Here is a 230,686-nt window from a genome sequence, read left to right as displayed (position 1 = left end):
TTGAAATAACTTTTTACTTCATCACCTGTCATTGCCAACACCGCGAAGCACTGACCAACTCTATTTCTTTCTTCCCCATGCCCGACACCGCATTCTCCGCCACCTACCACCTGGGCCAGTACCAACCGGCCGTAGAGACTGAAATCAACACCCTTAACAGCCAAGATTTTACCAACCGCTTCTGGCACAAGGATGCTACCCTCTGGACCCAGAACGCCGAGGCTCAGCAGAGCGTCCGCAGCTTTATGGGCTGGCTCGATACGCCCGCGGTAATGACCGAGCGCGTGGCCGAAATCAAGCACTTTGTGCACGACGTGCGGGCCGCTGGCTTTCAGCACATCGTGATAATGGGCATGGGCGGCAGCACCATGGCCCCGATTGTGTTCCAGCGCTCGTTTCACCAGGGCCAGGGCGACTTGCCGCTCTCTATTCTTGATACCACCGACCCCGGCACCGTGGCCGAGCTGGAAGCCGAGCTGCCGCTCAAGCACACGCTGTTTATCGTGGCCAGCAAGTCGGGCACCACGGCCGAGCCGCTAGCCTTCGGCGATTATTTCTACGATAAAGTAAAGGCTATCAAGGGCGATAAGGCAGGCGAGAATTTTGTGGCCATCACCGACCCCGGCTCCAAGTTTGTGGACCAGGCCACTAAGGAGGGCTACCGCAAAATCTTCCTTAACTTTGCCGAGGTAGGCGGCCGCTTTTCAGCTCTTACCTACTTTGGCCTCGTGCCGGCGGCCCTCTTCGGCATCAACATCAGCGCCATGCTGCACGGCGCGGTGGAAATGATGCACGCCTGCGGCGCGCAGGGCCCGGTGGCCGACAACCCCGGCCTGCAGCTGGGCGCCGCCATCGGCGTGCTGGCCAAGCAGGGCCGCGACAAGCTCACCCTCATCACCCCCGATAGCCTCAGCAGCCTGGGCCTGTGGCTGGAGCAATTGCTGGCCGAAAGCACGGGCAAAGAAGGCAAAGGCATTTTGCCGGTGGCCGGCGAGCCGCTGGGCCGCCCCGACGAGTACGGCCCCGACCGCGTGTTTGTGTACGTGGGCTACGAGGATTTCAAAGACCAGGCTAGCCTCGACAAGCTGACGGCGCTGGAGCAGGCTGGCCACCCGGTCATCATCATTCGCCTGAATGAGCCGATGGATTTGGGCCGCGAGTTCTACCGCTGGGAAATCGGCGTGGCCGTATCGGGCATTGTGCTCGGTATCAACCCCTTCGACCAGCCCAACGTGCAGGCTGCCAAAACGGCCACCGACCAGCTGATGAAGGAAGTGACCGAGAAGGGCCAGCTGCCCAGCCCCGGCCAGCCCGCCGCCAGCCAGGATGGCATCAGCTATTACGCCGACGTAGCCGGCCAGGATGCGGCCGGCGTGCTGCTGGCCTTTTTCGAGCAGGCGCAGCCCGGCAACTTTATGACGCTGCAAGCCTACCTGCACGAAACGGAGGCCGTGAATAAGGAGCTGGCCGAGTTCCGCCAGCTGGTGCAGGACAAGCTGCGCATCGCTACCACCTCGGGCTACGGCCCGCGGTTCCTGCACTCGACCGGCCAATACCACAAGGGTGGCCCCAACAACGGGTTGTTTGTGCAGTTCACCGCCGACCACCCGCACGACCTGCCGCTGCCCGGCCGCACCTACACTTTCGGCACGTTTGAGAACGCCCAGGCCCAGGGCGACTTGCAGGCGCTGCGCGACAACGGTCGCCGGGCCCTGCACATTCACCTCGGCCCCCAGCCCGAACAGGCGCTGCCAACTGTGCTCACGGCCCTGAAAGCGGCGCTGGCCCACCTGGGCTAGACTCGGCAGTAAGACAACGGCGCCCTGAGCGCGAGCGTACACAGCCTCCCGGCCGAAAGGGAAATAATTTTTCCTTCCAGCCGGGAGGCTGTTTTGTTTCTTTTCCACTTAATTTTCCGTCAAGCTCATGCACCCTACTACCCTTATTCGTCAGCTTTCGGTGGCCTTCGGGTTGCTGCTCATGGCGGGCGCGAGTCAGCAAGTATTAGCCCAGAATTCGGGCGGCCCCACCCCGCAAACCCCCACCGCCGTGCCCCTCGACGGCGGGGCCTCGCTGCTACTGGCCGGCAGTGTGGCCTACGGCCTGCGCAAGCTGCGGCAGCGCCGCAAGTAGCCTGATAGCCTCCCGCGCAGCACCGCCCAAGCCCATGCGAGTTAAAAAACGCGGGGCTAGCCTCACGTCAACCACCGGGGCTGCCGGGCAGGTTTGAACTAAATTTACCGCGTTGGGTTGCCCTAGCGGTCGCCAGCCACCAGCTGGCAGCCGCCCGTAAGCGACAATCCTCCACCTTTTCCGGCTAGCCGGAAGCAAGATTTTACGACTATGGCATTCGATATGATGGGCATGATGGGCAAGGTGAAAGAGCTGCAAGACAAGATGCAGCAGGCCCAGGCGCAGCTTCAGCACCTCACGGCTACCGGCGAGGCCGGCGGCGGGCTGGTAAAAGCCACCGCCAACGGCCACCGCACCCTCACCAAGCTTGAAATCGACCCCTCGCTGCTCACGCCCGAGGACCGCGAAATGCTGCCCGACCTCGTGGTAGCCGCCGTCAATAAAGCCCTGGAGGCCGCCGCCGAGCTGGCCAAAAACGAGCTGCAGCGCCAAACCAGCGGCCTGATGCCCAACATCCCCGGCTTCGACCTGAGCAATTTTGGCGGCTAGCGGTACCGATACCTGCGCCGATGTCGCCATTGTAATTCTTAATTACAATGGCGAACATTTTTTGCGGCAGTTCCTGCCCGGCGTGCTGGCCCACGCGGCCGGGGCTAGGGTCATAGTGGCCGATAATGCCTCTACCGACGACTCGGTGCCGTGGCTGCGCCACGAGCTTGCGCAGGTCGAGCTGCTGCTTTTTGAGGAGAATCTAGGTTTTTGCGGTGGCTACAACCAGGCCCTGGTCGAAATACGGGCCACCTCCCCGGTGCCGCCGCGCTATTACGTGCTACTCAATTCTGACGTGGCCGTGCAGCCGGGCTGGCTGCCGCCGCTGCGGCAGCTGCTCGCAGCAAACCCGCGTATTGCCGCTGCCCAGCCCAAGCTGCTGGCCCACGCCGACCCTACCCTGTTTGAGTACGCCGGCGCCGGCGGCGGCTACCTCGACTGGCTAGGGTATCCGTTTTGCCGGGGCCGGCTCTTCGATACCCTGGAGCCCGACCAGGGGCAGTACGACGACCCGCGGGCCGTGGCCTGGGCTAGCGGGGCCTGCCTGCTGGTGCGCGCCGAGGTGTGGCACCAGCTGCAAGGCCTGGAGCCCGCTTTTTTTGCCCACATGGAGGAAATCGACTTCTGCTGGCGCGCCCAGAATGCGGGCCACGAAGTGTGGTACGCGGGCGGCACTAGCGTGGTGCACCACGTGGGCGGCGGCACCCTGCCCAAATCCAGCCCCCGCAAGACGTATCTTAACTTTCGCAACGGCCTGGCCCTGCTGTATAAAAACGCGGCCCCTGGCGAGCTGGCACCCGCATTTGTGCTGCGGCTGCTGCTCGACTGGGTAGCCGGCCTACGCTTCGTGCTGGCCCGCAACTGGCCCGAAGCCCAGGCCGTGGGCCGGGCGCACTGGCACTTCTTTCGTGAATTTGGCTACTGGCGGCAGCGGCGCCGGCTAGCCCGGCCGCACCTGCGGGTGCGCGAGCGGGCCGGCACCTACGCGAGTAGCGTGGTGTGGGCGTACTTCGTTGGGGGCCAGAAGCGCTTTTCGGAATTAAGTAAAAATTAAAAATCGACCGCCAAAGACGCCTAACGGGCATCTTATGGTCAATTTTTAGTCCATCATTTTAAATTCCAATCAAAGGTCCCAGACCGTGCTGCGCTGCTGGCGCCAGGCGCGGCGAATGTTCATCCAGAACACCCCGGCGAAATACAGCACGATGGGCGAGCCAAACGTGAAAAACGAAGCGTAGACGAACGACAGCCGGATGCTACGCGTACTAAAGCCCCAGCGCTGCCCCAGCGCCGAGCACAGCCCGAAGGACTGCGATTCGATAAAGTCGGTGAGGCGGTGCATAGAAGAAGTTTTAAGCGGCGTGGTGCAACTTTGCCGGGCTAAGATACAACCCAACCAGCGGCAAACGTTAAGGCTACTCTTACGTTAAGGCGCGGGCCGGGTTACGGCCCGGCTACCGTTGGCCGCCGACAATTTTCCTTTGATTTGCGTTTATACTCAATAAGTAAGCTCCGCCTGCCGGGCCTGCTGCTGGCCGGGCTACTCTCGGGCTGCGCCACGCTGCCCAAGATGCTGCAAGACGCCGAAACCGGCCGCCGCGTGACCGTGGAGCCCGCGCCGCTCACGGCCGTGGGTGAGTCGGTACCCTTCGAGGCCACCGCCAAAGTGGCGGCCAAGCACCTACACAAAGGCGCCGTGTACGAGGTGCTGCTCACCTATAAATACGACCACGACCTGCGCCTCGACACCGTGGGCCGTATTTCCTTCGCCCAGGGCGAGTTTACTTACGACGACTCCGTGAAAGGCCGGCTGGTGAGCCGCCGCCGCTTCACCATTCCGAACACGGCGCGCCGCTCGCCGGGCCAGCTCCTGGCCCGCGGCCAGGTGCGCGAGATAAAGCCCCACGGCAAGTCCTTGACGGCCAAAACGGAGGCGCTGGTAGCGCGCGGCATCGCGGACCCCGCCCGCCGGGTTATCATCGAAGACACGCTGCTAGCCCTGCTGCCCGAGCACATCAGCAACGTGACGAGCGGCACCCGCATTCTGCCCCTGTATTTCGACCAGGGCCAGTGGTTTATCCGCTCCAGCCTGGGCACCAATATCGCCGCGCTCGAAGACCTCATCGACCAGAACCAGCACACCCAGCGGGTGCTTATCGCGGCCGGTCACTCGCCCGATTCGCTCGATGCCCACCAGCCCGCTCTGGCCAGCAAGCGCGTCAAAATGCTGCTCTACTACTACAAGCAGCGGGTGAAAGGATTTTCGTATCTCAATAAGGTCGAAGATATCGCCTTCGACACCCTGGCTTACCGCAACAGCTGGGAGCTGCTGCTCAACCAGGTGCAGCACTCGGTGCTGAAACCCGCGCAACAGGACTCGGTAGTGAGCATTATCAACGACACCCACGGCTCGTTTGCCCAGAAGGAAAAGGCGCTGCATAAGCTCACGTACTTCGACTACCTCGAAGACTACATCTACCCGGTGCTGCGCTGGGGCACGGTGGCCGTGACCTACACCGCGCCGCCGCGCTACGACTCGGAGGTTTATATTCTGAGCAAAAAAATCCTCGAAAAAGAGGCCGATATCGACGCCCTCACGCCCGAGGAGCTGCGCTACTCGGCCCAGCTCACGCCCTTGCTGGCCGAGAAGCAGCGCATTTATGAGCTAGCCGCGGCCAGCACGGCGCGTTGGGAGGCATTTTATAACCTGGGCACCGTGCTGGCCCTGCGGGCCGAAAAGGAGCCGAGCCTGAAGGTGCAGCAGAATTTCTACCACCGCGCGGCTGTCAACTTCACCCTGGCGGCCCACCGCCACCCCACGGCCGAGCTGTTTTACCGCGCCGCCTCGGCCCACCACCACGCCCAGGAGCGCCTGGAAGCCTTGCAAGACTACGACTATGCCATCAAGCTGGGCGGCTCGCGCGACATGCTGCGCAAGGTGTTTGCCGATAAGGCGGCGCTCGAAATTCAGGTGGGCCAGCCCGAGCAGGCGCTCACCAGCCTCAAGCTGGCCGGCCCCAGCTACCAGAACTACATGAACCAGGCGCTGCTGCTGGTGCAGCGCGGCGCCTACGATGCGGCCGCCGCCCAGTACCGGCTAGCCCTCGACCTGCGCCCCCAGGCCGCCGACCCGCACTACGGCCTGGCGGCGGCCGCCGCCCGCCGCCACGACGAAGCTACCCTAGCCACCGAGCTGCACCAGGCCGTGCGCCTCAACCACGACCTCGCCACCCAGGCCACCGAAGACCTGGAATTTCAAGACTATGTGCAGGGCAAGGCCTTTCGGGAGGCGCTGAAGTAATAATGGGAAGGCTTATTCACAATGAGAAGGAAACCATAGACCTGTTTTGCCAAGCAGCGGCTACACATGCTACAGCTACCGAGACAGGCAGCTATCAAATTGGCAATAAGGCGCATAAACTCATCACCACCGCGCTAAAGTGGCTGGAAGCAAACCAAAAAGCATAACTTCTTCATCCACTGCTAGCTTCGCTCGACGTTGGCACCCGGCTCTGGGCCGCTACCTATTTATTGCTGCACCATGTCCCGGCCGCTGAGGCATCGTTACAACGGGATGCTGACCGGCGTGATATTCATGGCTTGACTGCTGAAACAACCTTGAGCGAATGGCGTGCTGGCCGGCTAGAATCGCTTTGGTAGCATGGGCATACCCGCGCCCATGCCTTAACTTTACCCCGTAAATTATCTAACAGATGCGTACTATTCAATTCCGCGAGGCCCTGCGTGAGGCCATGAGCGAAGAAATGCGCCGCGACCCGTCGGTATTCCTGATGGGCGAGGAAGTGGCCGAGTACAACGGCGCCTACAAAGTGAGCCAGGGCATGCTCGACGAGTTTGGGCCGGAGCGCGTGATTGATACGCCGATTGCCGAGCTGGGCTTTGCCGGCATCGGCGTGGGTGCGGCGGCCAACGGCCTCAAGCCGATTATCGAGTTTATGACCTTCAACTTCTCGTTGGTGGCTATCGACCAAGTAATTAACTCGGCCGCTAAGCTCTACTCGATGTCGGGCGGGCAGTACTCCTGCCCCATCGTATTCCGCGGGCCCACCGGCAACGCCGGCATGCTCAGCAGCCAGCACTCGCAAAACTTTGAGAACTGGTACGCCAACTGCCCCGGCCTGAAAGTGGTAGTGCCCTCGAACCCCTACGACGCCAAGGGCCTGATGAAGGCCGCTATCCGCGACCCCGACCCCGTGATTTTCATGGAGTCGGAACTGATGTACGGCGACAAGGGCGAGGTGCCCGAAGAAGAGTACATCCTCGAAATCGGCAAGGCTAACATCGTGCGCGAAGGCGCCGACGTGACGCTGGTGAGCTTCGGCAAAATGATGAAGCTGCTCTACACCGCCGCCGACGAGCTAGCCAAGGAAGGCATCTCGGCCGAGGTGATTGACCTGCGCTCGGTGCGCCCCATCGATTACGACACGCTCATCAACTCGGTGAAGAAAACCAACCGCCTGGTGGTTATCGAGGAGGCCTGGCCGCTGGCTAGCATCTCGGGCGAGCTGGCCTACATGGTGCAGCGCCGCGCCTTCGACTACCTCGACGCGCCGGTGGTTCGCATTACCTGCGCCGACGTGCCGCTGCCCTACGCCCCGACCCTCATCGAAGCCTCGCTACCCAACGTGGCCCGCATTCTGAAGGCCGTGAAGGAAGTGACCTACGCCAGGGCGTAGTTTTCGGCTAGCCCCGGATTTACCTACCAGGCCTCGCAACGTGCTGTTGCGAGGCCTGTTGTTTTCTTAATTGTATCAAACAGAACGTCCTGCTTCGGCAAGCTCAGCAGGACGTTCTGTATTTTTCAAATTTTAACTACTTGGTATCGAGCGCCTGGCCGCTGTCATCGGCCGACTGCACGGCGGCTTTCTTGGGCGCGCCGGCTTTGGCGGCGGCTGAATGCTGGGCTCGGGCGGCGGCGGCGCTCACTTTGTCGGCGGCTTTTTTTACGGTGCCGGCGGCCTGGGCGGTAGTGCTGGTAGCGGGCTTTTTGGCAGCAGGCTTAGCGGCGGGCTTGGCCTTGGCAGGCGCGGCTTTTTCGTCTTTGAGGCCCACGCGGCTCTTCAGGTCTTCGGTAAGGCCCTTGAATTGCTTTTCGAGGTCAGCACGCTTGGCTTCGCCGCTTTTCAGCAGGTCGTCCATTATTTTCTTGCCCTCCTGCTCGGAGATTTTGCTTTCTTTCACCAGTTTCTCAATGGCGGTTTGCACGGCTTTGTTGCCCTGCGACAAGAAGCCCACGCCGGTGTTGATAAATTTCTTAAACAGGTCGTCCATGAATGAAAAAAGTAAAAGGTGAAGAGATTGAAAACGAATTGCTTGGCAGGCAAATGTAGCAGGCGTGGCTACTGCTTGCCGCAGGCCGATACTCGATGCCGGGGCTAGCCGGCGCATTGGCTACGCTTTGCGCAGGCGGGCCAGCTTGTTATCGCGGTAGCCTTTGATTGCCAGCGGAATCCAGCCCAGCACCGGAATAAAGTAGGCGAGCACCAGCGGATTGCGCCAGAGCATTTGCCAGAAAGCACCGGGCTGGTCGAGCTGCATGATAAAATCGCGCTCGCCCTTCTGCACGAAGCGGCGCTCAAACTCGGTGAACACGGCCGGCCAGGCGAAGGGCAGGAAAAAGGGAAAGTAGCGCCGGTTTTCCCGCATGCGCTGCCACAGCTCGCGCCAGCGGTACGGAAACTGGCCGTGGGCCAGCACGGCGGCGTCCAGCTCGGTCTGCATTCGCTGCCTGATTTGCTCGCTGATGGCCAGCAACTCGTCGCGGCTCAGCTCGTCGTGCTTTTTGGCGGTGTAGTCGGTGGGCCGGATGCGGCTGCCCATCACGTAGGTGAGCTGCGCGGGCAGGGCCAGGTAAAACGCCCAAGGCTGGATAATGACGAGCAGCAGCAGCAGGGTAATGGGCAAAAACGGGATGCCGATTTTCTTGGTCAGCCGGTTTATCCACTCAAAGCTGTAGGCGTAGGGATTGAGGTACTCGGCGTTGATGGTGTAAAACGGCATGATGTCGGTGCCGTGCATCAAACTCAGCCGCAACATGCTGGTAGCCAGCCGCTGGAGCTGGTACTTGCGGTTGAAGCCCTTGCCGATGCCGGGCACGCCCTCGGGGTAGAGCATGAGGTTGTGCTCCTGGTAGTACATCATGGTTTCGAAGTTGAGCGTGGTGGCATCGACGCTGCCGCACTTTTTCCAGAAATCCGTGATGAGGTAGGGGTTCATCAGCTTGGTAGCCGAGAGCATGGGGGCCGACAGCGGCCGCGGCAAATCGCGCAGGGTGCCGCGCGTGCGCAGCAGGTAGCGCCACAGGTGCGAGAGCGAAATAATGGCATCCCAGGGGAAAGCCATGCCCGAGTGGTTGGAGGCAAAAATGAGCGGCCGGCTAGGGTTGTTGCGCTGCGGAAACGGCTCGAAGCCCACTAGCCGCGACCGAAACCACACGCGGTCGAGCAGGTGCAGGATGTTGTCGTCGAGCGCCTGGGTAAACTCCGGCTGAAAGTAGTCGTGGTAAACGTGCTGATTGGCCCGAATGAGCGGCGGGGGAAGCGTATCGGGAGCGGCAGCAGCGGCAGACATTTAAGGCGGGAATGAGCGGCTGCGAAAGGTACTGCCGATGCAGTAATGTGCAGATGTGCTAATGTGGTAATTGTTTGTCGTCGCAAGTCTGGTAGCGCGATAACAACAATTAGCACATTAGCGCCTGATTACTTCATATCTGCCGCTTGAGCTTGACGCTGGCCGAGTACAGCTCGCCATTGGCGCGGCGCAGCAGCAGCAAGAGCACGCGGCCATCCTGCGAGTGCAGCATGTGATTTAAGTCAGTAATCGAGAAAAACTGCGTAGGAATGAGGTTGATGGCTACCAGCTCCTCCCCTTCGGCAATGCCGACCGAGGCCGCCGGCGAGTTGGGCGCCACGCGCAGCACCAGGTATTGCCGGTAGCTGGGGCCGGTAGCCAGCAGGTCGAGGCCGCACATATCGTGCTCGAAAGGCTCGCGCAGCGCGGCGGTGGGGCGCAGCAGCAGCTGGCCGTGGGGATAGTCGATAACGGTAGTGAAGCGCTTAAGCACCTCGTAGCCCAGGCTGCCGTGGCGCGCGCGCTCAGTACCGCTCAGGCGCTCGTGCACCTGCGTCGAATCGGGAAACGAGGTGAGCACCTGGGGCAGCTGATAGCGCCCGAGCTGCACGGCTGCCACCCGCCCCAGCGAGCCGCTCACGATGCCCGACAGCCCGCGGCCCAGGTCGGTGCGCAGGCGGTGGTCGGGCAGGCGCAGGCGGTGGTCGGCGGTAGTTTCGAGGCTAAGCGCGTGGCCGGCGCCGGTATCAATCAGCAGGCGCAGCGGCAACGGAGCCGTGCTTGGCGTGGCCCCCAGCTGCTGCACGCCCACTGTCACGTAGGCCTTATCGTGGAAAAACACCAGCGGCAGGCTAGCCCAGCGCCGGCCGCGCGGAGCCTTGTAGCGCGCCGGGGCAATGAGCACCAGCTCGTGCTGCTCGGGATGAAGCGCGACGACGAATGAGCGGAATAAATCGGCCCCGATAATGCCCTGCACGGGCATTCCCACGTAGCCCGACAGGTCGAGCACGTCATTGTTCAGCACCAGCCAAGTAGTAGTGGCCGCCGCCACTCCGGGTAAGCTTACGCGCACATTCGAAGCTTCGTAGGCCCGCAGGCCGCTATCGGCGCCGCCTACGCCCTGCATGTGGTACTCGGCGCCGTGCGCCAGGCCCAGCAAGTCGGCTAGCTGGGGGTTGGTGAGCAGGCTGGTAGCCACCCCGGTATCGAGCAGAAAATTATACGGCCCCTGCCCGTTGAGGCGCGCCGAGATAATTATCAGGTTGCGCGGCGACAGATACGGCACGTGCGCCTTGTGCCGGCCGGGCCGGGTAAAGACAAATAGGCCGCTGGCGGCTGGGCTTGGCTGCGCGCGGCCCTGGCTACCCAGCAGCAGCCCTAGCCCCACCAGCAGCGCCCCGCGCAGCCGGCCCCAACCAACTAAGAGCCTCGCTCGCATAACACCCGGCAAATCAGCCTGAGAAAGGCTAAATATACAACGGGTTACGAGCCGGCGCAAGGCCCGCCCCAGGGGCCAGCGCGCGCGCGGCGTGCGGCCATTTTCAGGGGCCGCGGGGCAGCTTTTACGGCTGCTCCCAGCGGCCGGCCGGGCTGTAGTGCAGCGCCCCGGCCCGGATGCTGAGCGGCGCCGCTAGGTTGTTAGCGTACAATTGCCCAGTGCCTAGGCCCTGGGCAAAATCACCCACCGCGTATTCGCCCGTGAGCTGGGCCACGGCATTGAGGCCGATATTGGACTCCAGGGCCGAGGTAATCCACCAGGCTGTGCCCCGCGCCTCGGCCAGGGCTATCCAGCGGCGGGTAGCGGCGTGGCCGCCCAGCAGCGTGGGCTTGAGCACGAGGTAGGGCGGGCGCACCGCATCGAGCAGCGCCTCCTGCTGGCTAGGGTCGGTGAGGCCAATCAGCTCTTCATCGAGGGCAATGGGCACCGGCGACTCGCGGCCGAGCTGCGCCAGCGCCGCCCACTGCCCGGCCGCAATGGGCTGCTCAATAGAATGGATGCCGAAGCTAGCCAGCTGCATCAGCCTGGCCAGGGCCTCGGCGGGTGCGAAGGCCCCGTTGGCATCGACGCGCAGCACGAGCTGGGCGGGGCTAGCCTCGGCCCGGATTTCGGCCAGCAGCGCCAGTTCGGTAGCCCAGTCGAGGCTGCCGATTTTCACTTTCAGGCAGGCGTAGCCCGCCGCCAGCTTCTGCCTTATCTGCTCGCGCATGAAGGCCGCGTCGCCCATCCACACCAGGCCATTGATGGGCAGGCCCGCCTGGCCCAGGCTAAACGCATTGGCATAGAGCTGATGCCGGCCGCCGCTGCTCCAGTCGAGCACGGCCGTTTCGAGGGCAAAGCGCAGCGCGGGCAGGCTAGCCGGCACCAGCGCGGCGGCTTCAGCCGCCGCCAGCGAATGGTACCTGGCCCGGTTGAACTGCTGGCAGAAGGCCTGAACAGTCGCCTCAAAATCAGGCCCGTAGTCGGGGCTAAGTCCGGCCAGCGGCGCGGCCTCGCCCCAGCCCACGCGGGCGGGGTCGGCAGCATCATTTAGCCCCAGGTAGTAGGCCACGTGCTCGGTGAGCGCCCCGCGCGAGGTGCGGGCCGGGAAATTGAAGCGCAGCACCCGCCGCTGGTAAGTGAGAGTCAGCATGGGGCAAAGGTGCAGCCGAAAGCAGCTAGCTGGCGTCGGCAGGCGGCTTTTTGGGCCCGCGGCGGCTGATGCTGCCGCCTTTGCGGCCGGCGGCACGGGCTTCTTCCGACGAGAAGCGGTGGCCCTTGCCGCTCTCGTGCGAGGCCCGGCCGCCCTCGCTGGCAATGCGCCGCTGCTGCTCGGGCGACATGGCCGCGAAGCCACGGCGGCTTTTTTCGCCTACCCGCCGGGCGGGGCGCTTCGGTAGCTTGAAAGTACCGTCAGGTAAAGAATTGAGGGCGGTGGAATCAACACCAATCGTAGTCATAAAAAGGCTAACTATGCGAGAAAATGCGGCGGCGCTAAAAGCCAATGCCATTGGCTAGTGCAAACTCTTTTAGTAAGCGGTAAATTCCGCAGCTACCAGAATTTTTCTCGCTTAAAATGCCCTGGCCGGCGCGGGCGCGCTGCCAGGCAATAATTAGCCACCACTCAGGCCCTTTAACCCAGCCCGCAAACTCGGGCAACCGGGCGAAAAAGTCGCAACCCTAAGCCGGTCGCCACGGTTAAACACTCGGCTCATTGGCCCAACTATTCTGCTTTTTATGGCTCTCGCTTCGGCATCCCTCCCTACCCTGGCTCTACCCGGCCACGCTACCCTGCCCGCGCACTACCGGGCCGTGCGGGCCCAGTCGGTGGCGCTGGTGCAGCCCCTGCTACCCGAGGATACGGTGGTGCAGCCCACCCTCGACGTGAGCCCGCCCAAGTGGCACCTGGCCCACACCACCTGGTTTTGGGAGACGTTCCTGCTCAAAAATTACCTGCCGGGCTACGAGGTGTTTCACCCCGAATACGCCTTTCTGTTTAATTCGTACTACAACTCGCTGGGCTCCAGGGTGAATCGGGCCGACCGCGGCACGCTCTCGCGCCCGCCCCTGGCCGATGTGTACCGCTACCGCGCCTACGTGGATGAGCACATGGCCACCCTGCTCGGCCAGCTAGCCGAGCTGCCCCCGGCAGCCACCGAGCTAGTCGAGCTGGGCCTGCACCACGAGCAGCAGCACCAGGAACTGCTGGCTACCGACATCAAGTACATCCTCAGCACCAACCCGCTAGCCCCCGGCTACCTGGAAAAGTCGGCGCTGCCTGCTGCACCGGCTACGGTCGAAGCGCCCGATTTTGCCAGCCCCGGCGGGCCGGCGCGGCCGGCGGCGTGGCTGCCGGTGCCAGGCGGCATCTACCCCATTGGGCATCAGCAGGCGGGCTTTTCGTTTGATAATGAACTGCCGGTGCACGAGGTACTGGTGGCGCCGTTTGAGCTGCAAAACCGGCTTGTGACGAACGGCGATTTTCTGCAGTTTATCGAGGACGGCGGCTACCGGCAGTTTCAATTCTGGCTGGGCGAGGGCTGGGACCTTGTAAACCGCGAAGGCTGGCTAGCCCCGCTCTATTGGTCGCAGGCCGCCGATGGGCTCTGGCTGCGCTACGGCCCCACCGGTCTGGCGCCGCTCAATCTGGCCGCGCCCGTGTCGCACATCAGCTTCTACGAGGCCGATGCCTACGCGCAATGGGCCGGCGCCCGCCTGCCCACCGAGGCCGAGTGGGAAACGGCCGCCCGCCATTTCCAGGCCACGCCGCAGGGCGGCAATTGGCTCGAAACCGGCCACTTCGACCCGCAGCCCCTGGCCGCCGAGGCCGACCCCAGCCAGTGCCACCAGCTGCTGGGCGACTGCTGGGAGTGGACGTACTCGGCCTACCACTCCTACCCCGGCTACCAGCGCGCCGCTGGCGCGCTGGGCGAGTACAATGGCAAGTTTATGCTGAACCAGCTCGTGCTGCGCGGCGGCTCGTGCGCCACGCCCGAGAGCCACATCCGCCTCACGTACCGCAATTTCTTCCACGCCGACAAGCGCTGGCAGTTCACGGGGTTGCGGCTGGCTAGGTAAAGTAGGTAATGAATAAAAGAACATCATGCTGCATGTACAGCAGCAAGCCAGTTCTTTAGCTCTTCTCCGGCGTCAGCCACTTTTCCAGGCGCAGGGGCTGGTAGGCCTGCAGGGCATCGAGCAGGGCGGCGGGGCTAGCGTTTTGCAGCATTTGGCCGCGGTTTTCTTTGCGCAGGAAGGCCTCGCCGCTCATGTGGTCGAGCAGGGCCAGCAGCGCGTTGTAAAAGCCCTGAGTATTGAGTAGGCCCACCGGCTTGCCGTGCAGGCCCAGCTGGCCCCAGGTCAGGACCTCAAATAGCTCTTCGAGCGTGCCAAAGCCGCCGGGCATGGCCACGAAGCCGTCGGCCAGGTCGGCCATGAGCAGCTTGCGCTGGTGCATGGTCTCAACCACGTGCAGCTCGGTGCAGCCCCGGTGGGCCAGCTCCTTATCGGCCAAGAAGCCGGGGATGACGCCGATAACCTTGCCGCCCTCGGCCAGCACCGCGTCGGCGATGGCGCCCATCAGGCCCACGCACCCGCCGCCGTACACGAGTGTGAGGCCGCGCCGAGCCAGTTCGCGGCCCATTTCCTGCGCCTGTTGGGTGTAAACTTCCTGGTTGCCGCTGCTAGAGCCGCAATACACTGCTACGCTTTTCATAAGGTACTAGCTATGAACACGTCCGTCAGGCTGAGCTTGCCGAAGCATCTCTACCGAACGACACCCTAGCGGTACGATAGAGATGCTTCGGCAAGCTCAGCATGACGGACGTATTTTATATTATTAAACAATTACATCCGCTCGGGCACGTCGATGCCTAGTAGGCCTAACGTGGTTTTGATGGTTTTGGCCGTTTTGGCCGAAAGGGCCACGCGGAAAGCTTTTTTCAGCGGGTCGGTTTCCTTCAAAATCGGCACTTCGGTGTAAAAGCGGTTGTAGCTCTTCGCCACATCGTAGGCGTACTGCGCCACCACGGCGGGCGAGAGCGCACGAGCCGCGTCGGCCACTACGCCTGCATAGCCAGCTAGCTGCTGTATCAGCTCGGCCTCGGCTGGGTGCAAGGCGCTTAGCTGGCTGAAATCAGCATCGGCGACCACGCCAGTGGCTTCTGCGTCGCGCCGGATTTTAGAAATCCGGGCGTAGCTATATTGAATAAATGGCCCCGTGTCGCCCTCCAGCCGCACCGACTCTTCGGGGTTGAAGAGCATGCGCTTTTTGGGGTCCACTTTCAGCAGGTAGTATTTCAGCGCGCCCAGGCCCAGCGTGTGGTAGAGCTGCTGCAATTCTTCCTCGCCGAGGCCTTCGGTTTTGCCTTTTTCGAGGGTGGCGGCCTTGGCGGCTTCCTCTACTTCGAGCACCAGCTCGTCGGCGTCTACTACGGTGCCTTCGCGGCTTTTCATCTTGCCGCTGGGCAGGTCCACCATGCCGTAGCTGAGGTGGTGAATGGCGTCGGCGTAGGGCTTGCCCAGCTTTTTGAGCGTGGCTTGCAGCACCTGCATGTGGTAGTTCTGCTCGTCGGCAATGACGTAGATGCTGCTGTCGTAGCCAAAATCCTGGTACTTCAGCTCGGCCGTGCCCAGGTCCTGGGTGATGTAGACGCTGGTGCCGTCGGCGCGCAGCAGCAACTTTTCGTCGAGGCCTTCAGCTTGTAAATCAACCCATACCGAGCCGTTTTCCTTTTTGAAAAACACGCCCTTGGCCAGCCCCTCTTCCACGCGCTCTTTGCCCAGCAGGTAGGTACCCGACTCGTAGTAGAACTTGTCGAAATCGACACCGATATTGGCGTAGGTGGCGTTGAAGCCGTCGTAGACCCAGCCGTTCATGCGATGCCAAAGGGCCATTACCTGCTCGTCGCCGGCTTCCCACTGCTGCAGCATTTGCTGGGCTTCGAGCATCAGCGGCGCTTGCTTTTTGGCGATGTCAGGGGCTACGCCCTCGGCTTCTAATTGCTTGATTTCCTCACGGTAGTGCTTCTCGAAGAGCACGTAGTACTTGCCGGCCAGGTGGTCGCCCTTAATACCGGCGCCCTCGGGCGTTTCGCCGTGGCCGAAGCGCTGGTAGGCAATCATCGACTTGCAGATGTGGATGCCGCGGTCGTTCACCAGGTTGGCCTTGGTGACGGTGGCGCCGGTGGCTTTCAGAATCTCGGCCACGCTGTAGCCCAAGAAGTTATTGCGCAAGTGGCCCAGGTGCAAGGGCTTGTTGGTGTTGGGCGACGAGTACTCGACCACCACGCGCTGCGGGCCGCCGGTGGGCACCGGCGCACCGGCGGGGCTAGCCAGCAGTTCGCCAAAAAGCTTGAGCCATTCGGCATCGGCGATTTCGAGGTTCAGAAAGCCCTTCACCACGTTGTAGCCGCGCACGGCGGGCTCGTGGACTTTCAGCCACTCGCCCAGGGCCTGGCCGATTTGCTCGGGACCTTTGCCAAACGCCTTGGTGAGCGGAAACGTGACGAGGGTGAAGCTGCCGGCAAAGTCCTTGCGCGTGGGCTGAAGCACGAGGCTGGCGGCGGGAATCTCCTGACTAAAAACGGCCTGGGCGGCCGCTTGCAGGGCAGTTTTGAGGGTTTGTTCTAGCTGTTGCACGCCGGCAAAGGTACGCAGGCTAGTAGCGGTCAGCTTTATACCAGGCCCCGAGCCTGCGTCAATCCGCCACCAATTCCCCTCGCTCTACACGCACGTACTCCTGCCCCTACCGGCTTACTACCTCATCCAGCCGCAGGCGGCGCTCGATGGCGGCGGTGGCTTTTTCCAGAATGTTGAAGGCATTCTGGGCCATCGTATTCTCGTTGTCGAGCGTGGGGTTGATTTCGCCCATCTCGAAGCATACCACGCGCTCGTTTTCGAGCAAATCCTGGCACAGGTTTTCGCCTTCGGAAAGATATAACCCCTCCTCTACCGGCGTGCCGGTGCCCTTGCTAAAGCTCGAATCGAGGCTATCCACGTCGAATGAAATGTACACCAAGTCGCAAAAGCGCAGGTGCTGGTAAATCTCGCGGGCTAGCTGGCGCGAGCCTTTCGCCTGAATCTCGGGCAGCCTTATCCACTTGATACCCAGGCGCTCGATAAGGGCTTCTTCTTCTGCTTCGGTGTCGCGCACGGCCACGTACACGAGGTGCTCGGGGCGCAGCTTGGGGCCGGGCTCGGCCAGGTTTTGGAGGCGGCGCCAGAAAAACTCGGTTTCAGCGTCGGGCTGGTTGTGCTGGCAGGGCAGGTTGTCTTCGCCCAGCGCGGCGGCCAGGGGCATGCCGTGCACGTTGCCGCTAGGGGTAGTGTAGGGCGAGTGAATGTCGGCGTGCGCATCTATCCAGATGACGCCCAGCGTTTTCTGCGGGTACGCGGCCTTGATGCCGGCAATGGTAGCGTTGGCGCTGCTGTGGTCGCCGCTCAGCACCAGCGGAAACTCGCCGAAGCGCAGCGTCTGCTCCACGGCGCTGGCCACGCCCTTCTGCACGGTGTAAATGGCGTCGATGTGCTTGGCAAATGGGAATGGAGTTGTATCGAACAGCACATGGTTGAGGTCGGGCACGGCCACCGAGTTGTAGCGCCGAAAATAGTCGGAGCCCTTGTTGAGGCAGGCAATGCGCAGGGCATCAATGCCCAGGCTGGCGCCGCGCGTGCCGGCCCCCAGCTCGGAGCGGACTTCCAGTAGCTTAATGCGTTTCATCAGAAGGAAAAGAAGTTGAACATGAGTGGCCTGCATCGTACCGCTAGCATCCCCCGTTGGGTGGACCCTAGCGAGCGCTGCCTTGCGGCGCCTGCGCGCCGTAGCCATGTCGCTTCCTTTCATCGGAAACCGATGCGAGCGTGGCCGGCTGGTTTCCGGCCCCCGGCGGTACTTTTGGTCCGCCGGCCCGTAAAGGTCGGAAATTATCGCCGTTTTTCCACCTTCGATGGATACTTACCAGGACCTCATTACCCAAACCTTCGATTTTCCGAACGCCGATTTTCAGGTTCGCGAAAACGAGCTGTTTTTTCACGACATCGACCTGATGGCCCTGGTCGAGAAGCACGGCACCCCGCTCCGCCTCACCTACTTACCCAAAATCAGCTCCCAGATTCAGCGGGCTAAGAAGTGGTTTGCCGACGGCATCGCCGCTACCGGCTACACCGGCTCGTATTCCTACGCCTACTGCACCAAGTCGTCGCACTTCCGCTTCGTGCTCGACGAGGCCCTGAAGAACGACGTGCACCTCGAAACCTCGTCGTGGTTCGACATCAGCATCATCCGCTCGCTCTACGAGCAGGGCAAGTTTGGCAAGGATAAGTACATCATTTGCAACGGGTTCAAGACGGCCGAGTACAAGCAGGAAATCTCCGACCTCATCAACGATGGCTTCGTCAACTGCCTGCCCATCCTCGACTCTCCCAACGAAATCGACTACTACCACGCCCACGTAAAAACCAAAACCAACCTGGGTTTGCGGCTGGCCTCCGACGAGGAGCCGCGCTTTCAGTTTTATACCTCGCGCCTGGGCATTCGCTACGCCGACGCGGTGCCGCTCTACGAGCAAAAAATCAAGGACGACCCGCGCTTTGAGCTCACCATGCTGCATTATTTCATCAGCACGGGCATCAAGGACACGTCGTATTACTGGTCGGAGCTAAGCCGTTTCATCCACAAGTACTGCGAACTGCGCAAAATCTGCCCCACGCTCCAGACCATTGACATTGGCGGCGGATTGCCCATCCAAACCTCGATTCAGCTGGAGTACGACTACCCGTACATGATTGCCGAAATCCTGCGCACCATCCAGCGCATCTGCGCCGAGGAAGGCGTGCCGGAGCCCAGCATCTTCACCGAGTTCGGCATCTTCACAGTGGGCGAAAGCGGAGCCACGATTTACTCGATTCTGGACGAGAAGCTGCAGAACGACAAGGAGTTGTGGTACATGATTGACGGCTCGTTCATCACCAACCTACCCGATACCTGGGCCCTCAACCAGCGCTTCATCATGCTAGCGCTCAATGGCTGGAACCGTCCCTACCGCAAAATCCAGCTCGGCGGCCTCACCTGCGACTCGCAAGACTACTACAACTCGGAAAAGCACATTTACCAGACCTTTCTGCCGCAGCTGCAAGTGCCGCGCAACCAGCCGGCTAGCACCGCGCCCATCTACGTAGGCTTCTTCCACACCGGCGCCTACCAGGAAAGTCTGAGCGGCTACGGCGGCATTAAGCACTGCCTCATTCCGGCGCCCAAGCACGTTATCCTCGACCGCGCCGAAGATGGCACACTTTCTGACTACGTCTTTGCCCCCAAGCAAGAGGCGAGCAGTATGCTCAAAATTCTGGGCTATGCTGAATAATAAATGAGCCAGTTTGGAGGTTAAGCAGGAAGAAAAGTATTATTCCCAGAAATCCTTCACTGGCGTAATCGTTTATGCCTCAAAGGCTTTATCTTTGAAATCTAACCGCGACTCTCTCAACCAATACCTTTTATGAAGAAGCTTCTTATCCTGGCCATTGGGGCCGCCACCCTCGGCCTCGGCGCTTGCAACCGCCAGACCTGCCCCGCCTATACCTCGGCCAAGCAGGCCGCCGCGCCGGTTACGGCCAGCACCGCCACGGCCGTAGAGCGCCTCTAGGCTAGCCCCAGTTTTTACGTGAAAGCGCCCGGTCTGCACTTGCGTGCGGGCCGGGCGCTTTTAAGTTTCTGAGAGCATAGTCAAACGACTTGTATATTATAGCGGATTCATGAACGGTGTACGTGATAGCCACAGTGATTAAACCACGCTTTCGCATCGGGGCCAGTAAGCCAGTCGATGGCGGTATGTAAGGCTTCTTCGAGCGCGTCGCGGGTCCGTGCCTGGGCGTGGCGCAGCTTGGTTTTGAGCTTGCTCCAGGCCTGCTCGATGGGGGTAAAGTCGGGCGAGTAGGGGGGCAGAAACAGCACTTCGATGCCGCGCCGGGCTAGCCACTCCCGCAGCCCGGTCAGGTGATGCACCCGCAGGTTGTCGAGGACCAGCACGTCCCCGCGCCGTAGCTGCGGGGCCAGGATGCGGCTGATATACAGGGCGAAGCTGCGCTGATTCAAGGCCCCTTCCAGCACCTGGACCCCGTGCAGCCCGTGCACGGACAAGGCGCCAATTAAGGTTAGGGAGCGGGCCGGGCGGCGCAACGGTACGGCCCCACTCACACGCTGGCCGGCCTGCGCCCGGCCATAGCGCCGCGTGTAGTCTAGGCGCAGGCCGGTCTCGTCCAGAAAATGAAAGCGGGCTACGTCGGGGCGTTGCGCGATAGCCGCGACGTGCGCGCTGCGCAAGGCGTGTACCCGGGGCGTATCGCGCTCAGTGGCGTGCAGGCTTTTTTTTACGTCGCCAGCCTTGTTCGTGTAGCACCCGCCAGACGGAGCCCCGGCTAACGGCTTGCCCGCGCTCAACCAGCAGGAGCGTCTGTAACTCGGCCAGGGTGGCATCGGGTTGGGCCGCCACCTGCTCCCCGAGCCAGGCCTGCGCCGCCGCATCCAGGCAGCGGGCCGGACCACCGCGGCCGGGCAGGGCGGCCAACTGCCCGCTTTGCCGCTGGCGACGCAGCAGCTTGCCGACGAAGGCCACACTCACGCAAAACCGGGCGGCGACGTGGGCTTGTCGCGCCCCGGGCTCGGCACACGCTTGCGCGATACGCTGCCGCAAATCAAGAGAATAGGCTTGCATACACCCGGTACGTAAACAGCTTTATAGTAGCTACACCGTTCTAGAATCCGCTATAGCTAGTGACTAAGTAATCGCCAGCAAAGATGATAACGCAAGAGCAAATTTCCTTGGTGCTAAAAGACCTGCCTGCTGAGTTCTCCATTGATGAGCTTATGAATAAGCTGACTCAAGTTGAAAACAACTCACGTACTACACTTTCGCAGGGGTTCTCACTTAATTATGATACTAGTGGAAACTTACTGCCTTATGGTATAACTAATTTAACAGCCGACGAATTTATTGAGGAGTTTTATATAAACCCATTAAATCAAAATAGATTAAGTACCACAAGGCAGCGTTTATCGCAAAGATTCATTTCATTTTTGGAATTCATTCCATTATTTCTATCACATGAATCGCATCCGTTACGCTTTAGGCTTTGGATGGGTGGTAGCTTCGTCTCAACAAAAGAACACCCAAGTGATATAGACGTAGTACTTTTCCTTGACGCAGAGGTATATCACGCCAATGAACACAATTCACATCGATTGCCATTCTTGTATGAGAACTGCAAAATGATGTTTGGTATTGACTTACATATCATAGCACTTCGAAGCAAAGAAGACCCTTTATTCTATCAATCAGAAACCGAAACTCAACACTGGAGAAGTTGCTTTAGTAAAGATAATAGCTCTGAGAAGCGCCCAAGAGGATTGATTCAAATTGACTGTGACTGTCTATTTGTATAATATATTATCAACGCACGCTGTCCTTGCCGCCCCGGTTCAGCTGGTCGAGCAGATTATCGGCCGCTAGGGTATCGATGGCCTCGCCGCGGCGTCGGCGCGGGGTTTCCTCGGTGTAGCACACGTACTTGCGGTTGATTTTGGTGGGCGGCTTGGGGAAGGGGCCATAGTCATACCCAAGCGCCTTGTCCTTATAAATGCTCTCCATGTAGCGGCCGAATACGGGCAGGGCCATGCGGCCGCCCTCGCCCTGCTGCGAGCGGAAAAAGTGAATGCTACGGTCTTCACCGCCCACCCACACGCCGCTCACGAGGTCTTTGGTGAGGCCCATGTACCAGCCGTCGGAGTAGTTGGAGGTGGTGCCGGTTTTGCCGCCAATCTGGTTGTCTTTGCGCCACAAATCCTGGAAATCCCAGAGGCCCTGTGAGGTGCCGCCCGGCTCCTCCATGCCGCCGCGCAGCATGTATGTCATCAGCCAGGCCGTTTCGGGCGAGATGGCGCGGCGTTGCACGGGGTCGAACTGCTGGATGACGTTGCCGTTGCGGTCCTCGATGCGGGTGATGATGCGCGGCTCGGAGCGGAAGCCATTGTTGAGGAAGGTAGCGTAGGCGTCCACCATTTCGTACACGCTCACGTCGCCGCCCGAGCCTAGCCCGATGCTGGGCACCCCGAGCAAGGGGCTGGTAATGCCCACTTTATGGGCGTAGTCGGCCACTTTGTTCCAGCCTACTTTCTCGGTGAGCTGGGCCGTGACGGAGTTGACCGAGCGGGCCATCGCGTAGCGCAGGGTCATGTTCATGCCCGTGTATTCGCGGGTCACGTTGTCGGGCTGCCACTCCATGGGCTTGCCGTTTTCAACGTACTTAATCGTCACGCGCTCGTCGCGAATGCGGTCGCAGGGCGAGTAGCCGTTATCCAGGGCCGTGAGGTACACGAAGGGCTTGAACGTGGAGCCGGCCTGACGTTTGCCCTGCTTCACGTGGTCGTACTGGAAGAAGCGGTAATCCAAGCCGCCCACCCAGGCCTTGATGGCGCCGGTGAAGGGGTCCATCGTCATCATGCCGGCCTGCAAAAAGTGCTTGTAGTAGGCCAGCGAGTCGAGCGGCGACATGACTAGGGTGGTATCGCCGTCATCCTTCTTCCAGGTAAATACCTTCATCGGGCGCTTGGCGTGCAGGGCCGAGTCGAGGCTAGCGGGGTGGCCCTGGTAGCGCGCGGCCAGGCTGTGGTAGCTCTGGGTGCGCTTCATCTGGGTTTCGATGAAGTCGGGGATTTCGTGGCCTTCTTCGTCTACCCAGGGGTTCTGGCCCTTGTTGCGCCAGAAGCTGTCGAACTGCTGTTGCAGTTGCTTCATGCGCTGGTGCACGGCCTGCTCGGCGTGGTCCTGCATTCGCGAGTCGATGCTAGTGTAGATGCGCAGGCCGTCGCGGTACATATCATAGCCGTGGGCCTCGCACCAGCGGTTCACCGCCTGGCTGATGGCGCCCCGAAAATACGTATCAGGGCCGTCGATATGCTTCTCAATCTGATAGTTAAGCACAATCGGCTCGGCCTGCAAGGCAGTTACTTCGGCAGGCTTGAGGGCGCCGGCCTGGCCTAGCCGCTGCAGCACCACGTTGCGACGGCGGCGCGAGGCAGCCGGGTGAAAGCGCGGGTTAAAGGCCGTGGGATTATTCAAGACCCCGATGAGCGTGGCGGCCTGCACGGGCGTGAGGCTATCGGGCGTGGTGCTGAAAAAGGTCTTGGCCGCCACCTTGATACCGAAGGCATTGGAGCCGTACTCCACCGTATTGAGGTACATCCGCAGGATTTCCTCCTTGGTGTAGCGCCGCTCCAGCTCCACGGCGGTTATCCACTCCTTGGTTTTGGCCACCAGCGTGCCCACGCCGGGAATGTGGCTGAGGCCGCCCTGATTTTCGCCCCGCCGGGTTTTGTACAAGTTCTTGGCCAGCTGCTGGCTGATGGTAGAGCCGCCGCGCTTATCGCCCCGCAGGCCATAGTAGACCGACGATAGCAGCGAGGGCGCGTCGATGCCCGAGTGCTTGTAGTAGCGCGCGTCTTCGGTGGCAATGAGGGCCTTCACCAGCCAAGGTGAAATCTGATTGAGCGGTACCGGCGAGCGGTTTTCGCGGAAGTAGCGCCCGATGAGTACGCCATCGGAGGTGAAGACCTGCGAAGCCTGCTCGACCTTGGGGTTTTCCAGCTCTTCCAAACTCGGCGACTTGCCGAAGAGGAACAGAAAATTGCTGCGCACCAGCAGCGGATACGCCAGAAAAACGCCCACACCGACAAAAAAGAGCGTCCAGGCCACGCGCACCAGGCGGCGGGTGCCCCGGCCGGGCCGCTTGAGGCGGGCCTGAACAGGGCGGGTGGGCTTGGAATGGGGGGTAGCAGGCGGAATTGTTTCGTCGGCCATGAACGGCAAGTCAGGAGCGGGGAGCGGCAAAGATACCAGCCAGCCCTAACGCAGCGCCGCACCCAACAGTGCCCGGCGCAGCCCGCGCCGCTCGCGGTAGCGCCGGAAGGTGATTTCGGCCAGGGCAGCCAGCGTAAATATTAGCCCCAGCCCCACGCTCCATTCGAGGTAATGCAGCTGCCGGGCGGTGGGCGCATCGTAGGCGTGCAGGTAGAGGCTGAGGCCCCACAGCTCATCGAGCAGCGTCAGAATCCAGATGCGCATTGCCGCCCGGCGCGGCAGCCGGCCCAGCACGATTACCCAGCGAAAGAGGTAGAGCACCAGCCCCGGAATGGCGGCCGGCGCCAACAGCGGCTGCGCCAGCAGCAGCGGCAGCCCTAGCAGAATAATAGTCAGGGTTTCTTTGAGTAGCTGCGCGGCCGCTAGCCCCCGGCCAAAGGCCGAAAGCTGCTTGGGCCTGGGCAGCGAGCGGGGGGTAGTAGGGCGGAGCATAGCAGCAGCGGTGAACCACTAGCAAGTTACGTCCTAGCGCCGCACTACCAAGCGCTGGGCCTGACACTGCCAGGTAAGCACAATGAGAATGAGGCCTTTCAGCGAATCAAGGAACAGATTATCGGGCCGGCCAAACTGCATATAAATACCTGCTCCGATACCTACCCACCACCAGCCCAGCAGGTAGCACAAGCCCGCATAGCCGGGCCGCCCCTGCCATACCCGCCCGAAGGCCAGCAGCGCCATCAAGCTCACGAAAAGTAAAAACCAGCCGGTGAGGTAGACCAAAAACCGGGTAGCCGGTCCGTACTGTACGCCAAATTTAGCCAAGGTGAAAGCCGGGGCGAAAAAAGCGCCACCCGCTAGGGCCAGTTCTAACCCAATAGCGGCTAATAGGACAATAAGCAGCAGGGTCCGGGGCATACAGCAGCAGGCTAGCGGGTGGAAAAGAGCCGAAACTTACGAGTTATTCGGCAAATTAACACGCTTAACTCCGACGCTTTACGCGAAAGCAAGCCTGAGCTTTGGTTGCACTAAACCCAGGCAAGGCTCAGCGCAACGCCCGAAGGTGCGGAGCTGGCCATTGCCAGGCGCCGGCCGGGCCGGCCGGGGCCGAGGCGATGGTAGCCGGTAGCCCGCCCCGCAGCAAGATGGGGCTATCGGGCCGCTGCATTTGCTCTACGCGAACGTATTCGTCGGCGATAGCCGACAAAAAGCTAACCAGCCCGTAGCCGCCGGCCCGGAAGGTGCGCCGGCTAGTCAGGTACACCATCAGGGCGGTGCCAGCCATGAGGCCCCGGTAGGCCTGGTGCCAGAGCCACTTACCCAGCCAGTGGCGATGGGGCGAAAGCTGCCGGATGGCCACGCAGTGAAAGGCCAGGTGCATTTCCTCATCGAGCAAGATGCGCCGGCAAATCTGCTGCAACAACCCCGAGTACGTGGCCCGAAACAGGGCGCGGTAGTAGATGGTCGCCACTACTTCAGCCGTGAGAATGACGCGCACCATGTGCACCAGCCCCAGCGGCCGCCCCAGGCTCCGAAACACGTCGTGCAGCCAGTGCGCGTGCAGGCGCGCAATGCCCTGGCGGTCCATAAACTGCCCGAGCATAGCGGCGTGGCCTTCTTCTTCCTGAATGAACAGGCGCATGGCCGCCGCGTAGTCGGCATCGCCGAGCTGCTCGGCCAGGGCCGCGAGGTGGTCGCCGCCGGTACCCTCGCCCCGCTGAAACGTTTGGAGGGAGGTGCGCACGGCGCGCAGCTCGGCGGGGCCGAGCTGGTGCGGGTCGTCCCAGGCGAGGTCGGCAAAGCGAGCGCGGTTGGCTTGAAAATAGGTATTGATGTCGGCGAAAGTCATATAAGTAAGTTTTAATCTTGGTCCGGCATACCGCCAGCAAAGGCGAGCATCACTAGCTCCAAAAGTGCCCAGATTATTTGCGTAGTTATCAGCATAATCAGCCACGCCACGACAACCCAGTTGATGGGCGAAAACCCAGCAACAGCCAGCACGGGCGATACCACAGCTTTCTTCCACACGACAGAGTAGGCAGGCGCAAAACTGACGGCGAGAAGAAGCAGCTTTAGCGGCTGATGCTCAGCAGAAAGCTTTTCACTATAGTAGGCCACGCTAGCCCAGCTAAGCAAGCAAACGGTCGTCCAGCACACGCTACTCAGCAGCCACTGCGCTGGCGTATGCGGCTGTGAAAATGGGTTACGCATAAAATTTTCTTAGCTCAGAAAGACAGATTGGGGGCTAGCGGGCCGCAGGCAAACGGCGCGAGCGAGATGCTTCGCAGGCTCAGCATGACCAGCAGGAAAAGGCGGCTATTGCAGCACTGGCAGCTTCAGCAGCAGTTCGGTATCGGCGGTTGCGGGGGTTAGCGGCGGGGCGCCGGGGCTAGCGGGCGGGTCGGTACCGCGCACTTTACTCAGGATGCCTTCGAGCAGGGGGCGCATGGCGTCGAGGTGGCGGAATTTTATTAGGAAATTCCAGAGCGGCTCAAATTTTTTCCAGCCGCCGGCGTAGGCGAAGTGCTTGAGCTGGTGACGCAGGGTGTCGTGCACGAGGCTAGCCCGCGTGATGTTGGTCCAGGAGTAGAAGTCGCGGTAGGCCTGGTCGTAGCCATTTTTGAGCTGGCGGGCGGTGAGGTGCGGGCCGGGCTGGCACACCACGGTGCGGGTGTCGTACTCGTTCCAGCGGCGGTGCAGTAGGCGGCCCTGGGTTTCCATCTGCTTGAAGAGCGCCGTGCCGGGGTAGGGCGTGGCAATGTGAAAGGTGGCTGTGGTAATCCCTTGATTCACCGCCCACTCCACGGTGCGGCGAAACACGTCGGGTCGGTCGTCATCGAGCCCGAACACGAAGCTGCCGTTAATCATGATGCCCAGGTCGTGCAGGCGCCGGATGGCCGCCGCGTAGTCGCGCCCCAGGTTCTGGGGCTTGTTGCTCGTTTTCAGGTTGACCGGGCTCAGCGTTTCAAACCCTACGAATAAGCTCCGCAAACCGGCCTGCGCCGCCTTTTCCAGCAAGCCGTTATCGCGCAAGATGCTGTCCACCGTAGCCGCGCCCTGAAACAGCCGGCCCATGCCGCGCATCCCCTCGAAGAGGCTAGCCGCGAAGCGCACGTTGCCCAGCAAATGGTCGTCGAGGAAGTAGAGGTGGCGGCCGGGCAGGCGGTTTATCTCGGCTAGGGCATCGTCCACGGGTTGGGTGTAAAACGACTTGCCCCCCTCAAAAAAGGCATCTTTGTAGCAGAAGTCGCAGTGGTGTGGGCAGCCGCGCGTCACGACTATCGAGTTGGGCACCAGGTAGCGCTCGCGCTTGATGAGGTCGCGCCGGATGGGCGGCACGCCCACCAGCGTGCGCCCGGCCCCCGACACGTAGCGCGGCCGGGGCCGCCCGTGCTGGAAATCGTGCAGAAACGCCGGAAACGTTTCCTCGCCCGGCCCCAGAAAAATGCTGTCGGCGTGCGGGGCCGCCTCCTCGGGCAGGCTTGTCACGTGCAGGCCGCCCAGGCACACGTAGGCGCCGCGGGCGCGGTAGTGGTCGGCCAGCGCGTAGGCGCGGTAGGCATTGGTGATGTAAACCTGGATGATAACCAGGTGCGGGGCATCGTGCAGGTGCAGCTTTTCCACGTGCTCGTCCTGCAGGTCCACCTCCCAATCGGGCGGCAGGTAGGCGGCCAGCGTGGCTAGCCCCAGCGGCGGAAACAGCGAGTACTTGATGGGCCGCCAGTACGGGTTGGTGGCCTCGGTGAGGGCGGGGAGGATGAATTTGACGCGCATGATTACAAGCTGTTAATTGGTTGCTACCCGCTGTTTTTGCAGCGCCCGGCTGCGTAGCTGCTGATAAGCCCGCCCGGCCGCACCGGTGCGGCCCTGCCAGTCGCGCTGCGGATATCCGGCTTGGAACTCGACTAGCCGGGCGCGCAGCTTGCGGTGCGCCGCCTCGCGGGTAATGGCGTGGAAATAGCCGTCGTCGCCTTCTTCCACCAGCTCTTTCGCCTGGTCAATCAGCTCTTCGCGGGCGGCCAGCACGGGCAGCACGCGGGGCGGCATGGTGAGCAGAAAGCCGATGTTGAGGCGTGTGAAGCGCGGCTGCAGGTTGTAGCGCGCAATCCAGCTTTCCCAGTTGCCGGCCGCTAGCCCCAGCAGCAGCGCGTAGGCCGCCCACGAGTTGAGCCGCACCAGGCTGAAGGCCGAGCGCCGCTGCCAGATTTTGAGCAGCACCGTGCCCAGCCCAAACAGCGTGAGCAGCAGAAACCCGTATACCCCGATGCGCTTGTAAGCCAGCTCGGTAGCCGCGATGTAGTAGTAGTTGCGCAAACCCACCGACACGGCCAGCACTGCGTTTTGCAGCACCCACAGCGTGGCGCCCCAGCGCAGCAGCGGCAGGCCGGGCCGGTAGAAATTGAGGTTGCGCCGGAAAAACCACAGCATGATGCCCGCCGCCAGTAGAATACTGAAAATCAGCACGTACGTGCCTTCGTGCACAAACTGCGTGAGGTCGAAGCCCGGCGCCGGCCGAAAGCCAAACCACAGCCAACGCACATCCACGATATTCACCACCAGCAGCAGGGCGTTGAGCAGGCACATGCTCACCACGGCCGCCAGCCACTCCTTGCGCAGGGCTAGCGCCCCCCGGTCGGAGTGCGAAAAATTGGGCCGCCGCACCGCAAACGAGGCTACGCCATCGCGCTGCCGCCGCACAAACTCCCCAAAGCGCGACTCGTAGTCGAGAAAAAAATGCACCGGCACGGCCACTAGCGCACCCACCGCCCCCACCCCGCACAACACCAAAAACAACAGGTGCGGCACCGAAATGGCGTCCAGCAACCGGGCCAGCCCTTTGCTTAAGGCGGCCCACACCCGCCCACTTAGCTCGGCATACTGCGGGTTGGCGTAGGCAAACAGCGCCTGAAATATCACTAGCGCCAGCAGCGGCAGGCCCAGTAGCCGGCCGTAGTACCAGCCCCGCCGCAATCGGCCACCCACGCCCTGTGGCACCCGCAAGCTACTCACTACTAATGCTATATTGGGCAGCACGCCCACCAGTGCCGTGCTCACCACCGAGCCCACCAGCCGCAACTGGGGCTGATTGACCAGCCCCACCAGCAGCAGGCCCGAGGCTAGCGCTGCCAGCTCGGCCGCACCCGAGCCATACCAGGCCACCAGCCCGCCGCTAGCCAGGCAACCCACCACGGCCACCCAGAAGGCCGCCGTGTGCCGCACCGGCGCGTAGCGCGGCAGCAGCGCCAGGTGAGCGCCCACCAAAAACACCAGGTACACCAGCACGTTCGGGCCGGCTGGCTCCTGCCAGAACAGGTAGTCGCCCAGCGCAGTAGCCGCCAGCAGCAGGCTGGCCAGGCGGGTCGGAATGCGGGTGGCGGGCGCGGTCACCACGGCGTTATTCGCGGGCCAGAAAGCAGTTAAATTCATGCTGAAAGAACTTTGTTTTTCAAAGTGATAAAAGCTAAAAAAAGCCGCTCCGGCTAAAAATCCCTGCGAACCGCAGGACAGCGCAGCCAAAAACTGCGCTCAACTACTGCGCGAAAAGCCGGATGCTCACCCCCGCAGCAGCTTTTCGAGCGCCGCCAGGTGCTCCTGAAACGCCTGCTTGCCTTCGGCGCTGGCGGTGTAGGTGGTATTAGGCTTCTTACCGATAAACTGTTTATTCACAACTACGTAGCCAGCTTTTTCAAGCGCAGCCACGTGCGAGGCCAGGTTGCCATCGGTGAGGTCGAGGCTGTCCTTCAAGTCATTAAAGCTCACCGATTCGTTGGCCAGCAGCACGGCCATCACGCCGAGGCGCACGCGGTGGTCGAAGGCTTTATTAAGGGTATGGATAGCGTACTTCACGGGGCGGTAAAGTTCGCCCCGGTTGGGCGTTCGTAGCGGTTATACATCAGCAGGCCGTAGCCGATGTGGCCCAGCCCAAAGCCCGCCCCGAAGAGCAATAACCCATAGCCGGGCAGCAGCAGCGCCACCAGGCCCAGCGCTACCAGCGTGATACCCAAGTATTTTACCTCATCCAGGGTATACTTGCTGCCGTTGAGCAAGGCCAGCCCGTAGAACACCAGCAGGCCCGGCACTACCAGCTCGGGCGCGCCGCTCAGAAAAAGCTTAAGGCAAAACAGCCCGCCTGCTACCAGCGGTATCAGCAAAGCCAGCACCAGGCGGCGGGCCGGGGCCGTCCAGGCCGAGCGCAGGCCGTCGCGCCGGGTGCGGCGCAAGGTGAAAAACGCCGCCACCAGTACCGCCGCGGCTATCATGGCCAAGGCTAGCCCCAGCAAAAACGGCAGCGCCGCCAGCCGCTCGCCCTCCGAGGTCTGGAATAGCCGGCGGAAGCCCTGCCCGCCGTATTCCTGCTGCAGATAGTAATGCCCGATGGCCGTGCCCGCCAGCGCTACCACGCCCGCTCCTACCCCACTCAGCCCGCTGAGGGAAATAAAGCGCGAACTGCGCTCCATAATGGCGCGGATTTCGGTGAGCTGGGCGAGCGGGTCTTGGGCAGCGGGCTTCATGCGGGGCGGTGAAGTACTTTGTGATGCAAAGCTACAATACGTAAAAGATATTTTTGCTGATAGTTGAAAAAAACAACTCATGCTGAAAGAAGGTAGCGCGTCGCCGCTAACTATTCTGCTGTAGCGGCATTTCAACTGGCACTTGTGGGTTGGATTCGCCGTTTGGAGCGGCTACGCAGTCCCTTTTATGGTTTATCAGTGTTGGCAGCAAAGGGGGCAGGTGTTACGGGAGCCCTTTTATGCCGACTACCGGGGGGAAGCGCTCATCCACGTGGCGGCTGAATACACCGGACTTAGCGTCATGCTTTTTCTGGCGGCTTTTTTTGTTGCTCTGGTCGGCAGTTGCTTGCGGTATCTTTTGTAGCTGCCTTAAGCCGCCGTGCCCACACTCGCATTGGCTTGATAGGCAAATCATTGGTTGTCTCTGAGCTATCCATAGTGCTACTCTCCATACCACCGTGGCCTATCGCGTACAACAGATTTGGTTGGAAGAGCATAAGTTACCAGTTGTTGCTTCTTTTTTTACTTAGCCTGCCGTGGTTAATTGCCACTGGACTAGCCTCACGCCGACTAGCAGCCTTGTTCTTGTTACCAGCTAAGAAGTAAGTCTGCCCTGATTGCACCAACCAGCGGCTAGGCCCGCATAATCTACCAAACGGCTAAAAATGCATTGCAACAGCCTTTTCTGGCTGATAAGCGAGGCAATTTTGCCGACGCCCTTTTGGGAAAGCGCATGAAAGTGGCGCATTTTCTGGCACAAGCTTTGGCTTAGCTACCGCTAATAAGCCAGAACTTTCCGCCTCGGCTTATTTCTTCCCGTTCTTTATTGCCTTACCTGCCATGAAAAATTATTCCTTTACCGTGTTGCTAGCCGCCGTGTTTGCGTTGCCAACTCAGGCCCAGACTATCAACATTCCAGGCCTGGGTGGCTTCAAGCTACCCACCAAAAAAACGACCACCACGACTACCACCACCACGACTACCGCCGTGAGTGGCCTCACCAATACGGAAGCGGCCAACGGCCTGAAGGAGGCGCTCATCCAGGGCATTTCGAAGGGCTCAGACCAGGCTTCGCAGGTCGATGGCTTCAACCTAAATAAGCTCATCCGCATCCCATTTCCGCCCGACGCGCAGAAGATGGCCAACACCCTGCGCAGCATCGGGCTGGGCAGCCAGGTCGATAAGTTTGAGCTGTCGCTGAACCGGGGTGCCGAAGATGCGGCCAAGAGCGCCAAGCCGATTTTTATTAACGCCATCAAGCAGCTGACGTTCAGCGACGTGTGGAATATCCTCACCGGCCAGAAAGATGCCGCTACGCAATACCTGAAGCGCACGACTACCTCGCAGCTCACCACGGCTTTCATGCCCATTATGCAGCAGAGCCTCGATAAGGTAGACGCCACCAGGTATTACAGCACGCTCAGCGCGACCTACAACAAGCTGCCGCTCGTGACGCCGGTGCAAACCGACCTCAACCAGTACGCCACCGGCAAGGCCATCGACGGGCTGTTTACGCTCATCGCGCAGGAGGAAGCCGATATTCGGGAAAACCCCGTGGCCCGCACTACCTCACTGCTGAAGAAAGTATTCGGCATCGGTGGCAAGTAAGTAGCAGTCAAGCTAAACCTGCTGTCGGGCTCCGTCTGGCAGCAGGTTTTTTTAGGGGCTAGCCCTACCCATACGCCGCTTTTGCCGTACTTGCCAGCCGTGAAGCTGCGCCGGCATTTATTCGAGTTTGAGGACCTGCCGTGGTTTCCGGCCGTCATCCGGGCCGGGATGATGGACTACCTGCGCTTCATGATTTCGCTGCTGGGCACCTACCGCCCGGTAGCGCCGCTGCTAGCCCAGGGCCTGCGCCACACCCACCAGACGCACCTGCTGGAGCTGGGTGCCGGCGCCGGCGGCGGCACCGAAACGGTGCTAGCCGCGCTGCGCGCCCAGGGGTTACCCACCGCCACCATCACCCTCACCGACCTCTACCCCCAGCCCGCCGCCTGGGCCGACGTGGCCCGGCGCACCGCCGGCGCCATCCAGGGCCACGCGGCGCCCGTCGATGCGCTGGCCGTGCCGGCGGGGCTAGCGGGGCTGCGGGTTATTTTTTCGGCCTTCCACCATTTTGCGCCGCCGCAAGCCGAGGCGCTGCTACACGATGCCGTGGCCAGTGGCCAGGGCGTGGGCGTGTTTGAGGGTGCGGCCAAAAGCTGGCTCGAAGTAGGACTGGCCCTCACGGTGCTGCCGGTAGCGCAGCTGCTGCTAACGCCTTTTTTCCGACCCTTTCGGCTCAGCCGCTTGGTATTTACCTACTTGCTACCTATTATTCCGCTGGCTACCATGTGGGATGGCACGGTATCCATCCTGCGCATGTACCCGCCCGAGGCGCTGCTGGCCCTGGCCCACCGGGCCGACCCGGCCGGGCGCTACTACTGGCGGGCCGGGCAATTGCGCCACTGGTGGGGGCCGCGCGTAACCTACCTGGTAGGCTGGCCCACCGCGCCCGCCGGCTAGCCTACCTTCGCCCCTATGCTGCCCGCTTACCGCCGAGCTTTTGCGCTACTGCGCCTGCCGTTTTCGCTGTTTCTGATGCCCGTGTTCTGGTTCGGGCTCAGCGCCTTGCAAGCCCCCTTTAGCTGGGGCCGGGCGGCGGCGGTGTTCGCCATTCTGCACCTGCTGGTGTACCCGGCCTCCAATGGCTACAACTCTTATTACGACCGCGACGAGGGCAGCATCGGGGGGCTGAAAGCGCCACCGCCCGTCACGCCCGAGCTCCTGCACCTGGTGTGGCTCTTCGAAACGCTGGCCCTAGTGGCCTCGCTGCTACTGAGCTGGCCTTTTGCGGCGATGGTGACGGTATACATCCTCATTTCGCGGGCCTACAGCTACGAGGGCATTCGCCTGAAAAAATACCCGCTGCTGAGCACCGTGGTGGTCGTCATTTTCCAGGGAGCTTTCACCTTTTTGATGGCGCAGGTGGGCGCGGGGGCTAGCCCGGCCCAGCTTTTTGAGCCCACTAATTTGCAGCTAGCCCTGGTGAGCACACTCTTCCTATGCGGCTCCTACCCGCTCACTCAAATCTATCAGCACCAGGAAGATGCACGGCGTGGCGACCGCACGCTGAGCCTGCGGCTGGGCATTCGGGGCACGTTCGTGTTTGCGGCAGCCGGGCTGCTGGCGGGCGCGCTGCTCATGGCCCTCACGTACTGGCAGCGCGGCGAAGTACGCAGCCTGGGTGTTTTTTTGGTGGCTACCGGGCCGGTGGTGGCGCTGTTTTCGCGCTGGGCGTGGCTGGCCTGGCACGACCCCACCCTGGCCAACTTTGAGTGGACCATGCGCATGAATAAGGTATCGTCGGTGTGCTTGAGCGCGGCCTTTATCACCGTGCTGCTGCTCGGCGCCTAGTGGCCGCCGAGGCGCCCGAAAGCCGCCAATATCTCATACTCAATATCCTGCACAATCAGCATGCGCTCCTCGTGAATAGACGCCTGGTAGGCCAGCGCCGTGGCCGTTTCAGGCGATACCTCCCAGCGAGCCAGGGCCGTCAGGGTTTCGATGCGCTGTAACGAGAGCTGAATTCGGCCATTGATGGCATCCCACAGGGCCGGGGCCTGCTCGGGCGCGGCTACCAGCTCCAGGTCGAGCAGACGCATCGCAATGCCCGCCAGGCGCTGTAAAATGAGCTGCTCATTCGTGCTAAACTCGCGGGGCTTTTTGTCGAGCACGCAGAGCGAGCCAATCGGCTGGCCATCAGCCGTCTGGATGGGGTGGCTAGCGTAAAACGCAAAATCCTTTTGCGCCTCCTTGCTAATCCAGTGGCAGGGCTGGGTTCGCAAATCAGAAAAAACAGTGGTGCCTGGCATATGCACCGCCACGGCACAAATGCTGTCCTGGCGGGCCAGGCGGCTGGCTAGCTTCGGGTCGCCCACGTTGCCCGGGTAGGTTACTTCCTCGGCATCGACGAGCGAAACCTGGGCCATTGGCGCCGCAAAAAGCTTGGCGGCCAGCTGGGCTATATCTTCGAATACTTCATTGTGTGCGTGCTCTAATGCTTTGTACGGCTTCAGCGCCTGGAGGCGCGCAGCCTCTTGCTCGGCAGATATCAAAAGTGCAGCAGCCATCAGAAAGTGTATAAAACGAAGAACGGGCCAAACCCCACCCGCTTGCGAAGATAGTGTTTGGCCCGCTAATGACGGCGTTATACCCGCGCTAGCCGTTCATGGCTAGTAGGAATTCTTCGTTATCGCGCGTGCCTTTCATACGGTCTTTGAGAAATTCCATTGCCTCGGTGGCGCTCATATCGGTCATGAATTTGCGCAGCACCCACACGCGGCTCAGTTCGTCGCGGCTCATCAGCAGGTCTTCGCGGCGGGTGCCGGAAGCCGGAATGTCGATGGCCGGGAACACGCGCTTGTTGGCCAGCTTGCGGTCGAGCTGCAATTCCATGTTGCCGGTGCCTTTGAATTCTTCGAAGATAACCTCGTCCATCTTCGAGCCGGTTTCGATGAGCGCCGTGGCAATAATCGTCAGCGAGCCAGGCCCTTCGATATTGCGGGCCGCGCCGAAGAAACGCTTGGGCTTTTGCAGCGCTCCGGCGTCGATACCACCCGACAGAATGCGCGAGCTGCTGGGCTGCACCGTGTTGTAGGCCCGCGCCAGGCGGGTAATCGAGTCGAGCAGAATCACCACGTCGTGGCCGCACTCCACCAGGCGGCGCGCCTTGTCGAGGGCCAGCTCCGCGATTTTCACGTGGCGGTCGGCCGTTTCGTCGAAGGTCGAGCTTAGCACTTCGGCCTTCACCGAGCGGGCCATGTCGGTCACTTCCTCGGGGCGCTCATCTATCAGCAGGATAATGAGATAGACTTCGGGATGATTTTCCGAAATTGAGTTGGCGATTTCCTGCAGCAGCACCGTCTTACCCGTTTTGGGCTGGGCCACAATGAGGCCGCGCTGGCCCTTGCCGATGGGCGCAAACAGGTCGAGCACGCGGGTGCTCACCTGGGTGGACTTGGTCGAGAGCTTAAGTTTTTCGTCGGCAAACAGCGGCGTTAAGTGGCTGAACGGCACCCGGTCGCGTACTTCCTCCACCGTGCGGCCGTTGATGCCTTCCACGTTCACGAGGGCAAAATACTTCTCGTTTTCGCGGGGCGGGCGCATGGTGCAGCTCACCGTGTCGCCGGCCTTGAGGCCAAACTGCCGCACCTGCTGCGGCGACACGTAGATGTCGTCGGGCGAGGTGAGGTAATTATAATACGGCGAGCGCAGAAAGCCGTAGCCGCCGTCGGGCATCAGCTCCATCGTGCCCGAGCCGGGCACTACCAGCTCGAGCTCGGGGGCGCGGGCCGGACGCTGCTGTTGCGGCTGGCGCGGGCCTTCGGCCGGCTGGCCAGCCCCATTCGGTGGCTGATTCCCGTTTATTTGCTGATTAGTAGCGGCCTGCTCGCCGGCCGGCTGGCCTTCGAGCCCCTGACGCTGGCGCTCTTCGCGGCGCTGCTGGCGCTGGGCTTCGCGCTGCGCGTAGCGCTCTTCGCGGCTCAGGCGGGGCTGGTCGGTAGCGCCATTGCCGTTGATGGGGCGCGCCTCGCGGGGTTGGTCGGTGGCGTAGCGGCTTTGGTTTTGGTTGTTGCCGCCTTCGCGGGGCTCACGATTTTCGCGGAACTCCTGGCGCGGCTGGTCGTTGCGGCCCAGGCGCTGGGAGTTGTCGCGGGGCTCGCGGCCATCGCGGTTTTCGCGCTCGAAGCGCTGCTCGCGGCTTTCGCGGCGGTCGGCGTAGCTTTCGGCGGGCACTTCGGCCGCTACCTCCACGGTATCGGACGAGGCAAAGGCCTGCGTATCAGCGGGCGTGGCTTCGGGGCTAGCAGCCGGCTGGCCGGGCTCGCGGCGGGGCAGCGGCCGGCCGGCGCGGTCTACGCGCTCGCGCCGCTCGCGGCGCATGGGGGCCGTGCTTTCCTCGGCCGAGTGTACCTGGGCGGCGGGGTTGGTCTCGGTGGGCGGCACGGTAGCCTCTTCGGTGGCTACCGACACATCGGCTACGGCTTGCTCGTCGGCTTCTACCCGCTCAAGGCGCGTGGGCTGCGGTGCTTCTTCCTCAGCCACTTGGCTAGCCTGCGGAGCAGCTTCTGCGGACGCGGGCGCGGCGGGTACCGGCTCGGCCGCCGCCACGGCCACATCAGTGAACGGCTGCTCGGCCACTGCGGCCGCGGGCCGGCGGCGGCCGGCCCCGCCACGGGCACCACGAGCCGGCGCTACTTCGGTCGCCGCCGGGGCCACAGCGGTAGCTTCGGGGGCTGCCGAGGCCGGCGCAACAGCTTTTTTGCCGGGTAGCTGGTCGGCTGGCAGAATAGCCTGCTGGTCGAGGATTTTATAAATCAAATCCTGTTTGCTCAGGCGCTTAAAATTGCCAACGTTCAGTTGCTCAGCAATTTCTTTGAGGTCGGACAGCAGCCGGTCCTTCAGCTCATTGAGGGTGTACATACAATAGGTAGGGAGGAGAAATCAGAATGGGGCTAGCCCAATGCGCTGCGGAAAGGTGCTAGCCCTAAGGCCATGCGAAGCCGACCCGGCCCAAAGACCGGAACCCAACAACACGAAGCGCCAAAGCGCCACACAACCAACAAAGCGGCAGGCAACAAGCAAGAAATGAGTGAGGTGTGAGAAGAGTAGCCGGCAGCTCCACCAAAAGCAACCTGATTGAGCCGGCTACGCAGCGGGCTAGCCCGGTAGGCTGGCCCGGCCGACCCCGTGGGCCGGCTTGCTGCTGCAATATTAAGTCATTACGGGCAAACGGCAAACAGGTTGGGCTGCGAAGCAGGAAGCAGGAATGAAGAATTATCCGTTCCGTAATTCTTCATTCCCGCTTCCTGCTTCGCAATTCTAACTTCTTTTCTAGAAAACTACCTTTGCCTGCATTATGCTGCAAATTTCCGTCCTTAAAGAGCAGACCGCCCGCGTGCTGGCCGGCCTCGCCAAACGTAATTTTAAAACGGCCGAGGCCGATGTGCAGGCCGTGCTCGACCTCGACCAGCGCCGCCGTGCCCTCCAAACCCAGCACGATAGTGCAAAGGCTGAAGGTAATCAATTAGCGAAATTGATTGGCCCCTTAATCAAAAAGAAGAATTCTTCTGCTATCTCGCCTCTTTCTCTTCTTGATGAATTAGCCCTAGAGAAATATCAAAATGAGGCTGCTAATTCAAAGGAGATTGTCAAGTCCTCTATCGAGGAAATAAACTTTGTTGAGAATGAAATCCAGCGTTTGCTGTATAAAATCCCGAACGTGCCGCACGAGAGCGTACCCGCCGGCCGCTCGGCCGACGATAACGAGGTAGTGCGCGAGGGGGCACCAAACCGACCCTGGCCGCCGGCGCCCTGCCGCACTGGGAGCTGATTAAGAAATATGATATTATTGATTTTGAGCTGGGTATCAAAATCACGGGCGCGGGCTTTCCGGTGTATAAGGGGCAGGGCGCGCGCTTGCAGCGGGCGCTGGTAAATTTCTTTCTGGACCAGGCGCGCGATGCGGGATACACGGAGGTACAGCCGCCCATCCTGGTAAACGAGGCTAGCGGCTACGGCACGGGCCAACTGCCGGATAAAGAAGGCCAGATGTACCACGACAAGCAGGACAACCTGTACCTGATTCCGACTTCGGAGGTGCCAATTACCAACCTGTACCGCGACGAAATTATTCCGGTCGAGAAGCTGCCCGTGCGCAATACCGGCTACACGCCCTGCTTCCGGCGCGAGGCGGGCTCGTGGGGCGCCGATGTGCGCGGGCTGAACCGCCTGCACCAGTTCGACAAGGTAGAGATAGTGCAGCTTACCCAGCCCGAAAACTCCTACGCGGCCCACGAAACGATGGTGGCCCACGTGGAAAAGCTGCTGCAACTACTCGAATTGCCTTACCGTGTGCTGCGCCTGTGCGGCGGCGACATGGGCTTTACCTCGGCCCTCACCTACGACCTGGAGGTGTGGAGCGCCGCCCAGGGCCGCTGGCTCGAAGTGTCGTCGGTGAGCAATTTCGAAGCCTTCCAGGCCAACCGCCTCAAGTGCCGCTACCGGGCCGAGGGCGGCAAAACCCAGCTACTGCACACGCTCAATGGCTCGGCGCTGGCCCTGCCGCGCATCGTGGCCGCGCTGCTCGAAAACAACCAGACGCCCGATGGCATCCGGCTGCCCGAGGCGCTGCATAGCTACTGCGGCTTCGATAAAATAGGTTAAAATTTTTCTGGTATTTTACCAGCAAAAAGTTGACGCTCTTTCTGTTATTCAGAAATGGTGTCAACTTTTTTTTATCCAAAATGGGACGGACTATATTGGGGTAAAATGGCCATTAATTAGGATTATCCGATAAAATTTATAAACTTTCATCTTTTATAATGCAAAAAGTGGATTCGCTAACTTCTGCATTGTAGTTTGGAATCGTCAATTTATCATTTGTACTTACATGAGAAATATCGACTCCTATTGCTCGGCGCTACTGTTGCTGGCGGCCGGCTTGCTTGCTGGCGCGCCGGCCCAGGCGCAAACCACGCGCACGCTTGTTACTACGACCGACGGGAGCGCTGCCCCGGCCTCGGAAAATCCGGCCGCGCTGCGCTTAACCCAGCCGCCGGCCCCCGAAGCCAGCGCCGCTTTCTACGATGGCTCGCACAAGGACCTGCACCAATCGCTGGCCTGGATGCAGGAAACCAATGCCGTAGCTCCTACTTACTGGAACCTGTACACGGAGGCGCGCATCCGCCTGCAGATGCAGGATTACGCGGGTGCGCAGACTACTGCCGAGCAGGCTTATAAGCTGGCTCTTAAGGCAATGCCGGCTAGCCAGGCTTACGTGCAGCTCAGCGCGGCTGTCGTGAACAAGGCGCGCACCCTGGCCCAGCGCTAGCCGCCGCATCCTGCTTTACCCCTAGCGAAGCCCGCCCACCCGGCGGGCTTCGCTACTTTTGGGCTGGCAAGTACGTGCCATTCTATCTCTTTTTGCGCATATGAAGAATTTTGCATTGCAGCTCGGCACCGCTACGGCGCTCGCTATCAGCCTGCTGGCCGCCCCCACCGCCCAGGCTCAGATTGCAACGCCGCAGGCTAGCCCCAAAAGCACGGTGACGCAGCGCGTGGGCCTCACCGACGTGACCATTACTTATTACCGCCCTAGCGTGAAGGGCCGCGCTATTTTCGGCGGCGACAAAGCGGTGGTACCGGCCGGCAAGCGCTGGCGCACCGGGGCCAATGCCACTACGAGCATCAAATTTTCGGATGATGTGACCGTTGAGGGCAAGAAGGTGCCGGCCGGCGAGTATGGCCTGTATACCATCCCCAACGCCACCGAATGGACGGTAGTGCTCAACAAAAGTCTCAAGCAAGGGGCTGACGTCGATGGCTTTAAGGATGACCAGGACGTGGCCCGCTTCACTATCAAGCCCTACAAACTGGCTACTAAGGTCGAAACGTTCACCATCACCTTCGCCGACCTGACGCCCGCCACCGCCAACGTGGCAATGGATTGGGAAACTACGGGCGCCAAGTTTAAAATCACGAGCGACGTGGACAGCAAGGTGCTGGCCCAGATTGACGAAAAAGTCGTCAAAAACGCCAGCCCGACGGCTAATGACCTGGCCGGCGCCGCCGTCTACTACTACGACAACAACAAGGATATGAAGCAGGCGCTAGTCTGGATTCAGAAGGCCAACGCCACTGACCCCAAGTTCTGGAACGTGAATACGGAGGCCAAAATCCGCTTAAAAATGAAGGACTACAAAGGCGCCGTAGCTGCCGCCGAGCAGTCAAAAAAGCTGGCCCTGGCCGCCACGCCCGCCAACACCGAGTACGCCAAAATGGACGACGAGCTGATTGCGGAAGCTAAGAAGGGCGGCAAGTAAAAGCTGAACGTCCTGCTGAACTTATCGAAGCATCTCTCCCGAACGACCCTAGCGGCACGGGAGAGATGCTTCGACAAGCTAAGCAGGACGTTCTTTTTTAGCGCTTTACCATGACCTACTGTGGGAGGACCTTTACCACGAGCTGCGAGGCATGGCTAGGGTTGTGATACAGTTTGTGAGTCTGCGCTTTGAAGTCAGTCTCGCTAGCCTCGTAGATGTTGGGCACGTAGGTCTGCGGGTTTCTATCCACGAGCGGAAACCAGGTGCTTTGCACCTGCACCATGAGGCGGTGGCCCTTGCGGAAGGTGTGCAGCAGGTCTTGCACCGTGAAGGGCACGGCCGTTACCTCATTGGCCGCAAAGGGCTTGGGCTGGCTGAAGCTGTCGCGGAAGCGGCCGCGCATTACCTCGGAGCGCACCATTTGCTGATAGCCGCCGAGGTGCACGCCGGGCGCGGTGCGGGGGTTGTCGGGCGTGTCGTCGGGATACACGTCGATGATTTTTACCACCCAGTCGGCGTCGGTGCCGGTGGTGGCCACTTGCAACAGCGCCTGCATGGGGCCGGCTAGGGTCATATCCTCCTCCAGGGGCGCGGTTTGGTAGGTGAGCACGTCGGGGCGGCGGCTGGCGAAGCGCTGGTCGTCGGTCATGTACTCGCGGGTCATGCCCACGTTGGTGGCCTCGGTGAAGGGCACGGGGTGCGCGGGGTCGCTCACAAATTGGTCAAACTCGAAGTTGACGTCGGGGCGGCGGCGCTCGTTGCTGCCATCGGTGGGCGCGCTAAAGCTCAGGCCGCCCGCCTGGCGGAAGTAAAGCGTTTTGGTCTGGGCCTGCTTGGGCGGCCAGGCATCGAAGGCGCGCCAGCGGTTGGTGCCGCCCTCAAACATGGTGGCTTCGGGCAGGCTAGCGCCGGGTTTGGCATCTTTGAGATACGACTTAAAGAACGGCGCCTCGATGTTTTCCTGGTACCACAGCGAGGGCGAGGGGCCGTAGTTCACGTTGCCCACCATTTCGCCGGTGCCGCGCGCCCAGCCGCCGTGCACCCAGGGGCCCATCACGATGCGGTTGCTGAGGCCCGGGTTTTTCTGCTCGATGGTCTGGTAGGTGTTGAGGGCGCCAAACAGGTCTTCGGCGTCGTTGAAGCCGCCCACGGTGAGCACGGCGGTCTTCAAGTCGTGCAGGTGCGGGCGCAGGTTGCGGGCCTGCCAGAAGGCGTCGTAGTCGGGATGCTGCATGAGCTCGTTCCAGAACGCCACTTTCCCCTTGTAGTACTGCTCGTTGGCATTTTTGAGCGGCCCCATGCGCAGGAAAAAGTCGTAGCCATCGGGCGTGCCGTGCTTGATGCCGGGGTTGCCCACGGCCGTGGGCTGGGGCCGCGCCTGCCCGAAGCTGTACAGAAAATTAAAAGCGTGGGGCAGAAAAAACGCGCCGTTGTGGTGAAAATCATCCCAGAACCAGTCGGCAATCGGCGCCTGGGGCGAGGCCGCCTTCAGCGCCGGGTGGCGGCTGAGCAGGCCGGCCGAAGTGTAGAAACCGGGGTAGCTGATGCCCCACTGCCCCACGCGGCCGTTGCTTTTGGGACCGTGCTTAAGCAGATACTCAATGGTATCGTAGGTGTCGGTGCCCTCGTCGGTGTCCTTTTTGGTGGCGTGCTTTTCGAGCTCGGGGCGCATGTCCAGAAACTCACCCTCCGACATATAGCGCCCGCGAACGTCTTGATAGGCAAAGATGTAGCCCTCACGCATCATCTTGCTGCTGGGGCCCAGGTTGAGTTTAAACTTGGTGGGGCCGTAGGGCCCGATGGCGTAGGGCGTGCGGTTGAGCAGGATGGGGTAGCGCACCTTGTCGGCATCCTTGGGCGCGTACACGATGGTGTAGAGCTTCACGCCATCGCGCATCGCAATCTGGTGCTCCGTCTTGACGTAGTGCTGCTGAATGTAGAGCGTGTCGGCCAGCACGTTCGCCATATTTTCGGCATCGGTGACGGACTGCGTGGCGGGCGGCAGGGCCAGCGCCTGCTGGGCGCGGGCGGCCGGGCTAGCCAGGCCGAGGGTAAGCAGGAAGGCGGCGGGCAGGAGTCTTTTCATGGGCAACGTTTACAGAGCAGGTAGGATACAAAAGAACGTCATGCTGCATAAAGTCAAGTACCCCGTCCGTACCGTTAGCAATACCAGTCCAACAACTCCGGCGAGAGGCTTCACTTTATGCAGCATGACGTTCTTTCCAGATGCAGCGCTGCCCCTAGCCCATCGCCTGGTTAAGCGCCACAATGGCCGCTTTGTAGTCTTCCCGGCCCAGAATAAACTGAATATTGACCTTACGCAGCGCAAAGCCGGCGCTGCGGATGTTGATGCCCGCCTCGGCCAGCGCGCCGGCAGCCTTGGCGAGTAGGCCGGGCTGGTCGATATTGGAGCCAATGAGGCACACCATCGAGGAATTTTCGCTGGTTACTTTTTCGTACTTCGTTTCCAGGGCGGCCACCAGCTCTGGCTTCAGGTCCTTCTGCCAGATAACCAGCGAGATGCTGTTGGCGCTCGTGGCCTTGAAAATATAGCTCACGCCGAAGTCAAAAAACGCCTGCATGAGGTGCAGGTCGAAGCCGGCCGCGCCTACCATCAGCGGGTCGTAAATGTCGATTATCACCACTTTATCGGTGCCCGTGATGACTTCGATGTGCTTTTCGGGCGATACAAAGTCGCGGGTAATGAGCGTGCCAGGGTGCTCGGGCTCGAAGGTATTTTTGATGCGTAAGTCGATAGCGTTGATTTCCAACGGCTTCGAGGCCTTGGGATGAATGGCCTCCATGCCCACGTCGGCGAGCTGGTCGGCCACGTCGTAGTTGGTGAAGCCTACGGGGTGGCAGTAGTCCACGCCCACCAGCATGGGGTCGGCCGAGCAGAGGTGGTATTCCTTGTGAATGATGGCCTCCTGGGGGTGCACGGCCACGGCTATCTTGCTGAATGTCACCTCCGAATACCCACGGTCAAACTCGCGCATGATGCCCTCGGTGCCCTTGGTGTAGCCGGTAGCAATGCAGATGGTAGTGGCAAAGTCGATGCCCGCGAAGGCCTGCTGAATGCGCGCATCAATCGTCAAGGGTCGCGCATCGTCGAAGCCGCTGAGGTCGATGAGCGTGGCATTCAACCCTTTGTTTTGCAAGATATTGACCGAGTTAAAGGCTGAGTGCGCCTCGCCGATGCTAGCCAGGATTTCGCGGGCGGCCTGCAAAATATTGGGGCCGTTCACGTAGCCCGAGGCCAGCACGTTCACGAGGCTTTCGAGGTAGGCCTGCGCCTGGTCGATGCGCTGCTGAATGAAGGCATCGGCCACGGCCAGGTCGAGGCCCAGCGGGGCGTAGTTTTTATTCAGCTCCTTGAGCTTGGCGGCCACCTCTTGCAGCGCGACCCGAAACTCCTGGTGCTCGGTAATGCGGTGATACACGCCGGGCGCGCCGGTTTTCTTGTTCTCCAGCAGCCAGTTGGTGACGTTGGCGTAGGCCGACACCACGAAAATGCGGTTGTACAAGTCCTGGCCCTGGCGGCCGTGGAAGATGATGTTCTGGAGGACATCAGCGAAGGCGGTCATGGAGGTACCGCCGATTTTTTCTACTGTGAGCACGGGCCTTGCAAAGGGGAAATGGCACCGGGCGCGGCCCGGCACTCGCAAACTTAGAGCTTAACTAAAAAAGAACGTCATGCTGAGCTTGTCGAAGCATCTCTACCGCATCGTCAGGCTAGTGACCCTAGCGGCGTGGTAGAGATGCTTCGGCAAGCTCAGCATGACGTTCTTATTGGTTAAAATTTTACTTGCCGCCCGACTCCACCAGATTAGCCAGCACCCGGAAGGCGCCCGGCACGCCCGCCGGCAGCTCCCGAAACAGCGACAAGCCGGTGTAGATGTAGCGGCCCTTACCATAAGGCGCCACCAGGATGGCGCTTTGCTTGTCGGTCTCGCCGGGGTCGTGACTGGCGATAACGGGTTGATAATGCGCATCCCAGCTCGACGGGTAGTAGAGACCCTGTTCCTGCACCCAGCCAGTGGCGAAGTCGGCGGGCGTGAGCTTGTTGGGTGTATTCAGCACCGAGGCGCTAGGGGTCAGAAACGTGACGGGCGTGTTTTCCACCGTCACGCGGTCGGCGGAGAGCGTGAGGGGGTAGGGCCCTATTTGGGGCAGCACGGTGCCGCGGTTTACTACGTATTGCACCAGCATAGTACCGCCGTTTTCGACGTACTTGAGTAGGGCGGGCTGCTGGGTTTTGAGGCGGTCGAGCACGTTGTAGGCGCGCACGCCGAGCACCACGGCGTCGTAGCGGGCTAGCCGGTCGGCGGTGAGGTCGGTGGCGGGGTCGAGCAGGCTCACGGTGTAGCCGAGCTGGCGCAGGGCCTCGGGCACCTCGTCGCCGGCGCCCATGAGGTAGCCGATGGTTTTGGTGTGGCCCCGGGCCACGTTCAGCTTCACGAGCGGCGCGGTGGCCTCGAGGAAGAGCGTCTGGGTCGGGATGTGCGGGTAGATTATTTGCTGGATGCCCCGGCTGTATTTCTCGGTGCCCACGGTGGCCACGGCGCGCAGATCGGCTTTGCCCTCGGCCGCGCCGGCCAGCGGGCGCAGGGTGAAGTTGACGGTCTGCTCGTCGTCCTTGTTTTTGAGGGTGAAGGCGACGGTGGCGGGCTCGGCCTGCCAGCCGCTGGGCACCTGCAAGGCCAGCGAGCCGGCTACCCCGGCCTGGCCGGCGCGCAGCGTCACGGGCACTTGCTTGGGCTGCTGGTCGGCAAAGACGTAGGCACGGGCGGCGGGAATATTCACCATTACCGGCGGCACCACGGCTAGGGGCTGGTAGAGCTCACCGAGAACCGGGTCGGTGTGCTTGTATTGGACGGGGATAAGAAAGGCGTTTTTTCGCCCGTTGATTGATATCAAGCAAGTTATCGCTAACGCAGCATCATTTTCTGGCTTACCTATTATTTGCTGGCGTATTGTGTAAATATCGGCTCCTGTTCTTTCAGGCAAACTGGCGTTAGCCTGCGGATTGTAATTGTAAGTAATAATGCCTTTGCCAGGTACTTTGAAATCAAATACAGTATCTGGTACCTGATACATTCCTACTGATGCTGGCTTGATTAGCCAATAAGGTTGCGTCAGAGAAGTCTGAGCAGGCAGCTTCGTTTTCAAATTAATTACCGCAGGCATTTGCGACAGCAGCGGCTTATTTAGCACAGTATCAGTAAGTACATACGCTGCTAATTCATCCAATACCATCGGCGTTTTAGAACGGTTCAGCACCGTGACACTGACATTTAAAGGTTGTCCAGCAGTGATAGTTGCTGAAGAAGCAATGGCTTCAATATGTAGCCCTAAGCTTGCTTGAATCAAATTTTGCGTTTCATACGAGGTTTTCTCAACCCAAAATGGTGAGCCCTTCACGTTGAGTAATGCGGACTGTATTTGCACTAGCCCCGCCACGCTGGCGCTAGGGTTGCTCGCGTCATACTTCCGAATCACCTCGTCCACCATTTTGCCGATGGCCGCGCCGCCTGGCACGCGGTTCCAGGTCTGGTCGATGCCTTCGAATAAATCGGTTTTGGCGGGCGTGCCTTTCACGAACTGGAAGTACTCGATGGCCTCGCCGCGCTGGGCGGCCGCGCCGAAGCCCTGGCTGCGGTGCTGCGAGCGCGAACGGGCCGCGATTTCGCCGTAGCTCTGGCCTAGCAGGGGGTTGTAGCCGCCGGCATCAAGTTGGAGGTAGCCGTCCATCTTCTCGCCGGGCTTCACGAAGTAGCTGCCGGTGTTCCAGTACAGGCGCTTGGGCTGCCACACCTGCACGTAGTTGAGCTGCTCGGGGAAGCGCTTGGGGTCGCCGGCGGCGTCGAAGGCTTCGGCGGCCAGGATGGCGCTGGCCTGGTGGTGGCCGTGGCCGGCGCGGGCATCGGGCGGGAAGCGGGTGATGAGCACATCGGGCCGCCGCTGGCGAATGACCCACACCATGTCACTAAGCACTTGCTCCTTGTCCCAGATGGTGAAGGTTTCGGCCGAGGTCTTGCTGAAGCCGAAGTCGTTGGCGCGCGAGAAGTATTGGTGCGCCCCGTCGATGCGGCGCGCCGCCAGCAGCTCCTGGGTGCGGATAACGCCGAGCTGCTCGCGCAGCTCGGGGCCGATGAGGTCCTGGCCGCCGTCGCCGCGGGTGCAGCTGAAGTAGCTGGTTTCGAGCAGGCGGCCGTTGGCGAGGTAGGCCAGCAGGCGGGTGTTCTCATCGTCGGGGTGGGCGGCGATGTACATCACCGAGCCCACCACGTTGAGCTTTTTGAGGCCTAGTAGAATCTCCGACGAGGTATACGTTTTGGGCGCCTGCGCCTGGGCAGTGAGCAGCGAATAGTGTACAGTGAGTAGCGCCAGCAAAAGGCGGGCGGTGGTGCGTAAGGACAAAGGCATAAACAGCAAACCAGTTTGGGCCGTGAAGTTACCGGCTAGCCGGACTGGCGAGGCACCTTTGGGATGGGGCCATTCGCAAAAAAGCCGTCGAGCCGCGCAGTGCGCAGCCCGACGGCTTTTCTTGGCGGGGCGGCTTGGTTAGTACCGCGCAACTTCGCTGGCCGGGCGCGGGGCACCAGGGCAGGGGTTGAGCGGACAGGCCGCCGGGGCTTGCAGGCTGAGCGGCAGGCAGGCGGCACAGTAGCCGGCTGCCCAACAGCCCGCGCACCCGCTGTTCAACAACTGGGGCTCGGCCCGGTCGGTGAGCAGCGTGGAAGAAGAAACATGTTTCATAGCAGTAGTTAGAAGAAGAAGGTTGAGATAGCAACAGCGAGCCAGCAACCAGCGCCAAGCAACTCAGCTGCCTTTTGCCGGGGCATAGCTAGCCCGATGTCCGCTTCAAATGTCAGCCAAACGCCGCACGGCACCCACAATTTCATGCGAATGGCCGGGCTGGCTTATTGAATGCGCTGGCCGGCTTCCTAAGTGCCGCCGGGGCCGGGGACCGCGGCCCTATCTTTGGGTAGTATGCTGCCCTCCCCTACCCTGGCCGCGCCGGTGGCGGCCCCGGCTACGTCCCGCTCCTTTCTGGCCGAAGTGGCCCAGGAGCTGCTGGCTAGCCACGATGTCGATGCGCTTTCCGAGCTGGTCGTGATTGTGCCCACGCGCCGCGCCGTGGTGTACCTCAAAAATGAGCTGGCCCTGGCCACGCCCGAAGGCCAGGCACTGTGGGCGCCGCGCATCGCGGCCATGGAAGACTACTTGGTGGAGCGCGCCGGCGTGCAGGTCGAAGAGCCGATTGCCTTGCAGCTGCTGCTGTTCGATATTTTCAAGCATATCGACCCCGATTTGCAGTTCGACCACTTTGTGGGCTGGGGCGGGCTGCTGCTGCAAGACTTTTCGACCCTCGACCAGCACCTGGCCGATACCAAATCCATTTTCGAGTACCTGGCCGAGGCCAAGGCACTGGAGCGCTGGCAGCTCGACCCGGAGCAGAAAACCACCGGTCTCGACCGCTACTTTGGCTTTTGGGGGCAGCTGCACAAAGTGTACCTGCGCTTTAAGGCGCGCCTCAAAAAAGAGCACCTCGCCTACCCCGGGCTAGCCTACCGCCGCGCCGTGCAGGGCCTGCGCCGCGAGCTGGCCGACGTAAAAAAAGCGCTGCCCCCCGCCACGTCTTCGTGGGCCTGGGCGGGCTGAGTAAGGCCGAGGAAACGTTTATCAGTCTGCTGCGCAGCCGGAGCCTGGCCGATTTGTACTTCGACGGCGACCCGTTTTACTTAGAAGAAGCTTCGCCTAACCGCGCCGGCCAGGCCCTGCGCCGCTACTGGCGGCAGTGGAATCTGCCGCTCGACACGTTCACCTACCAGGAGCACCTGCGCGGCCGGCCGCACCACATCCGGCTACTCGGGGTGGCCAATGCCAGCATGCAGGGCAAGCTGGCCGGCCAGCTGCTGGCTGAGGCGCGCCAACGCAACCCCGCCGCCACCGTGGCCGTGGTGCTGCCCGACGAAACCCTGCTGCTGCCGGTGCTGCACGGCCTGCCGCCGGCTAGCCTGGTGCCCGACTTTAACGTGACGATGGGCCTGAGCTTCCAGAGCACGGCCTTGTTCAACCTCGTCGATTTACTGTTTGAGGTGCACCTGACGGGTATTCGAGAGGGCGAGGCCGGCCGCGACTACGGCGTGCCCAAGTACCACCACCTGGCCGTGAGCAAGCTGCTGGCGCACCCGTTTTTGCGGCGCTACCAGCAGTGGCAGGATACGCAGGCCAATGAGCCGCAGTACCACCGGCTGCTCGATACTATCTGCCAGGAGATTGTGAAAAAGCACCTGGTGCTGCTGCCCGCCACCGAGCTGCTGCGGCTGGGCCACGGCCACCCGCTCATTGAGGCGCTGTTTAAGACCTGGGACAACTGTGATACTATCATCAAGGCCTGCTACACCCTGATTGACCTGCTCAAGCGGGTGTACGAGCACGACCACACGGCCATCGAGGCCGAATACCTGTACCTGTTTTACACGCTGGTGCGGCAGCTCGCCACGGCCTTCGATTGCCGCGAGCAGCGCCTGAGCGTGCGCTCGTTTCGGCGCTTTCTCTACGACCAGATGCGGCGCACGCGCCTGCCCTTTGCCGGCGAGCCGCTGGCCCAGGTGCAGATAATGGGCTTGCTCGAAACCCGCGCGCTCGATTTCGACCACGTTATCATCTTGAGCTGCAATGAGAACACGCTGCCCGCGCCCAAGCGCCAGCAGTCGCTGTTTCCGTATGATGTGCTGGCCGAGTATAAGCTGCCCACCTACGCCGACGCCGAGGCGAACGCGGCCTACAATTTCTGGCGGCTCTTGCAGCGCGCCGGGCGCGTCGATTTGGTGCACGTGCTGCCCGGCGCCGAGGGCGTGCGCACCGGCGAGCGCAGCCGCTTTTTGCGGCAGCTGGAGTTTGACCTGGCAGCGCAAAACCCCGATTTGGTGCTGGAAGACCAGACGGTGCAAGTACCGGCCGGGCTAGCCGCCCCGAGTGGCGACGAGCTACGCGGCGACCTGGTACTGGCCAAAGACGGCCCGATGCTGGCCGGCCTGCGCGGCGTGCTGGAGCGTGGCCTCTCGCCCTCGGCCCTGAACGAATACCTGGCCTGCTCGCTCAAATTCTACTTCTCGCGGCTAGCCCGCTTTCAGGAGAATGAGGAGGTGGAAGAGGCGCTCGGGGCCGATGGCTTTGGCACCGTGGTGCACGATGCGCTGGAGCAATTGCTGAAGCCCTTTGAAGTGGAGAAACGCGACCTCACTGCTGCCGACCTGCCCGAACTGCTCAAAAAAGTACCCGCCGAGGTGCATCGCCAGCTGCGCCAGGAAGAGAAGGACCGCCAGGCCCGCCCCGACGACGGCCTCAACCACGTGCTGGGCCAGGTGGCGGTGCGCCTCATTCGCAAGTACCTGGAGAGCCTGCCGGGCCAGCCGGGCGTACTGCCGCTGCGCATCGCGGCCCAGGAAACACCGATGGCTGCCACCGTTTTTGCCGACCTGCCGGGCGAGGCGGCGCCGCTGGCAGTGCGCATCTTCGGGCGGGCCGACCGCATCGACGCGCTGCCCGACGGCCGCCGCCGCGTGGTCGATTACAAAACCGGCCTCGTGGAGCGCCGCGAGCTGAACCTGCGCGGCAGCCAGAAACCGCTCAGCCCGGCCGACACCGTGGAGCGCCTGTTGGCCGAAAGCTCGTCGGGGGCTGATAAGGTGCGCCAGCTCTGGCTCTACCGCTTTATGCTGGAAAGCGACGCGCTTAACCCCGCGCCGCCCGGCTCGGAAGCGGCCATTATGAGCCTGCGCAAAATTGACGAGGGGCTGCTCTCGGCGCCACTCGACTTCATCACCGAAGGCACCGGCGAACCCGACTTTTTGCGGGCTAGCGCCACGCTGATAGCCCGCCTGGCCCGGCGCATGCTGGACCCCGCCGAGCCCATCCGCAAAACTGACGACCTGGCCAAGTGCGAGTACTGCCCCTACCGGGGCATTTGCGCGCGGTAAGGTTTTTGCGGTGCGCACTGGCTAGGCAAAAAACCGAGTTATTTACAACGTTCAGCCTTCGCGTTGCGTCTTACTTCAGTGGCTAGCCACTCCGCCGCTATGCAAAAAAGCCTTATTCACCGCCTGCTCAACCCCTTCTTGCTGTGGCGCCTGCGCCACGTGAGCGAACGGGTGTACGTGGTGTGGCTGGCGGGGCTGGTGGGCGTGCTGGCGGGGCTGGCCGCCGTGGCGCTGAAAACGGCCGTGCACTGGCAGCAGGCCCGCCTGGCGCAGGCCGTAACGGAGCCCAACCGGGTATTTGCGCTCTCGATTTACCCGATTATCGGCATCACGCTCACGGTGCTGGTAACTAAATACTTGCTACACGGCAACCTGGGCCGGGGCATCGGCCCCATCATCTACAACACGGCCCGCGAAAATGCCATCGTGCCGCGCTCCAAGCTGTACTCGCAGCTCATTACGGCGTTTCTGACGGTATCGTTTGGAGGCTCGGCCGGTACCGAGGCCCCGATTTCGGTGACGGGCGCGGCTATTGGCTCCAATGCGGCTAGGGTGCTGCGGGCCGGCCGGCGGCGGCGGCGCCTGCTCACGGGCTGCGGGGCGGCGGCGGGCGTGGCGGCCATCTTCAACGCGCCCATCGCGGGTGTGCTGTTTGCCGTGGAGGCCATTTTGCTGGAGCTACCGGCACAGTATTTTATTCCGCTCCTCATTTCGTCGGCCACGGCCACGGTGGTATCGAAGGCCCTGTACGCCGGCCAGCCTTTCGCGCTCATTACCAATTCGTGGGTGGTAAATACGGTGCCGTTTTACGCGGTGCTGGGGCTGCTCACGGCGCTGCTCTCGGTGTACATGATTCGGACCTACCACTGGTTCGACCATTTCTGGGAGCGCTGGCCGGGGCTGCGCTGGCAGAAGGTGCTGCTGGGCGGCACGGCGCTGGGCCTGCTCATTTTCCTGTTTCCGCCGCTCTACGGCGAGGGCTACACCACGGTGGTAGAGAAGCTGCTGGCTGGCAATGCCCAGGCCCTAACCGACGACAGCCTCTTCTCGGTATATGGCGACAATAACGTGTGGCTGCTGCTCATCCTGGTTTTTTTCACGATGATGATGAAGGTGGTGGCCACGAGCGTGACGGTAGGCGCGGGCGGCAACGGTGGCATGTTTGGCTCGTCGCTGGTGGCCGGGGCGCTGGGCGGCTTTTTGTTTGCGCGCCTCGTGAACCTCACCGGGCTGGTGGCCATTCCGGAGGTGCACTTCGTGGTGCTGGGCATGGCCGGCGTGCTGGCGGGCGTGGTGCACGCACCGCTCACGGCCATCTTTCTGATTGCCGAAATCACGGGCGGCTACGCGCTGTTTGTGCCGCTGATGTTCGTGACGAGCTTTTCGTACCTCATTACCAAGCACTTCGAGCCCTACTCAGTGTATACCCGCAAGCTCACCCTGAAGGGCGTGGACGTGTATGCCAACCGCGACCGCGACCTGCTCTCGCGCCTCGACCTGCACCGCCTGCTCGACACCGATTTTCTGGCGCTGCGCCCCAGCGCCACGCTCGGCGAGCTGGTCGATGTGTTTCGGCACGCGCACCGCAATGTGTTTCCGGTGGTGGGCCAGGGCGGCAAGCTACGCGGTATTATCACGCTCGACATGGTGCGCGACACGCTCTTCGACGGCGCCCACTACACTACTATCAAGCTCAGCGAGTTGATGCGCCCACCAGCGGCCGTTATCCACGCCACCGATAGCGTCGAGCACTGCCTCGATGTGCTGGAGCGCACCGATAGTGCCGCCCTGCCCGTGTGCGACGACGACGGCAACTACTTGGGCTTCATCGTGAAAGCCGCCATCCTGGCCAGATACCGCCGCGAGCTGATTGAGGAAGGCCAGGTGTGAGGCTAACGAAGTGCCGTTTGAGCGCTTAAAACTCAATCGCCTCGGTGGGCTTCTGGTGGCTGATTATTAAGCCCACCATCATCAGTAAACTAGTGAGCAGGATGACTACGAACAGGATATTCTCGCTCACGTCGCCGAGCACGTGCTGGGCCGGAATGCTATAGAAAAGCAGCACCGTAATGAGGCCTTTGGGCGCGATAAACAGCTCGGGCAGCAGGTCGGTGCGGGCCACGTAGCGCAGGTAGAGAAAGCGCAGCGCCGTGAGCACGGCCACTATTAGCAGCCCCTGCCCCACCAGCTGCCAGCTGATGAGGCTAGCCAGGGTGATGGAGTAGCCGAACAGCAGAAAGAAAAACGTGCGAATCAGAAACGCCGACTCGGCCGTGATGCTCTTGAGCTGGTGCACATCGGGCGCCAGGTCTTCGGCGGTGAAGCCGCGCCAGCCGGTGCGCAGCCGCAGCCAGCCCAGCAGCAAGTCGGCATTGTTTACGGCTAGCCCGAAGGCCAGCACCAAGAGCAGCGAGGAAAGGTGCAATTGCTTGGCGAGGCTATAGATGAGAATAAGAAAGGCGAAAAGCAGGAAAAATTTGACGTGCTCGCGCAGGCGGCCCAGCAAAAAGCTCAGCAGCACGGTGCTGAACACGGCCACGAGCACTATCAGCAGCACGCCGCGCCCGAACGTGAGCAGGCCCTGGCCCTGGTAGAAGTCTTCCTGGTCGACAAAGTTGAAGAGCATAATGCCCAGGATGTCGGAAAACGTACTTTCGTAGACAATAAACTCCTGCTTCTCACCCGTGAGGTTGGCCACGCTCGGGATGGCGATGGCGCTGCTGATGACCACCAGCGGCACGGCATTGAGCAGGCAGGTTTGCCAGCTGGCCCCTAGCCACAGGTGCAGCAGCCCGCCAATGGCGGCCGCCTGGGCCACCAGCATGAGCGCCGCCGCGAAAAACGAGCGCCGGATGAGCGGCACCTTATCGCGGCTCAGGCGCAGGTCAAGCGCACCTTCCAACACTATCATTATCAGCCCGATGATGCCGAATATTTCGAGCAGCGTTTTGGGTACCTGAAAGCTGTAGTTGTGGTAGTCGGCCCACTGCCGCAGCCCGATGCCCGTGAGCAGCAGTAGCAGCACCGACGGCACCCGCGTGGCCCGCGAGGCCAGGTTGAAGAGATACGAAAGAATAACGGCCAGGCTCAGGCCGATGAGGATACCGTAGGAAGTCATGCCCCTAGGGTACGGCCCCGTTTAGCGAACCGTTGTTGGGGGCTAGGGTAGCAGCAGCAGCTTGCCGGTGCTTTGGCGGCTTTCGAGGTGGCGGTGCGCGGCGGCGCCCTCGCGCAGGGCGAAGGTGCGCGAAATACTGACGCGCAGCCGCCCCTCGGCCAGCAGCCCAAAGAGTTCGGCGGCCCGGCGGCGGCGCTCTTCGGGCGTGGTGAGGTAGCTCCACAGGTCACCGCCAGTCAGGGTTTTCGACTCGTCCATGAGCTGGCGGGGGTCTACCGGGGCGGGGTCGCCGCCGGCCATGCCGTAGAAGACGACCGCGCCGCCACCGCTGCGCACCGCTTGCAGGCTAGCGGGCACGGTGCTACCCACCGAGTCGTAGACCACATCGGCCCCGGCCGGGCCCTGGGGGCGGTAGGCGCGCACGGCGGCTACCCAGTCTTCGGCATAAAGCAGCACCTCGTCGGCCCCGGCGGCGCGGGCCACGGCGGCCTTTTCGGCGCTGGAGGTGAGGCCGATAACCGTGCCACCCCGGAGCTTCACGTACTGCGTCAGGAGCTGGCCCACGCCCCCCGCTGCCGCGTGCACCACGGCCAGCGTGCCCGGCCCCACCGCGTAGCTGTCGGTAGCCAGGTACTGCGCAGTAAGGCCCTGGAGCAGCACCGCGGCCGCCTGCTGGCTACTTACCGCATCGGGCACCGCAATGAGGTGCGTGGCCGGAGCCAGCACCAGCTCGGCATTGGTGTGGGGCACATCGGCCACCGCCACCCGCTGGCCCACCCTAAACTCCGTCACGTCGGCGGCCACGGCGGCAATGGTGCCGGCGGCCTCGTAGCCCAGCACGTAGGGCGGCTCGCCCGCCAGGTGGTAGTTGCCGAGGCGGCGGTACACATCGGCAAAGTTCAGCCCGATGGCCTCGGGGCGCAGCAGCACGTGGCCGGGCCGCAGCGCCGGCGCGGGCAGCGTCAAATATTCGAGCACGTCGGGGCCACCAAAGCGGGTAAAGGCGAGCGCCTGCATGGTCGGGTTCATAGGCTAAGGACTACAAGGCCGCAAAGGTAACGGCACCACTCAGTGCGTTCTTTGTATTCCCGCAGCCTAAGCGGGCACCTTGCGCAATGGCCGAAGTTGTAGTTATTGGCGGCGGACCGGCCGGCCTGCTAGCCGCCCAGCGCCTGGCCGAAAGCGGCCGGCGGGTCCGCGTGTTCGAGCAGAAAGCCACCGTGGGGCGCAAGTTTCTGGTAGCTGGCCACGGTGGTTTCAACCTTACTAATAACGAGGATGCGGCGGCCTTTGCCGGCCGCTACGGCGCGGCTAGCCCCTTTTTCGGGCAGTTGCTGACGTACTTCTCTCCGGCCGACCTGCGCCGCTGGGCCGCCGACCTGGGCATTGCCACGTTCGTGGGCACCAGCGGGCGCATCTTTCCCGCAGCTCAGCACAAGCCCGCCGACCTGCTGCGCGCCTGGCTGCGCCGGCTAGCTGCGCTGGGCGTCGAAATTCACACCCGCCACCGCTGGCTAGGCTTCGCGGGCGAAACCGGCCTGCGTTTTTTAAACGAAGCATCGGGCGAAGAATTTACCCTGGCGCCCGCCGCTACCGTGCTGGCGCTGGGCGGCGCCAGCTGGCCCCAAACCGGCTCCGACGGCCGCTGGGTATCGCTGCTGGCTAGCCTTGGCGTGTCGAGCCGGCCCTGGCAGCCGGCCAACTGCGGCGTCGAGGTGCCGTGGTCCGCTTTTTTCAAAGAGAAAGTGGGCCGCGCGCCGCTCAAAAACATTGCCCTGAGCTGCGGCGGCCACACCGTGCGCGGCGAAATTATGCTCACCGACTATGGCCTGGAGGGCACGCCCGTGTATGCCCTCACGCCCCAGCTGCGGGCCGCGCTGGCGGCGGGCAGTCCTGCCCTGCTGCACCTCAACCTGAAGCCCGACCTGGCGCCCATCGAGCTGGCGCGACGCGTGGCGCAGCGCCGGCCGGGCACTTCGCTAGCCTCCTTCCTGGCCAGTACCTTTAGCCTGAAGCCACCGGTGCCCACGCTGCTGCGCGAACTGGCCGGCCCGGCGCCCGACCTGGTGGCTAGCCTCACGGCCTTGCCTATTCCGGTGGCCGGGCTGCGCCCATTGGCCGAGGCCATTTCGGCGGCGGGCGGCGTACCGTTTGCGGAAGTCACTGAAGCCCTCATGCTGCGCCGCCGCCCCGGCACCTTCGTAGCCGGCGAGATGCTGGACTGGGAAGCACCCACCGGCGGCTACTTGCTGCAAGGCTGTTTTAGCACCGGCGCGTGGGTGGCGGCGGGGGTACGGCAGTGGCTAGCCGGGTATCGGTAGCCGCACGAGCCCCTTATTTTTCAACTGTTTTCTGCTCAGCTTCCTTTAAAATCTGCCGGGCTTCGCGCAGCAGCTGGCGGCCGGGGTCCAGCTCGTCGCGCGCTATCAGGGCAAAAAGCAGCAGGAAAGAAACGATGGGCAAGAGCCAGCCCAGCGCAAACCACAGCCAGAATGAGCGCCCGCGCGAAGCGGCGCAGTAGCCGGTCATGATGGGGATAAACGAGAGGGCCACCACCATCACAAAGAGCATGTCGACGAAGAGCATAGGCCAGGGTGCGAGGTGGTGAAAAAACAGGGGCGGGCAGCAACCCGAAGTTACGATGAAGTTGCGGAAAAGTGACAGTTTTACCGGCCGCTCCTCAGCTATTACTCGGATTTTTACGTATGCCAGGCTAGCCAGTGCTACTTGCGGATACGTGCGTAGCCCTTCCCGGCCCTGGCGGCCATCGCCCCATCGCCCCCGACTGCCACCTATGTGGGAACACCAAAGCCTGTTTCGCGTTTCGGCTCAGCTCTTTGCCGAAGGTATTTTTAATTTGCTCGACCGCAATTTGCGGCCCGAGGTTTTTTTGCTGGGCCTGGCTTCGGGCCGCGAAGAAGACGACCCGCAAAGCGTGGTTGTCGAGCCCACCAGCCTGCGCTATTCGCCGGCCGAGTTTGGCAGTATCAAGACCCTGGCCGCCTCATTTGAGGCCGGCGACCTGAGCCCGCGCGATAACGTGTACCACCTGCACCCGCAGGACCATGACCGCATGGAAAAGCATCACTGGTACGAGCTGGTGTGCCGCGCCACCGACCAGGTGCTGCAAGAACTGGTAGCCCGGCGCGGCGAAAACCGCCGCTGCTTCTGCTCTACGCCGCTCAGCCTCAATGGCTACCTGGTGGTGGTAGTGATTCAGCTGGCGGCCGATACGTATAATTCCTATTACACCCTGCCCGGCAAGCCCGGTCCCAACCGGCCTTGCTCGCTGCCGCACGCGGCGGTGCTGGAGTTTTTGCACGAGTGCACCCGCGCCCTACGCGAAGCCGACACCGCCGACAACGAGCAGCCGGTGCTCGACCGCGACTACAACGAGGTGCTGCGCGGCGCCGGCCGCCGCCTGATGCTGCGCATTTCGCCCGGCAATGCCCACGGCCTGTATGATGCCTGCCTGGGCGTGGCGGCCCTGCGCCACGAGGGCGACGAAGGCCGCGGCACCATGCTGCTGGGCCGCCGCCAGCACCCGGCCATCGTGCCGGTGCTGACCCTCGAAACGCCCGTGCCCCTGCGCGACCACCGCTCCATCCGCAAGCTGCTGGAGCTTACCGAGGGCAGCACCGGGCTGGTATCGGATGCGGCCCACGTATTCGGGCTGGGCCACCTGGTGCCGGAAAGCGCCCCCCAGTACGAGCCGCTGGCCACGGTGCATTTTACCAACCACTACGGCTGGGAGCTGCGCCACGCGGGCCACACGCTGATGCGCGTGGTGAGCAACACGCCGCGCCTGCCCCAGGGCAAGGTGCAGGCTGATAATTTTGCCCGCGTCATCCGTCAGGTATTTCCCGAAATTGATGACCCCAACGTGGAATACCTCTGGGAGCTGGCCCTCGAAGCCTCCAACCAGAGCCACGGTACCATGCTCTGCATCACGGCCGGCGCCAAGCCCGAGGCCGAACGCCTGCGCCGCCAGTGCTTTCGGGTGGTGCCCCGACCCATGACGCCGCCCGTGCTGCGCCAGGCCAGCAGCATCGACGGGGCAGTGCTCATTGAGCCTAGCGGCGTGTGCTACGCCATCGGGGTGATTCTCGACGGGCAGGCCACCGAGAAGGGCGACAGCAGCCGGGGCGCCCGCTACAACTCGGCCGTGCGCTACACGAGTTCTTCGCCCTACCCGTGCCTGGCTATCGTAGTGAGCGAAGATGGCTGGATTGACCTGCTGCCCTCGCCCCAGCACGCCGCCGTAGCAACGCCGGTGGTAAACGCGGCTGCCCGCTAGCACCGCCTTAAGCCGGCGGGCGCTATTTTCGCGGCTTCGCTCCTCGCTTTTTCCTCCAGTTCCTTTTATGATACTTATTGCCGACGGCGGCTCGACCAAAACCAGCTGGTGCCAGCTCTCCGACGCGGGCCAGCGCGTGTACTTCAACACGGAAGGCTACAATCCTGATTTTGTAAATACGCAGGATATTATTGCTTCGCTCGAAAAAAACCTGCCCGATACGCTGCCCCGCTCCGAAGTCCGCGAAATCTACTTCTACGGCGCCGGCGTGTCGAGCCCCGCCAAAGCCGAAGTAATCGCCGCCGCCATGCGCAAGGTTTTTACCGGCGCTAATAAAATTGAGGTGACCGAAGACCTGCTGGCGGCGGCTCGTGCCCTGCTGGGCCACCAGCCGGGCTTTGCCGCCATCCTGGGCACGGGCACCAACTCGTGCATCTACGACGGCCAGAAAATTACGTACAACGTGGACTCGCTAGGGTACTTCCTGGGCGATGAGGGCAGCGGCTCTTTTCTGGGCAAGCGCCTACTGCGCGACTACCTGCGCGGCCTGCTGCCCGACGGCCTGGGTGAGGCCCTGAAGGAAGAGTACAACCTCGGCTCGCGCAATGACATCCTGGACCGTCTCTACAACCAGCCGCTGCCCAACCGCTTCCTGGCTAGCTTCGCCAAGTTTTGCTACGACCACAACAACGTGAGCTACTGCCGCCAGATTGTAGTCGAGGCCTTCGAGGCCTTCTTCCAGAATCTGGTGCTGCACTACCCCGATTATCAGAACTATACCTTCAACTGCATCGGCTCGGTAGGCTACAATTTCCGCGATGCCCTCACGCAGGTAGCCAACGGCCACGGCATGCAGGTGGGCAAAATCATCCGCTCGCCCATCGACGACCTGGTGAGCTTCCACGAGCAGGCTGGCTAGCCTACTTCTATAAATTTTCAAGTAAGCACGTCCTGCTGAGCTTGCCGAAGCAGCTCAGCAGGACGTGCTTTTTTACTCGTTGTCGCCCTAGCTAGCTGGTATGCCGCGCTGTTATTTATTTTTACTAATCACGCTGTTCGCGCTTTCAGTCCGCGCCCAGCCTACTGAAAAGCCGCCCACCGGCGACGTATTTGTGGATGCCAACGGCGTGCTGCGCTGGCAAAATACCAAGCGTGAGGTAGCGCTGTTTGGCGTCAATTACACCGCGCCATTTGCCTATTCGTACCGGGCGCTGGCCCAGCGGGGCATCAAGCACGAAGATGCCATCGACCAGGACGTGTACCACCTGAGTCGGCTGGGCTTGGATGCGTTTCGGCTGCACGTGTGGGACATTGAGATTACTGATACGCTCGGCAACCTGCAGCCAAACGACCACCTGCGCCTGCTCGACTACTTGATTTCCAAGCTTAAGGCGCGGGGCATTAAGGTTATTCTTACGCCCATCGCCTACTGGGGCAATGCTTATCCCGAGCCCAAAAATACCGGCCCCGGCTTTTCGAGCATCTACGACAAGGGCGTGGCTTACACCAATCCGCGTGCCATTCGGGCGCAGGAAAATTATCTGGGGCAGTTTCTAAACCACCGCAACCAATACACTGGCCTGCTCAACCGCCAGGACCCCGACATCATCGCCTTTGAGGTGTGCAATGAGCCGCACTACCACCTGCCGCTAGCCCCCGTCACCAGCTTTGCCAACCGCCTGGTGGCGGCCATGCGCGCCACTGGCTATACCAAGCCCATTTTCTACAACATCGCCGAAAGCCCGCAGGTAAAGGATGCCATTCTGGATGCTAACGTGCAGGGAGTCAGCTTTCAGTGGTACCCCGAGAACCTGGTGGCGGGCCACGAGCTACGCGGCAATTTTCTGCCCTACGTAGACCAGTACCCGCTCCCTTATAAAGGCGATGCCCGCTTCGACCGCCGCGCCAAGATGGTCTACGAGTTTGAGTCGGCCGACGTGTTGCAGCCCATCATGTACCCGAGCATGGCGCGTAGCTTTCGGGCGGCGGGGTTTCAGTGGGCCACGCAGTTTGCCTACGACCCACTGGGCATCGCCTTCGCCAACACCGAGTACCAGACGCACTACCTCAACCTGGCCTACACGCCGGCCAAGGCCCTGAGCATGCTGATAGCCAGCCGCATATTTCACGCGCAGCCGCGCGGGCAGGCCGTGCCGCGCTACCCGGCCGACTCGGTTTTTGGGGCGGCGCTGGTGAGCTACCGCCGCCAACTGAGCGAGTGGAACACGCCGGGCGAGTTTTTTTATACCAGTAACACAAACGATAATCCAGTGCAGGCCGCCGCGCTGCGCCACGTGGCGGGCGTGGGCTCGTCGCGGGTGGTGCAGTACGGCGGCAGCGGTGCCTATTTTCTCGACCGGCTAGCCCCCGGCGTGTGGCGCCTCGAAGTACTGCCCGACGCCGTGCTGGTGAGCGACCCGTTTGCCACGCCCTCGCTCAGCAAAGCCGTGACGCGCATCGTGTGGGACGAGCAGCCGCTCAGCATTGCGCTGGCCGACCTGGGCACCGCATTTCAGCTCAAAGGCCTGAACGACGGCAATACCGCCCAGGCCCAGGCTAGCGGCGGCCGGCTGCTGGTGCGCCCCGGTGCCTTCTTGCTCACGAAGGCCGGCCAGGACAGCCGCGCCTGGACTGCACATTCGATTGTTGGCCCGCGCCGGCTGGGCGAGTTTGTGGCGCCGCCCGCCACGGCCGGGCTGCCCCAGGTGCGGCACCTGCCGGTGGCCCAGGCCACGGCCGGACAGCCGCTGGCCATCGTGGCCACGGTGGCCGGCGCCAGCCCCCAGGATAGCGTGCTGCTGGTAGCCCAGCACTACTACGGCCCCGTGCGCAGCCTAGCCATGCAGCCGACGCCCGGCCTGGCCACTAGCTGGCAGGCCAGCGTGCCCGCCGCCCTCACCTACCCCGGCCTGCTGCGCTACTGGGTGGTGCTGAAACGGGCCGGCCAAACGGAGCTTACCTTCCCCGGCAGGCAGCTGGGCACGCCGCGCGACTGGGATTTTTACCCCGCCGCCACGCCCTGGCAGGTGCCGCTGGTGGCGGCCACCGCGCCGCTGCCGCTCTTCACGGCTAGCCTCGACCGCGACGCGGTAGAGGCCAAGGGCATCAGCGACCGCAATTGGACCGACTACCCCACCACGGCTAGCGGCACGCTGGCCCTGCGCCTGCTCGTGAACCCAGCCAGGGAAGGCCAGCCGGCGCCCGCAGCTGGCCCGGCCGCCGCGCTGCGCGCCTACCTGGGGCTCAAAACGGCAGGGCGCATGACTGACTTAGGCAATTTTAAAGAATTGATTATCAGAGCTCAGACCAACCTGCCGGCCGCTACCACGCTGCGCGTAGTGCTGGTCACCCGCGATGCGATAGCTTACGAAGCCCCCGTGCCGCCGCTCGCGGCCGATGGCACGGCGCGGGTGCCGCTCAGTGCGCTGCGGCCGGCGCCGCTGCTACTCACGCCCCGGCCCTATCCGGGCTTTTTGCCGCTCACGTACCAGCCGCTAGCTAGCCCCGCTTTCCGGCTGGCCGACGTGGAGGTGCTGCAGCTCATTGTAAACCAGCCGGCTAGCCTGCGCGAGCAGCTGCGGGTAGATGTGGAATCAGTGGAGTTGCGCTAGGCCTCAATTAGCTGGTTTTTTGACTTAATTTATTCTCCATTCTCACCCTTTTGCTTTTTGCTTATGCGAACTTTTACCCGCCTGGCGGCCGCTGCGCTGCTGGTGCTAGCCAGCTGGCGGCCGACAGCCGCCCAAACCACCCCCGCTTTCGCTAAGGGCGCCGACATTAGTTGGGTGACCGAAATGGAAGCTGCCAACTACAAGTTTTACAACAAGGCCGGCAACCAACAGGACTTATTTCAATTGCTTCAGCAGGACTATGCGCTGAATACCATTCGGTTACGAGTGTGGGTAAATCCGGCTGGCGGCTACTGCGGCCCCGCCGACGTGCTGGCCAAGGCCAAGCGCGCCCAGGCGCTGGGCCAGCGCCTGCTCATCGACTTCCACTACAGCGACGACTTTGCCGACCCCGGCAAGCAAACCAAGCCCGCCGCCTGGCAGAGCTACACCGTGGCCCAGCTCAAGCAGGCGGTGTACGACCACACCAGCTCGGTACTTACCCTACTGAAAACTAACGGTATCACCCCCGAATGGGTGCAGGTGGGCAACGAAACCAACGATGGCATGCTGTGGCCCGAGGGCCGCATTATGGTGAATGGCTTCGCCAATTTCGCGGCGTTTGTTGACCAGGGCTACGCCGCCGTGAAGGCCGTGAGCCCCACCACCAAGGTCATTGCGCACTTTGCCAATGGGCAGAACAACGGGGCTTTCCGCTACTACTTCGACGGCCTGCAAGCCAACGGCGCGCGCTGGGACGTAATGGGGCTATCACTTTACCCCAATGCCGATACCTGGCCCACCTTCACCGCCCAGGCGCAGGCCAACATGAACGACCTCGTGGCCCGCTACCCCGGCAAGGAGGTAATGGTAGTCGAAACCGGGCTAGCCAACTACGTGCCCATCGCCACCCGCCAGATGTTGCTCGACCTCATCGCCAAAACCCAGGCTGTGCCTGGCAACAAGGGCCTGGGGGTACTTTATTGGGAACCCGAGGCGTATAACTGGAAAGGCTACACGCTTGGCGCCTGGGGCACCGACGGCCGCGCCACCGTGGCAATGGATGGCTTCCTGGCCCCGCCGCCCGCTACGCTCGTCTACAATCCCGGCTTTGAATACACGGCCGCCACCCAAAACCCGCTGGGCTGGACCACCACTTCGACCGCCGACGCCGATGCCGACTACACCGAAACCGGCGGCCACGCCAGCCAGTTTCGCCTCACCCACTACAAGGCCACGGCCTATCAGGTGCGTACTTTGCAGACTATCAGCAACCTGCCCAATGGCACTTACACCCTGCGCGCCTGGGCCCAGAGCGGTGGTGGCCAGCACACCTGCCAGCTGTATGCCCAGGCCAGCGGCGCCGCCACTGAGCAAAACGTGACGCTGCCCACCACCGGTACCTGGACCCAGATTCAGGTGCCGGGCATCGTCGTCACCAATGGCCAGTGCGAAATCGGCCTGCGCTCCGACGCCAACGCGGGCAACTACTGCAGCCTCGACGATGTGGAGCTGGTGGCTACTGTGCTGGCCACGGCCGCCCCGGCTAGCCTCGCCGGTGCCCCGCAGCTCTACCCAAACCCCGCGGCCGGCCTACTGACGCTGAGCTACTCGCTGGCGCGCCCGTGCGCTGTGCAGGTGGCCCTGCTCAGCCTAACTGGCCAGCGCCTGCGCACCCTAGCCGACCTGCCGCTAGCCCCAGCCGGCCCGCACACGCTGGCGCTGGGTACCCTGGCCGGCCTGCCCGCCGGGGTGTATCTGGTGCAGCTCACGGCCGACGGCTACACGAGTACGCAGCGCGTGGTGAAACCCTAGCCAGCCTCGTTTCTGCATACAAAAGCCCCCGCTGCGCTGGCAGCGGGGGCTTTTGTACTTAACTTAATGCGGTAGCTTAGAGCACCGATACTTTGCTGGTCGAAACCTTGTCGCCCACTTGCACGCGCATCAGGTACGTGCCAGTGGCCAGGCTAGCCACATCTACCGGAGTCGTTTGGGGACCTACCGGCTTGAGGCTGTTTTCGAGGGTGCGCACGGTGCGGCCCAGCAAATCAGTGAGTACGATGTTGACGTTGCTGGCGCGGTCAGTCACTTCATACGTCACCAACGATGTCCCACGCACGGGGTTCGGATACACGCTCAGGCTCAGGGCCGAAGCGGCTACTTTGGTAGCCAACACACCAGTGCCAATCTGATACGTTAAGAACTGCTTACCCGCGATTTGCGTAAAATCTTGGTCAGCTGCCAATGCAGTAGTTTGGTTAACGATGGGTGGAAAGGTATCTGTCGTAAAGATGCCTCCGTCATTTACATAGGCAACAAACATATCAATATTAGGCGTAGATGCCGTTAATCCTAGGTTGGCTAGGTCAAATTGAAATTCAGCTGCCGAATTAGCCGTATTGGCCGCAAGACTCGTCGAAGTAATATAAGCAGCTTGCCAGTTCAGGAATGGACCACTAGTAGCCGACGCAGTCGTCTTAGTTCCGACCTTATCAACGCTGCCTTGGTACGTATCGGGGACACCAGCAACAGGATTGCCGGTGGTATAGTCCACAGAACTTATATAACCATTTGCCATGCCAGTAGGCGATACGTTTAGGCGAATGCCGTAATCCACCTCAAAGTCCATGGTCGGCTTTTGCTTCAGTGGGCTTTGGCCGTCGTTGCCACCGGCCAGTTTAGTTCCGGCGGCTACTCCGGTTTTATTGGGCAGATTAAAATAAGCCACAATACCCGGATACGTAGTAGTCTGTTCGAATGAGCCAACCACCGCAATGTATAAGTGGGTAGCATCGGTACCTACGTAAAGAGCTTTCAGCCCGTGGTCGGCTACAGAGTGTGTTCCATTGTAAGCGCTTACTAGTTGATACTTGCCCGACATGTAAGTAGTGGCAATCTCAGTAGCGTCTACTTTCCCGTCAAGGATAATCTGCGCCTGAGCGCCGAAGGTGGTAGCTGCTAATACACCGGCAGCAGCAAGGGTAAATATTTTTCTCATGTTGTTGAAAAAAGAGGTGGGAGAAAGAGAATAGTAAAATGGCAGACAAGCTGAGCGGTAAGTAGTGCTTAGCGTGGCCCTAAGCGTGGCTTAGTGCGGTAAATGTAGAGAGCCCAGCTGAAAATAAACTGAAAAAAGTAGTTATTTCACACACTTTTTTCAGTTGATTCTCGTTGCCGGCCTTTTGTCACAAAAAACCCTGGCCAGCCACCGCTGGCCAGGGTTTTTTGTAGTAGGTAAGCTAGCGGACTATTGCACCAGCAAGCGGGTGGTCTGGGTTAGGTCGCCGGCTTGCAGGCGTACCAGGTACACGCCGGGGGCCAGGCCCTGCAAGGGCAGCCTTTGCGACTGCGCGCCGGCGGCCTGGCGGGCCGGGGCTAGCTGGCGCACGGTTTGGCCAAGCAGGTTTTGCACCGCGATGCTGGCCGTGGCCGCCGTAGGCAGCTGGTAGGCTACGGTGGTAGTGCCGGCGGCCGGATTCGGGGCCAGGCTCAGCTGGAAGGTAGCCGTTTGCTGGGTGCGGGTAGCGAGCGGGTTGGCCACGGCAATAGCCTTGCTCGTGTACACGGCATAGTCGCCGGGTTGCAGGCTCATGGTCATGGTCGGGCTGGTCACGTTCAGCGTGGTGCCGGTGAAGTAGTTATACCAGATACCGGTGCTGGGGAAGGTGAGGGTCGCGTTAGTGGCCACCACGTCAAAGTTGCCATACGTTACTACGGCCAGGTCGGCATTAGCAATGCTGATGCTCTTAACCGCGCCGCCCAGGTTCTGGGTATACGAGGTAAACGAGCTGAACACCGGCTGTTGCTTGAGCAGGGCCATCGCCTTGTAAGTATTGTAGAGGTGACGGCGGTTAGTATCCTGCTGGTAGTCCCAGCGGATGGGCTTGGCGGCCGTGCGGCAGTTATTGTTGATGGTGCCGTCCGAGCAGGTGTTGATGCTGTAGTCGTAGCCTAGCTCGCCAAACTGCCACACCATGCGCGGGCCGGGCTGCGAGAAGAAGAGCGCCGCCGACATTTCGTCGCGCTTGAGGCCGGTGGTGGGGTCCTTGGTCGAGTAAGTGCCGCTGCTGTTGCCGTAGGTTTTGTTCTTGAACTGCATCCGCTCCTCGTCGTGGCTTTCCATGTAGCCAATCGAGTTGGGCTTGCCCCAGCCCCGGCCACCCTGGTCGCCGTAGTAGCCAAAGCTCAGGTCCCAGCCGGTGGTGTAGCCCATCGCGGCCTGCGTGTAGCTGTAGTTCATATTGCCCCACAGCATCATGCCGAGGTCGCTCAGCACCTTGCCTTCGTCGGTGGGGTTAGCGGCGCTGGCCACGTCGGTGAAGTGCTCCAGAATGGGGTACGACGTGGGGTCGGTGCTCATCTGGGTGTTGTAGTAATCTTGCCAGATGTTGACGCGCGTCTGGTCAAACTGGCCGTAGGTTGCCGTCGTTTTGGGCACCTGGCTGAAGCCGCCGGCCAGGTCGAAGCGGTAGCCGTCGACGTGGTATTCCTGCAGCCAGTACTTGATGACGTTCTTCGAGAAGTATCGGGTGTAGGGGCTCTCGTGGTTCAGGTCGTTGTACACGCTGTAGGGGTGCGGCGCCGAGGTATTAAACCACGGGTTATCGGAAGTGGGGCCGCTCGAAATGTTGCCGTAGAGCTGCACCATCGGGCTCAGGCCGGTCGAGTGGTTGAGCACCATATCGAGCACCACGGCAATGCCCCGGCGGTGGCACTCGTCGATAAAGTCCTTAAGCGCATTCTTAGTGCCGTAGTATTTGTCGGGCGCGAAGTAGAAGCACGGGCTGTAGCCCCAGTTGTCGTTGCCGTCAAACTCGTTGATGGGCATCAGCTCGATGGTATTGACCCCTAGCCGCTGAATGTAGTTGAGCGTATCCTTCAGTGTCTGGTAGTCGTGGCGGGCCGTGAAGTCGCGCACCAGTAGCTCGTACACTACCATGTTGGTGCGGGCTGGGCGCTTAAACGTGGTGGTCTTCCAGGTATAGACCGCCTGACTGGTTTGCAGCACCGATACCAGGCCGGTAGTGCTGCCCGTAGGATAAGGCTTCAGGTTGGGATACGTGACGGCCGGAATATACTTGTCATTGTCCGGGTCCAGAATTTTGTCGCAGTACGGGTCAGCCACGCGCAGCTGGCCATCTACCAGAAACTGGTAGGCGTATTCCTGGCCCGCCGTGAGGCCGTCAATCTGCACCCACCAGCGGCCGGTAGCCGGGTCCGAGTCTACGGTCAAGGTTTTGTTCATCAGGCCGGCCGAGGTAGCCTGCCAGTTGTTGAACTCGCCAATCACGTACACAAAGCTCTTCTTGGGCGCCGTCAGACTCAAGATAACCGAGGTGCCGTTGGCCAGGTACGTGATGCCGTCGGGCTTGGCGCCGGCCGGCAGCGCGGCCGTCGTCACGGGCGGCGCCACAATAACGGTAGTCGTGGCCGTGGCCGTGGTCGTACCATCAGTAGCCGTGAGCACCAGCGTGTTCACGCCCTGCTGGCTGATGGTCACATTGGTCGAGAGCGAGGTGGCGTTGGTCACCTGCGTCACTTGCGCGCCATTGAGCGTGAGCGTAATCGTCGATGCCACCGTGGCCGTGCCCGCCACGGCTACCGAAGTGCCGGCCGCCACAATGGTATTAGCCGTGGCGGGGCTGGTGAAACTCACCTGCACGCCGGGCGTCACCAGAATATTACTGTTGCCCACGCCTTTGCCCTCGGGCGAGCCGCCCGAAGCGCGAAACACCATCGCCAGCTTTTTCAGCACCTCGCCTGAGGTCGCAAAGCCCGGATAGTAGGTGCGCGGCGTGAACGTGATGCTATACTTGTGGTTGCCGAGCGAGGTCATTTTCTCGGCGGCAATTGGGTTCGAATAGCTCGTACCAACCACAAAGTGCCAGTTCGTATCGTCCGTGCTTTTGTCGGTGATGAGCCCGGTCCAGATATATACGTCGCCGGTGTAAGCGGCTAGCCCGCCATTGCCCAGCGTAGCATCATAAGTAAGGGTAATGGGCGTATCGGCCGTGAAATACGACGGGCTGACCGTCACTGGCGACTGGGCCCAGGCTGCCGGGGCCCAGCCGGCCAACAGCAGGATGGCCAGCACCAAACGCCCCAGGAGTTGAGGTTTTTTCATAAAATGGGTGGGGAAAAGAAACAAGCGCCGCACCGCCAATCAAGTTGACTAGCCAGCGTCTCAGCTAAGATACAACACACCGAGCCCCTTTTCCAGCACATTCACGCGCATTTCACGGTGCTCACCTGCAAACGTTTGCGCTCTTTACCAGCTCCCCAAGGCCTTGTTACCGGCCTGCCCCCCGGCCCAGGCTACCTTTACGGCGCGCTTCGCGTATTGCCTGGTACGAGTGTATGTACCGACCATTAGTTGTGTTTTTATGAACGTAGGAGATAGAGTGCGGCTGCTCACGGGCACCGAGGAAGGCATTGTTACCCGCCTGCTCGACAGCGAGCTGGTCGAAGTAGCCATCGACAACGACTTTACCATTCCGGTGCTGCGCCGCGAGCTCGTGCTGGTGGCCGCCGAAGAAGGCCAGGCCTTCCGCCGCCCCGCCCCCGAGCCCGCCCGCCCCGCCACCGGCAGCAAGAAAAACAAGCCCCTGGGCGGCCAGCCCAAGACCCCGCGCCCTGGCCCGCCCGGCCCGGCCCCGGCTAGCCCCGCTGCCCGGCCGCAGCCCGCCGGCCCCAGTGCTGCTATGCCGCCACGGGCGGCCGCCACGCCCCCACCGCCCGCCGCCAAAGGCCTCTTCCTGGCCCTGGTGCACCAAGCGCCCGAGCTGCTGGCGCTGCACCTGCTCAACAATACCGAGGCCGAGGTAGTCTTTACCTACGGCGAAGAGCGCCAGGGCAAGTACCGCGCCCTGACCACCGGCCAGCTAAAGGCCAAGGCCGCCAGCGCCCCGCTAGCCCACCTGCACCTCAAGGACTTCGAGCAGTGGCCCGCCGTGGTGTTTCAGCTGCTAAGCTTTAAGCTGAATGCCGACACGGCCTACGACCTGCTCACCAAGCGCCAGTCGTTCAAGGCCAGCACCTTCTACACCAGCCGCCGCCCGGCGCCGGTTATTGGCAAGGAGGCGTATCTGTTTCAGCTCGACGAGCGCCCCGCCCCCGCCCTCAACCCCGAGAAGCTGGCCCAGGCCGAAGCCGCCCTGGAGGCCGCCGAAGCCGCCGCTAGCCCCGCCCCGCCCCTCAACCCCAAGCAGGCCAGCATATTGCAGCAGGCCCTGGCCGGCGACAAGCCCCTGGCCGTGCCGGCCGCCATTGCCCCCGCCCCGCCCAAGCCGGCCGCGGCCTTGGTGGCCCCGCCCCACGAGTTCGACCTGCACATCGAAAAGCTGCGCCCCGAAGGGGCTGAGGGCCTCAGCAACACCGCCATGCTGCGCCTCCAGCTCGATGCTTTTGAGGATGCCCTCAGCCGCGCCCTGGCTACTAACATGCACGAAATCATCTTCATCCACGGCGCCGGCAACGGCACGCTGCGCAAGGAAATTCACCGCCAGCTGAGCCGCAATAAGGACATTAAGTTTTTTGAAGAAGCCCAGAAGGAGAAATTTGGCTACGGCGCCACCCTGGTGCGACTGAAGTAGCCAATAGGCTTTCACCCTGCTTTCACAGCACAGCTGCTAGGTTTGCTAGCAACTTTATTTCGCTTTCTGCTATGGTAAAGCAGTTGCTTTGGGCGGGTCTGCTGGGGCTAGCCGGCTGCCAGACCAGCCGGCCCCAATCTCCTACTGGCATTTATAAAACTGCTGCTGCCTTCCGGCAGCGGCAGCCCAGCTTAGCGGGGCTCAATGCCGGCAAGGTCTTTCTGGCTCGCAAGGTGTACGTGGTGAATGCACCTGGTAGCGGCGAGCGGCGCACAAAAGTATCGCTCGATAGTGTATGGGGCTACGCCGGATCTAACCACGTGGCCTACCGGCTCTACAAACACGCGGCCTACGAAGTGGAGCAGGCTGATACGCTTTCAATTTATTCGCGGCTAACTAGTAATGGCAAAACGCAACAGCGCATCTACTTTTTCAGTCAAGGCCTGACGGGCCCTGTGCAGCGGCTATCGAAAAAGTATCTGAAACAAGCCTATGCTGATAATCCGCGCTTTCTTGACCCGCTAGCTTCCATGAAGTGGTATCATTCCTTGGCATTTTATGAGTCCCCACCGGCTGGGCCTCGCTCGTTCCGCGTGGTAGCGCTCTACCGGCAGTCGCTGGGCATGCCTGCAACCTACGCTCATTAATCATTTATGTACGACCTCATCGGCGACATTCACGGCCATGCCGACGAGCTGCGTGCCCTGCTAGCCCACCTCGGCTACCGGCCCGATGCCAGCGGCGTGCTGCGCCACCCTAGCGGGCGGCAGGTCATTTATCTGGGCGATTACATCGACCGGGGCCCGAAAATCCGCGAAACCTTGCAGCTGGTGCGCAGCATGGTGGACGGTGGCGCGGCGCTGGCCATATTGGGCAACCACGAATACAACGCGCTCGCCTTCTGGCAGTTTCATCCGGAGGGCGGGCACCTGCGGCCGCACAAGCCGCAGCACATTTTGCAGCACCTCGAAACCATTAAGGAGTTTCGTACCTCCGAGCTGTTTGCCGAGTGGCTAGGATATCTGGAGTGGTTTCTGACTTTGCCGCTGGCCCTGGAACTGCCTGGCCTGCGCGCCGTGCACGCCTGCTGGGAGCCTAGCCAGCTGGCCTACCTGCGCCAGCAGCTGCCCGACCTGCACCTCACCCGCGACTTTCTGCTGCGCGCCAGCCGCCGCGGCAGCCCCGAGTTCGAGGCCGCCGAAATTGTGCTCAAGGGCCGCGAGGACAAGTTGCCCGGTGGCCTCACCTTTGCCGACAAAGACGGGCACCGCCGCAGCCGCATGCGCCTGCGCTGGTGGCAAAACCCCGCCACTGCCCCCAGCTACGCCGATTATTACCTCGAAGACCTGGCCGAACTGCGCGGGCAGCCCGTCGATTTTTCGCACCTCGACCCTAGCTACTACCAGGACGACACGCCCGTTTTTTTCGGCCACTACTGGCTGCGCGGCACGCCGCAAATCCTCCAGCCTCACGCCGTGTGCCTCGACTACAGCGTGGCCCGCGGCGGCCAGCTCATCGGCTACCGCTGGGACGGCGAGCAGGTGCTGCGCGTCGATAAGCTGGTGTGGGTTCCTTAGTTTTTATAGCCATGACGCATTCCACTCCTGTCTTTACGCCCGCCGCCAGCCTCACTTGGGAAGCAACCGGCCCCGGCGTGCACCGCTCGCTGGTGGCCTACAACGATGACCTGCTGCTGGTTAAAGCAGAGTTTGCGGCAGGCGCCGTGGGCGCGCTGCATCAGCACGTGCACAGCCAGATTAGTTACGTCGAAAGCGGCGAGTTTGAAGTAACCGTGGGCGACGAGGTGCGCGTGCTGCGCGCCGGCGACTCGTTCTACGCCGCCCCCAACGTGCCCCACGGCGTGGTGGCGCGGCAGGCCGGCACGCTGCTCGACTCGTTCAGCCCCCTGCGGCTCGACTTTCTGCCTGCTACCAAATAGCCCGTACCTTTGCCTCCGCAGTGAGCCACCCCACCGCCGCGCCCAACGCAAATGCGGGCGGGGAGGAAAGTCCGGGCTACGCAGGGCACCCTGCTTCCTAACGGGAAGGACTGGCCAATCGGGCCAGGACAGCCAGTGCCACAGAAAATAACCGCCCGCAAGGGTAAGGGTGAAAAGGTGCGGTAAGAGCGCACCAGCGGCTGGGCAACCACGCCGGCTGGGTAAACCTCAGGGGTTGCAAGACCAAATAAGCAGACACGTCGCTAGCCTCTGCGGGGGCCGGCGGCACCGGGCGGCCCGCCCGGGTTTGCGGGTAGGTCGCTGGAGCCTAGGGGTGACCCTAGGCCTAGATAAATGGTGGGGCCGCCACCTGCGGAAACGCAGCAGGGCGGACAGAACCCGGCTTATCGGCTCATTGCGTAATTTCGGCGGCTGCTTTCGCAAGAAGGCAGCCGCTTTTTGTGGTGAACAGTGCGTAGTGAACAGTGAATAGTTCGCTTGCTGCTTTTCACTGCTCACTACTCACTATTTACTGCTCACTGCCCCGTGCCCCGCATTCTCATTATCGACGACGAAAAGGCCATTCGCCACACCCTCAAGGAAATCCTGGAGTTTGAAGGCTACCAGGTAGACCAGGCCGAGGATGGCCCGGCGGGGCTCGACCTGCTCATTCAGCAGAAGTACGACGTGGTGCTGTGCGATGTGAAAATGCCCAAGATGGATGGCCTCGAAGTACTGGAGCGCGCCCGCACGCTAGCCCCCGATGCGGCCTTCATCATGGTATCGGCCCACGGCAACATCGAAACCGCCGTGGACGCCACCAAAAAAGGCGCCTTCGATTTCCTGCCCAAGCCGCCCGACCTCAACCGCCTGCTCATCACGGTGCGCAATGCCCTCGACCGCAGCAAGCTCGTCACCGAAACCAAAACCCTCAAGAAAAAGCTGGCCGTGAGCACCGGCAAGGGCTCCGAAATGATAGGCAGCTCGGCCGCGCTAGGGTCGGTGCGCAAGGCCATTGAGAAGGTAGCGCCCACCGATGCCCGCGTGCTCATCACCGGCCCCAACGGCGCCGGCAAGGAGATGGTGGCTAGGCAGCTGCACCAGCTCAGCCCCCGCGCCAACGGCCCGCTGGTGGAAGTAAACTGCGCCGCTATTCCGAGCGAGCTAATTGAGAGCGAGTTATTCGGCCACGAAAAGGGCTCGTTCACGTCGGCCGTGAAGCAGCGCATTGGTAAGTTTGAGCAGGCCGACGGCGGCACGCTTTTCCTGGACGAAATCGGCGACATGAGCCTTTCGGCCCAGGCCAAGGTGCTGCGCGCCTTGCAGGAAAACAAGATTACCCGCGTGGGTGGCGAAAAAGAAATTTCGGTGAATGTGCGGGTGCTGGCGGCCACTAATAAGGACCTGCTCCAGGAAATCGCCGACAAGAATTTCCGCGAGGACTTGTATCACCGCCTCTCGGTTATTCTCATCCAGGTGCCGGCCCTCAACGACCGCCGCGAGGATATTCCGGATTTGGTGCAGAAATTCCTGCAAGACATTGCCGCCGACTACGGCAACAAGCCCAAAAATATATCGGCCGGCGCCCTCAAGTATCTGCAAGGCCTCGACTGGCGCGGCAATATCCGCGAGCTACGCAACGTGGTCGAGCGCCTCGTGATTATGAGTGATGCCACCATTGAAGAAGCCGACGCGAAGGCTTTTGCGGGAAAATAGCTTTAGACCTAAAACCCTCTTTGCATACCCTAGCGAGGCCGTTATTTAAGCCTCGCTAGGGTATTTTTATTACTATGGAAATCTCCCAGCAAGGTACTAGAATACGACGCACCTTGCGTATCCACTGGAGTGTTATGACCCTGTTGCTAATGGCTAGCATGGTAGCAGAGTTAATTGACTTTCCATGGAGTTCGCATGTGCATCCAAACCACTATTATTTCTACACAGAGAAAATTCTCGTTTTTATTATTTTTATCGTAGCTACCTACAGAAACAGTCGGTCGCTGTGGTTTTTTGTGCTAGTGGTAAATTCTTTAAAAGCGGTGAGCCTATTAAGATTTTATTTTACTACTGACTACGAAATCCCGTCTACTTACTATTATCGCGAATACACTATTATATTATTTCGCTTGAAATTACCTTTCGTAGCAGACCTGCTTTTTGGAAATCATTTAGGGAATGCTTTACTAATGCTGAGCCTTTATGGCTACTGGCTTTATCAGTGCGAAAAGCTTTTGCAGACAGCTGGCCCCAATACGCGCTAGCTTGAATTACACCAGCTGGCTGCACCCGCGAATATCCGAGTTATCCAGCCGCCCCAGCACTTCAAAAGCCCCGCTAGGGTGCCGGCGGGCTAAGTCTTTGGTTTCGATGAAGGCGCAGCTGTCCACGTTGGCCAGGTCGATGACGTTGATGGCACCGTCGGCCCGGTCCTCAGCCACTGAGAACGGGTCGGCGGGGTCGCGCAGCAGCACCCGCAGCTGCGGCGGGCAGTAAAATAGTCCCTCGCCCGGCGAGTAGGCCTGGCTCAGCAGCTCGGTCATGCCGTATTCGGAGTGCAGAGGCGCGGGGCCGAAAGCCGCCTGCAATTCCTGGTGCAGCTCCTCACGAATCATCTCGCGGCGGCGGCCCTTCATGCCACCGGTTTCGAGCACGGTTAGGTTTTGCAGCTCAGGTGCCGGGCCAACTTCGGCGGCCAGGTCAAGCAGCGCGTAGGTGACGCCGAAAAGCATGACGCGGCGGCCGGGCTGCTGCTTGGCATCGGCTAGGGCGCGCAGCAGCCCGGCGTGGTCGCGCAGGAAAAAAGCGGGCTGGCTTTGGCCTGAGCGCTGGGCAAAATCGGCCACCATCGCTACCAGCGAAGACTCACCCTGCTCCAGATACGAGGGCAGTAGAGCCAGAAAAATCCAGTCGGTGAGCGGCCCGTAAGCCGCCTCAAAGATGGCCGCCGCATTGGCGCGGTACAGGGCCGGGTCGCGCACGAGGTGGCGGCTGCGCTGCTGCAAAGTAGTGCCGCTGCTTCTGAACACCTCCTGCGGCTGCCACTGGCTAGGGTCGGTGCGTACTTCGTGGGTCTTGAAAAACTCGATGGGCAAAAACGGGATATCCACTAGGCGCTGCACGGCCGCCGGGTCGCGGCCCAGGCTAGCCAAAAAATCGCGGTAGGGCGGGCAACGTACCGCCTGGTACCGGAACAGCGACAGGGCTGCCGCCTCAAAAGCAGCCGGCACAAGGTGCGTCAGGGTGTGGTAGTTGGCTCCCAGAAAAGTGGCGCGGAAACTCATAATACGAAGCGAGGGTTAGGCAGAAAGCGGGCACGGGCACGGGCTGCTTACATTTACGCCAGCACAACAAACCACGCGCCTGCACGTTGGCGCTAGGGGCAACGGCGGCACTGGTGGGCTTTATTTTTTTTGCGTTTGCGTATGAATTTGTTTCGACTAGCCTATTCAATCGGTGGCCTGGGCCTGCTGGCCACCAGCCTGAGCGCTTGCCTCAAAGCACCGGAGTATTCCACTACGCCCTCTATCAGCTTCAACGACATTCAGGATATTCGCATTCAGCCAAAGCAGGCAGGCGGGCAGCCGCTCGACTCTATCCGCATGACCATCAACTACCAGGATGGCGACGGCGACCTGGGACTGACATCGGATGAGCGCAAAAACCCGCCCTACGACTACCAGAAGGGTGCCAACAAGTTTTATAATAATTTCTTCGTCGAGCCCTTCGTCCGCAACACCGTCACCGGCAAGTATGAGTCGGTAGTTTCGAAGGGCCTGACCACGGCCGGCGCCTACAACGGTGCGTTTCCGCACCCTACCACGACCACCGACAGCAAAGCCGCGCCCATCAAGGGCACGCTCACCTATGCTCCCATCGCCTTTGGCCTGGGCGATATCTTTCAACCCCGCGACAGCGTGCGTTTTGAGATATCCATTGCCGACCGCGCTCTGCACGTGAGCAATACCATTACTACCCGCAGCGTCTATATTCTGCCTCGCTAGCCGGTTGCCAGCCAAGCGTTTATTCCCAGCGAGGCCCCCGTTGCGCCTGCAAGCAGGTTGGCAGCGGGGTCCTTGGTTGTTTAATAAATAGCCGGGAAGCTAGCCGGGTCAGTTTCGCGCAGCAGCTCGTAGGCCGCGTCGAATACGTCCTCCGCATTGGGCTTGGAGAAATAGTCGCCATCCGAGCCGTAGGGCGGGCGGTGGGCCTGCGCGGCGATGCAGCGCGGCGCCGAGTCGAGCAGCTGGTAGGCCTGCTGGCCGTCGAGCACCTGCTGCATCATGTAGGCGGTGGCGCCGCCGGGCACGTCCTCATCGGCAAAGATGACGCGGCCGGTTTTGCGCAGGCTGTCGGCAATGAGCTGGTCGGTATCGAAGGGCAATAGCGTCTGCACGTCAATTACTTCGGTCGATATACCTACCTCGGCCAGCTGCTTGGCGGCGTCGAGCACAATACGGCACATTGAGCCGTAGGTGACGATGGTAAGGTCTTCACCCTGACGCAGTACCTCGGGACGGCCTAGCGGCAGCGTAAACTCGCCGATATTGGCCGGCAGCTTTTCCTTGAGGCGGTAGCCGTTCAGGCACTCAATGACGATAGCCGGCTCGTCCGAGCGCAGCAAGGTGTTGTAGAAACCCGCCGCCTGGGTCATGTCGCGCGGCACGCACAAGTGCATGCCCCGGATGGCTCCGAGTATCATTTGGATGGGCGAGCCCGAGTGCCAGATGCCCTCCAGCCGGTGCCCGCGGGTGCGCACGATGAGCGGCGCCTTCTGCCCGCCCTTGGTGCGGTATTGCAGGCAGGCCACGTCATCGCTCAATATCTGAATGGCATAGAGCAGGTAGTCCAGGTATTGAATCTCGGTAATGGGCCGCAGGCCGCGCAGCGCCGCCCCAATGCCCTGCCCCACAATGGTGCACTCGCGAATACCAGTATCCGTAACGCGCAGCGCGCCGAATTTCTCCTGCAAGCCCGCAAACGCCTGGTTTACATCGCCAATGTGGCCCACGTCTTCGCCGATGGCGAAGATGCGCGGGTCGCGCTCGAAGTTGGCCGTGAAGCAGGCTTGCAGCACCTCGCGGCCATCGACCAGGGGCGCGTCGGGCGCAAACTGCACGGGCACCTCCTCGATGTTGCCCACCGCCTCGTCGCTCTGGCTGAAGAGGTAGGAGTTGTAGCGGTCGGTATTTTCGGCCTCGCACTGCTCGAGCAGGCGCTGGGCGGCGCGGCGGCCGGCGCTGGGGCGGTTGCCGCGCACCTGGCGCAGGGCCCGGCGCAGCGTGCGCACAATGTCGGCCCGAATGGGCGTCACGTTGGTTTTTAAGGTATTGACCAGCTCGGCCAGGCTGTTTTCTTCGCCGGCCTCGGCCACCATCTTGTTGAGAATCACCAGCGCCTCTTCGCGCTCCTGCTGAATGGGGTCGAAAAATGCCGACCACGCCGTGGTGCGCGCCTGCTTGATGGTGGCGGCGGCCGTTTTTTCAATTTGGGCCAGTTCGTCTTCAGCAGCTAGGCCCTCGGTGAGCAGGTACTCGCGGAACTTCGTGAGGCAGTCGTGCTCCTCCTCCCAGCTCAGGCGGGCCTTGGGCTTGTAGCGCTCGTGCGAGCCGCTGGTGCTGTGGCCCTGCGGCTGCGTCACCTCGGTCACATGCACGAGCACCGGCACGTGCTGCTCGCGGCACACGGCGGCGGCGCGCTGGTAGGTATCCACGAGGCTCGGGTAGTCCCAGCCGCGCACCACAAAAATCTCGAAGCCGTCCTGGCCCTCACCTTCGCGCTGAAAGCCAGCCAGAATAGCCGAAATACTCTGCTTGGTCGTCTGATATTCAGCCGGCACCGAAATGCCGTAGTGGTCGTCCCACACCGACATCAGGAGCGGGATTTGCAGCACACCGGCCGCATTGATAGCTTCAAAAAACACGCCCTCCGAGGTACTGGCGTTGCCGATGGTGCCGAAGGCCACCTCGTTGCCATTCACCGAAAAGTCGGTGTACTGGTGCAGCGCCGGGTTTTGGCGGTAAAGCTTGCTGGCGTAGGCTAGCCCCACGAGGCGCGGCATCTGGCCGCCGGTGGGCGAGATGTCGGCCGACGAATTCTTGCTGGAAGTTTGGGGCTTGAACTTGCCGTCGTCGTCGAGCAGGCGGGTGCCAAAGTGGCCGTTCATGGCCCGGCCGGCGGTGCTGGGGTCGGCCTCGGGGTCGGCGTGGGCGTAGAGCTGGGCAAAATACTGCTGCCAGGTCAGCTCCCCGATGGCCACCATAAAGGTCTGGTCGCGGTAGTAGCCGGCGCGAAAGTCGCCATTTTGGAAGGCCCTGGCCATGGCAAGCTGGGGCAATTCTTTGCCATCGCCGAAGATGCCAAATTTGGCCTTGCCCATAAACACCTCGCGGCGGCCGGCCAGCGAGGCGTGGCGGCTTTCCCAGGCCAGGCGGTAGTCGGCGAGCAGCTCGGCTGAGGAAAGGGACAGGTGCACCGGGGTCGTACCAGATACGGTTGCGGCCGGGGCTAGCAGCGCGTCAGACATAAGAACAAGGTAATAGGATGGGTGGGTGGGAAAGCAGCAGTGCGATGCCGCAAATTTACGAAACAGCCCGGGGGCCGGCCGTATATTTGCCTGTAGCCCCGGCCGGCCAGGGTTAAGTAATTGTTAGTCTAGCACATTCGCCGGGCGATGGCCCGGCGCTTCTTCCCTATGCGACTCCTTTCTACCCTTGTTTTGTGCGTGCTGGCCCTGGCGGCCCGCGCCCAGGGCGTGCTCACCTTCGAGAGCACCGACCACGACTTTGGCAAGGTGCCCGAGGGCACGATGGCCACCTACGAGTTCAAGTTTAAAAACACGGGCAATCAGCCGATTGTGATTGCCAATGCCCAGGCTAGCTGCGGCTGCACCACGCCCGAGTGGACCAAGGCGCCCGTGATGCCGGGCAAGTCGGGCATCATCAAGGCCGTGTACAACAGCGCCGGCCGCCCCGGCGTATTTGCCAAGACCGTGACCGTGGTAAGCAATGCCTCCGAGCCCAGCAAAGTGCTTAGTCTCAAGGGCACCGTGCTGACCAAAGAAGAGCTGCGCGCTACCCTCACGCCGGCCCAGCTGGCCGCCTCGCCGCGCCTGGTGCTGGAGCGGCCAGGCTATGATTTTGGCCGCATCGAGGCCGGCACGCAGTCGGTGGCGCGCATCGGGGTGCGCAATACCGGCCCTAAGGATTTGGTACTGACTACCGTGTCGTCGCCGTGCTACTGCGTGGGCTACCGCGCGACGCCGGCACCTATCAAGCCCGGCCAGAGCGCCGTGGTGGAGCTGGTTTATGCCCAGCGCGCCGTGGGCCCGGCCACGGAGGTGGTCACGCTGGACTCGAACGACCTGCACGGCGATACCAAACTAACGCTTAAGGCCAACGTGGTGAAGGACTTAGTCCCCACCAGCCTCGTGAAGGAGAGCGGCGCCTCAGTGCCATTTAAGTAGGCGCTAGCCCCTCATTCAGCGTAAAGCCATGCCGGTTTGGCAGGGCTTTTTTTCGGGCCTGCTTATTGATTGATGTAGGTACATTATTTTTACCGAAAATTAACCTTAAGCGCCATGAGCCTCTCAACCTCCTCCCCCGCCGCCGAAACTTACGCCGTGCCCGCGGGCACCAGCATCGGCCACATTCACTTGCAAGTCACTGATATGAAGCGGGCGCTGGCCTTCTACCACGGCCTGCTGGGCTTTGAGGTGATGCTGGACATGGGCTCGGCGGCTTTTCTTTCGGCCGACGGCTACCACCACCACATCGGGCTCAATACCTGGCACAGCCAGGGCGGCCGGCCGGCCGTGCGCGAGGGCGTGGCGGGCCTCTACCACGCGGCGATTTTGTATAAAGACCGGGCGGGGCTAGCCACCGTGGTGAGGCGCCTGCTGCAAGCCGGCTACCCGCTGCGCGGCGCCTCCGACCACGGTGTGAGCGAGGCCATTTACCTCGACGATCCCGACGGCAACGGCCTGGAGCTGTACTGGGACCGCCCCCGCGCCGAGTGGCCCACCACGCCCGACGGCAAGCTGACCATGTACACGCACCCGCTCGACGTGCCGGGTTTGCTGCGCCTGGCGAACTAAAAGCCCGTCGGCAGTGTAGCAGCGGCCGTATCTTTACGGCACGTTTTCTCCTCTCCACTTCCCCCTCCCCTGCCCCATGCTTATCGGTGTTCCGAAGGAAATCAAGAATAATGAAAATCGCGTTGGCCTCACTCCGGCCGGCGTAGCTGAGCTGCGCAAGCACGGCCACTCGCTGCTGGTGCAGGCGAGCGCGGGCGAAGGCTCGGGCTTTACCGATGCCGAGTACGAGCAGGCGGGCGCCAAGCTGCTGCCCACCATTGCCGACGTGTACGGGCAGGCCGAGATGATTATCAAGGTAAAGGAGCCGATTGCCGAGGAGTATCCGCTCATCAAGGAGAATCAGCTGCTGTTCACCTACTTCCACTTCGCCAGCGGCGAAGAGCTGACCCACGCTATGATAGCCCGCAAGGCCATCTGCCTCGCGTATGAAACCGTGGAGCTGCCCTCACGGGCGCTGCCGCTGCTTATTCCGATGAGCGAGGTGGCCGGCCGCATGGCCCCGCAGGAAGGCGCCAAGTACCTGGAGAAGCCGCTGAAAGGCCGGGGCATTCTGCTGGGCGGCGTGCCCGGCGTGAAGCCCGCGCACGTGCTGGTGCTGGGCGCCGGCATCGTGGGCACGCAGGCCGCCAAGGTAGCCGCCGGCCTCGGCGCGCAGGTGACGGTGATGGACATCAGCCTGAACCGCCTGCGCGAGCTCGACGACTTCATGCCCAAGAACGTGGTGACGCAGTACTCCAACGAGTACAACATCCGCGAAGCCATCAAAACTGCCGACCTCGTGGTGGGCGCCGTGCTGATTCCGGGCGCCAAGGCCCCACACCTCATCACCCGCGACATGCTCAAGACCATGCGCCCCGGCACCGTGCTCGTGGACGTGGCCGTGGACCAGGGCGGCTGCATCGAAACCTGCAAGCCCACGACCCACGAAAACCCGACCTTCATCATCGACGACGTGGTGCACTACTGCGTGGCCAACATGCCCGGCGCCGTGCCCTACACCAGCACCCTGGCCCTCACCAACGCCACGCTGCCCTACGCCGTGAAGCTGGCCAACCTGGGCTGGCAGGAAGCCTGCCGCCGCGACGAGGCCCTGCGCCTCGGCCTGAACGTGGTGCACGGCGAGGTCGTGTACAAAGGCGTAGCTGAAGCCTGGAACCTGCCCTTAGTAGATGTGGATTCGGTGCTCGAAGGCGCCGCTGTGTAATGCGTAGCGCGGACTTTTAGTCCGCGTTTGCGCCGATTGAAACGCGAACTGCAAAGTTCGCGCTACTTAAAAAAAGCCTGCTGGATATACATCCGGCAGGCTTTTTTGTGCGCCCCGCCGGCCTGACTTAAACAAAAGGCCCTAGCCCGGTGTAGCTAGCACCCGTTAGTACGCATGTTGATTTTCGCCTTTCTCTCTACCCTGTTGCTAGCCCTTGGCTGGCTAGGCCCCACGCCGCAGCCGCAGGCAGCCAACCAGGCTAGCCAGCCGATGCTCAATTTTCCGGTGCCGGCCGGGGTCGTCAATCAGCTATTCTACCTCCAACGCGACCCTAATACTAACACTATCATTTACCAACTCAATGTGAACCGAGCAGGTCAGATTGATGAGGATGAGCCGATAAACGTGTTCTGGCTGCGCTACGACGAGCAGGGCCAGCGTAAGGACCTGAACTATATTCAGCGCAAATTTGCCTACGGCCTGAGCGCCGACAAGCTGGCGCCTGAGAAATACCAGCTAAAATTCGCGGCCTACAACAAGGTGCCGTTTTACTTGATGCGTTGGGGCGCTGACAAGACCTTCCACGTGTTCACGATTATCAACAATAAGCAAATCGTGCTCTCCCGCGTGTATTTGCGCATCGAGGGCGGCACGTTTTGGGTGCCCAACGTGCGCTATATCGAGTTTAAGGGCTGGGACGCGGCGACCCGCGCGCCGGTGGTCACGCGCATCGCGGTGTAGCCAGGGCCCTAGCCAGCCGCCAGCCGGCTAGCCTCGGCGTAGGTTGGAATATCGGCCAGACGCTCGTTTAGCCCCGCCTCAAAATCTACGCGCCAGCAGTAGTGCACCAAGCCATTGGTAAGCAGCAAGAACGGCGCGCGCATGGTTTGGTTGTAGGTGGCGGCCTGCTGGGCCACGGCCGGCGTAATGGCCACGCTCGGGCGCTTGCACTCTACCAGCAGCAGCGGCCGGCCGGCGGGGCCCAGCGCCACGAGGTCGGTGCGCTTCTGGCGCTGGTTGTAGCGGTGGCCGCGCTCCAGGCTGAGCAGGCCGCGCGGGTAGCCTAAGTGCCGCAGCAGGTACTGCGCTACGTGCTGGCGCACCCACTCTTCGGGGGTCAGGGCCACGTACTTGCGGCGCAGCTCATCCCATATTTCGGGGATATTCGCCAAATTTTGCCTAATTTTGTGGTCGAAAGGCGGCAGGTCCAGCACTTGCATCACCTCCAAAGGTACGGGTTTTGGTAGTCGCATTTCGCCTGGGTTTACCACCCGCCGCGCCGCCGTACCCTACCGGGTAGGCGGCTTTTTTCGTTTTGCCTACTCGCTAGCCTAGCCACATTCCCTTAGTAATCAACCATTAACCAACACCTTATGAAGACTAAAGAAGATATTGTTAATAACTGGCTGCCGCGCTATACGGGCGTGGCCCTGCACGAGTTTGGGCAGTACATCCTGCTTACCAACTTCAGCAACTACGTGTACATGTTTGCCGAGCAGTTTGGCGTGGAGGTGCGCGGCACCGACAAGCCGATGCAGTCGGCCACCTCGGGTGGCATCACCATCATCAACTTCGGCATGGGCTCGCCAATGGCGGCCACCGTCATGGATTTGCTGTCGGCCATCAAGCCCAAGGCGGCGCTTTTCCTGGGCAAGTGCGGCGGCCTGAAGAAGACCAAGCTCGGCGACCTGGTGCTGCCCATCGCGGCCATTCGCGGCGACGGTACTTCGGACGACTACCTGCCCAAGGAAATCCCGGCGCTGCCCTCCTTCCGCTTGCAGCGCGCCGTGTCGTCGATGATTAAGAAGCACGAATTGGACTACTACACCGGCACCGTGTACACTACCAACCGCCGCGTGTGGGAGCACGACCAGGACTTCAAGGATTACCTGAAGCGCGTGCGGGCCCTGGCCGTGGATATGGAAACGGCCACCATCTTCGTGGTGGGCTTCATGAATGACATTCCGCACGGTGCGCTGCTGCTCGTGAGCGACAACCCCATGACGCCCGAAGGCGTGAAAACGGCCGAGTCGGACTCAAAAGTGACGACCAACTTTGTGAAGCAGCACCTCCTGATTGGCATCGAGTCGCTGCTCGAACTCAAGAACTCGGGCGAGTCGGTGAAGCACCTGAAATTCGAATAGCCCGCCGAGCAGCTGCGCTGAACTTCGTTGGAGACGGATTTAACTGGCACGCTTGCCGGTGGCAGGCTATCTGGTTTGGGGGCGTTTTGGTGCGCCCGCTCTCTGGTGAGAACGGGCTTAGCTTTGCCCATGACCTTCGCTTTTTGAACTTTGCATACCGTTTTGTACCATGCGGCTTTTTTATAGACCTGGGAGTGCTTTAGCACTGGGGGCTGCGTTTGGGCTGGCTAGCTGCCAGCCTCAGCGCGAGGCCGTTGACCTCCTCGTGACGAATGCTACGGTGTATACCGTCGACTCGACTTTCAGCAAGGCCCAGGCGTTTGCCGTGCGCGACGGGCGCTTTGTAGCCGTGGGCACTACTGCCGGCTTGCAGGGGCGCTACCAGGCTAGCCAGACGGTAGATGCGCAGGGCCAGTTTATTTACCCGGGCTTTTACGATGCGCACTGCCACTTCTACCGCTATGCGCTGGGGCTGCGCTCGGCCAATCTGGTGGGAGCTAACTCGTGGGCCGAAACGGTGGGCCGCCTCACGGCGCACCGCCAGCAGCAGCCCGGCGCGGCGTGGCTCACGGGCCGGGGCTGGGACCAGAACGACTGGCCCGGCCGGCGCTTCCCCACTAAAGACACGCTCGACGTGCTGTTTCCGAACGTGCCCGTGCTCATCGCCCGCGTCGATGGCCACGCGGCGCTCGTCAACCAAAAGGCGCTCGACCTGGCGGGCATTACGGCGCGCACGCCCATCAGCGGCGGCGTGATTGGGCGCGACGCCCAGGGCCGCCTCACCGGCCTGCTGGTCGATAATGCGGTGAAGCTGGTGGCCGCCAAAATCCCCGAGCCCCGCCCCGCCGAGGCCGATGCTGCCTTGCTGCAAGGCCAGCAAAACTGCCTGGCCGTGGGCCTCACCAGCCTCGCCGACGCCGGCCTCGACCGCGCCGACATTGAGCGGATGGCTAGCCTGCAACGAGCCGGCAAGCTGCACCTGCGGCTCTATACCATGCTCAACCCCACGCCCGAGAACAAAGCCTATTACCTGCCGAAAGGGCCGTATTTCAGCGATAACCTCACGATTTCGGCTTTTAAAGTCTACGCCGATGGGGCGCTGGGCTCGCGGGGGGCGGCGCTGCTAGCCCCCTACACCGACCGGCCCCACGAGAAAGGGTTTTTACTGCAACACCCCGAATACTACCGGGCGCTGGCCAAAGAGCTGGCGTCTACCAAGTTTCAGATGAACACCCACGCCATCGGCGACTCCAGCAACCGGCTGCTGCTCGACATTTATGGCGCCGCCTTGCTGGGCCAGCCCGACCGCCGCTGGCGCATCGAGCACGCGCAGGTGGTGAGCAAGCAAGATATTCCGAAGTTTGGGAAATACCACATTGTGCCCTCGGTGCAACCCACCCACGCCACCTCAGACATGTACTGGGCCGGCGAGCGGCTAGGGGCGCAGCGCCTGCAAACCGCCTATGCCTATCAGGATTTGCTGAAGCAATACGGCCAGCTGGCGCTAGGGTCCGACTTTCCGGTCGAGGATATTAACCCGCTCTATGGCTACCACGCGGCCGTGGCCCGGCAAGATGCCAAGAACTACCCTAGCGGCGGCTTCCAGATGAGCAATGCCCTCACCCGCGAGCAGGCCCTGCGCGGCATGACCACCTGGGCCGCCCACGCCGCCTTCGAGGACAAGCGCAAAGGCCAGATTAAGCCCGGTATGCTGGCCGATTTTGTGGTGCTGAAAACCGACTTGCTGACCGCGCCCAATGAGCAGCTGCGCACCGCGCCCGTGCAGCAGACCTGGATTGGTGGTAAGCAGGTGTTTACAGCCAGGCCTTAAAAGCCATAAAAAAATCGTCGGCCATACTGAGCTTGCGACGCATCCGGCCAGCGTAGAACGGCTTGTTCTAACCTGATAAGATGCTGCGCAAGCCCAGCATGACCGCCGGTAAGGTCGGATTGATTTAAAACCCGCCGGGCTCGTCAGCCGAGCCACCATAGATGCCGGGTACCGCGATGTCGAGCAGGCGCAGGTACACCGTGAGCTGGCCGCGGTGGTGAATACTGTGGTTGAGCCCCATAATGCGCAGGGCGGCGCCCTTGGGGCGGTCCATGAGCAGTTGCTCGCCGCGCCGCAGCTGGAAGCCTTCGGTTAGCTTTTCGTCGTCGCTCGTACGTAGGGCCTGGCGCAGGTCGGCGCTAAACTGGTCGAAGCGGGCTAGCAGCTCGGCAGTGCTAGTGGGGCTGGGCGGCGGCTTAGGCGCGTTGGGGTCGAGAAAGTCGCGCTGGCTGGTTTCGATGAAAAGCTGCTTGAACCGCAGCAAGTTGACGATGTGCGAGGCCAGCGTGCCCATTTTCATCGACTTGGGGTGCGGCTGGTAGTCGAACTTATCGTCGGGAACGCGTTCGAGAACCTTGCGCGTCACGGCCAGCTCACGGTCGAGTTCTTCGAGGATATTCTGCTGGATGGAAGAAGTATGCATGTAGGGGGTGGAGAAAAGCGTTCGCTAGCTCAACCGAGGCGGCGCTAAACGGTTTGCGGGCGGCCCATTTCGGCCGGCGCTGAAGCGGGCGGCGGGGGTAGGTGGCTGGCACCCGGCACATCCTCGCGCAACTTCTTGCCGCGCAGCTGCAACAGGAAAATCAAGCCCAGGATGAAGAACACAATGAGCGCCAGGATGCTGTTGCGCATCGAGCCGGTTACCTGGTTAATGATGCCAAACGTGGCCGTCCCAATTACGATGCTGAGCTTTTCAGTTACGTCGAAGAAGCTGAAAAAGGCGGCCGAGTTAGGCGTATTTTCGGGAATAATCTTGGAGTAAGTCGAGCGGCTCAAGCTTTGAATGGCGCCCATCGTGAGGCCGATAACGGAGGCCAGCGCGTAGAAGCTCCAGCCAGCCTGCACGAAGTAGCCCGCGATGCAAATCAGCATCCAAATAAACACCGACCAGCTCAGGGCGCGGGTGTTGCCGATGCGCTCGCTGAGCTTGGCAAACAAATAGGCACCCGCAATGGCCACCACTTGCAGCAGCAAAATGGTGAGGATGAGCGCGCCCGAGTCGAGGTGCAGCTCGTCGGTGCCGAAGAGCGTGGCCACGTACATCACCGTTTGCACGCCCATGTTGTAGGTGAAATAGGCTAGCAAAAACTTCTTGACATTGGGCAATTGCTTGAGCTGGTCCCACACCTTGCCTAGCTCGCGGAAGCCATTGAGCAGCCAGCCGCCCTCGGCCGCCGGCGCATCGGCGGGGCGGCCCAGGTCGGGCGGCAGCGTGGCAAAGGGAATCTGGGCAAAACCGGCCCACCACAGGCCCGTCAGCAGAAAGGAAAGCTGCGCCGCGCGCGCGCCGCCGATACCAATTTTATCGTGAAACTGATTAATGACCAAGCAGATAACCAGCAAAATTACTGAGCCCACGTAGCCCATCGAAAACCCCTTGGCCGACAACGAATCGAATTTCTCCTCGGAGCTGATTTCGGGCAAGTAGGAATTGTAGAAAACGATGCTGCCCGAAAAGCCCACCGTGGCCGCCACAAAAATGAACGTGGACAGCGTGAGCGTAGCTGGCCCGAAGAAATACAGCCCCGCGCACGCCGCCGCCCCGATGTAGCAGAATACCTGCAAGAACAGCTTTTTTCGGCCCGAAAAATCGGCCAGCGACGTCAGAAACGGACTGACGATAGCAATGAGCAGAAACGAGACCGAAATGGCGTAGTTGAGCAACGACGAGCCCGGCACCTGCATCCCCAGGAAGTTCACCGGGCTCTGGCCATTGTCGGTGTGGGTAATCTGCTTAATAACACTCGACCAGTAAATCGGAAAAATCGAGCTGGTAATCACGAGCGGGTATACCGAGTTGGCCCAGTCGTAGAACGTCCAGCCGGTAGTGATGCGCTTGTTGTCTTTTTCGACGGTGCCGGGGGCGGCGGTAGCAGTAGGCTGCATAGAGAAGTCGTGAAGAAAGGATGCCCGAAGGTAGCGGCCAGCAAGCTAGCCGGCCAGCTTCTCACTCACAAGCAATCGTCCGCTTTGCCCCAAAGTGGCGCCCATTTTCTATGCTCGACGAGTAGATAGGTGGCTGTAGAAACGCATCCTTGTGTCTCAACACTGCCAGACCCGCCTGATGCCGATGCACAACAATTGCCTTCCATACGCATCAGCATTAATGCAACGTTGTTTCAAATAGTAAAACTTGGTTTATCTTTGAGAAGTGAAACCGGCACACTAGCCGGCCCCGCTCCTACTTATGCTAGATGTACTTATTATTGGCGGCAGCTACGCCGGCCTCAGCGCGGCGCTGGCCCTGGGCCGCGCCCGCCGCTCGGTGCTGGTGCTAGATGCCAGCCGCCCGCGCAACCGCTTCACGCCCCACGCCCACAACCTGCTGCTGCACGACGGCGACGCCCCCGCTGACCTAGCGGCCCGCGCCCGCCAGCAGGTAGCCGCTTATCCCACCGTGCAGCTACTCGAAGCCCAGGCCACCACCGCTACCAAGCTTCCCGATGGCTCGTTTGAGGTGGGCACTGGGGCGCACGGCACCTTCGTGGCTAGCCGGCTGCTGCTCGCCACGGGCCTGCGCGACGAGCTACCGCCCGTGCCGGGCTTTGCCGAATGCTGGGGCAAATCGGTTATTCACTGCCCGTTTTGCCACGGCTACGAGGTGGCCGACCAGCCCACCGGCATCTGGAATAATGGCGACGAGGTAGGCCACCAAGTGAAGCTGCTGCTGAACTGGTCGCGCCAGCTCACCATATTCACCAACGGCCCGGCCACGTTTAGGCCCGAAGTGCATGAGCTGCTGCAAGCCCACGCCATCGAGCTGATAGAAACGCCCGTGACCGGGGTATTGCACACCGATGGGCAGCTCACGGGCTTGCGCCTGGCCGATGGCCGCACCCGGCCGCTGCCCGTGCTCTACGCCCGCCTGCCGTGGCACCAAGCTAGCGAACTGCCCCAGCAGCTAGGCTGCGAAATCACCGAGCAGGTGCTCATTCGCACCGATGCTAGCTACCGCACCACGGTGCCGGGCGTATATGCCGCTGGCGACTGTAGTGTGGCCCCGCCGCAGTTGGCCCTGGCCATTGCGGCCGGCAATCTGGCGGGTGCCAGCCTGAGCCGGGAGCTTATTATGGGAAGCTAACAGAATAAACCCCGGTGGCTAAGGGCATTAAAAGAGTTATCAGTTGCCGGGGTTTTCACAAATCCGGTACCCCTACCCTAGCGCGGCATACTGCGCCTCGGTATCGACATCGGTGGCGCCGCCGGGGAAGGCTACGGTAGGCAGGTGCGCATACTGCTGCAATAACTCGCGGGCGCCGCTCGCCCCGCGCAAGGCTAGCAGCTGCGGAAAAATGGCGCGGCTGAATAGCGCGGGCACCCCCTGCGTGCCGGCGTAGGCCGAGGCCACTACCGGCTGCCCGGTAGACTGAAACTGCACGATGAGCTGGCCGATAACTTCTTCATGCAGCAGCGGCTGGTCGCAGAGGATGACGATAACGGCATCGACTTTGGCGGCCTCGGCGGCCGTTTCCAGCTCAGCCAGGCCGGCGGCGATGCTGCCGCCCATGCCATCGGGCCAATTGTCGTTGCGGACCACGTGGAAGGGCAAGCCCTCGATTTCGGGCAGCAGCTCGTCGTGGAGGGCGCCGGTCACGAGCACCAGCGGGCGGCAGGGGCTAGCGGCGGCCACCTCGGCGGCGTGGCGCAGCAGGGTTTGGCCTTTATACGGAAGCAGTTGCTTGGGGCGGGCCAGCCGCGACGACGAGCCGGCCGCCAGCAGCAGCAGGCCCACGGTAGCAATGGGGTCGTTGTGCATCTAACGAAAGTGCGTTTGTTGAACTGTTTATTTGGTACAGAACACAAAAGAACGTCCCGCTGAGCTTGCCGAAGCGCCCCTACCGCCTCGTTGGGTTAGTGACCCTGGCGGTGCGGCAGAAATGCTTCGGTAGGCTCAGCAGGGCGCGCTTAGGTTTAGGCGGCAATGATTTTAGCTGGCTAGCCCGGCCAGCAGCACCTTATCGGGCGTGAGGGGCAGGTCGCGCAGGCGCTTGCCAGTGGCGTGGTACACGGCATTGGCCACGGCAGCGGCCACGCCCACCATCGCGATTTCGCCGATGCCTTTCACCCCCATCGCATTGATGTAGGGGTCGTGTTCCTCCACAAATTCGACGGTCATGTTCGGGATGTCAGCGTTGACTGGCACGTGGTAGCTAGCCAGGTCGGCGTTGGTGTAGCGCGAGAAGTTGGGGTCGCGCACAGTTTCTTCCATCAGCGCCGAGCCGATGCCGAAGATGGCCCCACCGATAATCTGCGAGCGGGCCGTTTGGGCGTTCAGAATGCGGCCCGCCCCAATCACGCTCACCCACTTGCTTACCCGGATGGTACCCAGGTCCATATCGACCCGCACCTCGCAAAAGTGCGCGCCAAACGAGTGCATGGAGTGGTGGCCGGCTTCGTCTTTGTGGGCCGGGTCGGCGTTTTTGGCCGAGCTGGCGTCTTCGTAGCCCGAGCCGTATTTGCCCTGGGCCATGCCTTCGATGTCGGTGAGCTCGCCGCGCTTCATCAGGTCGCCAAACATCTCTCCTTTTTTAGGGTCTTTCCTGAGGAAAAGCCGGCCTTTCTCAACGGTTACGTCTTCTGGCTTGGCTTTGTAAAGCGGCGATTTCTTATCGATTACTGCCGCCTTAATGAGCTTCTGCCACACATCCTGGCAGGCCAGAAAAATACTCGACGATACCGTGCCCGCCGCCGTGGAGCCGCCCGAGTTGGGGGCCGTGGGCAGCTGCGTATCGCCCAGCTCGAAGCGCACTTTTTCGATGGGCAGGCCCAGCGAGTCGGCGGCTACCTGCGTCATGACGGTGTAGGTGCCGGTGCCGAGGTCGGTGGCACCGCTCTGCACTACGGCGTGGCCATCGGCGTAGAGGCGGGCGCGGGCCGTGCCCTGCGAGTTGTGCACCGGATAGCTAGCCGAGGCCATGCCCATGCCCACGAGATAGCGGCCGTCGCGGGTGGCGCCGGCTTTGGGGTTGCGCTGGCTCCAGCCAAAGAGCTCGGCGCCGCGGGCGTAGCACTGCTTCAGGCTTTTGCTACTCCACTGCTGGCCGGTGCTGTAGTCGTGGTCGGCGTAGTTGCGCAGGCGAATCTCGATAGGGTCCACGCCTATTTTATAGGCCAGGTCATCCATTGAGCACTCAATGGCAAACGAGCCCGGCGCCTCGCCCGGCGCCCGCATAAAGGTGGACGTCATCACGTTGGCCCGCGCCAGCTCGTAGCTCGCGTCAAACGTGGGGCTGGCGTAGAGCAGGTCCACAATCTTGGAATTAGCCTCGGCGTAGTTGTCCCAGGGCGAAGTCGTGGACTTCTTGGTGTGCACGAGCGCGGTCAGTTTGCCATCGGCCGTGGCGCCCAGCTGCACGGTCTGCTCCTGGTCTTCGCGGTGGCCCATGCTCGTAAACATCTGCTCGCGGGTTAGCATCAGCTTCACCGGGCGGTTCACGGCCTTGGCGGCCTGCACCGTGAGCACGGTGTGCGGCCAGCACGAGCCCTTGCAGCCAAAGCCGCCGCCTAGGTACTTGGTAATGACGCGCACCTGCTCGCGGGGCAGGCCGGTCATGGCCGAGAGGGCCGACTGCGTGCGCGTCACGCCCTGCGTCGATTCGTACACCGTGAGGCGGTCGGGCGCTTCCCAAAAGGCCGTGGTCGAGCCCGGCTCCATCGGGTTGTGGTTGTACACCGGGTGGCTGTAGGTGGCCGTAAGCTGAATGGGCGCGCCGGCAAAAGCCGTCTTGGCATCGCCGCGCTTGGTGTGGGCGTCCGCCTTACCATCCTGCACCTTCTGCGGGTCAAACAACTCCGCTTTCGGCTGCTTGTAGTTGGCGATAGGGTCGCTCTTTTGGTAGGCTACCTTCACCAGCGTGGCGGCGTGGGTAGCGTGCTCCAGGGTGTCGGCCACCACCAGCGCCACGGGCTGGGCGGCGTAAAAAATCTCATCGCCGGTGAGGGGCAGAAAGCCCATCGGAGCCCCAATATCCTTCTTACCCTGCGGGTCATTGGGCGTTTTGGCTAGCTTGGGCAGGTTTTGGTGGGTGAGCACGGCGATAACGCCCGGCTCGCGCGCGGCGGCCGAGGTGTCGATGCGCTGAATCTTACCCTTCGCAATAGGGCTGGTAGCCAGCACGCCGTAGGTGAGACCGGGCAGCGGAAACTCGGCCGAGTATTTGGCCTTGCCCATCACCTTTTCGCGCCCCTCGACGCGGATGAGCGGCTGGCCGACAAAGCCACCCGGCTGGTCAGAAAATTGGGGTTCGGAATCCATAACGAATGCTTAAGCAACGACCTCTAACAATGCCCGCACCAACGTGCGCTGGGCTAGCTCCACTTTAAACTTATTGTGCTCGCGCGGGGCAGCATCGCGCACGACCAGCGCGGCGGCGGCGCGGAAGTTTTCCTCCGTCGGCGCTTTGCCCACGAGGGCTTTTTCCACGGCGGGCACGCGCCAGGGCACGGTGCCCACGCCGCCCAGCGCCACCCGAGCCGAGCGAATAATACCCCCCTGCACATCGAGCCCCACGGCGGCCGAAGTCAGCGCATAGGCGTAGCTGGCGCGGTCGCGCACCTTAAGATAGTGCGACTTGCGGGCGTGCGCGGCGGCCGGCACCGTAATGGCCGTAATCAGTTCGCCGGGCGCGAGGTGGTTTTCGATGTGCGGCGTCGAGCCGGGCAGCTTGTAAAAATCGGCCAGCGGCACGGTGCGGGTGGTGCCTTTCGGGCTTTCCAGCGTCAGCTTGGCTTCCAGGGCCACCAGGGCTACGGCCAGGTCGGAGGGATGGGTGGCAATGCAGCTCGGCGAGCCGCCCAAGATAGCCAGGGTGCGGTTGTCGCCGGTTTGGGCGGGGCAGCCCGAGCCGGGCACGCGCTTATTGCACGGAAAAGCCACGTCGCGATAGTAGCCGCAGCGGGTTTTCTGCAGGAGGTTGCCGCCCATGCTGGCCATGTTGCGCAGCTGCGGCGAGGCCGAGGCTAGCAGCGCCTGCGAGATAACGGGGTAGTTCTGCACCACCTGCGGGTGCTCGCCCACGTCGCTCATGCGCTCCAGGGCCCCGATGCGCAGGCCGGTAGCCGCATTGTCGATGCCCAGCAGCGCGAGCTTGTTGATGTCAATCAGCAGGGTGTGGTGCTCGATATTCGACTTCATGATGTCGAGCAGCGTGGTGCCGCCGCCGATGAAGGCGGCTTGTTTATCAGTTTCCTTGGTCGTAGTGGCTTCCTTGGTAGAAGCGGCCTGGGTGTAGGCAAAATTGTCCATCAGAATTAGCCTTTAGCAGATTGCCCGGCCACGTCGCGCACGGCAGCCAGAATATTGGGGTAAGCGCCGCAGCGGCAGATGTTGCCGCTCATCCACTCGCGGGCCTGGTCGTCGGTGGTGGCGTGGCCTTCCTTCACGCAGGCTACGCCGCTCATGATTTGGCCCGGCGTGCAGTAGCCGCATTGGAAGCCGTCGTGCTTGAGAAAAGCCTCCTGCATGGGATGCAGCTCCTCGCCTTTCGCCAAGCCTTCGATGGTGGTGATTTGCTTACCCTGGGCCATCACGGCCAGGGTCAGGCAGCTATTGACGCGGCGACCATCGATGTGCACCGTGCAGGCGCCGCACTGGCCGTGGTCGCAGCCTTTTTTGGTGCCCGTCAGGTCCAGGTACTCGCGCAGGGCGTCGAGCAAGGTGGTACGCGGCTCCAAGCGCAGGCTTTTCACCTGGCCATTAATGTTGAGGCTCATGGGCGTGGCGCCCGAAAGAACAGGGCTAGCCGGGGCCAGCTTATCGGCCAGGGCTTCGGCCTGGCTGGCGATGGGCGGGGCCAGGGCTACGCCCAGCAGGCCGCCGGTTTGCTTTAGAAAAGAGCGGCGCGAGGGGCCTTGCGGCGTCGGGTTGGCCGCGTCGGGCGTGTGGTCGTCAGGGTACATACGGGCAGCGCGTGGTGAGGCTGTTAGGTAGTACGCAGAAAGTCCAGTGGCTGTTTACCTGTTCGTTACCCATTCAGCACTGGTCATTTTACGCGGTGGGCAGGCCAGGGCGCTAAGCTCCGTAATAGCGCCGGCTAAGCGGCTAAGGGTGTAGCAACTAAAAAGAAGACTGGGGCCGAGCATAAAAACGCCTGCTACAACTAGCAGGCGTTCATTTTCCATATGGCCGCAGCGCAGGCTAGTGCGCGTGGCGCGCGGTCCATTTGGGGTCGTAGCGCGTGCCCCCAAACAGGTACAGCATCAGCGCCCGCGAGTAGCGAAACACCAGCGGCGTCGAAATGAGCGTGATAATGGCCACGGCCACCACGTACACCCACGTCGGCGGGTCGCCGGCCAAGTAGTAGAGCAGGATGCCTACCACGGCAAACGTGCCCACCGCAAAGCCAAAGCTGATGTACATGGCCCCGAAGTAAAAGCCCGGCTCGGGCTCAAACGCTTGCCCGCACACGGGGCACTCGGCCGGCATGTCGGTAAACTTGGTGAGGCTGAGCGCGGAGTTGGTAAACAGCTTGCCCTGGTGGCAGCGCGGGCAGCGCAAAGCCAGCAGCGCGAGCGTAGACGATTCGATGGGAGCGGCGGCGATAGACATAAGACAGTAGCGAAACGCTGAATGACCCGGCAAAGGTACCGGCCCCACTAGCCCACCAACAGAGCCGCGCACGGGCAAAAACCGCACAAATCAACGCTGCCGCCGAAAGGCCTCGGGGGTTATGCCTACGTGCTTTTTGAAGGGCCGGCTGAAATACGAGGCATCGTCGTAGCCCAGGGCCTGGGCCAGCTGGGCCACCGAGTCGGCCGAGTGGCGCAACTGGCGCTGGGCCTCGGCCATCACGCGGGCCAGGATGAGGTCGCGGGCCGGGTGCCCCACCACCCGCTGGCAAATTGCCGTGAGGTGGTTAGGCGTAACGTGTAATTTATCGGCGTAAAAGGCCACGGTTTTCTCGTGCCGGAAATGCTGGTTGAGCAGCCGGCTAAACTCGCTCACCTGCTGGCGGCCCAGCGCGGCAGCCGGCGCGGGTGCCGCCGGGTAGTGCCGGGCCGCCAGCTCCAACACCAGAAACAGATAGGCGGCTACCACCTCATCGCCGGGCACGGCGGGCGGGCTAGCCTCGGCCCAGAGCTGGCCCAGCAGCGGCGCAATGGGTGTTTCGGCCGGCGCCAGGTACCGCACCGGCAAGTGGCCAGGGTCGAAAAACGGGTAGCCTTGCAGCCGGCCCGCCGGGTAGCGCCGCTGGTAAAACTCGGCCTCAAAAAACACGATGTAGCCCGCCGCGTCGGGGCTCAGCGCCCAGCCGTGCACCTGCCCCGGCGCCAGAAAAAACAGCGCGCCCGGCCGCAGCTCATACGCTTGCAAATCAATGGTGTGCGTGCCGCCGCCCTGCGTGATATACAGCAGCAGATAAAAATCGTGCGCGTGCGGCGCGCTCACGCCCGGAAACCGGGCCGCGTGGGTTTGGAGGCGCTGCACGTAGTAGGGCCGGCGCGCAGCGGGCTCAGTAGCCTCGGGCGCCGGGAAGGCGGCTAGCGGCAAGATGGGCAGGGTGGCGGGCTTCATCGGGGCGCAAGAAACGCGGGCGGGCTAAATAAAGCATCCGGCAAAATGCTTTGGTTGCCTGCCAACTGCACTACTGGCTTCAACAAAAAAGCGCCTACCGGTACCGGTAGGCGCTTTTTTGTCCAATGGGCTACCCCCTGCCCCTACTGCGGGTTGGGCTTGTTTTCGCGCTTTTCAATCTGGGGCTCCTTCGCGGCGCGCATGGGGTTGGCCTGGGGGGCGTTGTTACCCACCTGGCTAGCCTGGAACAGGTCGAAGCGCGAGGCCGAGGGCTGGCGCGGGTAGGCGTTGTTGCTCAGGTCGGTATCAGCCGTTTGCTGTAGCGGGTCGATAACGAACGACACTACATTCTTGGGCGAGATGATGAGCTTGGTTACCTGCTCGTTATTCTTACGCCAGATTTCGGCCGGAATGGTCTGGGTTTCCTGGGTGCCGTCGTCGTAGGTCATTTGCAGCACCACCGGCATCACGAGGCCGCCCACGTTGCGCAAACTCAGCTCGTAGAGGTTCAGGTTGCCGTTGAGGCGCTGCTGCTGGGTGGGGCTCAGGGTGCTGATATACTGGTTGTAACGCTGCTGGTCGGCGTCGGTCACCGCCAGCGGGTCGTAGCTATTGTAGAAGTCCTTGAGCTCGGGCTTGTCTTCTACGGCCGTGGTTTTGAGGTCGGTAGCGTTACGCTGGGCCGAGAGGCTGGGCAGCTGGGCCTGGCGCTCGGTAATCATGCGCTTGCTTTCCACGCTGGGGTTCTTGGAGCTGGGGCGGAAGTACTTCACGCCTTCCAGCGAGATGTCGCAGCGGTCGGTGCCGTAGAACCAGCCGCGCCAGAACCAGTCGAGGTCCACCGCCGAGGCGTCTTCCATGGTGCGGAAAAAGTCGGCCGGTTGCGGGTGCTTGTAGGCCCAGCGCGTGGCGTAGGTTTTGAAAGCGTAGTCAAATAGCTCGCGGCCCATCACCGTTTCGCGCAGGATGTTGAGGGCCGTGGCGGGCTTGCCGTAGGCGTTGTTGCCAAACTGCAATACCGACTCCGAGTTGGTCATAATTGGGGTTTGCAGGCTCTTGTCGGTGCGCATGTAGTCCACGATGTTGCGGGGTTCGCCGCGTCGGCTGGGGTAGTTGCGCTCCCACTCCTGCTCGGTGAGGTACTGGCAGAAAGTGTTGAGGCCCTCGTCCATCCAGGTCCACTGGCGCTCGTCGGAGTTCACAATCATCGGGAAGAAGTTGTGGCCCACCTCGTGGATAATTACCGAAATCATCCCGTATTTGCGGTCAGCCGAGTAGGTGCCGTCCTTCTCGGGCCGGCCGCCGTTAAAGCAAATCATCGGGTACTCCATGCCGCCCACCGGCCCGTGCACCGAAATGGCCACCGGGTAGGCGTACGGGATGGTGAACTTCGAATACGTCTTGATGGTGTGCGCCACTACCTCGGTCGAGTACTGGCCCCACAGCGGGTTGCCCTCCTTAGGATAGTAGCTCATGCAGAGCACCGGCACGCCATTCTGCGAAATGCCCATGGCATCCCAGATGAACTTGCGCGAGCTGGCCCAGGCAAAGTCGCGCACGTTTTTGGCGGCGAAGGTCCAGGTTTTGGTGCCGCTAGCCCGCTTGCCTTCGGCCTGGGTGGCTTCGGCCTGCGTCACGATGAGCACCGGCTTCTTAGCGTTCTTGGCCGAGGCTAGCCGCTGGCGCTGGGCGCTGGTGAGCACCTGGTCGGGATTCTGGAGCGTGCCGGTGGCGCCCACCACGTGGTCGGCGGGCGCGGTGATGCTCACGCGGTAGTCGCCGAAAGGCAGCGTAAACTCGCCGTTGCCCAAAAACTGCTTGTTCTGCCAGCCCGTGGCGTCGGAGTAGACGGCCATGCGCGGGTAAAACTGCGCGATTTCGTAGAGGTAGTTTTTGTCCTCCGGAAAGTACTCGTAGCCGCTGCGCTCGTTGATTTTCAGCTGGTCGCTGATGTTGTAGCTCCACTTCACACCAAAGCTCACCTTCTGGCCCGGCCGCAGCGCGGTGGGCAAGTCGATGCGCATCATGGTGTGGTTGATGGTGTATTTCAAGGCTTTGCCGCCGGCGTCGGTCACGGCCGCGATTTTGTAGCCGCCGTCAAACTCGGCCGTCGCCATCTGGTTGTCGAGCTCCTGAAACGAGAGGCGGCCGTTGCTCACCTGCCCCACGTTGGTGGCGGCGGTAATGGAGTTTTTGGCCAGGATATTCTGGTCGAGCTGCACCCACAGGTAGGGCAGCGCATCGGGCGAGAGGTTGGTGTAGGTAATTGTTTCCGAGCCCGTAATGGCCTGCTTGGCATCGTCGAGGCTCACGCGAATGTTATAGTCGGCGCGCTGCTGCCAGTAGCGGGGGCCGGGCGCGCCGCTGGCGGTGCGGTACTCGTTGGGGGTGGGCAGCTCGGTGCCGAGCTGCTCAAACTTGTCGGTGCCCGAGTTGGTGGTTTGGGCCCGGCCGATTGCCGGCGCCAGCAGCAACCCTAGCCCGGCGGCTAGTAGCGAAATGCGCATAAACGAAGATTAAATGAGAAACAACTGCTAAAGGCGGCGAAGATAAGCCGCAGGTTGCGGCGGCCGACAGGTAATAAGTGACGGGTAATCGGTAAGGTCTTTAAAATATGCCGCCCTGCATTACCTACTACCCATTACTTGTTACCCATTTGCAAGAGCAGCAGCGTGGCCACCCCGAGCGCCGCCCCGCTCACGGTGAGTATCCAGTCGCGCCGGGCCACGCCCAGCAGGCGCAGCAGCACAAAGCCCAGCACTAAAATCGCGCTCACGACTACTAATTGCCCTAGCTCCACGCCCAGGTTGAAGGAGAGCAGCTCGACTACGGGACGGCTTTTGGCGCCGAGCAGCGCCCGCAGGTAGTTGGAAAACCCCAGGCCGTGAATGAGGCCAAACGCGGCGGCCAGGGCATTGGGCACGGTCCAGAGCACAGGCGGGTCGCGGCGCGAGCGGCGGTCCGGCACCGCCTGCCGCATATTGACCAAGGCCGTGAGGATAATAGTAACCGGAATAAGCGCCTCAATTACGGGGGCATTTATGCCTACAATGCCCAGCGTGGCCAGGGCCAAGGTGATGGAGTGGCCCACCGTGAAGCTCGTGACCAGTGCCACCACGCGGCGCCAGTCGGCCAGTACGTAGGGCGCGCACAGGGCCAGCAAAAACGTGAGGTGGTCGGTGGCCTGCCAGCTGCAAATATGCAGGAACCCAAGCTGCAAATAGGTAGTGAAGAAGGACATAGCCCGCAAAGAAACAGCGCGCCGCGTAAAAGGCCAGGCTGGGGCGCTCCCCGCTAGGGCCGGGCGGGCAGGGCAACCAGCACGCTGGGCGTGGTGTGCGCGGCCAGGCTTTTTTTGGTGGCCACCACGCGGTAGTAGCAGCGCGGGCCAGTGACCGGTCGCGCATCGATAGCCACGAAATTATACTGCGTATCGGTGCGGGACTTCTGGCGGCTCACCCGCGTAAAATGCACGTTATCAAGCGAGCGCTGCACCTCGCAGGTGATGCCAGCCATCGCCCAACTGATATTCCACCGCAGGGTAACCTGGCCAGGGCCAGCGGCAGCTTGCAGATTGGCCACGGCCAGGTCGGGCGCCTGGCAGGTGCCAAACTCGGGCCCGAGCGCTGTCGGGTTCCAGGCAGCCACGGGCGCGCCCGGCCGGCTGGCGCCAGGGCCAAACAGCGTGGCTAGGGTATAGGCTACCGTATCGGTCGGGGCCAGCTGGCGCGACCAGCCCACGCGCTGGCTAACGTCGATAAGTCGCCCGCCGAAGTCCCGGGAATTGTACTCGGCGTTCAGGATTTTTGTCGTGTCGGTGCCCGCATCCCATAGGGCCCAGCCGGCCGGTAATATCTGGCGGCCCAGCCGGGCGCTGAGGAAAACCACTTTGTTGTGGGCCAGCGTGCCGGCGGCTTCCGAAAACCGGGCGGCGTTTTGCCAGGGCCGGCCCAAGTAGTAGGGCGTGGCGCCGTTATCGGGCAGCGTGGCACCGCGAAACAGGTAGCCATAGGCCTGGGTGGCGGGCGTGTTGGCCGCCGTGATGTAGGAGCTTGTCGCATTACTCGCCCGAGCCTTGGCGTAGATGGTACAGTTGTCGAAAATGGCGATGGCGTTGCCGAAAATAAAATCCACGTTACCATCAATGTAGCAGTCGCGGAAGTAGTGGCGCGATACCGCGCCGCCGCTCTCGTAAGTCAGCAGCGTGTCCTGATTGCCCATAAAGCGGCAGTTTTTGAACGCTGCTCGGTCGGCGTACAAGCTCACGGCCACCGCCTGCGAGCCGTTGCCGAAGGAATTGGCAAACGTCAGGTTGAGGGCTGAGAAGTCAGTAGCATTCACCACGATACTACCCGAGCCGCCGGTGCCCAGCGTACCGCCCCGGCCGTCGGGGGTCTTATTGTCGTCGTGCCAGGTGAGGATAGTGTTGGCCACGCTCTGGCCCACCAGCTGCACAAAGGGCTTGGAGGCCGGCACCGTTACCTTCTCGCTGTAAATACCATCCTTGATATAAATGGTAAAGACCGCGGTGCGGCCATCGGGCACGGCCGCCACGGCCGCCTGAACAGTGCGGTAATCGCCGCTGCCATCCTGAGCCACGGTCAGGTTATAGGCAAGCAGCCGGGCGCTGCCCGCCAGTAGCAGTAAGAGCAGCAGGCTCGCCCGAAGGCCAGCCACCAGGCACCACGTACGGGTAGTTACAGGCATATGTCAGGCGGAAGAAAGGGCGGGAATACCCCGAATATCCTTCGACCCGCAGGCAATTACTGCGGGGCAATGCACCTTTATTTATGCAATCGTTGCCAGTTTGATGAGAATAAAACGCCGCTCAATTCCGCCGGTCTTGCTGGCCGAGCACCAACTGGCAGCGTGCTCCTCTACCCGGCTCGGTATCAGTCGGCTAGCCTCCTCTGCCGGGGCGTCGCAACCAGTACTTACCTATTAAGAGGAAAGAGTAGCTTTTTAACTCTATGTTTGCCAAGTCAATGTCAGGCCCTACCAGCTTTATTAAAACCGGCTTGTTCTTTCCACTGCATAGGCAGGGCCGTGTCACTGGCTTATCCCACTACCCTACTTCCTTTTATGACAAAACTTTACATTATTTTATTATTTTAGGCTGGCCTGCTGGCTACTCACACTGCGCAGGCGCAAATTCTACCGGTTACTAACCCGGCCCCCCGAGTGGCGGCTTCCGTGGTACCCAGCCCCCTAACTCGTGCCGACACGGCCCGCGCCATCCGGAAGCTATTCAAAAGCCGGCGCGGTGGCGGTGCCGGCTGGCTGGGCTTTGGCACGGCAAGCATCCTGGCTTCTACCCTACCGGCGCTGCAAACCACCAGCGCCGGCGTATGGACACCCGGCGTGGTGGCCGGCTCGGCCTTTCTGCTCATTGGGTTGAACAAGCGCATCCAGTTCCGGCCCGGCCGCGAGCGGCAGGTGCTGCGCGAGTTGGCGGCCACCGGCCACCTACCCACGAGTGTATTCCGACGCCTGCGGAAAAACTTCGCGCCCATCCGCGGGGCAGCTACCGACTACGACCCGCTGTTGGCCCCCGATATTCGGCCCGCCGCCGTGGCCCAGGCCCTCACCCCTGCCCAATTGGCCAATGCCGCGCGCGCCGATACGCTGCGGGCCATCAACCGCCTGTTTGAGCGCCGCCGCAAGGGTGGCCGCCGCTGGAATTACCTGGGCCTAGCCAGCTCGCTGTCGCTGGTTCGCCTGCTGGCCCGCCCCGACAACAACGACACAAATGTGAACGGGGGCGGCCTGGCCATTATAGCCGGGGCCTTCATCGCCGCACCAGTCGCCATCGGCATCACTAATCTGGTAGCCTACAGCGAAGCCCACGAAACCGAGGTTGAAAACGCTTACCGCGCCGGCAAGCCGCTCCCAAAGAAAATTCGGCAGCGAATTAAGAAGAAGGATTTGCAACCACTAGACTAGACAAGGCCCCGCTAGCATACTGCCAGCGGGGCCTTGTCTATTTAACTAACTTTATTACACCGTCGGCAGCTCCACGTTCTCGAAGTGCACCTGGCCATCTTCTAGCACGGCCTCAACAACAGCATCCTTAGACACCTTGCCCGAGAGTATCTCCTTGCTCAGCTCGTTCAGAATCACGCGCTGCAACACGCGCTTGAGCGGGCGGGCGCCGAACTGCGGGTCGAAGCCCTGCTCGCCGAGGTAGTCGAGTACCTCGTCGGTGGCTTCGAGGCTGATGCCGGCTTCTTGCAGGCGCTGCTGGATTTGCTTGAACTGGATATCGACAATCTTGCGGATTTCCTTGCGCTTGAGGGGCTGGAATAGCACGATTTCGTCGATGCGGTTCAGGAACTCGGGGCGCATGTGCTGGCGCAGGCGCTCCACTACTTCGTCGCGGGTGCGGTCCACAATTTCTTCTACTTCCATCAGATTGTGCTCATCCAAGTGCTTGAAATTCTTTTGGATGATGTCGGCCCCCGTGTTCGATGTCATGATGATGATGGTGTTCTTGAAGTTCGCCACCCGGCCTTTGTTGTCGGTGAGGCGGCCATCGTCGAGCACTTGCAGCAAGATGTTAAACACGTCGGGGTGGGCCTTCTCAATCTCGTCGAGTAGCACCACTGAGTAGGGCTTGCGGCGCACGGCCTCCGTGAGCTGGCCGCCCTCGTCGTAGCCCACGTAGCCGGGAGGCGCCCCGATGAGGCGCGATACGGCGTGGCGCTCCTGAAACTCGCTCATGTCGATGCGCACCATCGCGTTCTCGTCGTTGAACAAGTACTCGGCTAGGGCCTTGGCCAGCTCGGTCTTCCCGACCCCAGTGGTACCGAGGAAGATAAACGAGCCGATGGGCCGCTTGGGGTCTTGCAGACCGGCGCGCGAGCGGCGCACGGCATCCGAGATGGCGGCGATGGCTTCGCTCTGGCCGGCCACGCGGCGGCCCAGCTCGGCTTCGAGGCCTAGGAGCTTGTCGCGGTCCGATTGCAGCATCTTGCTCAGCGGGATGCCCGTCCACTTGGCCACTACCTCGGCAATGTCCTCGCTGGTCACTACTTCTTGCAGCATGCCGCCGTCGGCTTTGGTGGCGTTGGCTTCGTCCTGCAAGGTTTTCAGGCGCTGCTCGGCTTCCTGAATTTTGCCGTAGCGCAGCTCGGCCACGCGGCCGTAGTCGCCCTGGCGCTCGGCCTGCTCGGCTTCGGTCTTGAAGCGCTCGATGTTTTCCTTCTCGGTCTGGATGTTGGTCAGGACGGATTTCTCGCCTTCCCACTTGGCTTTCAGCTCGTCGCGCTGGCTGCCTAGGTCGGCCAGTTCCTTACTCAGCACGGCCTCGCGGTCGTGGTTGTCTTCGCGCCGGATGGCCTCGCGCTCAATCTCCAGCTGCATGATGCGGCGCTGAATCTCATCCAGCTCCACGGGCATGGAGTTCAGCTCGATGCGCAGCTTGGCGGCGGCCTCGTCCATGAGGTCGATGGCCTTGTCGGGCAGGAAGCGGTCGGTGATGTAGCGGCTGCTCAGCTCCACGGCCGCAATCACGGCGTCGTCGGTGATGCGCACGCCGTGGTGCAGCTCGTACTTCTCCTTGATGCCGCGCAGGATGCTGATGGCGTCGGGCACGCTCGGCTCGTCCACCATAACCGCCTGGAAGCGACGCTCCAGGGCCTTGTCTTTCTCGATGTATTTCTGGTATTCCTTGAGCGTGGTGGCGCCGATGGCGTGCAGCTCGCCGCGGGCCAAGGCCGGCTTGAGCAGGTTGGCGGCGTCCATGGCGCCTTCGCCCCCGCTGCCGGCCCCAATCAGGGTGTGTATCTCATCGATAAACAGAATAATCTGACCCTCGGCATCGGTCACTTCCTTGATAACGGCCTTGAGGCGCTCCTCAAACTCGCCCTTATACTTGGCGCCGGCCACGAGCAGGCCCAGGTCGAGGCTCATCAGGGTTTTGTCTTGCAGGTTCTCGGGCACGTCGCCGGCCACGATGCGCTGGGCCAGGCCTTCGGCGATGGCGGTTTTACCCACGCCGGGCTCGCCGAGCAGCACGGGGTTGTTTTTGGTGCGGCGCGACAAAATCTGGAGCACGCGGCGGATTTCTTCGTCGCGCCCGATAACGGGGTCCATCTTGCCGCTGCGCACGCGCTCGTTTAGGTTGATGGCGTAGCGGTTGAGGCTCTGGTACTGCTCCTCGGCGGTTTGGCTGGTGACCTTGCGGCCCCCGCGCAGCTCCTGGATGGCGGCTTTCAAGTCTTTCTCGCTGAAGCCGTTGTCCTTGAGCAGGCTAGCCACGCTGTCTTTACCGCCCAGGATGCCCAGCAGCAGGTGCTCGACGGACACGAACTCGTCGCCCATGTCCCGCATCTGGGTGTTGGCGCGCTGCACGGCGTTGGCCGCGTCGTTGGCCAGGTAGGGCGAGCCGCCGCTCACCTTGGGGTAGGCCTGCACAATGGCATCGAGCCGCTGGCCGAGATTGGCCATGTTGGCGCCCAGTTTCTTACCTAGGAAGGCCAGGGTGTTCTCGTCGTTCTGTAGTAAAGCCTTCAGCAGGTGGCCCGTTTCGATGGCCTGCTGCTGGTTGGCTCCGGCAATCTCGGTGGCCTTCTGCACGGCCTCCTGTGCCTTGATGGTGAAGTTTTTAAAGTCCATAGTTTTGCTAAGTTCTCGGTAGGTGCTTCGGGTTAGGAAGATTGTACGAGGGTACTAGCAAACGAGGTGCAGAAGTGTAAAAGCGGACTTTTTGGCAGAAATCACTAAATTTCAACAGCCGAATAACGACAAAATTTCAGTTCTCCGTAATATCTGCTGCCGAAGCAGGCTTGCCGTTTTCCATGGCATCAGGCACGATGTACAATTCCCGAAACATTTGCTCCACAGCGGGCAGCAAATCCGGCTCAGGATTGGCGCGACATTCCAGGAAGTAGGCACTGATAGCTGGCAGCGGGTGGTGAATAAAATTTACCGAGTCGATAAACGTAATTACCGACTGGAAATAAACCCGAAACCGCTTGGTCATCACCTGGCTTTCGCCCACAAGTGCTTCGCCAATGAAACCAGCCGAAGCCAGTGGGTCGCGGCGGCAAATGTCGGCAAACACCCGTAGGCACGTGCTCAGGATGCGAAAAGCGTCGCCATCATTCACCAACAGCTTAAATCGATTGGGAGAATTTTTAAGGGCCAGCGGGTAAAACTTCAGCACGTATACGTGATGCTGATACTGCTCAGCCTCTACCACATACCGCTAGTTCTTACGGGTGCGAAACGTGTAGTAGTGGGTACAAACCAAAGGGCCGCCCTGCTGGGACGGCCCTTTGCGATAGGTGAACAGGTAGCCTTCGCCCGGCTGCCGTGGCTCAGAGGAGGTAGGCATAAGCATTGCGGCGCAGGCGAATCAAGTCTTCCTCCGAAAGCGTGTCAAACTTGAATTGCTTGGCGTACTCGCGGGCCTGGGCCAGCCGCTCTTCTTTGGTGAGGGGGGCGGCTGCGGTCGGCTGCGGCTTCTTCGTGTCGGTGGTGCCCATAGTGTAGCAGGTTTTCCTTACTAGCGCGAAGATACTAAAAAACGTTCAGCAGGTGGCCCGTTTCGATGGCCTGCTGCTGGTTGGCGCCGACAATCTCGGTAGCCTTCTGCACGGCCTCCTGTGCCTTGATGGTGAAGTTTTTAAAGTCCATTAGTTTGCTAAGTTCTCAGCAGGTGCTTCGGATTAGGAAGATTGTACGAGGGTACTAGCAAGCGAGGTGCAGAAGTGGAAAATCAGACTTTTTGACACAAATCAGCTACTTAGTAACGCGCCAATCAGACAAATTTTTATTACCAATTAAATAACTTATAGAACTACTAATCACTAAACTTTGACCTAACGTCTTTTTTTACATCCTCGACTATTGTATTTATTTCTTCTTTTTTAATTGGATAGTTACTAAAAAACCCTGATGTCAAATACTCGAGTGGCGAGATACGCTTTCTGTATGCATTGTAAATACTAATATCTAAATCAGGATAATTAGCTTTTATCTGTGACATAGAAAACATATCTAATCCATGCGCGTCCATGATGGAAGAATCATCCCAATCATCAAGCAATAGATATTCATCTTCTATAACTAACGCTCCAGATAGGGTATTAACACAGAAACTAACACATGTGCCGAGCTCTGGCATATCACTATTTTTAATATACTTTCCTTCCTGGTCATACTTTGACCCATCCATGTAGAAACCATAAGTAACTCTGCTTCTATCACAAATGCGCCTGCAATACTGCAAAAATGAACCTATTCTATTTTCATCTCCACTTTTGATTACCTCGCATTTTTTAAGAATATACCAATCATCCTCAAAATTTTCACGCACTTCAGGCAACCAAGTACCTGGAAAGTGATGTAAATAATTTTTTGCCTGATGCCTTATAAATATCGCAGCGTGAGTTGGGTTGTTATCGTAAATCTTAGTAGCTACTGAAATAAAATTCTCTGGTAGGCCTGCCTCAGAAATCTTAATCAAATTCTCGTTGATTTTCATTTTCTATATCTTTTATTGCAGGCTACTTCAACAATGCAGCAAGTTCTTGATAAATACCTGAAACCCTTTCGTGTCTTCTAAGTGGCTTTAAGGCCATTAAGATTGTCTGAACAATCCCCTTATCACTTTGAGGATGATTATACAATCTCATTAACCTGAAAATATCAGGAACATCAAGCCCTCTTTTTTCAATAATACTTACAACATTATCATGAATAATATCAAAGCGTTCCAAAGAATCATCTTCCTTTATACTTTGGTAAAAATTCTTATATTTTCTAAAGACTCCGGGCAGAAGATAAGTATCGATTAGCTCATAAGTCTCTTGGCCTTCAAATTTCCATTTTTTAAGCGCACATACATATACCTGTTGATAAAGCAATTTATTAATTTTTATTGCTTGATTAATAGAGCAATTTATCGCAAACTCCTTCCCCTTATAGTCAAGGTGAATATTTGTTTTTGTCTTACCTCCTGACTCGAACAAGCGTCCTTCGATGAAAACAATCTCCTCTTTCCAAAAACCCTTATTAGGACGCTTATAAGCAAATTTTTTTGCCTTAAATGTTTCCGTTAAATCAATTTTTTCTCCATTTACAAAATGCATTACTGAATAATCCAGACCGTTCGCCTGAATTTTATCTTGAATATCTTTGAAAAACTTAATAAATTCATTATTATCAGATTTTCCATCGACTATGCTTTGTATTTCTTCATCTATTTTTACTTCTGACTCAGGATAGACTAACGCACTTTCAATGCATCCGTCTTTCAAAGACAGTTTCATATCTGCAGCTTTATTACTTAGCTTAGCAAATTGCGATAAAGATTCAATAAAAATCTTTAATGCATCAGCGGCCTCAATGCTCATACTTGCCAAAGACAATTCATTACCATGACTGTCTTTATTTATTTTAATTATAAATTCGTTAGCCATTATTGTAGTTTGTTAAGAATTATTTTATTTTCAGCTATGAGGTTTTTTGTTTTATATTCCCATCCAAACTGGCTTAGCTTCACAGCTAGTACTTGCTACGTGGTGGCAAGCTACGGCAGAGCAACTAACTATGCTTACGACATAGACCTCTACTAAAGCTGAAAGGTTGTCTACCCGCCCGCGCGCTTCGTACACTTGCCCCTATGAAACCAAACACCCTAGCCGCCTTTTACGACGCGCTTGCCCCGGGGCCTGCCTCCGCAGGTGGCGTGGTGCCGCCGCCGGATATGGGGCAAGGCGTGACATTTTAACGTGTTCTCCTTGGCGGAGCTGCGCGGAACGCCCCCGATGACGTTTGGCCGGCGCGACTACTACAAAATCACGCTCTGCCGCGGGCTCAGCCAGGTGGAGTGTGCCGACCAGCCCCCGCACGTCGGCGCCAATACCTTGTTTCTGGTGACGCCGCGCGTGCCTTACCGGTGGCTGCCGCTCACCGAAGACTTTGGGGGCTACAGTTGCCTCTTCGACGATGCCTTTCTGCTGCCCGCCCGCCCCGGGGTAGTACTGGCCGAGCTGCCGATTTTTCAGCCCGGGGCCTACCCGGTGTGGGAGGTGGCCGCGGCCGACTGCGCGGCGGTCGAAGCTATTTTCGAGAAGATGCTGCACGAGCTCGGGTCGGGCTACGCCTACAAGCACGACCTGCTGCGCACCTACTTCTGGGAGCTGATTCACCTGGTGCAGAAGCTGCAACCGGCCCCTACCCCGCTGGCTACCCACAGCGCCGCCGAGCGCGTCGCCACCCAATTCACGGAGCTGCTGGAGCGGCAGTTTCCGCGCCTCAGCCCGCAGCCGCCGCTGCGCCTGCGCACGGCGGCCGACTACGCCGACCAGCTGGCCGTGCACGTCAACCACCTCAACCGCGTGCTGAAGGAAACGACCGGCCACACCACCACCGCCCTGCTCAGCCGCCGCCTGGCGCAGGAAGCCAAGCTGCTGCTGCGGCAAACCACCTGGAGCGTTTCGGAAATTGCCGATAGCCTGGGCTTTGCCGATGTGGCGCACTTCTGCACCTTCTTCAAGCGCCACGCCGGGCACACGCCGGGGGAATTTCGGCGGGCGGTGTAGCGCGGACTTTTAGTCCGCGAGTGGGTAGACTTAGCACTCGCGGACTAAAAGTCCGCGCTACTCTGCGCTACCATGTTTGAAATCTAAAACAGATGGGTTGACTGGCGAAGTTTACCCATCGTCTACTGCCTGGACCTTTGTGGCGTACTAACCCGCCTCCCTACCCTAGGGGAGGCCAACCCCACAGGCAATATGGCAAACAAGAAAATCGCGCTGGTTACTGGCGGCAACAAAGGCATTGGTTTTGAGATAGTGCGGGGGCTACTGCAAGCGGGCTGCCGGGTGTACCTAGGGGCCCGCGAGGCCGCCAAGGGCCAGCAAGCCGCCGCGGACCTGGCCGCCGAAGGCGACGTGCGCTTCCTTGAAGTGGACCTAGGCAACCAAGCCACGCTAGCCGCGGCAGCGGCGCACCTGCAACGTGAGGAAGGCCACCTCGATATCCTGGTGAATAATGCGGGCATCAATGTACCTGGCGATGGCTCGCCTGCTAATGCCGACGTGCGCAGCGTGGAGCAAGCGCTCCAAATCAATTTTATAGGCACGCTGGCCGCCACTCAGGCGTTTTTGCCGCTGGTGAAGCAGGCCGCGGCGGGGCGCATTGTCAACGTGTCGAGCCCGCTAGGGTCGCTCACCATCGTGGGGCAAAATGATTGGGCGCTGCTCGGCTACTCGGCCTCGAAGGCCGCGCTGAACATGCTCACCGTGCAGCTCGCCTATGAGCTGCGTGATACGGACATCAAGGTAAATTCGGCAGCGCCCGGCTACACGGCCACCGACCTCAACGGCTTTGCGGGCACGGACACCCCCGCGCAGGGCGCGGCCGAAGCCATTCGGCTAGCCCTGTTGCCGGCCGAGGGGCTTAGCGGCACGATGTCGTCAGTCACTGGTATTTTGCCCTGGTAAGGGCTAGCCATTGAGCGGCAGCTAGTAGCCCGGCGGGTGGGACAACGCGGGCTATTTCTTCCCGCCCTGCTTTTCCGAGTCGGCGGAATAATGCATCTTATCCATTTTTCGGTTTTGCCGGCGGTCCTGGCGACTCAGGCCGGGTACTTTGCGGGCGTGGCGGGCGGCGCGGGGGCTGCCGCCGTCGCGGGTGTCGGGCGTGCTCAGGGGCTGGCTGCCGGGCACGGTGCCCGACGTGATTAGCTGGCCGGAAGGCGCGACGGCGCCCGTGGGGGCCACGGCACCCGATGGCAGCACGGTTTGGGCGTGGGCAGCAGTGGCGCTCAGCAGGCTAGCGGCGGCGAAGGCAAGGAGAAGCTTCATAAAAAAGGAACGTAGGAACAGCTGCTACGCACGGCGGCCGCTTTTAGATGCTCTAGCTGTTCGCGGCTGGCCGGGGCAGCTGGCTAGCCCGCGCTATCTTGCCGGCTAGCCGACTTTTTGGCCTCCCTCACCTTGCCCACCCCCATGAAAGCCCTCTTGCCTTTGTTTATCAGCTTAGCCCTAAGTAGTTGCCGCCAGCCAGTGGATGATACGGCTGCCATCAAGCACCTGCTGGAAAAGGAATCGGCCACCTGGCGCGCCGGCGATGTGCCGGGCCACGCCGCGTGCTGGCACATTCAGCCGTACAGCCGCATCCTGGTTTCGACGGGCGATGGCCAGGCCCTGGATATTCCGCCGGCCGCAATGCTAACTTCTTCCTCCTCGATGGGTCAGGGCGGGGCGGCGGTTAATACCAACTACAAGCTGCACGTGGCGGGCACTACGGCCTGGGTCAGCCACGACGAGGAATCGACCGCGAAGGATGGCAAGAAAACGTATTCCTACGAGCTGCGGCTACTGGAGAAAATTGACGACCAGTGGAAGCTAGTAGGCCAGTCCATCCACATTCGGAAGCGGTAAAACAGCCCTAGCCAACTACCCATGCTCGACCTCGTGATTGATGCCCGCCCGGCGGCCCTGGCGCCGGGGTTTGCGGTGCAGCGCATCCTCCCCTACCGGCTGCGGCGCATGCTGGGGCCGTTTATTTTTATGGACCACGCCGGGCCGGTGCAGGTGGCCGCGGCGCAACTGGCTAGCCTCGACGTGCTGCCACACCCGCACATTGGGCTGAGCACGGTGAGCTACCTCTTTGGCGGGCAAGTGACGCACCGCGACTCGCTGGGCGTGGAGCAGATTATCCGGCCCGGTGAAGTAAACTGGATGACGGCCGGCGCGGGCATCGCGCACTCCGAGCGCTTTGAGGACCCGGCAGCCCTAGCGGGCGGCGCGCTCGAAATGCTGCAAACCTGGGTGGCCCTGCCCGAAGCCGACGAAGAGCAGGCGCCCACCTTCCGCAATTACCAGCCTACGGAGCTACCCATTTTCACCGATACCGGCGTGTGGATGCGCCTGATTGCGGGCGAGGCTTTTGGGCTGAAAAACCGCGTCGAAACGCACTCACCGCTGTTTTACCTGCACGTGGTGCTGCAAGCGGGGGGGCGCTTCGGGCTGCCGCGCGGCTACCCCGAGCGCGGCGCCTACGTGGCCAAGGGCCGCGTGGAGGTGAACGGCCAGGTATACACGCCCGGCCAGCTGCTGGTGTTCACGCCCGGCCTCGACCCGGTGCTGGTGGCCCGCGAGCCCAGCACGCTGATGCTGCTCGGGGGCGAGCCGCTGGGCGAGCGCTTTATCTGGTGGAATTTCGTATCGTCGCGCCGCGAGCGCATCGAGCAGGCCAAGGCCGACTGGCAAGCCGGCCGCATCGCGCTGCCCCCCACTGACAACCAAGAGTTTGTGCCACTGCCCAGCGACCGCACCCGGCCGGCCGGCTCGGGCTCACCGCCCCCGCAGGCGCTGTCTTAGGCGCGCCGCTTTGTAGTAAAATCCGGCGAGCTTGCTCAGCTGGCACCAAAGCCCCGCTATACCCTAGCGGCCCCGGCCACGTAAGGAAAAGCGGTACTTTTCACCGATAACTTTTCTACCTTTCTCATGGCAAAAACCGGAGCCGACCTCTTGGTCGAACGACTACTGGCCTGGGGCGTCGATACTATCTTCAGCCTGCCCGGCGATGGCATTAACGGCATCTACGAATCTTTGCGCACGCACCAGGACAAGCTAAAGCTGATACTGGTGCGCCACGAAGAAGCGGCCGCCTTTATGGCCTGCGGCTACGCCAAGTTTACGGGCAAGCTGGGCGTGTGCCTGGCTACCGGTGGGCCGGGCGGCATTCACTTGCTCAATGGCCTGTACGATGCTAAGTACGACGGGCAGCCGGTGCTGGCCATCACGGGCAGCGCGGCCCACGACCTCAGCGGCACCTACTGGCAGCAGGACGTGGACCTGACAAAGGTATTTGCGGACGTGGCCGCCTGCAACGAGCGCGTGATGGGCCCCGAGCACGTCGAAACCATTGTGGACCAAGCCATTCGCACGGCGCTGGCCCAGCGCACGGTGACGCACCTCTCCTTCCCTAAAGATTTGCAGGAATGGACGACCAGTGAGGATAAGGTATCGCAGATGAACGTGCCGCACCACACCGCGCCCACGCCCGTGAGCCACGACGTAGCCCCTAGCCAGGCGCAGCTGCAAATGGCCGCTGAGGTTATCAATACCGGCAAGAAGGTCGCCATCCTGGCGGGCCGGGGCGCCCTGGCGGCCCGCGCCGAAGTGGTGCAACTAGCCGAGCTGGTGGGTGGCCCCATCATTAAAGCGCTGCTGGGCAAGGGCGTAGTGCCCGACGCCTCGCCCTACACCACCGGTGGCATCGGGCTACTAGGTACCGCGCCCTCGCAGGATGCGATGGAAGAGTGTGACACGCTGATTATCATCGGCTCGCACTTCCCTTACCTCGACTATTACCCCAAGCCCGGCCAGGCGCGCACGGTGCAGATTGACCTCGACCCTAGCCACATCGGCCTGCGCACGCCCGTGGAGGTGGGCCTGCTCGGCGATAGCCAAACGGTGCTGCAAGCCCTGCTGCCGCTGCTACAGCGCAAAGGCGACCGCGACTTCCTGACCCAAGCGCAGGACCGCATGAAGGCGTGGCACGAGCTGCTGCACGAGCGCGGCAGCCAGGAGGCTAGCCCCATGAAGCCCCAGACGGTGCCCCTGACCCTGAGCCCGCTGCTGGCCGCGAACACCATCGTGACCTGCGACTGCGGCAACAACACGACCTGGGCGGCGCGCTACATTCAGATGCAGGAAAACATGCTGTTTTCGACCTCGGGCCTGCTGGCTACGATGGCGGCCGGCCTGCCCTACGCCATTGCGGCCTCGGTGGCGCACCCCGGCCGGCCGGTGGTGGCGCTGGTGGGCGACGGCGGCTTCACGATGCTGATGGGCGAGCTAGCCACGGCCGTGCGCTACCACCTGCCCATCAAGGTGTTCGTGTTTAGCAACCGGGCTTATGGGCAGATAAAATGGGAGCAGATTGTGATGGAGGGCAACCCCGAATACGGCGTGGACCTCCAGCCCATCGACTTCGCCAAATTCGCCGAGGCCTGCGGGGCCACCGGCTTCACCCTCAGCGAAGCCAAAGACGCCGAGCAGGTCATCCGCCAGGCGCTGGCCCACGACGGGCCAGTGGTAGTCGATTGCCTCGTGGACCCCAACGAGCCCGCCATGCCCGGCAAGGTGAGCACCACGCAGGCCATCGAGTTTGCCAAGGCGCTGGCCCGGGGCGAGCGCGACAGCAGCGAGATTATCAAGAACGTGATTAAGAATCAGTTTCGCGAAGCCGTGGCCACTAAAGGCCGCAGCCTGCTGGATGTAATTCCGGGGCTTTAGCACGCGGGCTAGCCCTTAAAAAAAGCGCCTGCCTCTTTTCGGGGCAGGCGCTTTTTATCAAGGCAGGTGCAAGTCAGCTTACTTTTTTGCCAGCAACTCGCGCACCTTCGTCCAGCGCATATCGGGGTAGCGGTCGTTGTCGAGCGGCGTCAGCTTAGGCAGCCCGGTAAACATATTGTGCAGGTACTGCATGCCCTGCCAGGGCGGAAACACCTCATTGGGCGCTGGCACCAGGCGGCGGGTTATCTTTATCATCAGCTTGAGCAGCCACAGGCCGCCGGCGCGCAGGCGACCGAAGCGCCGGCCGGTGGCCGCCGTGGCGGCGGCTTGCAGGTCGCGCACGGTGGCTACTTCACCGGCCACGCGCAGGTAGCGGGGCGTGGTAGGGTCGAGGGCGGCAGCGGCCGTGAAGGCGGCCGTATCGGCGATGGTCGTGAAATCGAGCGGCTGGTCGGCCGAGCCCCAGTAGAGCACCCGCCTGATTTTGAAGAGGATAACCGGCGCTTGTCCGGTTAGCAAATCCATAAACATACCGTTGAGGATGGACGTGGCTCGAATGGGCGCCTGGTCGAGGCGGCGGCCAAACTCGCGGCGCAGGTCGAGGTTGCGGTTGCTGCCCTCGGGCAATTTGGTAAAATCAATAGCGAAATCGGACGGAATAAAGCGCGGCACGCCGGCTGCCACGGCCGCGTCGAGCAGCTGCGTTTGACTATCTACTATTACCTCGCGCAGGCCCGAGAGGGCCGACACCACGCAGGCCGCGCCCGCGCAGGCGCGCGCCAGGGCCGCCGCATCGTTAAAATCAACTTCGATAATAGGCACGCCGCGCTCGCGCAGCGTGCCGGCCGCTGGCTTGGCGGCGCTGCCGGGGCGCACGAGTGCGCGCACCTGGGCACCCCGGTCAAGCAAAGCCAGGGCAATGCGATGGCCCAGGTCGCCGGTAGCCCCGGCCAGGGCAATGAGAGCAGGCGCGGCGGCCGGGCTAGCGGCAGCAGAAACGGGCGAAATCAACGCAGTAGCTAGTTAATGGCGAATACGATAAATCAACAAGCCCTTGCTTGGGGCAAGGGCTTGCTTGGGTGAGGATGGGAGGCTAGCCGTAGCCAGCCGCCGCTCCTTACATCTTGGTTTTAGTTTTCATCGTGCCGTCGCTCGACTTCATTTTCTTGTTTTTGCGCATCATTTTGCGGTCGCTGCTCGACATATTATCCATGCGGCCGTTGTTGTTCATCGGCTGGTCGGTAGTGGTGCCGGCGCTGGGCATATTTGAGGGGTTGCCGGTTTGGGCGCCGGGCGTGGTGCCGGGGGCTACGGTTTGGGCCAGGGCGGCGCTGGTGGTGAACGCGAAGGCAGCGGCTAAAATCAGAGTAGCTTTCATGACAAAACGGAAATTTGGTGGGAAAAGAACTTGCGGCAGCCTAGCTACCGCCCTAGCCTATACGTGCATCCTCCTCAACCGTTACTCCGGTGCCCTGGACGGGCCGGCAAACTCCCCTCCCGGAGCGGCGCAAGTTCAGTTGCCGGCGGGCGTTGTGCGTAAAAGGGAGCGCAGGTTCTTTCTGCCTGCGTTTCTTGCATGTCAACTTTCACCGTCGAACGCCTTTCCTTCCAGCACCTGCCGGCCTTGCCTAATGCCTGGCAACCTGCCGATTACCTGGCTCTGCTCAGCAAGCTAGACTACGAAAACCCCGAAGCCATCGCCCCGGCCGAGCTGAAGGAAATGACCCAGCTAGCCCTCACCGACCTTGAGCCGGCTGAAGCGGCCGAAATCGTGCTCGGCTACCTTTTTCCGGACGACCTGACCAAGGGCCAGCTCGACCAACTGGCCCACCAGCTGCAAACAGAGAAGCTGTGGGAGGAAAACCCCAATTTTGCGCTGCACCGGGGCTTTTTCAACGCCACGCAGCTGCTGTATGAGGCGTACAACGGCAAGTTTCCGCACCCGCAGGCCGTGGAGTTTAAGGTGAAAATCACGGCCGCTAGCCCCGCCGACCTGGCCTTGCTCGACCACGAGCCGGCCGCCATGCTGCTGCGCCTGCTGGCCCCCGGCTTGGCGGACCGCGCCCTGCTGCACCGCCTTTTCGGCGACCAGCTGGCGGGCGGCGCGTTTCCCGAGGCCACGTCGATTTTGTGGCAGCTCACCCCGAGCGAGAAAACTGACACCAGCGTGGTGTACGATATTATTAGCTCGGACTACTGGCTGGAGGATTTCAAATTTGCCGATACCTACGAGGCGACACTGCCGGCTGAATAAACTACTGATTTCTTAGCAGCAAATTTCTTAAAAAGGCCGTCATGCTCATCTGACGGCCTTTTTAAGTTAAAGTATTCTCAATCCAAAAAATCAGTTCAGGCCGACTTTGCCCTTCATCGACTCGAACAGCTTGGGCGAATCGAAGCCGATGCCGTGCTTAAATACGACTTCCATCTGGCGGAGCTGGCGGATATCCTTTTCAGGGTCGCCGGCCACCAGCACCAGGTCGGCCTGCTTGCCGGGCTCGATGGTGCCAATTTCGCGGTCGCGGCCCAGGTATTTGGCGCCGTTGAGGGTGCAGATTTGGATGGCTTGCCGGGGCGTGAAGCCGCCCTCGACCAGCAGCTCGATTTCGCGGCGGTTGGCGTAGCCCGCAATGGTGCGGCCCGCGCCGGTGGGGTCGGTGCCGGCTACCAGCAGGCCGCCGGCGTCGAAAAACTGCTTTTCCCAGCCCTGCTCTTTCTTGAAGAGCGCCACGCTGGCCGAATCCTTGCCCTGGCTAGCCTGCCAGGTTTTGGTTTCGCGCTCCTGCAACTGCGGGATAAGTGCCTCGAGGCCACCGCCCAGCACCACCTCGCGGCCGGTGTAGGGCTCGAACACGGGCAAAGTGGACGTGAGCGCTACCTTTTTACTAATCAGATACTTGATAAGGTCGGCCACGGCCGGGCTGTTGGCCGGCTGCCGCAGCAAGCCCTGGCGGGCGGCGGGGTAATCGCAGGCATCGGCCACGTGGCCGGGCGCAAAGTCGGAGCTAGCCATGAAGCCGTGCTCCAGGTTGTCGATGCCAATCTCGGCGGCCTCGCGGTAGGTGATGGCGCAGAGGTGGCCGGTTACTTTGAGGTTGCGCTGGTGGGCTTCCTGCACCACGGCGGCCAGGTCGGCGCGGGTGGCGTGCATGTACATCTTGAACGAGGTGCAGCCCTTATCGGCCCAGAACCTGGTGCTGGCGGCGGCATCGGCCGGACCTTTCACGGTGTTCAGGGCCGGAATATCCATGCCGGGCTCCTCCATGTAGGGCGCGGTCACGTCCATGTCGGGGCCGATAAACTTGCCCTCGCCGATGAGGCGCTGAATGGCCAGGTCGGTCTGCGGCTCGATGCTGCCCGCCGTGCGAATGGTGGTGGCCCCGCCCGCCAGGTAGAGGCGCGGAAACGAGTACGGCATCTGGGCGATGTTGAAAAGCCCGCCCGCCGGCATGGTGTAGTACAGGTGCTCGTGCAGCATTACCAGCCCCGGAATCAACGTTTTACCGGCGCAGTTGATGACCTCGGCGCCGGCCGGCACCTTCACTTTTTTGCTGGGGCCCACTTGTTCGATACGGCCATTGCGCAGCAGTACCGTTTGATGCAGCAGCGCGGGCCGACCGGTGCCGTCGATGACTTTGGCATCGGTGAGAGCTACTACCGGTGCGCTCACTTTTATGAACTCCTTGACTTGCGGCGTGAAAGCCGGCGGGTTTTGACCGGCGCTTAGCGGTGTTTGGGCCAGGGTAGGCAGGGCCAAGGCCACTCCGAAGAGGCTGCCCAAGCATAAGCGCGAAAAGTACGATTTTCTCATGGTCGCCGGGTAGGTAAGCTTTATTAGTTGGCTAAGGTCGGCTTGGGTTAACAATTACCAATCAATCGACTTCTGTCCTACGGAGCTTGCGAAGCAGCTTATCACGCTAACATACTACGTTTGAGGTGCGAAGCAAATCGGCCTGATTAAAAGTATATTGAGTACCAACAAACGCAGCCAGGGTGAGCAAGTCCGCTCTTAACATGGGGCCAACCCCGTAGTTCATGTCTCGACCCACCCTGGTCAGTTTTGGCAGCCTGGATAGTTCAACTGGCTAACCCCGCGTGCAGTATGTTAAGCCCCAAAATTGGCAGCGTTCGACTCTTTTACCTTCTTCTTTTCCCCTTTGTGCCATGAAAATGTACGTTGGAATCGATGTAGCGAAAGACACGCTAGCGGTAGCATTGCCGCAGACCACGACGAACTGGAAGGTGCGTAGCATTCGCAATACACCCGAGGCTATCCGGAAGTTGATCAACGAGTTGCCTGACCAGAGCCACGTGGTGCTGGAAGCAACCGGCTCGTACTCCGTCCTACTAACGTATTTGCTTTGTCAGGCCCAGGTAGCCGTTTCGGTCATCAATCCGAAGCAAAGCCATCACTTTGCCCAACTCCAACTGGCAGTGACCAAAACGGATGAGAGCGATGCCGTGCTCTTGGCCCGGTATGGGCAGCTCGTGCAGCCCCCGTGCTACACGATGGAGAGCGACGTGCTGCTGCGGCTCAAGCAAAAGCGCACCCTGCTGCGCCACTTCAAAAAACAGCAGCGTTCGTTAGCCAATCTGCAGCATGCCTTTTCCCCCCTGCCCGTGCAAGATGAGCGGGTAGCAAGCAGTTTGCAGCAGCTAATCAGCCACTTTCAGACGGCCATCGCTGAGGTCACGGCCGAGATTGACCAGTTAACTACGCAGCACTTCCCGGATCAATTGCGGCGGTTGACCTCGATTCAAGGTATTTCGACCACGATTGCCACGGCGCTGATTGAGGTGACCAGTGGGTTTGCCCAGTTCCACTCGGCCAAAGCCCTGGCCAAGTATATTGGCGTGGTGCCCGTGATTTACCAGTCAGGCAAGTCGCAGATTACCAAAGGTATCTGCAAGACCGGTGACCCTCACCTACGAAGTTTGCTCTATATGGCTTCCTGGTCGGCCATTCGCTACAACAAGCCCTGCCAAGCATTGTATCAGCGCTTGAAAGCGGCGGGCAAAGCGCCCAAAGTGGCCTTAATAGCGGTCGTCAACAAACTGCTCCGCCAAGCGTTTGCTGTCGTGAAATTTAAGCAGGATTTTGACCCCGATTATCAGCCCGTTTTACGCTCATTTCCTTGCTTTTTAACATAGTTCATGAACTGTTCAAGCGTGATAAGCTGCTTCGCAAGCTCCGTAGGAAAACGATTTTTAGTATCAAGCTCGAAGTTTACCTTGCTTCATGCCAGCATTCTCAGACGCTCGAGCTGAATATGTAATTGCCCCCCGCATGGCCTGCGCCGCCGAGCGGCTAGCCCGCGTGCTCGACTGCCTCGACCCGGCTTTTGTCAATGCACTGGCGTTTCGGCCCCCTGACGTATACGTGACCCTGCCCTAGCGGCGCGTGGTTTTCTGCGGCTAGCTCCCGCCGCAGCTGCCCGATGCCGTGGTGGCCACCGCGCCCACGCTCTACTACCGCTTTCAAGGCGTGCCTGACCTCTATGCGTCCCCCAACCCTAGCGAAGCCCTGCGCCGGAAAGTCGCGGAGCTGGCTAGCCAGCCCGACGCGAAGCAGGCGGATATCTATGTTAACAACGACACCAGCGGCTCGGCTATTGGCAACGCCCAAGGAATACGGCGCCCAACCGACGGCTCATAGTACGCGAATGGTCAGGCGTTTTTATGGGTACTAAGCTTAACCAGCTTGTTATATCAGGCTGGCTTTGAGGGAGCATAGCGCTGGGGTCAGATTCAGTAGCCTTCGTTAGTATACACAAAAATCTTCTTACAGGCCCGGCGGCAGGTTAACTATAGATAGCCAGCTGCAAACAAAAAGGCAGGCCCCGACGGGACCTGCCTTTTGTAGTTAGCCTCTATCAGCCAGGCTGACAGCCAGCGCTTACTTGCGCTTGGCGGGGGCCTTCTTGGCCGGGGCCTTGCGGCTGTGGGGGGCGCCAGTGCCGGTGGTCTTCTTGCCCGGCAGCTTCTTGCCTTCGGCTTTCAGCTCCGCGATGCTCGGGGCCGGGCCGTACTTGGCTTCGGCCGCGTTGGTCTCGCCCGTCAGGTAGGGGTCGAAGTCCACGCGCCGGTTCAGGGCCTGGCCCGCGGCCGTCTTGTTGTCGGCAATGGGCTTGGTTTTGCCGTAGCCCCGGCTCTCGATGCGCTCGGCCGGGATGCCGTGCTCCAGCATGTACTTGCGGGCCGAGGCGGCGCGCTCGTAGCTCAGGCGCAGGTTGTAGGCCTCGTCGCCCTTGCTGTCGGTGTGGCCGGCAATGGAGAGCGAGTAGTCCGGGTAGTCGTTCAGTATCTGCACCATCTGGTTCAGACGCGGGTACGAGCTGGGCTTGAGCGTGGCCTTGTTGAAGTCGAAGTTGATGTACTTGGTGGCCTCGTTGAGAATCTTCTTCTGCTCGGCCGGAATCTCGGGGCAGCCTTTGTTGGAGGCCGGGCCGGCGCGGTCGGGGCAGCGGTCCTGGTAGTCGGGCACGCCGTCGCCGTCGCGGTCGAGCGGGCAGCCGGTGGCGTCCACTTTCACGCCGCTGGGCGTGCCGGGGCACTTGTCGAGGTAGTCGGGCACGCCGTCGCCGTCGGCGTCGAGCGGGCAGCCGGAGGCATCGACGCGCACGCCGGCCGGGGTGTTGGGGCACTTGTCATCGGCATCGGCTACGCCGTCGCCGTCGCTGTCGGGGCAGCCTTGCAGGGCGGGCAGGCCCTTCACCTCGGGGCACTTGTCCTGGTAGTCGGGCACGCCGTCGCCGTCCGTATCGAGCGGGCAGCCGTTCACGTCCACTTTCACGCCCGCGGGCGTGTTGGGGCACTTATCCTTGCGGTCGGGCACACCGTCGCCGTCCGTATCCTTGGCTTTGCCAAGGGCGGCCGTCAGACCCACGCCGTACACCAGGAAGCGGTCGTGGTAAGTACCGGTAACTGAATTATCTATCTCGTTGCCAGGATTATTGTCGCCGGGAAAAGCATAATGCTGGCTAACCGTCACGTCGAGGCCAATAGCAGGCGAGAGACGAAAACGTAGACCAGCCAGCCCAAATATCTCGAAGCTCCGCACCTGGTTGGAGAATGAGCCCGGCGTAGACGTCAGGTTAGGGTTGAAGGTACCGTAATTGCCCCGGCTATTGGCCGCGAAGAAACCAGGACCAGCCATGAGGTAAGGCTGAATGAAGGCGTCTTCCTTAATAAACTTACCGTTGTTGAACTTCAGCTTCAGCCCCAGGTCAAACATGCCGATGCTAGCCGTAAATTCATTGCGCGGGGCCGCATCAGCTACAAAGCGGTAGCTCTCATAGTTGCCCAGCAGGCTCAGGTCAAACGTGGGCGAGATGTAACGGGTGATGTGGGCACCCACCCCTACTTGAAGGGGAAAGTGCATCACGCCAAAGTCGCCGCCCAGGTTACCTTGGTATTGCAAATAGCTAAGGTTAACGCCAATAGCTGTTTTGCGGTCGGGCGTTTGGGCCTGCGCCGTAGTAGCGCTTAAGCCCGCCGCCAGTAGCAACGCGCCAGGCAGCAACCTCCGAAGAGTGGAAGAAAATTCGCTCATATAGACAGTGAATGGTTAAGAAGGTGGGTAGCTTAGTAGCCCCATGTACGCAGAATTTGCGCGCACGGTAATAAAAAGCACACTATTAAGACATAACTCATTGTTTTTCAAACGTAAGCAGCTTACTTAAGGCTGACTAATAAGTGGCTGATAACGTAGAATTCAGACATTGGTTAGTGTATTTTAAAGAAAAAATAAGTATATTATTTATGTACTTAAATAAGATAATTTTTATTATTTTTATTTTTAATTCATTTCTCGTCAGAGCGCAGGCGCCGGCTTGGCAGCAGGCTGTGGCGGCGGGCGCGACCAGTGGGTCTTATTCATCGGTTGCGGCCTCGGTGGCCGATGGGCAGGGTAATGTGTACGTGGCGGGCAGCTTTGCCGGGACAATAAGCTTGGGCAGCACTAAGCTTATCAACACTACCGCTGATGGCCTACGCGATATATTTATTGCCAAGTGGAGCAGCAGCGCGCAGGCTTTTCTGTGGGTGCAGCAGGCCGGCGGCATTGGCGCCGATGTAGCCACGGCCATTGCGCTGAGTGGCCCAAATGTGTACGTAGCCGGCTGGTTTACAAGCCACAAGCTTAGTTTCGGCCCTAGTGTGCTGCGCAATGCCGACGGCACCAGCCTGGCGGGCAGCCGCGACGTTTTCATAACCTGCTTGACGGATATGGGGACCACCAGCACGTTTACCAGCGCTCAACGGGCGGGCGGCCCGGCTGATGACTACGCTACTAGCCTAGCCATGAGTGGCGCCACCCTCTACCTAGCCGGCGGCTTTGCCGAAACGGCGAGCTTTGGCGGAATTAACCTAACCAGCGCCGGGAGCACCGATGTTTATGTTGCGGGCCTTACCCCGAGCGGAAGCTCACTGGACTTTGCCTGGGCCCAACGAGCCGGCGGGCCAGCCGAGGATTATGCTAATGCCTTGGCCAGCAGCAGGCAGGCAATATATATGACGGGCAATTTTGCCAGTGCCACGGCTAGCTTTGGGCCGGCGAGCCTGACCAATGCCAATCCCAATGGCAGCTTCGATGTGTTTGTGGCTAGGCTGGAAGGAGCTAGCGGGAGAGTGGCCTGGGCTCAGCGGGCAGGCGGCCCCGGCGATGACCGGGCCAATGCTATAGCCACCGACGGGGCTAGCGTGTACGTGGCCGGCGAGTTTCAAAGCGCGACGGCCCGCTTCGGCTCGGCCACACTCTCCAATGCCGGTACCAGTGGCTTATACTATGACGTGTTTGTGACTCAGCTTATTGATGTAGGCAGCGCAGGTAGTTTTAACTGGGCGCAGCGGGCGGGCGGCCCGGGCGATGACTACGGCACGTCTTTGGCCGTGAGCAGCGCGGGTGTGTATGTAGCGGGGGCGTTTGGCGGCAATGTACCCGGCACCACCACGGCCAGCTTTGGGAGCACGCTGCTCACTAGCGACAACAGCCTCGATGTATATGTAGCCAAACTCATCAGGGCCGGAGGCTTTGCCTGGGCGCAGCGGGCGGGCGGCCCCAACCTCGACCGGGCTGAGACCCTGGCTGTAAGCGGCCCCAACGTGTACGTGGCGGGGAATTTCCTGAGCACCGTGGCCACTTTCAGCAGCCAGACGATTCGCAACCCCAGCGGCAGCATCACGGCCTTTCTGGCGCTGCTACCCGACGCCAGGGCGCTGGCTACCCCGGCGGCCACCGCCCTGGCTAGCCTACTCGTAGCGCCCAACCCAGCCCACGCCAACACGCGCATACAGTGGGCCTATGCACCCGGCACCACGCAGGCCAGTTTCACCCTCACCGATGCCCTGGGCCGCGTAATGAGCGCGCAAACTGTAGCGCTCTCGCCGGCGGGGATAGCCTATGAATTGCCGTTAGGGGGCATGTTGCCAGGTATTTACTTACTACGCGTGCAGGTTGGAACAGCCACGGCGGTACGGCGCCTGGCTATCGACTAAGCTTGCCACCCAATACAAATACTCAGCGCAGGGTAACTGCCAGCGTGAGGGCTGCTAGCCCCGCGGGACCGGTCAGGCGCACGGTGTAGTCGCCGGTCGGGGCCGTGGCGCCCAGCGCTACGGTAGTTACTCCGGCCACCTGCGGCTGATTGTTCCAAAGAGTTTCTACGACGGTGCCCGTGGTGGTTTCCAGCATCAGGGTATAGTTGCCGGCCGTAGCCAGTGCTACGTCGAGCTGGTAGCTGTTGCGGTCGGGATGCTTCAGCATATCGTAGCGGTTGGTTTTGGCCTCAGGCACAGCGAGCGCAAAGCCCGTGGCGTAAACCGGAACATTAATACCAGCCTGGCGCAGGCCTGCCTGCAATTCAGGCACCTTAGCCCCCAACTGCCACAGCAGGCCGCTGCGGTAGTTTTCAATCATGTCGATAATCGGCCCCTGGTCAATGGCCAAAAAACTCTGCCCTACCCAGTTGCGCGAGGGGTTATAGGCATCGCGCGGGCCATAGTCGCCAGTCAACTGCGCACTCAGCGTGCCGTAATAGTTACGCAGGGCCTGCATGGCATAAAAGGGCGTGTAGGGAAACGACGACAGCGCCGCCGTGGGCGATACCGTACCATTATCGGCCGTAGGCTGGTGGGCCCTGTAGCCGTCCGGGTCGTCGGAGGCGGTGAGGCCCCACAAGCTAGTGTAATAGCCATTAGCCTTGGGAGCGGTGTAGAGACAATAGCTACGATTAATGAGCGTGTGGTTCACATTCTGCTGCCAGTAGTTGGCATATTGGTCCTGCATCCGGCGCGGGTCGAGGCTAAGAAATGAGTAGTGCGCAAAAAAGAGCGGGCCGCCATAGGCTGGGCCCAGCGGCAGCAGGTAGCCCTCGTAGGCGAGCGGCGTGCCGAAGCCATTACCGACCCAGGTGTTTTTATACACGGCTGGTGTAATGGGGTGCGTCGGCGACCCAAGCGCCAGCACGTAAGTAATAAGGGCCTCATTCCAACCTCGGATGGGTATATTCATCGCCCATTGGTACTGCGGACTCCAGTGCCAGTACAGCAGACCGTCGCTGCGGCTGGCGTACCAGTCCCACTCCACCCCTTCCCAAAGCTGGGTAATAGTCTGGCGCAGCGTCGTCTCGGCCGCGTTGTTACCGTCGTAGTAGGCGCGCGCCACCAATAGCCCATTCACGAGGTAAGAGGTTTCGACTAGGTCACCGCCATTATCCTGCGGACTGAAGGGGATTACTGCGCCGCTGCTACCGTTCAGCCAGTGGGGCCAGGCGCCGTGAAAGCGATTGGCCTGCTTGAGGAAGTCGCAAATCTTCTGGGTGCGGGCCACCGCTTGGTCGCGCGTCAACCAGCCCCGGCTAGCGCCCACCACCAGGGCCTGCACCCCGAAGCCCGTGCCGCCGGTCGTTACAACATCGCCCGAAGTGCTGCGCTCGCGGGCCATGCCGCTGGCCGGGTGTCCAAAATCCCAGAAGTAGCGCAGAGTAGCTTGCTGCACTTTATCGAGCAAGGCCCGGTCCGCGGTGGGGTCGGCCACAGTTGGTGTAATGGGAGTCGGGGTGGTCGGGGGGGTAATCGTGGGCGCCTCCACGGACTTTTGGCAGGCCGTGGTGGCAAGCAGCAGGCTAGCCCCGAGCCAGGCTAAGCGCAACAAACGGGGAACGGGAATCAGCATAGGTGGGAATAAAAAAGCCTGGGACTCGGGCCGAGTCCCAGGCTTTTACGTGGTTATCAGATTAATAACCGGGGTTCTGAGTCAGCTTACCCCCGCTCAGGGTAATTTCGTTGAGCGGAATAGGCAGCACTTCGTTTTTATTGGCGACAAAGCCTTTGGCGGCCAACACCTGCGCGGCCCGTCCCTGGCGCACCAGGTCAAAGTACCGGTCGCCGTATTCGAGGGCCAACTCGACGCGGCGCTCTTTCCAGATGGCCTGCCGCATAGCATCTTGCGACATGCCGCTGGCTAGCGGCGCCAGGCCGGCGCGCACACGCACCATATTCACATCGGCAAGCGCTTTGCTCGTCTGGCCCAACTCGTTTGCCGCTTCGGCGTTGATGAGTAATACCTCACCCAGGCGCAATACCCGCAGGTTTTGCGAATCGCCATAGTTGCAGGTATACGGCACTGAATTGGGCACGTAGGCTTTGGCGTTGTAGCGGGGGTTGGGTGCGCTGGTCGTAATCACGTCGCCGTCGGGGGTAGTCTCCCCGGGGTAAAGAATCGTGGCCACCTTGCGCTTGTCGCCGGCTTCGAAGGCGGCATCCAGGCTAGCCGACGGAATGAAGAAGCCCCAGCCAAACTGATTGCGCACGCCCTGCACCTGCGCCCACTGCGAGTTGGAGGCATCGCAGTTGCCGGGCACGGCCGAGCACTGCACTTCAAAAATGGACTCCGGCCCGTTTTCGCCAGCAATGCGGAACATTTTGTAGTAGTCGGGCGCCAGCGAGTAGCCTAGCCCTATCACTTGGTCGGAGGCGCTGAGCGAAGCGGCCCAGTTTTTCTGATACATCTGTACTTTCGATAGCAGGGCTAACGCGGCGCCCTTGGTGGCCCGGCCCACGTCGGCACTGGGATACGTAGCGGGCAGCACCGCGGCGGCAGCCGTCAGCTCGCTCACCAGGAAGGCGTATATCTGGTCTTTGGGCGTGCGCGCCAGGTTAAGCTCATCGGGCGTTACCGGCGGCTTAGTGTAGAGCGGCACATCGCCAAACGCCCGCACCAGGTTGAAGTACATCAGCGAGCGCAAAAACTGTGCTTCGGCTACGTAGCGGGCTTTCAGGTTGGCATCCATGTTGATGCCGGGCACGTTCTGAATTATTTGGTTGCAAAGGAGAATCTCCTGGTACTGCCCGGTCCAGAAGCCATCCAGCGGGCCGTCGGTGGGCCCAACCCGGAAAAAAGTGAAATTATTGAGAAACTCGGCGTCGCCCGATACGCTGCCCTTTTCGGCATCGTCCGAGGTGAGTGTCGTCACCGAGAGCCAGTTAAAGGCCACTAGGTTCCATTCGCGCAGCTTGCCATAAGTCGAGATGCTGGCCACGGCCGCATCATTGGCATTCTGGAAGAAGGAAACAGCTTCTGGCTGGGCTAGTGGCGCCACATCCAGGTACTTGGTGCACGACGAGGCTAGCGCCAGCACAGCCGCCGCCAGCACCGGCAACGCCCGGCCCCGGAGGGGCGTAAAAAACGAGTAATTTTTCATGGGTGGGAATTGCTTAGCGCTTAGAAATTAATATTGACACCGAAGTTGTAGGTCGCGGCAATCGGGTACACGTTCAGGTCGATGCCGGCGTTGGTGGGCGTGCCCCCTACCTCGGGTGTAAAGCCCTTGTACTTGGTCCAGGTCACGGGATTTTGGGCGTTGACGTAGATACGTAATCCTTGTACCCGTAGATTGTTAGCCAGCGCTTTAGAGAAATTATACCCTAGCTGGAGGTTGCGTAGCCGAATATAATCGCCGCTTTCGATGTAGTAGGAGCTTACGTCCAGATTGTGGCCCGACAAGTTGGCCGAAGGCGTGGTGTTCGACGTGCCGGCTCCGTGCCAGCGGCTGTTGTAGAAGTCCTGGGTATAGTTTTCGTTGCCGTAGCGCACTTCGCGCAGCGCATTGAGCAGCTCTACGCCTGCCACGCCTTGAAAATCAACCTGCAAGTCGAAGCCTTTGTAGCGGAAGTACGTATTCAGGCCGTAGGTGAGGCGGGGATTAGGATTGCCCAGCATCACAAAGTCGCGGTTGTCAATTACCCCGTCACCATTCACGTCCTGGTAGCGCAGGTCGCCGGCGTGGGCGCCCGGCTGAGCCGACTTGGCAGCTTCGGCATCGCTCTGAAATACCCCGTCCACTTTGTAGCCGTAAAATGCCCCTAGCGGCGCACCAACCTGGGTTATGGTAGATAGGTAGCCGGCTACGGGCAATGCCCCCGATGATAGCGGAGCTCCGCCGGCCGTGGCTAGCACTTTATTCTGATTGTAAGCCCCAGTTACGCCAATGTTGTAAGAAAAATCACCGGTGCCCTGCGAGTTCCAGCGCAACGCAGCTTCTACGCCCTGGTTCTGGAAGTTAGCGTTGTTGGCGTAGTAGGCCGTGTTATTGGTGTAGCCCGGCGCGGAGAGCACTGGCACCGGAAACACGGCATCAATGGTACGGCGGTTGTAGTAGTCTAACTCGGCCGTCAGGCGGTTATTGAGAAAGCGCATTTCCAGGCCGCCATCAGCCTCGTGCGCAGTTTCCCAGCTTAGCGTGGGTGCCACTTGAGTCACTAAGTTGCCCCCCGTCTGGAAAGAGCCCCCGATGGGTGCCCCATAGCCCGGCGCAATCGTAACGGTCGATATCGTGCGGTTGTTGGCTACCCGGTTGTTGCCCAGCACCCCGTAGCTGCCGCGCAGCTTCAGGAAGGAAAACACGGTGTTATTCTGCATAAACGGCTCATCGGAGATTACCCACCCCGCTCCTACCGAGGGGAAGTTGCCGTAGCGCGTTGAGAACTGACTGGCGCCATCGCGTCGGATGCTAGCCGTGAGTAGGTAGCGGCCTTTATAGGCGTAGTTGACGCGGCCGAAGAGCGAGAACACCCGATAGGCATCAAGCCCGGGGTTAGAGAGCGTAGCTGAGCCCGGCGTGCCCAGGCTGAAATAGTAGTTGTCGCTGTTGGCCGCCGTCACCCCGTTAATGGAACCTAACACGTTGTCTACTTGATAGTTCAGCGCCGTAGTACCTACCAGTACGGTGAGGTGGTGGTCGTCAAACGTTCGGTCGTAGGTCAGCGTGTTTTCCCAAGTTAGTTGGCTGGTTAGCTGGTTGCCTCTGGTAAGCAGGCTAGTCTTGGTATACTGAACTGCCGTGAGCGAATCCTGGGGCTGGTAGTTGTAAAATTTGCTGGCGAGGTAGTTGACCCCCACGCTGCTGCGCACTGTGAAGTACTTCAAAAAATTGACGGAGGCAAAGGCATTGGCTATCAGCGACTGCCCCCGGCTTTGCTGGTGGTAGTAGTCGAGCGAAGCCTGCGGGTTAGCGAAGCTACCCAGGCCCCCCGAGCCAATGAGGCTGGGGTCGCCGTAGTTGCCATTGGCCTGGTACACCGGCAGCACTGCCGGGGCTACGTAAGCCTGCTGAAAGATATTGCCGGGAATGTCGTTGGAGGTAGTATTGGCCAGCAGCGCATTGTAGCCCACCTTGATGTGGTCGGTCAGGCTGAAATCCGTCTGGAGTCGCGCCGTGATGCGCTCGTAGTCATTGGTCTTGATGATACCCTGCTGCTTGAGATACGAGCCGCTGAACGAGTACGAAATCTTTTCACTCCCGCCCGATACGCTCAGCTGGTGGTTCTGAGTGAGGGCGTTGCGCGAAATCTGGTTGTACCAGTCGGTCGAGGCATAGCCGGTAGTAGGCAAGTTAGTAGCCGCCGTACCACCCTGCAAGATATTCTTCTCGTTATAGAGCGCTGTGTACTCGGCGCCGTCGGCCATCTTCACTTTATTAGTGGTGGTTTGCACCCCCACAAAGCCGTTGTAGTTGATGCGGGGCGTGCCGGCTAGCCCACGCTTAGTAGTTACGATTACCACGCCGTTGGCGGCCTGCACCCCGTAGATAGAGGCACTGGCCGCATCTTTCAGCACTTCGAGCGAGGCAATGTCGGCCTGATTGAGAAAGCTTAGGTCGGCGCCGGCGGGCAGCATGGTGCCATCGACCACGTAGAGCGGCGAAGCCCCGCTGATGGAGCCCGTGCCCCGGATGGTAATGGTTGGGGCGCCGCCCGGCGTGCCGGAGTTGGTAATCTGCACGCCGGCTACTTTGCCCTGGATGGAGCTAATGGGGTTTTGCGAAGCCTGGTTCACCAAGTCATCGCCTTTTACCGAAGCAATGGCGCCGGTTACTTCGCGCTTGGCCTGGGTGCCGTAGCCCACTACCACCACATCGTTGAGCGCTTGGCCGGCGGGCGCCGAAAATTTGAGGTCAACCGTAGTGCGGCCGGCTAGGGGTACTTCCTGGGCCGAGTAGCCCACAAACGAAAACACCAGCGTGGCGCCGGCGGGCGCATTGATGGTGTACTGCCCATCGGCATTGGTAGCCGTGCCGATGCTGGTGCCCTTCACGACTACGTTGGCCCCGGGCAGTGGGTCGCCTTTTTCATCAACAACCCTGCCGGTAATGGGGGTGCCCGTCTGGACGGGAGCCTGTTGCAAGCTAGCCGCCTGCACTTGCGCCAGCGGTAGCAAGCCCAGGCCTAATGTAGTAGTTAATCCGAGAGCAGCCACTTTACCAGCGTGCTGGAAGTGGTGCCTCACAAAGAGTAAGTCTTTGATTTTCATGCGTTAGGAAGGGTGGGAAATAAGGTAAAACAGTGTATCGGGTGCTGGTAAAGATGAAAAAGCCTTCACCAGCAACAACAGACGGCTACTAAATCAGCCGGGCAAATACTAAAGTGCAGAAATTTAATTGAATAACAAGTAAAATAAAAAACAAAGCTTGCTTTTATTATACAGGGTAAGTCTAGCCAGAGTCTACCTGCTAATAGGCAAAGACCGTTGAATACCCAGTCCTCTAGCTTTCTTCAGCAGAGAATCCCTTTTATCCTGTTTATCAGATAAATTAGGACAATTCAGCAATAGAAGCGTTCAACCTTAGATTAACAAATCTACAAACTTTTGCCCCATTTTTACGTCCGATAGATTTCGCCCACATTTCTATCTCTGCACTATTTGTTGTACATATACCCAGTAAATTATACTCGATGAGCTACTCAACCGTTAGGCATATAAATGTTTTAAAATAAATTATTATAAATAAATATATTTTTACTTTTTACAATACCAAGCTACTACTTTTTCTTCCCCACCCCCTCACTCATGAAGCCATACCATTTACTGATAAGCGCTTTATTACTCTTGCCTAATTTGGCCCCGGCTCAGGCTACCCGCAAGCCCACGGCACACCCGGCCGCCGTGGCCAAATTCGACCCGCGCCAGCGCCCGCGCCACCTCTCCGATGAGCAGCTCATGGACCAGGTGCAGCGTCAGACTTTCCGCTACTTCTGGGATTTTGGGCACCCCGTGTCGGGCATGGCCCGCGAGCGCAGCAACGTGGCCTTCGACTATGGCAACGAGGTGGTGACAACCGGCGGCACGGGCTTCGGCATCATGGCTATTATCGTGGCCGCCGAGCGCGGCTGGATAACCCGCCCGCAGGCAGCGGCGCGCATCAATAAAATCGTCAACTTCCTGTGGAAGGCCGATATGTACCACGGCGCGTTTCCGCACTGGCTCAATGGCGATACGGGCCATACTATTCGCTTCGGCATCAAGGATGACGGCGCTGATATTGTCGAGACTTCCTTTCTTTACGAAGGCCTGCTGTGCGCCCGGCAATATTTCACTAAAGACACGCCTGACGAGCAAAACGTGCGCAATAAAATTCTCTGGATGTGGGAGGGTGTGGAGTGGAACTGGTTTACGCAGGGCCAGAATGTGCTGTACTGGCACTGGAGCCCCAACAACGGCTGGAGTATGAACCACCAGATTCACGGCTGGAACGAGTGCCTTATTACCTACGTGTTAGCTGCCTCATCGCCGCGCTACGGCATTGAAAAGCAAGCGTATGACCAGGGCTGGGCCACTGGCCCCGAGTACGTGAACGGCAAGACTTACTACGGCACTACCCTGCCGCTAGGTTCCGAGCTGGGCGGGCCGCTGTTTTTCACGCACTACTCGTTTATGGGCCTCGACCCGCACGGCCTCAAGGACGCGCACGCCGACTACTGGCAGCAAAACCAGGCGCACACGCGCATCAACCACGACTACTGCGTGGCTAACCCCAAGAAGCAGAAAGGCTACGGCCCCAACTGCTGGGGCCTCACGGCCTCCGACAGTTGGCAGGGCTACGCGGCCCATTCACCCACCGAAGACCTGGGCGTGATTTCGCCCACGGCGGCCCTGGCGGCCCTGCCCTACGCGCCGGCCGAGTCGATGCTAGCCATGCGCCACTTCTACGACGACCTGGGCGACAAAATATGGAGCGAATACGGCTTCGTGGATGGCTTCAGCGAGCAGCACGACTGGGTGGCCAAGTCGCACCTGGCCATCGACCAGGGACCGATAGTAGTAATGATGGAAAACCAGCGCTCGGGCCTGCTGTGGAAGCTGTTTATGAGCGCGCCGGAGGTGCAGCGCGGGCTGAAAAAGCTGGGATTTGAGAGCCCGTATCTGAAGAATTAGCTTTTGCGGCTGAAACATCAAGCTGCCCGTAGTGCCGCTTGACGCGCTTAATTCTTCTCTAGTCTCGTCCTATGCGCCTTTTCCTGTTCCTATTCCTGCTGCCCGCGTTGGCACTAGGTCAAGCCCCTACTCCCCCACGCCCCACCTACTGCAACCCGCTCGACCTGGACTACGGCTACACGCCGTTTCCGGAGTTTTCGACGGCCGGGCGGCACCGGGCCACGGCCGACCCGGTTATCACGCTTTTCCAAGGGAAGTACTATTTATTTTCTACCAACCAGCGCGGTTACTGGTGGAGCAACGACCTGGCCGGCTGGCATTTTTTGGAGCGCACGTTTTTGAAGCCGGAGAATAAGGTATTAGATGATTTGTGCGCGCCGGCCGTGGTGGCGCTGCACGATACCCTGCTGGTTATTGGCTCCAGCCACAACCCCAATTTTGCGCTCTGGATGAGCACTAATCCGCAGGCTAACCAGTGGACGAAAGCGGTCGAAAATTTCCCCGTTGCAGCCTGGGATCCCGATTTATTTCTCGATACCGATGGCAAGCTCTACCTCTACTGGGGCAGCTCGAACGAGTTTCCGCTCTACGGTCAACAAATCAGCCGCAAGACGTTTCAGCCCATCGGGCAGCCGCAGGCCATGTTCAAGCTCGACGATACGCGCTTTGGCTGGCAGCGCTTCGGCGAGTACCTGGACAATACCTTTCTGGGTCCGTTTATGGAAGGCGCCTGGATGACCAAATACCAGGGAAAATACTATCTGCAATACGGGGCGCCGGGCACCGAATTCAGTGGCTACGCCGATGGCGTGCAGGTGAGCGACCACCCGCTGGGACCGTGGACGCCGCAGCCGCACAATCCATTTTCCTACAAGCCGGGCGGCTTCATCCGGGGCGCGGGGCACGGCAATACGTTTCAGGACAAGTGGGGCAACTGGTGGCACACGTCCACGATGGTCATCAACGTAAAAAATAACTTTGAGCGGCGGCTAGGCCTGTGGCCGGCGGGCTTTGATGCCCAGGGCACGCTCTACACCACCACGGCCTGGGGCGACTACCCGCACTACCTGCCCACCGGCCCGGCCGACCACCAGCAGGGTCAGTTTACGGGCTGGATGCTGCTCAATTACGGCCGGCCGGTGCAGGCGTCGAGCACGCTCGGCGGCCACGTGCCTAATCTGGCCGTGGATGAAAGCATCAAGACTTACTGGAGCGCTGCCACGGCTAGCCCCGGCGAGTATTTCCAGACCGACCTGGGCAGCGTATGCACCGTGCGCGCCGTGCAAATCAACTACGCCGACCAGGACGTGAACCCGCAGTTTCTGGGCCGGCAGGCGGGCCTGTATCATCAATACAAACTCTATCACTCGCTCGACGGCAAAACCTGGCAGCTGCTCGTGGATAAAAGCCGTAATAAAACCGACGTGCCGCACGACTACCTAGCCCTGAAAACGCCCTTGCGCACGCGCTACCTCAAGCTCGAAAACGTGCACATGCCCACCGGCAAGTTTGCCCTGAGCGGGCTGCGGGTGTTTGGGCTGGGCAGCGGCGCCCGGCCGGCGGCCGTACAGGATTTTGTGGTGCTGCGCACGGCCGCCGACAAGCGCAGTGCTTGGCTGCGCTGGGCGCCGGTTGATGGCGCCTACGCCTACAACATCTACACCGGGCTAGCCCCCGACAAGCTGTATAGCTGCCTTATGGTGCACGAGGCGAATGAGTATTATTTCAAAGGCATGGATAAGGACCTGCCGTATTATTTTACCATTGAGGCCATTAATGAAAATGGCGTATCGGCCCGCACTCCGGTGAGCAAGGCAGAATAAGGGCGGGCCATTTTATCATCGCTTAGGCTAGCCGATAGCTTTACGCCGAATATTTTTGCGGCGGTGAGCCGCTGCCGCGGCTTAGCACCCGTTAGCGGCTACTGCACACGCTGGCGGACCCGCCCACTCCTCTTTTGCCTAGCTACCGCAACTGCCCGGCAGCTACTGCACACGCCGCCGGGCATACTAGTTGCCCGTACCGGGCAAGCTGCGCTCAAAATACCCTAGCAGGCCACGCCAGGCGGTTTTTAGCAACCCGACCTGCCCGTTACCTTTCCGCTTATTATTTCTCCCCACCCCTTTCATGAGACACCGCAAATCGCTCTTTCAGGCCGCCTTGCTGCTGGCTTTGGGCCTGGCCGCCCCGCGCGCGCAGGCCCAGGTCAAGGCTAAAGCCAAGGCAAAAACTACTTCCCCGACCGCAGCCGCCACGGCCGACAACATGCAGCAGTTCGTGGCCAGCCTGATGCAGAAAATGACGCTCGAAGAAAAAATCGGCCAGCTTAACCTCGTGTCAGTAGGCTTCGACGTGACCGGGCCGGTGGTGAGCAAGGATGTGGACGCCAACATCAAAAAAGGTCTGGTGGGCGGCGTGCTCAATACCTACACGCCGGTGGCGGCCCGCAAGCTGCAAGAGCTGGCCATTAAAGAATCGCGGCTGCACATTCCGCTCATTCTGGGCTACGACGTTATTCACGGGCACCGCACCATTTTCCCGATTCCACTAGGGCTAGCCGCCAGCTGGGACCTCGACGCAATGGAGCGCAGCGCCCGCATCGCGGCCGAAGAATCGTCGGCCGACGGCATCAACTGGGTGTATTCGCCGATGGTGGACATTGCCCGCGACCCGCGCTGGGGCCGCGTGGCCGAGGGTGCCGGCGAAGACCCCTACCTGGGCTCGCGCATTGCCGAGGCCATGGTGCACGGCTACCAAGGGCCCACCAATGACATGACCCGGCCCGAAAACGTGATGGCCTGCCTCAAGCACTTCGCCCTCTACGGCGCGGCCGAGGCCGGGCGCGACTACAACACTACCGACATGAGCCGCCAGCGCATGTACAACGAGTACCTGCCGCCCTACAAAGCGGCGGTGGCGGCCGGCGTAGGCTCGGTGATGTCGTCGTTTAATGAGATAAACGGTATTCCGGCCTCGGCCAATAAGTGGCTGCTGACCGACCTGCTGCGCAACCAGTGGGGCTTCACGGGCTTCGTGGCGACCGACTATACGGCAATCAACGAGATGGAAGCCCACGGCATGGGCGACGAGAAAAAAGTGTCGGAGCTGGCCCTCAAAGCCGGTGTAGACATGGATATGGTGGGCGAGGTTTTCCTCAAGCAGCTCGCCACCAACCTCAAGGACGGCACCGTGAGCCAGGCCGACATCGACCAGGCTTGCCGCCGCGTGCTCGAAGCCAAGTACCGGCTAGGCCTCTTCCAAGACCCCTACCGCGGCGTGACCGAGGCCCGCGCCAAGGCTACCCTGATGAAGCCCGCCTTCCTGGCCGATGCCCGCGACATCACGCGCCGCACGCTGGTGCTGCTCAAGAATGACAACCAGACGCTGCCGCTGAAGAACACGGTGAATATTGCGGTAGTCGGCCCCCTGGCCGACCGCGCCCGCGACATGATTGGCAACTGGAGCGGCGCCGGCGATGGCAAGCAGGCCATTTCCATCTTGCAGGGAATCAAGAACGTGGGCGGGGCCGGCGTGCGCGTAACCTACGCTCAGGGCTGCAACGTGACCGACGACGACCAGATAATTAAGCGCCTCAACGAGCACGGTGGCGAGTTGAAGCTGGACCCGCGCCCGGCCGAAGCTACTATTGCCGAGGCCGTGCAGGCTGCCCAGGGCGCCGACGTGGTAGTGGCCGTGGTGGGCGAAAGCCAGGGCATGACCGGCGAAGCCGCCAGCCGCGCCGACATCGGCCTGCCCGGCCGCCAGCTCGACCTGCTCAAAGCGCTGAAAGCCACCGGCAAGCGCCTCGTGATTGTGCTCGTGAATGGCCGCCCGCTCACGCTGCCCTGGGAAAGCCAGAATGCCGACGCTATTCTCGAAACGTGGTTTGGCGGTACGCAGGCCGGCAACGCGGTGGCCGACGTGCTTTTTGGCGCCTACAACCCATCGGGCAAGCTTACCATGACGTTTCCGCGGTCGGTGGGCCAGGTGCCGATTTATTACAACCATAAAAACACCGGCCGCCCCTACGCCGGCGTGCTGCTCGACAAGTACAAGTCGCGCTACCTCGACGTGCCCAACGACCCACTTTATCCGTTCGGCTACGGCTTGAGCTACAGCACGTTTACATACTCCAAGCCCACGGTTAGCCAAGCCAGCATTCGCCCCGGCCAGGGCCTCGACGTGGCCGTGACCGTGCAGAACACTGGTAGCTACGATGGCGCCGAAGTGGCCCAGCTGTACCTGCGCGATATGGTAGGTAGCAGCACCCGCCCGGTGCAGGAGTTGAAGGGCTTTCAGAAGATTATCCTGAAAAAAGGTGAGAGCCGCCAGCTCACTTTCCACCTCTCGGCCGACGACCTGAAATTTTACAACGACGACCTCAAATTCGTGGCCGAGCCCGGCGAGTTTCAGGTGATGGTGGGCGGCAACTCGCGCGATGTGCAGATGGCTAGCTTCACGCTGGCGCAATAGCCTGTTTTAGTGCGCAGTAAAAGGCGGCGGCAACAGTAGTTGCCGCCGCCTTTTTTATAGCTCTAAACCGTAATTTCCCGCTGCCTAACCGCCCTGGCTAGCAAAGTACCGTATAATTTAAGCTCACGCTTTCAGTCTCTTACAACCAATGCGTCCTACTTCTGTCAGAACCCTTGCCCCGCAGGCGGGCACCGATATTTCAGTGGTCGGCGACACGTATCGCATTGTCGTATCGGGCGCGCAAACCGAGGGCACCTACGCCATTATCGACATGCTGGTGCCGCCCGGCGGGGGGCCGGGGCCGCACGCCCACGCCCAGATTCAGGAGGCATTTTACGTCATCGACGGCGAGGTGGTAGTGCGCTCCGAAACCCAGACCTATACTGCCAAAAAAGGTGCTTTCGTGGATATTCCCAAAGGTGGTGCCATTCACAGCTTTACGAATGAGAGCCAGGCGGTAGCTTTTGGCCAGTTTTTACCTAAGCAGGAGCCCGGCCCCGAGTAAAAGCAAAAAATGGCAGTGGCCGCCCAGCGCTACGGCCAGGAGCTTTTTCCGCCTGATTATTTCAAAAAGTAGTTTATTAACTCACGTAGCGGTCTGTTTTTTTCATCCAAGATTAGCACCTCGGCCCGGGTATCCTCCGCGCAAAAAAAGCCCGAATAAGATTGTTCGGGCTTACGATTTTGAAATGGTATGACAGCGGCTAATTTGCTACTGGCGGCGCGGGTGCTTTCACGTACTTGTTGAGCCACGAATCCATTTCCCAGAGCATGTGTAGTAGGTTTTCACGGGCGGCGTAGCCGTGGGCTTCGGCGGGCAGCACCACGTAGCGGGCCGTGGCACCCTGGCCTTTGAGGGCGGCGTAAAAGCGCTCGCTCTGAATGGGAAACGTACCCGAGTTATTGTCGGCCTCGCCGTGAATGAGCAGGATGGGCGTCTTGATTTTATCGGCGAAGTTAAACGGCGACATGGCATCGTAGACTCCCTTGGCCTGCCAGTAGGTGCGCTCCTCGCCCTGGAAGCCGAAGGGCGTGAGGGTGCGGTTGTAGGCGCCGCTGCGCGCAATGCCGGCCTTGAATAAATTGGAATGTGCCAGTAGGTTAGCCGTCATAAAGGCGCCGTAGCTGTGGCCCATCACGGCCACGCGGCTAGGGTCCACCACCCCTAGCCGCTGGCCTTCGTCGATGGCCGCCTTGGCGCTGCTCACTAGCTGCTCGGTATAAGTATCGTTGGGCTCGGCGGTGCCCTCACCCACGATGGGCACGGTGGCATTTTCGAGCACGGCGTAGCCCTGCGTGACCCAGTACACGGGCGAGGCCCAGCTAATGCGGGTGAAGGTATAGGGCGAGCCGCTAACCTGCCCGGCATTGGCTTTGTCTTTAAACTCAACGGGGTACGCTTCCATCAGCGTGGGCAGCGGGCCATCGGTTTTCTTGTAATTCGGCGGCAGGTAAAGGTTAGCCGTGAGGCCTACCCCATCGGCGCGCTTGTAATGCAATACTTGCTTGCGGAAGCTACCGCCGAACTGAGCGTAGGGGTTGGCGAAGTGCGTGAGGGCCAGCGGCTGGCCTTTCTTACTCAACTCGCGCAGGTAGTAGTTGGGTGCCTGGTCGGCGGCTTCGCGGCGGGTCAGTAATTCCAGTTTGTCTTTCTTGCCGTCGAAAATGGCAACCGGCACTTCATAATAAGGTGCCTCGGAGCGCCACAGGCGGGCGGTTTTCCTGGTAGCCAGGTTCAGCTCATCCACAAACGGCCGGTCGCCCTCGGGCGAAGCGCCCTGGCCCAATAAGTAGATGGCCTGCCCGCCCTGGGCTAGCCGCAGCACGGCGCGGCCCTGGGCATTGCGGCGCGTGGCGGGCGCGCCGGGGTTGTGGTACGTATCCTGCGACGAGCCATCAAACAGCACTTTTAGCAGCTGGCCGGGCTGGCTAGGGTCGAGCTGCCAGGTGGTTTCGTGGCGGTCGGCCCAGCGGTAGCCATCGACCAGCGCCAGGTGGTCGGTGCCCCAGGTGAGGCCGGCGTAGCGCAGCGGCAGCGCGGCCAGCTCCTGCGGACTGGTGAAGGGCGCAGCCAGCAGAAATACCTTATCGCGCACGGCCGTTTTCACCTTGGGGTCGCCGCCGTCCTGCGCCTCGGCGTAGCTGAGGGTGGCGGGCGCGTCGGTGCGCCAGCCGTGGTCGCGCGGGCCGGTGGGCACGGCGTCGAAGTTGGTCGGCACGTTGTCGGCCAGCGGCAGGTCGGCAATGTTTTTTACGACCGCGCCGCTAGCCAGGTCGAGCACGTCGATACGCTGCGGAAAGCTGCTGATGGGCAGCGTATACGAATACGGCCGGTGGGCCGTGCGCAGCAGCACGTAGCGGCCATCGGGCGAGGGCGAGGCCGCGCGCAGCACGCCCGGCTGGCCCAGCGGCTGGGCGCTGCCATCGGCTAGCTTCACCCGCACGAGCTGCGCGGTGGCGTAGTAATCGAAAATGCGCTCGTCGGCCGGGTTTTTCAGCAAATCCTGGTAGGTGCGGGCACCCGATTTTTTGCCGCCCTCCGTTTCCTGCACGGCCGGGCCGGTGGGCGTGGCATCGGCAGCCGGAGCGGCTCCGCGCCCGGCCGGCACCACCTTAGCCAGCAGCGTCTGGCTGTCCGATACCCACTCGAAAACATTACCAAACACGTCATTGAGTGGCGTAGCCAATAGGCGGCGGGCAGTATTAGTAGCCACGTCGGCCACCCACAATTCGACGCGGCCAGCACTGCCCTCGGCGGCCGGCGTGGTAAGCGCGAAGGCCAGATACTTGTTATCGGGCGACCAGCTCGGGTTACTGATGCGCGCCTGGGCCGGCAGCCCCTGCACCGGCGCTTCAGCGCCGCTAGGCAGTTTTTTAAATTGCATGCCTACCGCGTAGCTCACGCGGCTAGGGCCGTTGGTGCGCGGATTGAGGCGCAGGCCGGCCAGCCGCAGCTCGGGCTGCGAAAGCTCGGCGATAGTCGGGAAATCCTGCACGGACAGGATGGCGAGCACGCTGCCATCGCCCGACAGGCTGACGCGGGGCGTGGGTGGCGCCAGCAGCAGGTCGCGGATGGCGGCCGGCGGCTCGTGGTAATTGGTTTCCTGGGCCATAGCCGGGACTGCCAGTAAGAGCAGCAGGGGTAAGAGTTTGTTCATTAGAGAGTGAGAATAAAAACAGGAAAACGTCATGCTGAGCCTGCGATGCATCTCGCTCGCATCGCTAGGCCAATGACCCAGCCAATGCGAGCAAGATGCTTTGCAGGCTCAGCATGACGTTCAATGTTACGTCACACTCAGCTATTTATCTCTACAAACGTCCGAAATTTAGCCCTAGAATTAAGACAATGCCGATTACCATCAGGATAAGGTAGGTTTCGACCGAGCCGGTTTGCACGTTGCGCAGCAGCTGGCCGCCAGCCAGGGTCACGCGGCCCACGCCGTTGGCGATAGGGTCGATAATGCCATTCTCAACAAACTTGTAGAGGCCCGTCGAAAGTGCCATTACGGGCTTCACGATGAGGTTATCGTAGAGTTCATCCACGTAGTATTTGTGGTAAACCAAGTTTTCGGGAGCCGAGCGTGGGGCGTCGTCTTCGGCAGGGCGCTGGGCGCGGGCCACGTACTGCACGTAGGCCAGCACGATGCCCACCACGGCCACCAGTACTGAGATACCCATCAGCATCAGCTCGGTGCTGTGCTCGGGCTCGGTGGTGAAGGCAGCGGGCAGAAGCTGCTTCGAGTAAGTGAAAATCGGGGCCAGGTAGTCGGCCAGGTAGTGCTTGCCCACGAACATCGGCGCGCCCATGAAGCCGCCTACGGCCGAAAGCACGGCCAGCACAATCAGCGGCAGCGTCATGCTAGCCGGCGACTCGTGCAGGTGGTGGTGCTGCTCCTCAGTGCCCCGAAACTCGCCGAAGAAGGTTAGGAACAGCAAACGGAACATATAGAAAGCCGTCAGAAACGAGGTGAAAACGCCGATGGCCCACATTACCTTGCTGTGCTCGTACACGTGGCTCAGAATCTCATCTTTCGAGAAGAAACCGGCGAATGGCGGAATACCCGAAATAGCCAGGCAGCCGATGAGCATCGTCAAAAACGTAATGGGTAAGGCTTTACGTAGACCACCCATGCGGCGCATGTCCTGCTCGTTGCTCATAGCGTGAATGACCGAGCCAGCGCCCAGGAATAGTAGCGCCTTGAAGAAAGCGTGCGTGAGTACGTGGAAGAACGACGAAGTGTAGCCCATCACGCCCAGCGCCAGGAACATGTACCCAAGCTGCGACACCGTGGAGTACGCCAGCACTTTCTTGATGTCGTTCTGCGCCAGGCCGATAGTAGCCGCAAACAGCGCCGTGGCCAGGCCGATGATACCGACTACTTCGAGCGTTTGCGGGGCTAGCGTGAAGAGCACGTTGGAGCGCAGCACGAGGTAGATACCGGCCGTTACCATCGTCGCGGCGTGAATGAGCGCCGAAACCGGCGTGGGGCCGGCCATAGCGTCGGGCAGCCAGGTGTAGAGCGGCAATTGGGCCGACTTACCCATCGCGCCCACGAAAAGGAGTAGGGTGATAACCGTCACCACGCTCACCGTATACGGGCCAAACTGGCCCAGGCTAGCCTTCTGAAACACTTCGGCGTACTGCACCGAGTTGAAGGTTAAATACATCAGGAAGATGCCGAGCAGGAAGCCTAGGTCACCCACGCGGTTGATGATGAAGGCCTTTTTGGCGGCGTTGTTGTAGCTGGTATTCTTGTTCCAGAAGCCGATGAGCAGGTACGAGCACAGCCCTACGCCTTCCCAGCCAATGAAGAGAATGACGAAATTGGCCCCCAGCACGAGAATCAACATGCTGAACACGAACAGGTTGAGGAAGCTAAAGAACTTCCCCACGTTCTCGTCGTGGTGCATGTAGCCGATGCTGTAGATGTGGATGAGGGTGCCCACGCCCGTAATCAGCAGCAGCATGAGCAGGCTCAGCTGGTCAATCTGGTAGCTGAACGGGATTTGCAACGAGCCTACTGAAATCCAGTCGAATAGATTAACGGTGTACTGGTACTTGAAATTAACAAACAGGAATACCGACAGCAGAAATGACCCGAGCACGGTGAGCGTGCCCAGCGCACCGGCCACCGTACCCGACAACCGCTTGTTCAGCAAGCCATTAAGCAAAAAACCTAGAAAAGGCAGCCCCGGAATGAGGACGTAGAGCAGGGTCGAAAAAGGTGCCGTAGCACCGGGGAGAACAGTTTCTTGCATAATCTTTAATCATTGTCATGCTGACGAAGGAGCATCTTATCACCACCGCCTTCACCGGATTTCTAGTCAAAGCCGCGAGGACGAGATAAGGTCCTTCACTGCGTTCAGGATAGCAGACAGCTTATTCCCTGCCGCTAGCCTCTCAAGCGGCTGAGCAGGTTGACGTCGGTATTCTGGAAGTTGCGGTAAATCATGACGATAATGCCCAGGCCGACGGAGACTTCGGCGGCGGCCACGGCCATAATGAAGAACACGAACACCTGCCCGTTGGGGTCGGCGCGGTAGGCGGCGAAGGCCGTCAGCAGGATATTCACGGCGTTGAGCATCAGCTCGATGCACATGAAAATAATGATGGCATTGCGCCGGATAAGTACCCCCGTCACGCCGATGCAAAAAAGTGCGGTGGCGAAAAACACGTAGTACTGCAACGGCACTTCGTGAATGACGGCGGGAACAATGGAAGCGTTGGTCATGGCAAGAAAGCTGCGGGAAAGCACGGTCAGCCTGTAGCCAACCTAGCGGGCAAAGTTACACCGCAGATTCAAACGAATTGAACGGCTACGCCCGCTAATGCGGGTGGCCCCGGGGTTGGTTTGCGCAGCACCCCCGTACTTGCCGGCGCGCAGCAGGCGCAGCCGTTGAATCCGCTTGAATCTGCGGTTAAAATATTAGCCAGGGCTCAGCGTCTGCTTAGGCACGATGGAAGCACTAGCCCTCCCCCTTTCCGCGCTCATGACAACCGCCGCCGGCCAGGACCAGCAGATTCAAACCGCGGTGCGCGAGCAGCGCGGCCGCCTGCTGCGGTTTATTGAGCGGCGCGTGCCCGACCCCGACGAGGCCGAAGACATTCTGCAGGATGTCTTTGCCGAGCTTGTCGAGAGCTACCGGCTGCTCAAGCCCGTGGAGCAGGCAGCCGCCTGGCTCTTTCGGGTAGCCCGCAACCGCATCATTGACCGCTACCGGCGCGTACCGGCCCAGCGCACGGTGTCGCTCGACGCGCCGCTCGGGGCTAGCGACGGCGACGAGCCCACCCGCCTGCTGCAAGACGTGCTGCCCGCCCCCGACGACTCGCCCGAAAACCGCCTGCTGCGCGAAACCATCATGGATGCCCTCAGCGATGCGCTGGCCGAGCTGCCGGCCGAGCAGCGCCAGGTGTTCGTGTGGCACGAGTTGGAGGATAAGTCGTTCAACGACATGGTGGCCGAAACCGGCGTGCCGCTCAAAACGCTTATCTCACGCAAGCACTACGCCGTGAAGCACTTGCGCAAGCGCTTGCAGAAACTCTACGACGAGCTATTCACCGACTAGCCCGCCGCCTTTCCCTTCGCTCTTAATTTTTATTCTGGATATGAACCGCTCTTTTTGGCTGAAAAAAGCCGTCAAGCTTGTCTTTTTTGCGGCGCTGTTTGTGACCGTCGCCGTGTTCGTCACCATGGGTTTGTGGAACTGGCTCATGCCCATGCTTTTCCACCTGCCGCTGCTCAATTTCTGGCAGACGCTGGGCTTGCTGGTGCTAAGCCGCATCCTTACGGGTGGCTTTGGGCGCGGCGGCCGGGGCGGCTGGGCGCGGGGCCGCGCCTGGAAGCGGCAGATGGTGCAGCGCATGGAGGCCTTTTCGCCGGCCGAGCGCGAGAAATTTCGCCAGCAGATGCGCAGCCGCTGCGCCGGCTCCTGGGGCCGGCCCGCCGAGGTTCCGGCCGAGCCCGCTGCCTAGCGGCACGATTGGTACCGGCTTTGCGAAGCCGCTTACTATTCCATTTTGTCCCAGCAAAAAGCCCGTCGGTTCGACGGGCTTTTTCTTTGGTGGCCAGGCTACCTTACTGCTGGCTAGCCCGGAAGAGCTTCTGCTTTTCTTCTTTCGACAGGCTTTCGTAGCCCGAGCGCGAGATTTTGTCCAAAATCAGGTCTACCTCCTCGGGCGGAGTGGCGCTGGGGACCGCTTTACCAGCCGCCGAGGCCGGGCGCCCTACCGATACGGGGCTGCGGTGTGTCACCTTCATGGCCGGGCGCGGCTGAAAAAGGCGGCCTAGCCACTCACCGGTTGCGACTACAGGCTGCCCTAGGTCGCGCCCAGCATCAAGCTGTTTAATGAAGAGAAAGCCCAGTAAGGCACCGCCCAAGTGCGATAGCCCACCACCGGGGTTGCCGCCATATATGGGAGCTATGGACAGCACCACTACTACCACGGCTGCTATCCACTTGATTTTTACCGGCCCGAATAGAAACAGCATAAAGGTGTAGTTAGGCAGTTTGGTGGCTGCCGCCACGATGATGGCCGTAACCGCCGCCGACGCCCCAATGAGTGGAATACCCACCTGCCCCTGAAATACCGTCAGGAAATTGTAGGCTAACAGAAAAACCACCGCACCAGCTAAAGCCCCAAGCACGTACAGGCTCACCAAGCGTCGGTCGCCTAGATACTCCCGTATGAGTTGCCCAAACCAATAGAGGTTCAGCATATTAAACAGGATATGAAACGGGCTGTCTATCGAGTGAACAAATGCGTAGCTTAGCAGCGTCCATGGATGGCGTAGCACCACCATCGGGTCGGACGAAAGCGCCAGCTGACGCATGATGAGCACGTACATGCTGCTGGACTGGGCAATAAAAAATATTGCCTTTAAAATAATCAGCACCCCAAACACCAGCACATTAATAATAATGAGCTGATTTAATGCGTTATCGCGGCGCGAAAAAGCGTCGCGGATATCCTGGGTTATACTCATGGAAGTAACAGATTTTAGTAGAAACGGGCGCGGCCGCTTTCCCAGAACTTTAAGATAATAAACCCAATCAGCAGCCCGCCGATGTGCGCAAAGTGGGCTACATTGTCGCCGGGGGCCTGATGCACGCCACTGTACAGCTCATAGGCTCCGTAAAAAAAAACAAAATACTTGGCCTTAACGGGAAACGGGATGAAGAGCAGAAATAGCTCAGTATTAGGAAACAGGTAAGCAAAGGCGAATAAGATGCCGAACAACGCGCCCGAGGCTCCGAGCATACCACCACGCGGCGAATTGGTAATGGCGCTGTATATTTCCTTAACGTGCTGCACAATAGCCTGCTGTAAGGCTTGGTCGTTGGGGTTGCGCTGCAAGGCTTCAGCGGCAGCTTCGTCCTCGGCTTGCTTGAAGCCGCTTTGCCGCATAAACTGGTCGTAGTCGCCGGCATTGGGGCTGCGCACCACCTCCGTGTACACGGCTTCGAGCTTGCGCAACTCATACATATGGACGCCTTCGTAGAGTACCCCAGCCCCCACTCCGCACATCAGCCAAAAAGCCAAAAACCGCTGCCCACCCCAGCGCTGCTCCAGCAGTGGCCCGAAAGAAATAAGGCCGAACATGTTAGAAAAAATATGTCCCCAGCTACCGTGCAGGAACATATAGGTAAAAAATTGCCAGAAATGAAAGTACGGCGAACCCACTGCGTACAAGCTACCTAGTTGCGTAATAGGAATATTCCGCAAGTTCTCCTGCGCCAAAAAAAAGGCTAGGTTGATAAGCAGCAGATTGCGAACAGTAGGCGTGAGATTGAACATAAACGGAATACGGGGCGGCTCGTCGCCGCAAAGGTCGCACCGGGCTGCTTACGCGCCGGCTTTGCGGAAGTAGGCGGCTAGCTGGTCGCCGTCGAGCAATACGACGGTGGGGCGGCCGTCGGGGGTATAGTTAGGCACTTGGCAGGCGAAAAGCTTGTCTACTAAGGCATTCAGCTCGACGTCGGGCAGGCGGGGCTGGCTGGTGGCCTGCGCCACGCGCCGGGCCAGGGCGCGGGCCAGCGCCTCGCGGCGGTCGAGGCGCAGGGGCGCGGCCCCGCTCCGGAACTGCTCAATGAGACCTTCGAGCAGCTCTTTCTCGCCCTGGGCGGGCAGGTCGGCGGGCACGGCCTCAATGGCGATGGTGTGCGGCCCAAATTCGGCAAAGCGAAACCCCAGCAGATGCAGCGAGGGCGTGAGCTCGTGCAGCACGGCGTAGTCGGCGGGCGAAAACGTGAGCGGGCGCGGAAACAGCAGCGCCTGCGAGTGCCCGCCGCCCCGCTCCTGCCCGGCCGCGTACTGCTCGTAGAGAATACGCTCGCGCGCCGCTTCCTGGTCAATCAGCATCAGGCCCGACTTCACGGGCAGCAACAGGTAGCGGTTGAGCACCTGCGTGGCCCGCGGGTTGTGCGCGCCACCGGGGCTAGCCAGGGCCGGCGCGCCAGCCGCCGGGCGCGGCCGGTCGGTGGACGTGGGGTGCGTGAAGGGCAGCTCGGGCAGCGGCGGCGCGGGCGGCACGAGAGTTACAGCGGACGGCGGCGCCTCATCGGCCGGGCGCACGGGCTGGCCCAGCTCGCGGTAAAAGGCTTCGAGGTCGCGGCGGGCCTGCTCGGTGGGGCGCGGCGGAGCTTGGTCAGCCGTTTTGCGGCCACCGCGCGCGGCGGCCGATACGGAGGCCGCCAGCGCATCGGGGTTGAACTCGACGGCGCGGGTGGGCGTGGGTAAGGCGGCGCCATCGCCCTTGGCAAACGAGCTGCCCGCCGAGGTGCGCAGCGGCCGGATGGGCGCAAAATTCACGTCGCCCTCAAAATCGAGCGAGGGCGTGAGGCTGTGCACCCCTAGCGCCTGCCGCACGGCGGCCCGCACCACGGCGTACACCGTTTTTTCGTCCTCAAACTTAATTTCCGTCTTCGTGGGGTGCACGTTGATGTCGATGGCTTTGGGGTCGAGCTCCAGAAACAGCACGTAGAACGGGTGCGTGTCGCGGGCCAGCAGGCCCTCGTAGGCGGCTAGCACGGCGTGGTTGAGGTAGGCCGAGCGGATAAAGCGGTTGTTGACGAAAAAAAACTGGTCGCCCCGACTTTTCTTGGCCGACTCGGGCTTGCCGATGTAGCCTTTTACGGTGATGAACGGCGTCACTTCCTCACAGCTGGCCAACTGCTCCTTATAGTTATTGCCCAGCAAAGCCACGATACGCTGGCTCAACTTGCCAGCAGGCAGGCCAAAAACTTCGAGGTCATTCTGGTAAAGCGAGAAGGCAATCTGCGGGTTAGCCAACGCCACGTGCTGAAACTCGTCCAGAATGTGACGCATCTCCACTGCGTTGCTTTTCAAGAAGTTGCGCCGGGCAGGCACGTTGAAGAATAAATTTTTCACCGAGATGCTCGTGCCATCGGGGCAGGCGGTGGGTGTCTGGCTACTCACCTGCGAGCCTTCCACGAGCAGCAATGAACCGGTTTCCTGGCCGCGCTGCTTGGTACGGATTTCAACCTGCGCCACGGCCGCGATGCTAGCCAGCGCCTCGCCCCGAAAGCCCAGCGTGCGAATGCGAAACAGGTCTTCGGTTGAGCGGATTTTGCTGGTGGCGTGGCGCTCCAGGCTCATGCGGGCATCGGTGGGCGACATGCCGGCCCCATCGTCTACTACCTGCACGAGTTGCTTACCGGCTTCTTTGACAATCAATTGCACGTTGGTAGCGCCCGCATCCACGGCATTTTCCAGCAATTCTTTGACCACCGAGGCCGGGCGCTGCACCACCTCGCCCGCCGCAATCTGGTTGGCAAGGTATTCGGGCAGAAGTTGGATAATGTCGGGCATAGTTGGGGGGCTGGCGCTGGGCCAGCCCAATTTTCGGACGGTGCAAGGGCAATTAGCCAGCAGCACAGACGTTTTTCATCGACCGCTCGTAGCTTACTGCCTACCTTTGCGGCCAATTTGGGCTAGCCGCCCAGGTTGCTTTCGGCCATCCGCAGAGGTTTCGCTCCTATGGAACCGCCAAGGCTGGCCGGGGGTTCCGGCTCCGTTCGCTGGCAAAAGTAGCCTGTGCGGGCCGCCTTTTCTACCTCTAAAACTTCCCGCCTAGGGCTGATGCGCGTCGATTTCCGGTTTCTGTTTCTGGGGTTGCTGCTGGGGGTCGCCGGGTTGCTGCTAGGTTCGACGGAGCCGCGCAAGCCCCTGCCCGACCCGCTGGCCGCCAGCCCCGCCGAAACGCAGTGGGTTGACAGCGTGTTCAACTCGCTCACGCCCGACCAGCGGCTAGGTCAGTTTTTCATGGTGGCCGCCTACTCCAACCGCGAGAAGGCCCACGCCGACCGCATCGAACGGCTGGTGCGCAACCAAGGCATTGGCGGCGTCATGTTTTTGCAGGGCGGGCCTAAGCGCCAGGTTATTATGACCAATCGCCTGCAGGCCGCCGCTAAAGTGCCGCTGCTCATCGCCACCGATGCCGAATGGGGCCTCGACATGCGCCTCGACTCGACCATGCACTTCGCCAAGCAGATGACTTTGGGCGCGATGGACGACGACCGGCTGGTGTACCAGATGGGCCGCGACCTGGCCCGCAAGCTGCGGGCGCTGGGCGTGCACATCAATTTCGCGCCGGTGGTCGATGTCAATTCTAACCCCGGCAACCCCGTAATTGGTAACCGGTCGTTTGGCGAAAACCAGGACCGTGTGGCGGCATTAAGCGTACAGTATATCAAGGGGTTGCAAGACCAGAAGGTAATTGCTGTAGCCAAGCACTTCCCCGGCCACGGCGACACCGACACCGACTCGCACGTGGCGTTGCCGGTGATAAACACGGACCTGGCTAGGCTGGAAAAAGTAGATTTAGTCCCCTTCCAGAAGTCGTTCGAGGCCGGGGCGCTGGGCGTGATGGTGGCCCACCTCTACATGCCGCTCTTCGACACGACGAATGCCAAAACGACCACGCTTTCTAAGGCGCTCGTAACCGGCCTGCTGCAAGAGCGCATGGGTTTTAAGGGTTTGATTTTCACCGATGCGCTGAACATGCGCAGCGTGAGCAAGCTCTATAAAGACGGCGAGCTCGACGCGATGGCCCTGGCCGCCGGCAACGACGTACTGCTGTTTTCGGAAGATGTGCCGGCCGCGCTCATTCGCATTAAGGAAGCCGTGGCAGCGGGCCATCTTAACCAGGCCGACCTCGATTTGCGGGTCAAAAAGATTCTGCGCGCCAAGTATTGGGCGGGCCTGAGTAAGTATAAGCCAGCCAATGCCTTGGCCCTGCGCGACAGCCTTAACGTGCCCGAATCGCGAGTGCTGGCCCAGACGATTTTTGAGCACGCCGTGACGGTGGTGAAGAATGAGGATAAGCTGCTGCCCTTCCAGCGGCTCGACACGTTGCGCATTGCGGCCATAACTATCGGTACTCAGCCAGAGGGGCCCTACGCCACGATTTTCAACAAGTATCAGCCCGGCCCGGTGTACGCCGTGCCCGACCGCTACGCGCCCGACTCGACCTTCAGCCGCATCTACGCGCGCCTGGGCGATGCGAACGTGGTGGTAGTGAGCCTGCACCAGATGAACAACACCCCTAGCCACAGCTACGGCCTGGGCGAGGGCGCGCTGAAATTCCTTAAGAACCTGGAGGCCGACAAGCGCCGCAAAACGGTGGTAGTAGCGATGGGCAATGCCTATGGTCTCAAGTTCTTAGAGTCGGCCCGCACGCTGGTGTGCGGCTACGAGGACCACTACGCGGCGCAGCTCGTGGTGCCGCAGATACTATTTGGGGCGCTGCCGGCGCGGGGCAAGCTACCAGTTACGGTGTCGGAAACGCTGAAAATAGGCACCGGCCTAGCCACTACCGAACTGCATCGCCTGCGCTACGCCGCGCCCGAGCGCGAGGGGCTCGACTCGAAAATTATGAGTCAGATTGACCACATTGCCCTCGAAAGCATCGTGACGGCGGCTACGCCCGGCTGCCAGGTGCTCATCGCCAAGAATGGCACGGTGGTATTTGACCAGAGCTACGGCTACGGCACCTACGACCAGAGCCAGCCAGTAACCAACAGCACGTTATATGACCTGGCATCGGTGACCAAGGTGGCAGGAACCTTGCAGGCCATTATGTACCTCAAAGACCAGGGCCGGCTGAACCTGGATGAGAAAGTAAGCGCCTACCTGCCCGAGATGCAGCGCACTAATAAGCGCGACGCCACCGTGCGCGATGTGCTGCTGCACCAGGCGGGCCTCAAGCCCGGCATCCCGACCTGGGAGCGCACCGTGACCGATGGCGCGCTCAAGCCCGCGTACTACTCCAGCGCCCGCTCCGACGACTTTCCCAATGAGGTAGCACCCGGCGAATACTCCATCAAGGCGGCCGACGACTCGGTGTGGGCCTGGACCCTGCGCTCGCAGCTGCTGCCCAAGGTGCGGGGCAAGTATCCAGTCGAGTATTCCGACCTTAGCTTCATCATCATGAAGCGCCTGGCCGAGAAAATTCTGCAGCAGCCGCTGGCGGAGTTTCTGCCTAAGGAATTTTACAAGCCGCTGGGGCTGGGCACGATGACCTACAACCCACTCACGCGCTTCCCCAAGAGCTGCATCGCGCCCACCGAGAAGGATACCTACTACCGCCGCGAGCAGCTGCAAGGCACGGTGCACGACCAAACGGCGGCCCTCGTGGGCGGCGTGGGCGGCCACGCCGGCCTCTTTGCCACCGCCAACGACCTGGCCGTGCTGATGCAGATGAACCTGCAAAACGGAAAGTACGGCGGCAATATGTATTTCCAGAATTCGGTGGTGAGCGAATTTTCGCGCCCGCAGGTGGCCGGCAACAAGCGCGGCCTGGGCTGGGACCGCGGCGACCCTAGCAAGCCCGAAGGCCCCACCAGCCGGCTAGCCCCGGCCAGCACCTTCGGCCACACCGGCTTCACGGGCACCTGCGTGTGGCTCGACCCGGATAATCAGATTCTCTACGTCTTCCTCTCCAACCGCGTGTACCCCGACGCGGGCAACATCAAGCTGCGCACGTATAACATCCGCACCCGCATTCAGGAGGTGATTTACAAGGCGATGGCGCAGCAACGGCCTGAGCGGGTAGGCAGCACGGCGGGCGGGCAGTAGCGACACGGCCTTAGCTGGCGCGAGTATAGTACAGCGTAGCTTGTGCTAGTAAAGAACCAGTCGGCATCTTATGCCACAATATACTCTTCCATTTTACCAAATAGCCAAAGTGTTTCTTGATAGCCAAAACCCACAAAACTAAACTGTTCTAAAGAGTGTGGACAGTGCTAGGGTTACTTTTGCGGATGCGCCGTCACGAACTAAGCGACCAGCAATGGCACCTAATCGAACCTCACACGTTGGGCCAACCCAGCACAAGTGGTGGCACAGGTCGCGATAACCGGCTGTTTGTCAACGCCGTTTTTTACCGCACGCGCACCGGTATTGCCTGGCGCGACCTGCCCGCTCGCTTCGGCAACTGGAACACGATTGCGCGCCGGTTTCGGCGCTGGGCCCTGGCCGGGGTCTGGGAGGCGCTGTTTCTGGCCGTACAAGAGCCGGATTACGCCTGGGTGCTCGTGGATTCGACCACCGTCAGGGCACACAAGGCCGCGGCCGGTCAAAAAAAAGCACGGCCCGTGCCGAGTGCCTCGGCCGCAGTCGGGGCGGTTTTGGCACCAAAGTCCACGCCGTAGTCGACGCGTTGGGTAACTGCCTGCACCTGCTGCTGACCCCGGCCCAGGGGGCCGACAGCCCGCAATTGCCGCCGCTGCTCGCGGCCCTAGCCCACCCACCGGGCGCGGTGGTGTGCGACAAAGCCTATGACACGAATAACGTACTGACAGCCATTGCTACCCAGCACGCCGTCTCCGTTATTCCGCCCAAAGCCAGCCGCCTGGACCAACGCACTTACGACCGTAACCTCTACGCCGACCGCAACAAAATTGAGCGCTTTTTTGGCCGCCTCAAAGAAGCGCGGGGCTTTGCCACCCGCTACGAAAAAACGGCTGTCTCTTTTTTAGCCACCGCTCACCTTTTGGCTGCCCTCGATTGGATGAGATAACTGTCCACACTCTTTAGACGAGCCGCCCAGCTTAGCTCAGAGTTTGTATATCTGCTGGATATAATTAACTTAATTAAACCCGTTTGCTTTTGCTCAAACTCGTTTATCGGAGTTTCCATTAAAGCCTTTTTCATCAATTCATAAGCTCTTTTCGAAAACCCAGGCGGAAAATATTCTGAACCATCTTTTTTCATCTCGATTTCACCATTTTTATTTTTTACTAAAACCAATCGTAACTGCGTTACAGTATTATCAATTAAAGCTCTTTTATTGTCTATTGCAATAGAATTTACATCTAAATTTTTAGAGTCGCAAAAAGGACACTTGAAGTTTCTTTCACTCAAATTTGACATTACATACTTAACCAGCTTGTAATCAGACTTGAGCAACTTATCTTCTAACAAGTCTTTATAAGGATTGGCAACTTGCATACTGTACTGCACGTCATCGGCAACTAAGCATGATTTGCATGCAATTGTATAAGTTAGAACAGTCATTTACTAGTCGTGAAAGCGGTTGGAGAAAGAGTGATGATTATCGAAGGTAATAGCGGAGAGCTTTGTTAGATTCAGCCCCTACTCCACCGCCGTCCACATATTATCAGCCGGGTAGCTGTCGGGCACGTAGAGGCTGCCCAGGGTTACTTTTTTGATGGTGCGGCCGTTGCGCACGGATACCGTCACGCTCTTGGCACCGTCCTTCCACACGGCAATGCTACGGTGGATTTTTTCCTCGTCGCCGTTGTCGAAAATCACCGTCAGGTCCACGGGCACGGGTTTATTGCCTTTCGAGGTAACGGTAATCTGGGCGGGCTGGTCGGCGGGGCGCACCACGGTCGTGATGGCCAGGTCGGGGTAGCCGCTGTCGAAAAACCAGCTTTTCCAGAACCAGTCCATATTCTGACCCGCCCCGGCATTCATCGAGTAGAAGAAGTCGTAGGGCATCGGGTGCTTGCCGTGCCAGGCACGAATATAGGTGTGCAAGGCTTTGGTAAACAGCTCATCGCCGAGCATATCCTTCACGTACAGATACCCTAGCGCCGGCTTGGGATAGGAGTTCAGGAAAAACGGCTCGCCGGTTTGCTGGGTGGTCAGCGTCACGATGGGCAGGTCGTCTTCGGTATCAGCGGCGTGGGCGTAGGGCACCATGCCGTAGTCGTCGGCGAGGCCGGGCTGGATGAGGGGCGAGATTATCCACTCGCCGATGGTGGCCCAGCCCTCGTCCATCCAGCCGTATTTCGTTTCGTTGATGCCCATGTAGAACGGGAACATCGTGTGAAAAATCTCGTGGTCGGTGAGTGTAATGGCTGCCTCGCGGGTGCGCGAAGGGTTGTCGTTCACCATCATCGGGTACTCCATCTGGTCGAGGCCGTCGAATACCGTCTCGTGGTTGTAGGGGTAGGGCCACTTCGGGAAAGTGTAGCTCATGGCCTGCACCGTGCGCCGGGCAATCTCAATCACGTCGCGGTAGTCGCGGTGCTTGGTGTTGTACACGGCATCGACGCGGGTGCGGCGCTTGGTGGCGGGGTCTACCACGAGGCTGGTCGACTGCCACACGTAGTGCTCCGAAGTGGCAAAGGCAAAATCCGTGACGTCGCGCGCGTCGAAGTGCCAGGTATTGTCGCCGCGGCCGGCGGTGTAGTCGTGGCGGCGCAGGTCAGTGCTGTCGATGATAGTGACAATACCGTCCTTAGTACTGGCGTCGTGCAGGCGGTTGACGTATTTTTTGGTGAGCACCTGACTGGCGTTGGTGAGGTCGCCGGTGGCCCACACCACGTAGTTGCGCGGCATGGTGATGTCGACGGAAAAATGGCAGAAGTCATTATAAAACTCCGGCCCGCCGAGGTAAGGCACTTTATTCCAGCCGTCTATGTCATCATACACGGCAATGCGCGGAAAAAAATACGCGACGAACGCCGCGCCCGGCTCTATCTCACCCGTGCGCTGGTGCGAGCCTTCGTTGAGGATGTACGAATACGTGATGCTCACTTCCACCGTCTGCCCCGGCCCGAGGGGCTGGGCGAGCGGCACGGTCATGTTGGTATTGTCGATGACCAGCGACTTCACATCCACGGCCTGGCCGCCGAGGCTCAATTCCGAAATCGCCACGCCCGCGCCGATATCCTCGGGGCGAAACTTGGTGGTGCGCGGCGCACCATTCTGGTAAAGATTGGGGTAGAGCTTGAACCACAGTTCACGCAGCTCGTCGGGACTGTTGTTCTGATACACAATTTTCACCTCGCCTTCCAGCTTGCGCGTGGCGGGGTTAAACACCACCTCGATGGTGTAGTCGGCCGTGTTTTGCCAGTAGCGCGGGCCGGGGCGGCCGTCGGGGCCGCGGGTGCCGCGGTCGTAGGCGGCGCGCAGGTTGCGGGGCATGGGCAGGGCCGTTTGGGCCAGGCTAGCCGAGCACGTGAGGGCTAGCAGTGCCAGCAGCAGCGGGCGGGAAAAACGGGCAGTATTTTTCAACAAAGCAGGCTAAAATGGGGCGTCCGTGAAGCGCCAGGGTCGTTTGTGAGTAACCCTAGCGGCGCTGGCTACTAACGCAAAAAACGGCCTGACGCTGCAAGCCGGGCCGCAAAAATAGCCCAAACAGGAGGCTAGCCCGCCGAATACCGGGCTAGCCTCCTGTTTGGGCTGGGTAGTCGACCTGTTGGGGGCCAGCCCCTACTCCACCCGCTGCAAATCGAGGTCCTGAAAATCGTAGCTAAAATCGGTGAGGGGCGAAATTGGCTTCATCTTGATGCTCACAGCCCGGCCCCGCTCGTCGAGGCTGAAGGCAGCAAAGGCGTCGGCGTTCATACTGCGGGCTTTCCAGCGCACGGCGTAGGTGTTGGCGCTGTATGGCAGCAGCTGGCCCACCAAGCGGGGCGCGCGCACGGCCCGCAGCCAAAGCTGCTGCCCCTGCTGCGACACCAGCACGTCGCCGAGCCAGGCATCGTGGTAGCGGCCCACGTAGGCCCCGTAGCTAGGGCGCTTGGACGCAGCTTTTTGGGCGGCGGCCACTTGCTGCCACACGGCGACGGTTGACTTGTCGGCCTCGGTATTACGTGCCTTCAGACGGTCTACCATCTCCTGCACTCGGTCCAGGCCACTCACACCCAAGTAGTGGTCTTCGATAAAATTGGTAACGGCCGTGAAGGCCGCGCCATTTTCCTGATTGGTGAGCACGATAACGCCTACGTGCAGTTCGGGTAACAGTATAACTTTGGTTACCATGCCGATTTCGCCGCCGGTGTGCGATACTTCCTTATAGCCACGCACATCGCGCAAAAACCACCCTAGCCCGTAGGCACTAAAATGCGTGTTGTAGGGCGAAGGTGCGGGGCTGACGGGCAGGATGGTCTGCGGCGTCCACAGCTCGCGCAAGGTGGCAGGCTTTAGGAGCGGCGCCGGGGCGCCGCGTCCGCCGAGCAGCATCATTGTCCACTTGCTCAGGTCGGCTACGCTGCTGTAGATGCCACCGGCCGGGCCTAGCAGCGTATTCATGTCGCGCCTGATTACTTGCACCTTGCCATCAATGGGCCCGTGGGCGTCGATAACATTGGTGGGGTCAGGTAGTCGGCTATAAACGGTAGCGCTCCGATTCATGCCCAGCGGCTTCAACAAGCGGGTTTCGACAAACGTGGCCCAGGGCTGGCCGCTCACTCGCGCCACCACCTCGCCGGCCACGATGTAGAGGCTGTTATCATAGTCGAACTTGCTGCGAAACGACGACACCGGCTTGAAATAGCGCAGACTGTGAATGACATCGGCCGCCGTAAAATCGGCCGAATCGGGAAACTGCATCAGGTCGCCGGCGCCCAGGCCCAGGCCGCTGCGGTGGCACAGCAGGTCGCGCACCGTGAACTCGGCCGTCGCGTAGGGGTCGTACATCTTAAACTCGGGGATGTACTTGGTCACCTTGTCATCCCACTGCAGCTTGCCTTCCTCCACCAGCAGGCCTAGCGCTGCGGTGGTGAAGGCTTTGGTATTAGAGGCAATGCCGAAAAGAGTATTCGCATCGACCGGCTCCTTGGTAGCCAGCGAGCGCACGCCGTAGCCTTTGGCCAGCACCACCTGTCCATCCTTGACCACGGCCACGGCAATGCCCGGCACGTCGAAGGCCTTGAGCGTGCGGGCCACCACGGCATCAAGCGCGGCTACGTCGAGCGGCGCGGTAACGGGTGGGGCCATTTGGGCCAGGGCCGGAACGGCCAGTAGCATGGCTAACGTCGAGATAAGTAAAGAAAACAAACGCATAAAATGGTGACAGAGGGTAAGTAGTGGAGGATACTATTTTTTGGCTAACTCACCGGCTCGGCAAACTGCCACGCCTACCGCTGTGGGCGGCCCAGGCGTCCAGCGTGCGCTCCAGCACGGCCAGGGGCATGGCGCCGCCGGCCAGAATTTCATCGTGGAAGGCGCGCAGACTGAACTTCTTACCCAGCTGCTTTTCGTAGCGGGCACGCAGCTCCCGAATTTTCAGCTGGCCGGTTTTATAGCTCAGCGCCTGGCCGGGGCGGGCCATGTAGCGCTCTATTTCGGCCGTGGCCAGCTGCTCGCTGATAACCTCATTGTCCATCATGTATTTGATAGCTTGCTCGCGCGTCATACCCTTGGCGTGCATGCCTACATCGACTACCAGGCGGATGGCGCGGTGCATTTCGCCCCCTAGCGAGCCCACGTATTGGTAGGGGTCGGTGTAGAGACCTAGCTTCTTGCCCAGGCTCTCGCAGTACAGCGTCCACCCCTCGCTAAAGGCGCTGTAGCCGCCAAAACGCCGAAACTTGGGCAGCGACGTATTTTCATTCTGCAGCGAAATCTGGTAGTGGTGCCCCGGAATGGCCTCGTGCAGAAACACGTCTTCCATTGAGGGTAGGGCTGTAACGTTGTACTGTGTCGCATCCAAAATAGGCACGTAAAAAATGCCTGGCCGCGTACCATCGGGCGAGCCCGCGAAGTACTGGGCGCTGGCCGAAGCGGCGCGGTAAGCCTCCGTCTGGCGCACTTCAAACGGCGTTTTGGGCATGCGGCCAAACAGCTTTTTGAGGTTGGGTTCCATCCGCTGATGAATAACCTCGAAGCCGGCTAGCACCTCCTGCGGCGTTTTATAGGGCCGAAATTTCGGGTCGTTTTTCATGTAGGCGAAAAACGCCGGCAAGTCACCTTGAAAACCAACCTCCTGCTTCACCCGCTCCATTTCGGTGCGCAGGCGCTTCACCTCACTGAGGCCAGTTTGGTAAATTTGCTCCGGGTTTGGTCGGTGGTAGTCGCGTATTTCACGGCGTAGCGATAGGCCTCCGGTCCCCCGGGCAGGTCGCCAAAGCCCGTAGTAGCGCGCGCTTTAGGCAGGTATTCCGTTTTCAGGAAGGCGCTGAGCTTTTGATAAGCCGGCACCAGTTCGGTGCCGATGGCGCGCTGGTAGGCGGCGGTCAGCCGCTCTTGGTCGGCGGCCGGCAGCGTAGCCGGCAACTTCGCAATGGGGCCGTAGAAGACGCTTTTGGTCGGGTCGGGTGTCGATAAAGCGTCCAGCTGCGGTATAATCTTTACGACAAGCGCTTTCGGAAGCACTACCCCGCGCGCCATACCCTGGCGTAAGTTGCCGATGGCCGAGTCGGTCCAGGCAGTGAAGCCGCGCACGCGGCTCAGCCAGTTATCGTAGTCTTTAGCCGTTTTGAAGGGCTGCGCACCCGAGCCCGCCCCAAATTGAGCCATGCTTTGGGGCAAGCCGCTAGTTTGGTCAAACGGCAGCATCCAGCCGATTCGCTTGAGCCCAGCCAGGTCGATATCCAGCTGGTAGCGAAAAATATCGTAGTTAAGCTGGTCGTTGGCCGAAAGCTTACTGCGCTCAATTTTAACTAATTGCGCAAGATATCGCTGGTAAAACTGCTCCTCTTGCTGCCGAAAGGCGCGGGTTTGGTTGTTCGGCAGCTGGTCGTTGTAGCGGTTGTCGCCCTGCGTCGTGGCTGCGAGGGGAAACAGCCGGGCTTGCTCGTCCCAGTACGCTTCAAACAGCGCAGCCAGCGGCGCTGAGGCGGGCGAGACCGCGGCAGCAATACTTGCGGCACCGGTTTTGGCTGATTGCGCTAAAGCAGTAGCAGGTAGGCAGGCAACCCGTAAACCGACCGTTGCCAGTGTAGGTAGTAGGCGTATTTTCATCAGCAGAAAGAGTTATGAGGTGATTGCCAAGTTATTTCACCTCATTGGCGGCCGCTATTTGCCGCAGGCGCGCTTGAAAAAGCGCGGGCTCTTCCCAACTTGGTTGATGCCCACTGTGCTCAAACAAGAACAGCTGTTTCTTCGGCGCCTTAATGGCCGCGAAATACTGCTGCGCCAGTTCCGCCGAAGTCGCATAGTCGTACTTACCCACAATGAAGTACACGGGCAGTTGAAAGGCATTCTGCTTCAGTAGGTTAACTTTTCCTCCATCCATATAGCTGCTCAGCAGCTTGTACGTCCTCATTACCGGGGTCATCCAGTCCAGCGCCTGGTAGTCGGGGCACAGTGTCATGGGGTTCGGCAGCTCGGCCACCTCGCTGCTGGTGAGATACTTATCGGAGAGCATCCGAAATTTCAGCAAGTCATCCAGGCCATTGAGATAGGTGCCGTCGGCCGAAAGCGGAATTTTGGCCAGCGCCGCTAGGGTTGCCGTGTCTTTGCGTAGCGTGGCCTGCTGTACTACGTGGTTTCTAGCCAGCATTTCCGACTTGCCAGGGTTTACCAGTTGCCCCATACCGATGTAGGCCGCGTAGTCCTGCGGGTACTTCTGCACGAGGTTTACCCCGATGAGGCTGCCCCAACTGTGGCCCACGACGAATATCTTGTTGCGGTGATATTGCTTCTGCAAGAACTGCGTTACCACGTGGGCATCCTCCACATACAGCCCGGGCGTCAGCGCTACCGTTGTGTCGGTCTGCGACTTGCCGCAGTTGCGCTGGTCCCACGAAACAAAAATGAAGTTCTGGGCCAGGTCTTGGCTGTACTTGCGGCTCATGGGCGTGGCTGGCCAGGAGGGTCCCCGTGGATAAACAGCAAAACTGGCTTCGTCCTGGAAGCGCCCTTAATTTCCAGGTACTGCCTAACCCCATTGACGGGTAGTAGGAAGGCCGTATCTACCGCCGCCGCCGGGGGCCGGGCGGGCTGCGCACTTACCCATATGCTAGCCAACAGGAGTATTCCAAGTAAAAATTGTTTCATAGCCGTAAAGGAAGCATACAAAGTAGCGCTGCACGCAAAAGCGCCTATAAAGCAGGTAGTTCTACCTGCTTTATAGGCGCTTTTGCGGTCAACCCCTCCCCTAGCGCTCCAGCTTGAAGCCGGGGTCGCGGGCGGGCGGCGCGGTGCGGTTGGCCACGGCCCAGCCGGTGAGGTACATCCAGCGGGTCATGTTGGTGAGCTTGGGATAGTCGATGCGCTTAGGCTCGTCGCGCGGGGTGTGGTAGTCCACGTGCAGCAGCGAGGTGTACATCACCGACGGGATGCCTAGCCGCGCATACGGCAGGTGGTCGGAGCGGAAATACCAGCCCTCGGGGTGGTCGGCACGGTCCCAGAGCGTATCGAGTTTGAACTTGGGCCCGGCCTGATTGGCGGCCAGAGCGATGTTTACCAAGTCGAGCGAGTTGCGGTGCGGGCGCTGGCGGCCGAGCAGCGCGGCGCTGTCGGGCGCATTGCGGCCCATCATCTCGGCATTGAGCACCGCCACGATGGACGACTGCGGCACCGTAGGGTTGGCCGAGTAGTAGCGCGAGCCAATGAGGCCGCGCTCCTCGGCGCCGTGGTACACGAACAGGGCCGTGCGCCGGGCCGGCTTGGCCTTGAAGGCGCGCATGAGGGCTAGCAGCGCCGCGCAGCCGGTGGCATTGTCGTCGGCGCCGTTGTAAATTGAGTCGCCGGCCACGGGCTCGCGCACGCCGTCGTGGTCCTGGTGGGTGCTGAAAAGCACGTTCTGGCTTTTCAACTGCGCATCGGTACCGGGAATTTTCGCCACGATATTCACCGACGGATAGCCGAAGCTTTCGAGCTGCAGGTTGGCCACGAACTGCTGGCCGGGCTGCTGGGCCCAGCTGGCGGCACTGGCGGGCAGCCAGATAGTGGGGGCGCCGGTGGCCATTTTCACGTTGGGGTCGCCGGGCAGGCCGTAGCGGCCGCGCTCGTAGGTGTGGCCCCAGTGGTCGAATACGGCCTGGGCGCGGGCATCGCTTATTATCACCACGGCCACGGCGCCGGCCTTCACCAGGTCGGCCGAGCGGTCGCGCATGGTGGCCATCTGGTAGCGCCGGAAGCTGAGGCCGGGCGTCACCTCGCCGCCAAACTGCATGGCTACGGCCTTGCCTTTCACATCGACCTTCGCCAGCTCGGCGGGGGTAGCGTTGCCCACCCACACCATCGGCGCGTTCACGGTGGCACTCACCGGGGCAAACAGCAGGGCGTCGTGGTTGGGCTTGAGCTGGTGGCTGCCGATGGTGAGCGTGCTCCCCTTGGTGAGGCGCGTGCGCTGCATCGTAAACCACTGAAAGTAGGTGCCATCGTCGCCGGCCGGCAGCGCGCCGATGGCCCGCATCTGGTCGGCTAGCCACACCGAGGCCTTCAACTCGTCGAGGCTGCCGGCCTCCCGGCCGCGGTAGTGGTCGCCGGCCAGCGCGTACAGGTCGCGCTTGATGTCGGCTTCCTTGATGGCACTTTCGGCATTGGCGGAAGTAGTGGTGGCCGTAGCCGGCTTGGCCTTGGCTTTTTGCTGCGCCTGGCCGGCCAGGGGGGCGGCCAGCGCCAGGGCAGCTAAGAGGTGGAGTCTGGGTTTCATTGAGAAAAGGTTTTTAACTGGTATGCTTTTTTTCTTGATTTTTCACTTCTGGCGGGCGGCCCAGGCGTCCATGCGGCGCTCGAGCACAGCCAGCGGCATGGCCCCATCCAGCAGCAGTTCATCGTGGAAAGCCTTGAGCGAGAACTTCGGCCCCAGCTGCTTTTCGTAGCGCGTGCGCAGCTCCCGGATTTTGAGCTGGCCCGTTTTGTAGGCCAGCGCCTGGCCGGGCCAGGCCATGTAGCGCTCGATTTCGGCCGTGGCGCCTTGCTCGGTAGTGGCCTCATTATCGAGCATATACTGAATAGCCTGCTCGCGGGTGAGGTCCTTGGCATGCATGCCCACATCGACTACCAGCCGGATGGCGCGGTGCATCTCGGCGCTCAGCGCGCCCAGGTATTGGTAAGGGTCGGTGTACATACCCAGCTCTTTGCCCAGGCTTTCGGTATACAGCGCCCAGCCCTCGCTGAAAGCCGAGTAGAACGCAAACCGCTGAAACTTGGGCAGATTGGTATTTTCCTGCTGCAACGACACCTGAAAGTGATGGCCCGGAATGGCCTCGTGCAAAAACAGCGACTCCATGCCCGGCGTCTTGTACTTGGTAGCGTCGAGAATCGGCACGTAGAAAATGCCCGGCCGCGAGCCATCGGCCGCGCCGCGGTTGTACTGCGCGCTGGCCGAGGCGGCACGGAAAGCCTCCGTCTGCCGAATCTCAAACGCCGTTTTAGGCATACGCCCAAACAGGCGCGGTAGGCCCGGCTCTACCCGGCCCTGAATGGCCCGGAAGCCATTGAGCACGTCCTCGGGCGTTTTGTAGGGCCGGAATTTGGGGTCGGTCGAAAGCGAGGCTAGCAGCTCGGCTAGGGTACCCTGGTAGCCGAGTTGCTGGCGCACTTTTTCCATCTCACCCCGGATGCGGGCCACTTCCGAGAGGCCGGTCTGGTAGATTTCCTCGGGTGTGCGGGTGGTGGTGGTCCAGTACGCCACGGCGGTGGTGTACATATCGGCGCCGCCCGGCACGGCCGCGATGCCGGTGCTGGTGCGCGCCGCCGGCAGGTAATCCGTCTTTAAAAACGTGGCTAGCTTCTGATAAGTTGGCACGAGCTGGGTGCGGATGGCCTGCTCATACGCCGCCGTCAGGCGCTGCTTATCGGCGGCCGAAAAGGTAGCCGGCAGCTGCTTAATCGGGCCGTAGAAAACGCTCTGGCTAGGGTCGGCCACGGCTAGCGCTTCCAGCTGCGGTATCATTTTTTGCACTAATACTTTGGGCAACACCACCCCAGTGCGCATGCCGTGCCGGAAGTCGGCCACCGCCGTATCGGCCCACACCGGAAACTGCCGCACGCGGGCCAGCCAGTTGTCGTAGTCCCGCACCGTTTTGAAGGGCTGCGCGCCGGTGCCCGCCCCTAGCTGCGCCAGCTCAATAGGCAAGCCGCTGAACTGCGTAAAGGGCATGGTCCAGGTTGGCTGCTTGAGGCTAGCCAGCCGGCTCGTCATCTCGTACTGAAAAACGTCGTAGCTCGTCTGGTCGGCCGCCGCGAGCTTGCTGCGGTCAATGCGGGCCAGTTGGCCCTGGTAGCGCTCGTAGAGGCTGCGCTGCTGGCGCCGAAAGGCTACGGTGCCCGAGTTGGGCAGCTGGTCATTGTAGCGGTTGTCGCCCTGGCTGGTAGCCTGTAGCGGATACAGCCGCGCCTGCTCCTCCCAATAATTGGTAAACAGCGCGGCCAGCGGCGACGAGCCCACCGGCTTGGCCGTCGGGGAGTTGGCGCGCGTGGGCTGGGCCAGCGCGGAGCTAGCCAGCCCGGCCGCCAGGCAACCCAGCAGTAGAAAGTGCTTCATTAACAAATCAAGAATAAATAGGAAATCAAAGCTACGCGGCAGCCTCTGGCTAGCCTAGCGGGTCCTTGCCAGGGCGCCGGCCCAAAGTCGGCCTGGCCCCTGCCAAGGTTGCGGCCCAAACCTCCGCTGCGTATTCCGGTTAGCCCCTCGCCTACTCTATCTTTTCCCATGAACATCGGCATTGTCTGTTATCCCACCTTTGGCGGCTCCGGCGTGGTAGCCACCGAACTGGGCAAAGCTCTGGCCCAGCGCGGCCACCGCGTGCACTTTATCACCTACAGCCAGCCGGTGCGGCTCGATTTTTTCAACGAGAACGTCTTTTACCACGAAGTGTACGTGCCCACGTACCCGCTTTTCCAGTTTCCGCCCTACGAGTCGGCCCTGGCCAGCAAAATGGTGGATATTGTGCAGAATGAAAAGCTTGACGTACTGCACGTTCACTACGCCATTCCGCACGCTTCGGCGGCCTACCTGGCCAAGCAGATTCTGCGCTCGCGCGGCATCACGGTGCCCGTGGTTACGACGCTGCACGGCACCGATATTACGCTCGTAGGCAAGGATGCCAGCTACGAGCCGGTGGTCACGTTCAGCATCAACGAGAGCGACGGCGTCACGGCCGTGTCGGACGATTTGCGGCGCGAAACCTACGCGTATTTCCCCGTCGAGCACAAGATTGAGGTTATTCCCAACTTTATCGACCTTCGGCGTTTTAAAAAGCAGGATAAGAGCCACTTCCGGGCCGCCATCGCGCCCGAGGGCGAGAAGCTGCTCATCCACACCAGCAACTTCCGCACCGTGAAGCGGGTCGAGGACGTGCTGCGCATCTTCTGCGGCGTGCGCCAGCACATTCCGGCCAAGCTGCTGCTGGTGGGCGACGGCCCCGACCGCTCGCGCATGGAGAAGCTGGCCCGCGACCTCGACTGCCAGCGCGATGTGCGGTTCCTGGGCAAGCTCGAAGCCGTGGAGGAAGTCCTCAGCGTGGGCGACCTCTTCCTTATGCCTTCTGAGAATGAGAGCTTTGGCTTGGCCGCCCTCGAAGCGATGGCCTGCGAAATGCCCGTGGTGAGCACCAACGCCGGCGGCATCCCCGAGCTGAATGTGGACGGCGTAACCGGCATGCTCAGCAACATCGGCGACGTGGAAGACATGGTCAAAAATGCTCTCTATGTGCTCGATGATGAGAACCTACCCCGCTTTAAAGCCGCCGCCCGCGCCCGCGCCGAGGAGTTTGCCGTCAGCAACATCGTGCCGCTCTACGAGCAGTGCTACGAGCGGGCGGCCCTGGCTGCGTTGCAGCCCCGCTAGGCTGGCTGCTGAGCTAAGTACAAACGAGCAAGCACAAAAAAGAGCGTCATGCCTCCTTCGTCAGCATGACGCTCTTTTAGTTTATTAAACTGATAATCTACAACAAAATATCTAATCTACAACAAAATATCCGCTACTTCTTGCCAGCCGCGCACGCGGCGGTAGCGGGTTTCGAGCGCGTTGTGCGGCGCGTCGAATAGCAAGCCCTCGCCCCGCAGGCCATCGAAATTATAGGCATTGTCGTCGATGAGGTAATCGACGTTCAGCATACTCTTATCCCCGCAAAACACGTAGTTGCGCCAGTGAATAAACGGGAAATGCTGCTGGAGCCACTGGTATTTGTCGAGAAAGGAAGTAGGAAATTCCATCGCCGCCGAGGCCACAAACAGCTCGTATTTCTGGGCTAGCGCTTGCAACACCCACTGGCTGTCTTTGATAACCGGCAGGTCGCGGAAGAAACCCTCGGCGTTGGGGTAGGCGCGTAGCGCGGGCTGGTGCTCGGGCGCCACTACTTCATGCGGGTGCTTGCCGCGTAAGGCTTCGAGCGTCAGCTCCAGCTGAAAATCGCGGCCGTACCACTCCTGAAACCGGGCAATGGCATCAGCCATTACCTCGTCCATATCCACGGCAATTCGTTGTTTGGTCATCGCTGCTATAAACATTAAAACAGCCCGGCCGCCTCGCGCTTCACCATGGCCAGGGCTTGGGCGGTGGGGTCGGCGGCGTCGGTCATCAGGCCTTCCAGAATGCGCTTGGCTAGCTCAGTGCCGCGCAGCTGGGTGGGATTTTGGAGGCCATGAAAGGCCCGGTTTATCATGGTGAGAACATCTTCCTTCGCCTGCTTCACCTGGGCCCAGGCTTCGGGCGTTATATAGAGCTGCTGCGCAAAATTGTGCTCAAACTCGGCCCGGATTTCCTGCTGCAACAGGCGATGGTAGTCGGCCGCATTTTGGCCGGCGCTGCTCAGGCGCACCAGGATATTGTTGGGCGAAATGCGCTCCAGCAGCAGCGTCATGCGCTCGTAGGCTTGCAGGCGCAGCGGCAAAGTCGTTTTGCTGCTGTCGAGCCGTAGCTCGATGAGGCGGCGCTGCTGTTCTTTTTCTAAATGCTGCCGAAAAAGCAGGTAGATGGCCCCGGCCACGATGAGCGCGGGCAGGATGGTCTTGAGTAAGTCAAAGAAATAAGTGGTCGTGTCCATAAAATGTAGAAGAATGCCCTGGCTAACCGTGAAACTACGGTAGCGCGGAGTTTTGGACCTGTTTTTGCCCGCCAGCCCCCGCCTAGCCTCGCGCCGTGAACCGCCGCCGGCCCTGCCCTGTTTAAGTGCACGGCTGGCCCGCTAGCTAGCGTATATTTGTCTTATCTACATTCATTCTAAACTCAGGACCCGTTATGGCCACCACCACGTTAGCGCCGCCTATTGGCCTCACGCCCCGCGCGTTAGTTGAGGTTAAAAATATCATTCAGGAGAAAAGCGTACCCGCCGACTACGGCCTGCGCATCGGGGTGCAGGGCGGCGGCTGCTCGGGCATGAGCTACCTGCTGGGCTTCGACAAAGCCAAAGACCAGGACGAAGTGTACGACCTCGACGGCGTGCAGCTCATTATGGATAAAAAGCACGCCATGTACGTGCTCGGGATGGAAGTTGACTTCCAGGACGGCCTCAACGCCCGCGGCTTCACCTTCAATAACCCCCAGGCCAAGAGCACCTGCGGCTGCGGCTCGTCATTTTCGGCCTAGCCCGCTAGCCTACTCACCAGTTTTATTGCCAGCAAAGCCATGGACATCAAATACTTATCCGACGCCAAGGGCAATATTACCGGGGTTTTTATTCCTATTGAAGAATGGGAGCGCCTGCAAAAGCAATACCATATCGGCGAGCAGCTGCCGCCCGATTCGGGCAAGCAGCTGCGGCAGGGCCTAGCCAGCGCTCTGCAAAAGCTCAAGCCCGATGACTCGGATGATTAGCTTGCCTCGTACACATTAAAAAAGCCCGGCTAGCCGGGCTTTTTTAATTGCTGAGTCGCAAAGCGCAGAGACTAGCTCAGCGGCGTAATCTGGAAGCCGGCCTGCTCTACGGCGGCCAGCACCTGGGCGGCCGATACGCGACCCGAGGTGATGGTGAGCACTTTATCAGGGCTGGCAGTATCGACCTGCCAATTCTCGGCGCCTACTTCTTTATTGAGCGCGGGCGTAACGGCTTTGATGCAGCCGCCGCAGTTAATGGTGGTTTTAAAACGAAGCATTGACATAATCAGAAATAAGTAAAGGGAAGCGTCTGATGAATGAGGCCGCTAGCTGGGTACTACAAATTTCAGGCTGATTTTCGTGCATTTCCGCACAAATTTTTGCCGTACACCTACATGATTAGGCCATAACCAACGCGTAATAATGCAAGTCTGCGGCCGAATTGCGTACCGCTGTGCGCAGCTTCTTCGCGTTAATTTGTATAGAAGCCAGCCGAGCAGCCCCTAGCCTGATTCTGCTTGTTCAATCCTGATTTTTAGTTATTTATCTTTATGTCTGCCCCTTCTCAAACCACCACCCTCGACATTAAGGGGATGAGCTGCGCCGCTTGCGCCGCCGCCGTGGAAAAATCCTTGAGCCGCACGCCCGGCGTGCAAGCTGCGCTCGTAAACTACGCCACCGAAAAGGCGACTATCACCTACGCCCCTACCCAAGCTAGCCCGGCCGACCTGCGTGCGGCCGTCGAAAACGCCGGCTACGCCGTGGCCGCGCGTGCCCCCGACACCAGCGCCGCCGACCGCCAGGCCGAAATAGACCGCCAGAAAGCCGCCGCTTACCAAGTATTGAAGCGTCGCCTTGGGGTGGCGGCCGGGCTAGCGGCTGTTATTATGGCGTTGAGCATGAGCATGCTGTGGCCCGCGCTCATGATGCACCTCAATCCGCAGGCGCTCAATTATTTGCTGCTAGCCCTCACGCTGCCAGTGCTGCTATTCAGCGGGCGCGAGTTTTACTCGTCGGCCTGGAACGGCTTGCAGCACCGCTCGGCCAATATGGACACGCTGATTGCGGTGGGTACCGGGGCGGCGTTTTTATACAGCCTGGCCGCCACGGTGGTGCCTGGCTTCTTTGCCAGCCATGGGGTGCCGCCCGAGGTGTACTACGACACCACGGCCACCATTATCGCGCTCATCTTGCTGGGTAAAGTGCTGGAAATGCGCGCTAAAACCCAGACTTCGGCCGCTATCCGCACCCTGCTAGGCCTGCAGGCCCGCACGGCCCGCGTGGTGCGCCCCGATGGCCAGGAGGTAGATGTACCCATCGAGCAGGTGCAGCCCGGCGACCTCGTGGCCGTGCGCCCCGGCGAGAAAATCGCCACCGACGGCACCGTCGAAACCGGCCACTCGGCCGTGGACGAGGCCATGCTCACCGGCGAAAGCCTGCCCGTGACCAAGCAGCCCGGCGACTCAGTTTTTGGTGCCACGCTCAATAAGACCGGGGCCTTCCGCTTCCGGGTCAATAAAATAGGGGCCGACACGATGCTGGCCCAGATTGTGAAGCTGGTCGAAGATGCCCAGGGCAGCCGCGCGCCCATTCAGCGGCTGGCCGATAAGGTAAGCGCCATTTTCGTGCCCACGGTGGTCGTGATTGCCATTCTCACGTTCGTGCTGTGGTTCGATTTGGCGCCGGTAACCTCGCGGCTGCCGCTGGCGCTGGTCAGCTTCGTGGCGGTACTTATCATTGCCTGCCCCTGCGCGCTGGGGCTAGCCACGCCCACGGCCATTATGGTGAGCACCGGCAAGGGCGCCGAGCAAGGCGTACTTATTCGCAATGCCGAGGCGCTGGAAAAAGCGTATAAAGTTGATACGGTGCTCCTTGATAAAACCGGCACCATCACGCGCGGCGAGCCCGCCGTTACGGATTTTATCGCCGCGCCCGGCTACACCGAGGCGCAGCTGCTACCGCTGATAGCGGCTGTAGAGCAACAGAGTGAACACCCGTTGGCCGAGGCCGTCGTGCGCTACGCCGGGGCTAGCCAGCCGGCCGGCACCGCGCCGCTAGCCTCGGGTTTTCAAGCAAAAGAGGGCAAAGGAGCCGCCGCCACCGTAGCGGGCCAAGCAGTGCTCATCGGTAACCGCCGCCTGCTGACTGACGAAAACATTGCGCTGCCACCCGCGCTAGCCACCCAGGCCGAAGCGCTGCAAGCTCAGGCCAAAACGGTGCTCTACGTGGCCGTAGCGGGCCAAGCCGCCGGCCTGCTGGGCGTGGCCGACACGGTGCGCGATACTTCGGCCGCCGCCATCCGGCAGCTGCAAGACTTAGGCCTAGAAGTAGTGATGATGACCGGCGACAACCCCCAAACGGCCGCCCAGGTAGCCAGCCAGGTTGGTATAAAGCGCTACTTCGCCGAAGTATTGCCCCAGGATAAAGCGCAGCAGGTAAAGCAGTTGCAGGCCGAAGGCCGCACCGTGGCTATGGTCGGCGATGGCATCAACGACGCGCCGGCCCTGGCGCAGGCCGACATTGGCCTGGCGATGGGCGGCGGCACCGACGTAGCAATGGAAGCAGCCGGTATCACGCTCATGCGCAGCAACTTACAAGGCGTAGTTACGGCCATTAGGCTGTCGCGCCAAACCATCCGCACCATCAAGCAAAACCTGTTTTTCGCCTTTATCTACAACCTGCTGGGCATTCCCATCGCGGCGGGGTTGCTCTACCCATTTTTTGGGGTGCGGCTTTCGCCCATGCTAGCGGCCGGCGCAATGGCGCTCAGCTCCGTTTCGGTGCTCACCAATTCGCTACGGCTGCGGGCCTTTGCGGGTCGCTAGCCTATCTATCAGCTATTTATGGACTCAGTCGCTCTTTTTGTCACCATCGTAGGCCTGGCGCTAGCTGGCTTGGTGCTCTGGTACTTCTTCTTTTCTAGCCGACCAGCAGTGGCCGCGCAGTCCACTTCGGGCGGCGTGCAGCAGGTCGATATTACCGTGAAAGGCGGCTATTCGCCCAGCGTGATTGAGGTAACGCACGGCCGGCCGGTGCAGCTCAATTTTTACCGCGACGAAGAAAATAGCTGCTCGGAAGAACTGCTCATGCCCGACTTTAACGTGCGGCGCGACCTGCCGGCTTTCCAGACTACCCTGGTCGAATTGCTGCCCCAGCAGCCGGGCCGCTTCGAGTTTACCTGCGGCATGGGCATGCTGCGCGGCAGCCTGGTGGTGAAGTAGCGGCCGGCCTAATACGTCTTAGTCATATCGTCGGGCACGACGATGATATAATCGGCTAGAGTTAGGTTTTCTTTATCAAGCTGTTGCAGCTGGCTTTGCGTCACCACACTCAGCGTTTGAATGCGGAGCGGGGTTTTGGCTTGCGTGCGCAAATAGGACACAATACCGTCGTGATGGTCAGAATGATACGAGCCATTAAGGTGCAGCATCGTCTGGACCGTCGCTAGGCTGCGCTGGATGTAATACGCCATCGTGGCATCCTTAAGAGCTTGTGCCTGAATGACGTTGCGCGCCCCGCCGCCGTGCGCGGCGCTGGCGTCGCCAAACATGGCGGCCATGTTTTTGTAGCCCGGCAACTCATAATCCACTTTCAGCGGCAGCGGCGCGAGGTAGGCCTTTTCCTCGGCCGGCAGTTTGTCGAGGGCGGCCAGCGAGCCGCGCGCTACCTGCTGGGCATAGCGGCGCGGTGCGTTGGTGCCCACTACGGTAATGTGCTGATTACGGGCAAATTGCAGCAGCGGCCGGTAGTCGGTAGCGTAGTTGGGCCAGGGCCGGCTCTGGCGCTCAAAGGCCGAGTCGGCCAGGGTGCCGGCGGCATAGCTGGCCACCAGCGGCTGCACGTCGCGCTCAAACATTTCGAGGCCCAGCACCAGCTTGCTAGGTCCTTTCAGTTGTGCTAAGTCCTTAGTTATCTGCAGTTCCAGCCAATGCGCGATGGGGTCATTATGCTGCTCGCCGAAAAGCACCACGTCGGCCTGGGCTAGCTGGGCCAGCACCTGGTCGTAGTCGGCGGGTTGGCCCTGGCTGGTGAAGAGGCGGTAGGCAGGGCGTTCGCCGGCCGGCGCGAAGGCCAGCAGCGGCAGCAGGAGCAGAAATGGTAATCGCCGTATAAACTGAGTGAACATCATATAAAAGAACGTCATGCTGAACAACGTGAAGCATCTCTACCGCACCGTTGGAGAATAACCAACAAAGCAGCCAAGATGCTTCGCAAGCTCAGCATGACGTTCTTTTTTTCCAGGGTTTTCTTATCCCTTATAGAACATCCACTTCGACAATTCTTTGTAGGTCACTTTCTTACCATACATCAGAATACCCACGCGGTAGATGCGGGCCGCCACCCACGTCGTGCCCACGAAGCCAGCAATCAGTAGCACCCCCGATAGGGCCAGCTGCCAGGCGGGCACGCCGAAGGGCAGGCGCATGACCATCGCAATGGGCGAGGTCACCGGTATCATCGATAGCCAGAAGGCTAGCGGGCCGTTGGGGTCGCCGTTGATGATGACATTGATACTCACGATGTAGCTCAAAATGAGTGGAATAGTCACCGGAAACATAAACTGCTGCGCGTCGGTCTGGTCATCCACCGCCGAACCAATAGCCGCAAACATAGCCGAGTACAACAGGTAGCCGCCCAGAAAATAAAACAGAAAGCCGCCGATAATGCTGCCGATAGGCAACTCCTCGAGCACGCTCCAGATGCTGAATGGCTGGCCGGGCTGCGGCGGGGCCATCGCCTGGTCGGCCCGGGTAGGGCTAGCGGCTACCACTGCCGGGCTGCCGGCCGGCGCGGCCGGGCGAGCGGTAGTGCCGGGCGTGGTTGTAGGGAGAGTAGTAGTCGGCTTATCGGCCTTTAAAACCAACGGCATTACTACGGTCGTGATGCCCCACGACAGCACCAGCCACAGCGCAAACTGCGTGAGCACGACGCCCGCAATGCCCAGAATCTTGCCAATCATGAGCTGAAACGGCTTCACCGACGAAATCATCACTTCCAGGATGCGGCTCGACTTTTCTTCACTCACGCCTCGCATCACCTGCACGCCGTAGATGAAAATGAACATGTAAACCAGAATAGACAGGAAATAGGCCATTGCGGTGGTGGTGCCCACGTCGTTGCGCTTGCCGCCGCGCTCGTCGAGGTTGATAGCCGCCAGGTCTATCTTGGCCTGCAGGTTGTCAATGGTTGCCTGCTGAAGGCCCGAGCGCGCCATTTTCAATTCGCCCACGGCCTTATTGACTGCTTTGCGAATAGCTTCGCGGCGCTTCAGCGATACGTTGCCCTTGGCCAGAATCTGCATGCCCTTGGCGCTATCGAGCCCAAAGCCCGCCGGAATACTGAGCAGCGCGGCCTGTTTGGGCTTGGCTTTTTCGAAGGCAGCCTGCGCCTCGGGCAGCGAGCCAGCGGCGGCGGGCACAAAGCGCACATCTTCTGTATCGGTGAGGTGGCCAGCCACTTGCAGGCCGCTAGCATCGTGCACGGCCACCACATCGGGGCCCGAGGCCGAGTTGAGCTTGCTCACGGCAATGGTAGTGCCGCCCAGCAGCAGCGGGGCCAGCAGCGAAATTACCAGGAAGCTTCTTTTGCGCACGCGGGTCAGATACTCGCGCTGAATAATGAGCCAGATTTTGTCCATAATACGGAGGGGCAGCACCCTAGCGGGCAGTGGAAGCTTCGGTTTCGACTAAAGACTCGGGCATGGTTTCGCGCACCCGCTGAATGAATATCTCGTTGATGCTCGGAATGCGCTCGCGGAAAGCGTGCACCTGCACCTGCCCGATGAGGAAGCGCAGCAGGTCGTTGGGGGTAGCGCCGGCGTGCAGCTGAATACGGGCATAAAAGTGGTCGTTTTCGCGCGCCTTCTGCTCTACTACCTCAAAATCGGGGTGCACCACCAGCAGGCGGCCCTGGCCTTCGACCTCGTAGGTATTGGTTTTAAACTGGTTTTTAATCTGTGACACCGGCCCGTCGAGCACCTTGTGCGAGCGGTTGATGAGGGCAATGCTGTCGCAAAGCTCTTCAACCGATTCCATGCGGTGGGTCGAGAAGATGATGGTCGCGCCCTCGTCGCGCAGGCGCAGAATCTCGTCCTTTATCAGGTTGGCATTAATCGGGTCGAAGCCCGAAAACGGCTCGTCGAGAATAATGAGGCTAGGCCGGTGTAGCACCGTGGCAATAAACTGCACCTTCTGCTGCATGCCTTTGCTGAGGTCTTCCACGTTTTTCTGGGCCCAAGCCTTCAATTCTAGCCGGTCGAGCCAGCTCTTGATGCGTGCCACCGCCTCGGCCCGGTCCATGCCCCGCAGCCGCGCCAAGTAAATGAGCTGCTCGCCCACCTTCATTTTTTTATAAAGCCCGCGCTCTTCCGGCAGGTAGCCAATCTGGCCGATGTGGCTAGGGTTCAGCTTTTCGCCCCGAAACAGAATCTCGCCCGAGTCGGCCCCCGTTATCTGGGTGATGATGCGGATGAGTGAGGTTTTGCCCGCGCCGTTGGGCCCAAGCAGGCCAAAGATGCTGCGCTCGGGCACGGCCAGGCTTACGCCATCGAGGGCCGTGTGGGCGGCGTAGTGCTTACGCACATCACGCGCCTCCAGGATGGGCCGGGAACTGACTTGTTGCATAGTTGAAAAGGGTGAAAGAAGCGGTATGGCGGTAAATGTAGCAGGCGCGGGCAATGGCAGCCAGCGACCAGCTCCCAAGCGGTAAAAAGCTGACCTTAAGCGGTAAAAAACGGCGCCCAATAGCGAAGGCGCTTAAACTGGGCTAGCCGGCACCAAGTCATCCAGCTCGCGCAGCTGGCCTTCGAGCCGGTCGAGGTGCTGGCCGTAGAGGCGCTGCAAGTACCAGCGCGTGGCCCGCGCTACCGGCCAGTAGCACAAGGCCGTAGTGCCCACTACTACCCCGAGCACCAGCAGCAGCCGGCTCGGTGCCACGTGGGCACCGACCCTGGCCACCGCCAGCCCGCCCACCACGAGCGCCGATATCGGCAGCATGGCCAGGGTAAAGTGGTAGTAAAATCGAATAAGTGTGCGCAGGCCGGCCGTGAGGTGCAGTAAATGGGCACGCAGGTTTCCTGCCGGGTCATCGAGGCTACGCAACAGGCTCAGCTTACGGGTTAGGTAGTAGATACATATCAGTGCTACCAGCACCAGCAGCCCGCTAAACAGCCGCAGCCAACTTATCGGCGCCAGGGCGGCTAGCCCCAATGAGGCCAGCAGCAGCGCATAGTTAATACCGAGCTCGAGCCGGGCATTGCGACGCAGCTGGTCTACAATGCTTCCCGATTTTTTGGCTAGCAACCGGCTTAGTTCGGCGGCTCCCAGCGCGGGCCGATTTTGCGCCGGCTCGGGCTGCTGCCACTGGCGGCGCAAGTTATCAAGTTCCATAAGTAAGCTTTTTCTATAGATTTAAGCACGAACCAATTGCCGGCGCAGCTTTTCCTGCACGCGGTGCACTTTCACGCGCACGTTATTCTGCGTAATACCCAGAATGTCGGCTATCTCCTCGTAAGGCCGGTCTTCGAGATACAGCAGCACGAAAGCCTTGTCCACATCCGAAAGCCGGTCGATGGCGCGGTAGAGCGCCGCCGTTTCCTCGGGCTCGTAGGCGCTGGCCTCCACGGGCTGGGCCAAGTGCCAGGCTTCGTCTTCGACGCTCACCGAGGCCGGGCGGCGCGTGCGCTGGCGCAGGTTGGAGATGGCCACGTTCAGGGCAATGCGGTAGAGCCAGGTGCTGAGCTTGGCGTCGGGCTGGGGCACGTAGCGCGGCCAGGCCCGCCACAGTTGCAGCACTATTTCCTGAAATAAGTCCTGCCGGTCGTCGGCGTCCTGGCAGTAGAGCCGGCACACCCGCCGCACCAGCGGCTGGTAATCATGCAAGGCAGCCAGAAAATCGGCAGACGGGGCGGCGCTCATGTTCGGGGTAGCAGTTTCGGAAAGGTATATCGCCGACGGCCGCACTGCATTACCGGCTGAACCACGAATTCGAGCCGATTTTTCGGATTGCACGGATTTGGTGGATGCAAGCCCGCCAATGAACATAAAAAAAGGCCACCCACTAGGGTGACCTTCTCTGCTCGCATCCGCCAAATCCTCTTGGATTCGCGGTTCAGATAATTTACTGGAAATACTCTTTTACTTTCTCGAAGAAGCCCTTCTCATTCTTGCCGGGATGCGGCGTGAAATTGTCTGAGTCGCGCAACTTCTCCAACAGTTCGCGCTCCTGGCTGCTCACGTTCTTCGGCGTCCACACATTCAAATGAATGAGTTGGTCGCCGCGGCCGTAGCCGTTCAGGTCTTTGATGCCCTTGCCGCGCAGGCGCAGGATTTTGCCGGGCTGCGTGCCGGGGTCTACCTTGATTTTCACCTTACCCTCGATGGTCGGCACCTCCAGGCTGGCCCCCAGCGCCGCATCCACGAACGAGATATATTGCTCAAACATGATGTTATTGCCATCGCGCTTGAGGAATTCGTGCGGCTCCTCCTCAATCTGAATGAGCAGGTCGCCGGGCACGCCGCCGCGCTCCGGAAAATTACCTTTTCCGCTCATACTCAGTTGCATATCATTGGCCACGCCGGCCGGAATGTTAATCGGAATTACTTCCTCGTTCAGCTGGCGGCCTTCGCCCTTGCACACGTCGCAGGTAGTGCTGATGGTTTTGCCCTCACCGTGGCAGGTGGGGCAGGTGCTGGCGCTCACCATCTGGCCGAGCATCGTGTTCACCACGCGCTTGGTCTGGCCGCTGCCCTGGCAGGTGGCGCAGGTTTTAAGCTCAGTGCCATTTTTGGCACCGGTGCCGCTGCACGGCTGGCAGGCCACGTAGCGCTTCACCTTGATTTTCTTCTCGACGCCATTGGCAACTTCTTCTAAGTCAAGCTTGAGCTTGATGCGCAGATTAGAGCCCTTCTTGACGCGCCGGCCCTGCCCGCGCCCGCCGCCGCCAAAGAAGCCCTCGAAGCCCCCGCCCCCGCCGAAGATGTCGCCGAACTGCGAGAAAATATCCTCCATGTTCGGGCCACCGCCGCCGTTGCCGCCCACGCCCTGGTGGCCAAACCGGTCGTAGCGCGCCCGTTTATCGGCGTCGCTCAGCACCTCGTAAGCCTCGGCGGCTTCCTTAAACTTATCCTCGGCCGTGGGGTCGTCGGGATTTTTATCGGGGTGATATTTAATAGCCATCTTGCGGTAGGCTGACTTTATGACGTCGCCCTCCGCATTTTTTGCTATTCCTAATACTTCGTAATAATCGCGCTTTACAGTTGCCATTTTCTTCTATAAAGAATCGTCTGTCGGGCTGAGCCCGCGAATCACCTTTTCACGTTAGAACGGATTGCTCGATAGCGAAAAGATGCTTCGCGGGCTCAGCCTGACAGACAAGAATAATTTATTGACCTAGTACTACTTTGGCGTGGCGGATAACCTTGTCGCCCAGATAATAGCCTTTTTCAATCTCCTCAACAATCTTGCCGCGCAAATCGTCGCTCGGCGCCGGAATCTGCGTGATGGCCTCGTGCAACTCAGCGTCGAAGTCACCGCCTTTGGCATTCATCGGGGCTAGCCCCTTCTGCTGCAAGGTCTTCGTGAGCTTATTATACGTGATATCCAGCGCATTTTGCAACGCGGCGGGGTCTTGAGTATCCTGCGTATGCTGGCGGGCGCGGTCGAAGTCGTCGAGCACGGGTAGCAGGGCCACCATCAGTTCCTGGTTGGCGGTTTTGAAGAGGTCAGCGCGCTCCTTGGCGGTGCGGCGCTTGTAGTTTTCAAACTCGGCAGCCAGGCGCAAGTACTTATCTTTGAGGTCGGCCAGCTCGGTTTCGGCGCGGCTAGCCCCGGCCGAGGCGCCAGCTTCGGGCGTAGTAGCGTCAATAGCAAGGTCCTGCTCACCGGCGGTGTGCTCGGCAGTATTATCGGTTAGCGGCTGGTCGTCAAGATTCATGGTTTTATCGTCGGTCATTTTCTGAAAAAAATGGCGGAATCGGCTAGTGAAAGGCTTTCCCATACGGGTACTGGGGCGGGCGCAAGGAGTTTGCCAAAGCTGGCGAGGCTGCCAAGTTGGCACGTGATAGCTTTATATGCTTGTCAACCCTAGTCTACCTGCAAGTCAAACGCACCTTCCGTGAGGCGAGTAGGACTTAGTATAGTATTCGGGCCTGCTACGCTTGCTTCAAATGTACCGGTTAAGTGCCGAGTAGTAGCATCCCAGGTGGTAATTACTACCCGGCTAGGGGCACTGGCTACCGGATATTGCTCGGCATGGTCTAGAGGGTGGCCGTTGGTATCATAAGTGGTAAGCTGGTAGTAGCTAGCGGGGTAGGCAGTAGTGGCAGCTAGGACATAAGTACCAAGGCCATGAAAGCTATTTAATTCCAGCACCAGAGTGTGCGTTAGATACCCATCAGGTTGGTTGAGCACATCGCTAGCCGACAGCAGCAAGCTGCCACTGCCAGACCACTTAGCCTTCACAGCCCGTGGGTCAGCAAAAAAAGCTGTGATAATTGTACCAATATTGACCGAATTATTGGCCACTACTGGCAACCCGTTGGCCCGGTATACCAGGCTAGCACTGCCGGCTACCGGCACGGCCGGTAAAGCAGGCTCAACTTCGGAAGAGGTTAGCTGGCAGCCTGATAGAAGTAGCGTAGTCGTTAGTAGCTGTGCGCAACGCAGGCAGGTAGCGATGAGCTTCATCATAACAAATAATGAATTTATTGAAAATACGCAACTGCTTTCCTTACCGGATAGCTTGACCGAAGTGGCCTAGCCAAAAAGTAGCCAAGCCGCAATACAAGGTCTTTTCAGGATTGAAATTGGCCTGAAATGCAATACCGACTCGTATTCCGCGCCTAGGTTTTAGTAGCAGCCCCGCCTCGACGGGCAGTCCTAGGGCCTGGTAATCGCGGTAAGCAAAGTAATAAGTGTTACTTTGCACTCCACTCTGTACTACCGTATAGCGATACTCGCCAAGTTGGCGACCACGCAAGTAACTAACGCCTAATCCGCCGTAAAGCAACTGCTTTTTTAGAGGCAGGCTGTAGCCACCTAGCAACGCCAATTCGGCCTGTGCCGAACTAGCGTTGCGGTTGTCGAGCCAGCCCGACCCCGGCCCTGAAATTGGACTCCACCAGCGGTAGCGTACATGGGTCAGCGCTAGCCAACCCCGCTTTTGGTAACCGGCGTGGGCTTCTACCCCATTGCCTAGCCCTATTCCCCCGCCCCAAGCCGCAGGTGCTTGCGCCGCTCCCACTAATGGAAGTAAGGTTAGTAGTAAAGTTTTCCACATAAGCCGCGTCAGTCAAGTGCTTAGCACCTAAAGTAGGCCTACGGCACAGCTGACGCAATACATTTTCCTGCTAAAAGAGACTTCATTAACCTCTATCTATTTTCAATAAAATTCTAACTATCAATTGAATATCCACAGGTAGAACAGACTTTAGCTGTGTTATCTAAAAATGCTTTTTATTCGTGCAGTGCGTCCCAAATCATGTCCTTCAGCTTCTGAATATTCTTACTGGTGAGGCTGGAGATGAAGACGGTGGGCGGCATATCGGCCGGCAGGGAGGCTAGCAGCTCGGCTTCGAGTTCGTCGTCGAGCATGTCGGCTTTGGTGATGGCCAGCAGGCGCTTTTTGTCGAGCAGCTCGGGGTTGTGCTGCTCCAGCTCGTTGAGCAGGATGTTGTATTCGGCGGCTACGTCGAGGCTGTCGCAGGCTATCATAAAGAGCAGCATGGAGTTGCGCTCGATGTGGCGCAAAAAGCGCGTGCCCAGGCCCTTGCCCTCGGCCGCGCCCTCGATGATGCCGGGAATGTCGGCCATCACAAACGACTTGAAGTCGCGGTAGGCCACCACGCCCAGGTTGGGCACGAGAGTGGTGAAGGCGTAGTCGGCAATCTTGGGCTTGGCGGCGCTCACTACCGAGAGCAGCGTGCTCTTACCGGCGTTGGGGAAGCCCACGAGGCCCACATCGGCCAGCAGCTTCAGTTCCAGAATCACCTGCTCCTCAATGGCGGGCTCGCCGGGCTGGGCGTACTGCGGCGCCTGGTTGGTGGCGGTTTTGAAGTGGTCGTTGCCCAGCCCGCCGCGCCCGCCGGGCGTGAGAATGCGGCGCTCGCCGTCCTGGGTTATTTCCAGCTTCACTTCGCCGGTTTCGGCGTCGCGGGCCACGGTCCCCAGCGGCACCTGAATCACGATATCCTCGCCCTGGGCGCCCGAGCGCAGGTTGGGGCCGCCGCCTTCGCCATCCTGGGCAAAGAGGTGCTTGCGGTATTGCAGGTGCAAGAGCGTCCAGAGCTGCGAGCTGCCTTCGAGGATGATGTGGCCGCCGCGGCCGCCATCGCCGCCGTCGGGGCCACCGTTGGGCAGGCCCTTGGCCCGGAAGAAGTGGTGCGAGCCCGCGCCCCCCTTGCCCGAGCGGCAGGTGATTTTGACGTAGTCGATGAAGTTGTTATTAGCCACGGTTTTGTGCTAGGATAAGGTAAAATAGAACGTCATGCTGAGCTTACCAAAGTATCTCTACCGCGCCGCTAGGCTTGCTAACCTGGCGGCGCGGTAGAGATGCTTCGGCAAGCTCAGCATGACGTTCTTTTAAGATTTTGTGCTTGGTGCGCTGCGCCGCTAGGCCTGCACCTCGCGGGTAGCCGCGGCGGGTGCCGCGCTGGCGGCGGGCTTGTGCCGGTCGATAAGGTCGCTGATTTGGCCAAAGATGCCGTCGATTTCCCCGATGCCGTTGAGCGAATAGAATTTGTTTTGGGCCGCGTAGTAGCCCGCCACTTGCGCAGTTTCGGTGTTATAAACCGTCACGCGGCGGCGGATTTTGGTTTCATCCTGGTCGTCGGGGCGGCCGCTGGTTTTACCGCGCTCCAGCAGGCGCTTCACGAGTTCTTCTTCGCCTACTTCGAGGGCAATCATGCAGGCCACGCTGGTGCCGTGCTCGGCCAGCAGGCGGTCGAGGCTTTCGGCCTGGGCCGTAGTGCGCGGAAAGCCGTCGAAGATGAACCCGGTGGCTTGCTTATTTTTCTGCAAGGCATTGCCAATCATACCGATGACTACTTCATCGGGCACGAGCAGGCCTTCGTCCATCAGCTTTTTAGCTTTCAACCCTAGCTCGGTGCCTTCGGCAATCTGGGCGCGCAGCAGGTCGCCGGTGCTCAGGTGCACGAGGTGATATTTGGCAATGAGCTTCTGGCTCTGGGTGCCTTTGCCCGCGCCGGGCGGGCCGAAGAGGACGATATTATGCATAATCAAATCAGAATTTAGGCGCGAGCGCCGGAGCGGGAAAAGATAAGCAGCCTACGCAGAATCGGGCTTAAACGGCCACGTACACATCGGGCAGGTTGCGGCCCAGGCCATCGTAGTCGAGGCCGTAGCCCACGACAAAATCATTCGGAATTTCCCGACCAACATAGCTCAGGGTCAGCGGGTAGCGCAGGCTAGCTGGCTTAAAAAACATGGCCGCAATCTCAATCGAAGCGGGCTTATTGGCTTGCAGCGTGGGCAGCAGGTGGCTGAGCGTGGTGCCAGTGTCTACGATGTCTTCGACCAGAATAATGTCGCGGCCCTGCACATCTTCGCGCAAGCCCATGATTTCCTGCACCTTACCGGTGCTGCCGGTACCTTCGTAAGATGACACGCGGATGAACACAATTTCGCAGTCGCTGGTAAAGCGCTTTAGCAGGTCGGCAGCAAACATGAACCCGCCCGTGAGCACCACCACGAACAGCGGCCGGCGACCAGCGTAGTCGGCATTGAGCTTTGCCGCCACCTGGTCGATGGCCGTGGCGATTTCGGAAGCGGAGAGATAAGGCTGAAAAGCCTTGCCGTGAAGCGTAATGAGGGCTTGACCCATGCGAGCATGAACGGCCGGTGTAGCCGTTTCGGGCTGCAAAGGTAAAGTCTGAACCATGGATTTTGCGGATTAGTCGGATTACGCGGATTTTGTGGACGATTATTGGCTTGCGGCAGGAGGTAATAAACAAAAAAAGCCGCTGGCCAGCGGCTTTTTTTGGGATTCACAAAATAGCCAGACGCTTTAATCGCCCACGGAATCTGTGTAAGTTGGCTAATCCGCAAAATCCGTGGTTCGGACAGTTAGCGTAACTCGCGCAGGGCAGTTTGCAGGATAACTTGGGCAGCGGGAGCTACGTTTTGTACAAAGCGCACGCGGGGCTGGCCCAGTTCGACGTGGTCTTTAAGCGGTGCCGGGGCCATGCCGCGCTCGCCCACCGGCCGGGCAATGTGCGGGGCGATAACAAGCGACACAATACTCATAAGCTTGATAAGGATGTTCATGCTCGGGCCGCTGGTATCCTTAAATGGGTCGCCCACGGTGTCGCCAGTCACGCTAGCCTTGTGCGCATCGGAGCCTTTAAATTCCATTTTGCCGTTCACCAGCACCCCTTTCTCAAACGACTTTTTGGCGTTGTCCCAGGCCCCGCCGGCGTTGCTTTGAAACATGGCCATGAGCACCCCGCTCACCGTGACGCCCGCCAGGGTGCCCCGAGTACCTCGGGCCCAAACGTGAAGCCAATGATGATGGGCGTGAGCAGCGCAATGGCCCCGGGCGCCACCATCTTCTGAATAGCCGCCTGGGTGCTGATAGCCACGCACTTCTCGTACTCGGGCCGGCCGGTGCCTTCCATAATCCCCGGAATTTCGCGGAACTGCCGGCGCACTTCCTGCACCATTGCCATGGCGGCCTGCCCCACCGCCGTAATGGCCAGCGCCGAGAAAATAAACGGTATCATAGCGCCCACAAACAGCCCGGCCAGCACGTTGGCATTGGAAATATCGATGGTAGTGATGTGCGCCGTACCCATGAAGGCAGCAAATAAGGCTAGCGACGTGAGCGCCGCCGAGGCGATGGCAAATCCCTTACCGGTGGCGGCCGTGGTATTGCCTACCGCGTCGAGAATATCAGTGCGCTCGCGCACTTCTTTGGGCAATTCGCTCATTTCGGCGATGCCGCCGGCGTTGTCGGCAATGGGGCCGAAGGCGTCGATGGCTAGCTGCATGGCGGTGGTGGCCATCATGCCGGCCGCCGCGATGGCCACGCCGTAGAGGCCGGCAAACTTGAAGCTGAGCACAATACCCGCCGCCAGCACCAGGATGGGCAGCACCGTGCTTTCCATACCCACGGCCAGCCCCCCAATAACGGTGGTGGCGTGGCCAGTGCTGCTCTGCTGCACAATACTCATCACCGGGCGCTTGCCCATTGCCGTGTAGTACTCGGTGATGGTGCTCATCAGAAACCCCACAAGCAGGCCCACCAGCACGGCATAGAACACGCGGTTGGCATCGAAGGAATAGCCACGCACTGTGATATCACCGACCGGCAACAGCCACTTTATCAATAAATAAGAGAATACAGCCGACACAATTATCGACACATTGTTGCCGAGGTTGAGCGCGCTTTGCACGTTGCCACCCTCTTTCACGCGCACCGACAAAATGCCCACCAGCGAGGCCACGATGCCCAGTCCGGCAATAGCCATCGGGAGCAAAATGGGCGAAAGGCCACCAAACTGGTCGGTGTTGCTCAGGTGCACCTCGCGGCCCAGCACCATAGTAGCCAGGATGGTAGCCACGTAGGAGCCGAAGAGGTCGGCGCCCATGCCGGCCACGTCGCCCACGTTGTCGCCCACGTTGTCGGCAATGGTAGCGGGGTTGCGCGGGTCGTCTTCCGGAATACCGGCCTCAACCTTGCCCACGAGGTCGGCGCCTACGTCGGCCGCCTTGGTATAGATGCCGCCGCCCACACGGGCAAACAGCGCGATGCTCTCGGCCCCTAGCGAGAAGCCGGTGAGGACTTCCAGGGCCTTTTCCATTTCCGGACCAGTGGCTAGCCCACTAGGTACGAACAACTTATAGAACACAATAAACAGCGACCCTAGCCCGAGCACCGCTAGCCCGGCCACGCCCATACCCATCACCGAGCCGCCCGAAAACGACACGTTCAGCGCCTGCGTGAGTGAAGTGCGGGCTGCCTGGGCCGTGCGCACGTTGGCCTTGGTGGCAATTTTCATCCCGATGAAGCCGGCCGTGGCCGAAAACACCGCGCCAATCACGAAGGCGATAATGATGACAGGGCTCGACTTTTCGCCCGTAAAACCTAAATAGCCCAGAAAAACGGACGCAATGAGCGCAAACAGCGCCAACACCTTGTATTCGGCCTTCAGAAAGGCAATGGCCCCGTCGGCAATGTAGCCGGCGATGGTGCGCATCTTTTCATCGCCGGCATCCTGGCGGGCTACCCAGCCCGCACGCAGCCAGGTATAGAGCAAGGCCAACAGGCCCAGAAGAGGTACTGCGTAAATACTAGCGGGCATAAGCAAAACAGACAGTGAGGGTGGGAGAAAGGAAATGGCTAAGCCCATGATACTGAGCGCAGCCGGGCAAATGTAGGCGAATTGCCCTACAATTCACGCATCAGCACCTGATAGAGGGCTAGCATGCTGGCAATGTCAGCTTTAGCCACGATTTCGTGGGGGTGTGCACGTTGTCTTCGGGAGCGCCCACAAAGCACCAGTCCCAGGCAATATTGGTGCGCTGCAAGTCTTTGGCATCGGAGCCGCCGATACCTTCGACTTCGACTTGATGCGCAATGCCCGCCGCCCGCGCAATGGCCCGAATGCGCTCGACGTAGGCCCGGCGCGGAATGAGTGAGTCGCGCAGCGAGATAACGCAGCCCTGCCCCGCCCGCACGCCCTCCGTGACCCAGGTAATATCGCAGATAAGGGCTTGCCGCACGCCATAGGTTTCGTAGATGAACCTGGCCAGGTAGGGCACCGAGCCACCACCGTGCTCCTCCCAGCAGGAAAAGGCAATGATGCCATTTTCGAGGGTTTCGGCCAGGCGAAGGGCGGCCCACACGCCGAGGCGGTTGTCGAGGTAGCAACTCTGCACGGTCGTCTCCGTTTCGCGGAAGTCGCAGGCAAAAGTGAGGCTGGTGCCGGGCTCGATGTCGCGGCTGAACTCATAGCCTAGCGCCTCGGTTTCTGCCTCATCGGCTGCCGGCCCTACCGTCAGTGTACACGCTATTTCGCCTTGCGCATCCCGCCCCACCAGTTCGTAGCCAGCCTCGCATTCGGGCCCGCCGATAGGCACCAGTTCGCGCCCGTAACGCACCGTAAAGCCGATGCTGTCGAGATGGGCAAACACGGCCGTGCGCGGCTGCCCAAACACCAGCAGCAGGCAGTCCTGGAAACGCGCCTCGTCGTGCACCACCAGCGGCGGCTGGCGCCAGCCAGGGCCGTGCTGCCGCACGTAGTCGAGCAGGAAGTGAGTCAGGACCGCTTCTTCGCCCGAGGGCGCCGGCAGTTGGCAGAGGGTTTTCAGCAGTTGCATCGGTCAATAACTAACGGGGTTAAGCCGTCAAAGCTAGAATCGCTGCCGTACTTTCGTAGGTCTGAAGCCCAGCAGCCTATGATTACTAGTCTGCCTTTTTCTGCCTTATCCCCCTGTATGTCCGTTCTGCTTTGGTTTTTGCGTGGTCGGTTGGTGCTGCTGTTCCTGCTAGGCCCCCTGCTGCTGGCGCAGGCCCAAAAAACGCCCACCGATACCTCGCGCCTGCGGGTGGGCGAAGTGGGCCGCATGCGCACCATCGCCATCGATACGGTAAACGTGCTGCCCACTGCCGATACCAAAGGCTGGCTGCTACTCGACAAAGACATTCAACTGGAGCTCGACGGGGCAGTGCAGAATCTCTATAATTTCAAGTACGATAAGGCTGAAAAGCAATTTCGCTCGTTGCGCCGCCGCTACCCGCACCATCCTATGCCCTATTTCCTGCTAGGGCTGAGCACCTGGTGGAAGATTATGCCGACCAACTTCGATTCGAAGCAATACGACAAAGTGTTTTTTGCTTACATGGATACGGCTAATACCTACAGCGAACGATTGGTAAAGGCCGACCCGCACAACTACGAAGCCTATTTTTTCCTGTCGGCCGCCAATGGCTTCGATGCTCGTCTCAATGCCGAGCGCCACAACTGGCGCAAAGCCACCGTGAGCAGCCGCCGCGCCCTCAACTACTTGCAAAAGAGCAGTGAAGCTAATGGCCTCAGCCCCGAGTTCTTGTTTGGCGAAGCTTTGTTTAATTATTACGCCGTCTGGATTCCTGATAATTATCCCCTACTCAAGCCCGTTTTGCTTTTCTTCCCCAAGGGCAACAAGCAATTAGGGCTTAGCCAGCTCCGCACCGTAGCTAATACTGGCTTCTATACCGGGGTCGAAGCCAAGGTGTTTCTAATGAAGCTTCTACACAACGATGAGCACCAGACGGCTGCCGCCATGCCCATTGCGCGGGGGCTGGCCCTCAAATATCCCGACAATGGCTACTTCGCCCGGTTTTATGCCTTACTGTGTTTTGACCAGGCTGATTTTGCCGAGTGCGAGCGCGTGAGCAAGGATATTCTCGATAAAATTAATGTGGGCATGCCGGGTTATGAAGCTAGCAGCGGCCGCTACGCCAGCTACTTCATGGGCTACCTCATGCAATACAAATACCGTGACCTGCCCAAAGCCAAGGACTACTACCAGCGCTGCATCGTCTTTGCTGAAAGCAACGGCGAAACCGACGGCGGCTTTTACTTATTCGCTAATGCCAACCTAGCCCGTATGGCCGACCGTGACCGCGACCTTGCCACTGCCCGCCGCTATTACGAGGTTGTAGCCGACAAGGCCGACCACAAGTCGGACCAGTATAAGGAAGCCAAAACGTGGTTGAAGAAAAACTCCAAGGCTTAATTTTATAGTAGCTATGGAACTGAGTGATTACCTGTTGACCCCTTTTTACGTAGCTTTTTTTTATGCGCTGGCTTACGCAGTGCGGCCGGCCGTAACTAATAAGTATACAAAAAAATATTTTATTCCAGCTTTTTCCCTTAAGCTGGTGGGCGGCCTCGCGTTGGGTATTTTATACCATACTATTTACGGGGGCGACACCAATAATTATTTTCACCACGCCTCCATCATTTACGGCGCTTTCGGCAAATCATTCAGCACTGGCTTGCATTTAATAACTACTGATGGCACCCTCTCCTCCGACATTGCGCCTTATGCTAGCCAGATGTTCTGGTTCGGTCCCGATAGCAAGGAATATTTTGTCATCCGGGTAGCTGCAGTCGGCGCGGTGCTAGGCTTTAATACTTATTCTGTCACTACTGTCTTTTTCGCAGTGCTCAGCTTCAGTGGCATGTGGGCAATGTATATAACATTTGCCAAAATCAGGCCGCAGGTATATCAGGAACTAGCAACGGCCGTTTTCTTTCTACCATCCGTATTTTTTTGGGGTTCTGGCCTATTGAAAGACTCTCTGTGTATTGGCGCGTTAGGCTGGTTGTTTTACAGCTTCTACCGAGGAACTATTGAGAAAAAAAATATCGTGCGCTGCCTGATTATTGGCTTCTTAGCTGTTCGGGTAATCGCCGCTATGAAAGTTTATATCCTGTTAGCATTCGTTCCTCCAGCTGCGCTTTGGGTATTCAATGAAAATACAGAGCGGATAAAGTCAAGCGTAATTCGCATAATTGTCCGCCCTTTATTTTTAATAGTAGGTATAGTGGTTGCTGGGTACGCCATGAGTAGTATTGCGGCAGCCGATGCCCGCTTCAACATAGAAAAAATTGGGGCGCAGAGTAAGTTGACTGCCGACTACCTACAAGGCATTAGTAAACAAGAAAATGGCTCAGGCTATAATATTGGTGCACAAGATGGTACTCTTGGTGGCATGGCTAAGCTAGCGCCTCAAGCAATAGTAGTAGCATTATTCAGACCTTTTATTTGGGAAGCCCGCAATCCCACTATGGCTCTGTCAGCTCTCGAAGCTACTTTTTTCATGCTATTTACCTTACGCATCTTTTGGCGGGTTGGCTTTTTTAAAGCACTACGCGTTATTGTGGGGTCACCAATACTAACGATGTGCTTTGTATTCAGCCTCATTTTTGCAGTTTCAGTAGGAATTTCAAGTGGGAATTTTGGCACCTTAGTGCGTTATAAAATCCCACTTATGCCTTTTTACTTGGCTGGCCTCTATATTTTAGACAGTATCACTCAGCAACAAACCGTTCGCAAGCATACTATAGTCAAACGGCCACAGCTAGCCTAGCATAGTTGAGCTAAGTTGGGCCGCATTGTCCAAGGCGGAGCAGGTCGTAGAATACTGGTTTATCACTACCTGGGGGCTCTATGAAGCTTATTTGCTTACAGAGCAACGCCAGCCAGGCAAATCGCCGCTGCAACGCTTGTAACGCAAACTCCTGATTTTACGAAGCCAATTTAAGCGACGCACGCAGCAAGCTATTTGCTTTTCCGAAAAGCAGTTTTTTCACGATGGTTTGACTGTTTTATTTATTAGGGCATTTCTTTTTAATTATTTACACTCCTGACATACAGCCCGATTTTCGTTGTAGCCCCACTGTTCAAGCTCATTAGTTTAGGGGAACCGAAACCTGTACTTCAGGCTGGGCCAGGGTGAGTTATACCTTTTAGTCTTGGATACTTTGTCGGTGACTAGCGCGTGCATCTTCGTGCTTAATTCGCCGCAGAAACGGCTTAGAATACTGGTATGCGGGCGTGTTTTTTGGTGGCTAGCCCTCAGCCGCCAAAGCCACTGATTTTGACGTGCCGCGCTGAGAAGCAGAGGTTTGCGGTGCTGCTTCGTACCGACTATTTCGCCGGCCTCTGGCCGGCACTCATTGCACAGGCTAGCCTTCGCCAGCAGGCCAGAAGCCTGCCAATAGTCAGCACGGAGCCAAGCTCCGCATCAGCGAGCTGCTCATAGAAAAGAGCGTCAGGCTACGAGTACGCGGCCTGACGCTCTTTTTTAGTACTCCGTCTCCTTAGGGCAGGTCAATCACCGACTCGGTGTGCGGGGCGTCCGATTTCGTGTTCACAAATTTCTTGTCGGGCTTGTCGTAGTCCGAAATGATAAGCTGCTTGCCTTTGAGCAGCACCTCGGCGGGCTGGTCGAGCTTGCCGCCGGCGCCGTTGGTGTCGCCGTTGCGGGCAAGCACGGTGTGCGTGTTATCCTTAAGGTTGACGATGTCAATCGAGTTGAGGCGCGAGCTGCAGATGTACGCTTTGTCAGTAGCGCGGTCGATGACCAGGCCGTCGATGCACGGAATTTTGGCGCCGCCCACCGGCACTTTCTCCTGGCTGGCAAAGCTGCCGTCGGGCTTGAGCGTAATGCGGTAGAGCGTGCCATCGCCATACGAGCCGGTGTAGAGGCGGCCCTGGCTGTCGTAGTCAATACCATCGGCGCCGTTGTCGATGCCGGTTTCGTTCACCGTCGTCGTGAACATAGCCAGCACGTGCGGGTCCTGGGTTTTGGGCTTGAGGTGAATGGTAGTGCCGGGCTTGAGGTCGGCGAGGGTGAAGCGCATAATGGCGCTGCCCTTGTCGTTGCCGGGCAGGTCCCACTGGCTGTCGGTCACGTACAGGTTGTTGCCCTTCCATACCGTGCCGTTGGCCAGCGCAAAGCCATCGACGGCCGTTTCGATTTTGCCGGGCTTGCCACCGTGCATCAGCACCCGCATGAGGCGCGATTTAAAATCTTTACTGTTTTCGTATTGATTTTCAGCGTAATACAAATTACCATCCGGCCCCACGGCCAAATCCATTGGCGTGGCGTGCTTGGTGGTAGGCTCGGGCGGCAGGTTATTGATGAAGGGCTTATAGCCGCTAGCCGTGAGCTCCACGATGCGGGCCGGGTACTTGTTATCGGCCAGGTTGGGCACCGAGAGGAAAACCCGGCCATCGGGGGCTAGCGCCAGGCCGTCGGGGGTATTGAGCGAGTCGGGGAAGGTGGCCAGCAGGCGCGGCGTGGCGCCCTGGGTGGCGCTGTCGGTTTTAATCTGGGCCTCGGCCGCTTTGTCTGTGGCATTGGCGGCGGCCTGCTTCTCGGCCGATTGCTGCGGGCCGCAGCTAGCCAGCAAGGTGGCGCTGAAGGCGGCCGCTGCCCAGCCGTAACGTGAAGTAATCATGAGGAAAAGAAAACTGTGTCTGAGTGAAGTAAGCCATACGCGCCGGGCTTGGTCGATGTTATCGCGCTGCGCGCTAGCCCCAGTTTTTTTCCATTTTAATAGGCTGGGCTTTATGCCGCGGGCAGGTGGTTGCTCCTCAAGGTTTGGCCGGGTGAGGTGGCCATTTTTAACCTAAACGGTAAGTGACTTCGAGCTGGCTAGCCCCGCTAACCCTGCCCAAATGGCCCCGTTTAGGCACCCAGTTTACTTCGTTTCTATCCCTTTTCCACCATGCCCGATAAGCCCCTCGCCAAGCAAACCCACGAAGACGTGGTTGGCAACCCTAAGACCGACGAAATGGCTAAAAACCGCGAAGACGGGTACGGCCAGTTTTTGACTACCAACCAGGGCCTGCGCGTCAACGACGACCAGAACCAGCTCAAGGCTGGCGAGCGTGGCCCCACGCTGCTCGAAGACTTCATCTACCGCGAAAAGATGACGCACTTCGACCACGAGCGCATCCCGGAGCGCGTGGTGCACGCCCGCGGCGTGGCTGCCCACGGCTATTTCGAGGCCTACGACGACAATGCCAACCTGAGCCGCGCTGCTTTCCTGCAGCCCGGCGCCATCACGCCCGTATTCACCCGTTTTTCGACGGTGGCCGGCTCGCGGGGGTCGAGCGACCTAGCGCGCGATGTGCGCGGCTTCGCCGTGAAATTCTACACCGAGGAAGGCGTTTATGACCTGGTGGGCAATAACATCCCGGTTTTCTTTATCCAGGATGCCATCAAGTTTCCCGACTTTATTCACGCCGTGAAGCCAGAGCCGCACAACGAGATTCCGCAGGCCGCCTCGGCCCACGACACGTTTTACGACTTTATTTCGACTAACCCCGAAACCACGCACATGCTGCTGTGGGTGATGAGCGACCGCGGCCTGCCGCGCAGCCTGCGCATGATGGAAGGCTTTGGGATTCACACCTTTCGCCTGGTCAATGCCGAGGGTAAGGCCCGCTTTGTGAAATTTCACTGGAAGCCGCTGCTGGGCACGCACTCGGTGGCCTGGGAAGAAGCGCAGCAGATTTCGGGCAAAGACCCTGACTTTCACCGCCGCGACCTCTGGAACAACATTGAGGGCGGCAACTACCCCGAGTGGGAGCTGGGCGTGCAGGTAGTGGAAGAGGAAGACGAGCGCAAATTCGACTTCGATATTCTGGACTCGACCAAGCTCATTCCCGAAGAGCAGGTGCCGGTGATTAAGCTGGGCAAGATGGTGCTCAACCGCAACGTAGACAACTACTTTGCCGAAACCGAGCAGGTGGCGTTCTGCCTGAGCCACATCGTGCCGGGCATCGACTTCTCGAATGACCCGCTGCTGCAAGGCCGCCTGTTTTCGTACCTCGATACCCAGCTCAAGCGCTTGGGCGGGCCGAATTTCCACGAGATTCCGATTAATCGCTCGCTAGCCCCCATTCACAACGGGCAGCGCGACGGCCACATGCGCCAGACCATCAATAAGGGCAACGTGGCCTACGGCGTAAACAAGCTTAACGACGGCTACCCCCGGCAGGCTAAGGCTAGCGAGGGCGGCTTCGTGTCTACTTATGAGCGGGTAGAAGGCCACAAAATTCGTTTGCGCAGTAAGAGCTTTGTAGACCATTATAGCCAGGCCCGTCTGTTCTGGAACAGCCAGACCGATGCGGAGAAGATGCACATTGTGAAGGCCCTGCGCTTTGAGCTAGGCCATGTGCAGCACGCCGAAGTGCAAAAGCGCACGCTGGTACAGCTGGCGCAGGTAGACCACGACCTGGCTAGCCGCGTGGCCCAAGGCCTGGGGATGGCCGTGCCGGCCAGCGAAAGCGGGCCGCTTAACCTGGCCGTGCCGGCCAATGGCGACGCAGCCCACTACCAGTCGGGCCCGGTGAAAAGTGCCAGCGCTAACTCGCCCACGCTCAGCATGGCGCCCAACAGCGTCATCAATCAAGGCAAGGCCAGCATCAAAACCCGCCAGATTGCCATCTTGGCAGCCGACGGCGCCGACGTGGCCGCTATTGGCGAGCTGATAAAAGCGTTGATGGAGCAGGGTGCCCAAACGGCCATCGTGGCCCCGCACGGCGGCACGCTCAAAGGCCAGGACGGCCAGGAAATCCTCATTAACTGGACGTTCCAGAATACATCGTCGGTGCTGTTTGATGCCGTGTACGTGGCTGGCGGCGCGGGCAGCGCACAAAAGCTGACCCAGGACGCTGATGCCGTGCGCTTCGTCAACGAGGCTTTCCGCCACTGCAAGCCCCTGGCGGCCTCGGCCGAAGGCGTGGAACTGCTGCAAGCGGCTTCTTACCCCGGCGCTACCGACATTCTGAGTGCCGATGGCGTGGTAACGAGCGCCGACAACAAGGTGGCTAGCCTAGCCAAGGACTTCAGCAAGGCCATTGCGCAGCACCGCTTCTGGAGCCGCGAACTGAAAGCCATGCCCGCGTAGAAAGCCAGGCAGTAAAAAACTTAATTCCCCCGCCACCCGTTGGGTATGGCGGGGGAATTTTTATTCCCAACTACTTGAAAAAGTGGCAAAAGCCCGCTCCCCAGCCCTTTAAAAGGCTATTACCGGCCGGGTGCCCTTACCTTTGCCACCACACTAACCCACCCCTCGCCGATGGCCGCAATTGCCCAAAACTCCGTCGTAACTCTGACCTACGACCTCTCCGTAACCGACGAAAACCAGCAGAAAGTATTAGTAGAGCAGGCCGAGGCCGATGAGCCGATGGTATTCTTGTTTGGCCAAAGTGGCCTGCCCGAAGAGTTTGAGCACCAGCTCGATGGCAAAAACCCCGGCGACAGCTTCAGCTTCTCGCTCACGCCCGAGCAGGCCTATGGCGACTACGACCAGCAGGCAGTGGTAGAAATTCCGAAGCAGGTATTTGAAATTGACAGCCAGCTCGACGACCAGATGCTGCAAGTGGGCAACTACCTGCCCATGGCCGACAACGAAGGCCACCACATGCAAGCCAAGGTAGTAGCAATCGGCGACGAGCAGGTAACAATGGACTTCAACCACCCCCTGGCCGGCATGGTGATGCACTTTGATGGCAAGGTGCAGGATGTGCGCCCCGCCACCGCCGAGGAGCTGGCCCACGGCCACGCACACGGCGAAGGCGGCCACCAGCACTAGACTACCTCTGGCGGGCTAAAGCACTACTATTACGCTACTTATTCGGAGCGGAAGGCACCTGCCAGGCGGGTTCTTTCCGCTTCATTTTTAGGAGCCTGACTCCTGCCCACGAAATATTTCCTTATGCCGTTGTTCTCGATTGTTGGCGGGCTGGCCGCTTTTTTAACCACCGCCGCCTACGTGCCGCAGGCCTACAAAACCATCAGGCCCCGCGCCACGGCGGCGCTGGCGGGTATTATCTTGGTTTTGAAGCTTACAGCCAAGCCTACTGCCGAGAACATCGCAGAGTAGCCGCTACCTTGCGCGCCGGGTGCCTTAGCCACGCCGCCAAGGCACCCGGCACTGGCGTTCCCCTCTCATTTACTATGACGACCGTTACCCTTATTGGCAGCCTGGCCGCCTTTCTTACTACTATCGCCTACGTTCCGCAGGCTTACCAGACTATCAAAACCCGCGATACCAGCGCGCTTTCGCTGCCCACGTTTTTGATTTTATTTCTGGGCACCTGCCTGTGGGGCACCTACGCGGTGCTGATTCACGACCTCCCAATTTTACTGACCAACCTCATTTCGGGCGGGCTAGCCACGATTATTCTGTATCTTAAGCTCACGGCTAAGCCTGGCGACGAGCGCCCGGCGGCGCAGTAGCGGCCTGGGCTACAGGCTAGCCGCGTGGGCTTGCAGCGCCGGAAAGAACTCCCGAAAATCGGCCTCGTAGGCGGCGTAGTGGCGGCGTAGCTCCACGGTGGCCGTGTCCATGCCCGAGCCGGGGGAGGCGCGGCGGCTCAGCCCCAGCAGGGCACGGCTTATGCCTTCTAGCTCAGCGTAGTGCAGCAGCCAGTTGTGCTGCACCAGGTGCGGAAAGAACCGCTGCACCGGCGCCGGAAACCCGGCCTGCTGGCTAGCCAGCGCCGCATACACGCGCTGGGTAAAATCGGGCAGGCGTTCGCCGGAAAACTCGGAAAAATAACGCGCCAGAAAGTGGTCCATGAACACGTCGGCCACCACGCCGGCGTACTTGCCGGCGCCGGCCGCGCGCAGGCGGGCGGTGCTGCGCCGCACCACGGAGTGCTGGTCGGTGAAGGTGTCGATGGCGCGGTGCGCCCGGATGCCGGCCTGCACGGCGGCGGGGTAAGTTTGGAGCTGGCGGCCGGGCACCGAGTCGGCAATAAACTGGCCCGTGAGCCGGCCCAGGTAGTCGGGGGCAGCAGGCGGGCCAGCCAGAAACAGGTGGGCCAGAAAATTCATGCGGGGCTAGCTAAAAGAGGGGCACGGCGCGGCCACCTCTGCCCAACCGGGAAACCAGATGCAGGTTCGGCCGTAAGCTAAAGTCGCCGCGGCCACCTGCGCCCCGGCGTTTCTATCCTAACGTTTCTTTTCCCATGTCTGATACGAAAACCCCGGTCACCCACGACCTGAGCAAGCTGTTTGAAAAAATTAAGGATGTGCGCATTGCCATGCTTACCACCTTCGACGAGCAGCACGCCCTGCACAGCCGCCCAATGGGCACCATCAAGCCCGGCACCGACGGGGCGCTGTACTTCTTCACCGATAAGGAGTCGGCTAAGGTGTACGAGGTAAAAAAAGACAATAACGTAAACCTGAGCTACTCTAATCCTAGCGACAACGTGTACGCGTCGGTGTCGGGTACGGCCAGCGCCTATCGCGACGAGGCCAAAATTGCCGAGCTGTGGAGCGAGGATATGAAGGCCTGGTTTCCGAAAGGCAAGGAAGACCCAAACATCATGATTCTCAAAATTGAGATTGAGAAAGGTGAGTACTGGGATTCGCCCAGCGGCATGCTGTCGCGCGCCTACGCCTACCTCCGCGCCGTAACCACGGGCGAGGGCACCAAGTCGGATGACATTAACGAGCACGCTCAGGTGCAGAAATAGTTATGAGTTATGGATTGCAAAGCGAGTCGAAAACGACTTTCAACTTTTAGCTCATAACTTCAGAAAAGGCCGGACGCGATTCCGGCCTTTTTTTGTGGCCGCTTGTTACTTAATCGAATGCATACCACTCTTACGCTTTTTACGCTGCAACCCGGTGCCAGCGTGGCCCGCTGGGCGCTGGCCCAGATGGCCACGGCCCCGCGCCAGCTGCACCGGGTAGCCGGCCTGCGCTTTTTTCAGCTGCTGGGCAGCGGGGCCGACAATGGCTTCGGCTTCTGGCCCAACCTGCGGCGCTACGGCTTGCTGGCCACCTGGGCTAGCCCCGATGCTGCCGCGGCCTTCTTCGCCAGCCACCCGGTATGGGCCGCCTACGCCCGGCGCAGCCACGAAACCTGGACCGCCGAGCTAGCCCCCCTGCAAGCCCACGGCGCCTGGAACGGCGTGCAGCCCTTCGGCGAAGTGCCGGTGGGCTCGGGCCGGGCCGAAGGACCGGTGGCAGTGCTCACGCGGGCCAGCATCCGGCTGCGGCGGGCACCGCGCTTCTGGCGCTACGTCGAGCCCACGAGCCGGGCACTGGCCGGGGCCGAGGGCCTGCGGCTAGCCATTGGGCTGGGTGAATTGCCGCTGGTGCGGCAGGCCACCTTCAGCGTCTGGGAATCGGCCGAGGCCATGCAGCACTACGCCTACCGCGATGCCCGCCACCGCGAGGTGATTCAGCTTACGCGCCGCGAGGGCTGGTATTCGGAAGAGCTATTCGCCCGCTTTCGGGTTTTAAAAAGCATCGGGACGGTAGATGGTACAAACCCACTGGCGGGAGGATAAGCAGCGCTAGCCTTGGGCCGTAGGCCGCACCGTAATATCACCCACATCGACGTCGGCCGGCTGCCCGATGGCAAAGGCAATGGCTTGGGCAATAGCTTCGGGGGCGATGGCCAGCTTATCGCGGGTGGCTAACACCTGGGCCTTCACGGTAGGGGCCATTATAGAGTCGGCAAAGTCGGTGCGCACGAAGCCGGGCGATACTACAGTTACCCGCAACTTATCGCCCGCCTCCTGGCGCAGGCCCTCCGAGATGGTGCGCACCGCGTTTTTAGTACCCGCGTACACCGCCTGCTGCGGCACTATCTTGAGGCCAGCCGTCGAAACCACATTCACAAAGTGCCCGCTGCCCTGCTGGCGAAAAACCGGCAGCGCGGCGGCAATCCCGTACAGCACGCCCTTAATATTGACGTCAATCATCTCCTCCCAGTCCGCCACGCGCAGGTCGTCGAGCAGTGAGATGGGGCCGATGCCGGCGTTGCTGACGAGCACATCGAGCCGGCCAAAGCGCTTGAGCGCAAGCTGCACCAGCCCCGCTACGTCGGCGCGCCGCCTCACATCGGTGCCCACGTAGGCGACCTCGCCCCCGGCCGCCGTGATGCGCGCCGCTAGCGCGTCGAGCCGCTCGACGCGGCGGGCACCTAGCACCACCTTGGCCCCCGCCCGACCAGCAGCAGCGCCGTAGCGGCCCCAATGCCGCTACTCGCGCCCGTAATGGCCACTACTTTGCCAGCAATTTCCTCGTTCATGCTGTTCCTGATTTATGGTTGATAATGATACCACAAAAGTCGCGGCGGCAGCCGTAGGAAGAATATGCCAATCAATCCAATACGTATGAGTTGGCTATTGGCTGGCGGCGGTAGCCGGCCGGCGACTGGCCGGTGTGTCTTTTAAAGAAAAGTTGAAAATTGGGCGCGTGCTCGAAGCCCAAGCAGTAGCCAATCTGGGCCACACTCCAGTTGCTATGCCGCAGCAGCGCCTGGGCTTCGGCCACCAACCGGGCCGCCAGGTGTTCGCTGGTAGTTTTACCGGTGTTTTCTTTGAGGGCTTTGTTCAGGTGATTGGTATGCACCGCCAACTGCCGGGCAAACTCGCCCGCTGTCTTGAGGGCTAGCGAATGGTGCGGCGAGGCCAAGGGAAACTGCTGGTCCAGTAAGTCCAGAAACGAGGCGCACAGGCGCGTGGCCGCCGTGGCCGGCTGGTAGACCGGGGCCGGGGGCGCTAGCTTTAGTCCCTCGTGCAGCAACAGTTGCAGGTAAGTGCGTAGTAGGTCATACTTGTGGATATAAGGCGTTTGCAGCTCCGTCAGCAACTGTTCAAAAATCACCTGTAGCCGGGTCGCTACCGCCGGCGGCGGAAACAATACGGGGCAGCCGCCCACCCCAAACAAGGGCGAGTCGGCTAGGCTGCCCGTGCGCAGCAGCGGCGTACTAAACTCCTCGGTAAACAAGCAGGCAAAGCCGGTTTCGCGGCCGGCCGTGCGTTCCCAGGCATACGGAATCAGCGGATTAGCAAAAATCAGGGCGCACGACGGCACCGCCACGCGCTGATTGGCATACGAGAGCGTGCCCTGGGCGCCGCACAGCAGCTTTACCTTGTAAAAATCCCGCCTGATGTGCGGAAAGGTAGCGGGGGTAGGCACGTCTTCGATGCGATAGGCCGTAACCTGCCTGGTAGCGGGCAGGCCCCGGCCGTAGCGCTGGGAGTATTCGGTCAGGGTTTCGCGGGCTTTCATACGGCAATGTATGCCATTCAAACAATTATTGCAGTCATTTACTGCCTACGCCTTTCTTACTTATCGCTCTATTTTCTGCCCTAGCCGCAGGCGGTACTGGCTGGCCACCCAGGCGGCCGCGGTGGCCGGGGCCGTGCTGCCGGGCACTACGCGCACGGTGTGGCTAGCCTGCACCAGGTCGGCGTCGGGGCCGGGGTGAATGGTGAAACCGGGGCCGGCCGCTTGCAAAATAGCATCTTGCAGAAACACGTTGCGCCCCGCCCCACCGTAGAGGTGCACCCCAAAGCCGGGGGCCAGCCGGCCATTGAGGGCGAATTCGTCTTTGCCCCCTAGCCCGTAAACCCGGAGGCAAATGGTGCGGTGCACATCGTACACCTGCTCGCCGAGCAGGCTATCGGGCCGGGTAGGGCGGCGCGCGAACACGCGCAGCCGCAGCTGGCCCGGCCCCAGGCCCGTGAGCTCGAAGCGCTCGGCCGCGTCGGTGCCCACCACGACGGCGTTTTCCTGCAATACTTTATAGTACTGGCTTGCCACGGCGGGCAGGGCATCGCGGCGGGCGCGCAGGGCGGGCAGCAGTTCCTGCGTTAGGCCCGGGCGCACTTCGGCGGGCACGGCCAGCAGGGTCTGAGCCAGCACGGCATCGGGCAGGCGGCGGCGCAGCGAGTCGGCCTCGGCCCGAAAATCGGCCTCCGAGAGCAGGGCCAGCGCGGTGTGGTCGAGGGGCCGGGCGGTGGTAGTGAGCGGCCCCACATCGGCGGGCTCAAGATGAGCATTGAACGTTTGGTAGCGCGGGTGCACCCACGCTACGACGCGCGTCAGCCAGCCATCGTCGAACCGGAAAAACGCCTGGTCGCGGTCGCGCGGAATGGGCCGAAACGCGGTGCTGCCCGCCTCCGCAAAGGCCGCCCAGCGCCACTGGTCGGCGCGGCGGCTCCAATCGCCCAGCAGCAGGTCGAGCAGGCGGGCGCGCAGGTAGGCGCGCGGGTCCAGGTGGCTGGCGGGGCCGCGCAGCACCTGCGTCAGCATGCTGTCGGAGCCCACTACCCGGCGCGCATTGCCAAAGCTGCTGGCGTGGCGCTGGTCGTGGTCGGGGCGCTCTTCCAGCAAATACAGGGTGGGCGCAAAGCGGCGGCGCCACTCCCCCAGCGCGGCATCGGGCAGCAGGTACACGAGGCGCGGATTGGTGTGAAACACGCCCGCTGCGCGGGCCAGCACCGTGGCTACGTAGGCACCGTAGGGCGGCGCGGCGCAGGTTTGGTCGCGCAGCACGGGGCTCACCAAACGGGCTAGCCAGCCGCTCCCTACGGTCTGGCTCAGGTCTTTATCGACCGAGCGCAGCACGAACTCGCGGCCATCGGGCGAGCGCAGGCGCAGGGTGTTGGTTTGGAAGCTGCCGCCCGCCCGCAGGGGCGTCAGGCCGAGCGCACCCAGGCGCAGTACCGGCGCGCTCACCGGCGTGGCCCACAGCGGGCGGTAGTGCCGGCCCCAGAGGCGCTGCCACAGCCAGCCGCGCCGTGCGTAGTGCGCCCCGGCGGCCACCCGCACTGCGCTCGAATCGGCGCTGAATATTGGGCCCGCTTCACCCGGTGCCGGCCGGGTGGGCTCAGCGCAGCTGGTTAGCAGCAGGCTCAAGGTGCCCAGCAGCCCTAGCCAGCCGACGCTTTTTTTCCCAAATATGACGTGTACTACTGGCACCTGCGCAAAAAAGCTGGCTTAGCGGCCCACTTCCCAATAAAAACCTGAATGCCGGGCTGCCCCCGGAAGCTGCTGTATACCGCAGGGCCGGCCGCTTGGGTTGCTAGGCGAGGGTATTCTATGGGCTATCCTTTCGCGGCCAGCTACGTTAGAAGGTCCGGAGCGGCCCTTGCCGCCTTGCACCCGTTATTTCGGCCCGTTTTGCGCTCTGTTACCTTTTTATTATTATCTGGGGGCTGCTTGCTGGGAGTAGCCGGCGGCTGCGCCCGGCGCCACTACTTTCAGGCTGATGCGCGGCTGCCGGCCGCTGCGGCACCCGCTGGCCCGACTGCCACCGCCGATAGCGTGTGGGCCACGGCCGGGCGCCAATACAACCGCCACGGCAAGCTATATAAACTACTTATGGGACCGCACCACCGGGCCGTGTGGGCCGCCCCGGTGCGGGTGCCGGTGTTGCACCTGGCCGGCGCCGTGCCCGGCGCCGGCCCGCTCACGGCCACCAAGCTGGGGGGCGGCTTCCAAAGCACCAGCCTCACGCTGGAGGGTGCCAATGGCAAGCCCTACGTCATTCGCTCGCTCGATAAGGACCCCCTGCATATTCTACCCTCTTTTTTACGCAAAACATTTTTGGCCAATGGGTTGCGCGATGCCACTTCGGCCGGCAATCCTTATGGGGCACTGGCGGTGCCGCCCCTGGCGCAGGCGCTCGGCGTGCCCCATACGCACCCGCGCATTCTCTACGTGCCACTCGATGCCGATAACATGGGCTCGGCCGAGGCCAACGAGCGCCTGCGTGGCAAGCTGGTGCTGCTGGAAGAGAAATACAACGGCGCCAAAGTGCACTCGCCCCTGCTGCCCCAGGCCCGGAAGTTTGTGAGCGATGAGGACATGCGCAAGCACCTCTACGCCGACCCGCGCAACCGCATCGACCAGCCGGCGCTGCTGCGCGCGCGCCTGCTCGATGTGCTCATTGGAGACTGGGACCGCCACGCCGGCCAGTGGCAATGGGGCGAGCTGCCCAACCCCGGCCGGCCCGGCGGCCTGCTGTTCGTGGCCGTGCCCAAAGACCGCGACCAGGCGTTTTTCCGGGCCTCCGACGGGGCCTTGCTCTGGCTGATGACGCGCAAATTTACCGTGCGGCACTTCGTTACGTTTAAGCACGAATACCACGACATTCCGGCCCTCACCGGCCAGGGCCGCTACGTAGACCAGCGCGGGCTCAATGCCCTCACGCGGCGCGACTTTGCGGCGGCGGCCAGCTTTGCGGTGGCCCACCTGCCCGACTCGACCCTGGCCCGCGCCGTGCGCCAGCTGCCGCCTGCCGTGTATGCCCTCGAAGGCCCGCGCCTGCTGCGCGACTTGCAGAGCCGCCGCGATGCGCTGCCCCAGCTGGCCCAGACGTATTATGCGCTGAAAGCCGAGCGCCCCGTGGTGGCTGGCACCGAACTGCCCGACCACTTCGTAGTAGCGCGCATGCCCGACTCGACCACCGTGCGCGTGTACAACCGCACGCTCGGCGCCGACTCGCTGTTCTACCAGCGCACATTTTACACCCGCGAAACCAAGCGCCTCACCCTCGAAGGGCTGGGGGGCGACGACCAGTTTGACCTGACGGGCGACGGCCTGAAACTAGTGGTGCACGCCGGCGCCGGCCAGGATGTGCTGCGCGCCGCCTCGCACCGCCGCCTGCGCTACGAGCCCGAGTCGAACGGCACGCTCAATACGCCGGCGCCGACCAAAAAGAAGGAACGCTTCGACAACTACGACCGCCTCACCGACGAGTAGCGTAGCGCCGCCGACCGCCTCGCGCCAGCCCGGCTAGCCCAGCGCTTTTTCGCGCGGGCTGGCCGGGCTGCAATTTTTGTGACAATGCGCCAGCGTCACCTTCACTTCACTTTTAGTAAGCTATTTTTGTAAAGTAGCTTACTAAAATTTCTTTCTAAATGCCTGCCTTGCCCGACACTCAGCACCTAGCCACCGAGTTGCGCACGGTAGTGAGCCGGCTCGTCAAGAAGCTGCGCGCGCACTCGCCGCTGCACGCCACGCTTTCGCTCACCGAGCGAGCCGTTATCAAGCAGCTCACCCAGCAGCAGCCGTTGCTGCCCAGCGAGCTGGCGGCGCGCGAAAAAGTCACCACGCAAGCTATGTCCCAAATACTCAATCACCTGGCCGAGCTGGGCTACATCACGCGCCAGGCCTCGGCTACGGATAAGCGCAAGGTGCTCGTTGCGCTATCGGCAGCAGGGCAAGCCCACGTGATTGCCATGCAGCAAGAGCTGAACGACTGGCTAGGCCAGGCCCTGGCGCAAACCTGCTCGGCCGCCGAGCTGCAAATGCTGCACCAAAGCCTGGGGGTGATGGCTAGGCTTGTCGAGTTCAACTAATTACCGCCCGGAATGATTACTGACGCATTGCGCGCGTTTCGCAGCCGCAACTATCGCCTGTTTTTTGCCGGTCAGTCGCTGTCGCTGGTCGGCACCTGGATGCAGAAAACGGCCGTGAGCTGGGTTATCTATGCCCAAACGCACTCCAAGTTTATGCTGGGCGTGAGCGTGTTTGCCACGCTGTTTCCATCGGCCCTGTTTTCGCTGCTCGGGGGCGTGGTGGCCGACCGCTACAGCCGCTACCGCCTGCTGCTGCTTACCCAGATTTTGTCGATGGCCCAGGCCGGGCTGCTGACGCTGGCCGTGTACCGACGGGCCGACGCGGTGTGGGAAATACTGGCCCTGAGCGCCGTGCTGGGGCTCATAAATGCCTTCGACGTGCCGGCGCGCCAGTCGCTGGTTTATGAGCTGGTGGCCGATAAGCAGGACGTGGCCAACGCGGTGGCGCTCAACTCGACCATGCTCAACCTCAGCAAGCTGCTGGGGCCGGCGCTGGCGGGCCTGGCCATCGAGCGGCTCGGGGCGGCCACCTGCTTTGGCCTGAACACGCTCAGCTTTGTGCCCGTTATCGCCTCGCTGCTGGCCATGCGCCTGCCGGCTTTCGTAGCCAAGGCATCTGCTAAAAATATCCTGGAAGAACTCACGGAAGGCTTCCAATACGTGCTGGCTACGCCCGATATCCGGTTCATCATCAGCACCCTAGGCCTTACGGCGCTATTGGTGCTGCCCTTCACCACGCTCCTGCCAGTGTATGCCAAGGACATCTTTGGCGGCACGGCCACCACCTTCGGCCTGCTCGACGGCGCCATCGGGCTGGGCGGGCTCATCGGGGCGCTGTACCTGACTTCGCTAAAGCCCGGCACCAACCTGAATAAAACGATAACCGCCACCACGTTTGTGTTTGGCGCGGGGCTGCTGCTGTTTGCCTACACGCCCTGGTACCTGGGGGCACTGGCGTTTCTGGTGGTGGGCGCCTTCGGCATGATGGCCCAGACCACTATCAACGTGACGCTGCTGCAAACGCTGGTGCTACCGGCCATGCGCGGGCGGGTTATCAGCCTCTACGTGCTCGTGTACACGGCCGCGCTGCCGCTGGGCAGCGTGCTGGTGGGCACGGTATCGCAGCACGTGGGCGTGCGGCCCACGGTGCTGGCCGAAGGCCTGCTGGCCCTGGGCATCGGCCTGCTGTACGTGCGCAACCTGCGCCGGCCGCAGCCCGCCCCCGCCCCTAAGCCCACAATGGCCTAGCCGGCCGGCAGTAGGGCCGGCTAGCCGGTTCGTTATACCTCGGCCAGCATTTCCAGCACCAGGTGCTCGGTGGGCGAAAGCTCGTCGCGGTCCTGCGGGTCGGCGTCGTGGCGGCGCAGGTACTCAATAAGGCGGCCCGACTTGAACAGCTCCGTTACCTGCGGGTGGATGTAGTACTTCGAGCACACGGTGGGCGTATTACCAAGGTTACTGGCTACCTCCTTGGTAGCCTGGCGAATAGCTTTTTCGGGAATTAGCTCCACGTCGCCGGTCAGCACACGCTCCAGGCATTCCACCATTTTCACGGTGCCACCCCAGGTGCGAAAGTCTTTGGCCGACAAGGCGATACCGGTGTGCCGATGCAGGTAGTCGTTCACGTGGCCCGATTCGAGTGGGTGGCGCTGACCATCGGCGCCGTAGAACTGAAACAGGTGCTGACCCGGAATCTCCTTGCACTTGCGCACCAGGCTAGCCAGCTTGCGGTCGTGGATGGTAACGTCGTGGTTTACTCCTTTTTTGCCCACGAACGAAAACCGCACGTCGCCGTGGCTGAATGCAACGTGGTCGTCGAGCAGCGTAGTCAGGCCGTAGCTCTTGTTTTTCTTGGCGTATTCCTCGTTGCCGATGCGGATAAACGACTGGTCCATGAGCGTAAGCACCAGGGCCACCACCTTATCGCGGTCGAGGCCCAGGCGGGCCAGGTCCTTGCGCAGTTGGCGGCGCAGCTCGCCGAGCTTCTGGCCGAAGGCGAGCAGGCGCGAAAACTTGGTGAGCGAGCGGGCCGCATCCCAGGCCGGGTGGTAGCGGTACTGCTTGCGGCCGGCCGCGTCGTGGCCCGTCACCTGAAGGTGAAAAGTCGGATTGGGCGCAATCCACACATCCGTCCAGGCCGGCGGAATCACGAAGCTGTGAATGCGGGCCAACGTCTTTTCATCGGCAATCTTCTCCCCTTTCGCATTAAAATACACAAACTCGTGCGCCCCGCTAGCCTCGCGGCGCAGGCCGGGGCCGGCGTCGGTGGCGTAGCGCAGGCCGGCCAGCTCGGCCTGGCGGGCGGGGTCTTTGTAGAGCTCGTGGGCGGCCAGCTCGTGCACGGGCGGCAGGTGCTTTTTGCGGGTTTTGGGGCGGGGCTGGGGGTGGGCGGCGGGCATAGCAGCAGGATGTAAAGCCGGGTTCTACGCAATTCGATAAAGAAAGGCGAGGTGGCTGGAATACCCCGCCCGCCGTAGGTTTGCCAGATGGAGTTTGGTCAGTGGCTAGCCGATGGGTGGGAATGGGTCGATGCGTCGATAACGCGCGTGGCGGCGCGGCTAGGCCGGCTGCGCCCCCTGCACCTCGATGTGTACCGCAGCTACGGCACCCCGCACCGCTTCTACGTGAAGGGCCGCCTGCTTGCCGACCGCGGCCTTACCCCCCAAACCGACGCCGACTCGCCCTGGCGCAACTTCCAGGCCATGTACCGGCGCTTCAACAGCCGCGAAATCCCGGGGGCGGAAGTCGTTATCTCGCTGTCGCAGCACCTGGAGCTGCCCGTGACTACCGGTCCCACCGGCTACTTTACCCTGCGCCTCGACCCGCCCGCGCTGCCGCCATCGGTCGATTATCTGTGGCACCCGGTGCCGGTGCGGCTGGCCCGGCTGCCGCGCCGGTTTCGGGGCCTGCTGGGGCAGGTAGAAGGCACGGCGCAGGTGCTCATTCCGCCGCCCACGGCCGAGTTCGGGGTCATTTCGGACCTCGACGATACCGTGATAGTGACGCGCGCCACCCACCTGCTGCGCATGCTGCGCACGGTGCTGCTGCGCAATGCCCATTCGCACGAAACCCTGGCGGGCGTGGCGGCCTTCTACCAGGCATTGCTGCACGGGCAAAGCGGCCGGCCCGACAACCCGTTTTTTTACGTCAGCTCGTCGCCCTGGAATCTGTACGACGTGCTCGACGACTTTCTGCGGCTGCAAGGCGTGCCGCCCGGCCCGCTGCTGCTGCGCGAAACCCTGCTGGGCCGCACCCCCGGCTCGGAAGCCCGCACGGCGGGCAACTCGCCCCACCACGGCCACAAGCTCAAGGAAATTACGCAAATACTCGATACCTACCCCGACTTGACGTTTATTCTGCTCGGCGACAGCGGTCAGCAAGACCCCGACATCTACGCCGAGGTGGTGCGCCGGCACCCCGGCCGCATTCGGGTAGTATACATCCGCGACGTGGGCGTGCCGGCCCGCGCCGTCCGCGTGGCGCCCTTGGCCGAGGCCCTGCGCCGCGATACGGGCGTGGAGCTGCTGCTGGTGCCCGACTACGTGGCCGCCGCCACCCACGCCGAAACCCACGGTTTCATCACGGCTCAGGGGCTGGCGCGGGTGCGCCAGGAGCACGGCTAGCCTTATTTTTACCCCGTGGCGCACTCTGCTCAAACTCTTCTGCCGTCGTGGCGCACGGTTTTTCGCGTGGCCTTGCAAACCGTGACGGCGCTCTTTCTGCTCACGGTGGCCTGGGTGCTGCTGTACCGCTGGCTAGCCCCGCCGGCTACCTGGCTCATGCTCGACCGCCGCGCCCACCCGCCGGTGGGGCTGGGCTACATCGGCATTCAGGCCGACCCGCGCCACGCGCGCTACAATTTCACCTCGCTCGATGAGGTGGCTCCCAGCGTGCCCCTGGCGGTAGTGGCGGCTGAGGACCAGCGCTTTCTCATTCACCACGGCTTCGACGTAGACGGCATGTGGAAGGCCGCGCAGTACAACTGGCACCGCGCCGAGGGCAAGCCCGTGCGCGGCGGCTCCACCATCTCGCAGCAGGTGGCCAAAAACGTGTTTCTCTGGCAGGGCCGCTCCTACGTGCGCAAAGCCGCCGAGGCGTATTTCACAGTGCTCATCGAGCTGCTCTGGAGCAAGCGCCGCATCATGGAAATGTACCTCAGCGTGGCCGAGATGGGCGACTGTACTTTCGGCGTGGAGGCCGCCAGCCAGCGCTATTTTCATAAGTCGGCCCGCGACCTCAGTGCCCCCGAGGCAGCGCTGCTGGCCGGCGTGCTGCCCAATCCGCTGCGCTTCCGGGCCGGGCAGCCGGGGCCGCAGGCCCGCGCTAAGCAGTTGCGGGTGCTGCGCAACATGCGGGCGCTGGGCGGCACCGCCTACGTGGCTACCTTGCTGAACCGGTAGTTTTTTCAATCAATGTATGCTCTTCACTCTTGCCCTCGGCTGCGCCCTAGCCGGCCCGCCCACGCCACGCCAGGCCATCACCCAGGTACTCGCTACCCAAACGGCCGCCTGGAACCGGGGCGACATTCCCACCTTCATGGCCGGCTACTGGCATTCCGACTCGCTGGTGTTTATCGGCAGGAGCGGCGTTACTTACGGCTGGCAGCCTACTCTCGATAATTATAAGAAGAGCTACCCCAGCGCCGCCCAAATGGGCAAGCTCGACTTCAGCCGGCTGCGCATCACCCCGCTCGGGGCCGATGTGGCGCAGGTAGTGGGCCACTTCCACCTGGCCCGGCCCAACGCAAAAGCCGGCGATGCCCAGGGCCAATTTCTGCTGATTTTCAGAAAGCTGAATGGCAAGTGGGTCATCGTGGCCGACCATTCGAGTTAGCTCCCCAGCAATGGAAATTAGCTTACTGCTTGCTGAGCTGCAAACTGAACTGCAAGATGTATTCGCACGAGTAGATGCGTGGTTTGAACGGCCGGCTAGCTTGCGTGCGTTCGTACCCAGCGACCAGGGATGGGCAATCAATGAGGTACTCAACCATATTGGGCTCACCAACCACTACTTACTCATCCTGATTGAGAAAGGCACTGCAAAAACCTTGGCTAACGTGCAAGGCCGCGACCTGCTACTGGAAGTAAGCGGCTATCAGTTTCCGCGCGAAAAGCTGGCGGCTATTGGCACACTCCATGCCTTTCCGTGGCAACGACCCGAGCATATGGAGCCCCGCACCAATCCGCGGCAGCAAGCCGTAGTGCGGCAGCAGTTGCACGAGCAGCTAGCCCAACTACTCGGCTGCCTTGCCCGGCTGCCCCACGGCGAAGGTCTGCTTTACCAAACCACGATGTCGGTGAATGAGTTGGGCTAGCTCAACGTGTATGAGTATGTTTATTTTCTTGCCCAGCATGCCCGGCGCCACCTCACTCAGATGCAGGATAATGAAGCAGAATGGCTCGCCCGCCTGCCAGTAGCTAACCCGTAAGCAAGACCAAATTACTCGGCACGCCTAACATTTTATGAGCATTTTCCGTATCTTTGCCCTGCGTTTTAATTATTTAACCAACCAGTTCTCATGAAAAAGACCACTGCCCTATCCTCGTTGCTGCTGCTCAGCGGCCTGGGCTCGCTCCGCTACCTGAGGGCGCAGCTGGCTAGCCTCAATCTGACCTTTCACCTGCACGGCGAAGAGGACCATTACTACCTCTAAGCCACCGGGTTTCCCACCATAGTTGCCGCTGAAGCCCCGCCCCCGGCGGGGCTTTTTGCGTAAGAAGCCGGCAGCAGTGCCGACCTTCGCGGCCTCATTTCCCATTTTTCACGCCTGGCCGGCTCTAGTGAGCCGGCACTTTTACGCTCATTTACCCGTGACGCTCGACACCAATCAGCAGCAGGTCAGCTACATCATTGGCCGCGACCTGGCCCGCAACTTTGCCCAGCAAGGCCTGGAGCTGGACATTGACACCCTGGCCGCCGCCCTCAAGGAAGGGCTTTCCGGCCAGCCCAGCCGCCTCACCCAGGAGCAGATGCAGGCTGCTATGCAGCAGCTGCAGGAGCAGCTCGGCGGCGGCCAGGAAGACGACGATGATGACGACACCCAAAACCCCAACGCCATGAATAACAAAGCCGAAGGCGAAGCCTTTCTCGCCGAAAACAAGAACAAGCCGGGCGTAACGACCCTGCCCAGCGGGCTGCAGTACGAAGTGCTGACCGAGGGCACCGGCAAAAAGCCTACCCTGCGCTCGTCGGTGACTACGCACTACCACGGCACCCTCATCAACGGCAACGTATTCGACAGCAGCTACCAGCGCGGCCAGCCGGCTACCTTCCCGGTAAATGGCGTAATCGCGGGCTGGACCGAAGCCCTGCAGCTCATGCCCGAGGGCTCGAAGTGGCGCCTCTACATCCCCTCCGACTTGGCCTACGGCAAGCGCGGTGCCGGCCGCGACATCGGCCCCGACTCGGCGCTGATTTTCGACGTAGAGTTGCTGAAAGTAAACAATTAAGCTCCGGTGCCAGACGGGGATGTACCGGACGAGGCGCTGCTGGCGCCCGCCCCCCTAGCGGGCGCCACGGCCACCGCTGCCACCGCGCCCACCTGGGTCCGGCACAGCACGGCTATGCCCGCTAGCCCCGCCCCGCCCCCACTTGCTACCTCCACCCCGCCACCGGCTGCCCCCGCGCCGGTGGCGGCTTTGGTGGCGGCCGAAACCCAGCCGGCCCCGACGACTGCCCCCGGCGCCCTGCCCGAACCAGCACTGGGGCCGGTGGCAACCGCGGCGGCTGAACTGCCACCCCCACCTACAATTAGCAGCCCCGATGGCCGCCTGACCCTCACGGCTACCTCGCTCACGGTGCTGGGCCACACGTTTGGCCTGCGCGAGCTAGAGCGGGCCGAGGTGCAACCGGTGCGCTGGCTACTGTGGTACTTGCTCGGGGGAATGGGGCTAGCCATCGTCCTTATTTTATTCTTAAATAACTGGCTGCGCACGCTGCCTACTATGGCCGGCCTGCTGGCTACGGCCCTGATGCTACTCTACGGCCACCGGGGTACCAACCGGCTGCGGCTGTGGCTGCTGGGCCGCGAGGCGGTGCACTTTGCCCTGCCCGGCGACGCCGACGGGTGGCGGCGCCTGGTGGGCGAGGCCAACCGCCGCATCTACCGCGCCCACGACCAGGCCGCCGCCGAGGCTGCCGCGCTGCTGGCCGCCGTAGAGGCCGCGCGTGCGGCGGAGGCCGCCGCGAGCCGGCCGGCTGACGAGCCGCCGGCTCCAAACCCAGCCATTGCCGACGCACCTGCGTAAAGCCCGTTCTGGCATCCTGCTGTTTTTACTCGTTACTGGGCCTTTCTTCCTGCCGCTTTTTGACCAAGCCATTACTTCTATCACATGAGTTCTAAACACTCGCACACCGCCATTTCCGGGGCGGGGCTGCTTATCGCGCTGGGTATCATCTACGGCGATATCGGCACGTCGCCACTCTACGTGATGTCGTCCATCCTAAAAAGCGGCCACACGCCCGGTCTGATTGACGAAGCCCTGGTGCTGGGCGGCATCTCGTGCGTTATCTGGACGCTCACGCTCCAGACCACCATCAAGTACGTGCTGCTTACCCTCAATGCCGATAACAACGGCGAGGGCGGCATTTTTTCGCTCTACGCCCTAGTGCGGCGGCGCGGGGCCTGGCTTTCGGCGGTGGCCATTATCGGTGGGGCCGCGCTGCTGGCCGATGGCGTAATTACGCCGCCCATCTCGGTGGCGTCGGCGGTAGAAGGCTTGCGGGCTATTTACCCGACCATCCCGACGGTGCCCATCGTTATTGGCATTATCGCGGGCCTGTTTTTATTGCAAAGCTTTGGCACTCAGATAGTAGGCAAGGCGTTCGGGCCGATTATGCTGCTGTGGTTTACCATGCTGGGCGTGCTCGGCGCGGTCTGGATTGCCCAGAACCCGACCATTCTGCGGGCTATTAATCCGTATTATGCCTATCAATTGCTGGTGCACTACCCGAGTGGCTTCTGGCTGCTCGGGTCGGTTTTTCTGTGTACAACCGGGGCCGAGGCCCTGTACTCCGACCTGGGGCACTGCGGCAAGGGCAACATCCGCATCAGCTGGGCTTTTGTAAAAACCGCCTTGCTGCTCAACTACCTGGGCCAGGGCGCGTGGCTGCTCGCCCACAAAGGCCAGATGATAGGCGAGCAAAATCCGTTTTATGCGCTCATGCCGCCGTGGTTTCTGCTCTTCGGCATTGGGCTAGCCACGGTGGCGGCCATCATTGCCTCGCAGGCGCTCATCACGGGCTCGTTTACGCTGGTAGCCGAAGCTATCCGCCTGAATATGTGGCCCAAAGTGCGCCTCAACTACCCTACCGACGTGAAGGGCCAGCTCTACGTGCCCAGCATGAACCGGCTGCTGCTCATTGGCTGCATCGGGGTGGTGCTGCACTTCCGCGAGTCGAGCGAGATGGAGGCGGCCTACGGCCTGGCCATTACGCTTACCATGCTCATGACCACGATTTTGCTTACCGTGTGGCTGAGCAGGGTGAAGCGCGTGGCCTTCCCGCTGGTGGCCCTGTTCGTGGTGGTGTACGGCGTGATTGAAGGCTCTTTTTTGCTGGCCAACCTCATCAAGTTTCCGAAGGGCGGCTACGTGTCGCTGATGATTGGCGCGGCCCTGATGAGCGTGATGTACGTGTGGCTCAAGGCCTTCTACATCAAGCGCCGCCTCACCGACTTCGTGAAGATGGAGCCCTACATCGAGCCGCTCAAGCAGCTCAGCAACGATGACTCCATCTCGAAGTACGCCACCCACCTCGTGTTCCTGACCTCGGCCGAGCGGGCCAGCGAGATTGAGCAGAAAATCATCTATTCCATCTTTCAGAAGCGGCCTAAGCGCGCTGACATCTACTGGTTTATCCACGTCGATACTACCGACGAGCCGTACACGATGGAATACAAGGTGACCGAGCTGGCGCCCGACGACGTGTTCCGCATCAATTTCCGGCTGGGCTTTCGGGTGCAGCAGCGCATCAACCTGTTTTTCCGCAAGGTGGTCGAAGACCTGGTGCGTAACAAGGAAGTGGATATTACCTCGCGCTATGCCTCACTCAGCAAGCAGCACGTGACGGGCGATTTCCGCTTCGTGGTGCTGGAAAAGTACCTCTCGGTCGAAAACGACTTTCCGACCCAGGAAAAGCTCGTAATGCAGGCCTACTTCTACATCAAGCAGTTCATTTCGGGCGAAGCTCAGTACTTCGGCCTCGACACCTCGTCGGTGAAGATGGAGAAGGTGCCGCTGGTAATTGCCCCGGTACGGGAGGTGGCCCTGACGCGGGTGAAATAAGGTCTTGAGGGGATGTAACTGCGGCTCGCCCGCCGGATGCCCTAGCCGGGCGGCCGGCGGGCGACTGTGCGTTTTCAGGCCGGAGCAAATGCCTGTACGGCTGGTTGCCGCTACTTTTAGCGTATGAAAGCTATTCTGCTTGGGTGTTTGCTAACCTTGCCGGCGGCCACAATGGCCCAAAAGCTCCGCGAAACCAGCAAGCCCGTTACCTACCACGTGGGCCTGACCAAAGCCCCGCTCTACCCGAGCGCCGACACGCTGCACCGGCCCAGCCGCTACCTGCCCAGCCAGGCGGAGGCCATTGTGGTCGGACCGTTTTCGCCGGGTTGGATGGTGGTAAAGCTCGACGGCTTCCTTTATATAACGCCGACTGCCAAGCTTAGCGATTACGACCCGCGCGACACCGAGCCGGTGCCCATTGATGCCCACACCCAGCACATTACCTACGAGGGCGTAGTGCCGGTGCCGGGGGCTAGCCAGGCGGTGCTTTATGAGCGGGCCCGCGCCTGGGTAACCCAGGCTTATCCGCTTTCCAATGCGGAGCTGGTAAAGCAAGACCCCGCCACCGGCCAGCTGGTGCTGCACGGCACCCGCATCGTTACCCTGCACCAGACCTACGACAATGTGCCACGCAGCTCCTACGCCGGCGTGGTGCATCACACCCTCAGCATTTACGTGAAGGACGGCCGCTTCAAGTACGTGCTCACCGACCTGACGCACGACGCCGGTGCCACCCCCCACCTCAACTCGGGCGGACCCTTGGAAAATGACCGGGCCAATCTCTTTGGCTACGCGGGCCTGGGCAGCCGCAAACCCTGGGAAGACCTGAAAGCCGAGGCTATTCGCGATGTGCACCACCTGCTCGACAGCCTGCAAACTGCCCTGACGCTGCAAAAGCCCCAGCACTCAAAGGACCCGAGCGATTTTTGAGGCTGGCGGCCGAAGCCCGGCTCGCAGCGGCGGGCCCGGCTTAATGGCGGGCAGGCTAGCCGGCGGGCAACTGAGGTGGCAAGCGGCCCTGCGGCCGCCGCATATTTATTGCTGCGGGCGGGCTGCTTCAAACAACCAGGCCCGGCAACGGGTAGTATGGCAGCAATGGCTGCTACTGAAATAAAACGGGCACTACCTTTGTTTTAGCGCAACTACGGGGCCGCTTATTGCCTTTTGTATTCATGAAAAAAATCTTGTTGGCAGGTATGGTCCTGCTCGGCGCCTCGCAGGCCAAAGCCCAGATTCTGACGCCCGTACACTGGAGCTACGCCGCCAAAAAAACCAGTCCGACCGAGGCCGTGGTGTTCCTCAAAGCCACCATCGATGCGGGCTGGCACGTGTACTCGCAAACCGTGAAGGATGGCGGCCCGGTGAAAACCACCATCAAGTTTACCCCTTCGCAAGCTTACACTCTGGTGGGCCTGCCGCAGGAGCCGAAGCCGATTGCGAAGTTTGAGAAGGCATTCAACATGCAAGTGAGCTACTTCACCAGCTCGGTTATTTTTCAGCAGAAAGTGAAGCTGACCGGTAAAGGCCCGGTAACGGTGAAAGGCAACCTCGAATTTATGGCCTGCAACGACGAGAAATGCCTGCCGCCCGACGAGGTCGCGTTCAGCATTCCCGTTAAATAACCTCTTCTGTAATGCGTATACCAGCTTTAGCAGGAGCCACTAGGCTCCTGCACTCGTTAAAGGCCCCGACGGCCTGGCTGCTGGGGCTGTGGCTGCTAGCCGGAGTTTTTGCCACGCCACCCGCCCTGGCCCAGGATACGGTTTCGACGGCCGACATTCAGTTTACGCCGGTGCAGGAGGCCGCGCCCACTGCTAAAGCGGCCGACACGGCCACCGCCGGGCCAGTCGCTAGCCCAGCGACTAACTCAGATGCCAAGGCTGGCCCCGCCCCCACGGCCAAGGCTAGCCAGCCGGCCGCTGCTCAGACCTCACTGTGGGTCACGTTTTTGGCCGGGCTATTAGGTGGCTTTGCGGCCGTGCTGATGCCGTGCATCTTCCCGCTGCTGCCCATGACGGTGAGTTTCTTTACCAAGCGCTCGGGTACGCGGGCGCGGGGCATTCGCAACGCGCTGGTGTACGGGGCCAGCATTATTGTCATCTACGTGGCGCTGGGGCTGCTTATTACGGTGCTTTTTGGGGCCGATGCGCTGAATAACCTGGCTACCAACGGCATTTTCAACTTCTTCTTTTTCCTGCTGCTGCTGGTGTTTGGCGCGTCGTTTCTGGGCGCATTCGAGATTATGCTACCCACGGCCTGGGCCAATAAGATGGACGAAAAGGCCGATAAGGGTGGCCTGCTGGGCATCTTCTTCATGGCGGCTACGCTGGCGCTGGTGTCTTTTTCGTGCACCGGTCCCATCATTGGCACGCTGCTGGTGCAGGCGGCCAGCATGGGGCAGCTGCTGGGGCCGGCAGTAGGCATGTTTGGCTTTGCGCTGGCGCTGGCTATGCCGTTTACGCTGTTTTCGCTATTTCCGGGCTGGATGGCCTCGCTGCCCAAGTCGGGCGGCTGGCTGAACTCAGTGAAAGTGACGCTGGGCTTTCTGGAGCTGGCGCTGGCGCTCAAGTTTTTGTCTAACGTCGATTTGGCCTACCACTGGCAGTGGTTTGACCGCGAGGTGTACTTGGTGCTATGGGTGGTTATTTTTGGCATGATGGGGCTGTATTTGCTCGGCAAGCTACGCTTTTCGCACGACAGCGACCTGGCGTATATCACCCTGCCACGCTTGTTTTTGTCGATTATCGTGCTGGCCTTCACGCTCTACCTGGTGCCGGGGCTGTGGGGCGCGCCGCTGCGGGCCGTGTCGGCTTTTCTACCCCCGCAGGATACTCAGGATTTTGACCTCTACACCCCTAGCCTGCTCGCGCCAGCGGTGGGCAGCGGCGCCGCGCCGGCCAGCACCGCGCCGCATAAGTACGCCGACTTATTTCACGCGCCGCTCGGCCTGCCGGCCTTTTTCGACTACGACGAAGGCATGGCCTACGCCCGGCAGGTGGGCAAGCCAGTGCTCATCGACTTCACGGGCCACGCCTGCGTGAACTGCCGCAAGATGGAAGCCAACGTGTGGCCCGACAAGCAGGTGCTGCCGCTTATCCGCGATAAGTACGTGCTCATCCAACTCTACGTCGACGACAAAACCGAACTGCCCGCCGCCGAGCAAACCGTGTCGAAGTTCAGCGGCAAGACCATCCGCACCATCGGCAACAAGTACAGCGACCTGCAAGCCAGCCGCTTCAACACTAATTCGCAGCCCTACTATGTGCTGCTGGGCCGCGACGGCCAGGTGCTGGTGCCGCCCCAGGGCGCCGACTACGAAGTGGCTGATTTTGTGAAGTATCTGGATAGCGGGCTAAAGGCGTACCGCTAGCCCTCAAACCTCACCCCCGGCCCCGCTCCAAAAGAGCGGGGAGCCTAACAATTAAAAGTCAGTTTAAAAAAGGCTCGCAGCAGTTGCTGCAAGCCTTTTTGCTTTAATGATTAGCCGTCGATTCCGCCGTGGCTCCCCGCTCTTTTGGAGCGGGGCCGGGGGCGAGCTAACCGCCTACAACTACTTACCCAGCCACTTGGCCAGCAGGCGCTGCTGGTCGGGCGTGGGGCTAGCCACGGGCTGAATCTGGTAGGCGCGCTCGGGGTCGGGTTGCAGGGTCAGGCTCAGGTCGTGAGTGAAGGCGTTGTGCTTCACCTGCATTTTCAGTACCGTGCCGGGCGCGCTGCTGAAGAGGGCCTGCTTCACGCTTTCGTCGGTGGGCGCGGCACCACCGAGCTGCAATACCTCGTCGTTCACGTTGAGGCCGCCGTTCCAGGCGGTGCCGTCGCGCTTCACGCTGGTTACCACGTAGTGGCCGTTGCGGTTGGCGATGGTGGCGCCCAGGCTGCCGTTGGGGCTGGCGGGGGCGCTGGTCAGGGTCAGGCCCACGTAGCCGAGGGCCGTGCTGTAGTCGAGGGTGCGGGTGCCGTACACGCAGTTCTGGAAGAAGTCGTCGAAGCGCCGGCCGGCCACCTGGGCCACCGCATCCTGGTATTCCTGGTCGGTGAAGCCGCGCTTCAGGCCCTTGTAATACTTATCGTAGAGCAGGCGAAATACGTCGTCGATGTGCTTCTGGCCGTTGGTGGCCTGCACTAGCATGAGGTCGAGTACCAGGCCTACCATCTCGCCCTTGTCGTAGTAGCTGATTTCGGAGTTGCGCGAGTTTTCATCGGGCCGGTAGGCGCGAATCCAAGCGTCGAAGCTCGACATGGCCACCGGCTGCAGCTTGTTGCCGGGCTGGTTTTCCACGCCCCCGAGCACGGTGGCCAGCTGGTCGTAGTACTGCTGGGCGGTGTAGAAGCCCGCGCGCTGGGCAATCTGGTTGGCCATGTATTCGGTCTGGCCCTCGCTCACCCACAGCATGTGCGTGTAGTTCTCGTGGTCGTAGTCAAAAGGCCCGAGCGCCACCGGCCGGATGCGCTTCACATTCCAGAGGTGGAAATACTCGTGCGCCACGAGCCGCAGAAAGTTTTTGTAGGCCGTTTCATTTGAGTACGTGCCCGGCCGCGCCCCCAGCGTAGTCGAGTACAGGTGCTCTAGGCCGCCGCCCCCCGCGTCGAGGTGGTGCACAATGAAGAGGTAGTGGTCGAGGGGGTTTTGGCCCACCACGCGCTGCGCTTCCTCGGTTATCTTCTTCATATCGCCCAGGAAGCGGGGCTCGTCGGCCAGCTGGTACGGGCCGTACATGGCTAGCTGGTGCGGCGTGTTATTGGCTGTGAAGCTTAGCACCTTCTGGTTGCCGATTTCGATGGGTGAGTCGGCCAGCTCGTCGTAATTAGTCGATTGGTACACGTATTTCTGCATACCCGGCGCTGGGCGCAGGGCGGTGCTCACCGTGGCCCAGCCGGCGGCGGGCTGCACCGTCACCTGGCTAGCCAGGCTCTTGGCCTGGGCCGGGTACATAAAGATGCTGCTGCCCAGCGCAAAGCCGTGGTCGGCATCGATGTAGCTGGTGCGCACACTGATTTCGTAGGCATACACGCCGTAATCGACCCGGAACGTGCCCTGGCCGGCGTGGTGCACGCGCCAGGTATTCTTATCGAGCTTTTCCACGACCAGCGCCTGGCCGTTGGCCCCCTGCGCCTTGAAGCGCTCCACGTGCCGCGAAAACTCGCGCACTAGGTACGAGCCCGGCGCCCACACCGGCATCTTGAGGTCGGTATATTCCTGGCCGAAGCCCTGCAAATCCATCCGCACCTCGAAGTAGTGTGTTTGCGGGGCCGGCATGGCCAGCGTGTAGCGCAGGCTGCCACCGGGAGCGCCGACGCTGGCAGCCCTGGCTGGCGCGGCAGTCGAAGCAGGGGCCGAGCCAGGCTTTACTTTGGTTTTGATTTTCGTTTGGGCGGCGGCGGGCACGGCCGCCAGGAGGCCGGCTAGGGTGACCAGGCGGCAAAAGGCAGAAGTAGATGCGAACATGCCCGCAAAGTAACGCCCCCGGCCGGGCTGGCCCCCGAATCTTTTTGGGGTAATTCGGGTCAACTTCCAGTCCGGCCCGGCCGTTAAGCGGGCAAGGCCGCCGGGCCGATTCTCTTATTATGCGTACTATCTGGTTGATTTTTGGCAGTTTACTGCTGCTCTTGCTTGGGCTTCGGTTTTTAGTGCTCAAGTCAACGCTGGCACCCGGCGTTAGCCGCGAGGCAGCCGCGCCCATCGTGCTGGTGGCGGGGCGCTCGGCTAGCCCGGCGCGGCCCGGCCCGGCCCGGCGCGACAGCATTGTGCGCCTTGCCCTGCGCCAGCTAGGCACGCCCTACGTGTGGGCTGGTACTAGCCCAGCCACGGGCTTCGACTGCTCAGGCTTTATTACCTACGTGTTCGGGCACTTTGGCGTGGCTACGCCGCACGCCACGGCCCTGCTCATCGAGGCCGGCCGGCCGGTGCCCCGCGCCCAGGCCCAGCCCGGCGATATTGTAGTCTTTACCGGCACGGCTGAAGGCAGCACCACGGCCGGCCACGCGGGCATCGTCATCTCGGCCCTGGGCGAAACGCCGCTGCGCTTTGTGCACGCCTCGTCGGCCCGGCGCGAGTCGGGCGTGAAAATCAGCCAGCTCGAAAACTCGGGCTATGAGCGCCGCTTTATGCAGGTACGGCGCGTGCTCGATGGCGGCGGGAAGGCTAGCGCCACGACCTTTGCGGCTGGCCGGCCCGCTACTTCTGCATCGGCCTTGGCGCATCCGGCCGGCGCCGTCGCTGCGTTGCCACCAATGGCCCCTGAAGCGGCCCTCGCGCCCGCCGTGTCATTGCCTGCTAGGGTAGTACCCTTGCCCACGCGGCCGCGACTACACCCACAAACTACCGCTAAGGCTACGCTTGCTGCCCGTCGGCACGTTGCTACTGAAACCACTACAACTAAAAAATCAGTATCTATTACGCGCAAAGCTTTACCTAAAAAGCCAGCGCCGCTAGCTCGGCAAAAGTCAACAAGCACTAAAAAAACGATGCCCGGCCGGCCCCGGCGCGCTAGTGCGCGCCATCGGGCCAGGCCGGGCATCTAATCCTTCAAATCTTACCGAGCGGCAACGCTGGGGTACAGCGCCGGCGTCTCACAGTAAGACCTGTCCAACGAAAGGGGGCCACGCTACCGTAGCGCCCTCCGCCGAGCTGTGTGTTTAGGCGAGTACGGCGGTGAAGCGTACTACATTGGACAGGCTCGGCAGGATTTGGTTGGGACTACTAGACATTTTGTACCTCCTTTCTTTATGGTTCCACATAACCTCGGCCGCGCTTCCCAGCAACTTAGGGCGGCTTGGCCGGGGCCGTAGCACTCGCTACTGAGGGTTAAAGTTAATTGCCGCCGCCGAGGTTCAATGCTTTCCCAGATATTTTAGGGCGTCGGAGCCAGCATTTTTAGCATATTCCTGATAGTCAAGCGCATTAGTTTTTCGTTCCTTTTCATTTTTTGCGACGCTGGCCGGCTAGCCCTCTGGGGTCGCCGCCCGCGCGGGCTTTCTAAAAATGGCCGTATAATTGCCTTTCCCGGTTTAGCACTCTTTTTCCCGTAGATTTCCTTTCTCATCCACCCTTCACTACTTCTTCACCGTCGCAAGATGCATAAGTCTCTCCTCTTTCTGCTCGCCCTGTGGCTGGGCGTGGCCGGCACCGCAGCCCACGCCCAAACGCTGTCGCCGCTCGGTATCTGGACCAACGCTGAGAAAAAAGCCACCTTCGAGATTTATAAGTGCGGCGATAAGCTGTGCGGTAAAATCGTGACCCTGACCGTGCCCAACGACCCGGCCACCGGCAAGCCCAAAACGGACAGCCAAAACCCCGACCCCAAGCTGCGCAGCCGCCCGCGCCTGGGCCTGATATTCATGCAAGGCTTTAGCTATGATGATGATAACAAGTGGGATAACGGCAAAATATACGACCCCGAAAGCGGCAAAACCTACTCGTGCTACATGAAGATGGAATCGGCTAACACAATGGAGGTAAAAGGCTACATCGGCTTCTCGCTCATCGGCAAGTCGCAGACCTGGACGCGGGTTAAATAGACTCCCTTACCCAATTTTTGCAGCGGCCTTTCCTGGTGGAAGGGCCGCTATTTTTTGGCTTTTTTGGGACCCAGTCGCCCCCGCTGGCCCGAAACTATTTGCCAGAGCCGGTGTTTTTCACCCATTCAGGTTGTTTTCCTCCGCAGTGCTCCAGTTTCTTCAACAGCTTTTTCAGCGGCGCCACGGCGGCGCGGGTGCCGACTGGCAGCCCGCCGCCGAGCCCACGCCCGCCCAGGCCCAACGGCACGCCGATTGGGTAGCGGCCCGCGTGTACCGCAACTGGCTGGGGCCTTACTTTAAGGCCTACCACCTGCGCAAGGGCGGGGCCGGCGGGCGGCGGGGTTTCCGGGTCGACATCCTGCAAGACGCTGGCCGCCAGGGCGCGCTTTTTTTCTACGACCCCACAATTGGGCCGGGTAACTTCCTGAACCTATTCTGGCTACTGGGCGAGCGTATCGCCGGCCTGGGCTACCACCGGGCCTGCCACGACTGCCGCCAGCGCCGCCACCAGCAGCTGCACGAGCTCACGACCAAGCAGCTATTCAAGCCCAACCCAACCGATTGCGCCGAGAGTGGCCGCTGCGACCAGCGCTTCGGCCTCATTACCCTCGATTTGGTGCGGGTAAACGACCGGCCCCTGTTTATCCGACTCAGCACTAACCCGTTGCACGAGGCATGCTTCACGCCGCCCCAGTCGTTCGAGACGCTGCTAAAGGCTGTTTTCGACGAGCCGGTGGCCGACGCGGCCATTGTGGCGCGCATTGCGGAGTACTACAAGGGCTAGCCCTATTCCTTTACGAATCGCCCCTGCCCCAGCGCCTCGCCCGCCGGCCCCAGCACCCGCAGCAGGTACAGGCCGGGCACCAGGGCCTGCGTGCTGAGTTGCGGGCTAGCCAGCGGTTGGCGTTGCACCACGCGGCCGGTGGCATCGCAGATTTCGGCCGTGGCGGCCGTGGCTAGCCCACTGATAGTGAGATAGTCGCGGGCCGGATTGGGATACAGGGCTATTGCCGCCGCACTAGCGGTACGGGTGGCCAGCACCAGCGCGTTGTCGCGCTGCACGGTACCGGGCAGGTCGGGCAGCCAGCCAGCGGGGTCTACGGTGATGGTGGCCACGGTGCCGCTCACGGGCACGGTAAAGCCTTGGCTAGCCTGCGTTTGGCTCAGGCGCACGGTGCGGGTGCTGCCATCCTGAAAGGTGAGCTGATAATCGACTTCGGTTTGGAAAAACGGCGTGCTGGCGGGCACCGAGGCCGTTTCACTCACCTGCACATACAAGGCAATGCCCACCTGGTTCCAACGCACATTGAACGCGGGGAAACCCTCGCCCTGGTACCACTGCTGAAAAAAATAATCGAGCGGCTGGCCCAGCTCAGCCTCAAAAAAGTGCTGTAAGTCAAGGGTATGTGCCGTGCGCCCGCTCAGCTGGCGCTGGTAGGCGCGCAGCACGCGAAAGAACCGGGCATCGTCGTGGCAGAGGTAGCGCAGCAGGTGCACCACGGCAGCGCCTTTTTTATAGGTCAGGTTGTAGTTGAAAATACGGCTGACGTTGGTGGTGTCGGGCACGCGCACGGTACCGGTGCCATTGCTTTGGGCGCGGGTCTGGGCATCGTCCATCCAGGCGCGGGCGTTGGCAGGCGTGTCGAAGGCCTGCCGCGACAAATACTCGCCGTAGGAAGCAAACGCCTCATTGAGCCAGATATCCTCCCACGAAGCACAGGTCACGTTGTCGCCAAACCACTGGTGAAACAGCTCGTGGGCCACCAGCGTGAAGCTGAAATCCTGGAGCGTGGTCATGGTCTGGTGTTCCATCCCGCCGCCGATGGGTGCCATCGAGTGGCCGTATTTTTCATCGGCAAAGTAATACGTGCCAAACAGTTGCGAATAATTCTCCAGAAAGCCCGCCGTGCGGTCGATGTCGGCCTGGTAGCGCGTAAGTGAGGCTTGGTCGTAGACGTAATTGATGATGGGCACGCGCGGCCCGCCCACGGGGCTGGCGGTAGTCACATACTCCACGTAGGGCGCCACGGCCACCGAAATGAGGTAGTAGTCGATGGGATGATTTTCGTGCCACTCGTAGCGCACGCGGCCGCCGGGCAGCTGCACCGTGCGGGCCAGCACGCCGTTGGAACCCACCTTATTAGGCAAGGTCGTAGTGACGAACACCGCCGACGAGTCGGCCTTATCGGTGAGCACTTGCTTGCACGGAAACCACTCGTGGGCCGAAAACGGCTCCGACAGGCTCCAGGTCACGTGGTACGGATAATCGACCCCGTCGCGCCGGTAGCTGGTAGCCGTGTTTAAGGCGTTGCCGATGGCATTGGTGTTGCCATTGGGCGCCGTGCCGTGGTAGTAGATGCGGGTATTGAGCACGGTGCCGGCCGGCGCGGGCTGCGCCAGCGCGGCCGTGGCCGCCTGCCCCTGCCGCAACACCCCCGGCGAGCGCCGCCCGCCAGCCACTACCGAGTCGATAACGAGGGTGGCCGTGCCGGCCGGCGAGCCCGCCGGCGCCTGGTACAGCTCGAAGGCCAGCGAATCGAGCGGCTGCGCGCCTACCCGCACCCGCAGCAGCGCCGAGCCGGTGATAGTGCGCGAAGTATTATCGAGCGTGAGGTCGAGGCGGTAAAATTGCACATCGTAGCGGTCCATCTTGAGGCGGTGGCGCCCGGATACGCCGGCCACGGCAGTTGTGGCCGAGGCCGAGCGTAGGCGCGCTTGGCGGCAGGCCAGGGCGGCATCGGGGCTAGCGGTGGGGAGCTGGGCGCGGATGGTGGCCGGCCGGCCAGCCAGGCTAACCAGCCAGAAAAGTAGCAGTAAATTTTTGCGCATAACCAAGCACTTAGCGCCTAGCCTTTCGCGTTGAGCCAGGTAGCTACCCGAAGATAAGTGGCTGCGGCCGACTATTGGCCGGGGCTTATCTTCGGGTAGCAGTTTGGCTTGCCTTTTCTTGCTTATCCGGGTCCGACTGCCGGCTTTTTTTATGACGAGACTATACGCTGCGCTTATCCTCATCAGAGCCCTTGCCCACCGGGCTAGCCCGCGCCGGGTCGGCGGGGTACTATGGTTGCTCGGGCTGGTCCTGCTGAGCGCCCCGGCGGCGCGGGCCACCCACATTGTGGGCGGCGAGATGGACCTGCAATACCTCAGCGGCGACACCTATCAGCTAACGCTGAACCTGTATTTTGACGCCGTAAATGGCAGCCCCGGGGCCCTTGATACCGACCTCACGGCCGGCATTTTCGACAAGGCTACCAACCGCCGCCTGGCCAATGTGCTCCTGCCGCTGAGCAGCACGTCTTTCGTAAGCTACACTAACCCGGCGTGCACAGTGGGCTCGCTCAGCACCAAAGCCCTGGTGTATCGCAACACTATTGAGCTGCCGGCGGGCACTTACAACGGCGCGCAGGGCTACTACGCGGCCGTGGAGCGCTGCTGCCGCAACATCACCATCAGCAATATTATCGCGCCGGCCAATGCGGCCCAGACGTTTTACCTGGAGTTTCCGGCCGTGACGCGGCGTGGCCAAACGTTTCGCGACTCGACGCCGCGCGTATTTCCGCCGCTAGCCGATTACGCTTGCCTGGGCGAGGTCTTTACTTATGATTTTGCCGGCCAGGACCCCGATGGCGACTCGCTGGTCTACGATATGGTAACGCCGCTCAACGGCCACTCGACGCCCACCGACCCTAAGCCCACCCAAGCCACCAGCGCCCCTTACACCGAAATAATCTGGGCGGCGGGCCGCAGCGTGGCTAGCCAGATTCCGGGCGCGCCGGCGCTCACCATCGGGGCGCACACGGGGCGGCTCACGGTGCGGCCCACGGCCACGGGGCTGTTTGTGTTTGGGGTGCGCTGCCAGGAATTTCGCAAGGGCGAGAAGATTGGCGAGACGCGGCGCGACTTTCAATTGCAGGTCCTGAACTGCCCCAAGAACTTGCCTCCCAGCCTTTTGCTCTTGCCCGGCACCAGCGGCAAAGCGGTGTACCGGCCGGGCCGCGACACGCTGCGCCTCGTGGTGGGCGGCCCGCACTGCGTGCGCCTGCGCTTCACCGACCCTGACCCCCGCTCGCAGCTCACGCTGAGTTTGCTGCCCGTGCATTATACCGGGCCGCTGCCCACATTTACCACGGCCACCAGCGGCACGGTGCACGCGGTGGGCCAGCCCGATACGCTGGTAGCATCGCTGTGCTTTTCGGAATGCACCGACACCAAGGGCAAGGTAGCTTACCTCGACGTGCTGGTGGCCGACAATGGCTGCTCGCTGCCTAAGCACGACACGGTGCACGTGGCCTTTATCGGCGTGCCGCCGCCCAATGCGCCGCCAACGCTCATCAGCACCGCCGGCCCTACCCTGCCGCTGCACGTGCGCCCCGGCCAGACGCTGGCCTTTGACCTCATCGCCACTGACCCCGACAGCGACCCCATCCTGTTTACGCTCACTGGTAGTCCTAGCAGCTTCGTGCCCAGTGCGCTGGGGGCCGTTATTGTACCGCAGGGGCAGGTGGGCACCACGCGCCGGGCGCGGTTCACCTGGCCCGTCGATTGCCGGGCCATCACCGACCCGCCGGGCACGGTGCGGCAATTAATTTTTACGGCAACTTCGACCACGCCCTGCGGCGAAAACCTAGCCTCGGCCCCGCTCAGTATTCCGGTGATTGTGGACTATACCAACACGCCGCCGGTGCTCACCACCACGCTCCCCCGGCTAGCCCCGCCCCGGCCGACCCGCCGCTCATCCGGCTGCCGCTGGGCCAGCCCTACACCGCCACCCTCACCGGCTTCGACGCCGACACCGACGTGCTGACGCTGAGCGCCGCCGGACAAGGCTTCGACCTGGCTAGCGCGGGCATGCGCTTCACTACTACGCCTAGCCCGGCGGGGCGGGCCAGCGGCACCTTTGCGTGGCTGCCGGGCTGCGACGCGGCCAGCGTGCTGGGCGGCAAGGCCCAGATACTCACTGTCACATTTCAGTTGCAGGAAGCTACCTGCCGGCCCCAGCCCCAGACGCGCACCGTGCGCTTCGCGGTAATTGACCCCGATACACTGGCCTTCACTCCACCCAACATCATTCTGCCCACTGGCCCTAACCTGGCCAACCGCGTATTCACGATGAGCAGCCTACCGCCCGACTTCTGCGACGCGCGCTTCGCGGGCATCAAAATATTCTCGCGCTGGGGCCGGCTGGTGTACGAGTCGGGCGACCGCAATTTTCACTGGGCCGGCGAAAACGCGGCGGGCATGTACTACTACCTGCTGACTTATACCACTGGCCGCCGCTTTAAGGGCTGGGTGGAAGTAGTGCAGTAAGTATGCGCACACTTCGCATTCAACCATAACCCTATTATGAAATATTCTCCGCTAAGCTGTCCAGTTGCTGAGGAGTAGTGCAGGCTTACTCTCTGCCTGCCCACACCATATTATACTAGCTGAATAACTGCAAGAAGTTAGGGGTATTCGCGTTTACTGAATATCGCTGCTCTATAGTAGCGCGGGCGGCAGCCCCTAGTGCTTGTCGATGCGCAGAATCGGTTAGCAGTTGCCTTAATCGCTGATGCCACTCCGATGGAGTCCGGCAGATGTAACCATTGTAATCGTCCTGTACGACCTCGGTATTCATGCCGACCGGCGACACCAGGGCAGGAATGCCCAACGCCATGTACTGTAGAGCCTTAAAAGCACATTTGCCTTTTGCCCATGGGTCATCCTCCAATGGCATTAAACCAACATGAAACGTCAACAAGTCGGGAATTTCGGTGGCTTTCTGCCACGGCACAAAGCGTAATGAACGCAAAGGCTGGTTAAACTCGGGCGGCTGATTAGAAATAACCCGAAATTCAAATTCAAAACCTTCCGCCTCAAGCTGCGCCAACACAGGCACTAGCGGCAGTAAGTATTTGAGAGTTGAGTGTGTGCCAGTCCAGCCGATAACAAGCGGGCCAAGCGCCAGCTGGTCACGCACTTGATTATGGAGATGCACCGTATCAATAGTAGTTGGGTTTACGACTGTGCTAGCATTAAACTGCCGGGCATACGTAGCTAGGTATTCATTTCCGCAACTGTTTTTATAGGCCCACCGGCAAATACTCTCTACTTTGTGGTGCCATTTTAGCCCAGCGGCCATTTTATTAGCCTCTGAAGTATTAGACAGCCAGATGGCATCATCGAAATCATAAATAATTTTTTTCCGCAACACATTGGCTAGCAACCATTCGAATATGGGCGGTCCGAGAGGCGCGGCCTCCCGATGCACGAATATGAAGTCATATCTAAGAGCAGCCAACACATGGCCTAGTCGCCGCCCAAAGCCACGTAAAATACCTAACGCCTTGCGAACAGCCTGGCCAGGCTGGTATAAAATGCGCCAAGTTGTATCGTCCAAAAAGGGCGCTAATTTATATACGTGGCCCTTTTGACGCAGTATGTCTAAATACTGTTCGAACCGAAAGCGCTGCGAAGGTGCTTGCCCTGATGGATATGGAATAAGAAATAAGATGCGCAATGTGGAGGAGAATTGAGTAGATTATTTACACTTGCCTATAGAATATCTATTCAGCAGCTAGCTGCCCTTGGCTAGTAATTCTTTGTAAAGAAGACCTAGAGCATAATAGGTGTTAGCCGGAGCAAATTTTTGTCGTACAAAATCTCGTCCAGCTACTGCAAACTGGGCTCGCAAGTTGGCATCAGAAGCCAGCTCATTAATAGCTTTTGTCATAGCGGCGACATCACGGTTAGGTACTAGTAAGCCCGAGCGACCATGTTCAAACAATTCAGCAGGACCACCACAGTCGCTGGCAATCAATGGCGTACCATAATATAGCGCGTCGAGGCAAGTCAACGAAAATGATTCTGACTCCGAAAAGTTCAGTACTATATCGGCCGCTTTAATGGCTGCCTCTACATCGGTAGCAAACCCGTTAAAATATATTACGGCCGCTAGGCCGGCCTGCTGGGCAGCAGCTTCCAGCTGCTGCCGGAACTTGCGATTTTTTTCTAGCCCCATATCGCCACCAACAAAACGCAGACGCAAGCTTGGATTTGCTGCATAAGCTGCCTCAAAGGCGGAAAGTGCCAAATCCTGCCCCTTGCCCTGAATGTAATTACTCAGATACAGCAGCTCTATAGTGCCATCAGTCCGAGGCGCGTGCTGAGGAATCGAATACCGCTCAGCATTCGGCAATGGGTCGTAGATTATGCGGGCATTGGGCACACTATCAAAATAATTCCCCACAGCTTGTGACACACATACTGTGCGCGCCGCTAAATGGGAACTAAGCCAACGCCAAATACGCGCCAATGACTGCGGCAAACTTTGCGGTAAAAAGCGCACGTGCGTTACTACTCGCAGATTGCCAATGCAGAGTAACCGCGCCACATAGCCCGTTAGGTTATAAAAGTCATTTAGATGTATAATCCTAGCTCTTTCGCGCCACGCTAATCGCGCTAGTCGCCAACCGTTAAATAATAAGGCGAAAGGGTAGCGCAGCAGGTCAGCCTTTCGTCGGCTAATTTCTACAAAGGGAAGTTCATATACTCTGTATCCTTTAGCTTCTAGCATTAAGCGGGCTGTGCTCCCGGTAGGCAGCACGTATATAAAGTTAAATTGCTTGCATAAAGGTGTAGTGGCGTGTTGTATAGCATTTACGGCTCCCGTCACAGCCCGTGAATTATCTACGACTAGTACAGTGGGCAAAATCTCAACCACGACCTACCTCCTTTACCAAATATAACCAATGCGCAAAAATTCGCTCTTGTATAAAATTCTCCATTTATTTGTGGCTTTCCGCCCTAAATACTTATGCAGTGTAAAATCAGCTAAACAGTCAAGAGTTACTTGTATCTAAAGTAGTTTGCTTGGAACAGGTCGACAAGCTAAGTTAGTATAGGTAACAATAAACTATGTACCCCAGCTTAAAGGCGTCATAACAGTTGAACGGCAACTACACTCTGTAGGGACAGTATTTCCCGAGGTTCCATCCGGCAAGCAGCACTTAGTGTCAGCAAGCAACAATTCAGTGGTCCGCTCAGTGCTATCAGGAAGTATTTTCAGCAAGATGGAAATAAGAAAGTCTTGGCCGACTGCAAATATTTAGCGGGATACTGCGGTAAGCTCAGCAATAATATAAAAGTATCAAAAATGTCAAAAAATAGCGAAGGGCAGATATTTTTAAGCTTACGATAGGTGTAGTCGGCAGCGACAAAGCGCAAGTGCCTATTATCAGCGACTACCAATTCTGAGATGGCAACAGGCATTTCCGGGCGGTTCATATTAGACACTAAATAAGTCCGACTGCTCACGTCCGAGTAGTTCGCGCAGACCCTGGCAACAGGCGACTAGCGTTGTGCCGCCAAATAAGGTATGGCGGTAAGTCAACAAAAATGACTCCATTTCATAGATATTATAGTATGATGTCGGCTTGCTTAAAACCGCCTAGCCAGTTGTTCGTAATGCCGGCCCAGCCATATTGAAAAAATCATCCAAGTGTGCCCACACTGCTTGCTTCCGAGGTAGCACACGCATTCGCCAGCTACTACACAACGGCATGGTGGCGTAGCGCAGCCGGCTATAGAGGCGCTTACTTAAGTTCTACAAAAGGAATATGTACTATATAATTCGCAAGCTACCAATGTAGTGCCCGCGCCGCCATCGGGCAGCATCAATTTAAATTCCAGCAAGCTAGAATATTTAGTCTGACTATCGCCTAGCAAATTCGGGCTAGCTTTAAGCGTCCCCTTTAAGACCATATAGTTATCACTTACTAAGGTGCGGCGAGCAGAGCTAGGTTAATTAAATTCATCTACCTCGGCTTTTTACAACAAATAGCTACAATGCTACCATCCAGCCAAGCATAGCGTCAGCCCGCCAGTCATTACTTAGTAATAAATGCAAAACGATTCTTTAATTTCAAAAATGGCTTTTCGTAATACGTGAAGCTGACCCAACTAACGAAGAGCGCTATAGCAAGGCCCAGCAGGTTATCGCCAAGTATCACACCCAGCGGAGTAGTGTTTAACCCTAGCCGAGTCATCAAATAAATGCCCAGCAGCAAGGCCAGGTAGTGCAGGCAGTACAGGCCGTAAGTATAAGTGCCCCAGTAAGTAGGAAAACGCAGTTGCGTCATTTTAACAACCGAATGCTGCGCATAATTTTGCTCGAGCAGCACAAAAGCAAAGAATAATCCTAATAGCAGGCGCTCTATTACTGAATAGCCAGGCACGGCGCTAAGGCTATATGTATAGTAGCAAAGTGTGATGCCAGCCATATACGTTAACACGATAGCCCAGCGGGGCAGCCGGGCCACCGCAGAGGTGAGGCGCTCGTCGCGAAAACACAACCAAGCAGTCAGCCCACCCAGGGCCATGTCACCAATAAGCCCCAGTGTATGAAACCCAAGTACCAAAGGCTCATTCCAATGCAGTGCCCGGAAGACCAGGCTCAGCATAATAACGCCCCCAAAGAGCCAGCCTAAACGGCGGGTAGGTACTATAGCTACCAGCAATGGCCAGACCACATAAAATTGCTCCTCAACCGATACGGACCAGAGGAGAGTTAACGTAGGCGTTTCGGAACCGTGGTAGAGGTTATTAAAATTACTAAGAAAAACCAGAAAGTATCCGACTTGTGCCGTTTCGTGGTAGCCATGCTGGCCAAAATGCACTTTCGCCCAAGGATATATTACAAAACCTAGCAGTACTATTAAGTAGTACAAGGGCCAAATCCGCAGAATGCGCCGCATATAAAAAGCACCTATGGCAATGCGCCCGGTAAGCGCTCGCTCACTGAGCAGCAAATAGGTAATTAAAAAACCACTCAGCACGAAGAAAAAATTGACTCCCAAGTGGCCAGGCCTTGTCAGGTTATAAAACACCTTATACACCGCCGACTGCGATACGGCGGAATAAGGCGTATAAAAGGAGTGAAATAGAAAAACGGACAAAAAGGCAAAGAAGCGTAGGCCATCCAGGTTAGGAAAAAATACGCGCCCCCTAGCCAAAACCTCAGGTGATTTTGTAGAGTTAACTGGCGCAGTAATAGAATTAATCATGTCAAATTATTAAAAAATTTTAACTATATCAATTTAAAATATCAAAACATATTACCATATTATATAAACAAAAAATTGTATCTAATAACTTGCAAGGACCTTTTTTATTAATGCAAGGATAAATCAATGAGCTAAGCAAAGGTAACCGTACTTTGCATGAATAGCCCAATCCCTCTAGGGTGTACTAGGATGGCGATAGCCCATATGGCATCGTGGCCTAACTTTGCCGGGCTTATGTTACTAGCGGTTCGCCACTCGGGCCGCTGCGGTAAGCCGGCTGCGTCGCTTAACCGCGCGCTTCTTTATACTTATGAATCAGCCCTTTCCTAAGATACGATTCGGGATAATGTGCAATGGTAACCACCTGGCCGCCTGGGAGCGACAGGTTATTGACCGGCTGCTGGCCACGCCGGGAGTTTCGCTGGACCTACTTATTGTAGAGGGTCAAGTACTGGGCCGAGCCATGAGCGTAGCTAGCCGGGCGGCGCGCATTAGTCCACGGCGCTTGCTGTTTACCGCCTACAGCAAGCTGCTTTATAAGCCAGCCGCCACCCGTCGGGTGGGCATTGCTGACCTGATAGCTCGCACGCCTGCCCTCACCTGTACCGTGCAGCTAAAGGGTAAATTCTCACAGTATTTTACGGAAGCTGATATTGAAAATGTAGCCAGCTACCAACTAGACTTCGTGTTGCGTTTTGCTTACAATATTATTCGGGGCAAAATTTTAGCTACGCCACGCTTTGGGGTGTGGTCGTTTCATCACGACGATGAAATGCACTATCGTGGGGCACCGCCCTGCTTCTGGGAAATTTATCGTAACGACCCCGTTACGGGCGCCATCCTGCAGCGACTTACTGACAAGCTTGACGGTGGCGTAGTGCTAAAGAAAGGGTTTTTTCGCACCAAATTTTACAGCTATACCGGCACCATCGACATGGTGTATGACGAAAGTGCGCACTGGCCAGCGGCCATCTGCCGGCAACTGCAACTTGACCCAGCCCAGCTAGACTTTACCACGGCTACCCCAACCAACGCGCCCATCTATTACCCGCCCACTAATAAGCAGTTCTTAATTTTTGCGGCTAAAGTGCTGCGCAATAAACTGCGGAAGGCCTACGAAACCTTCTTACGGGCCGAAGAATGGAACATTGGGGTAGTGGCGCGGCCCATCCAGGACTTTTTGCAGCCCGAACAACTGCGTGGAATTTCCGTCGATACTGCCCCGCTGCCCAACCGCACCACGTTTTTTGCCGACTGCTTTGGTCGGCCCGAGGCTAATGGTACCTGGATTTATTTTGAGTCGTTCGATTACCGCGTAAACCGGGGCACCATTGCCCGGCTCCGCTACCCGTGGCAAGCAGGTGCTGTGGCCGAGTCGGTCATGGATTTTCCTTATCACCTCTCTTATCCCTACCTGTTTGGCAATTACTGCCTGCCTGAGTCGGCGGCCGATGACAAGATTGCCCTTTACGACCTAAGCGCTCCCCGCCAGCAGCCAGCGGCGGCGGCGCTGCCAGGCCTAGCGCTGCCAGGTGTCGACCCCACCGTTATTGAGCACGAGGGGCGCTACTGGCTGTTTTATACCCGCAAGGACCGCGACCCCGACCTAAATCTCTACGTGGCTTACGCCGACCAATTGACCGGTCCCTGGCAACAACACCCGCAAAACCCGGTAAAAACCGATGTACGCAGCGCCCGCCCCGCCGGCACGCCCTTTCAACACGAGGGGCGCTGGTACCGCCCGGCTCAGGACTTTTCGCGGGGCTACGGCGGCGGCATCGTCATCAACGAGATACTGACCCTTACTCCTGCTTTATACGCCGAGCGGGCCGCCGTCGAATTAACTTCGCCGCACCCCGGATACCCCGACGGCCTGCACACCATGTCGCGCATCGACGAGCAGCACACAGTGATTGATTTCAAACGCTACCGCTTCATCCCGGTCGTTGCCTGGACGCGGCTGCGTGCTTTGCTGGGTCGCTAGGCTACTTTTTGGCTAGCACCTGGTCGATTACCGCTAGCCACTTGCTAAACATCTTTTCGGCGGTGAAATCCTGCATCCGCTGTGCGCCCTGCCGGGCGTAGTGGGCGCGTTTTTCACCGTCGGCCAACAGTTGCTTTAGCGTAGCAACCCACTCGGCAAGCGCGTGCTGCCGAAAATCAGGGTCGAGCAGGGGCATCAATACGCCGTAATCAGCCCATTCGGTGGTAGCGGCTACCTTAGTCGGAGGCGTGGCAGGCGCCAGAATCTCGCGAGGGCCGGTAGGGCAGTCGGTGGTGATAACCGGGGTGCCACAAATCATGGCTTCGCAGAGTGCCAACGGGAAGCCTTCCCATTCAGAAGGAAAAACGAATAACCCAGCCCGCCGGATGTATTTGAAGGGGTTTTTCTGAAAACCCAGCATGTATACATCATATTCTTGGTCTAGCGGGTCGTTGTTCCAGGCTTGGTAAAGGCGCAGGCCTAGCCCCAGCGTCTGGGTCACCAGCTTGTCGCGCAGGTCGCCATCACCCAGAAAAACCAATTTGCTGCCTGGCTGCTCGCGCAGCAGCGTGGCAAAGACATCGAGCAGCGGCGCCTGGTTTTTTTGGGGAGCGAAGCGGCCCGAGGTTACCATCACGCGCGGCGCGCTGAAGAGCGCCTCGTACTGCGGCTCGATGGGCTCGTTGGCCTTAGCCAAAATTTGCTCGGGATAAAAGAAATTATTAATAACCGTAACGCGCTCGGGCTTAATGCCATATACCCCAACCAATTCTTGCCGCAGTTCGCGGCTCACGGTCACTATATGGTCGGGCAGGCGGTAGATAAAAGGCAGCAGAATATGCTGCCGCAGCCAGCCTGTCCACCCAACCATGCTGTCGTCGTGCACCTTCGAACCATGAATAACCGCAATCGTGCGCTCTCCCACGCGGCTTAGCAGGTTTACGTAGTCGGCGCCTTCGAGGTGGCTAATGCTGATATCGGTGTGCTGCTCGTGCTTGATGCGGCGCAGATGCTGGATGCGCTGCCAGAAGCTTTTGAGTTTGCCGCTCAGCCCAGCGGCTGCCTCTACTTGCAGGCTTATTACCGGGTTGCCACTGGGGTATACGTCGGGCAAGTCCAGGTTGAACACGCATTCCGTGACCTGGAAGCGGCTTGACAGCTCCACGCTATGGTCGTGAAATACTTGTTGCGCGCCCCCAAACCCAAAGCAGGGAATAACCAATAAAACGTTGCGGGAAGAAGAATTCATACACTAAAACTGCCGAAAGGCTTTCACAATAAATTTGAGGTGCTGCCGGCCAGCCACTGCGCTATAGGCGGCCAGAGGGCTGTTTCTGAACTCTCGCAACGCCCCTAGCCGGCGCTGCGGATAAGTGTAGCACACCTCAAACCAGCGCTCGCCCAACCCCCGCTGCAGGGCTGCTGGCTCAAATAGGGGCTGCCGTTCATTGAAGGCAAGCAACTTACGCAACCACGCGTCTACTTCAGCCAGCGTCACGTCGCCGGGCGGGCGCTCCAGCATCGCCAGGGTATTGTATACGTGCAGCTCGCGCGCGGTGAAGGGAATGCCCCAGTCGCGCAGCAATTGCTCGCGCACGTGGTCTGATACGCTCTCGCGTTCGTTCAGAATAGCTTGCTTCTGAGTGCGCACCGGCACCCGGTAGTTGATGAGCGCCTCCTGAATGGTGGCAATGCGCAATTGCCGAATGTAGCGGGCGCAAAAATCGTAGTCCTCCGTTTGGCGCAGGCTGGCGTTGTAGCGCAGGCCCTGCTCGCGAAACAAGCTGGTACGCATCATCGCCGACGGGTTGCCGGTGGGGAGGGTAAACAAGGTCAGCACCTGCGTATCGGCGGGTTGGGCAGGATAGCGGTTAAGGTAGGTGCTAGCCCCGAAGTTCTGCATGAAGCTTCCCACGATATTTACCTCAGGGTGCGCGTCGAGGTAGGCCACCTGCTTGGCCAGGCGCTCGGGGTGGCAAATATCGTCGCCATCCATTTTGGCAATGTATTCGCCCTGCACGTGCGGCAAGGCGGCATTGTCGGTGCCGGCACGCCCTAGGTTGCGCCCGTTGCGGATGAGGCGCAGCCGTGGGTCAGCAAGCTGCTGAATCTGCGCCACAGTATCGTCGGTCGAGCAGTCGTCAAGAATCAGCAGCTCAAAATCCGGATAAGTTTGCCGCAGCAGGCTCTCGATGGTACCCCGAATATGGGCCGCTACGTTATAGACGGGCAGCACTACGGATACTTTGGGCATGGGAAGAAGGAAGATTCCTACCGGCGGCCTAGCCAGGCGGCGGGGTTTAGGTTATGAGTATACACAAAATCTTGCAGGCGCTTCGATAGCTGCCAGCCCAGCAATTTATTTACCAGCCGAAAAGCAGGGGTTGTAAACGGAGCGGCCGTGCTGCCGCCCAGCGCCTGGACCCTGGCCGCCGCCAACCGGCGCACCTCGGCATGCTGAGGATAATACTCGTAAATGAGGCGCTGGTAATTGTTGGCACAGGCCAAGCGCGTTTGAGGGGTATTGCGGGCAGCTAGCAGGTGCGCTTCATACGATTGGCACACTGCTAGGTGCGAACGGGTAGCTTTCTCGCTGCGAATACTGCTGAGCGAATCGCTGAGGCCCTTGCGGTAAAACGACTTGGCAGCGGGACAAAAGACGATGTTCTGGGTTTGCAGCAATACGCGGCTGAAAAACTCACCGTCGTCGTGCAATGAGATGGCCTCATCCCAGGGGCCGGCCGCCTCAATGAGGGCGCGGTGCGTGAGCCAGGCTGAAGGCTGCATCCATACGCCGTTTTCCCAGGCCGTTACGAGCCACTGCACGGGGTCAGTATAGTCTTGCCATAGCACGGTGGGGCGCAGGGCCTGCTCGTCGGGCTCGTGGTAAAACATGGCCCAGGCCGAGGCGGCTAGCTGCGCGCCCGGGTGCTGCTGCAGGCAGGCCAGCTGCGCCCGAATTTTGTCGGGGTGCAACAAGTCATCGGCGTCGAGGTATTGAATGTAGTCGCCGGTGGCCAGGGCAAAGGCTCGATTGCGCGCCGCACTAGCCCCCGCGTTGGCCTGCGACACCACCTGCACCTTCTCGCTGGCATAGCGCCGGGCCTTGGCTAGGGTGTCATCCCGTGAACCATCATCTACTACTACCACTTCCACGTGCGGCCAGGTTTGGGCTAGCACCGAATCCAGGGTCTGCTCGATATAGGGTGCCGCATTGTAAGCTGGAATCAGGACAGAAACTTTCACCGGGGTCATGGCCTGGAGTATATGAGGCAACGGCCTGCGCTTAAGCGGGCAACTGCTGTAAAACGGTATCGAGTGCCGCAATATCTACGTACAAGTCAGCATCTTGCACCGACTGCTGCTCATCGGCCGCCGGGCAGTATAGCAAGTGGTACTGGTAGCCCAGAACCTCACCTAGCCGGGTAAAGAAGTAATTATGGCCGTCGTCATACTTACGAAATTCTACCACCGTCGCCCGCTCGGGCATGAATATCATATTTGACAAGCCGGCACCGTGCATGCTCACCAGCACGTTGGCACTGGCGCACAGCCGCAGCTGGTCTTCAAAGGCAAAATCCTCAAAGCATACGCATTGAAAGCCATAACGGCTCAGCAGTTGCTCTACCTCAAGCTCGTTCAGCACCTTGCGGCGCGGCGCTTTGCGCCGGCTGATGTAGAGGCGCGTGGGCGAGGCCGGTGCCTCCTGCCCTACTCCGGCGGCAGCCAGAAGCACGGCTTTCACCTCCCGCATGGTTTGGGCCGAGTAGTTGCCCTGGGCTTCGGGCAAGAGCGGCAGGGCTAGCTCTGGCACCCGGTACATAGTTTGGGGCTGCAGGCGCTCCACTGCCGTGAGTTGGAGCAGGCGCAACGTGTCGGTATAAAAGGCATCGGTATACGACGCGGGCAGCAGTAGGGTAAAAGCCGGAATGGTGCGCTGGGCTTCCAGCAGCTTGGGAATACTTTCCAGCAGCCAGTGGTAGTAGCCGCGGTACGAAGTATGCACCCGTACATAGGGCTTGCCGGCAGGCAGACGCTTTTTGGCGAAGCGCAGCCAGATTTGCAGCAAACCCTTCCAGTTGTGCAGCCAGATGCGGCGATGCTCGGTTAGCACCATAGAGTCGGGCACTACCCGCAGCTGCCGAAAGATGGCTCCGTCGGCGAGCAGCCAGTGATTTTTTAGCCAGATAATCATGTGTGTGCAATCCGTGACATACTAAGCACTCGCATCGGGTTACGCGCTGATTTTATTGCGACCCAGCAGGCGCTCCTTCAGCCAATAAGCGCTGTCATACCAGATGTGACCTGGCTTTTCGCCTTTTAAGAAATAGCGAACGGTATTGGCCACGCCCTGGCCTACACTTTCAAACAGCAGATTGAAGCGCGCCTGCTCTTCATAAAGCAGCACCAGATGCTTCGCTAGCAGCGCTTCTAAGTTCAGGCCAGCAGGAGCCTGGGTAGTTAGCTGGCTTTGCAATTGTTCGATGAGTAGCCTGCGGGCGTGAATTTTGTACTTCCACATCTTGTACCGATTGCCTGACATATTATTACCGTGGGTGCGGGCATAGAACTCGGTGCCCGGGCGGTTATCGTAGGCATAAGCTGCGCCCAGCAGCACACCCCGGTACCAAAAGTGCCAATCTTCGAGCGAAAACAGCTGCTCGCTGAACTTGCCAATCTGGTCGGCCAGCGACTTACGAAAAACCGGGTTGCCGGGCAAAAACATATTGTCGTGGGCCATGTGCAAGGCCAACTCCTGGCCTTGCCCCGAAACAGGTCCCATTTGCAGGTGCAACGGGACTATCGTACGCTCGGCCACCACTTCGGCATGCTGAAAATTATAGGTATCGCCAAATACTAAGGCTACTTCTGGGCGCTCGCGCAGCACTGCTGAGTGCAGCGCGAGCTTTTCAGGGGCCAGATAATCATCAGCGTCCAGCAGTTGTACATACTCCCCTTTGGCCAGGCCTAGCCCGGTGTTGCGCGCCGCCGACAGGCCCTGGTTGGCTTGATAGTGATAAATAATGCGGGCATCCTGGTCGGCATACTTCTGCACGATGGCGGCTGTGTTATCCTTCGAGCCGTCGTCGATAATAAGTATTTCCCAGTTTTTGTAAGTCTGGGCTAAGATGCTCTCAATGGCATCATGGATGTAGGCCGCGTAGTTGTAGCACGGAATGATAACGCTGATGAGCGGCTGGATATTTGGCATGGCGCTTAGTTGGTTTTAGCCGGGTCTAGCAACTCAGCATACATCTCCCGGTAAGCCTGCACCATTGCTTCGAGGGAAAATAGTCGTTGGGCCCGCTCCCGGTTGAACTGTCCCAGTTCCATTAGGCGAGCCGGCTGGTCGAGCAGCCGCACAATAGTGTCGGCTAGGGCATCGCTATCGCCGGCCGGTGCAAAAACGTCATCGCTCACCAGTATCTCGCGCAGTGCGCCTACCTCATAAGCGGCCACTGGAATACGCATATTCATGGCAAACGGCGTTACCTGCCCAAAACTCTCCTTATGCACCGGCGCCACAAAAACCGACATGCGCCGGTAGTATTCGGGCAATTCTCTATAAGGGATAACGCCCGTAAATTCAATCTTATCCGCAAGGCCAGCATCAGCTACTTTTTGTCGGTATAGCTCATCGTAGTATCCCTTGCCCACAATAAGTGCCTTAGTTTGCGGCCGGCGCTGAATAACCTTGATAAAAACATCTATCGATTCGACATTCAGTTTGTCGCGGTCCAGCCGATATACCATGCCAATGCAGTCCTTCGGCATTGGCTCCTCGGGACGCGTAAATACCGAAAAGTTTGACCCCGAATATACTACTCGATTATTAGGCGAAGGAATACCAGAATAATCCTGCGCATACCTGCTTACATAGGCATACCGCTCAATCTTTTCGTGCAGACAGGGTGCAATGGGGTTGTTGCAATTTTCAGTTACATGCGCCCCGTAAGCAAATGCTGCCTCGAATATCTGGTGATACCAGCGCCAGTGCTCGTAGCCATTCACTCGATTTCCCCAGTAATGCACGTGCACAATGTCGGGCTTAAGTTCGCGGAAGAGGGCTAGCGCCTCCTCGGTATGGCGCATGTACGCCAGTTCGGTAATGGGCACCCCAGCAGAGTATTTCCATTCGTAGTCATTATAAAGAATGAACTGATGCTCATATAAGTCACTACTACCTTCAATAATATCTACTATTAATTGTTGCGAGCCGCCCACCGCAAACGAAGCAATAGCGTGTACCACCCGCTTGCGCTGGGACACAGCCGGGGGCATGAGCTCAAGCTGATAGGGCTTATAATTGG

Annotated in this window: 189 protein-coding genes, 1 other RNA gene and 6 pseudogenes (2 of these 196 only partly in view); 92 read left to right on the top strand and 104 right to left on the bottom strand. The window is 60.4% G+C overall.

What is annotated here, in order from left to right; translation table 11 throughout:
• From GKZ68_RS02905 to GKZ68_RS02885, 5 genes are all read left to right on the top strand, one after another.
• Positions 1-9, top strand: partial view of a gliding motility-associated C-terminal domain-containing protein gene (locus tag GKZ68_RS02905; protein WP_173110556.1) — the end only. 1,992 nt of this gene lie to the left of the window's left edge; 9 of the gene's 2,001 nt are visible here — the last part of the coding sequence; its start codon lies beyond the left edge, outside the window; its stop codon occupies positions 7-9.
• Between the two features lie 68 nt (positions 10-77).
• Entirely contained in the window at positions 78-1,799 is a 1,722-nt protein-coding gene (locus GKZ68_RS02900; protein WP_173110554.1) for a hypothetical protein, read from the top strand.
• A 127-nt stretch (positions 1,800-1,926) separates the two neighbouring features.
• Positions 1,927-2,133, top strand: coding sequence for a PID-CTERM protein-sorting domain-containing protein (locus GKZ68_RS02895; RefSeq protein WP_173110552.1), 207 nt, complete (start codon positions 1,927-1,929; stop codon positions 2,131-2,133).
• A 210-nt stretch (positions 2,134-2,343) separates the two neighbouring features.
• Complete coding sequence (locus GKZ68_RS02890; protein ID WP_173110550.1) at positions 2,344-2,682, top strand: YbaB/EbfC family nucleoid-associated protein; 339 nt, start codon at positions 2,344-2,346, stop codon at positions 2,680-2,682.
• Positions 2,672-3,736 (top strand): glycosyltransferase family 2 protein, encoded by a 1,065-nt coding sequence (locus GKZ68_RS02885; protein ID WP_367949199.1) that lies wholly within the window; start codon positions 2,672-2,674, stop codon positions 3,734-3,736. The genes GKZ68_RS02890 and GKZ68_RS02885 overlap by 11 nt, the downstream gene beginning before the upstream one ends.
• A 69-nt stretch (positions 3,737-3,805) precedes the next feature.
• Here the strand turns inward: GKZ68_RS02885 and GKZ68_RS02880 are convergent, their stop codons facing one another.
• Complete coding sequence (locus tag GKZ68_RS02880) at positions 3,806-4,024, bottom strand: PspC family transcriptional regulator (RefSeq protein WP_151087800.1); 219 nt, start codon at positions 4,022-4,024, stop codon at positions 3,806-3,808.
• 144 nt (positions 4,025-4,168) lie between these two features.
• Here GKZ68_RS02880 and GKZ68_RS02875 point away from each other — a divergent pair, with 144 nt between their 5' ends.
• Positions 4,169-5,983 (top strand): tetratricopeptide repeat protein, encoded by a 1,815-nt coding sequence (locus tag GKZ68_RS02875; protein WP_173110548.1) that lies wholly within the window; start codon positions 4,169-4,171, stop codon positions 5,981-5,983.
• A 412-nt stretch (positions 5,984-6,395) separates the two neighbouring features.
• Complete coding sequence (locus GKZ68_RS02870; protein ID WP_173110546.1) at positions 6,396-7,379, top strand: pyruvate dehydrogenase complex E1 component subunit beta; 984 nt, start codon at positions 6,396-6,398, stop codon at positions 7,377-7,379.
• A 136-nt stretch (positions 7,380-7,515) separates the two neighbouring features.
• On the opposite strand, the gene GKZ68_RS02865 is transcribed toward GKZ68_RS02870, so the two are convergent.
• The 5 genes from GKZ68_RS02865 to GKZ68_RS02845 all read right to left on the bottom strand — a co-directional run bounded on the left by GKZ68_RS02865 (position 7,516) and on the right by GKZ68_RS02845 (position 12,210).
• The gene (locus tag GKZ68_RS02865) at positions 7,516-7,974 is read right to left on the bottom strand and encodes a phasin family protein (protein WP_173110544.1); all 459 of its coding nucleotides are present in this window, start codon (positions 7,972-7,974) and stop codon (positions 7,516-7,518) included.
• 120 nt (positions 7,975-8,094) lie between these two features.
• On the bottom strand, positions 8,095-9,273 hold the full coding sequence (locus tag GKZ68_RS02860; RefSeq protein ID WP_173110542.1) for a hypothetical protein: 1,179 nt from the start codon (positions 9,271-9,273) through the stop codon (positions 8,095-8,097).
• Between the two features lie 133 nt (positions 9,274-9,406).
• Positions 9,407-10,711, bottom strand: a complete 1,305-nt coding sequence (locus GKZ68_RS02855) for an aspartyl protease family protein (RefSeq protein WP_173110540.1) — start codon at positions 10,709-10,711, stop codon at positions 9,407-9,409.
• 124 nt (positions 10,712-10,835) lie between these two features.
• The gene (locus GKZ68_RS02850) at positions 10,836-11,903 is read right to left on the bottom strand and encodes an o-succinylbenzoate synthase (RefSeq protein WP_173110538.1); all 1,068 of its coding nucleotides are present in this window, start codon (positions 11,901-11,903) and stop codon (positions 10,836-10,838) included.
• A 25-nt stretch (positions 11,904-11,928) separates the two neighbouring features.
• Complete coding sequence (locus GKZ68_RS02845; RefSeq protein ID WP_173110536.1) at positions 11,929-12,210, bottom strand: KGG domain-containing protein; 282 nt, start codon at positions 12,208-12,210, stop codon at positions 11,929-11,931.
• A gap of 277 nt (positions 12,211-12,487) precedes the next feature.
• Here GKZ68_RS02845 and egtB point away from each other — a divergent pair, with 277 nt between their 5' ends.
• Positions 12,488-13,828, top strand: a complete 1,341-nt coding sequence (gene egtB / locus GKZ68_RS02840) for an ergothioneine biosynthesis protein EgtB (protein WP_173110534.1) — start codon at positions 12,488-12,490, stop codon at positions 13,826-13,828.
• 55 nt (positions 13,829-13,883) lie between these two features.
• On the opposite strand, the gene GKZ68_RS02835 is transcribed toward egtB, so the two are convergent.
• The 3 genes from GKZ68_RS02835 to GKZ68_RS02825 all read right to left on the bottom strand — a co-directional run bounded on the left by GKZ68_RS02835 (position 13,884) and on the right by GKZ68_RS02825 (position 17,471).
• A complete protein-coding gene (locus tag GKZ68_RS02835) occupies positions 13,884-14,465 on the bottom strand; it encodes a TIGR00730 family Rossman fold protein (RefSeq protein WP_173110533.1) in 582 nt (193 codons plus the stop codon).
• Between the two features lie 131 nt (positions 14,466-14,596).
• Entirely contained in the window at positions 14,597-16,390 is a 1,794-nt protein-coding gene (argS, locus tag GKZ68_RS02830; protein ID WP_173110531.1) for an arginine--tRNA ligase, read from the bottom strand.
• A 106-nt stretch (positions 16,391-16,496) separates the two neighbouring features.
• On the bottom strand, positions 16,497-17,471 hold the full coding sequence (locus GKZ68_RS02825) for an arginase (protein ID WP_173110529.1): 975 nt from the start codon (positions 17,469-17,471) through the stop codon (positions 16,497-16,499).
• A 226-nt stretch (positions 17,472-17,697) separates the two neighbouring features.
• On the opposite strand from GKZ68_RS02825, the gene GKZ68_RS02820 reads away from it, so the two are divergent.
• Both GKZ68_RS02820 and GKZ68_RS02815 read left to right on the top strand, forming a co-directional pair.
• On the top strand, positions 17,698-19,113 hold the full coding sequence (locus GKZ68_RS02820; RefSeq protein ID WP_173110527.1) for an arginine decarboxylase: 1,416 nt from the start codon (positions 17,698-17,700) through the stop codon (positions 19,111-19,113).
• 132 nt (positions 19,114-19,245) lie between these two features.
• The gene (locus GKZ68_RS02815) at positions 19,246-19,392 is read left to right on the top strand and encodes a hypothetical protein (RefSeq protein WP_173110525.1); all 147 of its coding nucleotides are present in this window, start codon (positions 19,246-19,248) and stop codon (positions 19,390-19,392) included.
• A 107-nt stretch (positions 19,393-19,499) separates the two neighbouring features.
• Here GKZ68_RS02815 and GKZ68_RS02810 read toward each other — a convergent pair whose 3' ends face one another.
• Positions 19,500-20,186 (bottom strand): IS630 family transposase, encoded by a 687-nt coding sequence (locus tag GKZ68_RS02810; protein WP_302051990.1) that lies wholly within the window; start codon positions 20,184-20,186, stop codon positions 19,500-19,502.
• Entirely contained in the window at positions 20,095-20,460 is a 366-nt protein-coding gene (locus tag GKZ68_RS02805) for a helix-turn-helix domain-containing protein (RefSeq protein ID WP_173110521.1), read from the bottom strand. Before GKZ68_RS02805 ends, GKZ68_RS02810 begins: the two co-directional genes overlap by 92 nt.
• Positions 20,461-20,543: 83 nt before the next feature.
• Between GKZ68_RS02805 and GKZ68_RS02800 the strand changes: the two genes are divergently transcribed.
• The gene (locus GKZ68_RS02800) at positions 20,544-21,188 is read left to right on the top strand and encodes a hypothetical protein (protein WP_173110519.1); all 645 of its coding nucleotides are present in this window, start codon (positions 20,544-20,546) and stop codon (positions 21,186-21,188) included.
• 7 nt (positions 21,189-21,195) lie between these two features.
• Here GKZ68_RS02800 and GKZ68_RS02795 read toward each other — a convergent pair whose 3' ends face one another.
• The 9 genes from GKZ68_RS02795 to GKZ68_RS02755 all read right to left on the bottom strand — a co-directional run bounded on the left by GKZ68_RS02795 (position 21,196) and on the right by GKZ68_RS02755 (position 30,110).
• Entirely contained in the window at positions 21,196-23,601 is a 2,406-nt protein-coding gene (locus GKZ68_RS02795; RefSeq protein WP_173110517.1) for a transglycosylase domain-containing protein, read from the bottom strand.
• A 45-nt stretch (positions 23,602-23,646) separates the two neighbouring features.
• Positions 23,647-24,093 (bottom strand): hypothetical protein, encoded by a 447-nt coding sequence (locus GKZ68_RS02790; RefSeq protein ID WP_173110515.1) that lies wholly within the window; start codon positions 24,091-24,093, stop codon positions 23,647-23,649.
• A 33-nt stretch (positions 24,094-24,126) separates the two neighbouring features.
• On the bottom strand, positions 24,127-24,516 hold the full coding sequence (locus GKZ68_RS02785) for a hypothetical protein (RefSeq protein WP_173110514.1): 390 nt from the start codon (positions 24,514-24,516) through the stop codon (positions 24,127-24,129).
• A 127-nt stretch (positions 24,517-24,643) separates the two neighbouring features.
• Entirely contained in the window at positions 24,644-25,447 is an 804-nt protein-coding gene (locus GKZ68_RS02780) for a ferritin-like domain-containing protein (protein WP_173110513.1), read from the bottom strand.
• An 11-nt stretch (positions 25,448-25,458) separates the two neighbouring features.
• Positions 25,459-25,809, bottom strand: coding sequence for a hypothetical protein (locus tag GKZ68_RS02775; RefSeq protein ID WP_173110511.1), 351 nt, complete (start codon positions 25,807-25,809; stop codon positions 25,459-25,461).
• Between the two features lie 105 nt (positions 25,810-25,914).
• Positions 25,915-27,372: a radical SAM protein gene (locus GKZ68_RS02770; RefSeq protein ID WP_173110509.1), complete on the bottom strand. Its 1,458-nt coding sequence runs from the start codon at positions 27,370-27,372 to the stop codon at positions 25,915-25,917.
• 12 nt (positions 27,373-27,384) lie between these two features.
• Positions 27,385-29,025, bottom strand: a complete 1,641-nt coding sequence (locus GKZ68_RS02765; protein ID WP_173110507.1) for a DUF4173 domain-containing protein — start codon at positions 29,023-29,025, stop codon at positions 27,385-27,387.
• 126 nt (positions 29,026-29,151) lie between these two features.
• Complete coding sequence (locus GKZ68_RS02760) at positions 29,152-29,445, bottom strand: transcriptional regulator (RefSeq protein WP_173110505.1); 294 nt, start codon at positions 29,443-29,445, stop codon at positions 29,152-29,154.
• Positions 29,442-30,110, bottom strand: coding sequence for a hypothetical protein (locus GKZ68_RS02755; protein WP_173110503.1), 669 nt, complete (start codon positions 30,108-30,110; stop codon positions 29,442-29,444). Before GKZ68_RS02755 ends, GKZ68_RS02760 begins: the two co-directional genes overlap by 4 nt.
• A gap of 840 nt (positions 30,111-30,950) precedes the next feature.
• On the opposite strand from GKZ68_RS02755, the gene GKZ68_RS02750 reads away from it, so the two are divergent.
• The 3 genes from GKZ68_RS02750 to GKZ68_RS02740 all read left to right on the top strand — a co-directional run bounded on the left by GKZ68_RS02750 (position 30,951) and on the right by GKZ68_RS02740 (position 33,506).
• Positions 30,951-31,718 carry a DUF4197 domain-containing protein gene (locus GKZ68_RS02750; RefSeq protein ID WP_173110501.1) on the top strand — a complete coding sequence of 256 codons (768 nt, stop codon included), beginning with the start codon at positions 30,951-30,953 and terminating at the stop codon, positions 31,716-31,718.
• An 81-nt stretch (positions 31,719-31,799) separates the two neighbouring features.
• Positions 31,800-32,615 carry a class I SAM-dependent methyltransferase gene (locus GKZ68_RS02745; protein ID WP_173110499.1) on the top strand — a complete coding sequence of 272 codons (816 nt, stop codon included), beginning with the start codon at positions 31,800-31,802 and terminating at the stop codon, positions 32,613-32,615.
• Between the two features lie 15 nt (positions 32,616-32,630).
• Complete coding sequence (locus GKZ68_RS02740) at positions 32,631-33,506, top strand: UbiA family prenyltransferase (RefSeq protein ID WP_173110497.1); 876 nt, start codon at positions 32,631-32,633, stop codon at positions 33,504-33,506.
• Here GKZ68_RS02740 and GKZ68_RS02735 read toward each other — a convergent pair.
• Entirely contained in the window at positions 33,503-34,222 is a 720-nt protein-coding gene (locus GKZ68_RS02735; protein WP_302052005.1) for a GAF domain-containing protein, read from the bottom strand. The genes GKZ68_RS02740 and GKZ68_RS02735 overlap by 4 nt on opposite strands.
• Before the next feature lie 88 nt (positions 34,223-34,310).
• Positions 34,311-36,575 (bottom strand): transcription termination factor Rho, encoded by a 2,265-nt coding sequence (rho, locus tag GKZ68_RS02730; protein WP_173110493.1) that lies wholly within the window; start codon positions 36,573-36,575, stop codon positions 34,311-34,313.
• A 436-nt stretch (positions 36,576-37,011) separates the two neighbouring features.
• Here rho and serS point away from each other — a divergent pair.
• The 3 genes and pseudogenes from serS to GKZ68_RS02715 all read left to right on the top strand — a co-directional run bounded on the left by serS (position 37,012) and on the right by GKZ68_RS02715 (position 39,976).
• Positions 37,012-38,318: pseudogene (gene serS / locus GKZ68_RS02725) on the top strand (serine--tRNA ligase).
• A gap of 226 nt (positions 38,319-38,544) precedes the next feature.
• Entirely contained in the window at positions 38,545-38,985 is a 441-nt protein-coding gene (locus tag GKZ68_RS02720; RefSeq protein WP_173110491.1) for a hypothetical protein, read from the top strand.
• Between the two features lie 100 nt (positions 38,986-39,085).
• Positions 39,086-39,976 carry a DUF2911 domain-containing protein gene (locus GKZ68_RS02715; RefSeq protein WP_173110489.1) on the top strand — a complete coding sequence of 297 codons (891 nt, stop codon included), beginning with the start codon at positions 39,086-39,088 and terminating at the stop codon, positions 39,974-39,976.
• Between the two features lie 115 nt (positions 39,977-40,091).
• On the opposite strand, the gene GKZ68_RS02710 is transcribed toward GKZ68_RS02715, so the two are convergent.
• The 4 genes from GKZ68_RS02710 to GKZ68_RS02695 form a co-directional block, all read right to left on the bottom strand.
• Entirely contained in the window at positions 40,092-42,062 is a 1,971-nt protein-coding gene (locus tag GKZ68_RS02710; RefSeq protein ID WP_173110487.1) for a CocE/NonD family hydrolase, read from the bottom strand.
• A 154-nt stretch (positions 42,063-42,216) separates the two neighbouring features.
• Positions 42,217-43,593, bottom strand: a complete 1,377-nt coding sequence (locus GKZ68_RS02705; protein WP_173110485.1) for an aspartate kinase — start codon at positions 43,591-43,593, stop codon at positions 42,217-42,219.
• 184 nt (positions 43,594-43,777) lie between these two features.
• Positions 43,778-46,402, bottom strand: coding sequence for a PIG-L family deacetylase (locus GKZ68_RS02700; protein WP_254244135.1), 2,625 nt, complete (start codon positions 46,400-46,402; stop codon positions 43,778-43,780).
• A gap of 138 nt (positions 46,403-46,540) precedes the next feature.
• A complete protein-coding gene (locus tag GKZ68_RS02695; protein WP_173110483.1) occupies positions 46,541-46,735 on the bottom strand; it encodes a hypothetical protein in 195 nt (64 codons plus the stop codon).
• 234 nt (positions 46,736-46,969) lie between these two features.
• On the opposite strand from GKZ68_RS02695, the gene GKZ68_RS02690 reads away from it, so the two are divergent.
• From GKZ68_RS02690 to GKZ68_RS02680, 3 genes are all read left to right on the top strand, one after another.
• A complete protein-coding gene (locus GKZ68_RS02690) occupies positions 46,970-47,641 on the top strand; it encodes a hypothetical protein (RefSeq protein ID WP_173110481.1) in 672 nt (223 codons plus the stop codon).
• Positions 47,623-49,965, top strand: coding sequence for a PD-(D/E)XK nuclease family protein (locus GKZ68_RS02685; RefSeq protein WP_173110479.1), 2,343 nt, complete (start codon positions 47,623-47,625; stop codon positions 49,963-49,965). The genes GKZ68_RS02690 and GKZ68_RS02685 overlap by 19 nt, the downstream gene beginning before the upstream one ends.
• Positions 49,966-50,064: 99 nt before the next feature.
• The gene (locus GKZ68_RS02680; protein WP_173110477.1) at positions 50,065-51,855 is read left to right on the top strand and encodes a chloride channel protein; all 1,791 of its coding nucleotides are present in this window, start codon (positions 50,065-50,067) and stop codon (positions 51,853-51,855) included.
• Positions 51,856-51,880: 25 nt separating this feature from the next.
• On the opposite strand, the gene GKZ68_RS02675 is transcribed toward GKZ68_RS02680, so the two are convergent.
• A complete protein-coding gene (locus tag GKZ68_RS02675; RefSeq protein WP_173110476.1) occupies positions 51,881-53,083 on the bottom strand; it encodes a sodium:proton antiporter in 1,203 nt (400 codons plus the stop codon).
• A 42-nt stretch (positions 53,084-53,125) separates the two neighbouring features.
• Positions 53,126-54,112 carry a quinone oxidoreductase gene (locus GKZ68_RS02670; RefSeq protein ID WP_217275299.1) on the bottom strand — a complete coding sequence of 329 codons (987 nt, stop codon included), beginning with the start codon at positions 54,110-54,112 and terminating at the stop codon, positions 53,126-53,128.
• Between the two features lie 86 nt (positions 54,113-54,198).
• Here GKZ68_RS02670 and GKZ68_RS02665 point away from each other — a divergent pair, with 86 nt between their 5' ends.
• Positions 54,199-55,404, top strand: a complete 1,206-nt coding sequence (locus GKZ68_RS02665; RefSeq protein ID WP_173110474.1) for a TIGR03862 family flavoprotein — start codon at positions 54,199-54,201, stop codon at positions 55,402-55,404.
• A gap of 13 nt (positions 55,405-55,417) precedes the next feature.
• Here GKZ68_RS02665 and GKZ68_RS02660 read toward each other — a convergent pair whose 3' ends face one another.
• Positions 55,418-55,669, bottom strand: coding sequence for a hypothetical protein (locus tag GKZ68_RS02660; RefSeq protein WP_173110471.1), 252 nt, complete (start codon positions 55,667-55,669; stop codon positions 55,418-55,420).
• 208 nt (positions 55,670-55,877) lie between these two features.
• On the opposite strand from GKZ68_RS02660, the gene GKZ68_RS02655 reads away from it, so the two are divergent.
• The 4 genes from GKZ68_RS02655 to GKZ68_RS02640 all read left to right on the top strand — a co-directional run bounded on the left by GKZ68_RS02655 (position 55,878) and on the right by GKZ68_RS02640 (position 62,803).
• Positions 55,878-57,380 carry a DNA integrity scanning protein DisA nucleotide-binding domain protein gene (locus tag GKZ68_RS02655; RefSeq protein ID WP_173110469.1) on the top strand — a complete coding sequence of 501 codons (1,503 nt, stop codon included), beginning with the start codon at positions 55,878-55,880 and terminating at the stop codon, positions 57,378-57,380.
• 67 nt (positions 57,381-57,447) lie between these two features.
• Positions 57,448-58,299, top strand: a complete 852-nt coding sequence (locus GKZ68_RS02650; RefSeq protein ID WP_173110467.1) for an N-acetylglucosamine kinase — start codon at positions 57,448-57,450, stop codon at positions 58,297-58,299.
• Between the two features lie 100 nt (positions 58,300-58,399).
• Entirely contained in the window at positions 58,400-60,991 is a 2,592-nt protein-coding gene (locus tag GKZ68_RS02645; RefSeq protein WP_173110465.1) for a membrane or secreted protein, read from the top strand.
• 63 nt (positions 60,992-61,054) lie between these two features.
• Positions 61,055-62,803 carry a glycosyl hydrolase 53 family protein gene (locus tag GKZ68_RS02640; RefSeq protein ID WP_173110463.1) on the top strand — a complete coding sequence of 583 codons (1,749 nt, stop codon included), beginning with the start codon at positions 61,055-61,057 and terminating at the stop codon, positions 62,801-62,803.
• Positions 62,804-62,879: 76 nt separating this feature from the next.
• Here GKZ68_RS02640 and GKZ68_RS02635 read toward each other — a convergent pair whose 3' ends face one another.
• A complete protein-coding gene (locus GKZ68_RS02635; protein WP_173110461.1) occupies positions 62,880-63,986 on the bottom strand; it encodes a T9SS type A sorting domain-containing protein in 1,107 nt (368 codons plus the stop codon).
• A gap of 249 nt (positions 63,987-64,235) precedes the next feature.
• Positions 64,236-67,112, bottom strand: a complete 2,877-nt coding sequence (locus GKZ68_RS02630; RefSeq protein ID WP_173110459.1) for an alpha-amylase family glycosyl hydrolase — start codon at positions 67,110-67,112, stop codon at positions 64,236-64,238.
• A gap of 259 nt (positions 67,113-67,371) precedes the next feature.
• On the opposite strand from GKZ68_RS02630, the gene GKZ68_RS02620 reads away from it, so the two are divergent.
• The 7 genes from GKZ68_RS02620 to GKZ68_RS02590 all read left to right on the top strand — a co-directional run bounded on the left by GKZ68_RS02620 (position 67,372) and on the right by GKZ68_RS02590 (position 72,780).
• Positions 67,372-68,580 carry a Smr/MutS family protein gene (locus GKZ68_RS02620; protein WP_254244134.1) on the top strand — a complete coding sequence of 403 codons (1,209 nt, stop codon included), beginning with the start codon at positions 67,372-67,374 and terminating at the stop codon, positions 68,578-68,580.
• Between the two features lie 71 nt (positions 68,581-68,651).
• Positions 68,652-69,227 carry a hypothetical protein gene (locus tag GKZ68_RS02615; RefSeq protein WP_173110457.1) on the top strand — a complete coding sequence of 192 codons (576 nt, stop codon included), beginning with the start codon at positions 68,652-68,654 and terminating at the stop codon, positions 69,225-69,227.
• Between the two features lie 6 nt (positions 69,228-69,233).
• On the top strand, positions 69,234-70,157 hold the full coding sequence (locus GKZ68_RS02610; protein WP_173110455.1) for a metallophosphoesterase: 924 nt from the start codon (positions 69,234-69,236) through the stop codon (positions 70,155-70,157).
• A gap of 11 nt (positions 70,158-70,168) precedes the next feature.
• On the top strand, positions 70,169-70,519 hold the full coding sequence (locus tag GKZ68_RS02605) for a cupin domain-containing protein (protein WP_173110453.1): 351 nt from the start codon (positions 70,169-70,171) through the stop codon (positions 70,517-70,519).
• 17 nt (positions 70,520-70,536) lie between these two features.
• Positions 70,537-70,942, top strand: an RNA gene (gene rnpB / locus GKZ68_RS02600) — RNase P RNA component class A.
• A gap of 123 nt (positions 70,943-71,065) precedes the next feature.
• Positions 71,066-72,235, top strand: coding sequence for a sigma-54 dependent transcriptional regulator (locus tag GKZ68_RS02595; protein WP_173110451.1), 1,170 nt, complete (start codon positions 71,066-71,068; stop codon positions 72,233-72,235).
• 74 nt (positions 72,236-72,309) lie between these two features.
• Positions 72,310-72,780, top strand: coding sequence for a hypothetical protein (locus GKZ68_RS02590; RefSeq protein WP_173110449.1), 471 nt, complete (start codon positions 72,310-72,312; stop codon positions 72,778-72,780).
• A 6-nt stretch (positions 72,781-72,786) separates the two neighbouring features.
• Here the strand turns inward: GKZ68_RS02590 and GKZ68_RS02585 are convergent, their stop codons facing one another.
• Entirely contained in the window at positions 72,787-73,800 is a 1,014-nt protein-coding gene (locus GKZ68_RS02585) for an acyl transferase (protein ID WP_254244133.1), read from the bottom strand.
• Between the two features lie 141 nt (positions 73,801-73,941).
• On the opposite strand from GKZ68_RS02585, the gene GKZ68_RS02580 reads away from it, so the two are divergent.
• Positions 73,942-74,520 (top strand): hypothetical protein, encoded by a 579-nt coding sequence (locus tag GKZ68_RS02580; protein ID WP_173110447.1) that lies wholly within the window; start codon positions 73,942-73,944, stop codon positions 74,518-74,520.
• A gap of 80 nt (positions 74,521-74,600) precedes the next feature.
• Here GKZ68_RS02580 and GKZ68_RS02575 read toward each other — a convergent pair whose 3' ends face one another.
• Complete coding sequence (locus tag GKZ68_RS02575) at positions 74,601-77,042, bottom strand: thiamine pyrophosphate-dependent enzyme (RefSeq protein WP_173110445.1); 2,442 nt, start codon at positions 77,040-77,042, stop codon at positions 74,601-74,603.
• A 168-nt stretch (positions 77,043-77,210) separates the two neighbouring features.
• On the opposite strand from GKZ68_RS02575, the gene GKZ68_RS02570 reads away from it, so the two are divergent.
• The 4 genes from GKZ68_RS02570 to GKZ68_RS02555 all read left to right on the top strand — a co-directional run bounded on the left by GKZ68_RS02570 (position 77,211) and on the right by GKZ68_RS02555 (position 80,556).
• A complete protein-coding gene (locus GKZ68_RS02570) occupies positions 77,211-77,981 on the top strand; it encodes a DUF1573 domain-containing protein (protein ID WP_173110443.1) in 771 nt (256 codons plus the stop codon).
• A 114-nt stretch (positions 77,982-78,095) separates the two neighbouring features.
• A complete protein-coding gene (locus GKZ68_RS02565; RefSeq protein ID WP_173110441.1) occupies positions 78,096-78,611 on the top strand; it encodes a VOC family protein in 516 nt (171 codons plus the stop codon).
• A 76-nt stretch (positions 78,612-78,687) separates the two neighbouring features.
• Positions 78,688-79,815, top strand: coding sequence for an alanine dehydrogenase (ald, locus tag GKZ68_RS02560; protein ID WP_173110439.1), 1,128 nt, complete (start codon positions 78,688-78,690; stop codon positions 79,813-79,815).
• 174 nt (positions 79,816-79,989) lie between these two features.
• Complete coding sequence (locus GKZ68_RS02555) at positions 79,990-80,556, top strand: DUF4833 domain-containing protein (protein WP_173110437.1); 567 nt, start codon at positions 79,990-79,992, stop codon at positions 80,554-80,556.
• 8 nt (positions 80,557-80,564) lie between these two features.
• Here the strand turns inward: GKZ68_RS02555 and GKZ68_RS02550 are convergent, their stop codons facing one another.
• Positions 80,565-81,035: a type I restriction enzyme HsdR N-terminal domain-containing protein gene (locus GKZ68_RS02550; protein ID WP_173110435.1), complete on the bottom strand. Its 471-nt coding sequence runs from the start codon at positions 81,033-81,035 to the stop codon at positions 80,565-80,567.
• A gap of 153 nt (positions 81,036-81,188) precedes the next feature.
• On the opposite strand from GKZ68_RS02550, the gene GKZ68_RS02545 reads away from it, so the two are divergent.
• Together GKZ68_RS02545 and GKZ68_RS02540 are read left to right on the top strand one after the other, a co-directional pair.
• Positions 81,189-81,959, top strand: a complete 771-nt coding sequence (locus GKZ68_RS02545) for an AMP nucleosidase (protein WP_173110434.1) — start codon at positions 81,189-81,191, stop codon at positions 81,957-81,959.
• A 265-nt stretch (positions 81,960-82,224) separates the two neighbouring features.
• A complete protein-coding gene (locus GKZ68_RS02540; RefSeq protein WP_367949198.1) occupies positions 82,225-83,790 on the top strand; it encodes an amidohydrolase in 1,566 nt (521 codons plus the stop codon).
• 124 nt (positions 83,791-83,914) lie between these two features.
• Here the strand turns inward: GKZ68_RS02540 and GKZ68_RS02535 are convergent, their stop codons facing one another.
• Both GKZ68_RS02535 and GKZ68_RS02530 read right to left on the bottom strand, forming a co-directional pair.
• A complete protein-coding gene (locus GKZ68_RS02535; RefSeq protein ID WP_173110430.1) occupies positions 83,915-84,433 on the bottom strand; it encodes a DinB family protein in 519 nt (172 codons plus the stop codon).
• 44 nt (positions 84,434-84,477) lie between these two features.
• Positions 84,478-85,896 carry an MFS transporter gene (locus tag GKZ68_RS02530; protein ID WP_173110428.1) on the bottom strand — a complete coding sequence of 473 codons (1,419 nt, stop codon included), beginning with the start codon at positions 85,894-85,896 and terminating at the stop codon, positions 84,478-84,480.
• A gap of 301 nt (positions 85,897-86,197) precedes the next feature.
• Here GKZ68_RS02530 and GKZ68_RS02525 point away from each other — a divergent pair, with 301 nt between their 5' ends.
• Complete coding sequence (locus GKZ68_RS02525; RefSeq protein WP_173110426.1) at positions 86,198-87,091, top strand: NAD(P)/FAD-dependent oxidoreductase; 894 nt, start codon at positions 86,198-86,200, stop codon at positions 87,089-87,091.
• A gap of 72 nt (positions 87,092-87,163) precedes the next feature.
• Here GKZ68_RS02525 and GKZ68_RS02520 read toward each other — a convergent pair whose 3' ends face one another.
• From GKZ68_RS02520 to GKZ68_RS02480, 9 genes are all read right to left on the bottom strand, one after another.
• On the bottom strand, positions 87,164-87,766 hold the full coding sequence (locus GKZ68_RS02520; RefSeq protein WP_173110424.1) for an NTP transferase domain-containing protein: 603 nt from the start codon (positions 87,764-87,766) through the stop codon (positions 87,164-87,166).
• A 171-nt stretch (positions 87,767-87,937) separates the two neighbouring features.
• A complete protein-coding gene (locus tag GKZ68_RS02515; RefSeq protein ID WP_173110422.1) occupies positions 87,938-90,265 on the bottom strand; it encodes a xanthine dehydrogenase family protein molybdopterin-binding subunit in 2,328 nt (775 codons plus the stop codon).
• Between the two features lie 9 nt (positions 90,266-90,274).
• Complete coding sequence (locus GKZ68_RS02510; protein WP_173110420.1) at positions 90,275-91,255, bottom strand: xanthine dehydrogenase family protein subunit M; 981 nt, start codon at positions 91,253-91,255, stop codon at positions 90,275-90,277.
• A gap of 5 nt (positions 91,256-91,260) precedes the next feature.
• Positions 91,261-91,908 (bottom strand): (2Fe-2S)-binding protein, encoded by a 648-nt coding sequence (locus GKZ68_RS02505; protein WP_173110418.1) that lies wholly within the window; start codon positions 91,906-91,908, stop codon positions 91,261-91,263.
• A gap of 238 nt (positions 91,909-92,146) precedes the next feature.
• A complete protein-coding gene (locus GKZ68_RS02500; protein ID WP_254244132.1) occupies positions 92,147-92,557 on the bottom strand; it encodes a DUF983 domain-containing protein in 411 nt (136 codons plus the stop codon).
• 90 nt (positions 92,558-92,647) lie between these two features.
• On the bottom strand, positions 92,648-93,523 hold the full coding sequence (locus GKZ68_RS02495; protein ID WP_173110416.1) for an AraC family transcriptional regulator: 876 nt from the start codon (positions 93,521-93,523) through the stop codon (positions 92,648-92,650).
• A gap of 143 nt (positions 93,524-93,666) precedes the next feature.
• A complete protein-coding gene (locus GKZ68_RS02490; RefSeq protein ID WP_173110414.1) occupies positions 93,667-96,030 on the bottom strand; it encodes a M1 family metallopeptidase in 2,364 nt (787 codons plus the stop codon).
• A 134-nt stretch (positions 96,031-96,164) separates the two neighbouring features.
• On the bottom strand, positions 96,165-96,764 hold the full coding sequence (locus GKZ68_RS02485; RefSeq protein ID WP_173110412.1) for a HupE/UreJ family protein: 600 nt from the start codon (positions 96,762-96,764) through the stop codon (positions 96,165-96,167).
• A 53-nt stretch (positions 96,765-96,817) separates the two neighbouring features.
• Positions 96,818-98,230, bottom strand: coding sequence for a pectinesterase family protein (locus GKZ68_RS02480; RefSeq protein ID WP_173110410.1), 1,413 nt, complete (start codon positions 98,228-98,230; stop codon positions 96,818-96,820).
• 474 nt (positions 98,231-98,704) lie between these two features.
• Between GKZ68_RS02480 and GKZ68_RS02475 the strand changes: the two genes are divergently transcribed.
• Positions 98,705-99,466 carry a hypothetical protein gene (locus GKZ68_RS02475; RefSeq protein ID WP_173110408.1) on the top strand — a complete coding sequence of 254 codons (762 nt, stop codon included), beginning with the start codon at positions 98,705-98,707 and terminating at the stop codon, positions 99,464-99,466.
• A gap of 54 nt (positions 99,467-99,520) precedes the next feature.
• On the opposite strand, the gene clpB is transcribed toward GKZ68_RS02475, so the two are convergent.
• From clpB to GKZ68_RS02450, 5 genes are all read right to left on the bottom strand, one after another.
• Positions 99,521-102,139 (bottom strand): ATP-dependent chaperone ClpB, encoded by a 2,619-nt coding sequence (gene clpB / locus GKZ68_RS02470; protein ID WP_173110406.1) that lies wholly within the window; start codon positions 102,137-102,139, stop codon positions 99,521-99,523.
• Positions 102,140-102,275: 136 nt separating this feature from the next.
• Positions 102,276-102,689 carry a hypothetical protein gene (locus tag GKZ68_RS02465; protein ID WP_173110404.1) on the bottom strand — a complete coding sequence of 138 codons (414 nt, stop codon included), beginning with the start codon at positions 102,687-102,689 and terminating at the stop codon, positions 102,276-102,278.
• Positions 102,690-102,843: 154 nt separating this feature from the next.
• On the bottom strand, positions 102,844-103,011 hold the full coding sequence (locus GKZ68_RS02460) for a hypothetical protein (protein WP_173110402.1): 168 nt from the start codon (positions 103,009-103,011) through the stop codon (positions 102,844-102,846).
• Positions 103,012-103,328: 317 nt separating this feature from the next.
• A complete protein-coding gene (locus tag GKZ68_RS02455; RefSeq protein ID WP_173110400.1) occupies positions 103,329-104,012 on the bottom strand; it encodes a hypothetical protein in 684 nt (227 codons plus the stop codon).
• A gap of 22 nt (positions 104,013-104,034) precedes the next feature.
• Complete coding sequence (locus tag GKZ68_RS02450; RefSeq protein WP_173110398.1) at positions 104,035-104,949, bottom strand: hypothetical protein; 915 nt, start codon at positions 104,947-104,949, stop codon at positions 104,035-104,037.
• 312 nt (positions 104,950-105,261) lie between these two features.
• On the opposite strand from GKZ68_RS02450, the gene GKZ68_RS02445 reads away from it, so the two are divergent.
• Both GKZ68_RS02445 and GKZ68_RS02440 read left to right on the top strand, forming a co-directional pair.
• The gene (locus GKZ68_RS02445) at positions 105,262-106,074 is read left to right on the top strand and encodes an AraC family transcriptional regulator (protein ID WP_254244131.1); all 813 of its coding nucleotides are present in this window, start codon (positions 105,262-105,264) and stop codon (positions 106,072-106,074) included.
• Between the two features lie 192 nt (positions 106,075-106,266).
• Positions 106,267-106,977, top strand: a complete 711-nt coding sequence (locus GKZ68_RS02440; RefSeq protein ID WP_173110396.1) for an SDR family oxidoreductase — start codon at positions 106,267-106,269, stop codon at positions 106,975-106,977.
• Between the two features lie 51 nt (positions 106,978-107,028).
• Here the strand turns inward: GKZ68_RS02440 and GKZ68_RS02435 are convergent, their stop codons facing one another.
• Positions 107,029-107,340, bottom strand: coding sequence for a hypothetical protein (locus tag GKZ68_RS02435; protein WP_173110394.1), 312 nt, complete (start codon positions 107,338-107,340; stop codon positions 107,029-107,031).
• 144 nt (positions 107,341-107,484) lie between these two features.
• Between GKZ68_RS02435 and GKZ68_RS02430 the strand changes: the two genes are divergently transcribed.
• From GKZ68_RS02430 to GKZ68_RS02420, 3 genes are all read left to right on the top strand, one after another.
• Positions 107,485-107,919, top strand: coding sequence for an endo-arabinase (locus GKZ68_RS02430; protein ID WP_173110392.1), 435 nt, complete (start codon positions 107,485-107,487; stop codon positions 107,917-107,919).
• Positions 107,920-107,940: 21 nt separating this feature from the next.
• Positions 107,941-108,861, top strand: a complete 921-nt coding sequence (locus GKZ68_RS02425) for a pirin family protein (RefSeq protein WP_173110390.1) — start codon at positions 107,941-107,943, stop codon at positions 108,859-108,861.
• Between the two features lie 126 nt (positions 108,862-108,987).
• Positions 108,988-110,784: a thiamine pyrophosphate-dependent enzyme gene (locus GKZ68_RS02420; RefSeq protein WP_173110388.1), complete on the top strand. Its 1,797-nt coding sequence runs from the start codon at positions 108,988-108,990 to the stop codon at positions 110,782-110,784.
• A gap of 78 nt (positions 110,785-110,862) precedes the next feature.
• On the opposite strand, the gene GKZ68_RS02415 is transcribed toward GKZ68_RS02420, so the two are convergent.
• Complete coding sequence (locus GKZ68_RS02415; protein WP_254244130.1) at positions 110,863-111,795, bottom strand: NmrA family NAD(P)-binding protein; 933 nt, start codon at positions 111,793-111,795, stop codon at positions 110,863-110,865.
• 106 nt (positions 111,796-111,901) lie between these two features.
• Entirely contained in the window at positions 111,902-112,162 is a 261-nt protein-coding gene (locus GKZ68_RS02410) for a hypothetical protein (protein WP_173110386.1), read from the bottom strand.
• Between the two features lie 198 nt (positions 112,163-112,360).
• Between GKZ68_RS02410 and GKZ68_RS02405 the strand changes: the two genes are divergently transcribed.
• Entirely contained in the window at positions 112,361-113,038 is a 678-nt protein-coding gene (locus GKZ68_RS02405; protein ID WP_173110384.1) for a hypothetical protein, read from the top strand.
• A gap of 90 nt (positions 113,039-113,128) precedes the next feature.
• Here GKZ68_RS02405 and GKZ68_RS02400 read toward each other — a convergent pair whose 3' ends face one another.
• Complete coding sequence (locus tag GKZ68_RS02400; RefSeq protein ID WP_173110382.1) at positions 113,129-114,595, bottom strand: amidohydrolase family protein; 1,467 nt, start codon at positions 114,593-114,595, stop codon at positions 113,129-113,131.
• Positions 114,596-114,948: 353 nt separating this feature from the next.
• Between GKZ68_RS02400 and GKZ68_RS02395 the strand changes: the two genes are divergently transcribed.
• From GKZ68_RS02395 to GKZ68_RS02385, 3 genes are all read left to right on the top strand, one after another.
• Positions 114,949-115,935: an IS110 family transposase gene (locus GKZ68_RS02395; protein WP_173110380.1), complete on the top strand. Its 987-nt coding sequence runs from the start codon at positions 114,949-114,951 to the stop codon at positions 115,933-115,935.
• Positions 115,936-116,023: 88 nt separating this feature from the next.
• On the top strand, positions 116,024-116,179 hold the full coding sequence (locus GKZ68_RS02390; protein WP_173110378.1) for a hypothetical protein: 156 nt from the start codon (positions 116,024-116,026) through the stop codon (positions 116,177-116,179).
• 48 nt (positions 116,180-116,227) lie between these two features.
• Positions 116,228-116,440 (top strand): hypothetical protein, encoded by a 213-nt coding sequence (locus GKZ68_RS02385; RefSeq protein WP_173110376.1) that lies wholly within the window; start codon positions 116,228-116,230, stop codon positions 116,438-116,440.
• 240 nt (positions 116,441-116,680) lie between these two features.
• On the opposite strand, the gene GKZ68_RS22350 is transcribed toward GKZ68_RS02385, so the two are convergent.
• Positions 116,681-118,306 (bottom strand): OmpA family protein, encoded by a 1,626-nt coding sequence (locus GKZ68_RS22350; RefSeq protein WP_173110374.1) that lies wholly within the window; start codon positions 118,304-118,306, stop codon positions 116,681-116,683.
• Between the two features lie 239 nt (positions 118,307-118,545).
• Here GKZ68_RS22350 and GKZ68_RS02375 point away from each other — a divergent pair, with 239 nt between their 5' ends.
• Positions 118,546-120,279 carry a T9SS type A sorting domain-containing protein gene (locus GKZ68_RS02375; RefSeq protein WP_173110372.1) on the top strand — a complete coding sequence of 578 codons (1,734 nt, stop codon included), beginning with the start codon at positions 118,546-118,548 and terminating at the stop codon, positions 120,277-120,279.
• 22 nt (positions 120,280-120,301) lie between these two features.
• On the opposite strand, the gene GKZ68_RS02370 is transcribed toward GKZ68_RS02375, so the two are convergent.
• The 3 genes from GKZ68_RS02370 to GKZ68_RS02360 all read right to left on the bottom strand — a co-directional run bounded on the left by GKZ68_RS02370 (position 120,302) and on the right by GKZ68_RS02360 (position 126,592).
• Positions 120,302-121,957, bottom strand: a complete 1,656-nt coding sequence (locus GKZ68_RS02370; protein ID WP_173110370.1) for a glucoamylase family protein — start codon at positions 121,955-121,957, stop codon at positions 120,302-120,304.
• Between the two features lie 61 nt (positions 121,958-122,018).
• Entirely contained in the window at positions 122,019-123,485 is a 1,467-nt protein-coding gene (locus GKZ68_RS02365; protein ID WP_173110368.1) for a RagB/SusD family nutrient uptake outer membrane protein, read from the bottom strand.
• 20 nt (positions 123,486-123,505) lie between these two features.
• Positions 123,506-126,592 (bottom strand): TonB-dependent receptor, encoded by a 3,087-nt coding sequence (locus tag GKZ68_RS02360; protein WP_173110366.1) that lies wholly within the window; start codon positions 126,590-126,592, stop codon positions 123,506-123,508.
• 576 nt (positions 126,593-127,168) lie between these two features.
• On the opposite strand from GKZ68_RS02360, the gene GKZ68_RS02355 reads away from it, so the two are divergent.
• The 4 genes from GKZ68_RS02355 (at position 127,169) to GKZ68_RS02340 (ending at position 133,472) form a co-directional block, all read left to right on the top strand.
• Positions 127,169-128,494: a glucoamylase family protein gene (locus GKZ68_RS02355; RefSeq protein ID WP_254244129.1), complete on the top strand. Its 1,326-nt coding sequence runs from the start codon at positions 127,169-127,171 to the stop codon at positions 128,492-128,494.
• A gap of 71 nt (positions 128,495-128,565) precedes the next feature.
• Positions 128,566-130,317, top strand: a complete 1,752-nt coding sequence (locus GKZ68_RS02350; protein ID WP_173110362.1) for a family 43 glycosylhydrolase — start codon at positions 128,566-128,568, stop codon at positions 130,315-130,317.
• Positions 130,318-130,621: 304 nt separating this feature from the next.
• A complete protein-coding gene (gene bglX / locus GKZ68_RS02345; RefSeq protein ID WP_173110360.1) occupies positions 130,622-132,967 on the top strand; it encodes a beta-glucosidase BglX in 2,346 nt (781 codons plus the stop codon).
• Between the two features lie 148 nt (positions 132,968-133,115).
• Positions 133,116-133,472 (top strand): cupin domain-containing protein, encoded by a 357-nt coding sequence (locus tag GKZ68_RS02340; protein ID WP_254244128.1) that lies wholly within the window; start codon positions 133,116-133,118, stop codon positions 133,470-133,472.
• 199 nt (positions 133,473-133,671) lie between these two features.
• Here GKZ68_RS02340 and GKZ68_RS02335 read toward each other — a convergent pair whose 3' ends face one another.
• The 3 genes from GKZ68_RS02335 to nuoK form a co-directional block, all read right to left on the bottom strand.
• The gene (locus GKZ68_RS02335) at positions 133,672-136,125 is read right to left on the bottom strand and encodes a prolyl oligopeptidase family serine peptidase (RefSeq protein ID WP_173110359.1); all 2,454 of its coding nucleotides are present in this window, start codon (positions 136,123-136,125) and stop codon (positions 133,672-133,674) included.
• Between the two features lie 151 nt (positions 136,126-136,276).
• On the bottom strand, positions 136,277-138,226 hold the full coding sequence (gene nuoL, locus GKZ68_RS02330; protein WP_173110357.1) for an NADH-quinone oxidoreductase subunit L: 1,950 nt from the start codon (positions 138,224-138,226) through the stop codon (positions 136,277-136,279).
• 134 nt (positions 138,227-138,360) lie between these two features.
• Positions 138,361-138,699 (bottom strand): NADH-quinone oxidoreductase subunit NuoK, encoded by a 339-nt coding sequence (gene nuoK, locus GKZ68_RS02325; RefSeq protein WP_173110355.1) that lies wholly within the window; start codon positions 138,697-138,699, stop codon positions 138,361-138,363.
• Positions 138,700-138,958: 259 nt separating this feature from the next.
• Here nuoK and GKZ68_RS02320 point away from each other — a divergent pair, with 259 nt between their 5' ends.
• The gene (locus GKZ68_RS02320) at positions 138,959-139,534 is read left to right on the top strand and encodes an RNA polymerase sigma factor (protein ID WP_254244127.1); all 576 of its coding nucleotides are present in this window, start codon (positions 138,959-138,961) and stop codon (positions 139,532-139,534) included.
• Between the two features lie 40 nt (positions 139,535-139,574).
• Complete coding sequence (locus tag GKZ68_RS02315; RefSeq protein ID WP_217275297.1) at positions 139,575-139,940, top strand: hypothetical protein; 366 nt, start codon at positions 139,575-139,577, stop codon at positions 139,938-139,940.
• A gap of 103 nt (positions 139,941-140,043) precedes the next feature.
• On the opposite strand, the gene GKZ68_RS02310 is transcribed toward GKZ68_RS02315, so the two are convergent.
• Genes GKZ68_RS02310 through mutL form a run of 3 tightly spaced genes read right to left on the bottom strand, consistent with a single transcriptional unit; the run spans position 140,044 to position 143,798 of the window.
• Positions 140,044-140,952 carry a rhomboid family intramembrane serine protease gene (locus GKZ68_RS02310; protein WP_173110351.1) on the bottom strand — a complete coding sequence of 303 codons (909 nt, stop codon included), beginning with the start codon at positions 140,950-140,952 and terminating at the stop codon, positions 140,044-140,046.
• Positions 140,953-140,966: 14 nt separating this feature from the next.
• Positions 140,967-141,764: a rhomboid family intramembrane serine protease gene (locus GKZ68_RS02305; RefSeq protein ID WP_173110349.1), complete on the bottom strand. Its 798-nt coding sequence runs from the start codon at positions 141,762-141,764 to the stop codon at positions 140,967-140,969.
• A gap of 48 nt (positions 141,765-141,812) precedes the next feature.
• Entirely contained in the window at positions 141,813-143,798 is a 1,986-nt protein-coding gene (mutL, locus tag GKZ68_RS02300) for a DNA mismatch repair endonuclease MutL (RefSeq protein WP_173110347.1), read from the bottom strand.
• Between the two features lie 270 nt (positions 143,799-144,068).
• On the opposite strand from mutL, the gene GKZ68_RS02295 reads away from it, so the two are divergent.
• Both GKZ68_RS02295 and GKZ68_RS22565 read left to right on the top strand, forming a co-directional pair.
• Entirely contained in the window at positions 144,069-147,065 is a 2,997-nt protein-coding gene (locus tag GKZ68_RS02295) for a glycoside hydrolase family 3 N-terminal domain-containing protein (RefSeq protein WP_173110345.1), read from the top strand.
• 185 nt (positions 147,066-147,250) lie between these two features.
• Positions 147,251-147,964, top strand: a pseudogene (locus GKZ68_RS22565) (IS5 family transposase); the annotation flags it as partial.
• Between the two features lie 10 nt (positions 147,965-147,974).
• Here GKZ68_RS22565 and GKZ68_RS02280 read toward each other — a convergent pair.
• The 7 genes and pseudogenes from GKZ68_RS02280 to GKZ68_RS02250 all read right to left on the bottom strand — a co-directional run bounded on the left by GKZ68_RS02280 (position 147,975) and on the right by GKZ68_RS02250 (position 158,625).
• Positions 147,975-148,505 carry a hypothetical protein gene (locus GKZ68_RS02280; protein ID WP_173110339.1) on the bottom strand — a complete coding sequence of 177 codons (531 nt, stop codon included), beginning with the start codon at positions 148,503-148,505 and terminating at the stop codon, positions 147,975-147,977.
• A gap of 78 nt (positions 148,506-148,583) precedes the next feature.
• Positions 148,584-150,476, bottom strand: a complete 1,893-nt coding sequence (locus GKZ68_RS02275; protein ID WP_254244125.1) for a M1 family metallopeptidase — start codon at positions 150,474-150,476, stop codon at positions 148,584-148,586.
• A gap of 198 nt (positions 150,477-150,674) precedes the next feature.
• Entirely contained in the window at positions 150,675-152,249 is a 1,575-nt protein-coding gene (locus GKZ68_RS02270) for a serine hydrolase (protein WP_173110337.1), read from the bottom strand.
• A gap of 49 nt (positions 152,250-152,298) precedes the next feature.
• Positions 152,299-154,148: pseudogene (locus tag GKZ68_RS02265) on the bottom strand (DUF885 family protein).
• 31 nt (positions 154,149-154,179) lie between these two features.
• A pseudogene (locus GKZ68_RS02260) lies at positions 154,180-154,989 on the bottom strand (alpha/beta fold hydrolase); the annotation flags it as partial.
• Positions 154,990-155,286: 297 nt separating this feature from the next.
• On the bottom strand, positions 155,287-156,789 hold the full coding sequence (locus tag GKZ68_RS02255) for a M28 family peptidase (protein WP_173110334.1): 1,503 nt from the start codon (positions 156,787-156,789) through the stop codon (positions 155,287-155,289).
• 42 nt (positions 156,790-156,831) lie between these two features.
• Positions 156,832-158,625, bottom strand: a complete 1,794-nt coding sequence (locus GKZ68_RS02250) for a DUF885 family protein (RefSeq protein WP_173110332.1) — start codon at positions 158,623-158,625, stop codon at positions 156,832-156,834.
• A gap of 168 nt (positions 158,626-158,793) precedes the next feature.
• Between GKZ68_RS02250 and bshA the strand changes: the two genes are divergently transcribed.
• On the top strand, positions 158,794-159,930 hold the full coding sequence (gene bshA / locus GKZ68_RS02245; protein ID WP_173110330.1) for an N-acetyl-alpha-D-glucosaminyl L-malate synthase BshA: 1,137 nt from the start codon (positions 158,794-158,796) through the stop codon (positions 159,928-159,930).
• Positions 159,931-160,046: 116 nt separating this feature from the next.
• On the opposite strand, the gene GKZ68_RS02240 is transcribed toward bshA, so the two are convergent.
• Both GKZ68_RS02240 and GKZ68_RS02235 read right to left on the bottom strand, forming a co-directional pair.
• Positions 160,047-160,577 carry a 5'(3')-deoxyribonucleotidase gene (locus GKZ68_RS02240; protein WP_217275296.1) on the bottom strand — a complete coding sequence of 177 codons (531 nt, stop codon included), beginning with the start codon at positions 160,575-160,577 and terminating at the stop codon, positions 160,047-160,049.
• A 14-nt stretch (positions 160,578-160,591) separates the two neighbouring features.
• Positions 160,592-161,128 (bottom strand): hypothetical protein, encoded by a 537-nt coding sequence (locus GKZ68_RS02235; RefSeq protein ID WP_173110326.1) that lies wholly within the window; start codon positions 161,126-161,128, stop codon positions 160,592-160,594.
• 194 nt (positions 161,129-161,322) lie between these two features.
• Between GKZ68_RS02235 and GKZ68_RS02230 the strand changes: the two genes are divergently transcribed.
• Both GKZ68_RS02230 and GKZ68_RS02225 read left to right on the top strand, forming a co-directional pair.
• Entirely contained in the window at positions 161,323-161,670 is a 348-nt protein-coding gene (locus GKZ68_RS02230) for an iron-sulfur cluster assembly accessory protein (RefSeq protein ID WP_173110324.1), read from the top strand.
• 39 nt (positions 161,671-161,709) lie between these two features.
• Positions 161,710-161,898, top strand: a complete 189-nt coding sequence (locus tag GKZ68_RS02225) for a hypothetical protein (RefSeq protein ID WP_173110322.1) — start codon at positions 161,710-161,712, stop codon at positions 161,896-161,898.
• A 71-nt stretch (positions 161,899-161,969) separates the two neighbouring features.
• On the opposite strand, the gene GKZ68_RS02220 is transcribed toward GKZ68_RS02225, so the two are convergent.
• Positions 161,970-162,182: a heavy-metal-associated domain-containing protein gene (locus GKZ68_RS02220; protein WP_173110320.1), complete on the bottom strand. Its 213-nt coding sequence runs from the start codon at positions 162,180-162,182 to the stop codon at positions 161,970-161,972.
• 267 nt (positions 162,183-162,449) lie between these two features.
• Here GKZ68_RS02220 and GKZ68_RS02215 point away from each other — a divergent pair, with 267 nt between their 5' ends.
• Together GKZ68_RS02215 and GKZ68_RS02210 are read left to right on the top strand one after the other, a co-directional pair.
• Positions 162,450-164,723, top strand: coding sequence for a cation-translocating P-type ATPase (locus GKZ68_RS02215; RefSeq protein ID WP_173110318.1), 2,274 nt, complete (start codon positions 162,450-162,452; stop codon positions 164,721-164,723).
• 18 nt (positions 164,724-164,741) lie between these two features.
• Positions 164,742-165,119: a cupredoxin domain-containing protein gene (locus GKZ68_RS02210; protein ID WP_173110316.1), complete on the top strand. Its 378-nt coding sequence runs from the start codon at positions 164,742-164,744 to the stop codon at positions 165,117-165,119.
• Between the two features lie 8 nt (positions 165,120-165,127).
• Here the strand turns inward: GKZ68_RS02210 and GKZ68_RS02205 are convergent, their stop codons facing one another.
• The 13 genes and pseudogenes from GKZ68_RS02205 to GKZ68_RS02145 all read right to left on the bottom strand — a co-directional run bounded on the left by GKZ68_RS02205 (position 165,128) and on the right by GKZ68_RS02145 (position 179,235).
• Positions 165,128-166,042, bottom strand: a complete 915-nt coding sequence (locus tag GKZ68_RS02205; protein WP_254244124.1) for a ChaN family lipoprotein — start codon at positions 166,040-166,042, stop codon at positions 165,128-165,130.
• 105 nt (positions 166,043-166,147) lie between these two features.
• On the bottom strand, positions 166,148-167,536 hold the full coding sequence (locus GKZ68_RS02200) for an ABC transporter permease (protein ID WP_173110314.1): 1,389 nt from the start codon (positions 167,534-167,536) through the stop codon (positions 166,148-166,150).
• 19 nt (positions 167,537-167,555) lie between these two features.
• Positions 167,556-168,521 carry an ABC transporter ATP-binding protein gene (locus GKZ68_RS02195; protein ID WP_173110312.1) on the bottom strand — a complete coding sequence of 322 codons (966 nt, stop codon included), beginning with the start codon at positions 168,519-168,521 and terminating at the stop codon, positions 167,556-167,558.
• Positions 168,522-168,653: 132 nt separating this feature from the next.
• Positions 168,654-169,286 (bottom strand): hypothetical protein, encoded by a 633-nt coding sequence (locus tag GKZ68_RS02190; protein ID WP_173110310.1) that lies wholly within the window; start codon positions 169,284-169,286, stop codon positions 168,654-168,656.
• Positions 169,287-169,307: 21 nt separating this feature from the next.
• A complete protein-coding gene (locus tag GKZ68_RS02185) occupies positions 169,308-169,814 on the bottom strand; it encodes an RNA polymerase sigma factor (RefSeq protein ID WP_173110308.1) in 507 nt (168 codons plus the stop codon).
• Between the two features lie 202 nt (positions 169,815-170,016).
• Positions 170,017-171,162 (bottom strand): molecular chaperone DnaJ, encoded by a 1,146-nt coding sequence (gene dnaJ / locus GKZ68_RS02180; protein ID WP_173110306.1) that lies wholly within the window; start codon positions 171,160-171,162, stop codon positions 170,017-170,019.
• A gap of 118 nt (positions 171,163-171,280) precedes the next feature.
• Positions 171,281-171,850 (bottom strand): nucleotide exchange factor GrpE, encoded by a 570-nt coding sequence (locus GKZ68_RS02175; RefSeq protein ID WP_173110304.1) that lies wholly within the window; start codon positions 171,848-171,850, stop codon positions 171,281-171,283.
• 131 nt (positions 171,851-171,981) lie between these two features.
• Positions 171,982-172,587 carry a hypothetical protein gene (locus tag GKZ68_RS02170; RefSeq protein WP_173110302.1) on the bottom strand — a complete coding sequence of 202 codons (606 nt, stop codon included), beginning with the start codon at positions 172,585-172,587 and terminating at the stop codon, positions 171,982-171,984.
• A gap of 765 nt (positions 172,588-173,352) precedes the next feature.
• Positions 173,353-174,348: a GTPase ObgE gene (obgE, locus tag GKZ68_RS02165; protein WP_173110300.1), complete on the bottom strand. Its 996-nt coding sequence runs from the start codon at positions 174,346-174,348 to the stop codon at positions 173,353-173,355.
• Positions 174,349-174,507: 159 nt separating this feature from the next.
• The gene (locus GKZ68_RS02160) at positions 174,508-175,131 is read right to left on the bottom strand and encodes an adenylate kinase (protein WP_173110298.1); all 624 of its coding nucleotides are present in this window, start codon (positions 175,129-175,131) and stop codon (positions 174,508-174,510) included.
• Positions 175,132-175,198: 67 nt separating this feature from the next.
• Entirely contained in the window at positions 175,199-175,795 is a 597-nt protein-coding gene (locus GKZ68_RS02155) for a phosphoribosyltransferase (protein ID WP_254244123.1), read from the bottom strand.
• A 185-nt stretch (positions 175,796-175,980) separates the two neighbouring features.
• A pseudogene (locus GKZ68_RS02150) lies at positions 175,981-178,217 on the bottom strand (sodium-translocating pyrophosphatase).
• 118 nt (positions 178,218-178,335) lie between these two features.
• Entirely contained in the window at positions 178,336-179,235 is a 900-nt protein-coding gene (locus tag GKZ68_RS02145; RefSeq protein WP_367949197.1) for an aminopeptidase, read from the bottom strand.
• Between the two features lie 117 nt (positions 179,236-179,352).
• Here GKZ68_RS02145 and GKZ68_RS02140 point away from each other — a divergent pair, with 117 nt between their 5' ends.
• Positions 179,353-180,636, top strand: coding sequence for a tol-pal system protein YbgF (locus GKZ68_RS02140; RefSeq protein WP_173110296.1), 1,284 nt, complete (start codon positions 179,353-179,355; stop codon positions 180,634-180,636).
• 13 nt (positions 180,637-180,649) lie between these two features.
• Entirely contained in the window at positions 180,650-181,996 is a 1,347-nt protein-coding gene (locus GKZ68_RS02135; protein WP_173110294.1) for a hypothetical protein, read from the top strand.
• A 733-nt stretch (positions 181,997-182,729) separates the two neighbouring features.
• Here the strand turns inward: GKZ68_RS02135 and GKZ68_RS02130 are convergent.
• The gene (locus tag GKZ68_RS02130; protein ID WP_173110292.1) at positions 182,730-183,872 is read right to left on the bottom strand and encodes an SMP-30/gluconolactonase/LRE family protein; all 1,143 of its coding nucleotides are present in this window, start codon (positions 183,870-183,872) and stop codon (positions 182,730-182,732) included.
• A gap of 270 nt (positions 183,873-184,142) precedes the next feature.
• Between GKZ68_RS02130 and GKZ68_RS02125 the strand changes: the two genes are divergently transcribed.
• The 4 genes from GKZ68_RS02125 (at position 184,143) to GKZ68_RS02110 (ending at position 187,666) form a co-directional block, all read left to right on the top strand.
• Positions 184,143-186,332, top strand: a complete 2,190-nt coding sequence (locus tag GKZ68_RS02125) for a catalase (protein ID WP_173110290.1) — start codon at positions 184,143-184,145, stop codon at positions 186,330-186,332.
• Positions 186,333-186,503: 171 nt separating this feature from the next.
• Positions 186,504-187,019 carry a peptidylprolyl isomerase gene (locus tag GKZ68_RS02120; RefSeq protein WP_173110288.1) on the top strand — a complete coding sequence of 172 codons (516 nt, stop codon included), beginning with the start codon at positions 186,504-186,506 and terminating at the stop codon, positions 187,017-187,019.
• Between the two features lie 123 nt (positions 187,020-187,142).
• Positions 187,143-187,310, top strand: a complete 168-nt coding sequence (locus tag GKZ68_RS02115; RefSeq protein ID WP_173110286.1) for a PQ-loop domain-containing transporter — start codon at positions 187,143-187,145, stop codon at positions 187,308-187,310.
• 74 nt (positions 187,311-187,384) lie between these two features.
• Positions 187,385-187,666, top strand: a complete 282-nt coding sequence (locus GKZ68_RS02110) for a SemiSWEET family sugar transporter (RefSeq protein WP_173110284.1) — start codon at positions 187,385-187,387, stop codon at positions 187,664-187,666.
• Between the two features lie 9 nt (positions 187,667-187,675).
• On the opposite strand, the gene GKZ68_RS02105 is transcribed toward GKZ68_RS02110, so the two are convergent.
• Positions 187,676-188,266: an ACP phosphodiesterase gene (locus tag GKZ68_RS02105; RefSeq protein ID WP_173110282.1), complete on the bottom strand. Its 591-nt coding sequence runs from the start codon at positions 188,264-188,266 to the stop codon at positions 187,676-187,678.
• Positions 188,267-188,400: 134 nt separating this feature from the next.
• Between GKZ68_RS02105 and GKZ68_RS02100 the strand changes: the two genes are divergently transcribed.
• A complete protein-coding gene (locus GKZ68_RS02100; protein ID WP_173110280.1) occupies positions 188,401-188,913 on the top strand; it encodes a pyridoxamine 5'-phosphate oxidase family protein in 513 nt (170 codons plus the stop codon).
• 117 nt (positions 188,914-189,030) lie between these two features.
• Positions 189,031-189,735, top strand: a complete 705-nt coding sequence (locus GKZ68_RS02095; RefSeq protein WP_254244122.1) for a spheroidene monooxygenase — start codon at positions 189,031-189,033, stop codon at positions 189,733-189,735.
• 6 nt (positions 189,736-189,741) lie between these two features.
• Here the strand turns inward: GKZ68_RS02095 and GKZ68_RS02090 are convergent.
• From GKZ68_RS02090 to GKZ68_RS02080, 3 genes and pseudogenes are all read right to left on the bottom strand, one after another.
• Positions 189,742-190,481: pseudogene (locus GKZ68_RS02090) on the bottom strand (SDR family oxidoreductase).
• Between the two features lie 71 nt (positions 190,482-190,552).
• Positions 190,553-191,467, bottom strand: a complete 915-nt coding sequence (locus tag GKZ68_RS02085) for an AraC family transcriptional regulator (protein WP_173110278.1) — start codon at positions 191,465-191,467, stop codon at positions 190,553-190,555.
• Between the two features lie 60 nt (positions 191,468-191,527).
• A complete protein-coding gene (locus tag GKZ68_RS02080; protein WP_173110276.1) occupies positions 191,528-193,162 on the bottom strand; it encodes a hypothetical protein in 1,635 nt (544 codons plus the stop codon).
• Positions 193,163-193,402: 240 nt separating this feature from the next.
• On the opposite strand from GKZ68_RS02080, the gene GKZ68_RS02075 reads away from it, so the two are divergent.
• The 3 genes from GKZ68_RS02075 to GKZ68_RS02065 all read left to right on the top strand — a co-directional run bounded on the left by GKZ68_RS02075 (position 193,403) and on the right by GKZ68_RS02065 (position 196,794).
• Positions 193,403-194,947 carry a hypothetical protein gene (locus GKZ68_RS02075; protein ID WP_173110274.1) on the top strand — a complete coding sequence of 515 codons (1,545 nt, stop codon included), beginning with the start codon at positions 193,403-193,405 and terminating at the stop codon, positions 194,945-194,947.
• A gap of 158 nt (positions 194,948-195,105) precedes the next feature.
• Positions 195,106-195,546, top strand: a complete 441-nt coding sequence (locus GKZ68_RS02070; protein ID WP_173110272.1) for a MarR family winged helix-turn-helix transcriptional regulator — start codon at positions 195,106-195,108, stop codon at positions 195,544-195,546.
• A gap of 12 nt (positions 195,547-195,558) precedes the next feature.
• Positions 195,559-196,794 carry an MFS transporter gene (locus GKZ68_RS02065; RefSeq protein ID WP_173110270.1) on the top strand — a complete coding sequence of 412 codons (1,236 nt, stop codon included), beginning with the start codon at positions 195,559-195,561 and terminating at the stop codon, positions 196,792-196,794.
• Between the two features lie 32 nt (positions 196,795-196,826).
• Here the strand turns inward: GKZ68_RS02065 and GKZ68_RS02060 are convergent, their stop codons facing one another.
• Positions 196,827-197,945, bottom strand: a complete 1,119-nt coding sequence (locus GKZ68_RS02060) for a DNA topoisomerase IB (protein WP_173110268.1) — start codon at positions 197,943-197,945, stop codon at positions 196,827-196,829.
• Between the two features lie 87 nt (positions 197,946-198,032).
• Here GKZ68_RS02060 and GKZ68_RS02055 point away from each other — a divergent pair, with 87 nt between their 5' ends.
• From GKZ68_RS02055 to GKZ68_RS02010, 11 genes are all read left to right on the top strand, one after another.
• Positions 198,033-199,169 carry an App1 family protein gene (locus tag GKZ68_RS02055; RefSeq protein ID WP_173110266.1) on the top strand — a complete coding sequence of 379 codons (1,137 nt, stop codon included), beginning with the start codon at positions 198,033-198,035 and terminating at the stop codon, positions 199,167-199,169.
• Between the two features lie 15 nt (positions 199,170-199,184).
• The gene (gene mtgA, locus GKZ68_RS02050; RefSeq protein WP_254244120.1) at positions 199,185-199,946 is read left to right on the top strand and encodes a monofunctional biosynthetic peptidoglycan transglycosylase; all 762 of its coding nucleotides are present in this window, start codon (positions 199,185-199,187) and stop codon (positions 199,944-199,946) included.
• 16 nt (positions 199,947-199,962) lie between these two features.
• Positions 199,963-200,379: a DUF4440 domain-containing protein gene (locus GKZ68_RS02045; RefSeq protein WP_173110264.1), complete on the top strand. Its 417-nt coding sequence runs from the start codon at positions 199,963-199,965 to the stop codon at positions 200,377-200,379.
• A gap of 10 nt (positions 200,380-200,389) precedes the next feature.
• Positions 200,390-200,860: a DinB family protein gene (locus tag GKZ68_RS02040; RefSeq protein WP_173110262.1), complete on the top strand. Its 471-nt coding sequence runs from the start codon at positions 200,390-200,392 to the stop codon at positions 200,858-200,860.
• Positions 200,861-201,064: 204 nt separating this feature from the next.
• Positions 201,065-201,199 carry a hypothetical protein gene (locus tag GKZ68_RS22345; protein WP_302052004.1) on the top strand — a complete coding sequence of 45 codons (135 nt, stop codon included), beginning with the start codon at positions 201,065-201,067 and terminating at the stop codon, positions 201,197-201,199.
• 157 nt (positions 201,200-201,356) lie between these two features.
• On the top strand, positions 201,357-201,995 hold the full coding sequence (locus GKZ68_RS02035) for an FKBP-type peptidyl-prolyl cis-trans isomerase (protein WP_173110260.1): 639 nt from the start codon (positions 201,357-201,359) through the stop codon (positions 201,993-201,995).
• A 6-nt stretch (positions 201,996-202,001) separates the two neighbouring features.
• Positions 202,002-202,793: a hypothetical protein gene (locus GKZ68_RS02030; protein ID WP_173110258.1), complete on the top strand. Its 792-nt coding sequence runs from the start codon at positions 202,002-202,004 to the stop codon at positions 202,791-202,793.
• Between the two features lie 84 nt (positions 202,794-202,877).
• Positions 202,878-204,830, top strand: a complete 1,953-nt coding sequence (locus GKZ68_RS02025) for a KUP/HAK/KT family potassium transporter (protein WP_173110256.1) — start codon at positions 202,878-202,880, stop codon at positions 204,828-204,830.
• A gap of 123 nt (positions 204,831-204,953) precedes the next feature.
• Entirely contained in the window at positions 204,954-205,760 is an 807-nt protein-coding gene (locus GKZ68_RS02020; RefSeq protein ID WP_173110254.1) for a DUF4468 domain-containing protein, read from the top strand.
• 242 nt (positions 205,761-206,002) lie between these two features.
• A complete protein-coding gene (locus GKZ68_RS02015) occupies positions 206,003-206,452 on the top strand; it encodes a protein-disulfide reductase DsbD domain-containing protein (protein ID WP_173110252.1) in 450 nt (149 codons plus the stop codon).
• Between the two features lie 11 nt (positions 206,453-206,463).
• Positions 206,464-208,200, top strand: a complete 1,737-nt coding sequence (locus GKZ68_RS02010; protein WP_173110250.1) for a protein-disulfide reductase DsbD — start codon at positions 206,464-206,466, stop codon at positions 208,198-208,200.
• 180 nt (positions 208,201-208,380) lie between these two features.
• Here GKZ68_RS02010 and GKZ68_RS02005 read toward each other — a convergent pair whose 3' ends face one another.
• The gene (locus GKZ68_RS02005) at positions 208,381-210,276 is read right to left on the bottom strand and encodes a M61 family metallopeptidase (protein ID WP_173110248.1); all 1,896 of its coding nucleotides are present in this window, start codon (positions 210,274-210,276) and stop codon (positions 208,381-208,383) included.
• 182 nt (positions 210,277-210,458) lie between these two features.
• On the opposite strand from GKZ68_RS02005, the gene GKZ68_RS02000 reads away from it, so the two are divergent.
• From GKZ68_RS02000 to GKZ68_RS01990, 3 genes are all read left to right on the top strand, one after another.
• On the top strand, positions 210,459-211,352 hold the full coding sequence (locus GKZ68_RS02000; RefSeq protein WP_173110247.1) for a C40 family peptidase: 894 nt from the start codon (positions 210,459-210,461) through the stop codon (positions 211,350-211,352).
• Positions 211,353-211,904: 552 nt separating this feature from the next.
• On the top strand, positions 211,905-212,348 hold the full coding sequence (locus GKZ68_RS01995; RefSeq protein ID WP_173110245.1) for a DUF2147 domain-containing protein: 444 nt from the start codon (positions 211,905-211,907) through the stop codon (positions 212,346-212,348).
• Between the two features lie 145 nt (positions 212,349-212,493).
• On the top strand, positions 212,494-213,132 hold the full coding sequence (locus tag GKZ68_RS01990) for a hypothetical protein (protein WP_173110243.1): 639 nt from the start codon (positions 212,494-212,496) through the stop codon (positions 213,130-213,132).
• Positions 213,133-213,134: 2 nt separating this feature from the next.
• On the opposite strand, the gene GKZ68_RS01985 is transcribed toward GKZ68_RS01990, so the two are convergent.
• A complete protein-coding gene (locus GKZ68_RS01985) occupies positions 213,135-215,177 on the bottom strand; it encodes a M1 family aminopeptidase (RefSeq protein WP_173110241.1) in 2,043 nt (680 codons plus the stop codon).
• A gap of 151 nt (positions 215,178-215,328) precedes the next feature.
• Here GKZ68_RS01985 and GKZ68_RS01980 point away from each other — a divergent pair, with 151 nt between their 5' ends.
• On the top strand, positions 215,329-217,152 hold the full coding sequence (locus GKZ68_RS01980) for a hypothetical protein (RefSeq protein ID WP_173110239.1): 1,824 nt from the start codon (positions 215,329-215,331) through the stop codon (positions 217,150-217,152).
• A complete protein-coding gene (locus tag GKZ68_RS01975) occupies positions 217,146-217,655 on the top strand; it encodes a gliding motility-associated C-terminal domain-containing protein (RefSeq protein WP_173110237.1) in 510 nt (169 codons plus the stop codon). The genes GKZ68_RS01980 and GKZ68_RS01975 overlap by 7 nt, the downstream gene beginning before the upstream one ends.
• 115 nt (positions 217,656-217,770) lie before the next feature.
• On the opposite strand, the gene GKZ68_RS01970 is transcribed toward GKZ68_RS01975, so the two are convergent.
• From GKZ68_RS01970 to GKZ68_RS01960, 3 genes are all read right to left on the bottom strand, one after another.
• Entirely contained in the window at positions 217,771-218,847 is a 1,077-nt protein-coding gene (locus tag GKZ68_RS01970) for a glycosyltransferase family 4 protein (RefSeq protein WP_173110224.1), read from the bottom strand.
• Between the two features lie 57 nt (positions 218,848-218,904).
• Positions 218,905-219,933, bottom strand: a complete 1,029-nt coding sequence (locus GKZ68_RS21840) for a glycosyltransferase family 4 protein (protein ID WP_173110222.1) — start codon at positions 219,931-219,933, stop codon at positions 218,905-218,907.
• Between the two features lie 1,282 nt (positions 219,934-221,215).
• On the bottom strand, positions 221,216-222,391 hold the full coding sequence (locus GKZ68_RS01960) for an acyltransferase (protein ID WP_173110220.1): 1,176 nt from the start codon (positions 222,389-222,391) through the stop codon (positions 221,216-221,218).
• A 310-nt stretch (positions 222,392-222,701) separates the two neighbouring features.
• Between GKZ68_RS01960 and GKZ68_RS01955 the strand changes: the two genes are divergently transcribed.
• The gene (locus GKZ68_RS01955; RefSeq protein WP_173110218.1) at positions 222,702-224,375 is read left to right on the top strand and encodes a hypothetical protein; all 1,674 of its coding nucleotides are present in this window, start codon (positions 222,702-222,704) and stop codon (positions 224,373-224,375) included.
• 1 nt (position 224,376) lies between these two features.
• On the opposite strand, the gene GKZ68_RS01950 is transcribed toward GKZ68_RS01955, so the two are convergent.
• The 6 genes in view from GKZ68_RS01950 to GKZ68_RS01925 are tightly spaced (at most 40 nt apart) and all read right to left on the bottom strand, a layout consistent with a single transcriptional unit that may run on beyond the window.
• Entirely contained in the window at positions 224,377-225,624 is a 1,248-nt protein-coding gene (locus GKZ68_RS01950) for a glycosyltransferase (RefSeq protein ID WP_173110216.1), read from the bottom strand.
• Between the two features lie 3 nt (positions 225,625-225,627).
• Complete coding sequence (locus GKZ68_RS01945; RefSeq protein ID WP_173110214.1) at positions 225,628-226,629, bottom strand: glycosyltransferase family A protein; 1,002 nt, start codon at positions 226,627-226,629, stop codon at positions 225,628-225,630.
• A 17-nt stretch (positions 226,630-226,646) separates the two neighbouring features.
• Positions 226,647-227,621: a glycosyltransferase family A protein gene (locus GKZ68_RS01940; protein ID WP_173110212.1), complete on the bottom strand. Its 975-nt coding sequence runs from the start codon at positions 227,619-227,621 to the stop codon at positions 226,647-226,649.
• Between the two features lie 40 nt (positions 227,622-227,661).
• Positions 227,662-228,570 (bottom strand): DUF563 domain-containing protein, encoded by a 909-nt coding sequence (locus GKZ68_RS01935; protein WP_173110210.1) that lies wholly within the window; start codon positions 228,568-228,570, stop codon positions 227,662-227,664.
• 39 nt (positions 228,571-228,609) lie between these two features.
• A complete protein-coding gene (locus tag GKZ68_RS01930) occupies positions 228,610-229,587 on the bottom strand; it encodes a glycosyltransferase family A protein (RefSeq protein WP_173110208.1) in 978 nt (325 codons plus the stop codon).
• Positions 229,588-229,592: 5 nt separating this feature from the next.
• Positions 229,593-230,686: the 3' portion of a glycosyltransferase family 4 protein gene (locus tag GKZ68_RS01925; RefSeq protein WP_173110207.1), read on the bottom strand. It continues 202 nt past the right edge of the window; 1,094 of the gene's 1,296 nt are visible here — the last part of the coding sequence; its start codon lies off the right edge, out of view; its stop codon occupies positions 229,593-229,595.

The organism is Hymenobacter sp. BRD128 (assembly GCF_013256625.1).
In the GTDB taxonomy this organism is placed as follows: Bacteria; Bacteroidota; Bacteroidia; order Cytophagales; family Hymenobacteraceae; genus Hymenobacter.
This window is presented reverse-complemented; position numbering and strand designations above follow the sequence as displayed.

Excerpts from the sequence above, each read along its gene's own strand:
- GKZ68_RS02185 (WP_173110308.1), bottom strand. The coding sequence starts at position 169,814 with ATGAGCGCCGCCCCGTCTGCCGATTTTCTGGCTGCCTTGCATGATTAC.
- GKZ68_RS02025 (WP_173110256.1), top strand. The coding sequence starts at position 202,878 with ATGAGTTCTAAACACTCGCACACCGCCATTTCCGGGGCGGGGCTGCTT.
- GKZ68_RS01960 (WP_173110220.1), bottom strand. The coding sequence starts at position 222,391 with ATGATTAATTCTATTACTGCGCCAGTTAACTCTACAAAATCACCTGAG.
- GKZ68_RS02675 (WP_173110476.1), bottom strand. The coding sequence starts at position 53,083 with ATGACTTCCTACGGTATCCTCATCGGCCTGAGCCTGGCCGTTATTCTT.
- clpB (WP_173110406.1), bottom strand. The coding sequence starts at position 102,139 with ATGGACTTTAAAAACTTCACCATCAAGGCACAGGAGGCCGTGCAGAAG.
- GKZ68_RS02510 (WP_173110420.1), bottom strand. The coding sequence starts at position 91,255 with ATGGACAATTTTGCCTACACCCAGGCCGCTTCTACCAAGGAAGCCACT.
- GKZ68_RS02135 (WP_173110294.1), top strand. The coding sequence starts at position 180,650 with ATGGAACTGAGTGATTACCTGTTGACCCCTTTTTACGTAGCTTTTTTT.
- GKZ68_RS02190 (WP_173110310.1), bottom strand. The coding sequence starts at position 169,286 with ATGGAACTTGATAACTTGCGCCGCCAGTGGCAGCAGCCCGAGCCGGCG.
- GKZ68_RS02580 (WP_173110447.1), top strand. The coding sequence starts at position 73,942 with ATGAATTTGTTTCGACTAGCCTATTCAATCGGTGGCCTGGGCCTGCTG.
- GKZ68_RS02255 (WP_173110334.1), bottom strand. The coding sequence starts at position 156,789 with ATGAAACCCAGACTCCACCTCTTAGCTGCCCTGGCGCTGGCCGCCCCC.
- GKZ68_RS02480 (WP_173110410.1), bottom strand. The coding sequence starts at position 98,230 with ATGCCTGTAACTACCCGTACGTGGTGCCTGGTGGCTGGCCTTCGGGCG.
- GKZ68_RS02505 (WP_173110418.1), bottom strand. The coding sequence starts at position 91,908 with ATGTACCCTGACGACCACACGCCCGACGCGGCCAACCCGACGCCGCAA.
- GKZ68_RS02700 (WP_254244135.1), bottom strand. The coding sequence starts at position 46,402 with ATGCCTTTGTCCTTACGCACCACCGCCCGCCTTTTGCTGGCGCTACTC.
- egtB (WP_173110534.1), top strand. The coding sequence starts at position 12,488 with ATGGCTCTCGCTTCGGCATCCCTCCCTACCCTGGCTCTACCCGGCCAC.
- GKZ68_RS02655 (WP_173110469.1), top strand. The coding sequence starts at position 55,878 with ATGTGGGAACACCAAAGCCTGTTTCGCGTTTCGGCTCAGCTCTTTGCC.
- GKZ68_RS02045 (WP_173110264.1), top strand. The coding sequence starts at position 199,963 with ATGCTCTTCACTCTTGCCCTCGGCTGCGCCCTAGCCGGCCCGCCCACG.
- GKZ68_RS02430 (WP_173110392.1), top strand. The coding sequence starts at position 107,485 with ATGAAAGCCCTCTTGCCTTTGTTTATCAGCTTAGCCCTAAGTAGTTGC.
- GKZ68_RS02755 (WP_173110503.1), bottom strand. The coding sequence starts at position 30,110 with ATGAAGCCCGCTGCCCAAGACCCGCTCGCCCAGCTCACCGAAATCCGC.
- GKZ68_RS01980 (WP_173110239.1), top strand. The coding sequence starts at position 215,329 with ATGACGAGACTATACGCTGCGCTTATCCTCATCAGAGCCCTTGCCCAC.
- GKZ68_RS02545 (WP_173110434.1), top strand. The coding sequence starts at position 81,189 with ATGAAGACTAAAGAAGATATTGTTAATAACTGGCTGCCGCGCTATACG.
- GKZ68_RS02450 (WP_173110398.1), bottom strand. The coding sequence starts at position 104,949 with ATGGCTAACGAATTTATAATTAAAATAAATAAAGACAGTCATGGTAAT.
- GKZ68_RS02610 (WP_173110455.1), top strand. The coding sequence starts at position 69,234 with ATGTACGACCTCATCGGCGACATTCACGGCCATGCCGACGAGCTGCGT.
- nuoK (WP_173110355.1), bottom strand. The coding sequence starts at position 138,699 with ATGACCAACGCTTCCATTGTTCCCGCCGTCATTCACGAAGTGCCGTTG.
- GKZ68_RS02570 (WP_173110443.1), top strand. The coding sequence starts at position 77,211 with ATGCGACTCCTTTCTACCCTTGTTTTGTGCGTGCTGGCCCTGGCGGCC.
- GKZ68_RS02750 (WP_173110501.1), top strand. The coding sequence starts at position 30,951 with ATGAAAAATTATTCCTTTACCGTGTTGCTAGCCGCCGTGTTTGCGTTG.
- GKZ68_RS22345 (WP_302052004.1), top strand. The coding sequence starts at position 201,065 with ATGAAAAAGACCACTGCCCTATCCTCGTTGCTGCTGCTCAGCGGCCTG.
- GKZ68_RS02305 (WP_173110349.1), bottom strand. The coding sequence starts at position 141,764 with ATGTTCAATCTCACGCCTACTGTTCGCAATCTGCTGCTTATCAACCTA.
- GKZ68_RS02400 (WP_173110382.1), bottom strand. The coding sequence starts at position 114,595 with ATGAGAAAATCGTACTTTTCGCGCTTATGCTTGGGCAGCCTCTTCGGA.
- GKZ68_RS02890 (WP_173110550.1), top strand. The coding sequence starts at position 2,344 with ATGGCATTCGATATGATGGGCATGATGGGCAAGGTGAAAGAGCTGCAA.
- GKZ68_RS02805 (WP_173110521.1), bottom strand. The coding sequence starts at position 20,460 with ATGCAAGCCTATTCTCTTGATTTGCGGCAGCGTATCGCGCAAGCGTGT.
- GKZ68_RS02120 (WP_173110288.1), top strand. The coding sequence starts at position 186,504 with ATGGCCGCAATTGCCCAAAACTCCGTCGTAACTCTGACCTACGACCTC.
- GKZ68_RS02860 (WP_173110542.1), bottom strand. The coding sequence starts at position 9,273 with ATGTCTGCCGCTGCTGCCGCTCCCGATACGCTTCCCCCGCCGCTCATT.
- GKZ68_RS02435 (WP_173110394.1), bottom strand. The coding sequence starts at position 107,340 with ATGAAGCTTCTCCTTGCCTTCGCCGCCGCTAGCCTGCTGAGCGCCACT.
- GKZ68_RS02200 (WP_173110314.1), bottom strand. The coding sequence starts at position 167,536 with ATGGACAAAATCTGGCTCATTATTCAGCGCGAGTATCTGACCCGCGTG.
- GKZ68_RS02360 (WP_173110366.1), bottom strand. The coding sequence starts at position 126,592 with ATGAAAATCAAAGACTTACTCTTTGTGAGGCACCACTTCCAGCACGCT.
- GKZ68_RS02240 (WP_217275296.1), bottom strand. The coding sequence starts at position 160,577 with ATGACCAAACAACGAATTGCCGTGGATATGGACGAGGTAATGGCTGAT.
- mutL (WP_173110347.1), bottom strand. The coding sequence starts at position 143,798 with ATGCCCGACATTATCCAACTTCTGCCCGAATACCTTGCCAACCAGATT.
- GKZ68_RS02665 (WP_173110474.1), top strand. The coding sequence starts at position 54,199 with ATGGCCGAAGTTGTAGTTATTGGCGGCGGACCGGCCGGCCTGCTAGCC.
- nuoL (WP_173110357.1), bottom strand. The coding sequence starts at position 138,226 with ATGCAAGAAACTGTTCTCCCCGGTGCTACGGCACCTTTTTCGACCCTG.
- GKZ68_RS02775 (WP_173110511.1), bottom strand. The coding sequence starts at position 25,809 with ATGCGTAACCCATTTTCACAGCCGCATACGCCAGCGCAGTGGCTGCTG.
- GKZ68_RS02660 (WP_173110471.1), bottom strand. The coding sequence starts at position 55,669 with ATGCTCTTCGTCGACATGCTCTTTGTGATGGTGGTGGCCCTCTCGTTT.
- GKZ68_RS02735 (WP_302052005.1), bottom strand. The coding sequence starts at position 34,222 with ATGGCTGCTGCACTTTTGATATCTGCCGAGCAAGAGGCTGCGCGCCTC.
- GKZ68_RS02110 (WP_173110284.1), top strand. The coding sequence starts at position 187,385 with ATGACGACCGTTACCCTTATTGGCAGCCTGGCCGCCTTTCTTACTACT.
- GKZ68_RS02230 (WP_173110324.1), top strand. The coding sequence starts at position 161,323 with ATGGCCACCACCACGTTAGCGCCGCCTATTGGCCTCACGCCCCGCGCG.
- GKZ68_RS02130 (WP_173110292.1), bottom strand. The coding sequence starts at position 183,872 with ATGATTACTTCACGTTACGGCTGGGCAGCGGCCGCCTTCAGCGCCACC.
- GKZ68_RS02125 (WP_173110290.1), top strand. The coding sequence starts at position 184,143 with ATGCCCGATAAGCCCCTCGCCAAGCAAACCCACGAAGACGTGGTTGGC.
- GKZ68_RS02280 (WP_173110339.1), bottom strand. The coding sequence starts at position 148,505 with ATGACTGTTCTAACTTATACAATTGCATGCAAATCATGCTTAGTTGCC.
- GKZ68_RS02650 (WP_173110467.1), top strand. The coding sequence starts at position 57,448 with ATGATACTTATTGCCGACGGCGGCTCGACCAAAACCAGCTGGTGCCAG.
- GKZ68_RS02845 (WP_173110536.1), bottom strand. The coding sequence starts at position 12,210 with ATGACTACGATTGGTGTTGATTCCACCGCCCTCAATTCTTTACCTGAC.
- GKZ68_RS02085 (WP_173110278.1), bottom strand. The coding sequence starts at position 191,467 with ATGAAAGCCCGCGAAACCCTGACCGAATACTCCCAGCGCTACGGCCGG.
- GKZ68_RS02340 (WP_254244128.1), top strand. The coding sequence starts at position 133,116 with ATGCGTCCTACTTCTGTCAGAACCCTTGCCCCGCAGGCGGGCACCGAT.
- GKZ68_RS02160 (WP_173110298.1), bottom strand. The coding sequence starts at position 175,131 with ATGCATAATATCGTCCTCTTCGGCCCGCCCGGCGCGGGCAAAGGCACC.
- GKZ68_RS02425 (WP_173110390.1), top strand. The coding sequence starts at position 107,941 with ATGCTCGACCTCGTGATTGATGCCCGCCCGGCGGCCCTGGCGCCGGGG.
- GKZ68_RS02205 (WP_254244124.1), bottom strand. The coding sequence starts at position 166,042 with ATGACGTTCTTTTATATGATGTTCACTCAGTTTATACGGCGATTACCA.
- GKZ68_RS02865 (WP_173110544.1), bottom strand. The coding sequence starts at position 7,974 with ATGGACGACCTGTTTAAGAAATTTATCAACACCGGCGTGGGCTTCTTG.
- GKZ68_RS02900 (WP_173110554.1), top strand. The coding sequence starts at position 78 with ATGCCCGACACCGCATTCTCCGCCACCTACCACCTGGGCCAGTACCAA.
- GKZ68_RS02100 (WP_173110280.1), top strand. The coding sequence starts at position 188,401 with ATGTCTGATACGAAAACCCCGGTCACCCACGACCTGAGCAAGCTGTTT.
- GKZ68_RS02525 (WP_173110426.1), top strand. The coding sequence starts at position 86,198 with ATGCTAGATGTACTTATTATTGGCGGCAGCTACGCCGGCCTCAGCGCG.
- GKZ68_RS02170 (WP_173110302.1), bottom strand. The coding sequence starts at position 172,587 with ATGATGAAGCTCATCGCTACCTGCCTGCGTTGCGCACAGCTACTAACG.
- GKZ68_RS02155 (WP_254244123.1), bottom strand. The coding sequence starts at position 175,795 with ATGGTTCAGACTTTACCTTTGCAGCCCGAAACGGCTACACCGGCCGTT.
- GKZ68_RS02690 (WP_173110481.1), top strand. The coding sequence starts at position 46,970 with ATGCTGCCCTCCCCTACCCTGGCCGCGCCGGTGGCGGCCCCGGCTACG.
- GKZ68_RS02010 (WP_173110250.1), top strand. The coding sequence starts at position 206,464 with ATGCGTATACCAGCTTTAGCAGGAGCCACTAGGCTCCTGCACTCGTTA.
- GKZ68_RS02270 (WP_173110337.1), bottom strand. The coding sequence starts at position 152,249 with ATGCGTTTGTTTTCTTTACTTATCTCGACGTTAGCCATGCTACTGGCC.
- GKZ68_RS02145 (WP_367949197.1), bottom strand. The coding sequence starts at position 179,235 with ATGCAACTGCTGAAAACCCTCTGCCAACTGCCGGCGCCCTCGGGCGAA.
- GKZ68_RS02095 (WP_254244122.1), top strand. The coding sequence starts at position 189,031 with ATGCATACCACTCTTACGCTTTTTACGCTGCAACCCGGTGCCAGCGTG.
- GKZ68_RS02895 (WP_173110552.1), top strand. The coding sequence starts at position 1,927 with ATGCACCCTACTACCCTTATTCGTCAGCTTTCGGTGGCCTTCGGGTTG.
- GKZ68_RS02070 (WP_173110272.1), top strand. The coding sequence starts at position 195,106 with ATGCCTGCCTTGCCCGACACTCAGCACCTAGCCACCGAGTTGCGCACG.
- GKZ68_RS02605 (WP_173110453.1), top strand. The coding sequence starts at position 70,169 with ATGACGCATTCCACTCCTGTCTTTACGCCCGCCGCCAGCCTCACTTGG.
- GKZ68_RS02410 (WP_173110386.1), bottom strand. The coding sequence starts at position 112,162 with ATGAAAGCTACTCTGATTTTAGCCGCTGCCTTCGCGTTCACCACCAGC.
- GKZ68_RS02335 (WP_173110359.1), bottom strand. The coding sequence starts at position 136,125 with ATGAACAAACTCTTACCCCTGCTGCTCTTACTGGCAGTCCCGGCTATG.
- GKZ68_RS02535 (WP_173110430.1), bottom strand. The coding sequence starts at position 84,433 with ATGCATACTTCTTCCATCCAGCAGAATATCCTCGAAGAACTCGACCGT.
- GKZ68_RS02800 (WP_173110519.1), top strand. The coding sequence starts at position 20,544 with ATGATAACGCAAGAGCAAATTTCCTTGGTGCTAAAAGACCTGCCTGCT.
- GKZ68_RS02175 (WP_173110304.1), bottom strand. The coding sequence starts at position 171,850 with ATGACCGACGATAAAACCATGAATCTTGACGACCAGCCGCTAACCGAT.
- GKZ68_RS02550 (WP_173110435.1), bottom strand. The coding sequence starts at position 81,035 with ATGCAAGTGCTGGACCTGCCGCCTTTCGACCACAAAATTAGGCAAAAT.
- GKZ68_RS02585 (WP_254244133.1), bottom strand. The coding sequence starts at position 73,800 with ATGAGTTTCCGCGCCACTTTTCTGGGAGCCAACTACCACACCCTGACG.
- bglX (WP_173110360.1), top strand. The coding sequence starts at position 130,622 with ATGAGACACCGCAAATCGCTCTTTCAGGCCGCCTTGCTGCTGGCTTTG.
- GKZ68_RS02520 (WP_173110424.1), bottom strand. The coding sequence starts at position 87,766 with ATGCACAACGACCCCATTGCTACCGTGGGCCTGCTGCTGCTGGCGGCC.
- GKZ68_RS02785 (WP_173110514.1), bottom strand. The coding sequence starts at position 24,516 with ATGCCCCGGACCCTGCTGCTTATTGTCCTATTAGCCGCTATTGGGTTA.
- GKZ68_RS02370 (WP_173110370.1), bottom strand. The coding sequence starts at position 121,957 with ATGCTGATTCCCGTTCCCCGTTTGTTGCGCTTAGCCTGGCTCGGGGCT.
- rho (WP_173110493.1), bottom strand. The coding sequence starts at position 36,575 with ATGTACACCCTCAATGAGCTGAAGGACCGGCTGCTGTCCGACCTCAAA.
- GKZ68_RS02105 (WP_173110282.1), bottom strand. The coding sequence starts at position 188,266 with ATGAATTTTCTGGCCCACCTGTTTCTGGCTGGCCCGCCTGCTGCCCCC.
- GKZ68_RS02310 (WP_173110351.1), bottom strand. The coding sequence starts at position 140,952 with ATGAGTATAACCCAGGATATCCGCGACGCTTTTTCGCGCCGCGATAAC.
- GKZ68_RS02315 (WP_217275297.1), top strand. The coding sequence starts at position 139,575 with ATGAACCGCTCTTTTTGGCTGAAAAAAGCCGTCAAGCTTGTCTTTTTT.
- GKZ68_RS02880 (WP_151087800.1), bottom strand. The coding sequence starts at position 4,024 with ATGCACCGCCTCACCGACTTTATCGAATCGCAGTCCTTCGGGCTGTGC.
- GKZ68_RS02530 (WP_173110428.1), bottom strand. The coding sequence starts at position 85,896 with ATGCAGCCTACTGCTACCGCCGCCCCCGGCACCGTCGAAAAAGACAAC.
- GKZ68_RS02590 (WP_173110449.1), top strand. The coding sequence starts at position 72,310 with ATGGAAATCTCCCAGCAAGGTACTAGAATACGACGCACCTTGCGTATC.
- GKZ68_RS02225 (WP_173110322.1), top strand. The coding sequence starts at position 161,710 with ATGGACATCAAATACTTATCCGACGCCAAGGGCAATATTACCGGGGTT.
- GKZ68_RS02870 (WP_173110546.1), top strand. The coding sequence starts at position 6,396 with ATGCGTACTATTCAATTCCGCGAGGCCCTGCGTGAGGCCATGAGCGAA.
- GKZ68_RS01935 (WP_173110210.1), bottom strand. The coding sequence starts at position 228,570 with ATGATTATCTGGCTAAAAAATCACTGGCTGCTCGCCGACGGAGCCATC.
- GKZ68_RS02740 (WP_173110497.1), top strand. The coding sequence starts at position 32,631 with ATGCTGCCCGCTTACCGCCGAGCTTTTGCGCTACTGCGCCTGCCGTTT.
- GKZ68_RS02680 (WP_173110477.1), top strand. The coding sequence starts at position 50,065 with ATGCAAAAAAGCCTTATTCACCGCCTGCTCAACCCCTTCTTGCTGTGG.
- GKZ68_RS02770 (WP_173110509.1), bottom strand. The coding sequence starts at position 27,372 with ATGCGCGTCAAATTCATCCTCCCCGCCCTCACCGAGGCCACCAACCCG.
- GKZ68_RS01950 (WP_173110216.1), bottom strand. The coding sequence starts at position 225,624 with ATGAATTCTTCTTCCCGCAACGTTTTATTGGTTATTCCCTGCTTTGGG.
- GKZ68_RS02060 (WP_173110268.1), bottom strand. The coding sequence starts at position 197,945 with ATGCCCGCCGCCCACCCCCAGCCCCGCCCCAAAACCCGCAAAAAGCAC.
- GKZ68_RS02495 (WP_173110416.1), bottom strand. The coding sequence starts at position 93,523 with ATGAAGCCCGCCACCCTGCCCATCTTGCCGCTAGCCGCCTTCCCGGCG.
- GKZ68_RS02420 (WP_173110388.1), top strand. The coding sequence starts at position 108,988 with ATGGCAAAAACCGGAGCCGACCTCTTGGTCGAACGACTACTGGCCTGG.
- GKZ68_RS02710 (WP_173110487.1), bottom strand. The coding sequence starts at position 42,062 with ATGAAAAGACTCCTGCCCGCCGCCTTCCTGCTTACCCTCGGCCTGGCT.
- GKZ68_RS02695 (WP_173110483.1), bottom strand. The coding sequence starts at position 46,735 with ATGAAACATGTTTCTTCTTCCACGCTGCTCACCGACCGGGCCGAGCCC.
- GKZ68_RS02250 (WP_173110332.1), bottom strand. The coding sequence starts at position 158,625 with ATGAAGCACTTTCTACTGCTGGGTTGCCTGGCGGCCGGGCTGGCTAGC.
- GKZ68_RS02460 (WP_173110402.1), bottom strand. The coding sequence starts at position 103,011 with ATGGGCACCACCGACACGAAGAAGCCGCAGCCGACCGCAGCCGCCCCC.
- GKZ68_RS02215 (WP_173110318.1), top strand. The coding sequence starts at position 162,450 with ATGTCTGCCCCTTCTCAAACCACCACCCTCGACATTAAGGGGATGAGC.
- GKZ68_RS02565 (WP_173110441.1), top strand. The coding sequence starts at position 78,096 with ATGAGCCTCTCAACCTCCTCCCCCGCCGCCGAAACTTACGCCGTGCCC.
- GKZ68_RS02320 (WP_254244127.1), top strand. The coding sequence starts at position 138,959 with ATGACAACCGCCGCCGGCCAGGACCAGCAGATTCAAACCGCGGTGCGC.
- GKZ68_RS02820 (WP_173110527.1), top strand. The coding sequence starts at position 17,698 with ATGGATACTTACCAGGACCTCATTACCCAAACCTTCGATTTTCCGAAC.
- GKZ68_RS02620 (WP_254244134.1), top strand. The coding sequence starts at position 67,372 with ATGAACGTAGGAGATAGAGTGCGGCTGCTCACGGGCACCGAGGAAGGC.
- ald (WP_173110439.1), top strand. The coding sequence starts at position 78,688 with ATGCTTATCGGTGTTCCGAAGGAAATCAAGAATAATGAAAATCGCGTT.
- GKZ68_RS02065 (WP_173110270.1), top strand. The coding sequence starts at position 195,559 with ATGATTACTGACGCATTGCGCGCGTTTCGCAGCCGCAACTATCGCCTG.
- GKZ68_RS02645 (WP_173110465.1), top strand. The coding sequence starts at position 58,400 with ATGCCGCGCTGTTATTTATTTTTACTAATCACGCTGTTCGCGCTTTCA.
- GKZ68_RS02790 (WP_173110515.1), bottom strand. The coding sequence starts at position 24,093 with ATGCTCCGCCCTACTACCCCCCGCTCGCTGCCCAGGCCCAAGCAGCTT.
- GKZ68_RS02825 (WP_173110529.1), bottom strand. The coding sequence starts at position 17,471 with ATGAAACGCATTAAGCTACTGGAAGTCCGCTCCGAGCTGGGGGCCGGC.
- GKZ68_RS01945 (WP_173110214.1), bottom strand. The coding sequence starts at position 226,629 with ATGCCCAAAGTATCCGTAGTGCTGCCCGTCTATAACGTAGCGGCCCAT.
- GKZ68_RS02405 (WP_173110384.1), top strand. The coding sequence starts at position 112,361 with ATGTCAACTTTCACCGTCGAACGCCTTTCCTTCCAGCACCTGCCGGCC.
- GKZ68_RS02615 (WP_173110457.1), top strand. The coding sequence starts at position 68,652 with ATGGTAAAGCAGTTGCTTTGGGCGGGTCTGCTGGGGCTAGCCGGCTGC.
- GKZ68_RS02390 (WP_173110378.1), top strand. The coding sequence starts at position 116,024 with ATGCCAGCATTCTCAGACGCTCGAGCTGAATATGTAATTGCCCCCCGC.
- GKZ68_RS02835 (WP_173110533.1), bottom strand. The coding sequence starts at position 14,465 with ATGAAAAGCGTAGCAGTGTATTGCGGCTCTAGCAGCGGCAACCAGGAA.
- GKZ68_RS02485 (WP_173110412.1), bottom strand. The coding sequence starts at position 96,764 with ATGTCCTTCTTCACTACCTATTTGCAGCTTGGGTTCCTGCATATTTGC.
- dnaJ (WP_173110306.1), bottom strand. The coding sequence starts at position 171,162 with ATGGCAACTGTAAAGCGCGATTATTACGAAGTATTAGGAATAGCAAAA.
- GKZ68_RS02850 (WP_173110538.1), bottom strand. The coding sequence starts at position 11,903 with ATGCTGACTCTCACTTACCAGCGGCGGGTGCTGCGCTTCAATTTCCCG.
- GKZ68_RS02020 (WP_173110254.1), top strand. The coding sequence starts at position 204,954 with ATGAAAGCTATTCTGCTTGGGTGTTTGCTAACCTTGCCGGCGGCCACA.
- GKZ68_RS02235 (WP_173110326.1), bottom strand. The coding sequence starts at position 161,128 with ATGGACACGACCACTTATTTCTTTGACTTACTCAAGACCATCCTGCCC.
- GKZ68_RS02375 (WP_173110372.1), top strand. The coding sequence starts at position 118,546 with ATGTACTTAAATAAGATAATTTTTATTATTTTTATTTTTAATTCATTT.
- GKZ68_RS01995 (WP_173110245.1), top strand. The coding sequence starts at position 211,905 with ATGCATAAGTCTCTCCTCTTTCTGCTCGCCCTGTGGCTGGGCGTGGCC.
- bshA (WP_173110330.1), top strand. The coding sequence starts at position 158,794 with ATGAACATCGGCATTGTCTGTTATCCCACCTTTGGCGGCTCCGGCGTG.
- GKZ68_RS02635 (WP_173110461.1), bottom strand. The coding sequence starts at position 63,986 with ATGAGAAAAATATTTACCCTTGCTGCTGCCGGTGTATTAGCAGCTACC.
- GKZ68_RS02365 (WP_173110368.1), bottom strand. The coding sequence starts at position 123,485 with ATGAAAAATTACTCGTTTTTTACGCCCCTCCGGGGCCGGGCGTTGCCG.
- GKZ68_RS02040 (WP_173110262.1), top strand. The coding sequence starts at position 200,390 with ATGGAAATTAGCTTACTGCTTGCTGAGCTGCAAACTGAACTGCAAGAT.
- GKZ68_RS02715 (WP_173110489.1), top strand. The coding sequence starts at position 39,086 with ATGAAGAATTTTGCATTGCAGCTCGGCACCGCTACGGCGCTCGCTATC.
- GKZ68_RS01955 (WP_173110218.1), top strand. The coding sequence starts at position 222,702 with ATGAATCAGCCCTTTCCTAAGATACGATTCGGGATAATGTGCAATGGT.
- GKZ68_RS02490 (WP_173110414.1), bottom strand. The coding sequence starts at position 96,030 with ATGCGCATTTCGCTACTAGCCGCCGGGCTAGGGTTGCTGCTGGCGCCG.
- GKZ68_RS02005 (WP_173110248.1), bottom strand. The coding sequence starts at position 210,276 with ATGTTCGCATCTACTTCTGCCTTTTGCCGCCTGGTCACCCTAGCCGGC.
- GKZ68_RS02140 (WP_173110296.1), top strand. The coding sequence starts at position 179,353 with ATGTCCGTTCTGCTTTGGTTTTTGCGTGGTCGGTTGGTGCTGCTGTTC.
- GKZ68_RS02015 (WP_173110252.1), top strand. The coding sequence starts at position 206,003 with ATGAAAAAAATCTTGTTGGCAGGTATGGTCCTGCTCGGCGCCTCGCAG.
- GKZ68_RS02115 (WP_173110286.1), top strand. The coding sequence starts at position 187,143 with ATGCCGTTGTTCTCGATTGTTGGCGGGCTGGCCGCTTTTTTAACCACC.
- GKZ68_RS02640 (WP_173110463.1), top strand. The coding sequence starts at position 61,055 with ATGCGAACTTTTACCCGCCTGGCGGCCGCTGCGCTGCTGGTGCTAGCC.
- GKZ68_RS01985 (WP_173110241.1), bottom strand. The coding sequence starts at position 215,177 with ATGCGCAAAAATTTACTGCTACTTTTCTGGCTGGTTAGCCTGGCTGGC.
- GKZ68_RS02440 (WP_173110396.1), top strand. The coding sequence starts at position 106,267 with ATGGCAAACAAGAAAATCGCGCTGGTTACTGGCGGCAACAAAGGCATT.
- GKZ68_RS02720 (WP_173110491.1), top strand. The coding sequence starts at position 38,545 with ATGAGAAATATCGACTCCTATTGCTCGGCGCTACTGTTGCTGGCGGCC.
- GKZ68_RS02195 (WP_173110312.1), bottom strand. The coding sequence starts at position 168,521 with ATGCAACAAGTCAGTTCCCGGCCCATCCTGGAGGCGCGTGATGTGCGT.
- GKZ68_RS02555 (WP_173110437.1), top strand. The coding sequence starts at position 79,990 with ATGTTGATTTTCGCCTTTCTCTCTACCCTGTTGCTAGCCCTTGGCTGG.
- GKZ68_RS02575 (WP_173110445.1), bottom strand. The coding sequence starts at position 77,042 with ATGTCTGACGCGCTGCTAGCCCCGGCCGCAACCGTATCTGGTACGACC.
- GKZ68_RS02295 (WP_173110345.1), top strand. The coding sequence starts at position 144,069 with ATGCGCGTCGATTTCCGGTTTCTGTTTCTGGGGTTGCTGCTGGGGGTC.
- GKZ68_RS02455 (WP_173110400.1), bottom strand. The coding sequence starts at position 104,012 with ATGAAAATCAACGAGAATTTGATTAAGATTTCTGAGGCAGGCCTACCA.
- GKZ68_RS02855 (WP_173110540.1), bottom strand. The coding sequence starts at position 10,711 with ATGCGAGCGAGGCTCTTAGTTGGTTGGGGCCGGCTGCGCGGGGCGCTG.
- GKZ68_RS02780 (WP_173110513.1), bottom strand. The coding sequence starts at position 25,447 with ATGACTTTCGCCGACATCAATACCTATTTTCAAGCCAACCGCGCTCGC.
- GKZ68_RS02220 (WP_173110320.1), bottom strand. The coding sequence starts at position 162,182 with ATGTCAATGCTTCGTTTTAAAACCACCATTAACTGCGGCGGCTGCATC.
- GKZ68_RS02210 (WP_173110316.1), top strand. The coding sequence starts at position 164,742 with ATGGACTCAGTCGCTCTTTTTGTCACCATCGTAGGCCTGGCGCTAGCT.
- GKZ68_RS02815 (WP_173110525.1), top strand. The coding sequence starts at position 19,246 with ATGAAGAAGCTTCTTATCCTGGCCATTGGGGCCGCCACCCTCGGCCTC.
- GKZ68_RS02395 (WP_173110380.1), top strand. The coding sequence starts at position 114,949 with ATGAAAATGTACGTTGGAATCGATGTAGCGAAAGACACGCTAGCGGTA.
- GKZ68_RS02795 (WP_173110517.1), bottom strand. The coding sequence starts at position 23,601 with ATGGCCGACGAAACAATTCCGCCTGCTACCCCCCATTCCAAGCCCACC.
- GKZ68_RS02350 (WP_173110362.1), top strand. The coding sequence starts at position 128,566 with ATGCGCCTTTTCCTGTTCCTATTCCTGCTGCCCGCGTTGGCACTAGGT.
- GKZ68_RS02765 (WP_173110507.1), bottom strand. The coding sequence starts at position 29,025 with ATGAATTTAACTGCTTTCTGGCCCGCGAATAACGCCGTGGTGACCGCG.
- GKZ68_RS02055 (WP_173110266.1), top strand. The coding sequence starts at position 198,033 with ATGGAGTTTGGTCAGTGGCTAGCCGATGGGTGGGAATGGGTCGATGCG.
- GKZ68_RS02670 (WP_217275299.1), bottom strand. The coding sequence starts at position 54,112 with ATGAACCCGACCATGCAGGCGCTCGCCTTTACCCGCTTTGGTGGCCCC.
- GKZ68_RS01930 (WP_173110208.1), bottom strand. The coding sequence starts at position 229,587 with ATGCCAAATATCCAGCCGCTCATCAGCGTTATCATTCCGTGCTACAAC.
- GKZ68_RS02630 (WP_173110459.1), bottom strand. The coding sequence starts at position 67,112 with ATGAAAAAACCTCAACTCCTGGGGCGTTTGGTGCTGGCCATCCTGCTG.
- GKZ68_RS02515 (WP_173110422.1), bottom strand. The coding sequence starts at position 90,265 with ATGGATTCCGAACCCCAATTTTCTGACCAGCCGGGTGGCTTTGTCGGC.
- GKZ68_RS02500 (WP_254244132.1), bottom strand. The coding sequence starts at position 92,557 with ATGTCTATCGCCGCCGCTCCCATCGAATCGTCTACGCTCGCGCTGCTG.